We start from the raw sequence: 226504 nt of genomic DNA, 5'->3' as shown, positions 1-226504 counted from the left end.
GGGCTGGACCGCGCCCACGGTCAGGCCCTCGCTGAGATCCGCGCGAGCGCCGACCCGTCCTGGTGGAAGGGCTTTGTGCCGTTGTGGCGGGCTCATCTGGCCGAGACACACCAAGACCGGAACGCGGCAGCCACCGGACGGGTCCCGACGGTGGAACGGTACATCGAGGAGCGCATCGTCTACTCCGGCATGGCCCACGCCGTCGCTCTCGTGGAATACGGCATGCGCATCAGCCTTGACCGGGCCGCCCTGTCACGTCTCGCCCCTGGGGCCGAGGGGATGGTCGACCGCCTTGGCTGGCTCTGCTGCGTGGTCGCCGCCCTGTCCAACGACCTGTTTTCCCTGGAGAAGGAGTTCGTTGACCACGAGGCCGACACCAACCTGGTGCCGGTCCTGCTCCTGTGCGAACCCCGGATGACCTTCGACGACGCCGTCCGAAGGGCGGGGGCCATCGTATCGGGCTACCTGACCGAGTTCCTGGACACTGTGGACCGCATCGGGCGGACCGAGGAGGAGCTGCGGCCAGCTGCTCCTCAGTTGGCCGCGACCCTGGCCGTCTACGCCCGTGCGGTGAGCCACTATGTCCAGGCGTGCTGGTCCTGGCAGACCTACACGACCCGGTACCGCAGGAACCGGTCAATCTTCTGGGAGCTCTGCACTCCGCAGGGGAGGTTCGATGAACGAACGTGAGATCAGGACATCCGGCCGAGCAGGGCTGGCCCCGCCCCCCTTGAGCCCACTCTCTCTGACTCTGACGCGGCGGGCGCTTCCGGAACTGTTCCCGGTGCTGCACGACCCGCCCGAGGGTATCGCGGAATGGTTCTCCGCCAACAGCCGGGAACACGTAGCCGGGGCCTTCCTGTCGAACATCAGTATGACCTTTGTGGTCTGGGTGATCGTAGGGCTGACCGAATTGCTGGACACACCGCGGACCGGATTGCCGCGCAAGGCGGTCGTGCCGTCCTCAGCCATGATCGGTGCGGCTTTCCTGGCCGCCAACGCCCTGGTGTCGAGCCCCGCGATCGCACATATCCAGGAACTGGTTCCTCGCCCCAGGCCCTGTCCGCCGCATGACCGAGACAGCGATCTTCATATGGCTCAGCGTCCAGCCGATGATGGCCTTCATGCTGGTCGCCGCCTGCGCCGCGATCCTCCGCAGCAGGAAGCTCCCCTTGTGGCCCCTCTGGCACGCCCGGCTCGTCGAGGTCAGCGGCCCCCTGGCCACGCGCAAAGCGACCGACCCTCGATTTCCGCCGCGACAGTGACCTCAAACGCCGACGTTGAACCGCTCGGCGAACCGAAGACAGTGCGCTGTGAGCTGGCTGCGGCAACAGGCACAGATCGTCCATCTACAGGCCCAGCTCGGGCAGAACCCGAAGAACTCCTCGAAACCGGCCACGCTCGGACAGCCTTGTGCAGCCATCGCCGAACTCGCCGAGGGTTTGCCCGGCACCGGAACCGGGACGGCTGCCACACCACATCCGGTACGGAAGGAACGGCGATGCCGAAGAAACCGCCCCACACCACATCGCTCCGGCAGACAGCGCAGTCTGTCCCGGCAACTGGGATCCTCCACATGCCGGGAGGCTTTCCGATTCTCGGGCATGCGGGGCAACTGCGCACCCATCCACTGGAATTCGTCCGGTCACTGAGGGAATACGGCGATATCGTCGCGTTCCGGCTCGGGCCAAGGACCGCATACGCGGTCAACCACCCGGACCTCATCCGGCAAATGCTGGTCACCGATGCGAAGAGCTTCACGAAAGGACGGATGTTTGACAAGGGGCGGCTGGTGGCCAGGAACGGCTTGTTCACCTCGGAAGGCGACTTCCACCTTCACCAGCGCCGGACTATCCAGCCCCTGCTCGGCCGGGCGCACATCCGGCAGTACACAGCCACGATGTGCCAGATCACGCAAGCCCACGTGGGCACGTGGCGCGATGGCCACGAAATCCGCATGGACCGGGAACTATTCGATCTGGCCCTGGCCACGGCCACCCGGGTGCTGTTTTCCACCCAGCTCGGCAAGGGCCGCTCCGAGACGGTGCGCCGCTGCCTTCCTATCCTTCTGGAGGGACTCGGCAAGCGCGCCGTGGCACCGATCGACTTCTTGGACAAACTGCCCACGGTCATGAACTACCGCTTTAGCAAGGCGCTTTCCCTGATGCACAGCGTGATCGAAGAGATCATCGCCGAATACCGGGTCCGTGACACCGGTACCGCAGACCTGCTGGCAGCGCTGCTGGCGGCACGCGATGAGGACACCGGGGAAGGCATGAGCGATGAGCAGGTGTACGACGAAGTCATCACCATGCTCATCGCCGGAACCGAGACCACCGCAGGGGCACTGAGCTGGGCCTGCAACCTGCTGAGCCGGCATCCTCACATCCAGGCCCGTCTCCAGGACGAACTGGACGAGTGCCTGGGTGACCGGGATGTCGCCTTCGAGGACTTGGGGAAGCTGCATTTCCTGCAGCAGGTGATAGCCGAAACCCTCCGCCTTCACCCGTCGACGTGGATGCTCACGCGCAGCCCCGTCACCGACATCGAACTGGGAGGACACGTCCTGCCTGCCGGTTCGACCATCCTGTTCTCGATCTACGCCCTGCAACGAGACCCGTCGCTGTTCCCGGACCCGGACTCGTTCGACCCGGACCGCTGGGCGCCTGATCGTGCCGAGCAGCTCAACCGGGACGCCTATATCCCCTTCGGAGCAGGCGTGCGCGGGTGCGCGGGCGAACAGTTCGCCCGCACGGAAATGGGCGTCATTCTCAGCGTCATGCTGCGCCAGTACACACTGAGTCCGGCATCCGGGCCGCCCGCGCGACCGATCGTCCGGCTCATCGCCATGCCAAGTGCCATGCCGCTGATCGTCCACCGGCGCCCGCACGGGCGCGGTGTCCGCGAGGTCTGGTGAATACCATCAATGCCGCCGTCTCCCGGGGCATCGCCTACCTCGTCCGGCAGCACCGTGGGCTCTACCCGGACGCGGCACACGTCATGGGCGCCTACTCAACAGCGACGTTCGTGGAGCTGTATGACGCGCACTTCGGTCTGTCCGCTGCCCAGATGCAGACGTTCTCGCGGCTGCGGTGCGAAGGTAAAACCTTCCACATCGCTCTGATCACTGACGCCCTCCAGGACGCCGTCGAAGCCGGCCATGAGGAGTGCCGGCACCTGGTCGCGGAGAACGCCGCATATCTCCGCAAGAGCAAGGACGGGAGGTCCTGGCGATATTTCCCCGGCTTCGAGCCGCTCCCTTACGACGGCGACAGCCTCGGCCAGATAGCCCAGACACTCGCCCGGGCCGGGCAAGCCTTCCCGGACGATTTCCACGACGCCTTCGCCCTGGCCGCAGCCAACGCCTGGGGCGACGGGTCAGTGAGCACCTTCTTCTGCGAGGACCCGGACCAGCGGCGACGCACCGCGCTGAACAAGATCTGGGGACGCGGCCGAGACGACACCGGGCACGACGCGGAGGTGGTGGCCAACCTCATGTACGGGGCCCTGCTCTACGAGCGGCGCGTCGGCCCCTGTGCCCTGGGCCCCCTGGTGGACCCGGCGGTTACCTGGCTGCTTGACCAGCAGCACCCGATGGGGTTCTGGCGCGCCTCCTGGTACGTCGGCGTATATTACAGCACCTACACTGCTGTACGGCTGCTGCACGCGCTCGGCGGACACGACCAGGCCACGGACCAGGCCGCACGCTTCCTCACACAGGCCCGGGCCTGCGATCCGCTCAACCGGTCCCTGACCGCACTCGCGCTCACACACTGCGGGCATCCCTCCGCTCACCAGGAGCTCGCCCTGATAGCCGACAGCCAGTTCCCCGACGGATCATGGGAGGCGATCCCGTTGCTGGACAACCACGCCCGCGTCTGGGGAAGCCGCGCCGTCACCACCGCCTTCTGCCTCAAAGCGCTCCTGGCGGCACCATGAAACCCCAGCCCCGAGCTTCCATACCGCTGGGATCCTACGTGCTGCCCGGCGGCACCACCGATCCCAGGCACGCCATCAGCCAGGCCCACGCCGCCGAAGGCATCGGCCTGCGCACGCTGTGGATCTCAGAACGCCTCGGATGCCGCGACCTGGGCGTGGTAGCCGGCGCTCTCGGCCAGGCAACCAGCCGTGTGAACATCGGCTCGGCGATCACCCCTTTCCACATCCGCCACCCCGCCGTCCTCGCCTCCCTGGCCAGCACCATGCAAACCCTGACCAAGGGACGATTCCTCCTCGGGCTCGGGCGCGGGGGACCATGGCTCGCCGGACTCGGCGTCACTCCCATCACCCCTGCCCAGGCGGTCATCGACATCGCAGCCATCCTGCGCCGCCTGTGGGCCGGCGACACCGTGACCTACCACGGACCCGCCGGACACTACCCCCGCCTCCACCTCGCAGGCCCCTCACAGGCCACGCCCGTCCCCCTGCTCATGGCAGCCCTCGGACCACGATCACTCGAGCTGGCCGGGCAGCACTTCGACGGAGTGATCCTGCCCGCCTTCCTCACCCCCCAGGCCGTGACACAGACGACCACCACGGTCCGCAACGCCGCCTCAGTAACCGGCCGGAACCCTGCAGCCCTGCGCATCTACGCCACAGTCATCACCATCGCCGACCCCACACCCCAGGACCGTGACATCCTCGCGGGCCGCGCCATCAGCTACCTCCAACCAGCCCCGCATGGCGAGCGCATCGCACGCCTCAACGGCTGGGACACCGCCCCCCTGGCACGAATCCGCGCCCACCCCCTGCTGGCAGACCTCGGCCAGGCTTTGGCCGACGAGAAGTACCACCCCCTCCAACTCGCCGAACCCGGCCACCTCCTCCCGGACAACTGGCTCACCGCATCCACCGCAACTGGGCCTCCCGCCGCCTGCGCCAGACGGCTGGCCGAGTACCTCGACGCTGGCGCCGATGAACTCATCCTGCACGGCACCCCGCCCGACCGCCTCGAATCCATCACCACCACCTACCGCCACGCCACTAGCCCAAGCCCCCCACCAGCCAACGCTGCAGACCACCTCTGCCCACCGCAGTAAGCCACAGCACCCCGAGCCGAGGAGCGAGCAACGATGCCCCACTCATCACCAGCCGAGACCACGCATAGCGCCACCCACCCCCACAGCCCCCCGGCCCCCGGCACCAACCGCAGGATGCTGTGCGTCTTCCCCCACTACGCCCCCTCCTTCGGCACTTTTCACCACTCCTTCAAACTGGTCGGCGCCCGCGCCTTCTACCCGCCCCAGGGCATCCTCGTCATCGCCGCCTTCTTCGCCGCCCGCGGCTGGGCCGTCCGCATCGTCGACGAGAACCTGCGCCATCTCACCGAGACGGACCTGGCCTGGGCCCAAGTGGTCATGGTGTCCGGCATGCATGTCCAGCGAGACAAGATCCTGGACATCACCTCCCGCGCCCATCGCCACAACCTGACAGCCGTGCTCGGCGGCCCCTCGGTATCCGCAGCCCCGCACTGGTATCCCCAACCGGACATGCTGCACATCGGCGAGCTCGGCGACGCCACCGTGCAACTGGCCGAACGCCTGGAGCACGACCTGCACCGCCCCACCACTCAGGAGACCTACCCCACCAAGAAACGCACCGCCCTGGAGGACTTCCCCACCCCCGCCTACCACCTCGCCGACACCAGCGCATATCTGGCCGGCACCGTGCAAGCCTCCTCAGGCTGCCCATTCAAGTGCGAATTCTGCGACATTCCCGAACTCTACGGCCGAAAGCCCCGAATCAAGACACCCCAGCAGATCACCACCGAGCTCGACACGATGCTGGCCCACGGGATCCGCGACGCGGTCTATTTCGTCGACGACAACTTCATCGCCAACCCACACGCCGCCAAACGCCTGCTGGAACACCTGGTGACCTGGCAGCGGCAGCACCGCTACCCCGTGGACTTCACCTGCGAGGCCACTCTCAACATCACCCAGCACCCCGACCTGCTGGCCCTGATGCGCCAGGCCCGCTTCACCCAGCTGTATGTCGGCATCGAAACCCCCGAAGAAGACGCACTGATCGTCATGGACAAGCGGCAGAACCTGCGCTCACCCATCCTGCAGGCCATCGCCACCATCAACTCCTACGGCATCGAAGTCGCCTCCGGCGCTATCCTCGGCCTGGACACCGACACCCCCGACACCTACGACCGCTTCTGCCACTTCATCGACGCCAGCAACATCCCCTTCCTGACCATCAACCTGCTGCAGGCCTTGCCCCACACCCCGCTGTGGCGACGCCTGGAAGCCGAGGGCCGCATCCTGGCCGCCCCCGGGCCCGGCGACTCCAACGTGGACTTCCTACTGCCCCGCGACACCGTCGTCAACGGCTGGCGGCACGTCATCGCCCACGCCTACCAGCCCGACCGCATGTTTGCCCGCTACCTGCACCAGATACACAACACCCACCCACACCGGCTGCGAGTACCACTGTCCTCACCCCGCTACCGCCCTGCAGCCTTGTCCCGCGGCGCCCGCATCACCGCCAACGTGCTCTGGCACTGTGGTATCCGCGCCCCCTACCGCACCGCGTTCTGGCGCATGGCCACAACCGCACTCCTGCGCCACCGAAACCCCGAAGGAATGCTGTGGGCAGCCGTCGCCGGCCACCACCTGATCACCTTCACCGCCGAAGCCCTCGAAGACCGCACCGAGAAAACGTTCTACGCCGATACCATGCCCGACTGGCCTTCCCCTCGTAGGGGAGTGTCATGAATCGGGCCTGTCCAGTAAACGGTGTTTCTGTTGCTATCGGGGGGTTAGCGGCAGGTGGTCCACTCGCCGGGCGCCGACTCGTCCTCGGCCGCCAGGTCACCCCACGGCTCCCGCACAAGCCGGCCCGGAGGGTCGCAGCGGACCAGCTCGATAATGCGTGAGCGTTCCGCCTCGGTGATCCGCCGCTTGCGGCCGCAGCCCGGTCGGTCGCCGAGTCCGTCCAGGCCCTGGACATTGAACCGGTGCAGCCACTTGCGCACCGTCTTGTGATGACACCCGAGCCGGGACGCAATCACCGGAACACGGTCGCCTTCCCAGCTCAGTGTGATGATCCTGGCCCGCAGAATCCAGTCCGCCGGCGCATGCCGGGCACCGGCCAGCCTGCGGACCCTCCCCTCCTCAGCCACATCCGTGGCAGGGCGGGCCGACAGCAACTTCGGCACAGCAACTCGCCCCCGAGAAACCCGAGTCAGCGCCCCCACACCCCTACAACTACCCCGCCAAAGCGGAATCGAGCAGTAGCGGTGGTTTGTTAGACCGGGCGGTAGAGATCGAGGGGTCTGCCGGTGCCGACTCCCGCGGCAGCAGCAGACCGGCCAGGTACTCGCGGAAACCCCGGCGCTGGGCCAGCGTCCCGAAGAGATCGTCGAAGCGGGCAGCGTACGCTTCCAGCGGGCCAGGCGCAGGCGGACACGGCAGCCGCTTCGTCATCTCGGGCTCCCCAGAACGTGGTTGACACCTCCTTCCACGGCCTACTCCCACACGAACCCGCCGTCAACAAACCACCAGTATCGGAGCTGCGACACGCCCGTCCGGGATGACGGCACCTCTTCTCCGCGTGACAGCTGTGGGGGAGAGACGCCGCCATCTACCGGGCCGTGTTGCCGGTCAGGCCGGGGTGGGTTGCTTCCCCAGTACAGCGAGTGGGGAACCGGGGTGGGTGGGGACGACCGCGTCGACGGAGGCGCTGGTGCAGAGCGCGACGTCCACGGCTCCGGCCCGGGAGGTGCCGAATCGGACCTTGATCGATTCGGTGGGCTTGCTGCTCCGCCCGCCTCTTCACTCGCTGGATAGCCGTTCGTTCGCCCACTGCTGGGCTGCGGCGAGGTCGGCCGCGGTCCCGGCGGGGGCGAAGGCGAATCCGTCCCATTCCTCCAGGGCTCTGGGCCCGTCGGAGTGGAGGTGGCAGGCGCGGCCGTGGAGTGGGCGGTGGCGGCGGTAGATGTCCAGTGGCGGTCGGCGCCGTTTGTTGTACGCCGCGAGCGGGTCGTCGGTGTCGAGGCGGGGGATGGCGCGGGAGGGCTGGTTGGGCGGCCCGGGCCGGGAGTGCTTGCCCATGGAGGCGATGTTCTCAGGCTGCGGCGGTCGGCGGGCGGGAAGCCGCGAGATCGGCCGCGCGGGTGCGGACGTCCTCCACTGCGGCGGTGCGGTGCGGGCGGACGGCGGCCAGCAGGGTGTTCAGACGGGAGGAGGCTACGAGGGTGGAATCGACGCGGGCAGTATCGACGAGAGCCTGTTGGGCCGCGGCGGTGCCCTGCTCCGGCTCGCTCTCGTCGAACAGGGCGCCGGCCAAGTCGATATGGTCCATGACCTTGACCCGGTCGAAGCCCGGCCTCGGACTGGGAAGTCGGTACAGCGGTTACCGGTGAGAACGGTCATGGTCGGTAACTATCGGCATCGCGGGTGGTGTTGGTCTCCAGACGGCTTACCGGTAGTCCGCTGGCCCTGGCTGTGACGCTGGTGGCGCTTGACAGCTTGGAGCTCACCGCGCCCATCACCGCACGCCCGGCTGGCGGTGCGTGCGGCGGTGGGGCCGGTGATCAGCTCAGCCGAGATCGTCGTCGGCGCCGTTGAGGCCCTTGTTGCCCTGGTTGACGGTGCACTTGACCAGGCCGGCGACCGTGTCGACGGCCGCGTTGCCCTGCTGGACGGTGTCGTTGGCGGCGTTGCCGTTGGTATGGGCGCCGTGCCGCCGCGCCGGTTGGACCCGGCCATTGCGAAGGCGGTGGAGCGGCAGACCATGGCGATGCGCGAGCTCGCCGCGAAGGCGTTCTCCGAACCCGAGACCGCCCCAGAGGATGGGCCGGCCCCGATGGAAAGAGCGCGTGGCCAGTGCCGCCGCCAGGCTGCGGCCACTGGGCGTCGTCCCGCTCGGCGGCACGGTGGACCGGGATGGGCGGGGCTGCGTAGCGGGGATTGCCGATATTCCCTGGCCTGTTGTCAGACCAGGCGCTTAACCTCACGGGGAGTGATCTTTCTGTGACGGGTGCGGCGGGTGGGATGCAGTCCCGCTCGTCGGCCCGGACCTCCAGCACCACGGCCAGTATGTCACCGGCAGGAGGCACCACCCAGCATGTTGATCCGCAGCACGCAGGCACAATCGGCCGCCCCGGCGGCGCCCGCAATCGCGCCACACATCAACCCACCCGAGGTCCCGCCGCAGCAGACCGTCCCGGAGCCTGCCTGGCAGGCGGCGGACGGCTACGTCCTGCCCGCCCCCACCGACCGCGTCGCCGAGGAGGAAGCCAGCGGGGCGCGCTGATGGGAAGGAAGAGATACCGGTACGACGACCGAAGAAATCGGTACGACGACGACCGGGTTGAGGACGTCTACGGCCAGAGTGCCGGCGCGATCGGCGGCCTGATCATCGTCCTGGGCATCCTGTACGCCATCAAGGACCGGACGGGTCTGCCGTGGCCGGCCGCGGTGCTCCTCACCGTGGGCGTACTGGTCGGGCTCGGGTATCTGGCCTGGCGGGTCAAGACGGAAGTCGTCCGCAGATGGGCCAGACAGCCTGCTGAGCCATCGTCTGCTGAGGTGGCGCAGGAATCCGCGCCCGACGCGACGGCCGTTGTGGTCCATCCGGAGCTGACCGCGGCCCTGACCCGTACCGGGGCCATCGGCAAGGACGAGGTCATCCCGCTGTCCGACGTACGGACGGAAGAACTGTCCGGCATCGGCACCCAGTACACGTTCCTGGTGCCCAAAGGACGCACGCACGAAGACGTTGCCAAACAGCTCGGGCCGGTCGCGTCGATGCTCGGCGTCACCCGGCTCCACCTGAATCTGGAGACATCCCGGCGCACCGAACGCGAAGTCAAGCTCCTGAAATTGCACGAGCCGCCGTTCACGCGGCCCTTCACGGCTCCGACGCGGCAGGAGATCGAGACGTTCGCCGGTATTCCGCTCGGTCACGATGTCACCGGCCGGCTTGCTGGAGTTCCCACGTTCGACAAGGCGTCGTTGCTGGTTGCCGGTATGACGCAGATGGGTAAAACCACGCTGGTCAACGGACTCATCACGTGCCTGCTGATCGCGTACGGAGAATTCGAGCTGTACCTGCTCGACGGAAAATTCTGCGGGCTGACCAGGAGCCTTTTTCACGTGTAGATCATGAGGGTGAGGAGGGCTGCGGCGGCTGACGTGAGCTTGTTCGGGCTGATGCGGGCGTGGCGGAAGATCCTCCACTGCTTGATCCGGGAGATCGTCCGTTCGACAGGTGCCCGGAGTGATGCGTGGACCCTGTTCGACTTCTTGTGTTTGCCGGGCAGTTCGGTGTTCGGGCGGCGTTTGACCGGGGTGATGACGGTGCCGCCGGCACCTCGGTAGCCCTTGTCTGCGAGGATCTCGAGGTCCAGCTGTGCGCAGGCCTCGATGATGCCGTGCTCGCGAGCGGCCTTCACGTCGTGGGTGCCGCCGGGCAGGGCGGGCGAGATCCACAGAAGCTTCCCCTCTTCTGCGGTGACGACCTGCAGGTTCACGCCCTCGTGGCGGATCTTTCCGGAGAAGTGTCCTCCGGCGGCGACCCGGTCGGTCTCCGCGACGGTGCCGTCCAGCAGCACGTAGCCGTCGGCATGGTGACTTGTGAGCGCTTCCGTCAACGTGGGGGCCAGGTCGGCGAGTTGCCCGATCGTGTCGTTCACGTAGCGCCAGGCCGTGGCCACGCTGATCGCGAAGCCGGCCGCGAGTTGTTCGAAGGTGTCGTGCTTGCGCAGGTAGACCAGGGTGCACCGGGCCTGGTCGTACGGGCGCAGCTTGCAGGTGCGGTCACCGTTGCGCGCGACGATCACCATCGTCACCAGCTCCAGGAGCTCCTCGTCGAGATCGCATGCGGCAGGATAGAGGAACACGGGGCATCTCCGCAGGTCAGGCTTGGTTGTGGTGACCCGCCAACCAGCGAGATGCCCCGTTCGTCACGCCACCGTCAACACACGCCACCGCCCCACCCGCAGGCCGTACACGTGAAAAAGGCTCCTGGGTTTACGTCGCTGCTATCGCGGCTTTGGCGCTCGCCTCTGCGGTCGTATGGCAGAAGGCGGACGACGACGACAAGCGTGAGCAGGAGCAGGAACGGGCCGCCGCGTACAAGGGCGTGTCAGCTACAGACCTGGACATCGACGGAGTCAAAACGGAAACGATGGCGTGGTGGAGCAAGGACGGCCGGTCCGTAATCCTGAGTGCCTGGGTCGACTGGGATGAGAAGCCGAAGTTCATTCGCATAGATTCGGGAGACCAAACCGCGAAAAAGGAGATCCAGCCTCTGAAAGAGGGGCAGTTCCCGATGTCCTTCCGGCTGGAGGTGGAGGTTCCCGTCAAGGACCGCTATCAGGCGGTCCGGTTGGTGGTCGCGGTCGGCGGCTCCACCTGGAAGGACGGCAGCCGGGCCCCGCAGCGCACGATCGAGTTCCGCCCGGACCGGACAGCCACCGACACCGAGACCGGGGAGCGCCTCAAGCAGAAGTATTCACATCTGTGACGTGGTCCGGCCCGGTCCCGGGGGAACCGAGCTGGGCCACGTCGCTTTGTCTGAACCAAGACCCTTCGGAAGAGGATCGATGACGACCAAGACGTTCACCCTAGGAGCCCTGGCCGGCGGTAGCAGCGTGCTCCTGGCCCTCGGGATCCAGGCCTGGCTCACCCGAGGCACGGGATGCCCGCACTGCGCCGAGTTCTCCGGCCACCCGGACAACCAGCACGACCCCCGTCTCTGCCGCGGCTACGTCCAGAAGCAACGGCAGCGTCGACTCGACCGCATTGCTACGACGGGCACTTGGGAACCCAGCTCCTTCGGCAACCTCTGGCTGCTGCCCGGCGAGAGCCCCGAGCCGGCCGAACCCGCGCGGCCCTCCGGCACGTGACTCTGCGGCCTTGTACAGGGTCAACAAGTGAACTTCAGAGACTGCCCTGGTAGCCCTTAGAAGTCATCTCATTTGGTGAGTCTGCGGTAGCAGATGAGGGTGGCGGTGATGCCGGCGAAGGCGAGGAAGTGTTCGGCTTTGCGTTCGTAGCGGCGATGGAGCCGACGGCATCCGGCGAGCCAGGACACGGTGCGCTCGATGGTCCAGCGGTGGCGTCCCAGACGCTGTGAGTTCTCGATGCCTTTGCGCGCGATGCGGGGTGTGATGTGGCGGCTGCGGAGGAATCGTCGCAGGTGAGCGTTGTCGTAGGCCTTGTCCGCGTGAAGTTTGGCGGGCCTGCGGCGGCGGGGACCCCGGCGGGAGCGGATGGGCGGTATGCCCTTGACGAGGGGTTCAAGGGCCTGGCTGTCGTGCAGGTTCGCCCCGGAGATGCCGACCGACAACGGCAGGCCGGTGCGTTCGGTGAGCAGGTGGATCTTCGAGCCGTACTTGCCCCGGTCCACGGGGTTCGGGCCGGTCAGATCCCCCTTTTCATCGCCCGCATGTTCACCGAGTCCACCGCACAGCGCGACCAGTCCAGCCCACCGCGGGCGCCGAGCTCGTCCAGGACCAGGCGGTGGAGCTTCGCCCACACCCGGGCCTTCGTCCACTCCGCGAAACGCCGGTGGGCCGTGGCCCCCGAGGGCCCGAACGAGGCCGCCGGAAGCTGCAGCCATGTACAGCCCGAAGTGGCCACGAACACGATCGCGGCTAGCACCTCACGGTCCCCGTGCCGTCGTCGGCCACCGCCCTGCGGCCGCATCGGCGCCTCCGGCACCACCCGCTGGAACAGCACCCACAACTCGTCCGGCACCAGCCGCTCAACGATCCCCACCATGATCCGAAGCCTACAGCCAAATGAGATGACTTCTAAATCTGCTCGACGCTTACCGGGCGCTCGTTGCTGATGCTCACGCCTCCAGCAACACCGCACGCAACCGCGAATGCCCGCACCAACACCGCCTGACGCACGACGGATTAGAAGCACGCAGTCAGGCTTTGTTGTTGTCGTGGTCGTAGTGGATGGTGCCGTTTTCGTCGAGGTGGGGGTGGAGTTGTGTGGGGGGCTGGCTGTTGGTGTCGGAGGGGCGTGGTCCTTCTGGCCCGTCGGGGCCCCATCGTAGGAGTCGGCGGGTGCGGCAGATCTGGTGGACGGTGCCTGCGGCCTCGATCCGGTTGGCGCGTTCGGTCCGGAGCCGGTCGGCGGCCCGGGTGTACGCGACCAGCTTGCCGGCCGCGGGGTCGGTTCCTTCCGCGGCCAGCGTGCGGGCGTCGACCGTGTCGTCGGCGTCCCAGGGGATCAGGCCCTGTTGGCGGGGTTCGAGCCAGGTCAGGGCGAAGTCCAGCGATTTGCGGGCGTCGTGGGCGCAGGCGTGCGCACCGCTGCCGGCCTTCCACCCCGGGCCGTCCTGTTCCACGACCCTGAAGACCGCGGGCAGCAGCATCACGTCCGGATGGGTCTCAAGCGCCTGTCGGGAGTCCCTGCGCACGTCCTCGGGGAACCGGGCCCCGGTGTAGTCCAGTTCGCGCAGCGCCAGCCGTTCCGCGGCCTGGGCGGGCGTGACGGGTGCGTCGGGGTCCAGGATCAGACCGTCATCGATGCGCACCTCCCTGGTTCCGCGGTCCCAGTTGGGGGTGGCGGGTTCGGGGTCGGTCGGCCGGGGCTGCTCGATGCTGCCCGGCCTCAGCCCGGCGTACTCCTCGGCACGCACCACCCGGTAACGGGTCCCCAGCACAGTGGGCTCATCGACGCGTTCGCTCTCCAGCCGGGCCACTGCCGCCAGCAGGGCACGCCGCTCCGCCGTGTTCTGCGCCTCGTCCTTCGCCCGGTACCACAACAGCGAGTTGAGGCTGTCCCGGGCCTGCTGCGGACAGCCGGCCTCCACCGCGACCACGACCCGCCACCGCAGTGCCTCGCCAGCATCCTGCGCGGCTACCCCGAACAGCGGCCCCCGCACCAGCACCGTGTCCACATCCAACGCGGCGTCGAGCGCGTCGGCCTCCACGACCGCCTCCACCGGACCCTCCGGACACCTCACCGAGATCGGCCGCATCGGCCCGGACTCATCTCCCCATGACCCATGCGCTCATCCTGCCGATCCCCGGCTGCGCCCACGGGGGTTTCCCGATTATCGGAGCCGCCACACGCCCGTCCGGGACGGCGACGTCTCTTCCCCGTGCCATAGCCGAATGACGACGACGTCGGCAGTACGTCCGAGTCCGGCCAGCCCGCACCAACCTCCGGCTCCCTGTCTCGCCTACCGGCGGCGGATCTCGACCATGAAACAGCCGAATTCCACGGCGCGGACATGTATCAGCGTCACTGCCGGATCGGCGAAGATATCGCGCAGTGCATCGTTCACCTCGCCGGCCCGTTCCTTGGGGATCTCGATCAGTCTCCCGCCGAGGATGTGCCCCTGGGCACTGTAGGCGCGCAGCACCCGGCGGGCACCATGGAGTTCGGCTGGATAGCCGGGTCCGGAGGCTGGCCCGTCGCACTCCTCGGCGTGGACGAAGACCGGACCGCACTCGTCGTACGGGCCGGGTTCAGTGCCTGTCTCCGCCGCCCAGCGGCGCAACGGCGCGTACGAGACGAGGACGATCCGCTCACCTGCCTCGCTGTGCCGCAGACAGCAGCGCAGCGGGGCACCGCCTTGCGGATCGGTGACGGGTACCCGGGTGAAGCCGGCGTCGTCCTGTTCCCGCAGCTGCTTCAGCACGGCCGGATCGATGGCCCGCACCTCATAAGAAGTCATCTCATTTGGCTGTAGGCTTCGGATCATGGTGGGGATCGTTGAGCGGCTGGTGCCGGACGAGTTGTGGGTGCTGTTCCAGCGGGTGGTGCCGGAGGCGCCGATGCGGCCGCAGGGCGGTGGCCGACGACGGCACGGGGACCGTGAGGTGCTAGCCGCGATCGTGTTCGTGGCCACTTCGGGCTGTACATGGCTGCAGCTTCCGGCGGCCTCGTTCGGGCCCTCGGGGGCCACGGCCCACCGGCGTTTCGCGGAGTGGACGAAGGCCCGGGTGTGGGCGAAGCTCCACCGCCTGGTCCTGGACGAGCTCGGCGCCCGCGGTGGGCTGGACTGGTCGCGCTGTGCGGTGGACTCGGTGAACATGCGGGCGATGAAAAGGGGGATCTGACCGGCCCGAACCCCGTGGACCGGGGCAAGTACGGCTCGAAGATCCACCTGCTCACCGAACGCACCGGCCTGCCGTTGTCGGTCGGCATCTCCGGGGCGAACCTGCACGACAGCCAGGCCCTTGAACCCCTCGTCAAGGGCATACCGCCCATCCGCTCACCGCCGGGGTCCCCGCCGCCGCAGGCCCGCCAAACTTCACGCGGACAAGGCCTACGACAACGCTCACCTGCGACGATTCCTCCGCAGCCGCCACATCACACCCCGCATCGCGCGCAAAGGCATCGAGAACTCACAGCGTCTGGGACGCCACCGCTGGACCATCGAGCGCACCGTGTCCTGGCTCGCCGGATGCCGTCGGCTCCATCGCCGCTACGAACGCAAAGCCGAACACTTCCTCGCCTTCGCCGGCATCACCGCCACCCTCATCTGCTACCGCAGACTCACCAAATGAGATGACTTCTAAGTCGTGGTCATGGCTCCAGCATCCGCACATGCCCGTCCCCGCGCTGGCGGAAAACAGACATCGCCCTGGAGGCCGCTCCGTGACCCGATGAGGGCCGCACGGGTTTGGGCGAGTGTGAGACAGCCGGGCCCGTGCGGCTGCGTCCCATCCTGCCTTCACCGGCATCTCCCGCGCGCATCCCGGCAGTCTGCTCGAGGAGCCGGCCGCTCCGTGGCAGTCCCGCCGGGAGTCCGCGCTGCACGAACGGCGGGACGGTGAGTGCTGCCGCGCCGCCGGGGCCGGACGCAAGGGCGTCGTCGCTTCCGGGCGGTGCCGGTCGGGCCGGCTGGGGCTGGAGGGCGGCGAGCCGGGGGAGCGTCGGCCTGACGGCTGGGCGGCCGTTTGACCGTACCCGGGGAGCTGGGGGAACGCCTGCGCCTGTCGGTGCGGTCCTCTAGGCTTGCGCGCACGGCCTGTTCACGGGGGGGGCGACGATTATAGGGCGTGCGGGGCCATGACCGCGCTGCTGCGCACCGCCTGCCCGCGGGCTGTCTGATCCAACACGGCGGTTGTCCCCTGGATGAAGCCGCCGTTCGTACATGCTTCTTTCTCCTGAGGAAGTCCTCCATGACCGTGGTCGCTGTTCCCCCGCCCGAGGCCCCGGTGGACCGGTCGCTGTTCGCCGACCAGACGCAGGCCGTGGGGCGGCTGGCGCGGCATCTGCGGCGTGTGGGGACATGCGCGCTGTACGCGTCGGCGACGGGGACGGGCAAGGCGCTGGTGTCGGTCCGGGTGGCGGATGAACTCGGTGCGCGTCTCGTGCTGTTCGTGGTGCCCACGCTGGACCTGGCGGCTCAGATGGCGCTGGCCTGGCGCCGGGACGGGCATGGGGAGCACATGGTGATCGTCTCCTCGATGGACGCGGGCGGACGGGAGGATCTGGTGGCGGCGCGCGTGATGTCGACGGGCAGGGCGCAGGCGCTTGCCGGTCTGATGTCGGTGGTGGGGGAGGGCGAGGACCAGATCCCCGCGCTGACGGTGATCTGCACCTACGATTCTCTCGGGAAGATCGAGCAGACCCGGCACACCGGCTATACGGTTCCGCCGTTCGACCTTGCGGTCATGGACGAGGTTCACCGGATCGCGGGCCGTGCCGACAAGAAGTGGGCGATCGTCCACGACGCGGCACTGATCCGGGCCGACCGCCGCCTCTACATGACCGCCACCGCAAGGATCGTCGGCGCGCCGGAACTGGCGGAGTCCGCCGACACCGCACGCCCCCGCCGCCGGCGGCCCGTCGACCCGGACGCGTTCGCGAACTCCATGGACAACGAAGCCGCCTACGGGAAGAAGATCTTCGAGTACCCGCTCGCCCGGGTAGTCGCCGATGGCCGGGCGGCGAACTACCGCATCGTGGTGCCCACCCTGACCGACTCAGGCCTGCGCCGCCGCCTGAACCTCCCCACCCCCGGCACCACACCCACACCGGGCACCGGCGAGGAGACGGACAGCGCACTGCGCACCACCGCCCTGCACCTCGCCGTCCTGCGCGCGATGACCGAGCACGGCCTGAAGAAGGTGCTGGTCTACTTCAACCTCGTCGCCGACGCCCGCCGCTTCGCCCGCGAACTGCCCCACACCCTGCGCCTGCTGCGCCACACGGCCCCCGAACTGTGCCCCGACCTCACCCCCAAACTGTTCTTCGTCCACGGCGAGCACACCTCAGCCCAACGCGCCGACATCTTCACCGCCTTCCGTGCCGCCGGCTGCGCGATCCTGGCCAACGCCCGCCTGATCGCCGAGGGCGTCGACATCCCCAGCGTCGATGCCGTCGTCTTCGCCGACCCCACCCGCAGTGTCATCCGCTGCGCCCAGGCCCTCGGCCGCGCCCTGCGCCTGGATGTGCCCGGCAAAACGGCCTCCCTGGTCATCCCCGTCCATGTCCCGCCGGGCGCAGACCCCGAGGACATCCTGGGCACCGCGTACGAGCCGGTGTGGGCGATCGCCACAGCCCTGGCCGGCCACGACCACCGCATCCTCGAACGCCTCCCCGACAAGACCCACCACCAGCCGAAGGAGTCCAGCGAGGTCATCGAGCGCCGCTGGCACTTCGACTTCACCGTCCACCCCGAACGCATCGCCCGCGCCATGGACCTGGCCTCCTTCGACCCCCGCCACACCGCCCATTCCCGCTCCCGGCACCTGGGACTTGCCGCGGCCCGCTCCTACCACGACGAACACGGCCACCTCGACGTCCCCGCCGACCACGTGGACCCCACCGGCTACACCCTGGGCACCTTCATCACCACCATGCGCGACGCCGCGAAGACCGGCCGCCTCGAAACCGACTGGACCACCGAACTCGACGCACTGGGCATGACCTGGGACAGACACGACGCCGCCTGGCGCCCGCCTCGCCGCAGCAGCCGACTACCACACCGCCCACGGCCACCTCGCCGCCCCCGCCACCACCCCCACCGGAGCCTGGCTCGCCGAACAACGCCACCTCGCCGCCAAAAACGAACTCGACCCGACACGCACCAAAGCCCTCACCGCCCTCGACCCCCACTGGAACCTCCCCCACGGCGCCGACTGGCACCGCAAATACCACCTCCTCCGCACCCACCTCACCGACGGAGCCGACCCCACCACCCTCACCCCCGACACCCTCCTGGCCGGAGTGAGAATCGGCTCCTGGCTGCGCCGCCAGCTCACCACCTGGCCCACCCTCCACCCCGGCCAGCAGCAGCTGATCACCGCCCTCGGCCTCACCCCCGAGAGCAGCCCCCTCGCTCCCGCCCGCCGGACCCGCCGCACCTTCGAACAGACCGCCCAGCTCCTGGAACTGTTCCTCCACCGCGAGGGCCGCGCCCCCACTGCCCGTGAGGAGATCCGCGCCGACGGCGACACCGTCAAGATCGGCGCCTGGCTAGCCAAAGCCCGCACCAAACACCGGACCGGCCAACTCCCCGAACCACACGCTCGCTTGGCCGCCTTGCTCTTCGACGGCGACTGGACCGCCGAAGACGCTGCTCCGGCGACTCTTACCGGTGGTGATGCCGGTACCGAGATGTAATGACCGGCACGTGGAGACAGCCAACGGGCCAACCCTGCTCCCCGGTAACGGACATGCCATCCTGGCCCTCCCCACGGGATCAAGAAACCTGAAAGCGGGCAGCTTGGTCGCTGGTGGGGCTGTCCATGAATATGCGCCCGACGGCCGACCCGAAAATCGGGCGGCCGTCAGTTTTGGAGGTTTGGTTCAGGCCGCTTCTGTGGTCGTCTGGGCTGGGGCCGCAGCCTTGACAGCTTCAGCGATAAGAGCGCCGGCGCGTTCGATGTCGGCGTCCGTGGTGGTGCGGCCGATGCTGAGTCGCAGGGTTGCGCGGGCTTGGCTGCGGGTGAGGCCGATGGCGGTGAGGACGTGGGAGGGTTCCGCGTTTCCGGTGTTGCAGGCTGATCCGGTGGAGGCGGCGACGGCGGGGAGCCGGTCGAGGAGGTCGATGGCTTCGATACCGGGGAGGGTGAGGCTGAGGTTCCCGGGTAGCCGCCGGTGTGGGTGGCCGTTGACCGACGCGTCGGGAATTGAGGCTTGGAGCCGTTCCTGGAGCCGGTCGCGCAGGGCACGGATGCGGGCGGGGCCGGGGACGGCGCCGGTGGTGATGAGGTCGGCGGCGGTGCCGAGGCCGACGACGGCAGGGACGTTTGGGGTGCCGGACCGCAGTCCGCGTTCTTGTCCGCCGCCGGACTGCAGGGGGGTGATGCAGGTGCCGCCGCGGATATAGAGGGCTCCGATGCCTTTGGGCCCGTGGAACTTGTGGGCGGAGATCGAGGCGAGGTCGACGCCGAGCTCGCCTGCGTCGAGGAGGCCGTAACCGGCGCTCTGGGCGGCGTCGGTGTGCAGTAGGCCGCCGCGCGGGCGGATGATTTCGGCGATGGCGGCGATCCGCTGGAGGGTGCCGATCTCGTTGTTGGCGTGCATCACGGAGACGAGCACGGTGTCCGGGGTAAGGGCGGCGGCGACGTCGGCGGGGTGGACGCGGCCGTGCCGGTCGACGCCGACGCGCGTGATCGTGTAGCCGTGGTGGTCGGCGAGGTGTTGGCAGGCGGCCAGGACAGCTTTGTGTTCGATCGCGGTGGTGATGACGTGCCCGCCGCGGGGGCGGGCGGCGAGGGCTCCGCCGATGATGGCCAGGTGGTTGGCCTCGGTGGCGCCGGAGGTGAAGACGATCTCCAACTCGTTCTTTGCGCCGACCAGGTCAGCGACTTGGCGCCGGGCGGTGCGGATGGCCTTGGCCGCGGTGCGGCCGTAGGCGTGGTTGCTGGAGGGGTTCCCGTACTCGCTGGTGAGGAACGGCAGCATGGCCTGCAGGACCCGCTCGTCCAGCGGAGTGGTGGCCTGGTGGTCGAGGTAGACCGGTCGGCTGTTCATGCTGCCCTCTCCTGAGATCGGGTAGCAGCTTGGACGGTCGCTGCGTATTTGCGTTCACCGTCGACCAGGTCCCAGTAGACGGTGCGGCGCCGGTCGAAGACGGAGAATGCGGTGGCCAGGCAGCGCCAGTTGCGGTTGGGCTGGGCCAGGGCGAGGACAAACGCATCCTCGAAGAGCCTCCGGCCCCGTTTCATCAGGTCCTCGCGGGGCAGCTGCGGCCCGAATAGGTGGAGGAATCCACGCTCGCGCAGCCATGCCTCGGCGTGTTCGGCCCCGGCGTCGCCATCGAGGTGTCCGGCGTCGGTGAGGGTCTGGCTGGCGAGCCGCTGCAGGCGGCGGGTGCGGCGGGTGTCTTCCCCGCCGGGACACCGGTCGCCCGTGACTGTCCATTGGTGCCAGCGCGGGGGTTCGTAGCGGTCCCAGTCGACGTCCTCGAGGTGGGCGGTGACCTGGGGCGGGATCTGGCCGCGGGTGAGGTCGGCGACGTCATAACCGGGGCCGAGCGCTTCGAGGGTGAAGGTGCCGGGCTGACCCCGGCTGGGGCGGTCCAGGCGGACCAGGACGGTGAGGCGGTTGGTGAAGCGGTTCGTGGGCTCGGCCAGGATCACCGCCCGACCGTCGGCCAGCAGGCCGACAGCCCGGGGCGGGATGTCCTTGAGGGCGAAGGTGTTGCCGCCCCGGTAGTACTGCTTCTTCTCGACTCCGCCATCGGAGCGGATCATCAGCGTCTCGGTGCCGGCAGCCGCCGCAAGCGTGCGGGCGGCCGTGCGGACCGCGGCCGCGCCGATCCCGGGCGGGACGAGGCAGGCGTTCAGGATGGGCAGGCGGAGGGAGTGCAGCAGGGCCATGGTCTGCCACTTCGGCCAGCGGCGGTCCTTCGCGGCCGCCGCCAGTTCGGCCTCGCCCAGCGCGTGCAGGGGCCTGGGCAGGGAGATCGTCATCGGGTGTCCCTTTCCCCAGGCGTCAGGCGGCTGCGTGCCGTAAGTCGGCGGTCAGCTCGGTGAAGGTGCGGTCGCGGTGTGCGGTGAAGGGGTGCTCGCGCCAGTCGAAGAAGTCACCGAGGCCGAGCTCGTCGGCGCAGACGCGGCGAACGAACTGGCGGGTGAAGCCGGCCGAGGGCCAGTAGTAGTGCTCGCCGGGCCGCGGGGAGAGGTAGAGGTAGGAGCCGTCCGCGGCGGCTGGGAGGGCCGCCATGGAGGTGAGCCGCAGGCCGGGGCCGCCGGTCTTCTCGTAGGCGGTGGTGACGGCGTCCGGGTCGGGGATGGGGATCAGGTGCAGGTGGCAGTGGCTGCAGCAGGAGGCGCCCAGCTCGCATTCGCGCGGGCCGTGTTCGGCCAGGATGACGGGCCCGTAACGGGCCTGGATCAGCGTGCGCATCCCTTCCGTCTCCGCCGCGACCCGTTCCAGATCGGCCGGGGTGACGTCGGCGGCGGCGTCCAGGTGCTTGAGCGGCATGAACAGGCAGTAGCCCGGGGTGAGGGCGCCGACGGTGGGCAGCAGCACCCAGCCGCCGGCGGTCTCGGTGATGATCCGGGTCGTGCTCTCGCGCGCGGTGAACTCGGTGCAGAACTGGCAGTCCATCAGGATCACCTCCGGATCGGGCCGACGGGGAACTCATCGGCGTATCGGCTTTTCAGGTCGGCCTCGCGGCCGTAGAAGGGGTGGGATGCGACGTCGTTGCTGTGGGGCCCGTCCAGGGCGAAGACGAGCAGGCGGGCCAGCGGCATGCCATGGTGCAGCCGCAGGACGGCGGGGCCGGCGTTGACGAGCTCCAGCGTCAGGTGCCCGTTCCAGCCGGGCAGGACGAACGGGCTGGTGACGTGGACGGCCAGGCCGACGCGGGCCAGGTGGCTCAGCCCGCCGATCATGCCCATCAGCCCGGCCCCGAGCCGTAGCGGCTCCTCGACCGCTCCCAGCAGCATCTCGCCGGGCATCAGCTCGCGTGTCTTCCACTCGGTGACGGGCTCCCCGTAGAGGTCGTCGATGCTGGCCTGGTCGGCCAGGTCGACGACCAGGGTGGCGGGGGCGGCCAGTGGCTGAAGCGGGGAACCGAGCGTCAGCAGCAGTCCGTCCCCGCGGAGTTCGCCGTCCCATTCCAGTGCCCCGTGTTCGATGAGGTAGGTGATCGACTCGGCAGAGAGCATGACTCACCCCGGGATGCAGGCAGCAGGACGTGGTGATCACCGCCGGATCAAAGGCGGCGATGGAAATGTTCCTCGGGATAGCCGGGGATATCCATATGTCCGCTTGGACATTTAAAGGTTTTCTCGGCGGGAAATGTGGTGAAGTTCAGTTCTGCTGGCCGTGCGGACAGTGCAAGCTGGGTGGTGCTGCGTCAGGGAGGGGGTGTCCGTGCCGTCGTCGCCGTCAGGGCCGTTGAAGGTTCCTGGTCCCGAGGGGTTCCGGGGCGATCTGCTGGCCTGTCCACCGGACTTGCTGGACCTGACCTGGGACCAGCTGCGGACGCTGATCGTCGTCCACGAGACGAAGACCGCGCTCGCGGCTGCCAGGCTTCTGGACCGTGAGCAGTCCAGCGTGCAGAAGCAGCTCGACATCCTCAACCGCAACTTCCAGGCCCTGACCGGCGAACTCCTGGTGGTCAAACAGGGCCGGGGCAAGGATCTGCTGTTCACCCCGACCGGCCTCGATGTCGTCGAGAGGGCCAAGGTGACGTTCTCCAGCTGGCTGCAGGGCATCGCCGGCTCGCGTCGCCGTCTGGGATCAACCCTGACGGTGGGGACGACCGAGTTCACCCTCGGCTTCCTCGGCCTGGTCTGGGAACGCGTCGCCCCTGAGCTGACGGAGCGGGAGATCGAGCTGAAGGTCGTGCATGTGCGGACCCGTGATTTCTGGCAGTGGCTGGACTCCAACCAGGTCGACCTGCTGTGCGGGGGGCTCGCGGCTCCGGCGGACGGCACCCAGATCGCTCCGGACTACGACTTCCTCGAATGGCACCGCGAGGGCTTGGCTCTGCTGACCAACCTGCCGGTGCGGGAACTGCCTGCCAAGACTGTCGGTATCGACCGGCTGAGGAGTCTGCCTCTGGTCATCCCTGCCCGCGGCGTCATCACCGACTTCATCGAACGCTGGTATGGGCCCGACTTCCGCTCGCAGTTGCAGATCGCCGCCGAAATCGACGACATCTACTACGGACTCGCCCTCCTGCGGTCCCGTATGACCTATGGCTGCATGCTCTGCACCCGCTCCATCGGCGAGGCCGCCGTTGCCGGGCGGCTGCCGACCAGCGAGGACTTCCGGCTGGTGGAGTTCGCCGACGACTTCACCCCCATGCTCCGGCTCGTCTCCGGTGTCTTCGCCCGCAAGGGCGAGCGGGATAATTACGACGTCTCCCACCCGCTGAACATCCTGTGGGAGGCATTCCGCGACGAGGCCGCCTCCGGGCGGCCCCTGCCGCTGTGACCCTGACCACCAGTCACCCAAGGGACGGCTTCGACGTGCTGCTGGCCTCAATCAATCTCAACAAGCGGCTCGGCGCCGCCGGACCCCGGGCCGGCTTCGCCGCATGGCTGCGGACCCACGGTGTGCAGGCGGTCGTGGCCCAGGAAGCGTTCAAGCCCGCCGACCGGACCCCGCCGGTCCTGCCCGGCTTCGCCTTCGCGGGCGGCGACGGTGAGATGGCAGTCTGGATCAGCGAACACCTCGCCCCGCCGGCCGTCGCCCTGACCCTGCCCTGGGTCCAGCGGATCGAGCTGGAATGGCTGACCGTTCTCCAGGTCCACCTGGACTCGAACTCCGCCGGTTCGCGGACCGCCCAGCTCACGGCTCTGGCCGAGATGGCCGCCGCCGAGGACGGCCGCCCCCTCCTGGTGTGCGGGGACTTCAACATCGCCCCCCGCCCCGAAGACGGGCTCCACAACGGTGCTGTCAGCCCCTTCAACACCAAGACGGAACGAGCAGCCCTGCAGCAGCTCATGACCACCGCCTCCCTGATCGACACCACCGCGGACGAAGCGCCCGTCTTCACCCTCGAACGCCACCACCAAGGCACCCAGTTCCGCTGTGACCTCGCCCTGATCAACGACCACCTCGCCCCGTCGACCTCCGTCACCCCCGACGCGACGGTGCGGACCAAACCGACCGACTTCACCGATCACTCCGCCCTTCTGATCGACCTGCCCGTCACCCTTCAGCCGGCCGAACCCGCCGACGTCCTCTTCGCCTTCAGCGACCTCAACGGCGGCGTCACCGCCCCGAGCTCCTCCAGAACGCTGTATCGGCCCCACAAGACCGCGATGAGCCGCAAGAGCCCCTCCCCAGCCTCCCGGGCCGTCACCGAGCACATCATCAAGCCGCTGGGCATCATCAGCGTCCTGGACCACGGCTGCGGCCACGGCACCGACGTCGAGCACTACCGCGCTCACGGACTGGCCGCCGACGGCTTCGACCCCCACGACAGCTTCGGCTGGCCCCGCCCCGGCCGCCACGACTACGACCTCGTCACCCAGATGTTCGTCTTGAACGTACTGCCCGACCCCTGGCAGCGGATCCAGGCACTCAAGGACGCCGCCGCCTTCACCCGCCCCGGCGGACACCTCGTCGTCGTCACCCGCTCACCCGAGGAGATCACCAAAGCCGCAGCCCACGGCGGATGGAGGACTCACCACGACGGCTTCTGGTCCAGCGAAGGCAAAGGAACCTTCCAACGCGGCATCAACACCGGCGAAATAGCCACCCTTGCCCACCAGGCTGGCCTCTTCCCTGCCGACGGCGTCCCCGCACTGCCGCTGCCCGGCGTCTGCCATGCAGTCCTGCTCAAGCCGCAGGTGTGAGACAAGCAACGCTGGACGTGCCCAACCGCGTACGACTCCGCCCCAGCAAACCGCAGACCGTTTTCCGGAAAACCGTCCCTTTCGGTCCCTCTAGTTCCTGGGTGGGGTTCCAGAGGCCGTAGGGCCGCGGTTGCCGGTCCAGACGATGCGTCCACTGAAACCGCCCCGCTCGTCCGCCTTGGCCTGCCGGATCTTCTCCAGCTGGTCCGGTCCGACGCCCAGGTCCGCGGCGAGCGTGCGGACGACCTCCAGCACGTCTGCCAGTTCCTCCGGCGCTGAGGCCTCGTTCGCGCTGAGGAATTCCTCGACCTCCTCGCCGAGCTTCGCCCGCAGCCGGGCCCGGAATTCCTCCGGGCCTGCGGTGTAGGTGACCGGCTCGGCTCCGTCGCGCCGGATGATCTCGGGGATCCCGTCTCGGACCAGCTTGCCTTCGCTGTGCACTGGTAGTTCTCCGATGTCTGCTGTGTGCGGGATCCGCCCGGTCGGCCGCCCCTCCACGCCGCCGAAGCCTAGGCAGGCACCTCACCGGTCGCCATCTGAATCGTCAATCCCAACCGTGAAGGGCGACCCGCTTCCTTCACAGGAAGGCCGTTGACAGCCTTGAGCACTCGGTCCGGGGAGCTTTGAGGAGCCCCGAAGTTTCCGGACAGGCATCCAATAGGGTTGTCCTGAACAGGAAACGAGGAAGAAGAAGTGGCGCCACCCAGCAAGTACACCCCGGAGTTCCGGGAAGAAGCCGTCCAGATCGCGTTGCAGTCGAGCAAGACCGTCACCGAGGTAGGGCGTGAACTCGGAATCAACCCGGAGACGCTCCGCGGCTGGGTGAAGAAGCATAAGCGGCGCAACGAGCCGACGGCCGATGCACCATTGGCGCTTGACGAACGGGCCCGTCTGAAGGAAGCGGAACGGCGCGTCCGTGAGCTTGAGATGGAGAACGCGTTCCTGAAAAAAGCCGCAGCGTACTTCGCGAGGGATCCCCGGTAGCCAGCAAGTTCGAGTTCATCGAAACGATGCGACTCGACACCGAGGAGTACGCCTACACAGTCGAGTTCATGTGCCAGCGGCTCGGCGTGTCCAAATCTGGCTACTACGACTGGCGCTCGCGCTCCGATTCCGCGACGGCGAAACGCCGCGAGGAACTGAAGACGCTCATCCGGAAGGTATTCGAGATGTCGGACAGCACATACGGGTACCGGCGCGTGCATGCCCAGCTGGCCCGCTGGGGCGTGGCCGCCGGCCTGGAGCTGGTCCGCCAGCTGATGCGGGTCCTGGGCCTGGTGACCTGCCAGCCGAAGCCGAAGAGGTTCGGCCTGACCCGGCCCGCGGCCGGCGCGTTGCCCGACCTCGTCGGCCGCGACTTCACCGCCGATGCCCCCGGCGAAAAGCTCGTCGGCGATATCACTTACATCAAAACCGGTGAAGGATGGCTCTATCTGGCGACGGTCATCGACTGCTGCACCAAGGAAGTCATCGGATACGCAATGGACGACCACTACCAGACACCTCTGATATCCCGGGCCATACGCAACGCCGCCCGCAACCGGAAGCTGGCCGCGGGAGCCATATTCCACTCGGATCGCGGCAGCAACTACATGTCAGCCGAGTACGCGGGCGTCCTCTCAGGGCTCGGACTGCGGCAATCAGCCGGCCGCACCGGAATCTGCTTCGATAATGCTATCGCCGAATCGTTCTTCGGCACACTGAAAAACGAGCGAGCATCACGCGTAACTTACCTGACCCGTGAAGCTGCCCGACAGGACATCACCCGGTACATCGAATTCTGGTACAATCACAAACGCCTTCACTCGGCAGTGGGATACCGGCCTCCCCGTGAAGTCCATGCCGAATACCAGAAGTTGCGATCCGTCGCGTAAGAGACCGTCAGACGCTTGTCCGGAGAACTCGCGGCGCCTCACTTCCCACTCCCAGGTGGCGTGTGCGCGGCCGAGGGGAATGATGACTCGGAGCCCGCCCCCCTGCCCACACAGCAGCAAGCCGGCACGTCAGAAGGCTTCCCCACCGCGCTGCCATCCACCACCCCGAACAGGCATCGAACGAACCCCGGAAACGCAGAAATCCCGCCCAATCGAAACGATCAGACGGGATTTCATCAACCGATCCCGAGCGAACTCAAGAACGGCCCCCGGTGGGGTCACTCCCGGTCAGATCGGCAAGTCCGCCCGGGCAGACAATGGTGACAACCCGGCGGATCGTCGACCTGCTCGGTGCGACACGCACGTTCAGCAGGGCTCGCCGGCATACGCCGAGCCGGGCCAGGGCCTCCTGCGGAGCATGACGTGCCCACTGCGCGATTGCCGTGTACGACCGTGCGCCCGCCACGACAGCCGAGGCGGCGACCAGCAGCACCGCCACGAACGGGTGACGCCGCCCACGGCGCCAGCGGGGTCCGGCAACCTGACCAGCCGCTCCGCCAGCGGCGACCCGGAACACCCCGACACCGGAACGGACTTGACCAAACAGACCATGGCAGACCGGCGACACATCGGGGCTCCGGTTGTGGACGACGACTTGGCAGGTCATCCGTCCTCAACAGGAGCCCCGACCTCTTCGGCACGGCCCCCACAAGAACCGTCGCCACCCCGTGACCAGCACACTCACTTGATCACCACGACTTTGGAACGGCCCTGAGGCAGGAGCCCTGCCTGTCCACACCCACTCCAGCGAACCACTTGACAACGACGGCCGACCCCAAACTTCGCGGCATTGCTTTGCAACAGCCCTGCCTTCAGGTGGTCTCGGTTTTCCATCCCCAGCTACTTCTCGAAATTGCGCGATCGGTTATTACGTAAATATATTCGTCGTCCACCTTAACTTTGCTGGGTCCGTCGAATCCGGATAGGAAGCTGCGATCAATGTCACTCCCGCCCTTGTTTGCCCGAACCACTTTTCCGGTGCCGGCGTCGGCGATGTAGATGAAATCCTTATGTACTGCTACACCGCAAGGCTTGGTGAAACCCGTGATGAAATTTCGGTCGAAAGTATCCTTTGTCTTGCTCACCCTTGTCAGAGATCTATTATCTGCCTCGGTGACGTAGATGTATTTATCGTCCACTGCCACGCCGTTCGCTGCACCGATTCCAACTATATAGCTATCATCTATACCGCTTCTACCGCTTGCATCTATTTTCATCCTGATTACCGATCTACCCGTGTAGCTGGAGGCGTAGACATAGGTGCCGTCTGTTGCCAAACCTGTGACGGAGCCTGCGTTCTGGATTAATGTTTCCTCAGGGCCGCGTGTGCTAAATTTCATCCTGACTAGCTCTCCGCCAATCGCAAAGCTGCCGACGTAAAGCAAGTCGTCGATTAATAGCATGCTACTGGCATAGTATAGCCCAGAAATTCTGAATTGCTCAGATAAGACCCCTCCTGTTTTTGGCGTAGTCCATACAGCGCTGGTCCAATTGGATACGTAGAATAGGTCGCCCGCCTGCACCATATCCATTATGTGGGCGCTTTGGCCGGGTGCCTTGATGAAATTGTACTCTGGGGCGGTTGCGCACCGTGTGATGCAGAGAGGGGGGGGAGTGTCGGAGTAGTTTCCGTTCTTTAAAGCGCGAATGGTGACGCGGTATTTATTCTCTTTTAAGTTGGTCTCTATTTGGGTTTGGCTTGTGTGTGCGATTTGTCTCTGCGTGTCAGTTGCGGACGTGTAGATGAGTTCGTAGGTGGTTTCGCCGTGCGCGTCGGCCGGGGCATTCCAATTCAGAGTCCTTAGGTTGGTATCACCTCTAAGGTTGTATGGTGCGCTGACTTTCCCGCCTTCGAGGATGATGCGGATGTCGCCTGGGCTTGAGTTGTTATCTTTAGCGGTTATGGAGGTAATGTTGGTCATTGGATTGGCTTTCTATTAATCTTTGGTGTGTTCGTTGACGTCATGCCGGTTCTGGGCGTGTCAAGGTAAACGGCTCTGTTCTGTAGTCGGTGGTGACGTTAGGTTCTGTTCATGGGAGGAGGATGCGGTGGCGGAGGTCGAATCTGGAGCGGCCGCGCATCTGCCTCATGATTCTCTTGGTGCGGGTGTTGATGCCCTCGGTGCGTCCGTTGTGGTAAAGCAGGGTGAGGATGAGCCGCCCTACGTCTCTCGGGCAGGGGGTTCGCGGGATTTCCATGCTGCGACCTGCGACTCTTCGTACCCGGCATGAGCTTCTGCGGGGGTTCGGTAGCCGAGTGCGGAGTGGAGGTGTCTGTGATTGTAGAACATCTCGATTTATCGGACGATCGCCCGGTGCGCATGGGCACGTGTCGGGAACGCGGTTCGGTGTACGAGCTTGTTCTTCAGAGCGCCGAAGAATGATTCGGCCATGGCAATCTATGGTGACCTTGGATGGCAGCGGGTAAACGAAAAACCCGCCGCCAATCTTAGTGCTCTGTTGGTCTAGGGTCAGGGGTACCGCCGATTCAGTGATCTCGAATCGAGCCACTTTTGGTGTGTCCGTATGGAGGGCTGTGGTAATCTCTCCCGAAAGGTTCTGGCTATTAAGGGAAAGTTCGACGATCATCCAATTTGCCTTCGTTCTTTCGGGTCGGAAATGGTGCTGCCATGCCGTGAATTGAATCTGATCGCCTCCGAAGGACGCCTCACCCCTATAGACAAGTAACCACCCGAACAGGAAGGGTGAGCCGTTACTTAGTTTCTTTCATCCTCTGTTCTTGCAGGTCAGTCCCCCTGATCCCTTCGGGTGCGCCTTGCCGGCGTGAAAACATGGCTGCGGCGCCTGCCCGCCGATGCCGGTAGCTCGTTGGGACGTTGAGCCCGTAGGTCAGTCTGGTGCCGGGGCCGCAGAGGGGCCACGCACTGTTGCCATCGAGCACGCCGGTCAGATTCTCGCTCCCCCCGCGGCCCCCTGGGCAGGCGTCGGCCCGTACGGATCGATACCGGGGAGTGGCGCATGGCGGACACCGACGACAGCGGTGGCGTCGAGGAGATCGAGCAGGCCGAGGAGCTCGTGGCCCGTGTCGCGGCGATCGATATCGCCAAGGCGTCGGGCATGGTCTGTGTGCGGGTGCCGCATGAGGACAAGCCCGGCAAGCGCGTGCAGCGGGTCTTCAACACCGTCGCGACCAGCGGCGCGATCCTGGACCTGGCCGACCACCTGATCTGCCAGGGCGTCACCCGGGTGGTGATGGAGGCGACGTCGACCTATTGGAAGCCGTACTTCTTCCTGCTGGAGTCGCGTGGTCTGGAGTGCTGGCTGGTCAACGCCCGTGACGTCAAGAACGTCCCGGGCCGGCCCAAGACCGACCGCCTGGACGCGGTCTGGCTGGCCAAGCTCACCGAACGCGGCATGCTCCGGCCCTCGTTCGTGCCCCCGAAGCCGGTCCGTGAACTGCGCGATCTGACCCGGGCCCGGGCGGTCATGACGCACGAGCGCACCCGCCACAAGCAGCGCACCGAGAAACTCCTCGAGGACGCCCAGATCAAGCTGTCCACCGTGATCGCCGACATCTTCGGCGTCTCCGGACGCGCGATGCTGGAGGCACTGATCGCGGGCGAGCGCAGCCCCAAGGCCCTGGCGGACCTGGCCCACGGCACGATCAAGGCCAGCCACAGCACCCTGGCCGAGGCCCTGACCGGCCGGTTCGAAGAGCACCACGCATTCATGTGCCGGATGCTGCTGGACACCGTCGACCACCTCACCGTGCAGATCGACAAGCTCACCGCCCGGATCACCCTGCGTCTGACCGAACTGTCCACCACCGAGGACGACGAAGGCCCCGGACAGGGCACCCTGATGCCGATCACCGACACCGAGCGCCTCGACGAGATCCCCGGCGTCGGCCCCGGCACCGCGCAGGTCATCCTCGCCGAGATCGGCCTGGACATGTCGGTCTTCCCCACCGCCGGCCATCTCGTGTCCTGGGCGAAACTCTCCCCACGCACCCTGCAGTCCGGAAACAGGAACACCTCCGGCCCCACCGGCAGGGGCAACCCCTGGCTCCGCGGCGCCCTCGGCGAAGCAGCGATCTCCGCCGCACGGACCGACACTTTCCTCGGCGCCCGCTACCGCAGGATCACCAAACACCGTGGCCACATGAAAGCCCTGGTCGCCGTCGCCCGCTCCATCCTGGTGTCCGTCTGGCACCTCATGAACGACCCGACCGCCCGTTACCGAGACCTCGGCGCCGACTTCCACACCCGCAACCTCGACCCGGGCCGCAAAAGCCGAGACCTCGTCCGCCAGCTCAAGGCCCTCGGCCACGACGTCACCCTCACCCCGGCAGCCGCCTGACAACACTCGACGCTCTCAGCACACGCCACCGGGGGCTACTTCGCCATGCCCACCTGACCGCTGAGTTTTCCGGTCAGAATGAGGCGCTGGATACTGGGGACGGGGCAGGCGTAGGCCCAGCCGGGCAGGCACTGCATGATCGCGCTGTGTTCCGAATCGACGGGCACGATCTGTCCCGGCCCCGCCACCCGGCTGATGGGTGTGCCTCCGGTGACGAGGGATTCCTTGTTCGCCAGAGCTACCTGATTGCCGGCTTCCAGGGCGGTGAGAGTGGCCAGCAGACCCGCTGCGCCGGGGAGCGCGTTGAGGGCAATGTCGCACGGCCATCCGGCCGCCGCCAGGAGCCCTTCCGTGCCTGGCAGTACAACCGGCAGGGGCTGGCGGGGTGTGCCCGCGGCCCGTGCCAGGGCGGCGAAAGCCGCGGTGAATGCCTCGACCAACGACGGGTCGCTCACGGCCACCGCCCGGGCACGGGTTTCCAGCGCCTGGCGGGCCAGCAGCCCGGGATTCGCACCGGACGCCGCCAGGACCACGGCATAGAACCTCTCCGGGTGCGCGGTGATCACCTCGATGGCCTGGGAACCGACCGAGCCCGTCGACCCCAGCACCACCACCGACCGCACACCGCCGCCCCCGCCCAGGACACCGGACACCACCGGCCGACGGGACAGGGAACCGCCTTGGCGCGCACGCCCTGGTCCCAGCTCCATCACCCTGGTTCCCGGTGCAGCGGCGGGGCCGGGGGCAGCGGTGTGGTGGGCCGGTGGCCGGGTGGGCCGGGTGGGGGTGCGGAGGAAGGCAGGCCAGGTGAACATCACTAACCGCCATGGTCGGGGCGGTCGGCGCGAGCGCGGAGGACGGAGTAGGTGATGCCCTGGGCGGTGAGGCCGGCGGCGGCAAGGATGTCGGTGCGGGTGCCGTGGGTAAGGAACCGCCCCGGCAGACCGAGGACGCGTACCGGGACGCGGGAGCCGGCGTCGGCTACTGCGCGGGCCACGGCGGTGCCCGCACCACCGGCGCGGGTGTTGTCCTCCACCGTCACCACCAGTCGGTGCCCGGCGGCGAGCTCGGTGAGCTCGGGCGGTACGGGGAGCACCCAGCGGGGGTCTGCCACGGTGACGCCGATGCCCTGTCCTTCCAGGTAGCGGGCGGCTTCCACCACGGCTCCGGCCAGCGGGCCGACTGCTACCAGGAGGACGTCCCGGGTGCGGGAGCGGTGTAGGACATCGACCGGGCCCTCACGGCTGAACGCCGGAAGGTCATCGGTGACGGCGGCCTTGGGGAACCGTAGTGCGGTCGGCCCGGTGGTGTGGGTGACGGCCTCGGCGAGGAGCTCGCGCAGGCGGGTGGCGTCCCGCGGCACCCCCACCCGCATCCCGGGCACCGCACCCAGGAGGGTCAGGTCCCACATCCCGTGATGCGACGGCCCATCCGGCCCCGTGACACCGGCCCGGTCCAGGACGAAGGTCACCGGCAGGCGGTGCAGGGCGACGTCCATCAGGACCTGGTCGAAGGCTCGGCCGAGGAAGGTGGCGTAGACGGCGACGACGGGGTGGAGCCCGCCCAGGGCGAGGCCGGCGGCGGAGGTGACGGCGTGCTGCTCGGCGATCCCGACATCGAAGAACCGGTGCGGAAACCGCTCCCCGAAGCGGGCCAGCCCGGTCGGGCCGGGCATCGCCGCCGTGATCGCCACGATCTCCTCATGCCGCTCCCCCAGCGCGCACAGCTCACCGGCGAAGACACTCGTCCACGACGGAGTCCTGCTCACGGTGCTGGGGCGGCCCGTGGCGGGGTCGAGGGTGCCGATGGCGTGCATGCAGTCCGCCATGTCCGCCTCAGCCGGGGTATAGCCGCGGCCCTTGGCCGTCACCGCGTGCACCACCACCGGACCGCCCAGCTCCCGCGCCATGGCCAGGGCCTCCTCCAGGGACGGCAGGTGATGGCCGTCGACGGGGCCGAGGTAGTCGAAGCCGAGGAGGTGGAAGAGGTTGCGGGCTGTCGGCAGCGGACCCGGCACCACGGCGTCTTCTCCGCCGTCCCCGATCCGGGAGGCACGGCCGGACCCCTCCTCGCCGGGCCGCGCGCTGTCAGGCCCGCCCTGGCCGTCGCGGCCGTCCACAGTGCCACGGTCCGCATCCGGCCCTGTGCCCGCTACGGCGCGGGGGTGGGTGGTCTGCTGGTGAGTAGGCTTCTCCGCCTTGAGCAGCCAGTCGATGCTGTCGGGTGCGGTGGCGCGCAGTTGTTGGAGGTGGTCGGCGAGGGCGCCGATGGTGGGGGCGTAGGAGCGGGTGTTGTCGTTCAGGACGATCACCACCGGCCGGCCGGGGGCGCCGCCGAGGTTGTTCAGGGCTTCCCAGCACATGCCGCCGGTGAGGGCCCCGTCGCCGATGACGGCGACCACTGCCCGGTCGCTTTCGCCGGTGAGGTGGCGGGCTTTGGCCAGGCCGTCGGCGTAGGACAGGACGGTCGAAGCATGGGAGTTCTCGATCACATCATGCGGTGACTCCGCCCGGGAAAGGTAACCGGAAGGGCCACCGGCCTGGCGCAACCGCTCGAAGCCCTCCGCACGGCCCGTGAGGAGCTTGTGGACGTACCCCTGGTGACCGATATCGAACAACACCGTGTCCCAGGGAGAGTCGAAGACCCGGTGCAGGGCGATGGAGAGTTCCACCACACCGAGGTTCGGCCCCAGGTGACCGCCCGTGGCACACACGGTGCCGATCAGGAACGCCCGGATCTCCCCCGCCAGAGCCGACAGGTCCTCGTGGGTGAGGCCTCGCAGATCCGCCGGTGAGGTGAGGGCGGACAGGAGCGGGAAACGTGCGGGAAGGATCCCCTCACCGGCGGGCGGGCCCGTACGCCCGGCGGGTGACGGCCTCCGTGATCCGGCAGGGGGCCTGGGTTGTTCCGTGCGGGGCATGCGGGTACGCCGGGTGCTCATCGCGTCCTCACCGCCGCCGGCAAGCCGAACGTCACGGTCTCTGTGACTGTGGTGTGCTCGGTCACAGAGACCGGGCCCAGACCGCCCAGCGCGGTGACCACGTCGTCGACCAGGGCCTGGGGGGTGGAGGCCCCGGCCGTCAGACCGACGGTGCCCGCGTCCCGGATCCAATCCGGACGGATGCCCCCGGCGTCGTCGATAAGATATGCGGGGGCACCGCTACGGGTGGCCAGCTCTACCAGGCGCACCGAGTTGGAGGAGTTCACCGAGCCGACCACCAGCACCACATCACTGCGGGCGGCGACCGCGGTCAGGGCGTGCTGACGGTTGGTCGTCGCGTAACAGATATCGTCCGAACCAGGGCCACGGATACCGGGGAAACGCTTCTCCAGAGCGGTGATCACCTGGCTCGTCTCGTCCAGGGCGAGGGTGGTCTGGGTCAGGTAGGACACCCGGCCGGAATCCGGTACCTCCAGGGCCGCCGCGTCCTCGGCATTCTCGACCAGGACCGTGGAGGCGGGAGCCTCGCCGAGGGTGTCCTCGACCTCCTCATGCCCCGCATGACCCACCAGCACCACGGTGTCACCACGGGCGGCGAACCGGCGCGCCTCTGCGTGCACCTTCGTCACCAGCGGGCACGTCGCATCCACCACCTCAAGGCCCCGCCGGGCGGCCTCCACACGCACCTGCGGGGAGACGCCGTGCGCGGAGAAGACCACCACCGACCCGTCCGGCACGTCATCCAGCTCCTCGACGAACACCGCACCACGGTCCTGAAGGTCACGGACGACGTGAAGGTTGTGGACGATCTGCTTGCGCACGAACACCCGCCGCCCCGTACCGGCGTAACGTTCTAGCAGCGTCTCGACCACCTCGTTCGCCCGCTCCACCCCCGCACACAACGACCGCGGCGACGCCAGCAGCACACGGCGCGGACGCGCTGCCCGCACCCACGCATCCAGCACTGTCTGTACCGGCCCGTCTGCCTTCAGCAGCCCAGCAGACGCCATCGCGCCCACCGCCAGCACCACAGCAGCGCCACCAGCAGCATTCCCGGGCGGGGCCGCCCGGTCAGACGCCGTCACCAGCCGGAAGTCACTGGCGGTTCCCGCCGGCAAGAGCCGTACCGGACCCGAGCGGGCCCGGAAGCCGTGACCGGCCAGCCCGCCCTCACCTGCCAGCAACGGCGCAGCAGGACATGGCACCACGGTTCCGTCGGGATGCCGGATCTCGGTGGCCACCCACACCTCCCCCGGGAACATAACGGGCTTAAAACCTGTAACAGGATCAAAGGAGGAGAGTGGCATGGCGGGCCTGGCTTTCACCACACTGCCATCGCAGGCAGCACAAGGAGCGGGGACGGCCACCAGGGGCTCCGGCGGCCAGCGGACCCCGCCACACGACGCCGGGAAGGTCCGTCGCCGGGTGCATGGCAGGGGCCTGGTGAGGTCACCCGTGCCGGGGAAACCGCACGGGTCACCACGGGACGCACCACCGGTACGGGAAACATGCAAGGACGGGAACGGGCCACCGCCCTCCACTTCATAGTTGAACCCCACATCAAGGGTGGGGAAGGCGCATACCGCCAGCGCTCAAAAGACCTACAAACACCGTCACCGCACCACCTCGCACCCGAACGCTCCGGTCGGTACACCGGTACCGACGGGGTCTGTAAAGGTTTTCGGTGTAACTGGGTTGGTCTTGTGGTTCAGATGCGGTTGCTGGTGAGACGGCCGTCGAAGGCGATGTCGAAGGCCTGCAGGGCTCGCTTCCAGCGGCTGGTCCAGCGTTTCCGGCCGGTCCCGGTCGGGTCCAGGCTCATCACCGCGAGGTAGACGCACTTCAGCGCGGCGGCCTCGGACGGGAAGTGCCCGCGAGCACGGACGGCCCGGCGGATGCGCGCGTTGACCGACTCGATCGCGTTGGTGGTGCAGACGATCCGCCGGATCTCGCTGTCGAACTGCAGGAATGGGACGAACTCGGCCCAGGCGTTCTCCCAGAGCCGCACGATCGCGGGGTATTTTGCGGCTCTGATCAACATTTCGGGATGACCCAGCGTGATCGACTCACGGCGTGAGCAGGATGCGGCGTCGGAGAAGATCGAAGTTGGCACGCCCATAGCCCTGGCGTTTGAGGTATTTGATCCGGTTCACGTGTCCTTCGACCATGCCGCTGGAGTAGGGCAGGGTGAGGCCGGCGGTGACGGCGTCGAGGTCCTTGCGGAGGTTGGTGGCGAAGCCGCGCAGGGGCGGCAGGTCACTGCCTTCGGCAGCCTTGATCCAGCGCGTCAGCAGGTGACCGTGGAGGTTCTTCATCATCTCGGCGAAGCCCTGTATGTGTCGGCGGAGATCGGCGAGTTCGGGGCAGTTCGTCACGACGCGCTTGAGGCGGAGCTGCTGGCTGGAGGTGAGGTTGTCGGGGTGGCGGGTGAGCCAGCCGGTGACTTGCCGGACGGTGGGCGCCTCGGACCGCTTGGGCGTCGGTGACTCCGCCCTGCGCAGGGGTTCGAGCCAGCGCCTCACGCTGCGGCTGCTGCCGCGGTAGCCGCGCTGCCGGATCTCGCGGAACAGGCGGCCGCTGTCGGTGCAGCCCTCACGCCAGCGCATGTTGAGGTACTCGGCCCAGGGCTGCGGCTTCGCGCGGCGTTGCGGCGGCGGGGACAGGAGCTCTTCGACAGCGGTCGCGTGAGCGTACTTGCGGACCGTCTTGCGGTCCATCCGCAGTGCCTCGGCGATCACCTGGATCGCGACGCCCTTGTCGTACATCTCGTGCACCGCCGCGAAATGACGCCGGGTGTTCGCCGCTCGCTTGCCCTCGACCAGGGGTGGCTCGCCGGGCGGCGGCTCCACAACCTCGTCCTGGTCCTCACCCTCAGGCGGGGTGAGGCAACTGCGGTGGGCGACGACGCACTTCTCGACCGTCTTGCACAGGTTCAGCCACAAATGAAAGCGGTCTGCGATCTGGACCGCTTCCGGTGCCGCGGTGCGGACGGCTTCGGCGTAGGCGCTGGCCCGGTCACGGCAGACGATCTCGGTGCCGGGGTGCTGATGGAGCCAGGCGGTGAAGGTCTCCGCGGTGCGGTCGGGGAGTACGTCGACGACGCGGCCGGTCTCGATGTCGGTCAGGACGGTGGCGTAGACGTGGCCGCGTTTGAGGGCGAAGTCGTCCACGCCCAGAACGCGGGGACTCTTCTCCGGCGGCTCGGCCGGCAGAGCTCGGATGCGGTGGAGCAGGGTGTTCGGGCTGACCGTGCAGTGCAGCATGCCAGCGAGTCGGGCACCGGCACGTCCGGCCAGGAGGCGACCGATCGCCACCAGCATCGTCTGCTGGAGCTGGCTTCGCCGGCCGTACCGGAAGGTCAGCCCCTCGACCTGCTCAGCGAAGGTCCGGCGTGCGCAGGACGGCACCTCACACCGGAACCGGCGAACCGTCAGGCATATCGTCACCGGCCGCCCGCCAGTCGGCGCGTCGGCAAGGCGACGACGGTAACGATCGTGGACGCGGTGCGAGTTGCCCCCGCAGTCCGGGCACCGGGCGGCGTCGGCAGCGACCGAGGCTGAGATCCGTACGCCCGCACCGACGACTTGGATTTCCTCTATCGCGACGGTCGCGAGGTGCGGCAGCAGCACATCGAGTATGTGATCACGTAACACACCTGCTCAACGATCTGACGTGCGGTCACGCTGGGTCATCCCGAAATGTTGATCAGAGCCGCCTGACATGGCCGCCCTCACCCTTCGCTCCACCCCCGTTACAGGGGCTTCATCACTACTACGGGCCGGTCCGCCAGCAGGTCCCGCGTCGGTACTCGACCCCTTGCGGTGTCTGCCGCTTGGGGCATTCCCTCTCGCCCACCACCACGCAGCGGGCCGTGTCGGGTCCTGCCTTCTCCTGTTCCATGCGGAAGCCGCAGACCGGACTCACGTCGCCTACATGCCGGACACCACCTGGCCAGTAAGCGGGCACCCGCCAGGCTCATCCCGGAATTCTGTTCACACCCCGGTTTTGATGCCACCTGTTTTCGTTTCGACACGTCAGCAGCGATTCATTTGCGTTCGTCTTCCCGGTCCCCACCTGACGCCTCTCACGGCGCCTTTTCCTCATCGCTCACCACGACGGTCATTAACCAACGCAGCATGAGGCGGTTTGAAGCCTCCCCCCACAGGGCGGCTCCGAAGGGCCAAAACCTTCATCTTCCACACAGCATCACTTCCAGAAGTTTCCCTACATCAACTCCCTTTCATGTTCAGGACACAAGAACTGGCGAAACACCTGAACCCCGAACCAGACACGATTCCCAGGGCGAAACGCTCAGTAATCAACGATCCGGCGAAACGAAGGGAACCCGAACAACAAGCCTCATAGCGCAACAAACATCTCATTTGACTTGACAACTACCGACACCGGCTGCCGCATCGCATCCCGAACCCCAGGATGGCTCGTGCCGGCTGGGGAGCTGACACGAGCCATCCTGTTTTCTTACCAGGTGATCAGAACGTAGCCAGGGCCGCCCGGTTGGCCGTCCTGTCCGTCGACCCCGCCCGTGCCGCTGTCGTCAGCAATACCGTTACCCCCTCTGCCGCCAGTACCGCCTGTGCCACCTGCACCACCTTGGCCAATTCCGAGCGGGCGGCTCACTGTTCCAGTTGCCGGTGCGCCGCCTGCGCCCCCTGAACCACCAATGCCGCCTGCTCCACCCAGCGCGTCGCCGCCGCGGTTGAAGGCTTGGTGCCCTGCGGTCCCACTCCCTGACGAGGAGCCGGGACTTCCATCCGCTCCGGACGAACCCGAGAGGAACTCTCCTTTGGAGCAGCCGAGTGCGGGAAGAGCGTTGGATTGGGGATGACTGTGGCCTGGGTCTCCTCCCTCTACGGAGGATCCTGAGTTGCCTCCGTAGTCCCACCCTCCTTGGCCTGGCTCGCCGCCGTACGCCCATCCGCTGCCTCCGGGGGCGACGAAAGCCAACAGCGCGCCTGTGCCTAGATTTCCGTCGGGATCATGGAAGCCCGACAAGCCGGAATTGACCGTTGTGAATTCGCTGCCGGTCTTTCCTCCTGGTGTACCGTCACCTCCCTTGGAACCGAAGATGTTCCCGCCCAATCCCCCGCTGCCCCCCTGTCCACCCCTGATGCCTGGCCCACCACGACCAACCAAGATGTCATATTTATGACCCGGAGTGACAGAGACCGTGCATGAGACGAACGATCCGCCTGCTCCGCCGCCGCCACCGCTGCCGCCGGAGCCGCCGCCACCACCGCCGCTTTCCCGTCCGCCGCCGCCGCCAGCACCGCCGCCGCCACCACCACCCGCGCCACCCGCGCCAGCGGACCAAGCAGACATGGTCACGATAGCTACGCCTGGCGGTGCGATGAAGGAATGTTTCCCCGGCACGAGGTAGGCGGCCTGTCCCTGCCGACTGGCCCCATGGGCCGAGGGCGGGCACACCCCCAATAGGGATGCTGTGGCCAGTGCGACCGCTACGCATCCGGTGGCCTTAGTTCGACTCTGCCTGCATTTCACAATCAGAACTCCATGGGTAAAGGGAAAAGAGGCCCCGGTGACTCCCTTGCTTCTTGAGCAGTCAAGGGTCGGGGGCTGGTGATTTACAGCATAGGACGCATGCGCATGGCAGCCAGAGGGACGCGTCCCAGTCAAATGGGTGAATAATCCGCAGAGAACGGGTGGATGATTGCAAAGTCTAATGATCGCGTGAATGTTCTATTGATTCGAAACGGTTCGGGTTCTGGGTCGTTTGAGGGGTGTGGGCGATCTGGTGGGGGACGCGCGGCATCTGTCGCCTTCGGCGCAGGAGGCCCTGCGACTGCGGGCGGTGGGCGCGTTGGTGGTGGGCCGGGACCGCGAGGACGTGGCGGCGGCGTTCGGGGTGTCGCTGAAGGCGGTCGACACGTGGTGGGCGAAGTGGCAGGCCGGCGGCCAGGAGGCGCTGGCCATGCAGCCTCGCGGCAAGCGGGTCGGGGTGCACCAGGTGCTCAGCGGGGCTGAGCACCTGGTGCACGGCAGGCAGTCCTCGATCACCGGCCCTGCGGGCAACTCGCTGAAGCCCGAGAACCGGCGGCGAGTTCCTGACGCCCCGTACGGCCCGGTCGTCACCGCCGACGCAACGTCCCCCCTCTCCCCGACTGGTCGGCGAGCCGCTGCATCACCAGTACCGGATCTCAACCCCATCGATCACCCAGTACCAGTTGACGGCCCGGGGCAGCGTCGGTCCACTCGGAGGGGATGGGCAATGGTGATGATCGGGTGGTAAAGGGCGGTGGAAGGGGGTTCGCCGATGGGTTGTCCATCGACCTCTATCCAGGCGTGCGCGCGGAAGGGTTCGCCGCGTACCCCGCTGCGCCACGTTGGCCACACACCACGGGTGCGGCACAGCAGGACGGTGGCCAGAGATCGTTGCAGGCAGTGTTCCCCCGCGCAGCGTGCACTGACGGCGATGATGTCCTGGCGGGCTGCTAGTGCCTGGTCGATGGTGGCGGGGGCGGCGCCGAGGCGTGCGAGTTGCAGGATACGGCGGATGTTGCGGGGGGAGAGACGTGCGAGTGCTCTGGCAAGGGTGGCGGTGGTAAGGGGTGCGATGCGGTGGTGCAGGGCGAGCGCGGGCCGGTCCTCGGGAGAGAAGGGTACGCTCACGTCTGCGTCACCAGCCGTGCGGTGCACAGTGATTCCAGAAGTGCCGTGACATCATGTTCGGCCCGCTGTGCAGAGATTTCCGGGTAGCGCTGGATGAGAATCAATACGGCCCGCTCGGGGGTGGCCCCGCCCAGCAGGGCACGCAGTGTCAGTGTTGCGGTGGTGTTGAGACACCAGTACCGGCCTCGGCGTTCGTCGAGCAGGATCATGTCTGTGCCTGTGCCGGTGGTGAGGATGCCGGGGCTGAGCACGAGACTCATCGGAATCCTCCTGTAGTCGCATCGGGTGGTGCTGTGGGCGGCTTCGGCGGTGAGCGTAGCCATGCTTCGCATCCCAGGGTCGGCAGGAGTTGGGTGTGCAGCTGATGGTCGGGGTAACCGCGGAGTGCGGCGCGGAGACGGTCGGGGCGGATCAGGCCTGCGTCGGCCAGCGCGGGGGCGTCGAACAATGCGAGCAGTTCACCGCGGTGGCGGCGGAAGTCGATGTAGAAGTCGGCGCTGTACTCGCCCTTGGTGGTGCGGGCCAGGATCGCTTCCGGGACGGCGCCGCGCATCGCTGCTACAAGAAGAGGCTTGTAGCAGGCAAGTGCCATGCGCTCCTCGAGCCGGACCGACAGCGCTGCCTCGATGACCGCGTCGTCGTGGAAGGGCGTGGCATAGCCGATACCCAAGTGCTCAGTGGTCGCCTGGTCGATCTGCCGGACGGCGTCGGCGCCGGCCCTCAGGCACTGCAGTGCCATGTGCAGGGACCGGTATGGTGACAGAGGGACGGGGGCACGGTCGGCAGCCTCTCGCAGCATCGCCGCCACCGTTGCCACTGCCTGCGGGGTAGCCCAGGGCGGCATGCCTGTGCCGAAGCCCCAGCCCATGGCGGGCGCATGCGGTAGGGAGGGCGTTGCGGTGAGGCGGGAAGCCCCACGAGCCAGTTCGTCGGCCAAACTGGTGTGGTCGCCCAGGGCGTACAGCACCGGTCGCAATGGGTACCTCCGCAAAGCATGACCTTGCCGTAGTAGGGACAGTGCGGTCAGCGGACGAGACCGCACCAGGTCATGCAGGAACGAAGGCATGGGGGTGAACAGTTCGTCGCCGCCTCCACCGAACAGGTGCAGTCGCGATCCTCGCCCCGCCATTCTCCCGAGCACATGGAGGATCCGGGCCCAGTCGCGCACCCAAGGACCGGGCTCTTCTGTGATGAAAGGCAGGTCGGATAGGCCGGAGAACCAGGCTGGTATCTCTCCGGGGCCGGCGGTCACGTGCTCGGCATCCGGCAGTTCCTCCGCGGCGCGGCGTGCCCAGACGGTGTCGTCGTTGGCCGGGTCCGCCCCGTGCCATCCGAAGGTCACCAACCGGGCGGGCCCTTGAACGGCGAGGGAGCACAGGCTGGCGGAGTCCAGTCCTCCGGAGAGATCGGCGCTCATAATGCCGCCGCCCGCTGAACACGTGCCGACGGCCTCGCTCAAGGCATCTCGCAGTGAGGCAGCGCCTTCCTCGAAAGCCGCTGAGGGCTCCGGGGCAGTCCACCAGCGCACGGTGCGAGCACGTCCGTCGGGCTCGAGAACCAGGCAGTCATCAGGCCGAATGCCGGATACACCTTTCCATATGCACCGTTCCTCTAGCGGATGGGCGATACCCGGCACCGCCATGCGCAGAGCCAAAACTTCCTCGTCCACGCCCGCCCCGATCACCGCGGCGAGAAGGTCCGCCCGGCTGCTGGCCACCGTCACGCCCGCCACACGGGCATGAAAGACTCGCCGCGTCCCGGAAGCGCTGCCTCGTACATGCACCCGGCCGCCCGCCGACCCCACGACGTGGAAACAGCCCGCGACACCGGCAGCGAGCCCGTCCGTTCCGGAGATCCCCTGTGCCTGCTTCTTCAGACGAGCCGACAACACCTCCCCGTCGACCCTGTGGCGACCGATGACAGCAAGACGCGCCGTACCCACCTGCCCCACAGCCAGCAGCTCATCGGGCCAGACACCCAACATCCACGGTCGCCCTGAGGCATGTTCAACAACTTGCGACACATAAGGCCGCAGCATCTGCACAGCCCCAGCACCGGCCTCACTGTCCGGCAGGACCACGACCCACATGCCATCCCCCAGGGGCCAAACCTGCTTGGGATTACAGGAAACGGTGCGGTAGCGGCAATTACCGCTACCGCACTGGATTCAAGCCAGCGGACACCGGAACGCGCCTGATCAGAAAGGCGCACCCGCCAGGTTGGGGTCGCAAAGGACGGTCAATTCCTCAATCCTCCCGACCCCGCGCCGACAGGCTCATGAACCATGATCCCAGCCATTGGCAATCCGACTCAACATCCCAGGCCCCGGAGAGGCATACGCTTACTGACTCAGAAGAAATCCCGATTGAACGGCGGGTGGGCAGCTTCGCTGGAGGGTCCGATGATCGACCCGCGGGTCAACTCGGCGTATTCACCGACCTCCACCAGCACGGGAACCTCGTACACCTCCCCTACTGACACGGGAACCTCGTACACCTCACTCGAAGTTTCCATAGCGAATCACCCTTCACGTCGCAACGGAACACCAGAAGCATTCGCTATTGTCGTTCCGGCCGAATCGGGTCGTCTAGAGTCGGTCAAATCGCAAATTTTTCCGATTGTGCAGGGGAATGTCTATCCGTAGCCGCGTACAGACGAACTTCTTCCCGACCCTGACCCCCGGGTCGGGTGATTCCACCTCGATCTGGTTCAAAGACTCAGATACGCTGCGGACCTCGATGCCCGGCTGCGGCTGCCGACCCTGCACGACCGGCACGAACCCACCGACACCACAAGATGAAGCGCGAGGCTCTCGTTCCGATCGACGAGGAACTCGAGCAGGACATCCGCGACCAGCAGCACCGGCTCCTGCAGGGGTCCCGGTGCTCCTCCCGAGGTTCACGGCACCGAGCCCATGCACGGCGGCACCTACCGTCGGGTCCTGACTCCCTGGCTGGAACGCTGCGACGCCCGTGACGAGCACGGCCACCCGGTGCACCTGACGCCGCACCAATGGCGGCACACCCTGGGCACCTGGCTGACCAACCGCGACGTCCCGCAGGAAGTCGTACGTAAAATCCTCGATCACGATTCGCACGAGATGACGGCCCACTACGCGCGTCTGCACGACACCACGGTCCGCCGCCACTGGGAGAAGGCCCGCAAGGTCAACATCAGCGGCGAGAGAAAGTAGCGCTCAATCCGGACGGCCCGCTCGCCGAGGCTGCCTGGGCCAAACAACGCGTCGGCCGGGCCACCCAGGCACTCCCCAACGGCTACTGCAGCCTGCCCGTGGTCAAGACCGGCCCCCACACGAACGCCTGCCTGACCTGCCCGATGTTCATCACCACCGCCAAGTCCCTACCCCACCACCGTCAACAGCGCCAGAAGATCCTCCAGATCATTTCCGCCGCCGAGGCCCGCGGACAGCAACGGCTCGTCGAGATGAACCAGCAGGTCCTGGGCAACCTCGACCACATCATCACTGGACTCGACCAGGACGACGACACCAGCACGGAGGCGGCCGATGCGGGCTGACAACAGCGCCCACCTCGCGCTCTCGGCCCGGCAGCGTCACGAGCTGACGCGGGCCAAGACCATCAAGACTCTGCGTGAACTCGACACTGCGGGAACCCCGGTGACCTTCGAGGCCGTCGCCCGAACCGCGCAAGTCTCGCGCTCCTGGCTCTACACCCAGCCGGACATCCGGGCCGAAATCGAACGACTCTGATCCCTCGACCGCCGACCACTGCCACCAGCCGCACCCACACACCAGAGAGGCACCGATCATGCCGTCCACCTGCGGGGATGTCTCAAGGCCGCCAGCGGGGCGCCACAGAAGGCCATTGACACAGCGTTTCACGTCGGACTGCCTCGCGAAGCCAATAGGCATAAGCACGTGCTGCGATCCCGGCTGCGGCGCTGACGCCAGTCGCTAATGTGATGCGCCAGAAATCAGAGGCGTAAGTGGCTAGGGAGTCTTGGTGTCGGGCGGGGCGATCTTCGCGAGGTAGTCCGCGAGCGAGTTGAGGATCTCGTCGGCGGTCTTGGTCCAGGTGAAGGGCCGTGGGTTCTCGTTCCACGTCTCGATCCATGCCCTGATGTCGTCTTCCAGGGCCTTCACAGAGCGGTGGACACCGCGGCGGATGAGTTTGTCGGTCAGCAGGCCGAACCACCGCTCCACTTGGTTGAGCCAGGAGGAACCGGTGGGGGTGAAGTGCACGTGGAAGCGGGGATGCCGGCCCAGCCACGTCCTGATCTCGGGGGTGTTGTGGGTGGCGTAGTTGTCGCATACCAGGTGCACATCGAGTTCGCGCGGCACTGCCTTGTCGATCGTGACCAGGAACTTCTTGAACTCGATGGCCCGGTGACGGCGGTGGAGTTCCGATATGACGGTGCCGTCGGCGATGTTGAAGGCGGCGAACAGGCTGGTGATGCCGTGCCGGAAGTAGTCGTGGGTACGCCGCTCGGGCATCCCCGGCATCATCGGCAGGACCGGCTGGGAACGGTCCAGAGCCTGGATCTGGCTCTTCTCGTCCACGCACAGCACTACCGCCTTCTCGGGCGGGTGGTGGTACAGGCCGACGACGTCGACGACCTTGGCGACGAACTGCGGGTCGGTGGAGAGCTTGAAGGTGTCCTGCAAGTGTGGCTTGAGATCGAACCGCTTCCAGATCCGCCCGACCGTCGACTTCGACAGGCCCGAGTGCTTCGCCATGGAGGCCCGCGACCAGTGCGTGTCCCGGCCGGGCGTGGACTCCAGCGTCGCCACGAGGACGTCCTCGACCTGGTCCAGCAGGATCGACGGCGGACGGCCCACGCGCGGCTCGTCCGCCAGTCCGTCCAGACGGCGGGCGATGAAGCGGGACCGCCAGCGGTTCACCGTCGCATGGGCAATGCCCAGCTCGGCGGCGACCTGCTTGTTCGTCCCGCCTTCCGCGCACCGCAGCACGATCTTCGCGCGCAGAGCGAGGTACTGCGCGGTCTTCGCCCGCCTCGCCCAGCGCGTCAGCTGGACATGCTCCTCGTCGGTCAGGACCAGTCCCGCCTTGCGCCGGCCCGGCCGCGGCGCGTCCGTCAGAGCATCCATCCGCCGCTCAGCGAACCGTGTTCGCCACTTGCGGACCGTGTCCGCCGTCACGCCGAGCTTCGCCGCCACACGCACGGTCGGCAGCCCCTCGGCGCAGGCCAGGACAATCCGCGCCCGTTCCGCCAGACGCGCCCCTGCCGCCCCGTCGGCCCACCGCGTCAGCTCCGTGAACTCCTCAGCGGACAACACAATTTCAACAGCACGAGGCCCTGGTGACATGAGAAAACCCTAGCCACTTACGCCTCTGATTTCTGGCGCATCACACTAATGTGATGCGCCAGAAATCCTGAGGGTGTTAATTACTACCCTGTTGCCATGTCGCATCCGGGTCCTTCCGCTGTGGAGATCACGCTGTCCGAGGACGAGCGTGTCGAGTTACTGCGGCGGGCGGGGGTGCCGGATCGGCGGCCCGCCGAGCGGGCCCGGATCATCCTGGCGTGTGCGGACGGGATGTCGAATGCAGGCGCCGCGCGGGCGGTTGGTGTGGCGCTCAAGACGGTACGGAAGTGGCGCGGGGCCTTCGCCGCGGAGCGGACGGCCGGGCTTGAGGACACCGGCCCGATCGGCCGGCCGAAGGCCGACCTGGTCCTGAGCGAGGATGAGCGTGACCAGCTCATCCGGTGGGCGAGGCGGGCGAAGACCGCCCAATACCTGGCGTTGCGGGCCAGGATCGTGCTGCGCTGCGCGGAGGGCGGCACGAACCGGCAGGCCGCGTTCGACCTCGGCGTCGACGAGTCGACGGTGGAACGCTGGCGGGCCCGGTTCATCGTCAAACGCCTCGACGGCCTGTCCGATGAGAGCCGGGTGGGCCGGCCGCCCTCGATCCTGCTCGACCAGGTCGAGGACGTCATCGTGGCGACTCTGGAGTCCAGCCCTGGCAAGGACACCCACTGGTCGCGGGCTTCGATGGCGGAGCACTCGGGGCTGTCCAAGTCTACGATCGGGCGGATCTGGAAGCGGTTCGACCTCAAGCCGCACCTTCAGGATTCCTTCAAGCTCTCCACCGATCCGCAGTTCGTCGCCAAGGTTGTCGACGTCGTCGGGCTGTACCACCACCCGCCCGAGAAGGCGGTGGTGCTGTGCGTCGACGAGAAGTCCCAGATCCAGGCACTGGACCGGTCGCAACTGGTGCTGCCGATAATGCCGGGCATGCCCGAGCGGCGTACCCACGACTACTACCGGCACGGCATCACCAGCCTGTTCGCCGCCTTCAACATCGCCGACGGCACGGTCATATCGGCACTGCACCGCCGTCACCGGGCGGTCGAGTTCAAGAAGTTCCTGATCCGGATCGACAAGGCGGTGCCGGCCGACCTCGAAGTCCATCTGGTCTGTGACAACTACGCCACCCACAACACCGCCGAGATCAAGGCGTGGCTGGGCAAGCATCCTCGATTCCATGTCCACTTCACCCCGACCGGCTCCTCATGGATGAACCAAGACGAAGGAACAGCAGGCTGCCCGTGAGATGTTCGCCTCCGGCCGGGATCTGGCGTTGGTCGCCGGAGCGGGGACGGGTAAGACGTCCACGCTGATCCTGATGGGCGCTGCGACCCGCAAACGGGGCCTTTACGTGGCGTTCAACCGTGCGATCGCCGACGACGCCCGCGCACGCTTCGGGCCGAACGTCGAGTGCCGTACCGCGCACTCCCTGGCCTTCCGCGCGGTCGGCCACCACTACCGTGAGCGTCTGGACGCCTCGGCGAGGATCCCCGCCAAGCACACCGCCCGCATGCTCGGCATCACCCGTGACCTTGACGTCAACTCCCGCCAGATCAAGGTCACTCACGCCGCGCGTCTGGTGATGGGCATGGTCCGCAAGTTCTGCTACACCACCGACCGGCAGGTCATGGCCTGCCACATGGAGCCAGTCAACGGACTCGACGGCCCTGGCCAGGACTATCTCGCCCACACTCTGCTGCCCTACGCGCATCGTGCGTGGGAGGACATCTGCTCGCCCGCCGGCCGGCTGCGGTTCGAGCACGACCACTACATGAAGCTGTGGGCGATGACCTCCCCGCGGCTCGGCGCGGACTTCGTCCTGCTGGACGAGGCCCAGGACACCAATCCGGTGCTGGAGGAGGTCTTCCTCGCCCAGGACGCGCAGCGGGTGTGTGTCGGGGACCCGGCCCAGCAGATCTACGGCTGGCGCAACGCACGCGATGTGATGACCGGCTTCCCCGCCGAGCAACTACGCCTGACCCAGTCCTTCCGCTTCGGCCCGGCCATCGCCGAGGTGGCCAACCGGTGGCTGGGGCACGCCGAGTCGGAGATGCAGCTGACCGGCCACGGCCCCGGCTCCCGGGTTGGCGAGGTGGCGCAGCCCGAGGCGGTACTGTGCCGGGGCAACGTGGACGCGATGAGCGAAGTCCTGTCCTACCTGGAGCTCGGCATCCCGGTGGCACTGACCGGCGGGGGCAGCGCGCTGCAGCGCATCGCCAGGGCCGCACTCGAGCTCAAAGCCGGGCAGCGCACCAGCCACCCGGAGCTGTTCTTGTTCTCCTCCTGGGGCGAGGTGCAGGAGTACCTGTAGTTCGTTGAACTCGTCGGTACGCGGGGATTGACGGCTGGTCATGTCGGCCGTACAGCGGTGGTGCGGGGATCTGTCGAGCTTGGGGGCGAGGATGACCGCGCGACGTTCGTGTCCGCCCGCGCCGGGACCGCTGGAGGAGTACGCGGCCCGGTTCGATGACCTCTTTGTCAGCCTCGCGCAACGGCGGGGATTTCGTGAGTACCTGACCGAGCTGCTGGCGCCTCGGGACCGGAACAAGACGATCACCTGTCTCGCCGGAGCGGAGCCTGTGACCGGGGCTGGTTCGCCGGCGGTGCAGCGGCTGCAGTTCTTCCTGTCGGAGTCCGCTTGGGATGCCGGGAAAATCAACAGTCGGCGGCTTGAGCTGCTGCACGAGCAGCCGGAGACCGCCCCGCACGACGGCGGAGTCATCGTCATCGACGACTCCGGGGACCGCAAGGACGGCACGGCCACCGCGCACGTGGGACGGCAGTGGCTGGGCCGGTGGGGCAAGACTGACAACTGCGTGGTCACGGTCACGACGGTATGGACCGACGGGCGGGTGTACTACCCTCTGCACGCAGTGCCGTACACCCCGGCCCACCACTTCCCGCGCGGACGGAACGACCCCGCCTTCCGCACCAAACCGCAGCTGTCCGCCGCCCTCGCGACCGAGGGCAAGAAGGCCGGCTTTCCCTGCCGGGCGGTGGTGGCCGACTGCGCCTACTCCGTCAGCGACGACTGGTACTTCGCACTGCGCGAGGCCCATTTGCCCTACGTGGTGGCACTCAAGCCGCACCGCGGCACCTGGGCACCCGCCGACCAGCCGCACACACCGGTCGACGCCGCCCACACCCTGACCTGGCGGGACGCCGAACACCCCGGCGACTGGACTTCCGTTGTGCGCCGCTTCCGCGACGGGCACACCGAGACCTGGTGGGCCGCCGACGCCCGCCTCGGCGGCTACGGCCCCGACTCACCCTGCCGGCTCGTCGCCGCGACCACCGATCCGGCCACCCTGCCGCCGAAGGCCACCTGGTACCTGTCCACCAACCTGCCCCATCCCGACGCGCCCCACGCCGCTGCCAGTACGCACCCGCCTGCCGATCTCGCCGAGATCGTCCGCCTCTACGGCCTGCGGCCGTGGATCGAGCAGAGCTACAAGCAGATCAAGGACGAGCTCGGCTGGGCAGACTTCCAAGTCCGCTCCGACCGCGCCATCCGCCACCACCAGACACTGGTCAACTGCGCTTTCTCCTTCTGCTGGGACCAGTGGTTCGCCCCACCCGGACCCATGGACGCCACCGCGCCAGACCCGTGCCCCGACGACCGGCCAGAGAGGGGGACCACCCACACCCCACCAGCCCCAACCTCCCTGCTGGCCCAGGGCCTTGCGCGCCATACGTTCCTGGCTCACCCCTGCCATTACCCTCAACCGCTGGTGGCGAGCCTGGACCGACAAGGACCCACCCGCCGAACTCCAGGCCCTGATAGACGCGGTCACCACCGGACACAGCATTGATCTCTACCGCCGGGTTTAACGAACTACCGCTACTGAGGTTTTCGGCGTGAGGTCGGGGTGTGTCCGGTGATCGCGAGGCCGGTCTCGGTGAGACAGCCGTCGATCAGGTCAGGGCGGTACTGCAACTGTCGAAGACTGCGGCGGAGAGTTCGGGTGAGGTCGTCGGGGTCGGTGAAGGCCGCGTTGGCCAGGGGCCCGCGCCGCAGCAGCGACCAGATGCCTTCCACCGGGTTGAGATCCGGTGCGTAGGCGGGCAGCTGGAGGACGGTGAGCCAGTCGTGCTCGGCAATGAACTGGCGCATGCCGGAGGCGAGATGGGTGTTCAAATTGTCCCAGACCAGGAGCATCGGGCCGCCGAGCTGGGCATGGGCCCGCTGGACGAGGTTCCGGTAGTCCTGCCAGGCGAAGCTCTTGCGTTCGTGCTTCCGCCGTTCATACGGGCGGGGCTGCCAGATGAGCCGGGCGCGTTCGCCGACCCTGTAGCAGCACATCGCCGCAACCGACTACCGTCGCCAGGACCGGCCCCGCACCCGCACCAGCGGGGTGCGGCCGCGTCGGCCCCAGGTGCGGGCCCTCGGTGGCGTCGAGAAACCGGCCTCTGAGCTTCCCCCGAGATGCGGAGTCAGTTGACAGAGGGTCAGATGGGACTCATGAGAGGACCTTCGACCATGGCTGCCCCGAGAAGATATCCGCTGGAGTTGCGTGAGCGTGCGGTGCGGATGTACCGCACCTCCGACCCGAGGCCGCAGATCAAGAAACTGGCCGTCGACCTCGGCGTGCATCCGGAGGCCCTGCGCGGCTGGATCCGCCAGGCCGAGGCCGATGCCGGCGAGCGCGACGACCGGCTCACCACCGACGAGCGGGCCGAGCTCACGGCCCTGCGCAAGGAGAACGCCCAGCTCAAGCGGGCCAACGACGTGCTGCGGACGGCCTCGGCGTTTTTCGCGGCGCAACTCGACCCGACCCGGCCCAGGTGACGGCGCTCGTTGACGAGCATCCCCGCCTGGGGGTCGAGTGCGTACTCCGGGAGCTCCACATCCCTTCCGCCACTTACTACCGCTGGCGCCGCGCGGAGAAGGAGCCGTGCGAACGGCGCCGCCGGGACGTCGAGCTGACCGAGCAGATCCGCACGATCCACGCCGACTCCGGCGGGATCTACGGCTCGCCGCGGGTGCACGCCGTCCTCAAACGGGAGGGCGTCCGCGTGGGCCGCAAGCGGGTCGAACGGCTGATGCGCGAGGACGGTCTTGCGGGCGTGAGCCCACGCCGCAAGAGCGGCTTCACGCGCCGGGACCCGAAGGCCACCTTGGCCCCGGACCTGGTCAACCGGGACTTCACCGCACCCGCGCCGAACCGGCTGTGGGTCACCGACCTCACAATGGTTCCGACCGGCGAGGGGCCGCTGTGGCTCTCGGCGATCCGCGACGCGTTCTCCCGCCGGGTGGTCGCCTGGGAGACCTCCGCCCGCGCCGATGCGGACCTGGTGCTGACCACCCTCGAGTACGCCCTCTCGTCCCGCGAGGTCGAGCCGGGCAAGCTCATTCACCACGCCGATCACGGCTGTCAATACACGTCCATCAAGCTCACGACCCGGTTGGTGCGGGCGGGAATTGAGGCGTCCATGGGGTCCGTGGGGGACTCGTACGATAACGCCCTCGCGGAAAATCTGTGGATGCTGATCAAGACCGAGGGCCTGCGCGGCCGCACCTTCGCCACACGTGCCGAGGCGAACCTCGCGCTCTTCGAGTACATCGACGGTTTCTATAACCCCCGCCGCATCCAAGAACGGCTCGGCTACCTCAGCCCGATCGAGTTCGAGGAGAAGCACTACACCGACCAGGCGACGGCCGAACCAGCGAACCTGAACACCCATCAACCCGTCCCGACCTGCTGATCAGCAACTCTCACGCAGCGGGGGAACCTCACTCGTCCTCAAAGACGACCCAGGCCCCGAGCGCCGCCGCGATGCTTCCACCTCGGGCCATACCCCCTTCTTCCACAGCATCACCGAGTCCTCGTCGCGTTCCAGGGCCCGACGGGTGGGCGCCTGCCAGGACCAGCCATGGCGCGTGAGCAGCCGCCACACCCCGGCGACGGAGACGGTGAGGTGGAAGCGGCGGCCGATCACGGTCTTGACCCTGGCCAGGGTCCACCGCTGGTCCTTCCAGCCGTGCGCGGCAGGGCCCCTGGCCAACTCGCCTTCCAGCACGGCGAACTGGGCATCGGTCACCTTCGGCCGTCCCGGTGAGCCGCGCGAGGTCAGAGCCTCGGCACCGCCTTCGCGCCAGACCCGGCGCCAGCGTTCCACCGACCGCTCGGTGACCCGCAGGTCCTTCGCCACCAGAGCAGTCTTCTCGCCACGGGCGAACCGCTCCGCGGCCTGCAGACGGATGCCTTCCCGGACCTGCCGCCGCTCCGCGGTCAGGCCGCCTCCCTGTGCGTACCGCATACCGACGACGTACCGCAGGGATCAACTGCCGTCACCCCCGACCTCACACCGAAAAACTCAGTAACCCGACCAGCACCAACCCCCAACCGTCAGGACTTTGAATCAGCCCTGCGACGCGTCCGGCGACGCCACTCACCTTCAACGAGTTGGGGTGTTTCCGGGCAGGGCGCGTTACCGGTCAGGGGAAGCACCGATGCACCACCCGGGCCCGGGAACCGTCCCGTTGTGCACAACCCCGCGCGCTTCCCGCCCGCCACAGGGTGAGTCTGCGCATGCCCCTTTACCCGCTCCCGAAAGACACTGCTCACGCCTGGGCCCGTGCCTGCGTGCTCTGCATTGATGAGGAGCACGCTTGACCGGCTTTGGCATCGGCGGGTCTCTCCTCGGCCTGGCCCGGAAGGTGCCCGGCGACAGTTCGGCCGCCTGGCCACACCGCGGGCACGGGCGGCCGCGTCGGCTGCTTCAGCCTACCTATGGGCACAACACTGCTGAGATGGGTTTTTGGAGGGCCCGGAGAGGGCGGCAACCAGCATGATCTCGAACGATGGTGTGGTTTTGCGCCTGCAAGCCCTGGTCGAGGTCGTCGGGACCGACGGGGGCATGATCAGTCCTGCGGTGTACGACACCGCCCGTTCCGTAACGTTGCTGCCTCACAACAGCGAAACCCGCGACCGGATGCTGGGCTGGATCGTGGCCCAGCAGCAGGCCGACGGTGGCTGGGGCGACTCACGAGTTCCCTGGGCGCGGGATCTGCCGACCGTGGCAGCTCTGCTCGCCCTGCACCGGCACCGTGCGTATCTCGAACAGGTACGTAGTGCGCTGTCGTTTCTCCACGCGCATGCTTCCCGATGGTGGAGCGATCCGCTGCCGCTGGACCTGCCTGTTGGCCTTGAGCTCACACTCCCCGCGCTGTTCGACGAATCCGCCAGCCACGGCCTCGATCTTCCATCGGCCCCATACGGGCCACTGCGCGCGTTGAGTGAGCAGCGTCGGCGCACCATCGGGGCCCTGGCACCGCACTCGCCCGGAACCCCGGCCGTGCATTCCTGGGAGGCCTGGGCCGACCAGAGCGCCATAGAACTTGTCGACGACAGCGGCGGGGTCGGCCACAGCCCCGCAGCGACCGTGACTTGGCTGCATCGCATCGGCGCCCTCGGCTCTGGCGCTGAACAAGGTCGCCGTTACTTGGTCAAAGCACAGGCCGCCACCCGCACCGACTGCTCGCTGCCCACTGTATGGCCCATCGGCAACTTCGAACGCGTCTGGATCCTGCATGCCCTCACGCTTGCCGGTCTGCTCACCCACCCCAACTTGCGCACCACCTGCACCGAGCAACTGACCCGCATCGAACGATCCCTCACACCCAACGGCATAGGGATGAGTGATGCCTTCATGGTGGATGGAGACATTACTGCCACTGCGGTCGCCACACTCCGGCTCGCGGGACGGCCCATCGACACCACTTTGATCGAGCAATTCCGTAAAGAGGACCACTTCGGCACAAGCTCACGTCAGCCGCCGCAGCCATCCTCGCTCTCATGCTCCATACGCAAAAAGGAACCAGGCTACTTGGAGAAGAAGGACCATTGGATACTTCCGCTATCAGTATTCCACCCGTCTATTGCCCGATCGCGTCGGCAATTCACCCTAATTCCGGGACCATCCAGGCCCGGTCCATCGAATGGATCACCGGTCTCGATTACTTCAGCCATCCGACCCGTCTTCCAAGGATCATCGGATCCCGGGCCGGACAACTCTCCGCCCGCCTCGCACCCGACGGATTCGACGACCATGTGCAGACCACTGCCGACGTCTTCACCTGGCAGTTCGCCTTCGACGACGACCGCTGCGACAACAGCGAACTCGGCCACGACTCCGACGGCTACCTCTGCCTGCTCGCTGAGCTTCTGGCCGTTACCAACACGCTCGACGCCGAACCACCCAGCGACGACCCGTACATCATCCTCCTGCATGGCCTATGGCGCCGCATCCGTGACCAGACCCCGCCGGGCCTGGCCCACCGCATCATGGATGCCAACCGCGAGTGGCTCGTCAGCATGGCCATTCAGGCCAGCAGTGCCGCCCGCGGCAACCGAAGTCTCAATCACTATGCCGTTTACCGCCAGTGGTCCGGAGCTCATCTGAGCACTTGCGCCAATCTCGAGAATTCCTATCGGGTCCACGTGCCACCTCAGGAGTTCCATTCCCCACGCGTCCGCGCTGCCACAGCAGCCGTCGGCCTCATTGTCTGCTGGGACAATGACCTGTTCTCCTACCGCAAAGAGATCACAGGCCAACAGGTCGAGAATAACGCCCTGCTGCTCGTGATGGAGGAGCGGGGATGCTCGCTCCAGGAAGCCGTGGATATCGTCGTTGCTCAACGTGACCGCACCGTTTGCCTCTTCCTTAAACTCCGAGAACTCCTCCTGCCCACTGCCAGTCACGAGCTACATGAATACCTCAAGGCCCTCGGCCACTACATCCGAGGCTGCCTCGACTGGTATCTCACTACCCCCCGCTACACGCACATCGGGGGCTCTGACGGCTACGAGCGCTACGATTGCCTCACCCTCCCCGTCGGCTGGGCCGACACCCCTTCAGACTCCACCTTGGAACCGATCGAGGGCCTACCCGCTGTTGCCTGGTGGTGGGACCAGCTCTGATTTCCCGGAGTCTGTTCTTTTTGCAGTCCCATCCAACCGGGTAGTTAGCGGATTTCCCCTGGTGGCAAGGGTGTTGGTGACCACTGCGTGGCGGGGGTCTGTACCGAATGCTTTACAGACCCTCCTCACCCCTGGGCATGCCGATTATTCCGGCAGGGTGAAGGCTCGCCAGTGTATTTTCGCTGCCGCGGCCGGCCGACTCGGGGTCGAGGCCCCTCGACCGGGTCACGAGGGCGGATAGAACTGGCGGACCCAGCGGCGGTATGAGCCGATGGCCTCGTCGCCCGCGGCGAGGCGGGGGCGGGGCTCGTAGCGTTTGGTGTTCCAGATCTTCAGGTCGTCTTTGAGGGCGTTGACCGCGCCCCACAGGATTCCCCGGGCGACGCTCCGTGCCAGAGGCTGCCGCAGGAGTGGCAGAGCAGACCGTGGCGTCCCGTCGAGGCCGGTGCACGCCGCCGCGACCAGCATGCGCGTGCTCCGGGGACCGGTCGGCGTGTGCATGGCCCAGAGGTGGATCGCGAGGCCGAGCGGGGGCATGGAGGTGTCGGTGCGGAAGCAGCCCACTCCCGCGAGGAGGAACGAGTACTCGCTCGTGATCTTCAGCGTGGGAAACGGCTTCGGCGCCAGCTGCAGGCGAAGCCGGAGGAAGGGTCCCTCGGCCTGCGGCGGTACGAGTTCCCGCGCTGCCACCCCGTGCAGCGTGTTCAAGTGCCGGTAGTCGAGCGAGTTCTCGGAGAGGTCCTGGGCGTGGGTGAGCACATCGGCGGTCCAGACGGCCGTGGGAGGGGGGATCGCTCCGGGCACGCCGGGAATCTCCCACGCGGGCGGAGCGTCGTCGTGGCCGCGCCAGACGAAGACGAAGCCGTCGCGTTCGCAGAGGGTGTGGTGCTCCAGCCGGATCCGCGGTGCCCGGCCGCCGGGGGCGTGGACGCAGGCGCCGTCGGGGGCGTAGGCGAAGCTGTGGAACGGGCACACCAGGTTCCGGCCCTCGACCGTGCCGAGGCCCAAATGGGCCCCGAGGTGCGGACAGTAGGGCCGCACCGCGTAGGGCCTGCCGTCGCGGGTGCGGTAGAGGACGACATCCTCGCCCGCGAACCTGCGGGTCAGGACAGCGCCCGGGGCGAGATCGCGGGAGAGCGCCAGGCAGAACCAGCCGCTGGGGTAAGGCAGCACTGGGCCCCGGCCGTCTCCCACGACACTCGGTCCCGCCTCGTCCCCGTCCTGTCCCTGTCCCGTCCCCATGCCACGCATGCAACCGCAGAGGCGGGCTGGCGAACATCCTTCATGCAGAAAAACACTCGTATGAGTGGCATTACGCTGATATCACCCTTGTGGCCCCCGTCGGGGCCTACTGTTTGGCCTCTTTCTGTTTGGCAGGGGGTGCCGCCGTGACCGAGGAGCCGGCAGAGAGCCGCGATCACGAAACACAGGCGCATGAGGCAGCCCGGGCGCGCGAGGCAGCCGACGTGCACGAGGCAGAGGTCCTCGTCACCGGGGCCGGCTTGTCCGGGGTGGCCGCCGCCATCGCCCTGCGCCGGGCCGGTTTCGACGGCGTCGTCGTGCTGGAGAAATCCGCGCGGCTCGGCGGGACTTGGCGGGACAACACCTACCCCGGGTGCGGCTGCGACGTCCCCTCGGTGCTGTACGAGTACTCCTTCGCCCCCCACTCCTGGAGCCGTTGCTTCGCCGCCCAGCCCGAGATCCTCGCCTATCTCGAGACCACCGCGGCGGCCCACGGAGCCGACAAGGCGATCCGCTACGGCACGGAAGTTCTCGGCGGCCGCTGGGATCCGGACGCGCACCGCTGGACCCTGCGGACCACCAGCGGCACCTGGAAGGCCCGCGCCGTCGTCGTGGCCACCGGCCCCTGGCACCGGCCCCGCTACCCCGACGTCCCCGGCCTCGACGGCTTCCCCGGGCCCGTCTTCCACTCCGCCCGCTGGGACCACTCCACCGATCTGACCGGGCGTCACATCGCCGTCGTCGGCACCGGAGCCTCCACCGTTCAGTTCCTCCCCGAGATCCAGCCCCGGGCCGCTCGCGTCGATGTCTTCCAGAGCACCGCCGACTGGGTACTCCCCAAACCGGACTACACCCTCTCGCCGGGCGCCCACCGATTCCTGAAGCGCCACCCCGCGGCCCACCGTGCGCTCCGCGGCCTGCACCACTGGACACAGGAAGCCGTCGGCGTGCCCCTGCGCCATCCCTGGATGCTGCCACCGCTGGAGGCCGTAACCCGCCGCCACCTGCGCACCTCGGTACCCGACCCCGCCCTGCGCCGGGCACTGACTCCCCGGCACCGCCTCGGAGGCCGCCGCCTGATCGCCTCCGACACTTACTACCCGGCCCTGACCAGGTCCAATGTCCACCTTTACCCGACCCGTGTGACCGAAGTGCAGGGATCCGACGTCATCGGCGCCGACGGCACCCGCACCCGCGCCGACCTCATCGTCCTCGCCACTGGCTTCCACATCGGGGACTTGCCTCTGGCCCACCGCCTCCACGGCGCCGATGGCGCCACGCTGACGCAGACCTGGTCCCAAGGCCGCCGCGCCTACCTGGGCACCAGCGTCAGCGGATACCCCAACCTCTTCCTCCTCCTCGGACCAAACCTGCTCACCGGCCACACCGCGGTGCCCACCGTCCTCGAAGCCCAGCTCCGCTTCATCACCACCGCCCTCACCCACCTGCGCGCCGACGGACACACGGCGATGGACGTACGGGCCGAGGCGGAGGCGACGCATCACACCGCCCTTCACGCCGCGCTGCAGACCACCGTCTACAACACCCGCCGGCTGCTCCAGCTATTACTTCAGCCACCCTGGTGTGAACACGTTCTGCTGGCCCTGGTCCACGCGCAGGCTCGTCAGGCGCCTGCACGCGTTCGACCCCAGCGCCTACAGCTGGTCATCGTCGGCCGCGGGTGTGTCCGGATGATGGGTCTTACAAGATTTTCGTAGCCGTTGATCGATACCCAGACTGCTGACGCAGTGTCGTTGCGGGTGCAGACTGTTGCAGTGTGACGTGGAGTTGACGATGCTGCTGCCGCAGCTGGCCGCGGTGCAGGTCGAAGCAGTGGAGGCCGGCGAGGACGTCATCCGGATCACGGCACGGACGCATGCCGGGGTGTCGGCCGCCTGCCCGGGATGTGGGCAGACGTCGGGCTGGGAACACAGCCGGTATGTGCGGCATGTCGCGGACGAGGCGGTCGGCGGCCGCCCGGTCATGGTCGACCTGTCGGTGCGGCGGATGTACTGCGAGAACCCGGACTGCTCGAAGCAGACGTTCGCCGAGCAGGTCGAGGGCCTGACAGTTCGCTACCAGCGCCGGACTCCGGCTCTGCAGGCGGTGGTTGAGGCGGTCGCCCGTGCGTTGGCGGGCACGGCCGGGGCCTGCCTGCTGCTCCGCCTGCACCACGTGCTCAGCTGGGCTACCGTACTGGCCTGCCTGTTGCATATCCTCCTGCCCGAGCGGCCGGTGCCCCGGGTGCTGGGGATCGACGAGTTCGCCCTGCGCAAGGGCAACGCTACGCGACGATTCTGATCGACGCGGAAAGCGGCCAGCGCATAGAGGTCTTGCCCGACCGGAAGATGGCCACCGTCACCGCCTGGTTACGCGAGCATCCCGGGGTCGAGATCGCGTGCCGGGACGGGGCCGGGGACTTCGCCCAGGCCATCACCGACGCCGACCCCACGATCGCGCAGAGCATGGATCGCTGGCATCTGTGGCACGGTCTCGGCGAGGCAGCCTGGAAGGAAGTCGGGACGCACAGCGCCTGCTGGGCGAAGATCGGTCCGCCGGTGTCCGAGGGCAGACGCGCCGTGACTACCCGTGAACGTTGGCGGCAGGTCCATCAACTCCTGGACGCGGGCGTCGGCCTGCTCGACTGCTCCCGTCGGCTGAATCTCGCCTTGAACACGGTCAAACGCTATGCCCGCCATACCGAGCCCGAGCAGCTGATCCGGGCCCCGGCCTACCGGCCCACCCTGGTCGACCCCTACCGCGAGCACCTGCGCCGCGCCGGTCCGAGAATCCGGCCGTTCCCGTCACCCACCTCCTCAGCGAGATCAGGGAACTCGGCTACACCGGAAGCGCGAACCTGCTGGTCCGCTACATCAACCAGGGCCGCGTCGAGGCCGACCATGCCACCCTTTCGCCACGCAAGGTCACCGGACTCCTCCTGAGCGATCCCGCCCGCCAAGGCGAGGAGCGGAGCGTTCTGCGCGACCAACTCGCGGCTGCCTGCGCGGAGATGACCAGCCTGTCCGACCTGGTGAGCGCGTTCGCCCGGCTACTGCGCCCCGCACAGGACAACACGGAGGTGTTGACCGGCTGGATCGCACGAGCACTGGACGCAGACCTGCCCTTCCTTCACTCTTTCGCCACCGGCCTCGAACGAGACCGCGCCGCCGTCAACGCCGCACTGACCCTGCCCCACTACAACGGACGCACCGAGGGCGTCAACAACAAGATCATTCTGTGGAATCAGAATTGTCAAGCTTGCTGTGCTTTGCCCTGGCAGACAGCGAGGATCGGCAGGAGGGTGGCGTTCGTTGGGACGTCGAGCTGCCGGGGTGTTGGCCCGGCCGGGGTGGGAGCGTCGGCGAGTCTGTCGAGGAGGCGGTCGAGCACGCTCTGGCCGTCGGTGACGGCTGCCTGCTCATCCTCGGTGAGCGGGATCGAGACGGCCATCTTCTGCAAGTTGCCCTTGGCCTCCAGTAGTTGGGCCTTCGTGGAGTCCTTGGGGGTGTAGAAGTCGCAGCGTGCGCAGGCCATGCGGTGCTGGCACTGCTCGAAGAAGGTGTAGGTGCAGTAGCCGTGTCCGAGGTCGTAGTGCTGCCAGGGTTCGCCGGTTCCGACGGCGCCGGTGGTGACCGCGTCGCGGTCGACCAGGACCTCGATGGTGCGGACGTTCCGCTCGAAGTAGCCGGCCTCGGAGTATGCCTTGGAGAGGGTGTTCGGGGTGATCTTTGCGTAGTACTGGGTGGATTGCGGTGATCGGTGTCCGAGCCAGGCTTGCAGCTCGAACAGTGTCATCGGTTCCTTGGCGTTGTAGAGCTGGCTGGCGATGGTGGACCGGGCCCGGTGGCTGGTGATGTTCCCGCGGACGTCGGCGTCCGGGACTCCTGCCTTGCGGCAGAGCATCGGGATGATCGTGTTGTTGATGTAGCTGGTGGAGACGCGGCGGGCCCGGACGGCGAACAGTAGCTCGGCGTGTTCGCCGGTGCGGCGGTCGGTGAACTTCGGCTGGTCCGGGCGGACGGCCTGCCAGGCGTCGATGGCCTGGCCGAGGATCGGGTCGACCGGCTTGGTGAAGGCGGTGCCGGTCTTGTGGGTCGGGACGTCGAGCAGGCAGACCGCGTCACGAGCCAGCACCTGCTGCGAGTCGCCGGCAATGGGTTCTCCGTCGTGCTGCCAGCGGATGCAGCCCAGTCTCAGCCGGGCGATCTCGTTGCTGCGTTGACCGGAGAACAGCCAGGTCAACGTGACCGCGCGGACCAGTTCGAAGGGATAGAAGTGCCCGGACCGGGTCTGCGGAAGATCTGCGGGATCAAGATTGAGGCCGGCCCACAACAGTTTCGCCCAGACCTCGTCGGCGATCACCCGTGGGTCGGGGCCGAGGAGGGCGGTGATGCTGCGGGGGATGGCCAGAGCGCGGAGTGGGTCGAAGCGGCGGGGCAGCCACTCCCATTCCTGGCAGTCACGGAAGAACGTCCGCAGCGCGGTGATCTGTCCGGCCTTGGTGGGCGCCTCCAGCGGCTTGCCGAGCCGGTCCTTGAGGCCGGCCGTGCGCTGGACGTAGTCGCCGACCTTCATCCGGTCCAGTGCGGCGATCCAGGTCGCGCAGGTCTGCCGCGTCCAGTCGGCGGGATTGGCGGCGTCGGGCTGTTCGGCGGTGATCCACCGGCCGACCCGCAGAAGGGTGGAGCGGATGCTGCCGCGGACGCGCGGCGTGAGGGCGGAGGTGTCGTGCCAGCGGTTGGCCCACTGTTCCCAGATCTTGGCGCCGCCGGTGGCCCTCGCCGAGTGACGGCCGGTGCTCTGCAGTGGTGGATCGCAGAATCCGAGCTCGGCGACCGCCCGCTGCAGAGCGTGCAGGGTGTTCAGCCGGGCGCCCTCCAGCAGCCGTTCCCGGCGGACCCTGTCGAACAGCGCGGTGTCCATGTCCTGCAGGTGCGGGCTGCGGTTGAGTAGAAACAGCTGACAGGCGACCGACGGCAGCAGCGTGTCGTCGGCCTGGCCCAGCTGATAGCCCCAGGTGCCAAGGACCGTGCGAATGCGGGCGATCTCGCTGGTGACGCGGTCGCGTCCGAAGAAGCGGCACGGGCCACGACCGCAGTCTGCTCCGGGACCGGCGGCAGACCCCTGGGCTGCATCGACATCGCTTCACTCCCCGCCAACACCACACGACAGGCTCCCGGCCGCAAAAGCGATCATGCCGTCACCAAGACGCCGCCCGCAGACAATTGAGCAACGGAGTCCTGGAGACTGGGACGTGTGAGCCCAGGGAAAGCAGTGCCAGGTGGGGAATAAGTACACAAAGCGGTACACGTCGGAGTGTAGGCGGGACGCGGTCGCACTCGTCGACTCGACGGGCCGGACGGTGACCGAGGTCGCGCGGGAGCTGGGAGTGAGCCCGGAGTCCTTGCGCGGGTGGTACCGGCAGGCGAAGACCGACCGCGGGGAAGGCCGGCACGGGGATCTGACCAGTGCCGAGCGCGAGGAGCTCAGGCGCCTGCGCAAACTGGCCGCCGAGCAGGCGGAGACCATCGAGGTCCTGCGAAAAGTGACGGTCTTCTTCGCGAGGGAAAGCGACCGGTGAGCGAAATCTACGCGTTCATCGAGGCGGAGAAGACCACCCATTCCGTCGCTCTGATGTGCCGGCTGCTGAAGGTGGCCCGCTCCTCTTTCTGTGCCTGGCAGGCCGCCGAGGAGGCCCGCGCGGCACGTGAGGCTGCCGACGACGCCCTCGCGCACGAGATCGCTGCGCTCCACCTCGCATCGAAGGGCACGTACGGCGTCCCGCGCATCCATGCCGGACTGCAGCGTCTGGGCAAACGCGTCAACCGCAAGCGTGTCGCGCGCATCATGCGTGAACGCGGTATCACCGGCCACACCCGCCGCAGGCGGCGGAGCCTGACCCGGCAGGCGAAGAAAGCCGCGCCCGCGCCGGACCTCATCGGACGGGACTTCACCGCTCGCGGGCCCAGCATGAAACTCGTCGGGGACGTCACCTACATCCCCACCGGCGAGGGCTGGCTCTACCTCGCCACCTGGCTCGACCTGGCCACCCGGGAAGTGGTCGGTTACTCGATGGCCGGTCACCGCCGGGCCTCGCTCGTGGCCGGCGCGCTGAACATGGCCGCAGGCCGCGGCCGCCTGGAGCCCGGATGCATCGTGCACTCGGACCGCGGCGCGGAATACACCTCAGATGAACTCCGTCAGGAGATACGCAGGTTGGGCCTGAGACAGAGCATGAGAAGAACAGGGTCCTGTTACGATAACGCCGCCGCGGAGAGCTTCTTCGCCGTGCTGAAGGAAGTGAAGCTCTCCTCCACCAGTTCAAACGCCTCGCAGTCCGCTGGGAACGGCGCCTCGACCTCCACGACGCTCTCGTCTCCCTCACCTGCAGACTCATCTGCTGGCGACGCCTCAACAAGCGCAGACCATGATCCTGTTACGAGCTCATAGGGGCATCATGCTCGTGCGGGACATCGAGGATGGAAGGATACGGAACCAACAGAGCCCCTTGGCGCCGGTATCGAGTGAGATCAACACCCCAACGACAAGGGGCTCTGCCATGTCACCAGCACACCCGCTGACCAGGCCCTTTCATCCCTACGGGACAGGATGAAAGACGTTCAGTCGGAAGGATTTGCGATTTGACCGACTCTAGACGCCCCGATTCGGCCGGAACGATAATAGCGAATGCTCCGGTGTTCCGTTGCGACGTGAAGGGTGATTCGCTATGGAAACTTCGAGTGAGGTGTACGAGGTTCCCGTGTCGGTAGGGGAGGTGTATGAGGTTCCCGTGCTGGTGGAGGTCGGTGAATACGCCGAGTTGACCCGCGGGTCGATCATCGGATTCCTCTTCGAATCTGCCCACCCGCCGTTCAATCGGTATTTTTTCTGAGTCAGTAAGCGTGTGCCTCTCCGGGGCCTGGGACGTTGAGTCGGATTGCCGATGGCCGGGATCATGGTTCATGAGCCTGTCGGCGCGGGGTCGGGAGGATTGAGGAATTGACCGTCCTTTGCGACCCCAACCTGGCGGGTGCGCCTTTCTGGTCAGGCGCGTTCCGGTGTCCGCCGTCTTGAATTCGGTGCGGTAGCGGTAATTGCCGCTACCGCACCGTTTCCTGTAATCCCAAGCAGGTTTGGCCCCTGGGGGATGGCATGTGGGTCGTGGTCCTGCCGGACAGTGAGGCCGGTGCTGGGGCTGTGCAGATGCTGCGGCCTTATGTGTCGCAAGTTGTTGAACATGCCTCAGGGCGACCGTGGATGTTGGGTGTCTGGCCCGATGAGCTGCTGGCTGTGGGGCAGGCGGGTACGGCGCGTCTTGCCGTCATCGGTCGCCACAGAGTCGACGGGGAGGTGTTGTCGGCTCGTCTGAAGAAGCAGGCACAGGGGATCTCCGGAACGGACGGGCTCGCTGCCGGTGTCGCGGGCTGTTTCCACGTCGTGGGGTCGGCGGGCGGCCGGGTGCATGTACGAGGCAGCGCTTCCGGGACGCGGCGAGTCTGCATTTCGTCGGTTCCCCCCGTTCAGTCTGGGTCGGGTGAGGGCGGGGTCAGACGGGCCGTATGCCGAGGGGTGGTGCGGGAGCGCGTCCTTCCGGCCGTGCCGACAGTGCCCTGGGCGGCGCCAAGGCCCGCAAGGGCCGTCGGCGGGACGGACGCCGGACGGACATGCAGCGGCCCCGAATCCCGGGGCGGGGGCCGGGAGTTCGAGGCCGATGGGGGGTGCCCGCGGGGGGCGGTTGATCGGGGCGATGAGGAGAGGTCATGCCGCCGGACACGGGCCGGGCAGGGGGGTTGGGGGCTTCAGGGCTGAGGAGTCGGCTTGGGCGGGCGGAGCATGAGGAGGGGGTCGCCACGCCGTGGGGTGGGGGTGAAGCCGTGCCGGGTGTACCAGGCCTGCAGGGCTGCTTGGTCGAGTCCGGGGTGTCGGGTGGTGAGGGGGGATGCGACGACTTCGACGGGAGAGTCGGGGAAGTGGGTGAGGACGGCGTTCAGGAGATGGGTGGCGTAGCCGTGGCCTCGGTGCTTTCGGGGGACGGTAATCCGGGCGATCAGGATGGTGTCACCGTCGGTGAGGGCTTCGGCTCGGCCGAGGGTCTCGTCGTGGTCGGTGCGCAGTTCCCAGATGGCTTCGCCGTAGGGGGTGATGGTCCGGGTGAGGGGCATGGCGGGATCCTTCATTCGGGGCGGGCGGGGCGCGGTTCGGGTGTCACCGATCCTGCCGGACGGTCGGCTGGTGGTGCAGTGGGATCCGGGTGTCCGCATGCGCCGTGGACGGGTGGCGCCCGGTTCACGCCGACAGCCGGGTAGAACACCCCGCCGGCTGGCCCGGCCAGGGGGGCTCCGGTCCGCGGGGTGTGCAGGCGGGGTCGGGGTGCGGGGTTGTGAGGCCGGGGCGGGGTTGGCGGGTGGGGGCGGCCCCCGGGCGGGTACAGGGTGTGTTCCGGCCCGGGGGGCTGTGCGAGGGGGCGCGGGCGAGGCGTGGCCTGTGGTCGATGGGTCCTGTCGGGTGCTGCGGCGTGCGCCCGGGGCAGGAACTGTTGCTCACTCGCGCGTGGGTGAGTGCGGCCGCCTGTGCGCGGGCCGCCGCATCCCTGGTTTGACCGGAGAGTTGTGCGTGGGTGTCAGTTGTGCGTGGGTGTCAGGGGCGGGCGTGGGAGGGGTGGCGCAGGACGAACAGGGCCTTGTCCATGGACGTGGTGGCGGGGCGGATCAGGTCGGTGTGCTGGTCGCCGCCCCACACGATCCATCGGTCTCCGTCCAGATGGGGGGTCCACGTCAGGAGGAACGTCCGGCCGTCGGGGACCGTCGCCCGCCACTGACCGCGCTGTGTGGTCGTGAACGTCACTCCGGGGATGTCGGGAAGCTCGGGGACAGGGCCGAACCGACGGGCCTGGAGGTCGAGATATGCGCGCGTGGGGACGACCGCGGCCTCGGCCGTCGCGGGGTGCTCCGCGCCTTGCTCGCCGGGTGTCGGCTTCCAGTACGCGCCGCGCGCGTAGGTGAAGCCTCGCTTGGCCAGGACGGTCCCGGCGAGGTTCAGCACCTCGTCGCGCATGGCGTGTGCGTGGCTGCCGTCCAGCGGAACCGGGTCCCAGAGGTTCGGGCCGTCATCCCCTTCGGTGTTCACCCAGCGCAAGGACGCACGCGAGGTGATCGGGGAGACGTAGACCCGGGCGGCGACGGGACGGTAGCGCTCCTCTCCTTGAGCGAGGGCTTCGGCAGCCGCATCACCCGGTCACTGCGGATCCGGCCGACCAGTTCGACGGGCAGATCTCGCAGGACCCAGGCCAGGCGGGTGACGTCGTAACCCGCGTCCATGACGATCGTGATGTCCGGGTCGCCGGGCGTCCACTGGCCGGCTGCGTTGAGCCGCCCGACCACGGCGCGGAGCTGGGTGGCGGTGATGGCGGTCGCATCGTCTTCGGGCCCGAGCCGGACCACGTCCAAAATCGACGTCCACGAGGTAGCTCCCGGTTCGAGTACGGCGACGAAGGAGTAGGGCCAGCCCGGGATGAACTGGGAGGCGGACTTCGCCCGTCCGTAGACATGACAGAACAGCCGGTCCGCCGAGCACGGCGCGTCCGAGCGCAGCCACGGCGACACGTCGACCGCGAGGACCAGACGCCCGCCGTCGAAGCGCGGCAGGGGCATGTCGGCCAGCAGCGCCCGCAGCCTGTCGACGTCAATCCGGCCGCGGTTGAGGGCTCCGTACAACGCACCGTGACCACGTGGGTGCTCGGGCACCAGCGTCAACTCCACCGGCGAGGTAACCGGCCCGTCGACGCACAGCAGCGCGTCGGCCAGCTCGAACAACTCATCCCGCCGGGCGGTCAGACACTCGTAGAACTCGCCCCGGAAGCGTGACGCTTCCGCGAACGCTTCCCGCCGGACATCGTGCTGCAGCAGACTCGCCGGTGCGGCCTTCGTCTCAGTCACGTGCGCTCCTTGGTCGGAGCACAGGATCAGGCGAAGGCCGCCCCTGTGTCCGGCGAACGCCCAGGTGAGCGGCCTAGTTCGAGGAGTATTTCGACTCATCGATAGCCTTCGTCATCATGATGCGCGCTTGGATCCTGCCGATGCTGCTGGTGCTCTGCGGCTCAACCGTCGCGACTGTGCTGACGTTCGAGGGGAGCCTCGGCACAGCCGCGGCACTCCTGCTGGTGTTCGTGACGCTCGCCGGCGTGAACTCGCCCCTGATCTTCCCGAGGTCGATCAGCGCGCAGGAGGCACAACGCCGCAGCGCGGCCGACGGCCGGCCGGTCGTCTTCTGGCGGCCAGGCTGCAAGTACTGCATCCGACTGCGCATCCGGCTGGGCCGCAACGCCCGCCAGCTGCACTGGGTCAACATCTGGGGAGACCCGGCAGCAGCCGCAGCGGTGAGGGCAGCCAACGACGGCAACGAGACCGTGCCGACCGTCGTCGTAGCGGGCCAGCCACACACCAACCCCGATCCTGAATGGGTGGGCGAACAACTCTCCCCTTCCACGTGATCAGAAACCACGCTCTACCGAAGAGGCACCCGCAGGCCCAAGGACGGGGTTAAAAGACAAGCTGAACCGTTGGCCGGACGGTTGCTTCCGGAAGGGGCCGAAGGCGTGACCGGCGGCGGAGCCGGGAGGAAGTCGTCGGCATCCCGGTGCTGTCCTTCCGGTGCCGGGCCCCGCCCAAGGGCGAACCCTCTGCACCGTCGGACAGGTTCATGGAGGCGGGATGAGCCGGACGACGGTGACCGTGAGGATTCCCGCCGAGACCATGTAGCGCAGGATGACACCGGAGACGGTGGCCTCGCGACGGTCCCTGTCCGAGCCGACCTGGCTTGAGGTCTGCCCGTAGGGGTCTGTCCCGATCGTGGCCTCCACACGGGCCCGGAACGCTGTCGGATCAGGCAGTTTGCCCAGAGCCTCTTCAGCGAGCGGTGCGTAGGCGACGCGATACCTCACGCGGCGGCCGCCGGGACCGCGCTGGCCTGGCGCTCGGCCTGGAGCAGAATATCCACACGGTCCAGCTCGTCGCCGGGAATCAGCTCAAGCGCCCACTTGCGGATGACCGAACCCACCGCACCCGGCCCGGCAGCCGAGAACTCCTCGTCGAACACCCCCCGACGCTCGGAGCCGAGCGCCGCCCGCACATCCTTCGCGGTAAGAGGGACATCGAAGTCCTCCCCACCGAAACGCACCCGGACCGGGCCGCTGATGCGGTACACACGCTGCTCCCCGTCCAGTTCGGCGAACGCCGCTTTCTGGGCAGTGATCCTCCGGACGACAGCTTCCTCGTCCAGGTCGTACGGAAGGCCGGCCATGATGACTCCTCCTCGATGTCGCCTGCGGCCAACGCTACCGGCGGCAGGCCACCACCGTCCGCGCCTGCGCCGAACATCCCGCACCACAGGCATCCGGAGGCGAACAGTACGGTGACACACCCGGCCGGGCGATACCGGGCAGCATGCCGCAGCGGCCGGGCGTAGGGTCAAGATGCCCGCGTGAGGTTCCCCCGCTGCGTGAGAGTTGCTGATCAGCAGGTCGGGACGGGTTGATGGGTGTTCAGGTTCGCTGGTTCGGCCGTCGCCTGGTCGGTGTAGTGCTTCTCCTCGAACTCGATCGGGCTGAGGTAGCCGAGCCGTTCTTGGATGCGGCGGGGGTTATAGAAACCGTCGATGTACTCGAAGAGCGCGAGGTTCGCCTCGGCACGTGTGGCGAAGGTGCGGCCGCGCAGGCCCTCGGTCTTGATCAGCATCCACAGATTTTCCGCGAGGGCGTTATCGTACGAGTCCCCCACGGACCCCATGGACGCCTCAATTCCCGCCCGCACCAACCGGGTCGTGAGCTTGATGGACGTGTATTGACAGCCGTGATCGGCGTGGTGAATGAGCTTGCCCGGCTCGACCTCGCGGGACGAGAGGGCGTACTCGAGGGTGGTCAGCACCAGGTCCGCATCGGCGCGGGCGGAGGTCTCCCAGGCGACCACCCGGCGGGAGAACGCGTCGCGGATCGCCGAGAGCCACAGCGGCCCCTCGCCGGTCGGAACCATTGTGAGGTCGGTGACCCACAGCCGGTTCGGCGCGGGTGCGGTGAAGTCCCGGTTGACCAGGTCCGGGGCCAAGGTGGCCTTCGGGTCCCGGCGCGTGAAGCCGCTCTTGCGGCGTGGGCTCACGCCCGCAAGACCGTCCTCGCGCATCAGCCGTTCGACCCGCTTGCGGCCCACGCGGACGCCCTCCCGTTTGAGGACGGCGTGCACCCGCGGCGAGCCGTAGATCCCGCCGGAGTCGGCGTGGATCGTGCGGATCTGCTCGGTCAGCTCGACGTCCCGGCGGCGCCGTTCGCACGGCTCCTTCTCCGCGCGGCGCCAGCGGTAGTAAGTGGCGGAAGGGATGTGGAGCTCCCGGAGTACGCACTCGACCCCCAGGCGGGGATGCTCGTCAACGAGCGCCGTCACCTGGGCCGGGTCGGGTCGAGTTGCGCCGCGAAAAACGCCGAGGCCGTCCGCAGCACGTCGTTGGCCCGCTTGAGCTGGGCGTTCTCCTTGCGCAGGGCCGTGAGCTCGGCCCGCTCGTCGGTGGTGAGCCGGTCGTCGCGCTCGCCGGCATCGGCCTCGGCCTGGCGGATCCAGCCGCGCAGGGCCTCCGGATGCACGCCGAGGTCGACGGCCAGTTTCTTGATCTGCGGCCTCGGGTCGGAGGTGCGGTACATCCGCACCGCACGCTCACGCAACTCCAGCGGATATCTTCTCGGGGCAGCCATGGTCGAAGGTCCTCTCATGAGTCCCATCTGACCCTCTGTCAACTGACTCCGCATCTCGGGGGAAGCTCAGCGACAGACAGGACTCGCGGACAAGGGCGGCCCCGTTGGCCACAGGCGCCGGCATACGGGGCCGCCACATCGCTACCCCTGCCGTGACGTCATGGGCCTCGTGGTCGGCAGCACCCGCTGTACCGGGCCCAACCTCTGCTGCTGCGCCCCGCTGTTCGCCGGACGTCCCGTAGGCGCCGTTGCTGTCTTGGGGACTGGGGCGGGGGTCGGCCGGATCGAGTTCTGGGGCGGCCTGCTCTCGCCGCTCGCGGCCGCCATGGTGTTGGCACGCCGCGGGGAGCGGGTGCTCGCGGTCGACGGCGCCAGCCAGCCGTCGCTCGCTGCCGGGCCGGGTACCGGCGTGTACCAGCCGGTCCTCCTCGACACTCCCTGGCCTGGGCCGGACCCGCTGGCCACAGAGTCCCGCGACAACTGACGCCCCGGCCGGTTCACGGCCCGGTGGCGGCAGCCTGGGCCAGCTGTGGGTGACCCCGCTGCGCCAGATGGTGCCGGTGGTGGTGATCTGCCGGGCCAGGTGTTCGTACTCGGTGAGCGGACCGGCCAGTTGCCCTCGGCCGTTCTCCTTGGGCCGGTACCGGGGCAGGATGATCCCGGGATGGGCGTCCCGCCAGGTGCGCAGGCCCGGCGTACGCCACTGATGCCCCTCGGCCGGCAGTCACGAGCGTGGCATCGAGCCGGGCGGCAGGCGCACGCCCGCATCGGCGCGGTCGTCGTTGCAGCAGCTCTGTCCTCGGCGGCGCCGCACCATGGGCACCTCGGATTCCCCATGAGAAGCATGCGCTGGGATAATCAGGGGGATGGCCATAGATGAAATCCAGTTCGACCTCCAGCCTCGCGGCGATCTCGGCGTGCTTGAAGTCGTCCCCCGTATCAACGGACTACCGCTCACCGAGCTGATCGACACGTTCGAGACCGGTGCCGGGATGCAGCCTGCAGGCGATGCCTACGGCGGTCTTATCCCCGAGTATTTCCGGTTCGGCCCGATGGAGGACCACTTCCTCGGACAGTCCGCCAGCGCGATGGGGCCGAGGACACCCGTTCTCGGTTGTGCATGCGGCGAGTGGGGATGCTGGCCGCTCATGGCCCGCATCACCACGACAGCCGACCTCGTGACCTGGGACGCCCTGCCGCACGGGTGGTACACGGGCGCTCCCGCATCCGCCGCATACGCCTGGGATATCTTCCGCTTTCTCTGTAGATATGGATGCAACAGCGGCTGAACGGGCATCCCGCGTATGCCGGACATGCCTGTTGTGTGAGGTCGACTTCCGCAGCGAGTGTGAGGAGATCACGATGGCCCGGTACCGCAGGGGAGTCGGTGGTCTGCTGTCCGACCTGACCGATGACTTCGGCGACATGGTCAACAACGAGCCTTTTTCACGTGTACGGCCTGCGGGTGGGGCGGTGGCGTGTGTTGACGGTGGCGTGACGAACGGGGCATCTCGCTGGTTGGCGGGTCACCACAACCAAGCCTGACCTGCGGAGATGCCCCGTGTTCCTCTATCCTGCCGCATGCGATCTCGACGAGGAGCTCCTGGAGCTGGTGACGATGGTGATCGTCGCGCGCAACGGTGACCGCACCTGCAAGCTGCGCCCGTACGACCAGGCCCGGTGCACCCTGGTCTACCTGCGCAAGCACGACACCTTCGAACAACTCGCGGCCGGCTTCGCGATCAGCGTGGCCACGGCCTGGCGCTACGTGAACGACACGATCGGGCAACTCGCCGACCTGGCCCCCACGTTGACGGAAGCGCTCACAAGTCACCATGCCGACGGCTACGTGCTGCTGGACGGCACCGTCGCGGAGACCGACCGGGTCGCCGCCGGAGGACACTTCTCCGGAAAGATCCGCCACGAGGGCGTGAACCTGCAGGTCGTCACCGCAGAAGAGGGGAAGCTTCTGTGGATCTCGCCCGCCCTGCCCGGCGGCACCCACGACGTGAAGGCCGCTCGCGAGCACGGCATCATCGAGGCCTGCGCACAGCTGGACCTCGAGATCCTCGCAGACAAGGGCTACCGAGGTGCCGGCGGCACCGTCATCACCCCGGTCAAACGCCGCCCGAACACCGAACTGCCCGGCAAACACAAGAAGTCGAACAGGGTCCACGCATCACTCCGGGCACCTGTCGAACGGACGATCTCCCGGATCAAGCAGTGGAGGATCTTCCGCCACGCCCGCATCAGCCCGAACAAGCTCACGTCAGCCGCCGCAGCCCTCCTCACCCTCATGATCTACACGTGAAAAAGGCTCCAGGTCAGCGTGGTGATCTCGACGTCGTCGAGAGTTCTCCACGGGCCGCCGGGTTTGATGGCCTCGGTCTTGAACAGGCCGATCGTGGACTCCATAAGCGCGTTGTCGTAGGCGTCGCCGACGGTGCCGACGCTCGGGGCGGCGCCGGCTTCGAGGAGCCGGTCGGTGTAGCGGATGGACACATACTGGCTGCCCGCATCGCTGTGATGTATGAGTCCGTGCAGGTCAGTGGCCCCGTCGCGGTCACGGGACCAGATAGCCATCTCGAGCGCGTCCAGGACAAGATCGGTGCGTTTGTGGCCGGCGGCCCGCCAGCCGACGATCTTCCGGGAGAAGACGTCCAGGACGAAGGCGACGTAGACGAAGCCGGCCCAGGTGGCGACGTAGGTGAAGTCGGTCACCCACAGCTGGTTGGGACGGGAGGCGGTGAAGTCACGGTCGACCAGGTCCGCGGGACGCTCGGCGGAAGGATCGGGAACGGTCGTGCGTGTGGTCCTGCCGCGGACGGCGCCTGCCAGGCCGAGCGAGCGCATGAGGCGTTCGACGGTGCAGCGGGCCACCTCGATGCCCTCGCGGCGCAACTGCCGCCAGACCTTTCGAGCTCCGTAGACACGGTGGTTCTCGTCGAAGACGCGCTGGATCTCCACCGTGAGCTCCTCCTCCCGCAGCCGGCGCCGCGAGGGACTGGCCTCGCGCTTCTTGGCGGCGTAGTACGTGGACGGAGCGAACTGCAGCACCTCGCAGACCGGCTCGACCCCGAGCTCCTCACGCACCTCGTCGACGAACACGGTCATCTCGGCAGTCGCGGGTCGAGCTCCCGCGCGAAGAAAGCCGACGCCGCTTTGAGGATCTCGTTCGCCCGCCTCAGCTCGCGATTCTCACGTTCGAGCTCGGCGATCCGCTGGGCGTCGGCGGTGCTGGTGCCGGACCGCTTGCCGCCGTCGACCTCGGCCTGGCGCACCCAGTTCCGCACCGCCTCGCGATTGATCCCGAGCTGGTCGGCAACCCGCGATATCGACCCCGTCCTCACGCCGGTCTGCTCGCGTATCTCGAACACCATCCGCACGGCCCGCTCACGCAGCTCGTCAGGGTACTTCCTCTTCGCTGGCATAGGTCCCAATCCTCCAGGATTCGAACCCTCTAACGAACACGGGGCGGTTCAGTCCCAGCAAGGGGCGAGGAACCCGTCGACCGGAACGGGCTCGCCGCAGGGCAGCCGGGCGATGCCGAACCCCAACTGCTTGAGGGCGCTGCGGTTTACCGGCCGCAGCAGCGTGCCGTAGCGTGAGACGGTGGGCTGGGAGGCGCCGAAGAGCTCGCCGGCCATCTCCTGCAGCATCGTGCCGCAGCAAGGAAGCAGAGCAGGACTACCGCTTCCACAACGGCAGCACGCGCGGCCGTCCCGTCGTCCGGTCCCGGTCCGGCAGCCGGCGCTCCACCCGGCCGATGAGCAGGGACAGCTGATACGGGCTCAGTCCGGTAGTACGGTGGAAGCGCATCGGTCCCCCCGAGCGTCCGTATTTGCGGTGACACGTCGTACGGTACGCCGAGGGGACCGATCTTGCTTTCCATGATCAACCACTCAAAATCCACAGAGTTTTGAATAACCTTCCTGTCCGGAAACTTCGGGGCACCTCAAACCCTCCGGAGCCGTAAGAAAATTATTTGTTGGCGGTTGTCATGCTCACCTGCGGTGTCAAGAGGCAGAACCCGCAAGTAATTTCCTTACAGCTCCTCCACACTACGAGGGGATGGACAGGATGTGAGACAGAGCCCCTACTTGCAGGTTCCGTTGCCTTGGGGATCCAGGCTGCATGTGGCCTGGAGGGTCGCTCCGAGGTCGGAGGCCCCTCCAGGCAAGCCGTATACCGTAACGTTCTCGATGATTTCGACCTTCTCGCCGTTGGTGACGCTGCCGAGCGAGGTAAGAGGGATGTCGATCTGTTCTGCGCCGCCGTTGCCCTGAGCGGTAGCGGTGCCGACAGACAGATCCACCCCTCCTGCTGCCACCGTGACAGTGGCCAATTCGGTGGATCCTTCCTCGGTTCCGTTCAGGAACAGACTCAGTGAGACCGGGAGATTGTGGTTGATGCCGAGGATGTTTGCCCCGATGGCCGTGTTTGCGTGCGCGGCGGTGGGGCTGAGTAGGATCCCGGTGGTGGCGAGGAGGGTTGTGGCGGCAGCAGCGCCCAGGGCACGTAGTGGGTGGTGGTGACGGTACATCGCGGAACTCCTTCGTTCGATCACTGGTCTGTGAGGGCCGGATAGGGGCCGCCGACGTTCTCGGTGCGTCATTGGCCCGGGGGGCATCACGGGCTGCGGCTGGTCAGTCGCCGCCTGCATTACCATTGCAACACGCTAGGCACAGACTGGCCATCGAGTGGGCGCTTGCACTGCACACCGGGAAGGTTATTCAAAACTCTGTGGATTTTGAGTGGTTGATCATGGAAAGCAAGATCGGTCCCCTCGGCGTACCGTACGACGTGTCACCGCAAATACGGACGCTCGGGGGGACCGATGCGCTTCCACCGTACTACCGGACTGAGCCCGTATCAGCTGTCCCTGCTCATCGGCCGGGTGGAGCGCCGGCTGCCGGACCGGGACCGGACGACGGGACGGCCGCGCGTGCTGCCGTTGTGGAAGCGGTAGTCCTGCTCTGCTTCCTTGCTGCGGCACGATGCTGCAGGAGATGGCCGGCGAGCTCTTCGGCGCCTCCCAGCCCACCGTCTCACGCTACGGCACGCTGCTGCGGCCGGTAAACCGCAGCGCCCTCAAGCAGTTGGGGTTCGGCATCGCCCGGCTGCCCTGCGGCGAGCCCGTTCCGGTCGACGGGTTCCTCGCCCCTTGCTGGGACCGGAAGGACGCCGAACAGCTGTTTTCTGCAAAACACCGGCGCGCGGGGCACAACAGGCAAGTCGTCTCCGACCTCCGTGGCAGGCTGCAGTGCCACCAGTTCTGAATAACCTTCCTGGTCCCGTGCCAGCCACGACCCTGGCGACCGACCACCGTCGCCGACGACACGGCGCCGTCCGCACCCGACCTGATGGCCCGTGACTTCACTGCAGAGGCCCCCGGCCGCAAACTGGTCAGCGATATCACGTATATCCATGCCTGGGCCGGGTTCCTCTATCTCGCAACGGTTATTGACTGCCACACCAAGGCCGTGACCAGCTGGGCGATGACCGACCACATGAAGGCCTCGCCCATATCGGATGCGCTCGACATGGCAGCACGGAACACCAACCTCACCGAGGGCTGCATTTTCCACTCGGACCACGGCAGTCAATACACTTCCCGGGAACTCTGGGGGAAACTCCGCTCGTTGGGGCTCAGGGCATCAGTCGGCCGCACCGGGGTCTGCTGGGTCAATGCCATGGCCGAATCATTCTTCGGCGCCCTGAAGAACGAGTCCACCGTCGGCCCGCCTCCGTCAGACATGTCCTGCACTGGTCCCACTGGCGCCGGAAAAGGCAGTACCAAGCCCGCATCTGCCACTACAAACGACGAGGCCACACACCACCAGAAACTGCCCAACCGTCACAGCAAAGACCGTTGCAGTACTTAGTGGAGGTTTCATCCTGGAATCCCCCGTGGCAGACCGATTCTGAAGAGCGGTCAGTGAGGCACGTGTGGTTTTCGTTCCTGTTGGTGCACCACGGCATCGGACTTGCGGCGCGTTATGCGCTTTGGGTTCCGACATCAGCCTTGGAGTCTGTCTCATTCAAGGATGCCCGGTCTCACCCAGGAATCGGCGAGTGGACCTCCGGGCCCTGGCGGTGGGTTCCCCAACGCGGTACGCCAAGAGTATGGGCGAACGCCGAGCGTATGGCAGCGATCTGTCCGATGACCGATGGGCCCTGGTGGAGCCGGTGTTGAGCGAGTGGCGTGCCAAGCGCCGCCAGGCCGGCATCCCCGGTGGGCGGCCACCGAAGTACGCGCTGCGGGACCTGCTGGATGCGATCTTGTACGTGGACCGCACCGGCATCCCCTGGCGCTACCTGCCCCACGACTTCCCGCCGTGGGAGACCACCTACCACTACTTCGCGTACTGGCGTGACGAGGGAGTCTTCGAGAAGCTGAACGGGCTGCTGCGGCACCGGCTGCGTGAGCAGGCCGGACGGGACGCCGAGCCGAGCGCGGGGATCATCGACGCGCAGAGCGTGAAGACCGCCCACACCGTCCCGTCCGCCACACAGGGCACGGACGCCGCGAAGAAGATCGTCGGCCGCAAGCGCAGCATCCTGACCGACACGCTCGGCCTGCTGCTGTTCGTGCTGGTCACTGCCGCCAGCGTGCAGGACTCCACCGCCGGCACACCCTTGATCAGGCAGGCCTCCCGGGCACACCGGCGGCTGCGGAAGATCTGGGTCGACGGCGGCTACCGCCAGCACCTCGTCGAGAGCGCCGCCCGGCTGGGCATCGACCTGGAAATCGTCCAACGCAAGCCCGGGACCAGGGGATTCGCTCCGATTCCACACCGCTGGCCAGTAGAGCGGACCTTCGGTTGGATCATGATGCACCGCCGTCTGGCCCGCGACTACGAGACGCTGACCGCCAGCTCTGAAGCCATGATCTACCTTGCAATGATCGACACCATGGCCCGCCGGATCACCGGAGAAACCACCCAAACCTGGCGCACCTCAACGCCCGAGGATGAGACACCACGCCCAGGATGAAACCTCCACTTAGAGTGCGATGAAAGCGGATGCCAGGACGGCGGTGTACCAGTACTCGAAATATCGGTAGGTGTGGTGGTCGTAGGCGGGGGTGTGGCGGCGGGGCACGCGCCAGGCGATGGTCCAGCAGAGTGCGGCGGTAGCCGCTTCGGCGAACCAGGCCGACGGGCTGGCGCCAGCGGCCCGGATAAGTAGTACGTGGTCGACGAGGGGGAGGAGGGTGAAGCCGGCGCAGAGCAACTGGCGGGTGAAGGATTCGCTGAAGGCGATGGGGAACGTCATTCGGCGGGTACTGGCGTCTCCGTGCAGGTCGCGAAGGTCCTGAATAGGGGTCAGGAAGAAGATCGGAATGGCGAGGGCTAGCATCCAGCGCCAGGCATCGGCGTTCAGGGGAGCGGTCATCTGCCAGGCGGGGCCGAGCATGGGCAGGACGCCGAAGCCGATGACAGCGTTCTTCACCACCCAGTTCCGGGAGCCGCCGAGGTTGTGCAACAGAGTCATGGCTTGCCAGATCAGGGCCCATTGCCAGACTCCCAGTGCCCATCCGACCAGGGGAAAGGCGATGAAGGTGACGCCTGTCCGCAGGAAGGCGCCTTGCCGGGAGGTGTCTCCTACCACTAGCGGTCGGGAGGGCTTGTTGATCTGGTCCTCATGCATGCCCGCGAGCTGGTTGGTCAGGCAGAAAGTGTAGAGGTAGAGCCAGAAGTAGATCACTGAAGCGGCGGCGGTGACCGCGAAGCGGCCGGGTGGCAGGTGGTAATGGAGTCCCACCGCGATCGTGAATACCACTCCGGGGTAAAATCCTGCCCACAGGTCGTTCCTGATGAACCGCCAGCTGATCCAGGGTTCGCGTCCCAGGTGCCATAGGACCGTGCGGGCAGTGCAGACCAGGCGGCGCGCTGTGTCCGGCGCCGGGGCGGTGACTGCTACGGGGTCTCTTTGCGTACCTGCCATCGGACTGCTCCTGGGTGTTACGCGGGATGCTTCGTCGGGGGATGGGCCAGATGTCGCAAGGCCACGGCGGCTGCCTGCGGAGACACCGCGGTTTCAAGGCTGCGTGGGGCTTGCGGCCCGACGCTCCTCGATCACGAGTTCAACCGCGTCGCGAGCGCCCGCGTCGGTGAACAGGTGTCGCGGGTGGCCGTTCTCGTGTCCGCTGAGGTCGGGCTTACCGGGAAAGCTCGTAACACGTCTTGCTGGTGCGGGTCGGCGTGCGACTTCCACTGTCAAGCGGGTCTTCCTGGCCGTTCAACGAACCCGTCCGGCGACCGACTCGACGCCCTGTATCACCGTGTAGAGAAGACTGGGCGCGCGGCCGGCCTCGTCGTCGGCGCCAACCGGACGCCCGGGGTGCTGAGGATCGTGAACTCGCCTCCGCCGAGCGTGCTTTTGATCGATCGCCCGACTGGGAGGGATCGGTCGGTGAGCGCCCGGCTGGTGGCCGTGCAGGGCCCCGTTAAGGGCGGTGCGGTGGTGCTGTAGTGCTGGTTGGGCATCAGATGCCTCCTTGCATGGATTCCACTACCCTCCAGGTCCGTTGTTGAATGGATTTGGTGGGTTTTTGTGGTGATGGAGTTTCCATAGGGCGTAGGCGGCTGCAGCAGTGAGGAAGCGGCGTCGGTTGCGTGATCTGGACGCAGCGGTTTCGGTGCGTGCGGCCTGTGGGTCTTTGCGCGCTGTGACGCGGAGAGTGAAGTCGTTGTTGGCGAGGCTGTCGAGGAGATCGCGGGTTTTCTGCAGGGCGGCGGGGGCGGTGTTCATGAGTTCCAGGACGGTGCATGCGGCTTGTTCTTCGGAGAGGAGTTCGCGGGCGAGGTGGAAGATGATTTCCTGTATTTCCTCTTTCAGGATGTCGGTGATGACGGTCTCTGGGCACAGGCAGCGGATGGAGCCCTCGATGTTGGCGAATGCTTTTCCGAGGATGGCGATGGTGGGGTTGACACGGATGCCGCGGCGGGTGGAGTACTGTAGGACGGCGGTGAGGCTGACGCCGAAGTTGAGGTCGTCGAGGGACGCGGTGGCCACTTTGGGTACGAAGGCGGCCATGTCGTCGGCGAACTCGGCTGCCTGGGCCCACGGGGTGGGGTGGCCGAGTGATGTCCATGTCCGGGCTACTGCCGCGCCGTTGTTCTGGCCCATCTGGAAGAGCAGCAAGAGAAGGGCGCTGCTGAGGGAGCGGTCGAGGCGGCCGGTCATGCCCCAGTCGATGAGTGTGGCGCCCTGGCCGGGTTCGACGAAGATGTTGCCCGGGTGGGGGTCGGCGTGGAAGAACCGGTCGGTGAAGAAACCCCGGTACATGAACGCCAGCAGCTCATGGCTGATGGCGGTGCGTTCGGCGTCGGAGAAAGACTCGGGTGTGGCGTCCCTGATGGAGCACCCGGGTGCCAGTGTCTGGATGAGCACGTGCTCGGTGGCTGTGATGACTGCGGGGACGGACAGGTGCTCGAAGGGTTTGGCGCATTCACGGGCCCGTTGCATGTTGCGGGCTTCCAGCCGGAAGTCCAGTTCGGGTTCCATGGCGTCGAAAATGGTGCTGAGCACGGCTTCTACGTCAACCATGGCATTCAGCCGGGGGCTGGATCTGGCGAGCAGGCGGGCCAGACGGCGCAGGAGTGTCATGTCCGCGGCGACGATGCGGCGGATACCGGGTCTTTGGACTTTCACGACGGCAGGCTGACCGGTGCGGAGGGTGGCCCGGTAGGTCTGGGCCAGTGAGGCAGCGCCGAGGGGGTGGCCGGTGTCGATGTCGCGGAAGGTTTCACGCCAGTCAGGCCCGAGGCCGTGGGCGAGGACCGGCTCGAAGACGGAGAACGGCTGCGACGCCACCCGGTCGTGGAGCTGTTCCAGTTCGCTGATCACAGTCTGAGGCACGACGTCCGGACGGGTGGAGAGGATCTGGCCGATCTTGACATAGAAGGGTCCCAGGTCCTCCAGGGCCTCGCGCGCGGCCACTGCGCGCTGGCGTTCCGCTTCTTCACGGGTGATCCGGCCGTGGCGTGCGGCCAGATCACGGCGCGCTTCCCCGGCGATGAGCCGGCCGGCCCGCGTGGCAATGTGCCTGCCGCGGCCTTTCACGGTCCACTCCGGCAGGTGTCCTGGCAGATGCTGCAGCAGCCGGTGGCGCTGCTGTGGTGTTGCCCGGGTCGACGTGTGGCGGTGGCCAGGCCAAGGGCTGTGATCAGGACGCCGGCCAGGAGCCGGTGGGTGCAGTCACTGCCGGTGTTGTGGTCATGGGCGGAGAAGCGGCGCCCAGCGCGAAGATCCTGGATCAGCTCGCCGTGTGCCACGGGCCTGCCCAGGCCGGGGTCGTAGACCGTGCCGTCGGCATGACGGCACAGCACACGCACAGTACGGGCCATCGCGGGCGCACGCGGTCAGCGTGTGCGGGTGGGCCGCGCGGGCGCGGCGTCGTCCTCACGGGTGGGGGAGAAGGCGTTGACCGCGCGAGCGAGGATCTTCACTTCCTCCCGCAGCGCCGCGATCTCCTCACGCGCGTACTCCGCGGCCGGTGGCGTGTCCCAGCACCGGCAGCCAGGGCGGCGCCGTCGGCTGCAGGGGTCGTCCCAGCACTGGTCTCCGAAGACATCGTCGACCATGTCACCGAAGTCTTCGGTCAGGTCGGACAGCAGGCCGCCGATACCCCTTCGATACCGTGCCACGATGAACCTCCCCAACTCGGCCCGGCAAGACCGGACCCCGTCAACGGGCGCACAGTTTTTGGATCCATCCGTATGCTGGCCCGGGAAATCCTCTTAAACTCGGGCAGAAAATCCGATAAGATGAGGATACTGCACTTGAAGAACCGGATTTTCCGGCCCGGCGTGACATGCATGCGGTTTCGCGTCATGTGTTCACGCGCTCGGTCTTCATGAACGTAGGCCGTCCCGGACGCACGCGTCCAGGGCGCCTGGTACGGCGCGTGAAGCAATAAAGGCGTTCGGGAAGCACATGCTGGCGCGCGGAACCTGGAACGGACGTATATGTGAACGCGCCGGGAAAATGCGCGCCTAGTGTACCACCTCCGCGTGAATACGGTGTTGCGCGCGGAGGGCGGGCCTTCCGGTGATACGTCTTCCGCGAGGTTGCGCGATTATGCGCCGGTCCCCACGTCTTGGCTTCGTACAGGCGGTACACGCGCCTGGTGCTGACACGGGGCGGTGGTTGACAGTGCCGGTATTCGCTCGATCCGGGACCGGCCCCTCCGCTTAATTGCGGGCCAGCGTTTACCGGTCCCCATCGAACCCGCCCGTCGTTTCTTGAAGGGGTCGGCTGATGAACCCCTCCACCGCTACGGGAACCGTGGCCGTGCCGCCGCTGGTTGCGGCGTGCACCAGCCCGGCAGCCCTGCGCACCATCCCCAAGGCCGCCCTGGCTGAACTCGCCGAGAATATCCGCGACTTCCTCGTGGGCGCGGTGTGTGCAACGGGCGGGCATCTGGGCCCGAACCTCGGGGTGGTGGAGCTGACGATCGCACTCCACCGGGTCTTCGACTCTCCCCGCGACGTACTCTTGTTTGACATCGGGCATCAGGCGTATGTGCACAAGCTGCTCACAGGCCGGGCAGCGGGGTTCGACGCGCTGCGCCAGGAGGGAGGCTTGTCGGGGTATCCCTCCAGGCTGGAGTCGGAACACGATGTGATCGAGAACTCCCACGCCTCCACCGCCCTGTCCTATGCCGACGGCCTGGTCAAAGCACACGCTCTGGCAGAGCGGACGGATCGCGCGGTGGTAGCGGTCATCGGTGACGGCGCCATGACCGGAGGCATGGCATGGGAAGCACTGAACAATATCGCCGCCGCCCCCGGGCGCCCGGTGATCATCGTCCTCAATGACAACGGCCGCTCCTACGCCCCCACCACCGGCGCCCTTGCCGCCCATCTCACCCGCCTGCGCAGTCCTGTCGGCGAACCGGCCCGCAAACACAACATGTTCGCCAGCCTCGGACTCGCCTACGTCGGCCCCGTCGACGGCCATGACATCGGGGCCCTGGAAGAGGCCCTGCGCCGGGCCCGGTCTGTGGGCCGTCCGGCGATCGTCCACGTCGTAACGGTCAAAGGCAAAGGGTACGCGTATGCCGAGGAGGACCAGGCTGACCGCTTCCACGCCGTGGGTGTGACCGATCCGGCAACCGGCCGCCCGGCGCCCGCACTGCGGCACCCCAGGGTCTGTGCTCCGCGCAGCTGGACCAGCCTGTTCGCCGGTGAACTTCTCGCTCTCGCTCGTGAACGCCAGGATGTGGTAGCGGTAACGGCGTCGATGCTACGGCCGACCGGCCTGCATCTCATGGCTGAGGCCTTCCCGAGCCGGGTGTTCGATGTCGGGATTGCCGAACAGCATGCGGTGGCCAGCGCAGCCGGTCTGGCCACCGGTGGCTACCACCCCGTAGTGGCCCTGTATTCCGCATTCCTGTGTCGGGCGCTGGACCAGGCGCTGATGGATGTTGCGCTGCACCGTCTTCCCGTGACGTTCGTCCTGGACCGTGCCGGCGTCACCGGCCCGGACGGGCCCTCTCATCACGGCATGTGGGATGTGAGCGCGCTCGCCATCGTGCCCGGTATGCGCATCTGCGCGCCGCGGGACGCAGCGCGGTTGCGGGAGCTGCTGCGCGAAGCAGCGGACGTCGGCGACGGTCCGACGTGCCTGCGGATCCCCAAGGACACGGCGGGGGAGGAGATCCCGGCGCTAGCGCGGATGGACGGTATGGACATTCTCCACCGCAGCACCGGCCATTTCCTGGACGTCCTGCTCGTCGCCACCGGCCCCACCATCAGGCCAGCTCTAGACGCCGCCCGGGTCCTGGAGACGGAGGAGGGCATCGGCTCCACTGTGGTGGATCCGCGCTGGCTGCTGCCAGTCAACCCCGCCCTTGTCCACCTCGCGGCACGGCACAACCTGGTGATCACGGCCGAGGACAATACCCGCACCGGTGGCTTCGGCAGCCACCTGGCCCTGGCCTGCACCGATGCAGGCATCACCGTCCCCGTCCACCCCCTGGGCCTGCCGTCCGCGTTCCTTCCGCACGCCACCCGCACCTCACTCCTGGCCCAGGCAGGGCTCGATGCCGACGGGATCACCAAAGCTGTCCTGGCCGCCCGCTACCACCTCCACCGCCACACCGTCACCCCCCAGTACCTCGACCAGGCGCGGAGGCCGCAATGAACACCAGCCCCACACCACCCCCGCCGCCTCCCCTCACACCGGTGCGCCGCCGCTCCCGCCGGATTCATGTCGGCGCTGTCCCCGTCGGCGGCGGCACACCCGTGAGCGTGCAGACCATGACCACCACCCATACCGCCGATGTGGATGCCACCCTCCAGCAGATCGCCGAAATCACCGCAGCCGGTTGCGACATCGTCCGCGTCGCCGACTCCACCCATGACGACGCCGAGGCGTTGCCCGCGATTGTGAGGAAATCCTCGATCCCTGTCATCGCGGATATCCACTTCCAGCCCCGCTACGTTTTCGCCGCGATCGATGCAGGCTGCGCCGCCGTGCGGGTCAACCCCGGCAACATCAAGAAATTCGATGGCAGGGTCGGCGAGATCGCCCATGCCGCCGCAGCGGCCGGGGTGCCGATCCGCATCGGCGTCAACGCCGGGTCCCTCGACCCACGTCTGCTCGCCAGACACGGCAGCGCAACCCCGCAAGCCCTCGTCGAGTCCGCGTTGTGGGAGGCATCCCTGTTCGAGGAGCACGGCTTCACCGATTTGAAGATAGCGGTCAAACACCACGACCCCATGACCATGATCGCCGCCAACTGAGCTTCCCCCGAGATGCGGAGTCAGTTGACAGAGGGTCAGATGGGACTCATGAGAGGACCTTCGACCATGGCTGCCCCGAGAAGATATCCGCTGGAGTTGCGTGAGCGTGCGGTGCGGATGTACCGCACCTCCGACCCGAGGCCGCAGATCAAGAAACTGGCCGTCGACCTCGGCGTGCATCCGGAGGCCCTGCGCGGCTGGATCCGCCAGGCCGAGGCCGATGCCGGCGAGCGCGACGACCGGCTCACCACCGACGAGCGGGCCGAGCTCACGGCCCTGCGCAAGGAGAACGCCCAGCTCAAGCGGGCCAACGACGTGCTGCGGACGGCCTCGGCGTTTTTCGCGGCGCAACTCGACCCGACCCGGCCCAGGTGACGGCGCTCGTTGACGAGCATCCCCGCCTGGGGGTCGAGTGCGTACTCCGGGAGCTCCACATCCCTTCCGCCACTTACTACCGCTGGCGCCGCGCGGAGAAGGAGCCGTGCGAACGGCGCCGCCGGGACGTCGAGCTGACCGAGCAGATCCGCACGATCCACGCCGACTCCGGCGGGATCTACGGCTCGCCGCGGGTGCACGCCGTCCTCAAACGGGAGGGCGTCCGCGTGGGCCGCAAGCGGGTCGAACGGCTGATGCGCGAGGACGGTCTTGCGGGCGTGAGCCCACGCCGCAAGAGCGGCTTCACGCGCCGGGACCCGAAGGCCACCTTGGCCCCGGACCTGGTCAACCGGGACTTCACCGCACCCGCGCCGAACCGGCTGTGGGTCACCGACCTCACAATGGTTCCGACCGGCGAGGGGCCGCTGTGGCTCTCGGCGATCCGCGACGCGTTCTCCCGCCGGGTGGTCGCCTGGGAGACCTCCGCCCGCGCCGATGCGGACCTGGTGCTGACCACCCTCGAGTACGCCCTCTCGTCCCGCGAGGTCGAGCCGGGCAAGCTCATTCACCACGCCGATCACGGCTGTCAATACACGTCCATCAAGCTCACGACCCGGTTGGTGCGGGCGGGAATTGAGGCGTCCATGGGGTCCGTGGGGGACTCGTACGATAACGCCCTCGCGGAAAATCTGTGGATGCTGATCAAGACCGAGGGCCTGCGCGGCCGCACCTTCGCCACACGTGCCGAGGCGAACCTCGCGCTCTTCGAGTACATCGACGGTTTCTATAACCCCCGCCGCATCCAAGAACGGCTCGGCTACCTCAGCCCGATCGAGTTCGAGGAGAAGCACTACACCGACCAGGCGACGGCCGAACCAGCGAACCTGAACACCCATCAACCCGTCCCGACCTGCTGATCAGCAACTCTCACGCAGCGGGGGAACCTCAAACCGGCTCCTCGCCGACGCCTGTGACTACCCCCTCCACCTGGGCGTCACCGAAGCCGGTCCCGCCCTCCAGGGCGCCATCAAGTCGGCAGTTGCCTTCGGCGTTCTGCTGGGCGAAGGGATCGGGGACACCATCCGCGTCTCTCTTTCCGCCGACCCGGTGGAACAGGTCAAGGCCGGCATCCACATCCTGGCCTCGCTCGGACTGCGCCCGCGCAGGCTGGAGATCGTCTCCTGCCCCGGCTGCGGACGCCTCCAAGTCGACATCCACCGCCTCGCCGCACAGGTGGAAGCCGCCTTCGACGGCTTTCCGCATGCGCTGCGGATCGCGGTCATGGGGTGTGTGGTCAATGGGCCGGGTGAGTCCCGCGAGGCCGACCTCGGGGTCTCGTGCGGCAACGGCAAAGGGCAGATCTTCTGCAAGGGCAAGGTCATCACCACAGTCCCCGAATCGAAGATCGTCGACACCCTCCTCGACGAAGCGCTCCGCCTCACCAGCACTACCGATGGGGACGTGCTGTGACCACCCAGAACTCTGCCACCAGGCAGGTCACCTGCGCTGCCATCCGTGACCGTATCGACGCTGTGCTCGCGGAGTTCCTCGAGGGCAAGTCCCGCCAGGCGGCTGCCCGCAACCACCCGGCCGAGATTACCGACGTCTTGCACGACTTTCTGTTCGCCGGCGGTAAGCGGCTGCGGCCCGTGCTGTGCGTCCTCGGTTACCACGCAGTCCGCGGTCACCGGACCTCTGCACCGGTGGCACAGGTGGCGGCCTCGCTGGAGTTGTTCCATGCCTTCTGTCTCATCCACGACGACGTCATGGACCACTCCGCCACCCGCCGCGGCCGGCCCACCGTCCACCGCACCCTGGCCGTTCGCCACCACGACCACCCCGCTGCAGCGCAACTGGGCACGAGCGCTGCGATCCTCACCGGCGACCTGGCCCTGGTCTGGTCCGACGAACTCCTGGCCACAGGGCACCTCACCCGGACCCAGCGCGCCGCCATCCGGCCGCTGGTCGACGCCATGCGCACCGAGGTCATGTACGGCCAGTACCTCGACCTGACCGCCACCGGACAACCGACCGCCAACACCGGCACCGCCCTTGAGATCATCCGCTACAAGACCGCGAAATACACCGTTGAGCGTCCCTTGCACATCGGCGCTGCCCTCGCCGGGGCTGACAAGCAATTCTTCGACAGCCTCAGCGCATTTGCGCTGCCGCTCGGCGAGGCGTTCCAGATGCGGGACGACCTGCTGGGCGTTTTTGGCACTCCGGCCGAGACCGGCAAGCCGGCCCTGGACGACCTGCGCGAAGGCAAGCACACCGTCCTGGCGGCCCTGGCACTCATGAACGCCGACATCACGCAGACCCGGCTATTGCGCGCCGGATACGGCAACCCGCACCTCACGGAGGACAACGCCGCCACGCTGCGCGCAGTCCTCAAAGCCACCGGCGCGGCCCAGACGGTCGAGGACATGATCCGGGCCCGCTACACACAGGCCCTGACCGCGCTGAGGGACGTAGCGGTCCCCGAACCGGTCGGTGCCCAACTGCGAGCCCTGGCCGAGACGGCCGTGTGGAGGAGATCATGACCGCAGTCGGCATTCCTTCGCCCAGCGCGAAGACCCCCGCCGAAGCCATGGGCTCGTCTCCATACACGATCACGCATCAGGCGCGGTTGCGTACAGCGCGTGCCGAGTACTTCCGGATGCTCGGCGTCGGCACCCCGAGCTTGCGCCTGCATGACTTGCTTAGCCCATCCGGCGTCCGCGTGAGCGACCTGTGCCGCTCGTACCGGCCCAGTTCGTACCAGGCGCAACTGGACACGGTGATGCAGGAGTTCGCCTGGCGGCACGGTATCTGGGTGGAGGGGAGCAGTGACGCGTACACGCATCTCGTCGCTTTCGTCTACCCCGACGCCGCCCCCGAGCGGCTCATGACGCTCGGCAAGATCTATCTTGTCGACTTCTACCTGAATGACACCATCGGGCGGGACAAGTTCGCCCACCTGGCACCCCGCGAGCGCCGCGACGCCGTACGGGTCGTGGAACGCATAGTCCGTGCCTGCGAGAGTTCCTCCCGCGAGGAGGCCACCGGGCTGGACCGCGCCCACGGTCAGGCCCTCGCTGAGATCCGCGCGAGCGCCGACCCGTCCTGGTGGAAGGGCTTTGTGCCGTTGTGGCGGGCTCATCTGGCCGAGACACACCAAGACCGGAACGCGGCAGCCACCGGACGGGTCCCGACGGTGGAACGGTACATCGAGGAGCGCATCGTCTACTCCGGCATGGCCCACGCCGTCGCTCTCGTGGAATACGGCATGCGCATCAGCCTTGACCGGGCCGCCCTGTCACGTCTCGCCCCTGGGGCCGAGGGGATGGTCGACCGCCTTGGCTGGCTCTGCTGCGTGGTCGCCGCCCTGTCCAACGACCTGTTTTCCCTGGAGAAGGAGTTCGTTGACCACGAGGCCGACACCAACCTGGTGCCGGTCCTGCTCCTGTGCGAACCCCGGATGACCTTCGACGACGCCGTCCGAAGGGCGGGGGCCATCGTATCGGGCTACCTGACCGAGTTCCTGGACACTGTGGACCGCATCGGGCGGACCGAGGAGGAGCTGCGGCCAGCTGCTCCTCAGTTGGCCGCGACCCTGGCCGTCTACGCCCGTGCGGTGAGCCACTATGTCCAGGCGTGCTGGTCCTGGCAGACCTACACGACCCGGTACCGCAGGAACCGGTCAATCTTCTGGGAGCTCTGCACTCCGCAGGGGAGGTTCGATGAACGAACGTGAGATCAGGACATCCGGCCGAGCAGGGCTGGCCCCGCCCCCCTTGAGCCCACTCTCTCTGACTCTGACGCGGCGGGCGCTTCCGGAACTGTTCCCGGTGCTGCACGACCCGCCCGAGGGTATCGCGGAATGGTTCTCCGCCAACAGCCGGGAACACGTAGCCGGGGCCTTCCTGTCGAACATCAGTATGACCTTTGTGGTCTGGGTGATCGTAGGGCTGACCGAATTGCTGGACACACCGCGGACCGGATTGCCGCGCAAGGCGGTCGTGCCGTCCTCAGCCATGATCGGTGCGGCTTTCCTGGCCGCCAACGCCCTGGTGTCGAGCCCCGCGATCGCACATATCCAGGAACTGGTTCCTCGCCCCAGGCCCTGTCCGCCGCATGACCGAGACAGCGATCTTCATATGGCTCAGCGTCCAGCCGATGATGGCCTTCATGCTGGTCGCCGCCTGCGCCGCGATCCTCCGCAGCAGGAAGCTCCCCTTGTGGCCCCTCTGGCACGCCCGGCTCGTCGAGGTCAGCGGCCCCCTGGCCACGCGCAAAGCGACCGACCCTCGATTTCCGCCGCGACAGTGACCTCAAACGCCGACGTTGAACCGCTCGGCGAACCGAAGACAGTGCGCTGTGAGCTGGCTGCGGCAACAGGCACAGATCGTCCATCTACAGGCCCAGCTCGGGCAGAACCCGAAGAACTCCTCGAAACCGGCCACGCTCGGACAGCCTTGTGCAGCCATCGCCGAACTCGCCGAGGGTTTGCCCGGCACCGGAACCGGGACGGCTGCCACACCACATCCGGTACGGAAGGAACGGCGATGCCGAAGAAACCGCCCCACACCACATCGCTCCGGCAGACAGCGCAGTCTGTCCCGGCAACTGGGATCCTCCACATGCCGGGAGGCTTTCCGATTCTCGGGCATGCGGGGCAACTGCGCACCCATCCACTGGAATTCGTCCGGTCACTGAGGGAATACGGCGATATCGTCGCGTTCCGGCTCGGGCCAAGGACCGCATACGCGGTCAACCACCCGGACCTCATCCGGCAAATGCTGGTCACCGATGCGAAGAGCTTCACGAAAGGACGGATGTTTGACAAGGGGCGGCTGGTGGCCAGGAACGGCTTGTTCACCTCGGAAGGCGACTTCCACCTTCACCAGCGCCGGACTATCCAGCCCCTGCTCGGCCGGGCGCACATCCGGCAGTACACAGCCACGATGTGCCAGATCACGCAAGCCCACGTGGGCACGTGGCGCGATGGCCACGAAATCCGCATGGACCGGGAACTATTCGATCTGGCCCTGGCCACGGCCACCCGGGTGCTGTTTTCCACCCAGCTCGGCAAGGGCCGCTCCGAGACGGTGCGCCGCTGCCTTCCTATCCTTCTGGAGGGACTCGGCAAGCGCGCCGTGGCACCGATCGACTTCTTGGACAAACTGCCCACGGTCATGAACTACCGCTTTAGCAAGGCGCTTTCCCTGATGCACAGCGTGATCGAAGAGATCATCGCCGAATACCGGGTCCGTGACACCGGTACCGCAGACCTGCTGGCAGCGCTGCTGGCGGCACGCGATGAGGACACCGGGGAAGGCATGAGCGATGAGCAGGTGTACGACGAAGTCATCACCATGCTCATCGCCGGAACCGAGACCACCGCAGGGGCACTGAGCTGGGCCTGCAACCTGCTGAGCCGGCATCCTCACATCCAGGCCCGTCTCCAGGACGAACTGGACGAGTGCCTGGGTGACCGGGATGTCGCCTTCGAGGACTTGGGGAAGCTGCATTTCCTGCAGCAGGTGATAGCCGAAACCCTCCGCCTTCACCCGTCGACGTGGATGCTCACGCGCAGCCCCGTCACCGACATCGAACTGGGAGGACACGTCCTGCCTGCCGGTTCGACCATCCTGTTCTCGATCTACGCCCTGCAACGAGACCCGTCGCTGTTCCCGGACCCGGACTCGTTCGACCCGGACCGCTGGGCGCCTGATCGTGCCGAGCAGCTCAACCGGGACGCCTATATCCCCTTCGGAGCAGGCGTGCGCGGGTGCGCGGGCGAACAGTTCGCCCGCACGGAAATGGGCGTCATTCTCAGCGTCATGCTGCGCCAGTACACACTGAGTCCGGCATCCGGGCCGCCCGCGCGACCGATCGTCCGGCTCATCGCCATGCCAAGTGCCATGCCGCTGATCGTCCACCGGCGCCCGCACGGGCGCGGTGTCCGCGAGGTCTGGTGAATACCATCAATGCCGCCGTCTCCCGGGGCATCGCCTACCTCGTCCGGCAGCACCGTGGGCTCTACCCGGACGCGGCACACGTCATGGGCGCCTACTCAACAGCGACGTTCGTGGAGCTGTATGACGCGCACTTCGGTCTGTCCGCTGCCCAGATGCAGACGTTCTCGCGGCTGCGGTGCGAAGGTAAAACCTTCCACATCGCTCTGATCACTGACGCCCTCCAGGACGCCGTCGAAGCCGGCCATGAGGAGTGCCGGCACCTGGTCGCGGAGAACGCCGCATATCTCCGCAAGAGCAAGGACGGGAGGTCCTGGCGATATTTCCCCGGCTTCGAGCCGCTCCCTTACGACGGCGACAGCCTCGGCCAGATAGCCCAGACACTCGCCCGGGCCGGGCAAGCCTTCCCGGACGATTTCCACGACGCCTTCGCCCTGGCCGCAGCCAACGCCTGGGGCGACGGGTCAGTGAGCACCTTCTTCTGCGAGGACCCGGACCAGCGGCGACGCACCGCGCTGAACAAGATCTGGGGACGCGGCCGAGACGACACCGGGCACGACGCGGAGGTGGTGGCCAACCTCATGTACGGGGCCCTGCTCTACGAGCGGCGCGTCGGCCCCTGTGCCCTGGGCCCCCTGGTGGACCCGGCGGTTACCTGGCTGCTTGACCAGCAGCACCCGATGGGGTTCTGGCGCGCCTCCTGGTACGTCGGCGTATATTACAGCACCTACACTGCTGTACGGCTGCTGCACGCGCTCGGCGGACACGACCAGGCCACGGACCAGGCCGCACGCTTCCTCACACAGGCCCGGGCCTGCGATCCGCTCAACCGGTCCCTGACCGCACTCGCGCTCACACACTGCGGGCATCCCTCCGCTCACCAGGAGCTCGCCCTGATAGCCGACAGCCAGTTCCCCGACGGATCATGGGAGGCGATCCCGTTGCTGGACAACCACGCCCGCGTCTGGGGAAGCCGCGCCGTCACCACCGCCTTCTGCCTCAAAGCGCTCCTGGCGGCACCATGAAACCCCAGCCCCGAGCTTCCATACCGCTGGGATCCTACGTGCTGCCCGGCGGCACCACCGATCCCAGGCACGCCATCAGCCAGGCCCACGCCGCCGAAGGCATCGGCCTGCGCACGCTGTGGATCTCAGAACGCCTCGGATGCCGCGACCTGGGCGTGGTAGCCGGCGCTCTCGGCCAGGCAACCAGCCGTGTGAACATCGGCTCGGCGATCACCCCTTTCCACATCCGCCACCCCGCCGTCCTCGCCTCCCTGGCCAGCACCATGCAAACCCTGACCAAGGGACGATTCCTCCTCGGGCTCGGGCGCGGGGGACCATGGCTCGCCGGACTCGGCGTCACTCCCATCACCCCTGCCCAGGCGGTCATCGACATCGCAGCCATCCTGCGCCGCCTGTGGGCCGGCGACACCGTGACCTACCACGGACCCGCCGGACACTACCCCCGCCTCCACCTCGCAGGCCCCTCACAGGCCACGCCCGTCCCCCTGCTCATGGCAGCCCTCGGACCACGATCACTCGAGCTGGCCGGGCAGCACTTCGACGGAGTGATCCTGCCCGCCTTCCTCACCCCCCAGGCCGTGACACAGACGACCACCACGGTCCGCAACGCCGCCTCAGTAACCGGCCGGAACCCTGCAGCCCTGCGCATCTACGCCACAGTCATCACCATCGCCGACCCCACACCCCAGGACCGTGACATCCTCGCGGGCCGCGCCATCAGCTACCTCCAACCAGCCCCGCATGGCGAGCGCATCGCACGCCTCAACGGCTGGGACACCGCCCCCCTGGCACGAATCCGCGCCCACCCCCTGCTGGCAGACCTCGGCCAGGCTTTGGCCGACGAGAAGTACCACCCCCTCCAACTCGCCGAACCCGGCCACCTCCTCCCGGACAACTGGCTCACCGCATCCACCGCAACTGGGCCTCCCGCCGCCTGCGCCAGACGGCTGGCCGAGTACCTCGACGCTGGCGCCGATGAACTCATCCTGCACGGCACCCCGCCCGACCGCCTCGAATCCATCACCACCACCTACCGCCACGCCACTAGCCCAAGCCCCCCACCAGCCAACGCTGCAGACCACCTCTGCCCACCGCAGTAAGCCACAGCACCCCGAGCCGAGGAGCGAGCAACGATGCCCCACTCATCACCAGCCGAGACCACGCATAGCGCCACCCACCCCCACAGCCCCCCGGCCCCCGGCACCAACCGCAGGATGCTGTGCGTCTTCCCCCACTACGCCCCCTCCTTCGGCACTTTTCACCACTCCTTCAAACTGGTCGGCGCCCGCGCCTTCTACCCGCCCCAGGGCATCCTCGTCATCGCCGCCTTCTTCGCCGCCCGCGGCTGGGCCGTCCGCATCGTCGACGAGAACCTGCGCCATCTCACCGAGACGGACCTGGCCTGGGCCCAAGTGGTCATGGTGTCCGGCATGCATGTCCAGCGAGACAAGATCCTGGACATCACCTCCCGCGCCCATCGCCACAACCTGACAGCCGTGCTCGGCGGCCCCTCGGTATCCGCAGCCCCGCACTGGTATCCCCAACCGGACATGCTGCACATCGGCGAGCTCGGCGACGCCACCGTGCAACTGGCCGAACGCCTGGAGCACGACCTGCACCGCCCCACCACTCAGGAGACCTACCCCACCAAGAAACGCACCGCCCTGGAGGACTTCCCCACCCCCGCCTACCACCTCGCCGACACCAGCGCATATCTGGCCGGCACCGTGCAAGCCTCCTCAGGCTGCCCATTCAAGTGCGAATTCTGCGACATTCCCGAACTCTACGGCCGAAAGCCCCGAATCAAGACACCCCAGCAGATCACCACCGAGCTCGACACGATGCTGGCCCACGGGATCCGCGACGCGGTCTATTTCGTCGACGACAACTTCATCGCCAACCCACACGCCGCCAAACGCCTGCTGGAACACCTGGTGACCTGGCAGCGGCAGCACCGCTACCCCGTGGACTTCACCTGCGAGGCCACTCTCAACATCACCCAGCACCCCGACCTGCTGGCCCTGATGCGCCAGGCCCGCTTCACCCAGCTGTATGTCGGCATCGAAACCCCCGAAGAAGACGCACTGATCGTCATGGACAAGCGGCAGAACCTGCGCTCACCCATCCTGCAGGCCATCGCCACCATCAACTCCTACGGCATCGAAGTCGCCTCCGGCGCTATCCTCGGCCTGGACACCGACACCCCCGACACCTACGACCGCTTCTGCCACTTCATCGACGCCAGCAACATCCCCTTCCTGACCATCAACCTGCTGCAGGCCTTGCCCCACACCCCGCTGTGGCGACGCCTGGAAGCCGAGGGCCGCATCCTGGCCGCCCCCGGGCCCGGCGACTCCAACGTGGACTTCCTACTGCCCCGCGACACCGTCGTCAACGGCTGGCGGCACGTCATCGCCCACGCCTACCAGCCCGACCGCATGTTTGCCCGCTACCTGCACCAGATACACAACACCCACCCACACCGGCTGCGAGTACCACTGTCCTCACCCCGCTACCGCCCTGCAGCCTTGTCCCGCGGCGCCCGCATCACCGCCAACGTGCTCTGGCACTGTGGTATCCGCGCCCCCTACCGCACCGCGTTCTGGCGCATGGCCACAACCGCACTCCTGCGCCACCGAAACCCCGAAGGAATGCTGTGGGCAGCCGTCGCCGGCCACCACCTGATCACCTTCACCGCCGAAGCCCTCGAAGACCGCACCGAGAAAACGTTCTACGCCGATACCATGCCCGACTGGCCTTCCCCTCGTAGGGGAGTGTCATGAATCGGGCCTGTCCAGTAAACGGTGTTTCTGTTGCTATCGGGGGGTTAGCGGCAGGTGGTCCACTCGCCGGGCGCCGACTCGTCCTCGGCCGCCAGGTCACCCCACGGCTCCCGCACAAGCCGGCCCGGAGGGTCGCAGCGGACCAGCTCGATAATGCGTGAGCGTTCCGCCTCGGTGATCCGCCGCTTGCGGCCGCAGCCCGGTCGGTCGCCGAGTCCGTCCAGGCCCTGGACATTGAACCGGTGCAGCCACTTGCGCACCGTCTTGTGATGACACCCGAGCCGGGACGCAATCACCGGAACACGGTCGCCTTCCCAGCTCAGTGTGATGATCCTGGCCCGCAGAATCCAGTCCGCCGGCGCATGCCGGGCACCGGCCAGCCTGCGGACCCTCCCCTCCTCAGCCACATCCGTGGCAGGGCGGGCCGACAGCAACTTCGGCACAGCAACTCGCCCCCGAGAAACCCGAGTCAGCGCCCCCACACCCCTACAACTACCCCGCCAAAGCGGAATCGAGCAGTAGCGGTGGTTTGTTAGACCGGGCGGTAGAGATCGAGGGGTCTGCCGGTGCCGACTCCCGCGGCAGCAGCAGACCGGCCAGGTACTCGCGGAAACCCCGGCGCTGGGCCAGCGTCCCGAAGAGATCGTCGAAGCGGGCAGCGTACGCTTCCAGCGGGCCAGGCGCAGGCGGACACGGCAGCCGCTTCGTCATCTCGGGCTCCCCAGAACGTGGTTGACACCTCCTTCCACGGCCTACTCCCACACGAACCCGCCGTCAACAAACCACCAGTATCGGAGCTGCGACACGCCCGTCCGGGATGACGGCACCTCTTCTCCGCGTGACAGCTGTGGGGGAGAGACGCCGCCATCTACCGGGCCGTGTTGCCGGTCAGGCCGGGGTGGGTTGCTTCCCCAGTACAGCGAGTGGGGAACCGGGGTGGGTGGGGACGACCGCGTCGACGGAGGCGCTGGTGCAGAGCGCGACGTCCACGGCTCCGGCCCGGGAGGTGCCGAATCGGACCTTGATCGATTCGGTGGGCTTGCTGCTCCGCCCGCCTCTTCACTCGCTGGATAGCCGTTCGTTCGCCCACTGCTGGGCTGCGGCGAGGTCGGCCGCGGTCCCGGCGGGGGCGAAGGCGAATCCGTCCCATTCCTCCAGGGCTCTGGGCCCGTCGGAGTGGAGGTGGCAGGCGCGGCCGTGGAGTGGGCGGTGGCGGCGGTAGATGTCCAGTGGCGGTCGGCGCCGTTTGTTGTACGCCGCGAGCGGGTCGTCGGTGTCGAGGCGGGGGATGGCGCGGGAGGGCTGGTTGGGCGGCCCGGGCCGGGAGTGCTTGCCCATGGAGGCGATGTTCTCAGGCTGCGGCGGTCGGCGGGCGGGAAGCCGCGAGATCGGCCGCGCGGGTGCGGACGTCCTCCACTGCGGCGGTGCGGTGCGGGCGGACGGCGGCCAGCAGGGTGTTCAGACGGGAGGAGGCTACGAGGGTGGAATCGACGCGGGCAGTATCGACGAGAGCCTGTTGGGCCGCGGCGGTGCCCTGCTCCGGCTCGCTCTCGTCGAACAGGGCGCCGGCCAAGTCGATATGGTCCATGACCTTGACCCGGTCGAAGCCCGGCCTCGGACTGGGAAGTCGGTACAGCGGTTACCGGTGAGAACGGTCATGGTCGGTAACTATCGGCATCGCGGGTGGTGTTGGTCTCCAGACGGCTTACCGGTAGTCCGCTGGCCCTGGCTGTGACGCTGGTGGCGCTTGACAGCTTGGAGCTCACCGCGCCCATCACCGCACGCCCGGCTGGCGGTGCGTGCGGCGGTGGGGCCGGTGATCAGCTCAGCCGAGATCGTCGTCGGCGCCGTTGAGGCCCTTGTTGCCCTGGTTGACGGTGCACTTGACCAGGCCGGCGACCGTGTCGACGGCCGCGTTGCCCTGCTGGACGGTGTCGTTGGCGGCGTTGCCGTTGGTATGGGCGCCGTGCCGCCGCGCCGGTTGGACCCGGCCATTGCGAAGGCGGTGGAGCGGCAGACCATGGCGATGCGCGAGCTCGCCGCGAAGGCGTTCTCCGAACCCGAGACCGCCCCAGAGGATGGGCCGGCCCCGATGGAAAGAGCGCGTGGCCAGTGCCGCCGCCAGGCTGCGGCCACTGGGCGTCGTCCCGCTCGGCGGCACGGTGGACCGGGATGGGCGGGGCTGCGTAGCGGGGATTGCCGATATTCCCTGGCCTGTTGTCAGACCAGGCGCTTAACCTCACGGGGAGTGATCTTTCTGTGACGGGTGCGGCGGGTGGGATGCAGTCCCGCTCGTCGGCCCGGACCTCCAGCACCACGGCCAGTATGTCACCGGCAGGAGGCACCACCCAGCATGTTGATCCGCAGCACGCAGGCACAATCGGCCGCCCCGGCGGCGCCCGCAATCGCGCCACACATCAACCCACCCGAGGTCCCGCCGCAGCAGACCGTCCCGGAGCCTGCCTGGCAGGCGGCGGACGGCTACGTCCTGCCCGCCCCCACCGACCGCGTCGCCGAGGAGGAAGCCAGCGGGGCGCGCTGATGGGAAGGAAGAGATACCGGTACGACGACCGAAGAAATCGGTACGACGACGACCGGGTTGAGGACGTCTACGGCCAGAGTGCCGGCGCGATCGGCGGCCTGATCATCGTCCTGGGCATCCTGTACGCCATCAAGGACCGGACGGGTCTGCCGTGGCCGGCCGCGGTGCTCCTCACCGTGGGCGTACTGGTCGGGCTCGGGTATCTGGCCTGGCGGGTCAAGACGGAAGTCGTCCGCAGATGGGCCAGACAGCCTGCTGAGCCATCGTCTGCTGAGGTGGCGCAGGAATCCGCGCCCGACGCGACGGCCGTTGTGGTCCATCCGGAGCTGACCGCGGCCCTGACCCGTACCGGGGCCATCGGCAAGGACGAGGTCATCCCGCTGTCCGACGTACGGACGGAAGAACTGTCCGGCATCGGCACCCAGTACACGTTCCTGGTGCCCAAAGGACGCACGCACGAAGACGTTGCCAAACAGCTCGGGCCGGTCGCGTCGATGCTCGGCGTCACCCGGCTCCACCTGAATCTGGAGACATCCCGGCGCACCGAACGCGAAGTCAAGCTCCTGAAATTGCACGAGCCGCCGTTCACGCGGCCCTTCACGGCTCCGACGCGGCAGGAGATCGAGACGTTCGCCGGTATTCCGCTCGGTCACGATGTCACCGGCCGGCTTGCTGGAGTTCCCACGTTCGACAAGGCGTCGTTGCTGGTTGCCGGTATGACGCAGATGGGTAAAACCACGCTGGTCAACGGACTCATCACGTGCCTGCTGATCGCGTACGGAGAATTCGAGCTGTACCTGCTCGACGGAAAATTCTGCGGGCTGACCAGGAGCCTTTTTCACGTGTAGATCATGAGGGTGAGGAGGGCTGCGGCGGCTGACGTGAGCTTGTTCGGGCTGATGCGGGCGTGGCGGAAGATCCTCCACTGCTTGATCCGGGAGATCGTCCGTTCGACAGGTGCCCGGAGTGATGCGTGGACCCTGTTCGACTTCTTGTGTTTGCCGGGCAGTTCGGTGTTCGGGCGGCGTTTGACCGGGGTGATGACGGTGCCGCCGGCACCTCGGTAGCCCTTGTCTGCGAGGATCTCGAGGTCCAGCTGTGCGCAGGCCTCGATGATGCCGTGCTCGCGAGCGGCCTTCACGTCGTGGGTGCCGCCGGGCAGGGCGGGCGAGATCCACAGAAGCTTCCCCTCTTCTGCGGTGACGACCTGCAGGTTCACGCCCTCGTGGCGGATCTTTCCGGAGAAGTGTCCTCCGGCGGCGACCCGGTCGGTCTCCGCGACGGTGCCGTCCAGCAGCACGTAGCCGTCGGCATGGTGACTTGTGAGCGCTTCCGTCAACGTGGGGGCCAGGTCGGCGAGTTGCCCGATCGTGTCGTTCACGTAGCGCCAGGCCGTGGCCACGCTGATCGCGAAGCCGGCCGCGAGTTGTTCGAAGGTGTCGTGCTTGCGCAGGTAGACCAGGGTGCACCGGGCCTGGTCGTACGGGCGCAGCTTGCAGGTGCGGTCACCGTTGCGCGCGACGATCACCATCGTCACCAGCTCCAGGAGCTCCTCGTCGAGATCGCATGCGGCAGGATAGAGGAACACGGGGCATCTCCGCAGGTCAGGCTTGGTTGTGGTGACCCGCCAACCAGCGAGATGCCCCGTTCGTCACGCCACCGTCAACACACGCCACCGCCCCACCCGCAGGCCGTACACGTGAAAAAGGCTCCTGGGTTTACGTCGCTGCTATCGCGGCTTTGGCGCTCGCCTCTGCGGTCGTATGGCAGAAGGCGGACGACGACGACAAGCGTGAGCAGGAGCAGGAACGGGCCGCCGCGTACAAGGGCGTGTCAGCTACAGACCTGGACATCGACGGAGTCAAAACGGAAACGATGGCGTGGTGGAGCAAGGACGGCCGGTCCGTAATCCTGAGTGCCTGGGTCGACTGGGATGAGAAGCCGAAGTTCATTCGCATAGATTCGGGAGACCAAACCGCGAAAAAGGAGATCCAGCCTCTGAAAGAGGGGCAGTTCCCGATGTCCTTCCGGCTGGAGGTGGAGGTTCCCGTCAAGGACCGCTATCAGGCGGTCCGGTTGGTGGTCGCGGTCGGCGGCTCCACCTGGAAGGACGGCAGCCGGGCCCCGCAGCGCACGATCGAGTTCCGCCCGGACCGGACAGCCACCGACACCGAGACCGGGGAGCGCCTCAAGCAGAAGTATTCACATCTGTGACGTGGTCCGGCCCGGTCCCGGGGGAACCGAGCTGGGCCACGTCGCTTTGTCTGAACCAAGACCCTTCGGAAGAGGATCGATGACGACCAAGACGTTCACCCTAGGAGCCCTGGCCGGCGGTAGCAGCGTGCTCCTGGCCCTCGGGATCCAGGCCTGGCTCACCCGAGGCACGGGATGCCCGCACTGCGCCGAGTTCTCCGGCCACCCGGACAACCAGCACGACCCCCGTCTCTGCCGCGGCTACGTCCAGAAGCAACGGCAGCGTCGACTCGACCGCATTGCTACGACGGGCACTTGGGAACCCAGCTCCTTCGGCAACCTCTGGCTGCTGCCCGGCGAGAGCCCCGAGCCGGCCGAACCCGCGCGGCCCTCCGGCACGTGACTCTGCGGCCTTGTACAGGGTCAACAAGTGAACTTCAGAGACTGCCCTGGTAGCCCTTAGAAGTCATCTCATTTGGTGAGTCTGCGGTAGCAGATGAGGGTGGCGGTGATGCCGGCGAAGGCGAGGAAGTGTTCGGCTTTGCGTTCGTAGCGGCGATGGAGCCGACGGCATCCGGCGAGCCAGGACACGGTGCGCTCGATGGTCCAGCGGTGGCGTCCCAGACGCTGTGAGTTCTCGATGCCTTTGCGCGCGATGCGGGGTGTGATGTGGCGGCTGCGGAGGAATCGTCGCAGGTGAGCGTTGTCGTAGGCCTTGTCCGCGTGAAGTTTGGCGGGCCTGCGGCGGCGGGGACCCCGGCGGGAGCGGATGGGCGGTATGCCCTTGACGAGGGGTTCAAGGGCCTGGCTGTCGTGCAGGTTCGCCCCGGAGATGCCGACCGACAACGGCAGGCCGGTGCGTTCGGTGAGCAGGTGGATCTTCGAGCCGTACTTGCCCCGGTCCACGGGGTTCGGGCCGGTCAGATCCCCCTTTTCATCGCCCGCATGTTCACCGAGTCCACCGCACAGCGCGACCAGTCCAGCCCACCGCGGGCGCCGAGCTCGTCCAGGACCAGGCGGTGGAGCTTCGCCCACACCCGGGCCTTCGTCCACTCCGCGAAACGCCGGTGGGCCGTGGCCCCCGAGGGCCCGAACGAGGCCGCCGGAAGCTGCAGCCATGTACAGCCCGAAGTGGCCACGAACACGATCGCGGCTAGCACCTCACGGTCCCCGTGCCGTCGTCGGCCACCGCCCTGCGGCCGCATCGGCGCCTCCGGCACCACCCGCTGGAACAGCACCCACAACTCGTCCGGCACCAGCCGCTCAACGATCCCCACCATGATCCGAAGCCTACAGCCAAATGAGATGACTTCTAAATCTGCTCGACGCTTACCGGGCGCTCGTTGCTGATGCTCACGCCTCCAGCAACACCGCACGCAACCGCGAATGCCCGCACCAACACCGCCTGACGCACGACGGATTAGAAGCACGCAGTCAGGCTTTGTTGTTGTCGTGGTCGTAGTGGATGGTGCCGTTTTCGTCGAGGTGGGGGTGGAGTTGTGTGGGGGGCTGGCTGTTGGTGTCGGAGGGGCGTGGTCCTTCTGGCCCGTCGGGGCCCCATCGTAGGAGTCGGCGGGTGCGGCAGATCTGGTGGACGGTGCCTGCGGCCTCGATCCGGTTGGCGCGTTCGGTCCGGAGCCGGTCGGCGGCCCGGGTGTACGCGACCAGCTTGCCGGCCGCGGGGTCGGTTCCTTCCGCGGCCAGCGTGCGGGCGTCGACCGTGTCGTCGGCGTCCCAGGGGATCAGGCCCTGTTGGCGGGGTTCGAGCCAGGTCAGGGCGAAGTCCAGCGATTTGCGGGCGTCGTGGGCGCAGGCGTGCGCACCGCTGCCGGCCTTCCACCCCGGGCCGTCCTGTTCCACGACCCTGAAGACCGCGGGCAGCAGCATCACGTCCGGATGGGTCTCAAGCGCCTGTCGGGAGTCCCTGCGCACGTCCTCGGGGAACCGGGCCCCGGTGTAGTCCAGTTCGCGCAGCGCCAGCCGTTCCGCGGCCTGGGCGGGCGTGACGGGTGCGTCGGGGTCCAGGATCAGACCGTCATCGATGCGCACCTCCCTGGTTCCGCGGTCCCAGTTGGGGGTGGCGGGTTCGGGGTCGGTCGGCCGGGGCTGCTCGATGCTGCCCGGCCTCAGCCCGGCGTACTCCTCGGCACGCACCACCCGGTAACGGGTCCCCAGCACAGTGGGCTCATCGACGCGTTCGCTCTCCAGCCGGGCCACTGCCGCCAGCAGGGCACGCCGCTCCGCCGTGTTCTGCGCCTCGTCCTTCGCCCGGTACCACAACAGCGAGTTGAGGCTGTCCCGGGCCTGCTGCGGACAGCCGGCCTCCACCGCGACCACGACCCGCCACCGCAGTGCCTCGCCAGCATCCTGCGCGGCTACCCCGAACAGCGGCCCCCGCACCAGCACCGTGTCCACATCCAACGCGGCGTCGAGCGCGTCGGCCTCCACGACCGCCTCCACCGGACCCTCCGGACACCTCACCGAGATCGGCCGCATCGGCCCGGACTCATCTCCCCATGACCCATGCGCTCATCCTGCCGATCCCCGGCTGCGCCCACGGGGGTTTCCCGATTATCGGAGCCGCCACACGCCCGTCCGGGACGGCGACGTCTCTTCCCCGTGCCATAGCCGAATGACGACGACGTCGGCAGTACGTCCGAGTCCGGCCAGCCCGCACCAACCTCCGGCTCCCTGTCTCGCCTACCGGCGGCGGATCTCGACCATGAAACAGCCGAATTCCACGGCGCGGACATGTATCAGCGTCACTGCCGGATCGGCGAAGATATCGCGCAGTGCATCGTTCACCTCGCCGGCCCGTTCCTTGGGGATCTCGATCAGTCTCCCGCCGAGGATGTGCCCCTGGGCACTGTAGGCGCGCAGCACCCGGCGGGCACCATGGAGTTCGGCTGGATAGCCGGGTCCGGAGGCTGGCCCGTCGCACTCCTCGGCGTGGACGAAGACCGGACCGCACTCGTCGTACGGGCCGGGTTCAGTGCCTGTCTCCGCCGCCCAGCGGCGCAACGGCGCGTACGAGACGAGGACGATCCGCTCACCTGCCTCGCTGTGCCGCAGACAGCAGCGCAGCGGGGCACCGCCTTGCGGATCGGTGACGGGTACCCGGGTGAAGCCGGCGTCGTCCTGTTCCCGCAGCTGCTTCAGCACGGCCGGATCGATGGCCCGCACCTCATAAGAAGTCATCTCATTTGGCTGTAGGCTTCGGATCATGGTGGGGATCGTTGAGCGGCTGGTGCCGGACGAGTTGTGGGTGCTGTTCCAGCGGGTGGTGCCGGAGGCGCCGATGCGGCCGCAGGGCGGTGGCCGACGACGGCACGGGGACCGTGAGGTGCTAGCCGCGATCGTGTTCGTGGCCACTTCGGGCTGTACATGGCTGCAGCTTCCGGCGGCCTCGTTCGGGCCCTCGGGGGCCACGGCCCACCGGCGTTTCGCGGAGTGGACGAAGGCCCGGGTGTGGGCGAAGCTCCACCGCCTGGTCCTGGACGAGCTCGGCGCCCGCGGTGGGCTGGACTGGTCGCGCTGTGCGGTGGACTCGGTGAACATGCGGGCGATGAAAAGGGGGATCTGACCGGCCCGAACCCCGTGGACCGGGGCAAGTACGGCTCGAAGATCCACCTGCTCACCGAACGCACCGGCCTGCCGTTGTCGGTCGGCATCTCCGGGGCGAACCTGCACGACAGCCAGGCCCTTGAACCCCTCGTCAAGGGCATACCGCCCATCCGCTCACCGCCGGGGTCCCCGCCGCCGCAGGCCCGCCAAACTTCACGCGGACAAGGCCTACGACAACGCTCACCTGCGACGATTCCTCCGCAGCCGCCACATCACACCCCGCATCGCGCGCAAAGGCATCGAGAACTCACAGCGTCTGGGACGCCACCGCTGGACCATCGAGCGCACCGTGTCCTGGCTCGCCGGATGCCGTCGGCTCCATCGCCGCTACGAACGCAAAGCCGAACACTTCCTCGCCTTCGCCGGCATCACCGCCACCCTCATCTGCTACCGCAGACTCACCAAATGAGATGACTTCTAAGTCGTGGTCATGGCTCCAGCATCCGCACATGCCCGTCCCCGCGCTGGCGGAAAACAGACATCGCCCTGGAGGCCGCTCCGTGACCCGATGAGGGCCGCACGGGTTTGGGCGAGTGTGAGACAGCCGGGCCCGTGCGGCTGCGTCCCATCCTGCCTTCACCGGCATCTCCCGCGCGCATCCCGGCAGTCTGCTCGAGGAGCCGGCCGCTCCGTGGCAGTCCCGCCGGGAGTCCGCGCTGCACGAACGGCGGGACGGTGAGTGCTGCCGCGCCGCCGGGGCCGGACGCAAGGGCGTCGTCGCTTCCGGGCGGTGCCGGTCGGGCCGGCTGGGGCTGGAGGGCGGCGAGCCGGGGGAGCGTCGGCCTGACGGCTGGGCGGCCGTTTGACCGTACCCGGGGAGCTGGGGGAACGCCTGCGCCTGTCGGTGCGGTCCTCTAGGCTTGCGCGCACGGCCTGTTCACGGGGGGGGCGACGATTATAGGGCGTGCGGGGCCATGACCGCGCTGCTGCGCACCGCCTGCCCGCGGGCTGTCTGATCCAACACGGCGGTTGTCCCCTGGATGAAGCCGCCGTTCGTACATGCTTCTTTCTCCTGAGGAAGTCCTCCATGACCGTGGTCGCTGTTCCCCCGCCCGAGGCCCCGGTGGACCGGTCGCTGTTCGCCGACCAGACGCAGGCCGTGGGGCGGCTGGCGCGGCATCTGCGGCGTGTGGGGACATGCGCGCTGTACGCGTCGGCGACGGGGACGGGCAAGGCGCTGGTGTCGGTCCGGGTGGCGGATGAACTCGGTGCGCGTCTCGTGCTGTTCGTGGTGCCCACGCTGGACCTGGCGGCTCAGATGGCGCTGGCCTGGCGCCGGGACGGGCATGGGGAGCACATGGTGATCGTCTCCTCGATGGACGCGGGCGGACGGGAGGATCTGGTGGCGGCGCGCGTGATGTCGACGGGCAGGGCGCAGGCGCTTGCCGGTCTGATGTCGGTGGTGGGGGAGGGCGAGGACCAGATCCCCGCGCTGACGGTGATCTGCACCTACGATTCTCTCGGGAAGATCGAGCAGACCCGGCACACCGGCTATACGGTTCCGCCGTTCGACCTTGCGGTCATGGACGAGGTTCACCGGATCGCGGGCCGTGCCGACAAGAAGTGGGCGATCGTCCACGACGCGGCACTGATCCGGGCCGACCGCCGCCTCTACATGACCGCCACCGCAAGGATCGTCGGCGCGCCGGAACTGGCGGAGTCCGCCGACACCGCACGCCCCCGCCGCCGGCGGCCCGTCGACCCGGACGCGTTCGCGAACTCCATGGACAACGAAGCCGCCTACGGGAAGAAGATCTTCGAGTACCCGCTCGCCCGGGTAGTCGCCGATGGCCGGGCGGCGAACTACCGCATCGTGGTGCCCACCCTGACCGACTCAGGCCTGCGCCGCCGCCTGAACCTCCCCACCCCCGGCACCACACCCACACCGGGCACCGGCGAGGAGACGGACAGCGCACTGCGCACCACCGCCCTGCACCTCGCCGTCCTGCGCGCGATGACCGAGCACGGCCTGAAGAAGGTGCTGGTCTACTTCAACCTCGTCGCCGACGCCCGCCGCTTCGCCCGCGAACTGCCCCACACCCTGCGCCTGCTGCGCCACACGGCCCCCGAACTGTGCCCCGACCTCACCCCCAAACTGTTCTTCGTCCACGGCGAGCACACCTCAGCCCAACGCGCCGACATCTTCACCGCCTTCCGTGCCGCCGGCTGCGCGATCCTGGCCAACGCCCGCCTGATCGCCGAGGGCGTCGACATCCCCAGCGTCGATGCCGTCGTCTTCGCCGACCCCACCCGCAGTGTCATCCGCTGCGCCCAGGCCCTCGGCCGCGCCCTGCGCCTGGATGTGCCCGGCAAAACGGCCTCCCTGGTCATCCCCGTCCATGTCCCGCCGGGCGCAGACCCCGAGGACATCCTGGGCACCGCGTACGAGCCGGTGTGGGCGATCGCCACAGCCCTGGCCGGCCACGACCACCGCATCCTCGAACGCCTCCCCGACAAGACCCACCACCAGCCGAAGGAGTCCAGCGAGGTCATCGAGCGCCGCTGGCACTTCGACTTCACCGTCCACCCCGAACGCATCGCCCGCGCCATGGACCTGGCCTCCTTCGACCCCCGCCACACCGCCCATTCCCGCTCCCGGCACCTGGGACTTGCCGCGGCCCGCTCCTACCACGACGAACACGGCCACCTCGACGTCCCCGCCGACCACGTGGACCCCACCGGCTACACCCTGGGCACCTTCATCACCACCATGCGCGACGCCGCGAAGACCGGCCGCCTCGAAACCGACTGGACCACCGAACTCGACGCACTGGGCATGACCTGGGACAGACACGACGCCGCCTGGCGCCCGCCTCGCCGCAGCAGCCGACTACCACACCGCCCACGGCCACCTCGCCGCCCCCGCCACCACCCCCACCGGAGCCTGGCTCGCCGAACAACGCCACCTCGCCGCCAAAAACGAACTCGACCCGACACGCACCAAAGCCCTCACCGCCCTCGACCCCCACTGGAACCTCCCCCACGGCGCCGACTGGCACCGCAAATACCACCTCCTCCGCACCCACCTCACCGACGGAGCCGACCCCACCACCCTCACCCCCGACACCCTCCTGGCCGGAGTGAGAATCGGCTCCTGGCTGCGCCGCCAGCTCACCACCTGGCCCACCCTCCACCCCGGCCAGCAGCAGCTGATCACCGCCCTCGGCCTCACCCCCGAGAGCAGCCCCCTCGCTCCCGCCCGCCGGACCCGCCGCACCTTCGAACAGACCGCCCAGCTCCTGGAACTGTTCCTCCACCGCGAGGGCCGCGCCCCCACTGCCCGTGAGGAGATCCGCGCCGACGGCGACACCGTCAAGATCGGCGCCTGGCTAGCCAAAGCCCGCACCAAACACCGGACCGGCCAACTCCCCGAACCACACGCTCGCTTGGCCGCCTTGCTCTTCGACGGCGACTGGACCGCCGAAGACGCTGCTCCGGCGACTCTTACCGGTGGTGATGCCGGTACCGAGATGTAATGACCGGCACGTGGAGACAGCCAACGGGCCAACCCTGCTCCCCGGTAACGGACATGCCATCCTGGCCCTCCCCACGGGATCAAGAAACCTGAAAGCGGGCAGCTTGGTCGCTGGTGGGGCTGTCCATGAATATGCGCCCGACGGCCGACCCGAAAATCGGGCGGCCGTCAGTTTTGGAGGTTTGGTTCAGGCCGCTTCTGTGGTCGTCTGGGCTGGGGCCGCAGCCTTGACAGCTTCAGCGATAAGAGCGCCGGCGCGTTCGATGTCGGCGTCCGTGGTGGTGCGGCCGATGCTGAGTCGCAGGGTTGCGCGGGCTTGGCTGCGGGTGAGGCCGATGGCGGTGAGGACGTGGGAGGGTTCCGCGTTTCCGGTGTTGCAGGCTGATCCGGTGGAGGCGGCGACGGCGGGGAGCCGGTCGAGGAGGTCGATGGCTTCGATACCGGGGAGGGTGAGGCTGAGGTTCCCGGGTAGCCGCCGGTGTGGGTGGCCGTTGACCGACGCGTCGGGAATTGAGGCTTGGAGCCGTTCCTGGAGCCGGTCGCGCAGGGCACGGATGCGGGCGGGGCCGGGGACGGCGCCGGTGGTGATGAGGTCGGCGGCGGTGCCGAGGCCGACGACGGCAGGGACGTTTGGGGTGCCGGACCGCAGTCCGCGTTCTTGTCCGCCGCCGGACTGCAGGGGGGTGATGCAGGTGCCGCCGCGGATATAGAGGGCTCCGATGCCTTTGGGCCCGTGGAACTTGTGGGCGGAGATCGAGGCGAGGTCGACGCCGAGCTCGCCTGCGTCGAGGAGGCCGTAACCGGCGCTCTGGGCGGCGTCGGTGTGCAGTAGGCCGCCGCGCGGGCGGATGATTTCGGCGATGGCGGCGATCCGCTGGAGGGTGCCGATCTCGTTGTTGGCGTGCATCACGGAGACGAGCACGGTGTCCGGGGTAAGGGCGGCGGCGACGTCGGCGGGGTGGACGCGGCCGTGCCGGTCGACGCCGACGCGCGTGATCGTGTAGCCGTGGTGGTCGGCGAGGTGTTGGCAGGCGGCCAGGACAGCTTTGTGTTCGATCGCGGTGGTGATGACGTGCCCGCCGCGGGGGCGGGCGGCGAGGGCTCCGCCGATGATGGCCAGGTGGTTGGCCTCGGTGGCGCCGGAGGTGAAGACGATCTCCAACTCGTTCTTTGCGCCGACCAGGTCAGCGACTTGGCGCCGGGCGGTGCGGATGGCCTTGGCCGCGGTGCGGCCGTAGGCGTGGTTGCTGGAGGGGTTCCCGTACTCGCTGGTGAGGAACGGCAGCATGGCCTGCAGGACCCGCTCGTCCAGCGGAGTGGTGGCCTGGTGGTCGAGGTAGACCGGTCGGCTGTTCATGCTGCCCTCTCCTGAGATCGGGTAGCAGCTTGGACGGTCGCTGCGTATTTGCGTTCACCGTCGACCAGGTCCCAGTAGACGGTGCGGCGCCGGTCGAAGACGGAGAATGCGGTGGCCAGGCAGCGCCAGTTGCGGTTGGGCTGGGCCAGGGCGAGGACAAACGCATCCTCGAAGAGCCTCCGGCCCCGTTTCATCAGGTCCTCGCGGGGCAGCTGCGGCCCGAATAGGTGGAGGAATCCACGCTCGCGCAGCCATGCCTCGGCGTGTTCGGCCCCGGCGTCGCCATCGAGGTGTCCGGCGTCGGTGAGGGTCTGGCTGGCGAGCCGCTGCAGGCGGCGGGTGCGGCGGGTGTCTTCCCCGCCGGGACACCGGTCGCCCGTGACTGTCCATTGGTGCCAGCGCGGGGGTTCGTAGCGGTCCCAGTCGACGTCCTCGAGGTGGGCGGTGACCTGGGGCGGGATCTGGCCGCGGGTGAGGTCGGCGACGTCATAACCGGGGCCGAGCGCTTCGAGGGTGAAGGTGCCGGGCTGACCCCGGCTGGGGCGGTCCAGGCGGACCAGGACGGTGAGGCGGTTGGTGAAGCGGTTCGTGGGCTCGGCCAGGATCACCGCCCGACCGTCGGCCAGCAGGCCGACAGCCCGGGGCGGGATGTCCTTGAGGGCGAAGGTGTTGCCGCCCCGGTAGTACTGCTTCTTCTCGACTCCGCCATCGGAGCGGATCATCAGCGTCTCGGTGCCGGCAGCCGCCGCAAGCGTGCGGGCGGCCGTGCGGACCGCGGCCGCGCCGATCCCGGGCGGGACGAGGCAGGCGTTCAGGATGGGCAGGCGGAGGGAGTGCAGCAGGGCCATGGTCTGCCACTTCGGCCAGCGGCGGTCCTTCGCGGCCGCCGCCAGTTCGGCCTCGCCCAGCGCGTGCAGGGGCCTGGGCAGGGAGATCGTCATCGGGTGTCCCTTTCCCCAGGCGTCAGGCGGCTGCGTGCCGTAAGTCGGCGGTCAGCTCGGTGAAGGTGCGGTCGCGGTGTGCGGTGAAGGGGTGCTCGCGCCAGTCGAAGAAGTCACCGAGGCCGAGCTCGTCGGCGCAGACGCGGCGAACGAACTGGCGGGTGAAGCCGGCCGAGGGCCAGTAGTAGTGCTCGCCGGGCCGCGGGGAGAGGTAGAGGTAGGAGCCGTCCGCGGCGGCTGGGAGGGCCGCCATGGAGGTGAGCCGCAGGCCGGGGCCGCCGGTCTTCTCGTAGGCGGTGGTGACGGCGTCCGGGTCGGGGATGGGGATCAGGTGCAGGTGGCAGTGGCTGCAGCAGGAGGCGCCCAGCTCGCATTCGCGCGGGCCGTGTTCGGCCAGGATGACGGGCCCGTAACGGGCCTGGATCAGCGTGCGCATCCCTTCCGTCTCCGCCGCGACCCGTTCCAGATCGGCCGGGGTGACGTCGGCGGCGGCGTCCAGGTGCTTGAGCGGCATGAACAGGCAGTAGCCCGGGGTGAGGGCGCCGACGGTGGGCAGCAGCACCCAGCCGCCGGCGGTCTCGGTGATGATCCGGGTCGTGCTCTCGCGCGCGGTGAACTCGGTGCAGAACTGGCAGTCCATCAGGATCACCTCCGGATCGGGCCGACGGGGAACTCATCGGCGTATCGGCTTTTCAGGTCGGCCTCGCGGCCGTAGAAGGGGTGGGATGCGACGTCGTTGCTGTGGGGCCCGTCCAGGGCGAAGACGAGCAGGCGGGCCAGCGGCATGCCATGGTGCAGCCGCAGGACGGCGGGGCCGGCGTTGACGAGCTCCAGCGTCAGGTGCCCGTTCCAGCCGGGCAGGACGAACGGGCTGGTGACGTGGACGGCCAGGCCGACGCGGGCCAGGTGGCTCAGCCCGCCGATCATGCCCATCAGCCCGGCCCCGAGCCGTAGCGGCTCCTCGACCGCTCCCAGCAGCATCTCGCCGGGCATCAGCTCGCGTGTCTTCCACTCGGTGACGGGCTCCCCGTAGAGGTCGTCGATGCTGGCCTGGTCGGCCAGGTCGACGACCAGGGTGGCGGGGGCGGCCAGTGGCTGAAGCGGGGAACCGAGCGTCAGCAGCAGTCCGTCCCCGCGGAGTTCGCCGTCCCATTCCAGTGCCCCGTGTTCGATGAGGTAGGTGATCGACTCGGCAGAGAGCATGACTCACCCCGGGATGCAGGCAGCAGGACGTGGTGATCACCGCCGGATCAAAGGCGGCGATGGAAATGTTCCTCGGGATAGCCGGGGATATCCATATGTCCGCTTGGACATTTAAAGGTTTTCTCGGCGGGAAATGTGGTGAAGTTCAGTTCTGCTGGCCGTGCGGACAGTGCAAGCTGGGTGGTGCTGCGTCAGGGAGGGGGTGTCCGTGCCGTCGTCGCCGTCAGGGCCGTTGAAGGTTCCTGGTCCCGAGGGGTTCCGGGGCGATCTGCTGGCCTGTCCACCGGACTTGCTGGACCTGACCTGGGACCAGCTGCGGACGCTGATCGTCGTCCACGAGACGAAGACCGCGCTCGCGGCTGCCAGGCTTCTGGACCGTGAGCAGTCCAGCGTGCAGAAGCAGCTCGACATCCTCAACCGCAACTTCCAGGCCCTGACCGGCGAACTCCTGGTGGTCAAACAGGGCCGGGGCAAGGATCTGCTGTTCACCCCGACCGGCCTCGATGTCGTCGAGAGGGCCAAGGTGACGTTCTCCAGCTGGCTGCAGGGCATCGCCGGCTCGCGTCGCCGTCTGGGATCAACCCTGACGGTGGGGACGACCGAGTTCACCCTCGGCTTCCTCGGCCTGGTCTGGGAACGCGTCGCCCCTGAGCTGACGGAGCGGGAGATCGAGCTGAAGGTCGTGCATGTGCGGACCCGTGATTTCTGGCAGTGGCTGGACTCCAACCAGGTCGACCTGCTGTGCGGGGGGCTCGCGGCTCCGGCGGACGGCACCCAGATCGCTCCGGACTACGACTTCCTCGAATGGCACCGCGAGGGCTTGGCTCTGCTGACCAACCTGCCGGTGCGGGAACTGCCTGCCAAGACTGTCGGTATCGACCGGCTGAGGAGTCTGCCTCTGGTCATCCCTGCCCGCGGCGTCATCACCGACTTCATCGAACGCTGGTATGGGCCCGACTTCCGCTCGCAGTTGCAGATCGCCGCCGAAATCGACGACATCTACTACGGACTCGCCCTCCTGCGGTCCCGTATGACCTATGGCTGCATGCTCTGCACCCGCTCCATCGGCGAGGCCGCCGTTGCCGGGCGGCTGCCGACCAGCGAGGACTTCCGGCTGGTGGAGTTCGCCGACGACTTCACCCCCATGCTCCGGCTCGTCTCCGGTGTCTTCGCCCGCAAGGGCGAGCGGGATAATTACGACGTCTCCCACCCGCTGAACATCCTGTGGGAGGCATTCCGCGACGAGGCCGCCTCCGGGCGGCCCCTGCCGCTGTGACCCTGACCACCAGTCACCCAAGGGACGGCTTCGACGTGCTGCTGGCCTCAATCAATCTCAACAAGCGGCTCGGCGCCGCCGGACCCCGGGCCGGCTTCGCCGCATGGCTGCGGACCCACGGTGTGCAGGCGGTCGTGGCCCAGGAAGCGTTCAAGCCCGCCGACCGGACCCCGCCGGTCCTGCCCGGCTTCGCCTTCGCGGGCGGCGACGGTGAGATGGCAGTCTGGATCAGCGAACACCTCGCCCCGCCGGCCGTCGCCCTGACCCTGCCCTGGGTCCAGCGGATCGAGCTGGAATGGCTGACCGTTCTCCAGGTCCACCTGGACTCGAACTCCGCCGGTTCGCGGACCGCCCAGCTCACGGCTCTGGCCGAGATGGCCGCCGCCGAGGACGGCCGCCCCCTCCTGGTGTGCGGGGACTTCAACATCGCCCCCCGCCCCGAAGACGGGCTCCACAACGGTGCTGTCAGCCCCTTCAACACCAAGACGGAACGAGCAGCCCTGCAGCAGCTCATGACCACCGCCTCCCTGATCGACACCACCGCGGACGAAGCGCCCGTCTTCACCCTCGAACGCCACCACCAAGGCACCCAGTTCCGCTGTGACCTCGCCCTGATCAACGACCACCTCGCCCCGTCGACCTCCGTCACCCCCGACGCGACGGTGCGGACCAAACCGACCGACTTCACCGATCACTCCGCCCTTCTGATCGACCTGCCCGTCACCCTTCAGCCGGCCGAACCCGCCGACGTCCTCTTCGCCTTCAGCGACCTCAACGGCGGCGTCACCGCCCCGAGCTCCTCCAGAACGCTGTATCGGCCCCACAAGACCGCGATGAGCCGCAAGAGCCCCTCCCCAGCCTCCCGGGCCGTCACCGAGCACATCATCAAGCCGCTGGGCATCATCAGCGTCCTGGACCACGGCTGCGGCCACGGCACCGACGTCGAGCACTACCGCGCTCACGGACTGGCCGCCGACGGCTTCGACCCCCACGACAGCTTCGGCTGGCCCCGCCCCGGCCGCCACGACTACGACCTCGTCACCCAGATGTTCGTCTTGAACGTACTGCCCGACCCCTGGCAGCGGATCCAGGCACTCAAGGACGCCGCCGCCTTCACCCGCCCCGGCGGACACCTCGTCGTCGTCACCCGCTCACCCGAGGAGATCACCAAAGCCGCAGCCCACGGCGGATGGAGGACTCACCACGACGGCTTCTGGTCCAGCGAAGGCAAAGGAACCTTCCAACGCGGCATCAACACCGGCGAAATAGCCACCCTTGCCCACCAGGCTGGCCTCTTCCCTGCCGACGGCGTCCCCGCACTGCCGCTGCCCGGCGTCTGCCATGCAGTCCTGCTCAAGCCGCAGGTGTGAGACAAGCAACGCTGGACGTGCCCAACCGCGTACGACTCCGCCCCAGCAAACCGCAGACCGTTTTCCGGAAAACCGTCCCTTTCGGTCCCTCTAGTTCCTGGGTGGGGTTCCAGAGGCCGTAGGGCCGCGGTTGCCGGTCCAGACGATGCGTCCACTGAAACCGCCCCGCTCGTCCGCCTTGGCCTGCCGGATCTTCTCCAGCTGGTCCGGTCCGACGCCCAGGTCCGCGGCGAGCGTGCGGACGACCTCCAGCACGTCTGCCAGTTCCTCCGGCGCTGAGGCCTCGTTCGCGCTGAGGAATTCCTCGACCTCCTCGCCGAGCTTCGCCCGCAGCCGGGCCCGGAATTCCTCCGGGCCTGCGGTGTAGGTGACCGGCTCGGCTCCGTCGCGCCGGATGATCTCGGGGATCCCGTCTCGGACCAGCTTGCCTTCGCTGTGCACTGGTAGTTCTCCGATGTCTGCTGTGTGCGGGATCCGCCCGGTCGGCCGCCCCTCCACGCCGCCGAAGCCTAGGCAGGCACCTCACCGGTCGCCATCTGAATCGTCAATCCCAACCGTGAAGGGCGACCCGCTTCCTTCACAGGAAGGCCGTTGACAGCCTTGAGCACTCGGTCCGGGGAGCTTTGAGGAGCCCCGAAGTTTCCGGACAGGCATCCAATAGGGTTGTCCTGAACAGGAAACGAGGAAGAAGAAGTGGCGCCACCCAGCAAGTACACCCCGGAGTTCCGGGAAGAAGCCGTCCAGATCGCGTTGCAGTCGAGCAAGACCGTCACCGAGGTAGGGCGTGAACTCGGAATCAACCCGGAGACGCTCCGCGGCTGGGTGAAGAAGCATAAGCGGCGCAACGAGCCGACGGCCGATGCACCATTGGCGCTTGACGAACGGGCCCGTCTGAAGGAAGCGGAACGGCGCGTCCGTGAGCTTGAGATGGAGAACGCGTTCCTGAAAAAAGCCGCAGCGTACTTCGCGAGGGATCCCCGGTAGCCAGCAAGTTCGAGTTCATCGAAACGATGCGACTCGACACCGAGGAGTACGCCTACACAGTCGAGTTCATGTGCCAGCGGCTCGGCGTGTCCAAATCTGGCTACTACGACTGGCGCTCGCGCTCCGATTCCGCGACGGCGAAACGCCGCGAGGAACTGAAGACGCTCATCCGGAAGGTATTCGAGATGTCGGACAGCACATACGGGTACCGGCGCGTGCATGCCCAGCTGGCCCGCTGGGGCGTGGCCGCCGGCCTGGAGCTGGTCCGCCAGCTGATGCGGGTCCTGGGCCTGGTGACCTGCCAGCCGAAGCCGAAGAGGTTCGGCCTGACCCGGCCCGCGGCCGGCGCGTTGCCCGACCTCGTCGGCCGCGACTTCACCGCCGATGCCCCCGGCGAAAAGCTCGTCGGCGATATCACTTACATCAAAACCGGTGAAGGATGGCTCTATCTGGCGACGGTCATCGACTGCTGCACCAAGGAAGTCATCGGATACGCAATGGACGACCACTACCAGACACCTCTGATATCCCGGGCCATACGCAACGCCGCCCGCAACCGGAAGCTGGCCGCGGGAGCCATATTCCACTCGGATCGCGGCAGCAACTACATGTCAGCCGAGTACGCGGGCGTCCTCTCAGGGCTCGGACTGCGGCAATCAGCCGGCCGCACCGGAATCTGCTTCGATAATGCTATCGCCGAATCGTTCTTCGGCACACTGAAAAACGAGCGAGCATCACGCGTAACTTACCTGACCCGTGAAGCTGCCCGACAGGACATCACCCGGTACATCGAATTCTGGTACAATCACAAACGCCTTCACTCGGCAGTGGGATACCGGCCTCCCCGTGAAGTCCATGCCGAATACCAGAAGTTGCGATCCGTCGCGTAAGAGACCGTCAGACGCTTGTCCGGAGAACTCGCGGCGCCTCACTTCCCACTCCCAGGTGGCGTGTGCGCGGCCGAGGGGAATGATGACTCGGAGCCCGCCCCCCTGCCCACACAGCAGCAAGCCGGCACGTCAGAAGGCTTCCCCACCGCGCTGCCATCCACCACCCCGAACAGGCATCGAACGAACCCCGGAAACGCAGAAATCCCGCCCAATCGAAACGATCAGACGGGATTTCATCAACCGATCCCGAGCGAACTCAAGAACGGCCCCCGGTGGGGTCACTCCCGGTCAGATCGGCAAGTCCGCCCGGGCAGACAATGGTGACAACCCGGCGGATCGTCGACCTGCTCGGTGCGACACGCACGTTCAGCAGGGCTCGCCGGCATACGCCGAGCCGGGCCAGGGCCTCCTGCGGAGCATGACGTGCCCACTGCGCGATTGCCGTGTACGACCGTGCGCCCGCCACGACAGCCGAGGCGGCGACCAGCAGCACCGCCACGAACGGGTGACGCCGCCCACGGCGCCAGCGGGGTCCGGCAACCTGACCAGCCGCTCCGCCAGCGGCGACCCGGAACACCCCGACACCGGAACGGACTTGACCAAACAGACCATGGCAGACCGGCGACACATCGGGGCTCCGGTTGTGGACGACGACTTGGCAGGTCATCCGTCCTCAACAGGAGCCCCGACCTCTTCGGCACGGCCCCCACAAGAACCGTCGCCACCCCGTGACCAGCACACTCACTTGATCACCACGACTTTGGAACGGCCCTGAGGCAGGAGCCCTGCCTGTCCACACCCACTCCAGCGAACCACTTGACAACGACGGCCGACCCCAAACTTCGCGGCATTGCTTTGCAACAGCCCTGCCTTCAGGTGGTCTCGGTTTTCCATCCCCAGCTACTTCTCGAAATTGCGCGATCGGTTATTACGTAAATATATTCGTCGTCCACCTTAACTTTGCTGGGTCCGTCGAATCCGGATAGGAAGCTGCGATCAATGTCACTCCCGCCCTTGTTTGCCCGAACCACTTTTCCGGTGCCGGCGTCGGCGATGTAGATGAAATCCTTATGTACTGCTACACCGCAAGGCTTGGTGAAACCCGTGATGAAATTTCGGTCGAAAGTATCCTTTGTCTTGCTCACCCTTGTCAGAGATCTATTATCTGCCTCGGTGACGTAGATGTATTTATCGTCCACTGCCACGCCGTTCGCTGCACCGATTCCAACTATATAGCTATCATCTATACCGCTTCTACCGCTTGCATCTATTTTCATCCTGATTACCGATCTACCCGTGTAGCTGGAGGCGTAGACATAGGTGCCGTCTGTTGCCAAACCTGTGACGGAGCCTGCGTTCTGGATTAATGTTTCCTCAGGGCCGCGTGTGCTAAATTTCATCCTGACTAGCTCTCCGCCAATCGCAAAGCTGCCGACGTAAAGCAAGTCGTCGATTAATAGCATGCTACTGGCATAGTATAGCCCAGAAATTCTGAATTGCTCAGATAAGACCCCTCCTGTTTTTGGCGTAGTCCATACAGCGCTGGTCCAATTGGATACGTAGAATAGGTCGCCCGCCTGCACCATATCCATTATGTGGGCGCTTTGGCCGGGTGCCTTGATGAAATTGTACTCTGGGGCGGTTGCGCACCGTGTGATGCAGAGAGGGGGGGGAGTGTCGGAGTAGTTTCCGTTCTTTAAAGCGCGAATGGTGACGCGGTATTTATTCTCTTTTAAGTTGGTCTCTATTTGGGTTTGGCTTGTGTGTGCGATTTGTCTCTGCGTGTCAGTTGCGGACGTGTAGATGAGTTCGTAGGTGGTTTCGCCGTGCGCGTCGGCCGGGGCATTCCAATTCAGAGTCCTTAGGTTGGTATCACCTCTAAGGTTGTATGGTGCGCTGACTTTCCCGCCTTCGAGGATGATGCGGATGTCGCCTGGGCTTGAGTTGTTATCTTTAGCGGTTATGGAGGTAATGTTGGTCATTGGATTGGCTTTCTATTAATCTTTGGTGTGTTCGTTGACGTCATGCCGGTTCTGGGCGTGTCAAGGTAAACGGCTCTGTTCTGTAGTCGGTGGTGACGTTAGGTTCTGTTCATGGGAGGAGGATGCGGTGGCGGAGGTCGAATCTGGAGCGGCCGCGCATCTGCCTCATGATTCTCTTGGTGCGGGTGTTGATGCCCTCGGTGCGTCCGTTGTGGTAAAGCAGGGTGAGGATGAGCCGCCCTACGTCTCTCGGGCAGGGGGTTCGCGGGATTTCCATGCTGCGACCTGCGACTCTTCGTACCCGGCATGAGCTTCTGCGGGGGTTCGGTAGCCGAGTGCGGAGTGGAGGTGTCTGTGATTGTAGAACATCTCGATTTATCGGACGATCGCCCGGTGCGCATGGGCACGTGTCGGGAACGCGGTTCGGTGTACGAGCTTGTTCTTCAGAGCGCCGAAGAATGATTCGGCCATGGCAATCTATGGTGACCTTGGATGGCAGCGGGTAAACGAAAAACCCGCCGCCAATCTTAGTGCTCTGTTGGTCTAGGGTCAGGGGTACCGCCGATTCAGTGATCTCGAATCGAGCCACTTTTGGTGTGTCCGTATGGAGGGCTGTGGTAATCTCTCCCGAAAGGTTCTGGCTATTAAGGGAAAGTTCGACGATCATCCAATTTGCCTTCGTTCTTTCGGGTCGGAAATGGTGCTGCCATGCCGTGAATTGAATCTGATCGCCTCCGAAGGACGCCTCACCCCTATAGACAAGTAACCACCCGAACAGGAAGGGTGAGCCGTTACTTAGTTTCTTTCATCCTCTGTTCTTGCAGGTCAGTCCCCCTGATCCCTTCGGGTGCGCCTTGCCGGCGTGAAAACATGGCTGCGGCGCCTGCCCGCCGATGCCGGTAGCTCGTTGGGACGTTGAGCCCGTAGGTCAGTCTGGTGCCGGGGCCGCAGAGGGGCCACGCACTGTTGCCATCGAGCACGCCGGTCAGATTCTCGCTCCCCCCGCGGCCCCCTGGGCAGGCGTCGGCCCGTACGGATCGATACCGGGGAGTGGCGCATGGCGGACACCGACGACAGCGGTGGCGTCGAGGAGATCGAGCAGGCCGAGGAGCTCGTGGCCCGTGTCGCGGCGATCGATATCGCCAAGGCGTCGGGCATGGTCTGTGTGCGGGTGCCGCATGAGGACAAGCCCGGCAAGCGCGTGCAGCGGGTCTTCAACACCGTCGCGACCAGCGGCGCGATCCTGGACCTGGCCGACCACCTGATCTGCCAGGGCGTCACCCGGGTGGTGATGGAGGCGACGTCGACCTATTGGAAGCCGTACTTCTTCCTGCTGGAGTCGCGTGGTCTGGAGTGCTGGCTGGTCAACGCCCGTGACGTCAAGAACGTCCCGGGCCGGCCCAAGACCGACCGCCTGGACGCGGTCTGGCTGGCCAAGCTCACCGAACGCGGCATGCTCCGGCCCTCGTTCGTGCCCCCGAAGCCGGTCCGTGAACTGCGCGATCTGACCCGGGCCCGGGCGGTCATGACGCACGAGCGCACCCGCCACAAGCAGCGCACCGAGAAACTCCTCGAGGACGCCCAGATCAAGCTGTCCACCGTGATCGCCGACATCTTCGGCGTCTCCGGACGCGCGATGCTGGAGGCACTGATCGCGGGCGAGCGCAGCCCCAAGGCCCTGGCGGACCTGGCCCACGGCACGATCAAGGCCAGCCACAGCACCCTGGCCGAGGCCCTGACCGGCCGGTTCGAAGAGCACCACGCATTCATGTGCCGGATGCTGCTGGACACCGTCGACCACCTCACCGTGCAGATCGACAAGCTCACCGCCCGGATCACCCTGCGTCTGACCGAACTGTCCACCACCGAGGACGACGAAGGCCCCGGACAGGGCACCCTGATGCCGATCACCGACACCGAGCGCCTCGACGAGATCCCCGGCGTCGGCCCCGGCACCGCGCAGGTCATCCTCGCCGAGATCGGCCTGGACATGTCGGTCTTCCCCACCGCCGGCCATCTCGTGTCCTGGGCGAAACTCTCCCCACGCACCCTGCAGTCCGGAAACAGGAACACCTCCGGCCCCACCGGCAGGGGCAACCCCTGGCTCCGCGGCGCCCTCGGCGAAGCAGCGATCTCCGCCGCACGGACCGACACTTTCCTCGGCGCCCGCTACCGCAGGATCACCAAACACCGTGGCCACATGAAAGCCCTGGTCGCCGTCGCCCGCTCCATCCTGGTGTCCGTCTGGCACCTCATGAACGACCCGACCGCCCGTTACCGAGACCTCGGCGCCGACTTCCACACCCGCAACCTCGACCCGGGCCGCAAAAGCCGAGACCTCGTCCGCCAGCTCAAGGCCCTCGGCCACGACGTCACCCTCACCCCGGCAGCCGCCTGACAACACTCGACGCTCTCAGCACACGCCACCGGGGGCTACTTCGCCATGCCCACCTGACCGCTGAGTTTTCCGGTCAGAATGAGGCGCTGGATACTGGGGACGGGGCAGGCGTAGGCCCAGCCGGGCAGGCACTGCATGATCGCGCTGTGTTCCGAATCGACGGGCACGATCTGTCCCGGCCCCGCCACCCGGCTGATGGGTGTGCCTCCGGTGACGAGGGATTCCTTGTTCGCCAGAGCTACCTGATTGCCGGCTTCCAGGGCGGTGAGAGTGGCCAGCAGACCCGCTGCGCCGGGGAGCGCGTTGAGGGCAATGTCGCACGGCCATCCGGCCGCCGCCAGGAGCCCTTCCGTGCCTGGCAGTACAACCGGCAGGGGCTGGCGGGGTGTGCCCGCGGCCCGTGCCAGGGCGGCGAAAGCCGCGGTGAATGCCTCGACCAACGACGGGTCGCTCACGGCCACCGCCCGGGCACGGGTTTCCAGCGCCTGGCGGGCCAGCAGCCCGGGATTCGCACCGGACGCCGCCAGGACCACGGCATAGAACCTCTCCGGGTGCGCGGTGATCACCTCGATGGCCTGGGAACCGACCGAGCCCGTCGACCCCAGCACCACCACCGACCGCACACCGCCGCCCCCGCCCAGGACACCGGACACCACCGGCCGACGGGACAGGGAACCGCCTTGGCGCGCACGCCCTGGTCCCAGCTCCATCACCCTGGTTCCCGGTGCAGCGGCGGGGCCGGGGGCAGCGGTGTGGTGGGCCGGTGGCCGGGTGGGCCGGGTGGGGGTGCGGAGGAAGGCAGGCCAGGTGAACATCACTAACCGCCATGGTCGGGGCGGTCGGCGCGAGCGCGGAGGACGGAGTAGGTGATGCCCTGGGCGGTGAGGCCGGCGGCGGCAAGGATGTCGGTGCGGGTGCCGTGGGTAAGGAACCGCCCCGGCAGACCGAGGACGCGTACCGGGACGCGGGAGCCGGCGTCGGCTACTGCGCGGGCCACGGCGGTGCCCGCACCACCGGCGCGGGTGTTGTCCTCCACCGTCACCACCAGTCGGTGCCCGGCGGCGAGCTCGGTGAGCTCGGGCGGTACGGGGAGCACCCAGCGGGGGTCTGCCACGGTGACGCCGATGCCCTGTCCTTCCAGGTAGCGGGCGGCTTCCACCACGGCTCCGGCCAGCGGGCCGACTGCTACCAGGAGGACGTCCCGGGTGCGGGAGCGGTGTAGGACATCGACCGGGCCCTCACGGCTGAACGCCGGAAGGTCATCGGTGACGGCGGCCTTGGGGAACCGTAGTGCGGTCGGCCCGGTGGTGTGGGTGACGGCCTCGGCGAGGAGCTCGCGCAGGCGGGTGGCGTCCCGCGGCACCCCCACCCGCATCCCGGGCACCGCACCCAGGAGGGTCAGGTCCCACATCCCGTGATGCGACGGCCCATCCGGCCCCGTGACACCGGCCCGGTCCAGGACGAAGGTCACCGGCAGGCGGTGCAGGGCGACGTCCATCAGGACCTGGTCGAAGGCTCGGCCGAGGAAGGTGGCGTAGACGGCGACGACGGGGTGGAGCCCGCCCAGGGCGAGGCCGGCGGCGGAGGTGACGGCGTGCTGCTCGGCGATCCCGACATCGAAGAACCGGTGCGGAAACCGCTCCCCGAAGCGGGCCAGCCCGGTCGGGCCGGGCATCGCCGCCGTGATCGCCACGATCTCCTCATGCCGCTCCCCCAGCGCGCACAGCTCACCGGCGAAGACACTCGTCCACGACGGAGTCCTGCTCACGGTGCTGGGGCGGCCCGTGGCGGGGTCGAGGGTGCCGATGGCGTGCATGCAGTCCGCCATGTCCGCCTCAGCCGGGGTATAGCCGCGGCCCTTGGCCGTCACCGCGTGCACCACCACCGGACCGCCCAGCTCCCGCGCCATGGCCAGGGCCTCCTCCAGGGACGGCAGGTGATGGCCGTCGACGGGGCCGAGGTAGTCGAAGCCGAGGAGGTGGAAGAGGTTGCGGGCTGTCGGCAGCGGACCCGGCACCACGGCGTCTTCTCCGCCGTCCCCGATCCGGGAGGCACGGCCGGACCCCTCCTCGCCGGGCCGCGCGCTGTCAGGCCCGCCCTGGCCGTCGCGGCCGTCCACAGTGCCACGGTCCGCATCCGGCCCTGTGCCCGCTACGGCGCGGGGGTGGGTGGTCTGCTGGTGAGTAGGCTTCTCCGCCTTGAGCAGCCAGTCGATGCTGTCGGGTGCGGTGGCGCGCAGTTGTTGGAGGTGGTCGGCGAGGGCGCCGATGGTGGGGGCGTAGGAGCGGGTGTTGTCGTTCAGGACGATCACCACCGGCCGGCCGGGGGCGCCGCCGAGGTTGTTCAGGGCTTCCCAGCACATGCCGCCGGTGAGGGCCCCGTCGCCGATGACGGCGACCACTGCCCGGTCGCTTTCGCCGGTGAGGTGGCGGGCTTTGGCCAGGCCGTCGGCGTAGGACAGGACGGTCGAAGCATGGGAGTTCTCGATCACATCATGCGGTGACTCCGCCCGGGAAAGGTAACCGGAAGGGCCACCGGCCTGGCGCAACCGCTCGAAGCCCTCCGCACGGCCCGTGAGGAGCTTGTGGACGTACCCCTGGTGACCGATATCGAACAACACCGTGTCCCAGGGAGAGTCGAAGACCCGGTGCAGGGCGATGGAGAGTTCCACCACACCGAGGTTCGGCCCCAGGTGACCGCCCGTGGCACACACGGTGCCGATCAGGAACGCCCGGATCTCCCCCGCCAGAGCCGACAGGTCCTCGTGGGTGAGGCCTCGCAGATCCGCCGGTGAGGTGAGGGCGGACAGGAGCGGGAAACGTGCGGGAAGGATCCCCTCACCGGCGGGCGGGCCCGTACGCCCGGCGGGTGACGGCCTCCGTGATCCGGCAGGGGGCCTGGGTTGTTCCGTGCGGGGCATGCGGGTACGCCGGGTGCTCATCGCGTCCTCACCGCCGCCGGCAAGCCGAACGTCACGGTCTCTGTGACTGTGGTGTGCTCGGTCACAGAGACCGGGCCCAGACCGCCCAGCGCGGTGACCACGTCGTCGACCAGGGCCTGGGGGGTGGAGGCCCCGGCCGTCAGACCGACGGTGCCCGCGTCCCGGATCCAATCCGGACGGATGCCCCCGGCGTCGTCGATAAGATATGCGGGGGCACCGCTACGGGTGGCCAGCTCTACCAGGCGCACCGAGTTGGAGGAGTTCACCGAGCCGACCACCAGCACCACATCACTGCGGGCGGCGACCGCGGTCAGGGCGTGCTGACGGTTGGTCGTCGCGTAACAGATATCGTCCGAACCAGGGCCACGGATACCGGGGAAACGCTTCTCCAGAGCGGTGATCACCTGGCTCGTCTCGTCCAGGGCGAGGGTGGTCTGGGTCAGGTAGGACACCCGGCCGGAATCCGGTACCTCCAGGGCCGCCGCGTCCTCGGCATTCTCGACCAGGACCGTGGAGGCGGGAGCCTCGCCGAGGGTGTCCTCGACCTCCTCATGCCCCGCATGACCCACCAGCACCACGGTGTCACCACGGGCGGCGAACCGGCGCGCCTCTGCGTGCACCTTCGTCACCAGCGGGCACGTCGCATCCACCACCTCAAGGCCCCGCCGGGCGGCCTCCACACGCACCTGCGGGGAGACGCCGTGCGCGGAGAAGACCACCACCGACCCGTCCGGCACGTCATCCAGCTCCTCGACGAACACCGCACCACGGTCCTGAAGGTCACGGACGACGTGAAGGTTGTGGACGATCTGCTTGCGCACGAACACCCGCCGCCCCGTACCGGCGTAACGTTCTAGCAGCGTCTCGACCACCTCGTTCGCCCGCTCCACCCCCGCACACAACGACCGCGGCGACGCCAGCAGCACACGGCGCGGACGCGCTGCCCGCACCCACGCATCCAGCACTGTCTGTACCGGCCCGTCTGCCTTCAGCAGCCCAGCAGACGCCATCGCGCCCACCGCCAGCACCACAGCAGCGCCACCAGCAGCATTCCCGGGCGGGGCCGCCCGGTCAGACGCCGTCACCAGCCGGAAGTCACTGGCGGTTCCCGCCGGCAAGAGCCGTACCGGACCCGAGCGGGCCCGGAAGCCGTGACCGGCCAGCCCGCCCTCACCTGCCAGCAACGGCGCAGCAGGACATGGCACCACGGTTCCGTCGGGATGCCGGATCTCGGTGGCCACCCACACCTCCCCCGGGAACATAACGGGCTTAAAACCTGTAACAGGATCAAAGGAGGAGAGTGGCATGGCGGGCCTGGCTTTCACCACACTGCCATCGCAGGCAGCACAAGGAGCGGGGACGGCCACCAGGGGCTCCGGCGGCCAGCGGACCCCGCCACACGACGCCGGGAAGGTCCGTCGCCGGGTGCATGGCAGGGGCCTGGTGAGGTCACCCGTGCCGGGGAAACCGCACGGGTCACCACGGGACGCACCACCGGTACGGGAAACATGCAAGGACGGGAACGGGCCACCGCCCTCCACTTCATAGTTGAACCCCACATCAAGGGTGGGGAAGGCGCATACCGCCAGCGCTCAAAAGACCTACAAACACCGTCACCGCACCACCTCGCACCCGAACGCTCCGGTCGGTACACCGGTACCGACGGGGTCTGTAAAGGTTTTCGGTGTAACTGGGTTGGTCTTGTGGTTCAGATGCGGTTGCTGGTGAGACGGCCGTCGAAGGCGATGTCGAAGGCCTGCAGGGCTCGCTTCCAGCGGCTGGTCCAGCGTTTCCGGCCGGTCCCGGTCGGGTCCAGGCTCATCACCGCGAGGTAGACGCACTTCAGCGCGGCGGCCTCGGACGGGAAGTGCCCGCGAGCACGGACGGCCCGGCGGATGCGCGCGTTGACCGACTCGATCGCGTTGGTGGTGCAGACGATCCGCCGGATCTCGCTGTCGAACTGCAGGAATGGGACGAACTCGGCCCAGGCGTTCTCCCAGAGCCGCACGATCGCGGGGTATTTTGCGGCTCTGATCAACATTTCGGGATGACCCAGCGTGATCGACTCACGGCGTGAGCAGGATGCGGCGTCGGAGAAGATCGAAGTTGGCACGCCCATAGCCCTGGCGTTTGAGGTATTTGATCCGGTTCACGTGTCCTTCGACCATGCCGCTGGAGTAGGGCAGGGTGAGGCCGGCGGTGACGGCGTCGAGGTCCTTGCGGAGGTTGGTGGCGAAGCCGCGCAGGGGCGGCAGGTCACTGCCTTCGGCAGCCTTGATCCAGCGCGTCAGCAGGTGACCGTGGAGGTTCTTCATCATCTCGGCGAAGCCCTGTATGTGTCGGCGGAGATCGGCGAGTTCGGGGCAGTTCGTCACGACGCGCTTGAGGCGGAGCTGCTGGCTGGAGGTGAGGTTGTCGGGGTGGCGGGTGAGCCAGCCGGTGACTTGCCGGACGGTGGGCGCCTCGGACCGCTTGGGCGTCGGTGACTCCGCCCTGCGCAGGGGTTCGAGCCAGCGCCTCACGCTGCGGCTGCTGCCGCGGTAGCCGCGCTGCCGGATCTCGCGGAACAGGCGGCCGCTGTCGGTGCAGCCCTCACGCCAGCGCATGTTGAGGTACTCGGCCCAGGGCTGCGGCTTCGCGCGGCGTTGCGGCGGCGGGGACAGGAGCTCTTCGACAGCGGTCGCGTGAGCGTACTTGCGGACCGTCTTGCGGTCCATCCGCAGTGCCTCGGCGATCACCTGGATCGCGACGCCCTTGTCGTACATCTCGTGCACCGCCGCGAAATGACGCCGGGTGTTCGCCGCTCGCTTGCCCTCGACCAGGGGTGGCTCGCCGGGCGGCGGCTCCACAACCTCGTCCTGGTCCTCACCCTCAGGCGGGGTGAGGCAACTGCGGTGGGCGACGACGCACTTCTCGACCGTCTTGCACAGGTTCAGCCACAAATGAAAGCGGTCTGCGATCTGGACCGCTTCCGGTGCCGCGGTGCGGACGGCTTCGGCGTAGGCGCTGGCCCGGTCACGGCAGACGATCTCGGTGCCGGGGTGCTGATGGAGCCAGGCGGTGAAGGTCTCCGCGGTGCGGTCGGGGAGTACGTCGACGACGCGGCCGGTCTCGATGTCGGTCAGGACGGTGGCGTAGACGTGGCCGCGTTTGAGGGCGAAGTCGTCCACGCCCAGAACGCGGGGACTCTTCTCCGGCGGCTCGGCCGGCAGAGCTCGGATGCGGTGGAGCAGGGTGTTCGGGCTGACCGTGCAGTGCAGCATGCCAGCGAGTCGGGCACCGGCACGTCCGGCCAGGAGGCGACCGATCGCCACCAGCATCGTCTGCTGGAGCTGGCTTCGCCGGCCGTACCGGAAGGTCAGCCCCTCGACCTGCTCAGCGAAGGTCCGGCGTGCGCAGGACGGCACCTCACACCGGAACCGGCGAACCGTCAGGCATATCGTCACCGGCCGCCCGCCAGTCGGCGCGTCGGCAAGGCGACGACGGTAACGATCGTGGACGCGGTGCGAGTTGCCCCCGCAGTCCGGGCACCGGGCGGCGTCGGCAGCGACCGAGGCTGAGATCCGTACGCCCGCACCGACGACTTGGATTTCCTCTATCGCGACGGTCGCGAGGTGCGGCAGCAGCACATCGAGTATGTGATCACGTAACACACCTGCTCAACGATCTGACGTGCGGTCACGCTGGGTCATCCCGAAATGTTGATCAGAGCCGCCTGACATGGCCGCCCTCACCCTTCGCTCCACCCCCGTTACAGGGGCTTCATCACTACTACGGGCCGGTCCGCCAGCAGGTCCCGCGTCGGTACTCGACCCCTTGCGGTGTCTGCCGCTTGGGGCATTCCCTCTCGCCCACCACCACGCAGCGGGCCGTGTCGGGTCCTGCCTTCTCCTGTTCCATGCGGAAGCCGCAGACCGGACTCACGTCGCCTACATGCCGGACACCACCTGGCCAGTAAGCGGGCACCCGCCAGGCTCATCCCGGAATTCTGTTCACACCCCGGTTTTGATGCCACCTGTTTTCGTTTCGACACGTCAGCAGCGATTCATTTGCGTTCGTCTTCCCGGTCCCCACCTGACGCCTCTCACGGCGCCTTTTCCTCATCGCTCACCACGACGGTCATTAACCAACGCAGCATGAGGCGGTTTGAAGCCTCCCCCCACAGGGCGGCTCCGAAGGGCCAAAACCTTCATCTTCCACACAGCATCACTTCCAGAAGTTTCCCTACATCAACTCCCTTTCATGTTCAGGACACAAGAACTGGCGAAACACCTGAACCCCGAACCAGACACGATTCCCAGGGCGAAACGCTCAGTAATCAACGATCCGGCGAAACGAAGGGAACCCGAACAACAAGCCTCATAGCGCAACAAACATCTCATTTGACTTGACAACTACCGACACCGGCTGCCGCATCGCATCCCGAACCCCAGGATGGCTCGTGCCGGCTGGGGAGCTGACACGAGCCATCCTGTTTTCTTACCAGGTGATCAGAACGTAGCCAGGGCCGCCCGGTTGGCCGTCCTGTCCGTCGACCCCGCCCGTGCCGCTGTCGTCAGCAATACCGTTACCCCCTCTGCCGCCAGTACCGCCTGTGCCACCTGCACCACCTTGGCCAATTCCGAGCGGGCGGCTCACTGTTCCAGTTGCCGGTGCGCCGCCTGCGCCCCCTGAACCACCAATGCCGCCTGCTCCACCCAGCGCGTCGCCGCCGCGGTTGAAGGCTTGGTGCCCTGCGGTCCCACTCCCTGACGAGGAGCCGGGACTTCCATCCGCTCCGGACGAACCCGAGAGGAACTCTCCTTTGGAGCAGCCGAGTGCGGGAAGAGCGTTGGATTGGGGATGACTGTGGCCTGGGTCTCCTCCCTCTACGGAGGATCCTGAGTTGCCTCCGTAGTCCCACCCTCCTTGGCCTGGCTCGCCGCCGTACGCCCATCCGCTGCCTCCGGGGGCGACGAAAGCCAACAGCGCGCCTGTGCCTAGATTTCCGTCGGGATCATGGAAGCCCGACAAGCCGGAATTGACCGTTGTGAATTCGCTGCCGGTCTTTCCTCCTGGTGTACCGTCACCTCCCTTGGAACCGAAGATGTTCCCGCCCAATCCCCCGCTGCCCCCCTGTCCACCCCTGATGCCTGGCCCACCACGACCAACCAAGATGTCATATTTATGACCCGGAGTGACAGAGACCGTGCATGAGACGAACGATCCGCCTGCTCCGCCGCCGCCACCGCTGCCGCCGGAGCCGCCGCCACCACCGCCGCTTTCCCGTCCGCCGCCGCCGCCAGCACCGCCGCCGCCACCACCACCCGCGCCACCCGCGCCAGCGGACCAAGCAGACATGGTCACGATAGCTACGCCTGGCGGTGCGATGAAGGAATGTTTCCCCGGCACGAGGTAGGCGGCCTGTCCCTGCCGACTGGCCCCATGGGCCGAGGGCGGGCACACCCCCAATAGGGATGCTGTGGCCAGTGCGACCGCTACGCATCCGGTGGCCTTAGTTCGACTCTGCCTGCATTTCACAATCAGAACTCCATGGGTAAAGGGAAAAGAGGCCCCGGTGACTCCCTTGCTTCTTGAGCAGTCAAGGGTCGGGGGCTGGTGATTTACAGCATAGGACGCATGCGCATGGCAGCCAGAGGGACGCGTCCCAGTCAAATGGGTGAATAATCCGCAGAGAACGGGTGGATGATTGCAAAGTCTAATGATCGCGTGAATGTTCTATTGATTCGAAACGGTTCGGGTTCTGGGTCGTTTGAGGGGTGTGGGCGATCTGGTGGGGGACGCGCGGCATCTGTCGCCTTCGGCGCAGGAGGCCCTGCGACTGCGGGCGGTGGGCGCGTTGGTGGTGGGCCGGGACCGCGAGGACGTGGCGGCGGCGTTCGGGGTGTCGCTGAAGGCGGTCGACACGTGGTGGGCGAAGTGGCAGGCCGGCGGCCAGGAGGCGCTGGCCATGCAGCCTCGCGGCAAGCGGGTCGGGGTGCACCAGGTGCTCAGCGGGGCTGAGCACCTGGTGCACGGCAGGCAGTCCTCGATCACCGGCCCTGCGGGCAACTCGCTGAAGCCCGAGAACCGGCGGCGAGTTCCTGACGCCCCGTACGGCCCGGTCGTCACCGCCGACGCAACGTCCCCCCTCTCCCCGACTGGTCGGCGAGCCGCTGCATCACCAGTACCGGATCTCAACCCCATCGATCACCCAGTACCAGTTGACGGCCCGGGGCAGCGTCGGTCCACTCGGAGGGGATGGGCAATGGTGATGATCGGGTGGTAAAGGGCGGTGGAAGGGGGTTCGCCGATGGGTTGTCCATCGACCTCTATCCAGGCGTGCGCGCGGAAGGGTTCGCCGCGTACCCCGCTGCGCCACGTTGGCCACACACCACGGGTGCGGCACAGCAGGACGGTGGCCAGAGATCGTTGCAGGCAGTGTTCCCCCGCGCAGCGTGCACTGACGGCGATGATGTCCTGGCGGGCTGCTAGTGCCTGGTCGATGGTGGCGGGGGCGGCGCCGAGGCGTGCGAGTTGCAGGATACGGCGGATGTTGCGGGGGGAGAGACGTGCGAGTGCTCTGGCAAGGGTGGCGGTGGTAAGGGGTGCGATGCGGTGGTGCAGGGCGAGCGCGGGCCGGTCCTCGGGAGAGAAGGGTACGCTCACGTCTGCGTCACCAGCCGTGCGGTGCACAGTGATTCCAGAAGTGCCGTGACATCATGTTCGGCCCGCTGTGCAGAGATTTCCGGGTAGCGCTGGATGAGAATCAATACGGCCCGCTCGGGGGTGGCCCCGCCCAGCAGGGCACGCAGTGTCAGTGTTGCGGTGGTGTTGAGACACCAGTACCGGCCTCGGCGTTCGTCGAGCAGGATCATGTCTGTGCCTGTGCCGGTGGTGAGGATGCCGGGGCTGAGCACGAGACTCATCGGAATCCTCCTGTAGTCGCATCGGGTGGTGCTGTGGGCGGCTTCGGCGGTGAGCGTAGCCATGCTTCGCATCCCAGGGTCGGCAGGAGTTGGGTGTGCAGCTGATGGTCGGGGTAACCGCGGAGTGCGGCGCGGAGACGGTCGGGGCGGATCAGGCCTGCGTCGGCCAGCGCGGGGGCGTCGAACAATGCGAGCAGTTCACCGCGGTGGCGGCGGAAGTCGATGTAGAAGTCGGCGCTGTACTCGCCCTTGGTGGTGCGGGCCAGGATCGCTTCCGGGACGGCGCCGCGCATCGCTGCTACAAGAAGAGGCTTGTAGCAGGCAAGTGCCATGCGCTCCTCGAGCCGGACCGACAGCGCTGCCTCGATGACCGCGTCGTCGTGGAAGGGCGTGGCATAGCCGATACCCAAGTGCTCAGTGGTCGCCTGGTCGATCTGCCGGACGGCGTCGGCGCCGGCCCTCAGGCACTGCAGTGCCATGTGCAGGGACCGGTATGGTGACAGAGGGACGGGGGCACGGTCGGCAGCCTCTCGCAGCATCGCCGCCACCGTTGCCACTGCCTGCGGGGTAGCCCAGGGCGGCATGCCTGTGCCGAAGCCCCAGCCCATGGCGGGCGCATGCGGTAGGGAGGGCGTTGCGGTGAGGCGGGAAGCCCCACGAGCCAGTTCGTCGGCCAAACTGGTGTGGTCGCCCAGGGCGTACAGCACCGGTCGCAATGGGTACCTCCGCAAAGCATGACCTTGCCGTAGTAGGGACAGTGCGGTCAGCGGACGAGACCGCACCAGGTCATGCAGGAACGAAGGCATGGGGGTGAACAGTTCGTCGCCGCCTCCACCGAACAGGTGCAGTCGCGATCCTCGCCCCGCCATTCTCCCGAGCACATGGAGGATCCGGGCCCAGTCGCGCACCCAAGGACCGGGCTCTTCTGTGATGAAAGGCAGGTCGGATAGGCCGGAGAACCAGGCTGGTATCTCTCCGGGGCCGGCGGTCACGTGCTCGGCATCCGGCAGTTCCTCCGCGGCGCGGCGTGCCCAGACGGTGTCGTCGTTGGCCGGGTCCGCCCCGTGCCATCCGAAGGTCACCAACCGGGCGGGCCCTTGAACGGCGAGGGAGCACAGGCTGGCGGAGTCCAGTCCTCCGGAGAGATCGGCGCTCATAATGCCGCCGCCCGCTGAACACGTGCCGACGGCCTCGCTCAAGGCATCTCGCAGTGAGGCAGCGCCTTCCTCGAAAGCCGCTGAGGGCTCCGGGGCAGTCCACCAGCGCACGGTGCGAGCACGTCCGTCGGGCTCGAGAACCAGGCAGTCATCAGGCCGAATGCCGGATACACCTTTCCATATGCACCGTTCCTCTAGCGGATGGGCGATACCCGGCACCGCCATGCGCAGAGCCAAAACTTCCTCGTCCACGCCCGCCCCGATCACCGCGGCGAGAAGGTCCGCCCGGCTGCTGGCCACCGTCACGCCCGCCACACGGGCATGAAAGACTCGCCGCGTCCCGGAAGCGCTGCCTCGTACATGCACCCGGCCGCCCGCCGACCCCACGACGTGGAAACAGCCCGCGACACCGGCAGCGAGCCCGTCCGTTCCGGAGATCCCCTGTGCCTGCTTCTTCAGACGAGCCGACAACACCTCCCCGTCGACCCTGTGGCGACCGATGACAGCAAGACGCGCCGTACCCACCTGCCCCACAGCCAGCAGCTCATCGGGCCAGACACCCAACATCCACGGTCGCCCTGAGGCATGTTCAACAACTTGCGACACATAAGGCCGCAGCATCTGCACAGCCCCAGCACCGGCCTCACTGTCCGGCAGGACCACGACCCACATGCCATCCCCCAGGGGCCAAACCTGCTTGGGATTACAGGAAACGGTGCGGTAGCGGCAATTACCGCTACCGCACTGGATTCAAGCCAGCGGACACCGGAACGCGCCTGATCAGAAAGGCGCACCCGCCAGGTTGGGGTCGCAAAGGACGGTCAATTCCTCAATCCTCCCGACCCCGCGCCGACAGGCTCATGAACCATGATCCCAGCCATTGGCAATCCGACTCAACATCCCAGGCCCCGGAGAGGCATACGCTTACTGACTCAGAAGAAATCCCGATTGAACGGCGGGTGGGCAGCTTCGCTGGAGGGTCCGATGATCGACCCGCGGGTCAACTCGGCGTATTCACCGACCTCCACCAGCACGGGAACCTCGTACACCTCCCCTACTGACACGGGAACCTCGTACACCTCACTCGAAGTTTCCATAGCGAATCACCCTTCACGTCGCAACGGAACACCAGAAGCATTCGCTATTGTCGTTCCGGCCGAATCGGGTCGTCTAGAGTCGGTCAAATCGCAAATTTTTCCGATTGTGCAGGGGAATGTCTATCCGTAGCCGCGTACAGACGAACTTCTTCCCGACCCTGACCCCCGGGTCGGGTGATTCCACCTCGATCTGGTTCAAAGACTCAGATACGCTGCGGACCTCGATGCCCGGCTGCGGCTGCCGACCCTGCACGACCGGCACGAACCCACCGACACCACAAGATGAAGCGCGAGGCTCTCGTTCCGATCGACGAGGAACTCGAGCAGGACATCCGCGACCAGCAGCACCGGCTCCTGCAGGGGTCCCGGTGCTCCTCCCGAGGTTCACGGCACCGAGCCCATGCACGGCGGCACCTACCGTCGGGTCCTGACTCCCTGGCTGGAACGCTGCGACGCCCGTGACGAGCACGGCCACCCGGTGCACCTGACGCCGCACCAATGGCGGCACACCCTGGGCACCTGGCTGACCAACCGCGACGTCCCGCAGGAAGTCGTACGTAAAATCCTCGATCACGATTCGCACGAGATGACGGCCCACTACGCGCGTCTGCACGACACCACGGTCCGCCGCCACTGGGAGAAGGCCCGCAAGGTCAACATCAGCGGCGAGAGAAAGTAGCGCTCAATCCGGACGGCCCGCTCGCCGAGGCTGCCTGGGCCAAACAACGCGTCGGCCGGGCCACCCAGGCACTCCCCAACGGCTACTGCAGCCTGCCCGTGGTCAAGACCGGCCCCCACACGAACGCCTGCCTGACCTGCCCGATGTTCATCACCACCGCCAAGTCCCTACCCCACCACCGTCAACAGCGCCAGAAGATCCTCCAGATCATTTCCGCCGCCGAGGCCCGCGGACAGCAACGGCTCGTCGAGATGAACCAGCAGGTCCTGGGCAACCTCGACCACATCATCACTGGACTCGACCAGGACGACGACACCAGCACGGAGGCGGCCGATGCGGGCTGACAACAGCGCCCACCTCGCGCTCTCGGCCCGGCAGCGTCACGAGCTGACGCGGGCCAAGACCATCAAGACTCTGCGTGAACTCGACACTGCGGGAACCCCGGTGACCTTCGAGGCCGTCGCCCGAACCGCGCAAGTCTCGCGCTCCTGGCTCTACACCCAGCCGGACATCCGGGCCGAAATCGAACGACTCTGATCCCTCGACCGCCGACCACTGCCACCAGCCGCACCCACACACCAGAGAGGCACCGATCATGCCGTCCACCTGCGGGGATGTCTCAAGGCCGCCAGCGGGGCGCCACAGAAGGCCATTGACACAGCGTTTCACGTCGGACTGCCTCGCGAAGCCAATAGGCATAAGCACGTGCTGCGATCCCGGCTGCGGCGCTGACGCCAGTCGCTAATGTGATGCGCCAGAAATCAGAGGCGTAAGTGGCTAGGGAGTCTTGGTGTCGGGCGGGGCGATCTTCGCGAGGTAGTCCGCGAGCGAGTTGAGGATCTCGTCGGCGGTCTTGGTCCAGGTGAAGGGCCGTGGGTTCTCGTTCCACGTCTCGATCCATGCCCTGATGTCGTCTTCCAGGGCCTTCACAGAGCGGTGGACACCGCGGCGGATGAGTTTGTCGGTCAGCAGGCCGAACCACCGCTCCACTTGGTTGAGCCAGGAGGAACCGGTGGGGGTGAAGTGCACGTGGAAGCGGGGATGCCGGCCCAGCCACGTCCTGATCTCGGGGGTGTTGTGGGTGGCGTAGTTGTCGCATACCAGGTGCACATCGAGTTCGCGCGGCACTGCCTTGTCGATCGTGACCAGGAACTTCTTGAACTCGATGGCCCGGTGACGGCGGTGGAGTTCCGATATGACGGTGCCGTCGGCGATGTTGAAGGCGGCGAACAGGCTGGTGATGCCGTGCCGGAAGTAGTCGTGGGTACGCCGCTCGGGCATCCCCGGCATCATCGGCAGGACCGGCTGGGAACGGTCCAGAGCCTGGATCTGGCTCTTCTCGTCCACGCACAGCACTACCGCCTTCTCGGGCGGGTGGTGGTACAGGCCGACGACGTCGACGACCTTGGCGACGAACTGCGGGTCGGTGGAGAGCTTGAAGGTGTCCTGCAAGTGTGGCTTGAGATCGAACCGCTTCCAGATCCGCCCGACCGTCGACTTCGACAGGCCCGAGTGCTTCGCCATGGAGGCCCGCGACCAGTGCGTGTCCCGGCCGGGCGTGGACTCCAGCGTCGCCACGAGGACGTCCTCGACCTGGTCCAGCAGGATCGACGGCGGACGGCCCACGCGCGGCTCGTCCGCCAGTCCGTCCAGACGGCGGGCGATGAAGCGGGACCGCCAGCGGTTCACCGTCGCATGGGCAATGCCCAGCTCGGCGGCGACCTGCTTGTTCGTCCCGCCTTCCGCGCACCGCAGCACGATCTTCGCGCGCAGAGCGAGGTACTGCGCGGTCTTCGCCCGCCTCGCCCAGCGCGTCAGCTGGACATGCTCCTCGTCGGTCAGGACCAGTCCCGCCTTGCGCCGGCCCGGCCGCGGCGCGTCCGTCAGAGCATCCATCCGCCGCTCAGCGAACCGTGTTCGCCACTTGCGGACCGTGTCCGCCGTCACGCCGAGCTTCGCCGCCACACGCACGGTCGGCAGCCCCTCGGCGCAGGCCAGGACAATCCGCGCCCGTTCCGCCAGACGCGCCCCTGCCGCCCCGTCGGCCCACCGCGTCAGCTCCGTGAACTCCTCAGCGGACAACACAATTTCAACAGCACGAGGCCCTGGTGACATGAGAAAACCCTAGCCACTTACGCCTCTGATTTCTGGCGCATCACACTAATGTGATGCGCCAGAAATCCTGAGGGTGTTAATTACTACCCTGTTGCCATGTCGCATCCGGGTCCTTCCGCTGTGGAGATCACGCTGTCCGAGGACGAGCGTGTCGAGTTACTGCGGCGGGCGGGGGTGCCGGATCGGCGGCCCGCCGAGCGGGCCCGGATCATCCTGGCGTGTGCGGACGGGATGTCGAATGCAGGCGCCGCGCGGGCGGTTGGTGTGGCGCTCAAGACGGTACGGAAGTGGCGCGGGGCCTTCGCCGCGGAGCGGACGGCCGGGCTTGAGGACACCGGCCCGATCGGCCGGCCGAAGGCCGACCTGGTCCTGAGCGAGGATGAGCGTGACCAGCTCATCCGGTGGGCGAGGCGGGCGAAGACCGCCCAATACCTGGCGTTGCGGGCCAGGATCGTGCTGCGCTGCGCGGAGGGCGGCACGAACCGGCAGGCCGCGTTCGACCTCGGCGTCGACGAGTCGACGGTGGAACGCTGGCGGGCCCGGTTCATCGTCAAACGCCTCGACGGCCTGTCCGATGAGAGCCGGGTGGGCCGGCCGCCCTCGATCCTGCTCGACCAGGTCGAGGACGTCATCGTGGCGACTCTGGAGTCCAGCCCTGGCAAGGACACCCACTGGTCGCGGGCTTCGATGGCGGAGCACTCGGGGCTGTCCAAGTCTACGATCGGGCGGATCTGGAAGCGGTTCGACCTCAAGCCGCACCTTCAGGATTCCTTCAAGCTCTCCACCGATCCGCAGTTCGTCGCCAAGGTTGTCGACGTCGTCGGGCTGTACCACCACCCGCCCGAGAAGGCGGTGGTGCTGTGCGTCGACGAGAAGTCCCAGATCCAGGCACTGGACCGGTCGCAACTGGTGCTGCCGATAATGCCGGGCATGCCCGAGCGGCGTACCCACGACTACTACCGGCACGGCATCACCAGCCTGTTCGCCGCCTTCAACATCGCCGACGGCACGGTCATATCGGCACTGCACCGCCGTCACCGGGCGGTCGAGTTCAAGAAGTTCCTGATCCGGATCGACAAGGCGGTGCCGGCCGACCTCGAAGTCCATCTGGTCTGTGACAACTACGCCACCCACAACACCGCCGAGATCAAGGCGTGGCTGGGCAAGCATCCTCGATTCCATGTCCACTTCACCCCGACCGGCTCCTCATGGATGAACCAAGACGAAGGAACAGCAGGCTGCCCGTGAGATGTTCGCCTCCGGCCGGGATCTGGCGTTGGTCGCCGGAGCGGGGACGGGTAAGACGTCCACGCTGATCCTGATGGGCGCTGCGACCCGCAAACGGGGCCTTTACGTGGCGTTCAACCGTGCGATCGCCGACGACGCCCGCGCACGCTTCGGGCCGAACGTCGAGTGCCGTACCGCGCACTCCCTGGCCTTCCGCGCGGTCGGCCACCACTACCGTGAGCGTCTGGACGCCTCGGCGAGGATCCCCGCCAAGCACACCGCCCGCATGCTCGGCATCACCCGTGACCTTGACGTCAACTCCCGCCAGATCAAGGTCACTCACGCCGCGCGTCTGGTGATGGGCATGGTCCGCAAGTTCTGCTACACCACCGACCGGCAGGTCATGGCCTGCCACATGGAGCCAGTCAACGGACTCGACGGCCCTGGCCAGGACTATCTCGCCCACACTCTGCTGCCCTACGCGCATCGTGCGTGGGAGGACATCTGCTCGCCCGCCGGCCGGCTGCGGTTCGAGCACGACCACTACATGAAGCTGTGGGCGATGACCTCCCCGCGGCTCGGCGCGGACTTCGTCCTGCTGGACGAGGCCCAGGACACCAATCCGGTGCTGGAGGAGGTCTTCCTCGCCCAGGACGCGCAGCGGGTGTGTGTCGGGGACCCGGCCCAGCAGATCTACGGCTGGCGCAACGCACGCGATGTGATGACCGGCTTCCCCGCCGAGCAACTACGCCTGACCCAGTCCTTCCGCTTCGGCCCGGCCATCGCCGAGGTGGCCAACCGGTGGCTGGGGCACGCCGAGTCGGAGATGCAGCTGACCGGCCACGGCCCCGGCTCCCGGGTTGGCGAGGTGGCGCAGCCCGAGGCGGTACTGTGCCGGGGCAACGTGGACGCGATGAGCGAAGTCCTGTCCTACCTGGAGCTCGGCATCCCGGTGGCACTGACCGGCGGGGGCAGCGCGCTGCAGCGCATCGCCAGGGCCGCACTCGAGCTCAAAGCCGGGCAGCGCACCAGCCACCCGGAGCTGTTCTTGTTCTCCTCCTGGGGCGAGGTGCAGGAGTACCTGTAGTTCGTTGAACTCGTCGGTACGCGGGGATTGACGGCTGGTCATGTCGGCCGTACAGCGGTGGTGCGGGGATCTGTCGAGCTTGGGGGCGAGGATGACCGCGCGACGTTCGTGTCCGCCCGCGCCGGGACCGCTGGAGGAGTACGCGGCCCGGTTCGATGACCTCTTTGTCAGCCTCGCGCAACGGCGGGGATTTCGTGAGTACCTGACCGAGCTGCTGGCGCCTCGGGACCGGAACAAGACGATCACCTGTCTCGCCGGAGCGGAGCCTGTGACCGGGGCTGGTTCGCCGGCGGTGCAGCGGCTGCAGTTCTTCCTGTCGGAGTCCGCTTGGGATGCCGGGAAAATCAACAGTCGGCGGCTTGAGCTGCTGCACGAGCAGCCGGAGACCGCCCCGCACGACGGCGGAGTCATCGTCATCGACGACTCCGGGGACCGCAAGGACGGCACGGCCACCGCGCACGTGGGACGGCAGTGGCTGGGCCGGTGGGGCAAGACTGACAACTGCGTGGTCACGGTCACGACGGTATGGACCGACGGGCGGGTGTACTACCCTCTGCACGCAGTGCCGTACACCCCGGCCCACCACTTCCCGCGCGGACGGAACGACCCCGCCTTCCGCACCAAACCGCAGCTGTCCGCCGCCCTCGCGACCGAGGGCAAGAAGGCCGGCTTTCCCTGCCGGGCGGTGGTGGCCGACTGCGCCTACTCCGTCAGCGACGACTGGTACTTCGCACTGCGCGAGGCCCATTTGCCCTACGTGGTGGCACTCAAGCCGCACCGCGGCACCTGGGCACCCGCCGACCAGCCGCACACACCGGTCGACGCCGCCCACACCCTGACCTGGCGGGACGCCGAACACCCCGGCGACTGGACTTCCGTTGTGCGCCGCTTCCGCGACGGGCACACCGAGACCTGGTGGGCCGCCGACGCCCGCCTCGGCGGCTACGGCCCCGACTCACCCTGCCGGCTCGTCGCCGCGACCACCGATCCGGCCACCCTGCCGCCGAAGGCCACCTGGTACCTGTCCACCAACCTGCCCCATCCCGACGCGCCCCACGCCGCTGCCAGTACGCACCCGCCTGCCGATCTCGCCGAGATCGTCCGCCTCTACGGCCTGCGGCCGTGGATCGAGCAGAGCTACAAGCAGATCAAGGACGAGCTCGGCTGGGCAGACTTCCAAGTCCGCTCCGACCGCGCCATCCGCCACCACCAGACACTGGTCAACTGCGCTTTCTCCTTCTGCTGGGACCAGTGGTTCGCCCCACCCGGACCCATGGACGCCACCGCGCCAGACCCGTGCCCCGACGACCGGCCAGAGAGGGGGACCACCCACACCCCACCAGCCCCAACCTCCCTGCTGGCCCAGGGCCTTGCGCGCCATACGTTCCTGGCTCACCCCTGCCATTACCCTCAACCGCTGGTGGCGAGCCTGGACCGACAAGGACCCACCCGCCGAACTCCAGGCCCTGATAGACGCGGTCACCACCGGACACAGCATTGATCTCTACCGCCGGGTTTAACGAACTACCGCTACTGAGGTTTTCGGCGTGAGGTCGGGGTGTGTCCGGTGATCGCGAGGCCGGTCTCGGTGAGACAGCCGTCGATCAGGTCAGGGCGGTACTGCAACTGTCGAAGACTGCGGCGGAGAGTTCGGGTGAGGTCGTCGGGGTCGGTGAAGGCCGCGTTGGCCAGGGGCCCGCGCCGCAGCAGCGACCAGATGCCTTCCACCGGGTTGAGATCCGGTGCGTAGGCGGGCAGCTGGAGGACGGTGAGCCAGTCGTGCTCGGCAATGAACTGGCGCATGCCGGAGGCGAGATGGGTGTTCAAATTGTCCCAGACCAGGAGCATCGGGCCGCCGAGCTGGGCATGGGCCCGCTGGACGAGGTTCCGGTAGTCCTGCCAGGCGAAGCTCTTGCGTTCGTGCTTCCGCCGTTCATACGGGCGGGGCTGCCAGATGAGCCGGGCGCGTTCGCCGACCCTGTAGCAGCACATCGCCGCAACCGACTACCGTCGCCAGGACCGGCCCCGCACCCGCACCAGCGGGGTGCGGCCGCGTCGGCCCCAGGTGCGGGCCCTCGGTGGCGTCGAGAAACCGGCCTCTGAGCTTCCCCCGAGATGCGGAGTCAGTTGACAGAGGGTCAGATGGGACTCATGAGAGGACCTTCGACCATGGCTGCCCCGAGAAGATATCCGCTGGAGTTGCGTGAGCGTGCGGTGCGGATGTACCGCACCTCCGACCCGAGGCCGCAGATCAAGAAACTGGCCGTCGACCTCGGCGTGCATCCGGAGGCCCTGCGCGGCTGGATCCGCCAGGCCGAGGCCGATGCCGGCGAGCGCGACGACCGGCTCACCACCGACGAGCGGGCCGAGCTCACGGCCCTGCGCAAGGAGAACGCCCAGCTCAAGCGGGCCAACGACGTGCTGCGGACGGCCTCGGCGTTTTTCGCGGCGCAACTCGACCCGACCCGGCCCAGGTGACGGCGCTCGTTGACGAGCATCCCCGCCTGGGGGTCGAGTGCGTACTCCGGGAGCTCCACATCCCTTCCGCCACTTACTACCGCTGGCGCCGCGCGGAGAAGGAGCCGTGCGAACGGCGCCGCCGGGACGTCGAGCTGACCGAGCAGATCCGCACGATCCACGCCGACTCCGGCGGGATCTACGGCTCGCCGCGGGTGCACGCCGTCCTCAAACGGGAGGGCGTCCGCGTGGGCCGCAAGCGGGTCGAACGGCTGATGCGCGAGGACGGTCTTGCGGGCGTGAGCCCACGCCGCAAGAGCGGCTTCACGCGCCGGGACCCGAAGGCCACCTTGGCCCCGGACCTGGTCAACCGGGACTTCACCGCACCCGCGCCGAACCGGCTGTGGGTCACCGACCTCACAATGGTTCCGACCGGCGAGGGGCCGCTGTGGCTCTCGGCGATCCGCGACGCGTTCTCCCGCCGGGTGGTCGCCTGGGAGACCTCCGCCCGCGCCGATGCGGACCTGGTGCTGACCACCCTCGAGTACGCCCTCTCGTCCCGCGAGGTCGAGCCGGGCAAGCTCATTCACCACGCCGATCACGGCTGTCAATACACGTCCATCAAGCTCACGACCCGGTTGGTGCGGGCGGGAATTGAGGCGTCCATGGGGTCCGTGGGGGACTCGTACGATAACGCCCTCGCGGAAAATCTGTGGATGCTGATCAAGACCGAGGGCCTGCGCGGCCGCACCTTCGCCACACGTGCCGAGGCGAACCTCGCGCTCTTCGAGTACATCGACGGTTTCTATAACCCCCGCCGCATCCAAGAACGGCTCGGCTACCTCAGCCCGATCGAGTTCGAGGAGAAGCACTACACCGACCAGGCGACGGCCGAACCAGCGAACCTGAACACCCATCAACCCGTCCCGACCTGCTGATCAGCAACTCTCACGCAGCGGGGGAACCTCACTCGTCCTCAAAGACGACCCAGGCCCCGAGCGCCGCCGCGATGCTTCCACCTCGGGCCATACCCCCTTCTTCCACAGCATCACCGAGTCCTCGTCGCGTTCCAGGGCCCGACGGGTGGGCGCCTGCCAGGACCAGCCATGGCGCGTGAGCAGCCGCCACACCCCGGCGACGGAGACGGTGAGGTGGAAGCGGCGGCCGATCACGGTCTTGACCCTGGCCAGGGTCCACCGCTGGTCCTTCCAGCCGTGCGCGGCAGGGCCCCTGGCCAACTCGCCTTCCAGCACGGCGAACTGGGCATCGGTCACCTTCGGCCGTCCCGGTGAGCCGCGCGAGGTCAGAGCCTCGGCACCGCCTTCGCGCCAGACCCGGCGCCAGCGTTCCACCGACCGCTCGGTGACCCGCAGGTCCTTCGCCACCAGAGCAGTCTTCTCGCCACGGGCGAACCGCTCCGCGGCCTGCAGACGGATGCCTTCCCGGACCTGCCGCCGCTCCGCGGTCAGGCCGCCTCCCTGTGCGTACCGCATACCGACGACGTACCGCAGGGATCAACTGCCGTCACCCCCGACCTCACACCGAAAAACTCAGTAACCCGACCAGCACCAACCCCCAACCGTCAGGACTTTGAATCAGCCCTGCGACGCGTCCGGCGACGCCACTCACCTTCAACGAGTTGGGGTGTTTCCGGGCAGGGCGCGTTACCGGTCAGGGGAAGCACCGATGCACCACCCGGGCCCGGGAACCGTCCCGTTGTGCACAACCCCGCGCGCTTCCCGCCCGCCACAGGGTGAGTCTGCGCATGCCCCTTTACCCGCTCCCGAAAGACACTGCTCACGCCTGGGCCCGTGCCTGCGTGCTCTGCATTGATGAGGAGCACGCTTGACCGGCTTTGGCATCGGCGGGTCTCTCCTCGGCCTGGCCCGGAAGGTGCCCGGCGACAGTTCGGCCGCCTGGCCACACCGCGGGCACGGGCGGCCGCGTCGGCTGCTTCAGCCTACCTATGGGCACAACACTGCTGAGATGGGTTTTTGGAGGGCCCGGAGAGGGCGGCAACCAGCATGATCTCGAACGATGGTGTGGTTTTGCGCCTGCAAGCCCTGGTCGAGGTCGTCGGGACCGACGGGGGCATGATCAGTCCTGCGGTGTACGACACCGCCCGTTCCGTAACGTTGCTGCCTCACAACAGCGAAACCCGCGACCGGATGCTGGGCTGGATCGTGGCCCAGCAGCAGGCCGACGGTGGCTGGGGCGACTCACGAGTTCCCTGGGCGCGGGATCTGCCGACCGTGGCAGCTCTGCTCGCCCTGCACCGGCACCGTGCGTATCTCGAACAGGTACGTAGTGCGCTGTCGTTTCTCCACGCGCATGCTTCCCGATGGTGGAGCGATCCGCTGCCGCTGGACCTGCCTGTTGGCCTTGAGCTCACACTCCCCGCGCTGTTCGACGAATCCGCCAGCCACGGCCTCGATCTTCCATCGGCCCCATACGGGCCACTGCGCGCGTTGAGTGAGCAGCGTCGGCGCACCATCGGGGCCCTGGCACCGCACTCGCCCGGAACCCCGGCCGTGCATTCCTGGGAGGCCTGGGCCGACCAGAGCGCCATAGAACTTGTCGACGACAGCGGCGGGGTCGGCCACAGCCCCGCAGCGACCGTGACTTGGCTGCATCGCATCGGCGCCCTCGGCTCTGGCGCTGAACAAGGTCGCCGTTACTTGGTCAAAGCACAGGCCGCCACCCGCACCGACTGCTCGCTGCCCACTGTATGGCCCATCGGCAACTTCGAACGCGTCTGGATCCTGCATGCCCTCACGCTTGCCGGTCTGCTCACCCACCCCAACTTGCGCACCACCTGCACCGAGCAACTGACCCGCATCGAACGATCCCTCACACCCAACGGCATAGGGATGAGTGATGCCTTCATGGTGGATGGAGACATTACTGCCACTGCGGTCGCCACACTCCGGCTCGCGGGACGGCCCATCGACACCACTTTGATCGAGCAATTCCGTAAAGAGGACCACTTCGGCACAAGCTCACGTCAGCCGCCGCAGCCATCCTCGCTCTCATGCTCCATACGCAAAAAGGAACCAGGCTACTTGGAGAAGAAGGACCATTGGATACTTCCGCTATCAGTATTCCACCCGTCTATTGCCCGATCGCGTCGGCAATTCACCCTAATTCCGGGACCATCCAGGCCCGGTCCATCGAATGGATCACCGGTCTCGATTACTTCAGCCATCCGACCCGTCTTCCAAGGATCATCGGATCCCGGGCCGGACAACTCTCCGCCCGCCTCGCACCCGACGGATTCGACGACCATGTGCAGACCACTGCCGACGTCTTCACCTGGCAGTTCGCCTTCGACGACGACCGCTGCGACAACAGCGAACTCGGCCACGACTCCGACGGCTACCTCTGCCTGCTCGCTGAGCTTCTGGCCGTTACCAACACGCTCGACGCCGAACCACCCAGCGACGACCCGTACATCATCCTCCTGCATGGCCTATGGCGCCGCATCCGTGACCAGACCCCGCCGGGCCTGGCCCACCGCATCATGGATGCCAACCGCGAGTGGCTCGTCAGCATGGCCATTCAGGCCAGCAGTGCCGCCCGCGGCAACCGAAGTCTCAATCACTATGCCGTTTACCGCCAGTGGTCCGGAGCTCATCTGAGCACTTGCGCCAATCTCGAGAATTCCTATCGGGTCCACGTGCCACCTCAGGAGTTCCATTCCCCACGCGTCCGCGCTGCCACAGCAGCCGTCGGCCTCATTGTCTGCTGGGACAATGACCTGTTCTCCTACCACAAAGAGATCACAGGCCAACAGGTCGAGAATAACGCCCTGCTGCTCGTGATGGAGGAGCGGGGATGCTCGCTCCAGGAAGCCGTGGATATCGTCGTTGCTCAACGTGACCGCACCGCTTGCCTCTTCCTCAAACTCCGAGAACTCCTCCTGCCCACTGCCAGTCACGAGCTACATGAATACCTCAAGGCCCTCGGCCACTACATCCGAGGCTGCCTCGACTGGTATCTCACTACCCCCCGCTACACGCACATCGGGGGCTCTGACGGCTACGAGCGCTACGATTGCCTCACCCTCCCCGTCGGCTGGGCCGACACCCCTTCAGACTCCACCTTGGAACCGATCGAGGGCCTACCCGCTGTTGCCTGGTGGTGGGACCAGCTCTGATTTCCCGGAGTCTGTTCTTTTTACAGTCCCATCCAACCGGGTAGTTAGGGCCTGTAAAGAATCAACGCGTTGCTTCGCGGTTCTTCTGTCGTTGGTGTGGTATGCGCATACCGAGCGAGGTTCGTGACCAACTTTCCCTGAGATTTGGGGTGTTGTTCCCTCATCTCGATGAGCGGCAGCAGCGGCTGGTGCTGGCCACCGAGGCCCGGCTGCTGGGGCACGGCGGTGTCCGGGCCGTCGCGCGTGCCGCGGGGGTGAGCGAGACGACGGTGCGCAAGGGGGTCTTCGAGCTGGAGGGCGGTGAGGACCCGCTGCCCGAAGGCCGGGTCCGCCGGGACGGCGGCGGCCGCAAGAGCGCCGAGGAGCTCGACCCACTGCTCGTTCCGGCCTTGCTGGCGCTGGTCGAGCCGGACGAGCGGGGCGATCCGATGTCGCCGCTTCGCTGGACGACCAGGTCGCTGCGGTCCCTGGCCGGGGAGCTCGCCCGGCAGGGCCATGCCGCCTCGGCGCCGACCGTGGGCCGGCTGCTGCGGGAGAACGGATTCAGCCTGCAGGCCAACGCCAAGACCCTCGAGGGCGCCCAGCACCCCGACCGGGACGCGCAGTTCCGCTATATCAACGACCAGGCCAAGACCCATCAGGCGGACGGTGAGCCGGTGGTCAGCGTGGACACGAAAAAGAAGGAGATCGTCGGCCAGTTCAAGAACGCGGGCCGCCAATGGCGGCCGGCGGGCGATCCGGTGCGGGTCGCCACCCACGACTTCCCCGATGCGGAGCTCGGCCGGGCCGCCCCCTACGGGATCTACGACATCACCGCGAACACCGGCTGGGTCAGTGTCGGCTGCGACCACGACACCGCAGCCTTCGCGGTCGAATCGATCCGCCGCTGGTGGAACGGGCAAGGACGCCTCGACTACCCGGGCGCCACCCGCCTGCTGATCACCGCCGACGCCGGGGGCTCCAACGGCTACCGCACTCGGGCCTGGAAGACCGAACTCGCTGCCTTCGCCGCTGAGACCGGCCTGGCCGTCACCGTCTGTCACATACCTCCGGGCACATCGAAATGGAACCGGATCGAGCACCGGCTGTTCTCCGCGATCACGATGAACTGGCGCGGCCGCCCGCTGACCAGCTACGAGGTCCTCGTGCAGAGCATCGCCGAGACCACCACCCGCACCGGTCTCACCGTCCACGCCGAACTGGACCCCGGCCGCTATCCCACCGGGGTGAAGATCAGTGACACCGAGCTGAACGCGGTGCCGCTGACCGGACACGCCTTCCACGGGGAGTGGAACTACACCGTGCACCCCCACCCCGCCGAGCCAGCGAGCCCTGGCGAACCGGCCGCCGAACTCGACCGGGAGGCCCTGTCGCACCCCGCCCTGACCGGCATGACCAACACCGAACTCGCCGACCTGGCCACGGCCCTGGCCCCGGACTGGTAGACACTGCACGCACCCGACCACACCGCCCGACGCGACGGCGGCACCCGGCGCCGGGCCCCGGGCGGCGGCCGCAAAGCCAAACTCGACCTGGCCGACCGCGTCCTGGCCACCGTGCTGCACCAGCACCTTGGCCTGTCACCCGCCGTGCTCGCCCGCCTGTTCACCGTCAGCAAGGACACCATCCGCGAGGCCACCGGCGAGATCGGACAGCTGATGGACCAGCACGGGCACCCCCTCGGGCCCGCGGCGGCGCACCTGAGTACCCTGACCGGGCTCCTCGTCCACGCCGCCACACACGGCGTCACCCTCACACCACAGACGAAACCCACACCTTGATTCTTTACAGGCCCTTAGCGGATCTCCCCTGGTGGCAAGGGTGTTGGTGACCACTGCGTGGCGGTGTAGAGGCCGGGGCCGAGCTTGTGGATGAGGCCGTTCGCGGCCCAGCGGTTGAGTTGTCTGCACATGGAAGGTTGTTCAAAAGTCGGTGGATCACCGGTAGTTGATCGCTGACAGCAAGATCGGTCCCCTCGGCGTACCGTACGAGGTGTCACCGCAGGTACGGATGCTCGGGGGGACCGATGCGCTTCCACCGTACTACCGGACTGAGCCCGCATCAGCTGTCTCTGGTTATCGCAAGAGTGGAGCGGCGTCTGCCGGAGTGGGACCGTACGGCGGGGCGGCCGTGTGTGCTGCCGTTGTGGAAAGCGGTGGTCCTGCTGTGTTTCCTGCTGCGGCACGACGCGGTGCAGGAGACGGCCGGCGAGCTGTTCGGCGCCTCGCAGCCCACCGTCTCACGCTACGCGGCCGTGCTGCGGCCGGTGGTGCGCGACAGCCTCAAACGGCTGGGGTTCGGGATCGCCCGGCCGCCCCGCGGCGAGCCCGTCCTGGTGGACGGGTTCCTCGCCCCGTGCTGGGACTGGAAGGCCGCTGAACAGCTGTTCTCCGTGAAACACCGCCGCAGTGGCCACAACGTGCAGGTCATCTCCGACCTGCGGGGCCGGCTCCGGGCGGTGGGCAGACCGTTGCCCGGAGCCCGCCACGACTCCTACGCCTATACGGCCTCCGGGACGGAGGCCGCCGTCGGCGGACATCCCGGCCCCGGCGACAAGGGCTACCAGGGCAGCCACCTGCTGACCCCCTACAAGAAGCCCTGCACCGCCCACTCACCGACGTGGAGAAGGACTGCAACCGGGCCCACTCCTCGATCCGCTCCGCGGTCGAGCGCCGCATCGGCCACCTCGAGAACCGGAAGGCCCTCTCCGAGGACTACCGCGGCCCCCTCGACCGCTTCCCCGAAACCCTCGACACCGTCATCCAGCTCGAACCCCTCCGCACCCGGACCCCACCAAGATCAACCACTTCTGAATAACCTTCCAGCTGCCAGCCGTTCTTCCTGCCCACGGGGCCGAGGAGCCCTCGCACGTAGTCCCGCATCCGCCGCCGCAGGTCGACCCGGCCGAACCGGTGCCCCACCCGCAGCAGCACCCCTCCAGCTCCGAAGCCCACGCCCCGGGCGGCACATCATCTTGAGCCTTTTCCAACCTCAGCTGTGGGTGTGGAGGTTGAGGGTGAGGATGGCGTGGACAGTGGGGGTGATCCGGGTGGTGCTGCAGCGGAGCTTCCGGAGAAGCCGCCAGTTCTTGAGGGTGGCCATGGCGCGTTCGCCGATGGCGCGGATCTTCGCGTGAGCGCGGTTGACGGCCCGCTGGCCGTGGGAGAGGTTCTTCCGGCGGCCTCGGTAGGGGACGCGGACGGTGCCGCCGGCTCCCTGGTAGCCCTTGTCGGCCCAGCAGGTGACGCCGGCTGTGGCGAGGGCGTCGATGATGCCGTGCGTCCGGGCGGCCTTGATGTCGTGGACAGTGCCCGGCAGTGCTGGTGAGGCCCAGACGATCCGGCCGGCAGGATCGGTGACGACCTGCACGTTCATCCCGTGCCGCTTGTGTTTCCCGGAGTAGTAGGGCCGGTCCGCGGCCACGCGGTCGATGGGCAGGAGGGTCCCGTCGAGGATCACGAACGCCTTGCCGGCGGCCGTCTGTACCGCCTGCTGCAGGGTGGGGGCGAGGGCGGCCAGGACGTCGATGCCCTCGTGGACGTAGCGGCAGACGGTGGCGATGCCGATCGCGAAGCCCGCCGCGAGACGGGCGTAGGTGTCACCGCACCGCAGATGTGCCAGGACCACCAGCGCCTGCCGGCCCGCCGACAGTCGCCGCCACCGCGTCCCGGTCTCCCGGCGGCGCACCACCAGCTCACGGGCCAGGAACCGCAGGTGCGAGCTGGACAGATCGATCGCCGACGGGTAGACAAGCACACGAAGCTCCTGGCTGGACACGGTTGATCTTGGTCGACAACCCGTCTACCAGGAGCTTCGCCGTTCCGTCCAGCTCAGCACCCCCACTGCCCCACACCACACCACCAGGTTGGAAAAGGCTCACTACCTGGAGGCCATCCGCGCATGGATTCGCGGCAATCTGGACTGGGGAGCCCGCACTGCGCGGTACCGGACCGCACAGCATCGGACACGGAACGGACAGCCTGACTTCATCGCTGCCCTCGCCGCCGGCGGGCGATCGAGTCCGGCACTTCATGACAGTGGGGGGCTGGCAGCAGCACACCGCCGACCAGGTGCGCGCCGCCCTCGACCGTGTCATGCACCGCCTGCGCCATTCGGGCCTGCCCGCGAGAAGTTCTACAACCGCTGCCGACTGTGCAAGCACAAAGCCTTCGGCTACCTCACCCCAGCCGATACCCGACAACGACACCAACACGACCTGGCAGCATAAAGACCGAGTTTCCAAGATTACAGGGAAGCTTCAATACCCTTCTCCACCACTCCGCAGCCGCGACCAACCTCATCCAACGTTGCTAAGGACTTTCAAGAGAACCTTCCAGAGATGGCAATGGGCTGGAGTAGAAGTGTTGAGCACCACCAGAAACAGTATATTTGGTAGCTCCAGTGGTCGGACCTGGGGTTCTGGAAGATTAGGTAGCGCGTTGCACTGACCCAAATCACGGCACCTGGTATTCCGAGAGTCGCTTTCAGGTAGACTCCGGGGCACGGCCATGGCTGCGCGACGTATTGGATCAACGGAACAGCGAGGAGGAACGCCGCAATGAAGATTCGGGCCTTCTTTTCTCCCCAGATAATGGGCATCGTCCGTCGGCCAGCCAGCCGGTCACCGGCCACGTCGCGGATATCCTGATTATTACACCCGATTCCGACCAGCAGCGAGTTCACCGAAATCCACACCCACGGCAGTGCCACATGCGGTGAGATGATTTCCCAGGTGGCGGTGATCTCGACTGCAGCCCCCACGGTGATGAAAATGACGTTCTTGAAGAACCAATGGAGATATATACCGCGGAAATTATGAAGATGGATCATGGCGAGCCATGTCAGCGTGGGCCAAGGGGCGCCGAACAGGAAACCGGCGGCTACAAACAGGACATGGGTCGCGGCGGCGCGACGGGCCATCCATTGCCTCGTAACGAGCCCCATGGCGAGTGGGCGGTGGGGTTTATTTGCGCGATCCTCCTCGACACATATTAATTGATTCACGGTGGTGAATGCGTAAACATAGAGGAACCCGTAAACCAGCATCTTCAGGAGCAGTATCGGAAGCTCTCGCAGCGGGAACATCCCCACGAGAAATGCACTGCCCCCTATGCAGAGGTAAGGTATCACGGTAGTAGGCCAATCCCCTACCGTGACCCGCCAGGCCATGACAGCCTCAAATAGCAATCGATCGGCAACCCGCTTCATCGACCCCGAATTACTGATATCAACATCCACACCAAGTCCATTTCTGGCCACATTGCAACCATGTGAGGCCCGAAGGGTTTGACTGCCTGAATTGACGCATAACGCACTTCCTTCATGCGAACTCGGCGGCGAGTGATGGCGACCTGAGAAACGGCTGACGCGCGAGCTCGGCTTCGATTTCCGACATGAGTCCGGATGACTTCCAGGGGACGCCGATATCGGGTTACCCCCGGCCTGAGCGCGTCAATAGCGGAAGTGTGACCTTTCAGTGGGTCTCGGCTTGGCTGGTGATGGGGTATCGGCAGGCGGGCTTGGCAACGGGCCAAGGTGTTTGGGGGCGTGGGCCGTTATCCGTATCGGCGCGACGACCAGGCCGTAGTGAGCGCTGGTGCGGGCGAGCTGGGGCAGGTGGTCAGCCCACGCGGTTACCTTGATCGAGGCTGGCCGGATCCGGCCGCGCGCAGTGGCTGTTGCCAGCAGCAATGTGGAGTTGGCGTGGCCGAAGCCGCCCAGTCGTATCGGTACTACGGGGCCCCGCTGAGCCCGGGGGATGAGAGACAAGGCGGCGAGTTGCCCAGCGGCATCGGTGATGTGGACATGGTGGTCGGCCCAGGTGAATTCGGCCATCTGCTTGGGCAGTCCCCAGATTTGCCGGCCACCCCAGAGGGAGGCCCTGCTGTCGACCCAAATGTAGTGGACCCACATGCCGATGTGGTGGCCTCGGCGCATAAGGGAGGCCAGTGCGAATTCGTTGTAGCGAAGCGTGCCTTGCTGGTAGCGCATAAGTACGGCTGCGAGGGTCCGTGGACTGAACAGCGTCCGGAGCGGGGCCGGAAGGGGGCGAGCGGTGGTCAGGAGCCCACACCACATCTGCCCACGGGAGCGCCAGGGCGCGTTTGGGTAAGGTGTGAGCGGCAGGTGACCCGGGTCGGACATTGTGATCTCCTGTACCTGCGTGGTGGGCGGCCGGGCATGGGGCGCGCGGCTAGCTTTACTTCGGGCGGCCGGGTGTCGTGCTGGCTCTGGTCTGTGAGGCCCTCCGGGTGTCGCCGAAGTCGTGCCGGGCGTTGCCCCCGATGAGGGAAAGTTTGGTGACGAGGGACGGCATCAGGTCGAATGCTTTGATCGCTGCCGAGACGTAGGGCGGCACGTCGACAATGCGCCGTCGACGTTGGATGCCGTGCAGGATCGCCAGGGCTGCCTGGTGGGGAGTGGAGGCGGGCAGCAGGTCGGCGATCCGGGGCATTCGGTCTGGTGGTACGTGGTGACGGTGGAAGTCGGTCCCACTAATAACCCCGGGGCGGACCAGCATCACGTGTACTGGGGAATCAGCGAGCTCGATGGCGAGCATGCGAGTGTAGGCCTCAATGGCGGCCTTGCCTGCAGCGTAGGCGGCTGAGGGACCTCTGACGTAGGCGTGGCCGACTGACGAGCCGATGTTGATGATGTGCCCGCGGCCAGCTGCGCGCAGGAGGGGCAGCGTAGTGGTGACGGTGTAAACCATGGCGTCGAAGGCGGTGCGCATGGTCTTCTCGGCCTCGGTCACGCTCATCTGCTCGGTATCCGCCCAGCGGGTGAACATGGCGTTATTGACCAAGACGTGGGGGCCACCGTTGGCTTGGTAGATACCAGTTAACCAGTCCTGCATGTCCGAGAGGGAAGTGACATCGTAATGCGTCAGCCGGACCCGGTCGGCCCAGGACCTTGTGCGCAGCATGTCTTGTGCGGTGGCGAGGTGTTGGTCGGAGAGGTCGCAGGCGTGGACGATGGCGCCATGTTCGGCGAGTGTCTTGGTGAGTGCCCAGCCCAAGCCCTGGGCTCCGCCGGTTATCGCGCAGACCTGACCAGTTGGCCAGGCTCTTTCGTGATGGCGTCTGTTCTTCACCGACGTCTGCCCTTCCGCATGGCCGGTGCGGGCTCCGGTCTGCCAGGCAGCAGGAGAGCAGCCAGGTCGTCGAGGGCGGCCGCCACCCGCCAGGCGCTGCTGTGCAGGTGACGGGTGTGCGGGTGGGAGAGCAGTACGCCGTTGCCGGTGCAGGTGAACATAGCCAGGTCGTTGTCGCTGTCGCCGATGGCGAGGATGTTGGTCGGGTCGAGCTGGTGCAGTCGGCAGAAGTGGTGGAGTTGCCGATGTTTGAGCTCGGTGGCCCGGATGGTGACGCCAACTCCGGTGAGGGCGTCCGAGTCATCGAAGTCCAGGCAGGTGTTTGCGTAATGGTCGCGGACGCCAAGGCAGCTGGCGACGACACCCACGAACAGGTCGAACGAGCTGGAGATCAGGCTCACCTGGTAGCCGGTGTCCCGCATTCTGGCGATGAGGGCCTGGACGCTAGGCCGTAGCCTGGTTTCGATGAACATCGCTTGCAATTGAGGGCGGGTCACCGGGCCCCGGGAGAGCAGCAGGGTGAATAGCGCGGCCGCTGCCGTGGTGTGGCCGACGGTGCCTGCCCAGCAGGCACGGGTGAGCGTCGCGAATTCCTTCAGGGAACCACCCATTGCCCGGACGGTCTCGGTCACCGAGCTGCCCGTCATGAGGGTGCCACCGAGGTCCAGGGCCGCCCCGCCGAAGCAGCCTGCGCCGGTCCGGGCCAGGCGCGGCTGCCAGTCTCGGGCAAGCGTGCGGCACGGCCAGGCTCCCGATGTCGCGCTCATGCCCTTACTTCCCTTGTGGTAGACGGTCGCATGGGGCCCACAGGCCACCGGCCGCAGGGGCATCCTCTGGCCAGTGCCCCTGCGGGCAGTACTCGTTCGCGGGCGGCCACAGCTGTCTCATCCCAGTCAGTTCCGGCGCTGGTGGATGCGTGTCGTGAAGGCGCTGGGGCGCATCGTCGCCCGCGGGACGGGTTGGACCGGCTTGCCGGGCATGGGCTCAAGGCGGCAGCGGGCGGTGATGAGAGCCAGCACCAAGGTGTCTTCAACGAGCGCGAACTCGTCCCCGATGCACTTGCGGGCGCCGCCCCCGAACGGGACATATGTGCCGCGCGCGGGCTGGGTCTCCCCGCCATGAAGCCAGCGCTCGGGTGCGCACTCGCTGTCTTCTCCGGGAAGCGCTGGGTGGTGATGACTCAGATAGGCGCTGTAGAAAACGCTACTTCCGGCGGGGACACTGCAGCCCGCGAGTTCCGTGTCGCAGGTGGCGATGCGGGAGAACAGCCACGCGGGCGGGTGGATACGGAGCGCCTCAAGGATGACAGCGCGGGTCAGTGCGAGGCGCGGCAGGGCGTCCCAGCCCAGGGGCCCGCTCTCGAGTGCAGTCTCCACCTCGGTTTCCAGGCGGCGGGTCAGTTCTGGCCGGGTGGACAGGAGGTGCAGGGCCCAGGAGAGGGTTGCGGCTGCAGGCGATGTCCCGGCGAGGAAAAACTGGAGGACCTGGTCGTGGATCTCGGCGTCCGACAGCGTGCCCCCCTCCTCATCGCGCGCCGACAGCAGCATGGACAGCATGTCGCCGTGGTCGGTTCCACCGGCCCGGTAGGACTTGATGATCTCGGCAGTGGCCGCATGGATCTCGTGCACCGCGTGCTGGTAGCGCCGGTTGGCTGGTAGGGGCAGGCGCGTAACCAGCCCGGTCGGGTCGAGGTAGCGCCAGTAGAGCCCGGCGAAGTAGACCACCATGAGGTCGCAGAGCTCTTCGGCGCGGATGCGGACAAGGTCGCTGGAGAAGAACGCGCGGGCCGCGATCCGGTTCGTGATGTGGAGCATCCGGGCGTTGACATCGATGACGTCGCCGTCCCGCCAGGTGCCGATCTCGGCGGTGGCCTGCTCCACCATGATGCTGGCATACCGCGCGAGCTGCTCCTTGTGAAACGCCGGCTGCACCAAACGCCGCTGCCGCCGGTGCAGCGTACGCTGACAGGTGAGGAGGCCGTCACCGCCCAGCTCCCTGCCTCTGTCATAGACAGGACCGCCCTTGTCAAAGGTACGGTCATCAGTGAGCAGGTGGTGGACAGCATCCGGACTGCACACGACATACGCCTGTCTACGACCGAGACGGATACATACCACGTCACCAAATGCAGGAAGTCCGGTAATGAACTCCAAAGGCCGGAATGCCAGTTGCAGCGCATGGCCGACAAAAGGCCGTGCGCCAGGCGCAGTCGGCGGTGTCACGAGTGTGGTGGTCATGGGGTACCCCCAGTGTCTTGTTCCGTACTGATCCCCGGCTTAGGGACATCGGCAAGGAATCTGCCCGGTGCTTTCCCCGCGCGTTCGATGACCGCGCAGCAGCCAGGGGAATCGGCGGGCAGCGCCCGACGACGGGCGTGCGGTAGTGGTGTGTTCATGTGGTCCTCGTGAGGGCAGCGTGGGATAAGTCCCGCAGAGCAGTGGTCACAGCGGGTGGGAACGGGGCATAGTCCAGGGCCTGCTGAGCCTGGGCATGACGCGTCTGAATCATGTGCTCGACCCGGTCGCGGGCGCCGGTGGAGGTGAGGAGTTCGCGTACACGGTCGGCACTGTCCTCGTCCAGGTCCGGATCTCCGACCAGGGCGCGCATAATGCGCTGCTCATACGGTTCGGCGTACTGCAGAGCAAGAGCGATCAGAACAGTGTGTTTGCCTTCGCGCAAGTCGTCCAGGTTGGGTTTGCCGGTCCGGTCCGGGTTGCCGTAAACCCCGAGGAGGTCGTCGCGAAGCTGGAACGCCTCCCCGAGCGGGAGAGCATAAGCAGTCAGGGCCTGCCGGATACCGGCTCTGGCTCCGGCGAGGGCGGCGCCGAGGTGCAGGGGACGTTCGATGGTGTATTTGGCGGTCTTGTAGCGGGCTTTCCGCAGCGCGGCGTCCACGTCGGGGGTGGGATGTCCAGTGGCGAGGAGGTCGAGGTACTGGCCGTACATCGCCTCGGACCGCATCGCATCCATGACTGGGAGCGCAGCGCACAGCTGGACCGGGGTGAGGCCGGCGGTGTGCAGCAGCTCATCCGACCAGGTGAAAGCCAGATCGCCGAGGAGGACAGCGGCGCTGGCGCCAAGTTGTGCGGCGTGAGAGTGGTCGGAGTGACGATCGGTAAAGGCGCGGTGGACCGTCGGGCGCCCCCGGCGGGTAGCGGAGTGGTCCATGACGTCATCGTGGATGAGCGCGAACGTGTGGAACATCTCCAGCGATGCGGCTGCCTTCAAGACCGGGGGCCAGGCTCCCCCGGCCACCGGCAGCGTGCCAGCCGATGACGCACAACAGCGGCCTGATCCGCTTGCCGCCGACAAGGAAGGAACGCAGTACATCAGTAGCTTCCTCGGGCAGACGATGACTGACGGCGACTTGTGCTTTGTCCATGAGGAAGTCGTCCACGACCGTGTCGATGGTGCGGCGGATGCCATCCAGTCCCAGTGATGCCGTGGCGCGGGTGGAGACGGTCACGGTCCCTCCTGGCAGTCGGTGCTCTCGATGCCGGGCCTGCCCGTATCGGGCGGCCGAAGGTTCGGGCCCCGCAGTGGCCCCTTGCTAAACCGAAGAAAACAGTGCATGGCACGATCGCGGATCTCTAAGGCGGTTCTGAATGCCTGCTGTGCGGGGCGACCACAGGCGGGTTGAATCGTTACGAACGCAGCAGAGCGTTCTTCTGCCTCTGCAGCCTTTAAACAGACAGCTGACGGGACAGCAGACAGCATGGATCTCATCGGTGCGGTGGCGTGCATCATCGCTTCCTAGCAGATTCCGGCGGATGTGGGTTTACGCTGTGGACAATCGGCCTGCGCACGAGCCGAAGAGCTGGCCACCGGAAGCTGTACCCACCCCGAAGGTGTCATTTAGCACCTTGGCGAAGCCAGCGGTGAAATTTAAATCTGCTGTTCCGTCCACGGCGAGCTTGACTGGCAGAATGGACACCACCTTCGGGTTGATTTGTGGGGGCGTCGGGTAATCGAGAGCAGCCATCCGGAGGCCCATCGAGTTGGCCGGAGACTTGACGAGATAGGTGAATCCGCTAATGGGAGCCTTGGCTTGGCCATCGGACACTTCGACGACACCCCCCTTGCCGTCGCTGAGTGTAAAGCCGCCCCTGAGGTCCACCGTCATGGTGATCGCGGCACCCAGTTTCGCCGGGTCCACAGCTAGAGCGATCGGATCTCCCGCGACATCAACGGTCCCCGTGCCGCCTGTCAGGGTGAATGACGACGGAGTGCTCCCGGGTGCGGCTGCCTGGAAGGTGATGCCAGCCTTTGTCCACGAAACGGTGCAGTCCCCGGACATGCTCGCCACATCGAACGAGACGGTGTCAGATCCGTAAGCCAGCTGACCAGCGACCAATGCGCCTGTCAGCACGGCGATTCCTACAGTTGCCCCTATTCGGCGCATACGAAGCTCCCTAAGCCAAGGGACAGCAGCCGTCCAGGAACACTCTTGGAGAGCGACGCCCTTCCTGCACTTCCTGGGCGTCCGAACGCGTGAGCCCATCGGTTCTCAGCTCGACTCTGTCGGTGATCTCATAGTTTCCCGGTGCGGCAGATAGTCAACGGGCACGCTTATTGATCCGAAACGGTTGGGGTTCTGATTCGTTGATCGCGGTGTGAGTGAACTGGTGGGGGATGCACAGCACTTGTCGCCGTCCGCGCAGGAGGCCTTGCGGTTGCGGGCGGTGGCCGCGCTGGTCGAAGGCCGGACCCGTGAGGATGTCGCGGCAGTGTTCAAGGTCTCGCTGAAGGCGGTGGACGGCTGGTGGGCGAGGTGGCTCTCGGGCGGGCGTGAGGCGCCCACCGCGCGCCGGAAGGGGAAAGCGGGTGGGCGAGCACCAGGTACTGTCCGGCCCCGAGCAGGCGGCGGTCCGTCAGGCCGTTCTCGATCACCGGCCCTGTGACCTGGGGCTTCAGGGTCAGCTGTGGACGCGTGGCCAGGTGGGTGCGCTGATCGCGAAGCTGTACCGGTTCCGGCTGACCGAGCAGGGAGTGGGCAAGTACCTGCGCCGCTGGGGGCTGACGTTCCAGCGCCCGGACAAGCGTGCCGTCGAGCAGGATGCCGAGGTGGTACATGTGTGACGGGAGGAGATCTGGTCGGCCATCCGCGCGAGGGCGAAGGCCGAGGGCGCCGAGGTCCTGTTCGCCGACCAGGTCGGCATCCGGTCCGACCACCTCACCGGCCGCACCTGAGGCGAGAAAGGCCGCACCCCGGTCGTGCGCCGCAGCGGTCGGCGGTTCTCGGTCAACGCCATGTCCGCGATCAGCACGAGGGGCCGGATGCACTTCATGGTCTTCACCGGGACCGGGGGCTCCCCCTGTGGGGTGGACGCCTCGATCGGCCCGTGATCAGGGCCGGGGAGGAGTCATCTCGTATGGTGATGAAGGTGTACTCGCCGGAGTTCAAGGCGGATGCTGTCGCGCTGTACCTGTCGGACCCGGACCACTCGCTGATGCGGGTGGCGAAGGACCTGGGAGTGAGCCGGGGCACGCTGCGGGACTGGGCAAGGGCTGAGCGGTCTCGCCGCGGCGAGCACAGCACGACCAGGAAGACGATGAAGGAGCCGGCGGCCGTGGACGAGACGACACGGGAGGAACTGGAGGCCGGGATAGCGGCCCTGCGCGCGGAGCTGAAGGCCGTGCGGAAGGAGAACACGACGCTGGCCACCGGGCGGGACATCCTGCGCAAGGCGACGAAGTTTTTCGCCGCAGAGATGAATTGGTGAACCGCTGCCGTTTCATCGAGGACCACCACCGCGCCTGGGGCGTGAAGCGGTTGTGCCAGGTACTGGAAGTCGCCCGTTCCAGCTTCTACAAATGGCGGCGCGGGCGCGCGGGATGTGCCGAGAGGGAGCGTGCGGACCAGGCCCTGGCCGGCAGGATCCGGGGCATCCATGCGGACTCGGACGGCACCTACGGTGCCCCGCGCATCACCGCCGAGCTGCGGCAAGCGCATGGCATGCGGATCAACGAGAAGAAGGTCGCCCGCGTCATGCGCAAGTTCGGCATCACCGGCCTGCACCTGCGCAAGACGGTCCGCACCACCGTGCCCGAACCGTCCCCGGCACCAGTGCCGGACCTGCTGCAGCGCGACTTCACCGCCAACACCCCGAACACGAAGTATGTGGGCGATATAACGTATCTGCCGGTCGGGGACGGGAAGTTCCTGTATTTGGCGACGGTGCTGGATCTGTGCTCGAAGCGCCTGGCGGGCTGGTCGATCGCCGACCACATACGAACCGAGCTGGTCACCGACGCACTGCGGGCAGCCGCCCGCACCCGCGGCGGGAACAAGCCCTGGCAGGGGCGTCCATCCGCGAGCACGAGGTATACGCCCGCCGCTACCAGATGGAGCTGACGGCCAGCCAACACGTACGGGAATGCACACAGGCGACCCTGACGGCCCTGCTCGAATACCGTGACGAAGTCGCCTCCGGCACCCGCTGGAACCACCTCCGATGCACCGCCCGCCGCGAGCAATTCCGCGCATCCCAGCAACGCCTGCTCCAGGCCATGCGCACCGACCTCACCACCGGCCGGGACGGGGCACCACCTCCGCTGTAACCCAGCCGTCGGTGGTGCCCGCTCCCGGATTCCACGGGCAGCATCAGCCCGATGGCCCATCCGCCGCGTTCGCATGGCTCCCCCGCGGGCACGCCCGGACGGCTCTCCGTTGTGCCCTCCCGGATTCCCGCACGAGCACCAGCTCGCCGCGGCGGTTCAGGGGGTGTCGCCGACCCAGCCCCAGCGGTACCGGTCGCCGGGGCGCGGGTCGTATATCGCCCGCCCGCCGGCGCCGAAGCGCCCGAGCTCCGTCTGGAGGGCGGCGCCGGTGTCGATCTCGTCCGGCGTCCAGCCGGTGACGTCGAGCAACAGGCCGTCCAGCGGTCCACCGACTAGCTCGGCGTAGTCCCGTCCCGGCTGCGGGCCCGGCCGGGGATCGTCATGGTCCGCGCCGTAGACCCGGCCGCGCACCAACTCCTCATCCCTGTCCATGTCCATGCATCCCAGCCTCGCAGCCACCACCGACAGCCAGGAGCCGTCGGTGGTACTCGGCGGGCCCGACACCGACGCGGGCATCCGGGCGATCGACCGGTGCGTACGGCAGGGAGTCCGGGCTGGAGAATGTGCCCCGATGGATCGTCTGAATCGGGGTGTTACCGTGTGATTTTGGTGCGGCGGCCGTAGCCTCGTGGTCAGACGCTCTGGTGGTGGGTTGTGTCATCTTCTACGGCTGGAGCGTGCAGGGCCCCTGGTCCGGTCCTTCCGGTTCACCCGGGCCGGGGCCCGCTCGACCGGCATTCGCAGCCGGGCATGTGCCCTGTTGACGGCTTCTGAGGGGCCCCGAAGTTTCCGATGGTCAAGCTCCGGACAGTCTTCGCCGGTGACCCGCACTGCAACTCCGGGAATGTCACCACCAGTAACGTATTCCAAAATCGAAGGAGTTCGCCAGCTCACCTTCACGCCCCCTCAAGGCCAGCCTGTAACGGGTGCGGTCGGGAAATGGATAGCCGACCGCTGACGCGGTTGAACCCAGCAAAGCCGCGGGGCCATTCGCACCAGGCCCGCCTGTCGGCCCCACTTGGCGGCTTCGCCTGGTCTCACTTGGCGAAGAACCCCGCCAGCGACTGCACCGTCCCCGCCCGGCGGGTCGACTGGGAGAACCGCGCCCCATCCACCTCGTGGATCTCGATCGCCTGGCGCAACCAGAACGACTGGCGCAACTCCGGCGCCCGGGCCACCTCGAACACTTCCATGAGCCTGGCCACACCGTGCCATATGCGGGCAAGAAACTCGACTGGGCCAGCCTGCGGGCCTATCTCGCCGCCACCGCCTGGCCATGACCGAACTGCGGCCGGACGTTCTCGGCTCCTGCCGCTCGACCCGCGACTCCGCGGCTGTTACTGACGTCGGCTCGTCAGGGTGATCTTTGGCGAAGTTGCTGATGTGTCGGGGGCGTTGTCTGTATCTCGTGGTGTGTGAGATACGCGGATGGGGGCGGGCTGACGGCTGTGGGACGTCGGCGCCGCGAGGCCGTACGTATGCAGGCGGCTGAGTTGTTCGAGCAGAAGATCAAGCCGCCGGAGGTCGCACGGCGCCTGCGGGTGAGCGTGAAGTCGGCCTACCAGTGGCAGCGGCTGTGGCACCAGGGCGGCTTCGACGCCCTGGCTTCACGAGGCCCCAGTGGCGGCCGGTACCGACTGTCGCCACGCTGCCTGGAGAAACTCGCGGCGTATCTCGATGAGGGCCCGGCCGCGCACGGCTGGGTGGAGGACCAGGTGTGGACCGCGGCGAGGGTGGCCACGCTGATCGGCAGGAAGTTCCACATCTCCTACAGCGTCTCGGGCGCCACGCGGCTGATGCGCCGGCTCGGTTTCTCCCCGCAGGTGCCCGCGCGGCGGGTGGCCGAGCGCGACGAGGAGGCCGTGAAGGTGTGGAAGGAGGCGACCTGGGCGGAGGTAAAAGAGCCCGGGCGGCCTGCGGGGGCTACCTCTGCTTCGAGGACGAGGCAGGCTTCACCCGCCGTCCGCCCAGGGGACGCACCTGAGGTCGGCGCGGCGTGACGCCGGTCGTGTCGGTCAGCGGACGCAGGTCGGGTCGGCTGTCGGTGGCCGGGCTGATCGCCATGCGACCCGGCTCGCGCACCCGGCTGTGCCACCGGCTGATCTTGCACCCGGCGGGCAAGGGCGGACGTCGCAGCATGGGCGAACGCGACTTCATTGCGCTGATCGACGGCGCCCACCAGCTCGTCAAGGCGCCGATCGTGCTGGTGTGGGACCGGCTCAACACCCACGTCTCCCACGCCATGCGCAAGTTGATCGACCAGCGCGAGTGGCTGACGGTGTTCCTGCTGCCCGCGTACTCGCCCGACCTGAATCCGGTCGAGTGGGTGTGGGCGCACGTCAAACGCAGCCTGGCCAACCTCGCCGTCGTCGCTCTGGACCGCCTGGAGACGCTCGTCCGCAACCGGCTCAAACGTCTCCAATACCGGCCCGGCACCCTCAACGGCTTCATCGCTGGAACCGGCCTCGCCCTCGACATCCCAACGTCACCCTGACAAGCCGAAGTCAGTATCGGTAGTTCGTTAAACCCGGCGGTAGAGATCAATGCCGTGGCCGGTGGTGACCGCGTTGATCAGGGCCTGGAGTTCGGCGGGTGGGTCTTTGTCGGTCCAGGCTCGCCACCAGCGATTGAGGGTGACGGCGGGGGTGAGCCAGGAACGGATGGCGCGCAAGGCCCTGGGCCAGCAGGGAGGTTGGGGCTGGTGGGGTATGGCTGGTCCCCCTCTCTGGCCGGTCGTCGGGGCACGGGTCCGACGCGGAGGCGTCCATGGGTCCGGGTGGGGCGAACCACTGGTCCCAGCAGAAGGAGAAAGCGCAGTTGACCAGTGTCTGGTGATGGCGGATGGCGCGGTCGGAGCGGACTTGGAAGTCCGCCCAGCCGAGCTCGTCCTTGATCTGCTTGTAGCTCTGCTCGATCCACGGCCGCAGGCCGTAGAGGCGGACGATCTCGGCGAGATCGGCAGGCGGGTGCGTACTGGCAGCGGCGTGGGGCGCGTCGGGATGGGGCAGGTTGGTGGACAGGTACCAGGTGGCCTTCGGCGGCAGGGTGGCCGGATCGGTGGTCGCGGCGACGAGCCGGCAGGGTGAGTCGGGCCCGTAGCCGCCGAGGCGGGTGTCGGCGGCCCACCAGGTCTCGGTGTGCCCGTCGCGGAAACAGCGCTCAACGCGCGTCCAGTCGCCGGGACGATCGGCATCCCGCCAGGTCAGAGCATGGGCGGCGTCGATGGGGGTGTGCGGCTGGTGGGCCGGAGCCCAGGTGCCGTTGCGGGGTTTGAGGGCCACCACGTAGGCCAGCCCGGCCTCGCGCAGTGCGAAGTACCAGTCGTCGCTGACGGAGTAGGCGCAGTCGGCCACCACCGCCCGGCAGCCGAAGCCCGCCGCCTTGCCCCGGGCCGCGAGGGCGGCGGCCAGCTGCGGTTTGGTGCGGAAGTCCGGATCGGACCGGCCGCGCGGGAAGTGGTGGGCGGGCGTGTAGGGCTGTGCGTGCAGCGGGTAGTACACGCGTCCGTCGGTCCATACCGTGGTCACGGTGACGATGCCGTTGTCGGTCTTGCCCAGCCGGCCCAGCCACTGCCGCCCCACGTGCGCGGTCGCGGTGCCGGCCTTGCGGTCCCCGGAATCGTCGATCACGATGACCCCGCCGTCGTGCGGGGCGGTCGCCGCCTGGCCGCGCAGCAGCTCAAGGCGCCGGTCGTTGACCTGCCCGGCCTCCCAGGCGGACTCGGAGAGGAAGAACTGCAGCCGCTGCACCGCCGCCGTTCCCGCAGCAGTGACCGGTTCCGCTCCGGCCAGGCAGGTGAGCGTCTTGTTCCGGTCCCGCGGCGCCAGCAGCCCGGCCAGGTACTCGCGAAACCCGCGCCGTTGCGCGAGACTGACGAAGAGGTCATCGAACCGGGCCGCGTACTCCTCCAGCGGTCCCGGCGCAGGCGGACACGGACGACGAGCGGTCATCTCCAGCCCCCAGCACGGTGGTTGGCTCCCTACCACCGCCCTACGGCCAGCCCGCCCGGCCGTCAACCCCAACTACCGACGGGTTTAACGAACTACCGGTATCGAGCAGGACGGCGATCTTCGGGCCGACGCGGCCGACTCCACCTCCCTGACCGTGCTGCTGGGCTGGCTGATGGCCTGGGAGGACGCCGGGCGGCCCGCCCCGACACCTACATCCCAGCCCTGGTCCTAACCTGGAAGGCAGTGTCACCGGCGGCGGCTGGGCGGGGTGGCCTTGAGTAGGGTCGGGGACTGGCGCGGTGGCTGATGCTCCGTTTCCAGTGCCCGCTGCTTCAAACCGGGCCTGTGGTTCTCCCGCACCCGGCTTACCGACATCGTTCGCCGACTGGCATGCGCTGTCTCCCTGCGACCCGAGCCGGGTGGTCCACCCGTAAGTAAAGCGGGTACCCCAGTTCCTGCCTCGCAGTCCGTGTTTTCGGCTGGCGAAGATCGCCAGCCGCTCGCGGACGTAACCGTCGGCTGCGTTGAACGTCCACCTGGAGGCCGCGAGCGTCGCTGGCGCCCGGATTTCGTGGCGCGCACGGCCAACGGTGTACGTGAGGTGCTGGTGCTAAAGCCTCCTGGTGAGGAGAGCCTGCCTGCGGCGAGACTTCAGGTCCTGCAGGCGGTGGCGCAGGCCGCCGGGTGGCGGGTGCAGCAGGTGCGTGAGCCGTCGGGCCCGCGCGGGCGCAATCTCGCGTGGCTGGCCGGCTACCCGTTTCCCACAGGCGACGAGGACGGCCAAGGCCGGACACTGCTGGAGGCATTCAGGAAGCCGACGGGCCTGCGGCCGGGCGTGGCGGCGAGCGGTCTGCCCGCGCTGACGGGGCTGGACTGCGCCTACCACATGCTCTGGCAACGGCGGTTGCTGTTCGACACCTGCCAGCCGCTGCCGCCCGATACCGTGGCACATCAGTTCGAAGCAGCCCCGAGCCGCTTAACGAATCCCTCCACACCCAGAGGGGATGGACAATGGCGCTGTCTTTGCTGGCTCTCTTTCTGTGGGCGTGGCCTGCTCCTGGGGTGGTGAGGTGGAGGGTGTGCCGGTGGTCTGGGGTGTGCCTGGCGTGTACTTGCACGGCTTGAGTAAGGGGAATTGTCATGTTGTGTCCTGAACGTGAAGGAAGCCTCGATGTAGAACGAGTCGTCTGAAAGCGGTGCTGTGCGGAAGATGAAGGTTTCGTGGCCCTTCGGAGCCGCCCTGCGGGGGGAGGCTCCAAACCGCCTCATGCTGCGTTGGATTGAAGACCGTCGTGGTGAGCGATGAGGAGAAGGCGCCCTTGACGGCGTCAGGTGGGGACCGGGAAGGCGAGCGCAAGCGAACCACTGCCGAAGCGTCGTAAACCCTAGAAGACATCAGAACCGGGGCATCATGACGGTCCCGGGATAAGCCTGGCGGAAGCCCGCCGACTGGCCAGGTGGTGTCCGGCGTAGAGGTGGCGCGAGCCCGGTCTGCGGCTTCCGTACGGAACAGGAGAAGGCGCGCCCCGGAACCGCCCCGGCTGTTGGTGGCCGGGCGAGAGGGAGTGCCCGTGGACCCTTGGGTCCGCGGGCGTCAGAGTACCGTCGGAGCGCGCTGGCGGACCGGCCCGTAGTAGTGACGAAGCCCCTGTAATGGGGGTGGAGCGAAGGGGCCGGGCTGTTCGTGACCCGTTCGTTCGATCAACCGGACGTGCTCCGGGAGGAGTCGCGTGAGCGTGTTGTTGAAGTCCTCGGGCGTCAAGTCGTTCGACATCTCGAAGTGGGCTGTCAAGGAGGCGTGGGAGAAGGTCAAGGCCAACCGGGGTGCACCGGGGGTGGACGAGGAGACGATCGCGCAGTTCGAGGCCGGTCTGAAGGGCAATCTGTTCAAGATCTGGAATCGGATGTCGTCGGGGTCGTACTTCCCGCCGCCTGTGCGCGCGGTGGAAATCCCGAAAGGGCCAGGGAGGGGCATCCGGATCCTGGGTGTTCCCACCGTGGCTGACCGGGTGGCACAGACGGTGGTGGCGGCGATGATCGAGGAACGGGCGGAACCAGTGTTCCATCCGGACTCCTTCGGCTATCGACGCGACCGGTCGGCGTTGGACGCGGTGGCTGTCTGCCGGCGGCGGTGCTGGGAGAGCGACTGGGTGGTCGAGTTCGACATCCGCTCGTTCTTCGACAGCGTGCCGTGGCCGCTGGTGGTCAAGGCAGTGCAGGCGGTGTGTGACGTGCCATGGGTAGTGCTCTATGTCAAGCGGTGGCTGGCCGCCCCGCTGGAGCTGCCCGACGGGACATTGCAGAGCCGGGACAAGGGGACCCCACAGGGCTCCGCGGTATCCCCCGTCCTGGCGAATCTGTTCCTGCACTTCGCGTTCGACATGTGGATGGCCCGGGAACACCCGGGGGTACGGTTCGAGCGTTACGCCGACGACGCGGTGATCCACTGCCAAAGTCTCGCGCAGGCCAGGCATGTCCTGGCCGCGCTGGACGGGCGGATGACCGAGGTCGGCCTGGAACTGCACCCGGACAAGACACGGATCGTGTACTGCCAGGACAGCAACCGGCGTGGGAAGTTCGAGCACACCGCATTCACGTTCCTGGGGTACACGTTCCGCCCGCGCAAGGCCGACGGGCCACGCGGCAGGTTCACCAGCTTCAGCCCGGCCGTCAGCAAAGAGGCCCTGAAGAAGATGGGGACGACCGTACGGTCCTGGAAACTGCACACCCGCGTCGACCTGTCCGGCCGGGACCTCGCACAGTGGATCAACCCTGTTGTGCGGGGATGGATGCACTACTACGGAGCGTTCTACCGCACCGCACTGCATCCCCTCCTGGCACGCATCAACAACTATCTGATGCGCTGGACCCGCAACAAGTACAAACGACTCAGAGGCTGGAAAGCCGCGGTCCAGGGGTGGGAACGGGCCGTGACACTGCGGCCGGACTTCTTTGCGCACTGGACCTGGGCCAGCCATCCGACACCCCGGTGATCAGAGCAGCACGAGCCGGATGACGGGAGACTGTCACGTCCGGAATCTGTGGGAGCCCGGGGGTGTGATTCCCCCGGGCCACCCGGCCCCAGGATCGAGCGACGGCAAGAAGGCGCTCCCGGAGCTCCCGCACGGCAGGCGCCGCCTCATGGGTCCGAGCCTCGCGGGCGGGATCGAGGAAGTGCTGACGGGCGCGTGGTCACGGCAACGATGCCGTTGTCAGTCTTGCCCAGCCGGCCCAGCCACTGCCGTCCGATGTGCGCGGTTGCGGTGCCGTCCGTGCGGTCCCCGGAGTCGTCGATCACGATGACCCCGCCGTCGTGCGGGGCAGTTGCTGCCTGGCCGCGCAGCAGCTCAAGGCGCCGGTCGTTGACCTGCCCGGCCTCCCAGGCGGACTCGGAGAGGAAGAACTGCAGCCGCTGCACCGCCGCCGTTCCCGCGGCGGTGGCCGGTTCCGCCCCAGCGAGGCAGGTGAGCGTCTTGTTCCGGTCTCACGGCGCCAGCAGCCCGGTCAGGTACTCGCGAAACCCGCGCCGTTGCGCGAGACTGACGAAGAGGTCATCGAACCGGGCCGCGTACTCCTCCAGCGGTCCCGGCGCAGGCGGACAGGGACAGCGAGCGGTCATCTCCAGCCCCCCGGCACGGCGGTTGGCCCCTACCACCTCCTTACGGCCAGCCCGCCCTGCCGTCAACCCCAGCTACTGCCGGGTTTAACGAACTCCCTGTACACGCTTCGCGCCATTAGGGTGACGACAGGGGCGGCGGGCCGTGCCAGTGGTCCGGCGAGGGCGGTCAGGGCGGCGACGGCCGTTGTGCGCCACGGGGGTCTGTGCACGGTGTCCTCGTAAGGGTGAGTCGGTGTGTTTTTCGTATAGATCGTGACCATATGTCGATGAATTGCCCGGCTCGGTGCACGGAGGAATGACCCATTCGGCGGGGAATGGTAAATATCCGAACATTTAGCCGCAGGATCGATTTTTCTTACCCGAAAGAGTGAAGGGGTGTGTATCTGTGGACGGCCTGGGGCAATCACAGGGCGACTCGCACAAATCGCCGAGTTTTCGATCAACTCCTTGAAAGAAAGGGGGAATTGTCATGCGTCGCTTTGCGATCGGCATCCTGGCGGTAGCCGCACTGCTCGGGGCCCTCGCCACCCCGGCCGGGGCGGAGGACTGGGGCAAGGGCGAAGGCGGTGGGGGCTACCGGTGCGAGAGCACCATGAACCAGAGCCACAACCTCGTCGGCGTCGGCGTCGGCCTCGCCTGCAACACCATCCTCTAGGACGGACGCACCGCATGGGCGCGACGCCGCTCGTGGACCCGGGATGGTGTGGGAGGGAAGCCGTCCGGAGTTCCACGAACGGTCCCGCCCGGTGGTTCGTGAACCACCGGGCGGCAGGCCGGGCCATGTGACGCGGTGAGTCGGGCACGTTGTGGTGGGCGGCGGCGCGGGCGTCGCCGAGGCGATCCGCCCGTCGTCCACCCGGACCGAAAGGGTCCGTTCACGCGGCCCGTGGGGGCCGAGCCGCTACGTTCCCGGCTTGTGGCCCCACACGTGCACCGAGTCCCCCAACTGCAATGCCTCCCACAACATCTTGGCGTCGGCCACACCCATGCTCACGCACCCCGTCGACCCCGCCCCTTCGCACAACTCCCCGGGCCGCCCGTACGCCGGGCCGCGCGTATGTTCCTCCGCAGGTGCGCCAGTTGTCCCGTGGCCCGGCGCGGCGGTGCCACGCTGCGCGTGTGCACGACTTCCGTTCCGACGACATCCTGCGATGCGAGGCACGCGTCAGCGGGCCGGACGACCCCGAGGTCTGCGCCAACGCAGCGGTGTTCGAGATCAACCGCCATCTGGACACGACGCTCGGCTTGTGCCCCGCCCATCTCGGGCCGCTGCTCCTCGGCGCCCGCAACGTGCTGTGGCCTCCACAGGTGCAACTGCTGGACGATCCCGGCGGACACCCCGAGGAGGCGGTCGTCGCCGGCAGCAGCGAGGCCCAGCGGCGGGAGGCCGGCTTCCACGCACGTCTGGGCCGCTTCGTCGACATGCCGGAGTACGGACCGACATCGCCCCGATGTCTGGTGGACGCGCTCCTGGCCGTGGACACGCCTTGTCCAGCTGCGGGGGCCGCTACAAGCTCCAAGGACGTTCCGGTGCTGCTGGGGGCCTTGCTGGCCGCGGTGGAAACGGGCCTGGTGCTGTCGGGCAGCGGCCCCGAGTCGGTCGGCGACGTACTGCGCGGCTGCAAAAGCGCCAGTGATCTCGTACCGGACACATCCGGGTGGGCGACCATGCTGCACTTCCGGCTCGCCCGCACAGCCGCCGAAGTCGAACGTGTCCTGGACTCCGACACCGCCTACGCAGCAGGGGCCAGCGCGCGCCTCGCGTCCAGGTGCTGCCACTCGAACACATCGTGCAAGGCGGCGCGGTACGGCCGCCGGGCGGTGGTCCCGCCGTGCCCGTGAAAGACATGTACCAGTCCGCCAAGAAGATCCTCACAGAAATCCGTTCCACCCTGGACCTCGAGGTCCGCCGGGAACTCGCCCGCGCCGGACACCGCGTCTGACCCTGCCAATGTGACATCCAGCGTCAGCTGTCCACGGTAGGGAACCGGGCGCAGCAACGGCCGCGGAGAAACCGGGCTGTCGGCGCGTGTTCGCCAAGCGTCGAGGATGAGGGCGTTGCGGGACCGTCTGCGTGGCATGGTGCATCAGCCGGTCGGTTGGGTCTGGGGGTGAGCCTTGTACCAGGCGTCCCAGACGGTGCTGCGGAGCTGGCCTCGTGGTGGCACGTCCATGCCCTGGTCCTTGGCCCACTGCCGCACCTCGGCCACCGATGGTGTCGTCGTGGAGCGTGCGGGCTCCGGTCGGCGGCGTGCGGGGACGGCGGGGTGGGCGGGTGGCTGGGGCAGGTTCTCGGGGGTGGTGGCGGTGAAGCCGCGGCGTTCGAGGATGCGGCGGCGCTTGTGGTGCATGCGCTCCAGCCAGGGCACGTCGGCGTCGAGGTAGTCGTGGGCCTCGACGTGGGACTTCTTCTTCTCAGTGTTGCGCATGATCCGGCCGACCTGCTGGATGACGCGGCCCTTGAAGGAGACCGGGCTGGTGAGGAACAGGGTGTCGAGCCTGGGGGCGTCGAAGCCCTCGCCGGCGAGCTTGTCGATGGCCAGCAGCACCAGTGGGGTGGTCGTGCCGTCGGTCAGGCAGGCGCGGACGCGGGCCCGTTCGGCCGGCGGCATGCCGCCGTGCAGGAGCAGCGGTTCGATGCCGTGTGAGGCGAGGGCGGTGGCGAGTTGGTGGAGGTGTTCGATGCGGTTGGTGAGGGCGAGGCTGTGTCGTCCGCGGCGGGCGGCGTCGGCGATGTCGGCGGCGATCTGGGTGTTGCGGTCGTGGTGGGTGGCGAGTTCGGTGTAGATGGCCTGGTAGGAGGCGCCGTCGTTGCCCGGTTCGTCGGTGGTGAAGGAGGTGGGGTGGACGACGAGGTGTCGGGCGAAGGTGGTGGTGTCGGCGATCTCGTGCCGGATGGGCCCGCACTGCATGGTGATCAGCGGGTCCATCTGGTCGGCCCGGTACGGCGTGGCTGAGAGGCCGATCCACCGCGGGACCCGGGCCTTGCGGATCGCGGCCTCGGCACCCTGCGCGCCCACGGCGTGACACTCGTCGACGACCACCAGGCCGTAGCCGTCCAACAGGCCGTCGGGGGCGTCGCGGTGGCTGAGCGTCTGCAGCATGATCAGGTCGACCACGTGGCCGCGGCGGTCCTTTCCCGCACCCAGGGAACCGACGCGGCCCTCGCCGAGGTCGAGAAACGCGGCCAGGCGGTCCTGCCACTGGGACAGCAACTCGGAGCGGTTGACCACAATCGCGGCGGGCGTTTGGTGGTGGGCGATCAGGGCGCAGGCCATCACGGTCTTGCCCGAGCCCGGAGGCGCCACGAGCACGCCGCTGGTGTGGTCCTTGACCGCGTCGACCGCCCGGCGCTGTACGTCGGTCAGTTCGCCGGTGAAGCGGGCGGTGACCGGGAGCTCGCCGGTGTCCGGGAGCTCGCCGGTGACCGGGAGCTCGCCGGTGACCGTGAGCGTGCCGCCGGCGGCGGTGACGAGCTGGGCGGCTTCGTCGCGCAGGCCGCGCGGCAGCTTGAGCCAGTCGGGGTCGGTGGCGTCGAAGGAGCAGACCAGGCGCGGGGTGTCCCAGGTGGAATACCGCTGGCTCTGACGGCGGTAGAACTCCGGGTTGTGGAACGCTGCTGTGTGCTTGAGCGCGGCGAGCAACGCGGCCGGCAGGCCCTTGGTGGAGATCGCGAGCATCGCCGACATCCGCGCCTCGACGACCGCGGGGGCCTTGCCCAGAGCCCGCCGCCGCGGTTTGGGCGGCAGGACCGGCACGGTCGCCGACGGGCCCGCCCTGACCGCGCCGAGCGTGTCGACGAGCGCCTCGACCCGGTCCGGGGAGAGCCGCTCCATCCGGGACAAGTGCACGAACTGGTCGGGATGCGGCTCCCAGGTCCGCGGGTCGCAGAAGACCGTGGTGCCCTGGAGACGGGAAGCCCCCTGCAACGGGAGCGCGATCAGGTTGCCGAACCGCGCGTTGCCCTTCGCGTTCGTCGGCAGCAGGTCCTGGGCCGGGAAGAGCCGGTCATAGCTGGACAGCGCCATCTGCCCGCGGACGTCGATCGCGCGGCGCAGCAGCGCCATCCCCAGCGCGCGGGCCATCACCGCGGCCACGGGTGCGGTGAAGAAGGTCCACACGTGCGCACCGGCCCCGGAACGGGAGACCTCCACCAGCACGGGGACACCGGCGTCGTGGCAGGCAGCGGCGTAGGCGGCGGCGTCGCCGCGCCAGTCGCTGCCGTCCTTGCCGTCGAAGTCGACCGCCAGCAGGCGGCACGTGTCGTCGACCAGCAGCGGATACAGCCCGAGGTGGATCTCCCGGGCGCCGGGTTCGGGACGGGAGAGGTGGTGGTAGACGGTCTGGTCGGTCAGGGGCCAGAACACCCGCTCGGCGTCGTTCTTGTTCTTGGCGAACGGGTTGTCCTCGGCGGGACTCCAGCCCGTCCGGCCCGACTTCGCACTCACCCACCGGGTGGCGTAGACGTCCTCACGACCGGCGAACAACGCCCTGAACAACGCGACCTTCGCCTCCGTATCGGAGGTTGCGTCCGCGTACGGCAGCCCGCCCGCACCTCCCGCGACGGCCGGCGCCAAGGGCTCGGGGACCGGAGGCAACGGCTGCGGGGTACCAGCGGGCATGCCCAGCCGGGAGCGCAAGCGCTGGTTCTCGGTATGAAGTGCAGCGAGTTCCGTGCGTAGTCCGGCGTTCTCCTCGAGCACCACATCGAGCCGGACGCGCAGTTCGGCCGGATCGTTGCAGTCGTACCAGTCCTCCACACCCCCATGATCCGCATTCCCGCCCTCGATGAGACCGTTTTCCGAGATCCCGCCCTCAGTCACAGGCCGGTCGAGCCGCTCGCCTACCCGTCCCGGCCCCGGTCCGCCGACTGCCCAATCCTGCGGAGCACCCAGGGCTGCGTGTGCCGCCAAGCCGACCGGCACCACCGTGCTGCCGCGCTTCGCCGCCCAAGGTCCCTACGCCTCCACGCCCCTGCATGGCAGGAACTGGCTGGACACCAGGAGACCCTACAGGGCGGGAGGACCGGCTTCCTGCCCGTCCTGGAGACGGTGGAGTTCGCTGAACAGCGAGCCTTCGCGGGCGAGGAGCTCGGCGTACGTGCCCGTTTCAACGACGGCTCCGTCGCGCAGGACCACAATCCGGTCGGCGGTGCGCGCGTTGGCCAGGCGGTGGGTGATGAACAGCGCGGTACGGCCTGCCGCGAGTTCCCTGAGCCGGGACAGGATCCGGTGCTCGGCGCGGGCGTCGAGGGCCGAGGTCGGCTCGTCCAGGACGATGACGGGGGCGCTGCGGTGGAAGGCGCGGGCGATGGCGATGCGCTGCCACTGGCCGCCGGACAGGTCGTGCCCGCCCCACCAGGAGCGGGCCAGGGAGGTGTCCAGCCCGTCAGGCAGAGCGTTGAGCACGGTGTCGGCCCCGGCCTGTTCGGCGGCGGTGTGCACCGCGCGGTCGCCCTCGGGGCGTGGCTGGCCGAGAGTGACGTTCTCGCGGGCGGCCAGCGGCCAGCGGGTGTAGTCCTGCGGCACCACGGCACAGGCCCGCCACACGCTCGCGGGGTCGAGGCCGGCCAAGGCCTGGCCGTCCCAGGTGACGGTCCCGGAGCTCGGCAGGTACAGACCGGTGAGGAGTTTCGCCAGGGTCGTCTTACCCGAGCCGTTCTCCCCAATCAGGGCGATGACCTCGCCGCGCCGGATGGTCAGGTCGACCCCGTGCACGGCAGGGGTGGCCTTGCCGGGGTAGGTGAAGGTCAGCCCCTTGGCCCGGATCTCGCCCGGGCCGGTGAGAGAGGCCGTGGTGGTGCCGCGGCGCATGGTCCAGGCGTCGGCGCCGTCGAGGAAGCGGGCCCAGTCGGCGACATAGAGGCTGGTCGCGAACAGGCGCGCGGAGGTGCGCACGCTTGCGGCCAGGGCGGTGTTGACGGTGCGGACCACGAGGTAGGTGGTGGCGGCGACCGCGACCGGCATGCGGCCAGTCAGGGTGAAATAGAGGATGCCCGCCCACACCGCGGCCTGGGCCACAGCCGCGAGCAGATCCCCCATTCCCTGGGTCAGGGCCGCGCGCCAGGAAGCGAGGCGCTGTTCGCGCTCCAAGCGGCCGGAGATGATGCGGTACTGCCCGGTCAGGAAACCGCCCATGGTGTTGGAGCGCAACTCGGCGGCGGTGCCCCGGTCGGTGGTGTACTGGGCCAGCACCCGGCGCAGCCGGGTGTCCGCGACACTGCGGTGGGCGGCCTCGTGGTCCAGGCGGGCGGCGCGCACCGCCCCCCACACGCGGGGGAAGACCGCCAGGAGCAGCAGCGGCAGCAGCGCGTTGAGGGTGGCGACGACGGCCACGGCGGCGAGGAGCTGCGCGATTGAGGAGATCAGTGCCTGGGCTCCGGAGATGAGGTCGGGCATCTTCTCCGCGCCCTTGGTCGCGGCGAACCGTCCGTCCTCGAAGACAGGGTTCTCGTAGGCGCCGAGTTCGGCAGTGACGCTGGCGGTGATGACGGCGAGGTCCGCCTCCCGGTTGACCTTCGGCGCCAGGACCTCGGCGGCCAGCCGGGCACCCGCATCGGCCAGGTAGCCGGCGCCCGCGGCGACGGTGACCAGGACCAGCGAGGGCAGCGCCTGGTGAAGGCGGTGTGCGGCGGTGCCGTCGGCGAGGATCGCGGCCAGGAGAGCGGAAGTGGCGTGCAGGCTGACGGCGGTCAGTGCTGCGAAGGCGAGGGTGCACAGGGCGAGGACGAGGACGGTACGCCGGTCGGCGCGACAGCCGAGCTGTGCGGCCCGGTGGAGCGCGGCCGGCAGACGGGCGGCGATGGCCCGGGTGCTGATGCGGGCGTCCTCGGCGTGGGCGTCCTCCTGCAGGCGCATCACCGGCGGCGGCCCGGCCTCGGGAGCCCCGGCAGGGGCAGGGGGCTCGGTAGGGGTGCCGTCATGGGGAGTTGAGCTCGTTGTCGTGGTCGGGGAGGTCGTCACCCGCCCCATTGGCGGGCAGAGGCGTGTACGTCCTCAAACGGATTCGGAACGTCTGTGGCACGTCGGGGCACTTCACACCCCCCGAACGTCAATTTCGCGGCACCATAATTCATCCATGTGAGTGAATTTTGGGGTGGGTGGAGAGGCTTGGGCCGCCCACCCCGGCGGCATTCAGGGGGTGGTGTAGACGGCGGTCCACGGGTGGTCGCGTCCGCCGGCTTCCTCATGGCCGATCGCGGTGTCGTCGATGGTCGCGACCCAGGCGTGGAAGGCGGCGGGCAGGGTGCGGGCGCCGAGGACGAGGCGGCAGCGCCGGCCGGTCAGGGCGCAGGCCAGCACGGTGGCCAGGGCCCGCTCCTTGCAGTCGATCTGCCCGCGCCACCACGGCGGCTGGCACGCGAGGACCGCCTCGTACAGCTGCCGGACGTGGCCGGGGTCGGCGGGCGGGAGCGGGAGCGTACAGCGGGTGAGCGCGATGCGGGCGCGCATCCGGCGCCCTTCTGGCAGCACCTTGAGGCAGAGGGCAACGCACATCGCCAGGTATGCCGGGAGCCGCCGGTTCCAGGGCGGCCGGGCGGGGGCGTGGATCATGTCCGTCACCGTCGCCACCACCACCGTGTGCGAGCGGACGGATTTTCGACCGTGAGCAGCCCCATGGTCCGCAGGCGTCCGACGTAGTCGGCGACATCACGCTCGGCGATCGGGGAGCCGTCCGCCGAGATCGCGAGCCGTGCGGACAAGCCATCCACCCCGCCGTGCTGGGTGATCGCGTCCCAGATGCGGGCGCCGGTGCCGGTGAACAGGTGCCACTGCCCGGTGTGCAGGTCCAGCACGGCCGTGCTGCCCTCCATGCGGGCCCAGTGCACGTGAGGCGGGATGCTCAGCATGCCGGCTCCAGCCCGGCACTGTTGTGCTGGCAGGCGGTGAGCCACTGGCAGGCCATCACCAGGCGTTGCAGGTCGTACAGCGCGGGGGCGTGGTGGCCGCCGATGCCGGCGAGGGCGTCCAGGGCAGGGGTCGGGTCCAGCAGCCCGCCGGTGACGAGGGGGCTGCTGGCGATCAGTTGGGCCAGCTCGCGCTGGTGGTGGACCATGCCCGCGGTGAGCTGGCGGGTGAAACTGCCCTTGGTCTGACGGGAGGTCAGCCAGGCGGGCATCGACGGCAGCGCCGCACTCAGCAGCGGTTTGAAGGAGCTCACGCCGTGCCGCTCGATGGGGGTGATCGCGAAGGCGGCGCGGACGACCTGGTTGTCGAGGTAGGGATGGACCTGCCGCACCCGCCACGGTGCGGTCAGTGCGACGGTGTCCCGGGCGTCGGCTCCCACCAGGCGCAGGGAGGTTTCCTGCTCCACCAGGTCCGCCCGGCTTTCTTCGCGCGCCTGTTGGGCGGCCGTGGACAGCAGCGCCGCGACCTGTTCCCGGCCGGAGGGGGTCAGCCAGGTTGCGCACGCGCCCAGATGGCACCATGACCACACGCCCGGCCGCCGCGCCTCGATCTCACCACGGGCCACACGGGAGGCGGCTTCCTGGAGCGCACCGGCGTGGCCGGTGCCGGCGGCCCGGGTGACAGCCCGCCACAGTTCGCGCGGGGCCCGGTTGCGGGCCCGCGCCCAGTTCGTGACCTGCTGCCGCGCCTGTTTGCGCTCCCCGCGCTGCGCTATACCGATCCAGGCGGCGCTGCACGAGTCGAGCACCACGTCCCCGCCATGTCCGGTCAGGTGCAGCGGCAGCCCGGCCACCGGCTGCAGGTACAGGGCGTGCTGGGCGGTGGTCAGGCTCACCGCGGCGGGCTGGTCGGTCACCGGCTGCTCCCGGCTCCAGCCGAACGGCAGCTCGCCGGGCCCGCCTCGGCCGACGTGCAGGTCCACGCCCATGTGCGCGGCTGCCCGGCGGGCGAAGGACAGGTCCTCGCTGCTGGTGAAGGGGTCGGCGTAGGTGACGGCGCGGACCTCTCCCACTTGGGAGGCGAGGATCGCCACGGCGGAGGAGTCCAGCCCACCGGACACGTCGGCGCCGACCGGTCCGTTGGCCGCTCGCATCCGCCCGTGCACGGCCTGCTCCAGTGCCTGGCCGAAGGCGGGGGCGCCCTGGGCCAGCGTGAGCGCAGGCTCGATCCCCCTGATGTCGACCAGCTCGGGACCGGCGCCGCCGCCCAGCAGCAGCCCCGACCCCGCGGGCACCGCCTGGATGTGGTCGTAGACCGTGCGGTGCGGCCAGTGCTCGGGCCCCGCCGCCAGCCGGGCGGCCACCATCGCCAGATCCGGTACGGCCGAGCAGTGGCCGGCCAGGCGGCGGGCGCCGGTCGACCACACCGTGCCCGGCCCGTGCCCGGCGTGGAAGACGCTGCGGAACCCGGACAGGTCCCCGCACACGAAACGACGCCCGCCCCGGTCCGCGACCACCCAATAGGAGCCGGGCAGATACGTCAGCTCCGCCCACCGCCCCTCTGCCGCCGCCCTCAGCAACGCGCGCTCCTGCCGGTGTTCCAGAGCGAAGTCGCCCACAATCAGGATGCGGACCCCCTCGTCGGCCAGGAGCCGGGACCGTGCCCTGGGCCCGACCCGGATGCCCGGCATACCGGCTACCTCGTCTCCCCCTCCCCACCCCGGGCCCGACGTTGCGCCGCCAGTGATCCACTCCTCGCTCATGAGCCTCTTCCCCTCGTCGTTGCGGAAACGGGGCCGGGGGGCCGACGTGGTCGGCCCCCCGGGTGGTCACCGTGCAGCAGCAGTGGTCACTCGAACCACATGGCGCCGGAGTTGTCGCCGTCGTTGTTCGGCTGACGGCCCAGGGTGGCGCCCTCGACGGAGAACGACTCCGGCAGGGCAATGCCCGGGACACCGGCGGCGACTGCCGTGCCGGTCTCGCCAGCCACCCCGGCCCCGGTTGCCGTGATCGCGGTCGTGGTCGTGGAATCCATGACTACCTCCGTGGTCGTGAACCTGGATGACGCCGCCGCGCCCCACTCGGTCGCGGCACGACCAGAGCACCACCCGGTGAGCAGGCCCGGAACCCGCCGACCGCCGCCGCTGCCACCCGTTCGCCCCGCCGCCCGCACGCCGGGCACCCCGCCGAATACCGCCGAGAAATTCCCGGCCCTCCCCACCTGTCAACCCTGCTTCTAGACTGGGCAGTTCGACGGACTGGAGGCATCCCCATGGCGGCAGGCAGGCCCCGGACCGTAAAGCACCGCAACGAATTACTCGGCCACTGGCTGGAGAAGGCCAGCATCTCGAATGCGGCCCTCGCACGCGAGGTCGCACACCGTGCGCGCGCCGCCGGGGAACGGGGCATCAACCCCAGCGAAGGAAGGGTGAGGGCATGGCGGGCCGGAGAGTTACCACGCCACCCCGTACCGCAGCTCATCGCCGACTGCCTGGCCCACCACACCGGATTCCCGCTCGTCTGCGCCGACATCGGCATGCCGGACCGCACGACCCCCATCACGGTCGCCCCCGACCTGCCCTGGCAGCCCGCCACCACCATTGCCGCCATCGAACACCTCACCCGGAGCGAGATGATGGTCCCGCACACCCGTGACACCGACGACGCCCGCGCCATCCACTCCGGCAACACCCTCCTCGGCCCTCTCCACCAGTGGCCCACCGCCACCCCCTCCACCCTCATGGCCCGAGGCGGCGGACGCCTGGGCGCCGGCGACATCGAGGGAATCCGCACCCTCACCGCCATGTTCCGCGACACCGACAACCGCCACGGCGGCGCCCTCTCCCGCACCGCCGTCATCGCGCAGATGGCCGACGCCAACGCCCTGCTGCGCACCGCCTCCTACGACGAGGACACCGGCCGCGCCCTGTTCGCCGCCGTCGCCGACCTCGGATCCGTCGCCGGATGGATGACCTTCGACGCCGGAATGCACCAGCGGGCCCAGAAGCTGTTCCTGGCCGCTCTGCACGCCGCGGGCGAAGCCGGGGACAAAGCGCTCGGCGCCCACATCCTGCAGTGCATGGCCCGCCAGATGTCCCATCTGGAGCACTACGACGACGCCCTCGATCTGGTCTGTCTTGCGCAGTACGGGGCCCGCCGCCACGCCACCCCGGCCACCCGCTCCATGCTCGCCGCCCTCCAGGCCCGCTTCCACGCCATCCTCGGACAGACCAGGGAAAGCGAACACGCCGCCGGCACCGCCGAAGAACAGTTCACCGACATGAACCCCGCAGACGAACCCGCCCACATGGCCTGGTTCGACGAAGCCGAACTGTGCGCGACCATCGGCGTCGCCCACCAGATCGCGGCCAAACACGACGAAGGCCCCGGCCGCGCCCGCAAAGCCGAAAAGTCCCTGCGCCTGCTCGGCCGTGCCCTGGAACTACGCCCCGCACACCGCGTACGGTCCAAGGCATTCGACCACCTCGGCCTCGCCCGCACCCACCTGGTCACCGGCGAGGTCACCGGCGCCCACCGCCAGACCCGGACCGCCCTCGCACTCTTCGACGCCATCGGCAGCACCCGGGTCGGAGACCGACTCGCCGAACTCCACGACGAAGCCGCCCCCTACACACCCGCCCCCGAAGCCGTCGAACTCCGCGAGCAAATCCACAACGCCGTCACAGCACGGTGATGGTGGTGTCGTCGGGGACGCGGCCGTCGAACCCCGCCATGTCAGGCGATGTCACCGAGACAGCGGGCGGAGGGCTCGCCGCGGGCGAGGTCGGCGATCAAGCTGCGCAGGCCATGGGGCAGCCCTCCAGGGCGGTGTCTGTTTTCCGCCAGCGCGAGGACGGGCATGTGCGGATGCTGGAGCCATGACCACGACGTATGAGGTGCGGGCCATCGATCCGGCCGTGCTGAAGCGGCTGCGGGAACAGGACGACGCCGGTTGCACCCGGGTACCCGTCACCGATCCGCAGGGCGGTGCCCGCTGCGCTGCTGTCTGCGGCACAGCGAAGCAGGTGAGCGGATCGTCCTCGTCTCGTACGCGCCGTTGCGCCGCTGGGCGGAGGAGACAGGCGCTGAACCCGGCCCGTACGACGAGTGCGGTCCGGTATTCGTCCATGCCGAGGAGTGCGGCGTGCCGGCCTCCGGCACCGGCTATCCAGCCGAACTACACGGTGCTCGCCGGATGCTGCGCGCCTACAGCGCCCAGGGGCACATCCTCGGCGGGAGACTGATCGAGATCCCCAAGGAACGGGCCGGCGAGGTGAACGACGCACTGCGCGATGCCTTCGCCGATCCGGCCGTGACACTGGTACATGTCCGCGCGGTGGGATTCGGCTGTTTCATGGTCGAGGTCCGCCGCCGGTAGGTGAGGCAGGGAGCCGGACGCTGGTGCGGGCCGGCCGGACTCGGACGTACTGCCGACGTCGCCATCATTCGGCTATGGCACGGGAGCCAAGCCGTGCGGTGAACGAGGACCCCAGCGAGCCGGAGCCCGAACCGCACAGGGCAGCGCCCACCCAGATGACAAGCGGATGCCGTCGCCCATGTCCGTAGTGCTTCGGCAGCAGCTACCCCAGCGTCGTGCGGCCCTCCTGCGTCGCCTCCACCAGGTCGGGACGCTCCCCGTTCGCCGGGTGGACGACCCGGACCAGGCCCAGCTCGTGCAGGCGGACCACCGCCCTGTACAAGCCGAACTGCTTGTGCACCCACGCCTCACGACGATGGTCGTCCTCCGCGGCCTCGACAGGGAAATCCGGAGGATGAATGTCGTGGATGAAGTCGGACATGGCAACGGGCCGTTCGGCCTTCGAGACCCTGAGCAGCAGCGCGTGCTCGTCATCGCTGAGAGGCATGGCGCAACACTAGACCGGCCGGCCCCGTACGGCCGCCTCCGGCGACACCATCCGGGAACACCAGGCCGTCGAGCCGGCCGAACAGGCCCTGCTGTCCCACTTCACCGAGGAATTCCGGCACCAGGAGCGGGTGTCGACGTCGCTGGAGCGGCTGGGGCGCGCCACGGGATTCGGCACGGACGACGTCCGGGCCGCTCTGGACTACCTCGCCCGCCCCGACGGCAACTTCGACATCGCTCTGCTCCGCGGCCGGCCCCGGCCCCGGTCAGCGCCCAGGACTTGAAGCCGCACACCCGCTTCGAGATCGCCCTGGACTGGCAGCGCATCAACGACAACTGCATCGACGTCGTCCGCGGCCGTTGAAGAACGCCTGGCAGGCGCCCGCCAACGCCTGCCCCGCAGCGCCGTTGTTGTTGCCCGGCGGCCGGGCCGCGCCCGGACGGACCCGACGTGGGGCGGTCCGCTGCCGTTGCGGCGGGTGGTGAGGCCTACTGGGCGTGGAGGCCGCAGTGGGAGAAGACGGGCGGGTCCTCGAACATGTCCCGCTGGCGGTCGTAGACCGCTTCCCAGAGCCCTGGCTCGTAGGGGTGGACGGCGACCGGCTCCCCGGCCTTCATCCCACGGCCGGCGGTGGTGATGTACGGGAACCGGTGCCGAGCCGCCGCGACCCGTGGATCAGTCCCAGGCAGGAACGCCACCGACGGGTTCACCCAGAGCCGGAGAACCTCGCCGACGTCCCCGTCCAACGCGAGGAACCGGTGCTCGACAAGCCAGGCCACCTCGGCCCGGAACTCCTCGGTGGTCACCCCGCATTCCTCGGCCTTGGCCGCAACATCGACGCGAAGCGGAGCATCACCCTGCAGGCCGACGTAGAGGAGCATGAGGATCTGCATCGCCTTCGGGCCGTCGTCATTCGCCCAGGACACGCCAAGCTGATGCCGACGCAAGAAGCCGGCGGCCTGGAATCCAGGGCCCGTGCTGATACCGCGGTCGCATTCACAGGTGTTCACGCCCTGCTGAACGCGGCCCCGGGCACAAGGACGCCGCACAGGAGACGAGACCACCCATACGGGCGTAATAGCCCACATGTCGGATAATCAGTCCTGCTCCGGAACCCACCACAGCGGGCAAGAATCCAGGTCCGTCACGACGCGGCGCGGAACCTGTCCGGGCAGCACACAGGAACCTGCGCAGGCCAGTCGGTTCTGCTGCCGAGGCCGCAGGTAACCTGGCACCGCGTGCCCGAATCTGCGACGCCGCTGCAAGGCCAGCAGCAGCCGAAATCACGGGCCGGCCCGCCGACTTCTGGTACCGGCGGGCGTGAAGGCGGAGCACCGGCCAGCCCAACCGGCGGGAGGTGGGCGGTGCCGGACGGGAGCGGCGCAGCCGGGCCGGAGCGCGGGCGGGACGCCCGGCTCCCCGCGGCAGCGCGCGCAAACGCCCCGGATGGACACGGCCCGCGCGCTGGCAGCTTCCCCGGCCCGTGTGCGAGGCACCGGCCCGGCGGTGGGGATCAGCGGAGCAGTTCCCCGGGATCGTCCCGCCCCGGCGCCGGCCGGACGGGGACGGCCGCCGCCTCCAGGCCGTGAACCGGCGGGGCGTCAGCTGTCGCGGGGGTCGGTGGCCAGCGGGTCAGGGCCGGGCCAAGGCGTGTCGCGGATGGCCAGCTTGTACGTGCCGGTGCCCGCCCGAGTCCGCGGACGGCTGACTGCCGACGTCGACCACGCGCACTCCGGGGTAGGCGGTGACCGCGAGCACGGTGGCCAGAAATGACGGGGCCTTGGTCTTCCCGAAGGGCTTCGAGGCCCCGCCGGAGGCGGACGGCACAACACGGACGGTACGGCGATCCTGAGCAGTCACAAGGAGCTCCTCGTCGAGTACGGAGCCTGACCGGCCATCAGCGTATGGTGCCCCTCTGCCGCCCGGGCCCGATCCGGCCAGCCTCCCCCGCTCCAAAGATGGCGACGTCGCGCGGACACCGGGCGCAGTAACGGAGGTTGGCCCGGTACAGCGCAACCGCCGGGAGCCGCAGGGCTCCAGGACGCGCTCGACCGCCTGGCCCAGGCGCAGCAGCGGGAGACCGGGGACACCCAGGAGGACGGCGGTGGCGGGGAGCAGCAGCGAAGGGGCCGGCCGTTGGCCAGCGGTGGACGGCCTCCCGGGGGCCGTGGCGGGGGCGGAGCACCGCACAGCGGCCGGTGCGAAACCCGGTGCAGGGCTGCGGCATCGATCCGCAGACGCCGGGCCGCGGAACCGCCTACGATCCCCAGGACCGGCAGCCTCCCGTCCTTGCAAACACCGGCGCGCTGGCAGACCGGCTCTTCACGGTGGAACCGGGATCCGTCTGCCCTGCACGGTCAGTCGGGCATGACGGTGGGACAGGAAGAGCGGTGAAGACTCGACACCTCCACCACACCGGGGGTCTCCGCCATGGTCAAGATCCACGACTGACAGCATGATCAATACAGCTAGAGCGTGTTGGTGATGTGGTCGTCCCGGACTGCACGGGACCGGACGGTGAAGCAGTCGGCCGTGATGATCAGCGGCATGAACAGGATCACCGCCGCCAGGCCCACGAACGCGACCAGACGAGCCGCTGCCCCCAGCAGGCCGAGCAGAACGGTTGCCGGCAGCCACCCCCCGGCCAGCCACCACAGGGCGATGTGCAGGAGCCCGTTCCCGACAGCGAAGGCGGCGCCGCACACCAGCGTGGCCATGACCGCCAGGGCAAGGTGGGGAAGGCCACGGCGGACGAGCGGACCGACGGCGCGCAGCAGCAAGGAGATGACGGTGCCCAGCGTCGTCCGGGTCACCGCGCCGCTCCGGGCGTCGTGTGCCCGGTGGCCGGATCGCCGGGGGTGTGCTCGCGCCAGGTGCCGGGCCCTGTGGTGAGGACGGCCAGCGATTGGCCTGCTCCGTCGTCTAGTCGGAGCCAGCGGCACAGGGCATCCTGCGGGCCGCGGGTGACCTCCGGTGTCCCGGCAGGCGTGAGGCCGGTGCCGCGGCGGGCGGTACTGGTCTCCCCCACCCGGGCCCCGGTCCCGGTCCGGCCGGCCGGCTCCTCTGCCCCGGCCGCCCGCGCCGGGGCGGGCGCGTCGTCTCCCCGCCCGGCCGGCCGGAGGCGCACGTCGCCGGGGAGGAGGATGCACTGTTGTTCGCTCATGGAGAGGGGACCTTCTGCTCGGCGGGGAGGGCGCCGCACGGCCCATGGACGGCGGCTGGCAGCAGCCTGCCCACGACGGTGACGCCCACCGACCTGCCCACCCGGCCGGTTCCGTCACACGGGAACGGGAAGGGAACCATCCACAGAAGCGTCCCGCGGGGCGCGGCCGGCGATACCGCACATGAGGTCGGCTCGGCATCATGAGCCCATGGGCGAGACCGAGTTGACCGAGGCCGAAGTGAACGACCTGCTCAACGGCGACGATCGCGACGCCAGGTGGGAGGACGACGAGTCGTACGAGTGGGTCCGTTGAAGCGCCGGCTCTCCGGGCGGGGGCCGTCGCACTCCCCGCCCGGATGCGGTCGACCCGGTCTGCCGGGCTGCCACGGGGTCTGCCAGCCGTGGACGGAGAAGCGCTCGCCCTTGAGGTAGCGGGCGATGCCAAGGACGTCGTACGGCAGAACCCTGCCCGATCAGCCGCGGGCGTGCTGCTCCAGCGTCCCGGCCGTCTGCTCCAGGGGTCTGCACCTGTACGTCCCGCCACAACTTCGTGCCGGTGGCCATGTGCAGACGAAGCCCGGAGAGGCGTGTTCGCGTCGTCGGGGCAGGGTGATGGCCCGTTCACGGTCGCGGCGCGCCTTCAGTATCCCCGCCCGGAATGCCGACGACGGGGCCTCTGCGATGCGCGGCGGGAACGCCGGACAGGGGCCGTGTCGCCTTCGGTGGGGGCGGAGGAGAAGCCGCCCGCGATGCCCGGCCGGGCGGGTGCCGACGCCTGCGTAGCGGGCGTCGTGGGTGGTTTGGTGGTGTGGCGCGGTCGTGCGGCGCGGGCCAGGACGGTGGCGTTCGGGATGAGCGGGGCGCAGGTCTCGCAGACTTCTTCGACGCTCCACACCCGCCGCACGATGGGGTCGTGGCGCAGGATCATGACCGCTGCGCCCGCGCAGGATGTCTTGGTGTCGGGGTGGGCACCGCACCGCTGGGAGCCGCAGTGGCAGTAGGCGTGGGGGTGGAGGGTGGCCGCCTTCGCGTGGGCTGTGGCGTGGGCGGCGGCGAAGGTGCGCAGCGCGGTGAGGTCCTCGGAGCGGGGTGGCATCCGGCACGCGGTGGTGCTGCAGGTGACCGAGGCGGTGCGGCCGCCGTGGCCGGTGATGCGGACCGTCCAGGCCCGTCCGGGGATGCGCTGTGTGGAGGGTTCGCTGTATGCGGTGGTCACGGCCGTCCGTTTCTGGTTGTCCGGTTGTTCGGTGATGTTGCTTCACTATGCGCTGCTGGAGGGGTGGTTGGACAAGAGGTTCCAGCCCCGGGCGGTCCGGGTTGCAGGTGGTGGGCCGGCCGTCCGGTCCGGTGTCCCCCCGGGGAAGGCGGCGGGCCCCGTCCGGGTGATCGAGGCCGTCTGTTGGGGCCGGCGACCGGGGGGCTGCTGCGGCCTGGTGGCGAGGCCTTGTCCGTGGCCCCGGGGCTATCCGCGGTGGCCGGGGCGGCCGGGGTCTTCACGGGTGAGCGTGGGCAGGGGGTGGGCGATGTCCCACTCGATGAGGTGCGCCCGTTGGCGTTGGTAGAACTCCCGTTTCACGGCCTTGCGCCGGTCGTAGCGTTCGCGTCCGTGGATGCCGTAGACCTCGACGTACGTGGCGGGGTCGGTGTCGGTGAGGACGAAGTCGGGCAGCACCGCGTCGGAATGTCGTAGCGGACGGGTTTGACGAACGCGCGGTGGCAGGAGACGAGGGCGTTGGCCATGACCACTTCGTGCGAGGAGTCGGCGGGGATGTAGGTGGCGGTGGTGAACATCGCGGCGAGGAGGTGTCCTCTGGGCTGCGTTCGACGACGAACAGGGCGACGCGCGTGGCGCCGTGTTCGGTGGCGGTCCGGGCGAAGGCGCGGGGGTAGGAGCGGGCGGCCCGCTCGTGCAGGGCGGTACGGGCGTAGAGCGCGGTGCGCTGATGGGCGAGCCGGTAGGCGAAGCCCCAGGGGGTGGGGTGGACGTCTTTGACCTGGCCGAGGAGCAGGGCGCGGTGTTCGGTGTCGCCGTGGCGCCCGAGCCGGGCGCGCAGGGCTTCCAGTGCGGCATTGTTGGCGGCGGCGGTGGCCCGGGTGAAGGGCGGCACGATGTGGAGGACCTCGTGGAGGGGGTGGCCGTTGACGGTGGTCTCGCGGGTCTGCTGGTGCAGTTGGGCGTGGCATGTGTGCCAGGTGCGGCGCCGGATGTGTGGGTGCCAGGTGTTGAGGTGGGCTTCCTCCCACAGCCAGTGCAGCAGTCCGAGGAGGCCCACCAAGCGGTGCGAGGCTCCTTCGTGGTGGGGCTCGTCCGGTGCGGCATCGTACGGCCGGGGTCCGGTGAGGGTGCGGGTGAGCGGGGTTCCCAGGCGGATGGACACGCCGTCGTCGGTCTCGTGGATGGCGTGGGTGCTGTAGCGGTCGCGGCCGGACAGGCCGGGCGGGAGTTTGTGGAAGGGGCAGGTGGTGGCGTGCTGGGTGCCTTCGCCGGGCCAGCCCGCCACGTGGTAGCGGTCGGCGCGGGTGCAGCGGATGACCAGCCGCGGGGCGGGATGCCGGCACAGGCACCAGGCGTGTCCGGCCTCGGCCTTGGCGCGGGCGAACAGCGGGGCTGCCTGCCCGGGATGCTCGCGCAGCCATGCCAGTGGCACGCTGCGATCCGCCAGTTGGATGCGGCTGTGCCGGGTGTGGGTTCCATACTCACTCGCGTTCGTTGCGGGCTCGGAGGGAGTTCGCGCGCGGTGGGCCGGTCTTCGGGTGCGAGCGAAGGGGTGCTGGCCGGGGGGTTCAGCGGGTTGGGGGGCGGGAGCCGGGCCGGTTCACGGCGGGTGCGGGCGGTGGGTGCAGGGGTGCGGCGGGTGGCAGGAGGGCGGCGCGTTCGGCGGAGGCGCGGGCCCGTATCTCCTCCAGGCGGCGGGTGACGCGGGCGTGGGTGTAGAGGTCGATGGCGTCGGTGAGGTGGTCCCATTCCTCGCCCTCGAGGCCTGGGGGGCGGGGGCCGAGCAGGTCGGGGCCGGCGCGGTGGTGGCGCCGGTAGTCGCCGATGGCGGTGAGGAGCCTGGTGTAGGTGCGCTGTTCGTCCTCGTCGTCTTCTGAAGGGGCGGTGATGTCCTCCATCCAGGGTTCGGGCAGGGGGTTGCCAGCGAGGACGGCGGCCAGGGCGCGCCGCGCGAGACGCGCATCCATCGCCGCGTGGGCGAGGGGGTCGCGCAGGGCGGGGTGGTCGGGCAGGGGTGCGGTGGGCGGGGGTGTGTCGAGGTGGCTGAGGGCTGCCTGGATGAGGACCGAGGCGGGGGCGTCGGGCGGTGGGAGAGGCAGGGGGCGTCGGTGTCCGGTCAGGGCGCGGATGCGGGCGTCCAGGTCGTCCCAGGCCGCGGCATCGTGGGGGTCGGCGGGGCGCGGACCGAGCCCGGGAACTGCGGTGATGGCGTGGCGGGTGCGCCACAGTTCGACCAGGGCGGCGGTGGTGGCCCAGGTGTGGCGGCGGCGGGGGGCGCTGGTGGGCGGCGGGGGGCCGAGCGGGCGGGCCCATGCGGGCGGAGTAGTGGCCAGGGTGTGGCCGCGGTCGGCAAGGGAGCGGGCCAGGATGCGGTGGCGCTCGGCGAGGTGGATGGCCCAGTGCCCGGGGGTGTCGGGGTGCGTGAGGGCGTGCCGGTCGGCGACCCAGTCGGGTATCGGGCCGCGGTGGTCGGGGCGGTGGGGCGGGTGGTCGGGCAGGCGGGTGCGCCGTCGCAGTTCGGCGTGGATCTTGCCGGTGACGGCATCCGCGCGGGCCAGCGCCGCGCGGGCCGAACGGTGTCGCTGGTGGGCGGCAGTGCGCCGGGTCGCAAGGGTGCGGCGGAGTGGGGCCGGTGGGATGGTGCCGGGGGGCGTGGTGTGGGTGGCCCGTTCGCATTGGAAGTCCTCGCGCGCGTGGTCGCGCCAGGGCAGGGCGCGGCGCAGCCGGGACTCGCGGGTGAGGGCGGCGATCACGTGCCGGGCCGTGTCCGACAGGGGGGTGTTGTTCGTCCGGGCGTGGCGGATCTGGGTACGTACCAGGGCGAGTTGGGTGGCGAGTTGGGTGCGGGTGAGGTCGCCCAGGGGGCGTTGGTCCCAGGCGGGGTGGGGGTGGCCAGTGCGGGTGGTGACCGGGGCGGGGAGGTGGGTGAGGGCGGCGTCGGCGGCCTTCAGGGCCTCGCGGGCGGTGGTGCGGTGGGAGGCAGCGAGGCGGGCCAGGGTGTGCAGGTGGGCCAGGGTGAGTGCGGCCAGGGGACGGGGGCGGGTGTCCTGTTGGGCTTCTGTGGCGTCCTTCAGGCGTGCGCGCAGCCGCCAGGTCAGCACCGCCGAGGGGTCGTCCGCGTCGGCGAATTGGCGCTCCGGCACGGTGTGGGCCAGCAGGCGGGGCAGATCGTGCCCGGCGCGTTCGGCGTCGTGGAGCGCGCGGATCAGGGCCGGGTAGGCGTCGGCGGCCAGGAACATCGCAGCCCGTTCCAGGCCCAGGAGGCGCTCGAGCAGGCCGGTCAGGCGGGCGGTGGTGGCCCGCTCGGTGACATCGGCGAACTCGGCCGACAACTGCCCCGGAGCGCTGATGTCCTGCTGGAGTGCGGCGATCGACTCGGTCGCCGACAGCTGGGCACGCCGCTGCGCCGCGATGGAGGCGAGGACGTCGTCGAGGTGGTCGCCGTCCTCGATGGCGACGTAGAGGCGGTTGGTGCGCGCCCCGCGGGTCAGCTGGACGTAGGCGCCTTCGCGGGTCGAGCGGGCGGAGGCCAGGGCGTGCGAGGTGTCCACCGTCATGCCCTGGGCGCGGTGGATGGTGGAGGCGTAGCCGAGTTCGCACTGTGCGGCCAGGTAGGCGGCGGGCAGGCGGATGCGGCCGCGGTGCCGGGTGTGGCGGACTACCGTGTCGCCGCCGGGCAGGATCTGCTGGACGGTCCAGGTGTCGCCGTTCTTCACAAAGTCCTTGCCGCCGCGCACGGTCATGCGGCGGCGGTTGAGGCGGGTGACGATGACATCGCCCGGGTGCGCGCGCTGCCCGGCACGCAGGACGGTGGTCCGGCGGGTGTCGACGGTGCCGGCCGCGATGTGCCAGGCCTGGGCACGCAGGTTGAGCGCGGTCACACTCGCCGTGTCGGCGGCCGTCATCACCGACGTCAGCCCCCTTTGCAGGTCTTTGGCCCACGCGGCGAACACCAGGTCGCACATCGCCTCGTGGTCCCCGGCGACGATCCGGCCCTTGTCCCGGTACCAGGCGAACGCCGCCCGGTGGTCATCGCCGTCCCGGAGAGTCAGGGAGGCGTCGGCCTCCCCCGCCGTGCGGAACCGGTGCAGCCGGCCGAGCTCGATCGCGCCGCCCGCCCGTGCGATGAGCCGCAAGGCTCCCCCGGCCTCCACCGCCGCGAGCTGGTGCGGGTCACCCAGCAGCCGCACCACCGCACCGGCCCTGGCCGCGTCGGCGAGGACCCGGTCGAGCAGGAGGGTGCCGGCCATGCCCGCCTCGTCGACGAGGACGACATCCCCAGGCCGGAGGCGGAAGTCCTTGCCCACCTGTTCGCCCCGTGCGGCCCGGGCGCGCTGGTGCAGCCAGGAGTGCAGGGTGTGGACGCTGCGGCCGAGGTCGCCGGCGAGGACTTTCGCCGCGCGGGAGGACGGCGCGAGAGGGATCAGCCGCCCGCCGGCCGCGTCCACGGCACGGGCCACCAGCCGCATCGCCGTCGTCTTACCCGAGCCGGCCGGGCCCAGTCCGGCCAGCAGCAGCTTGTCGGAGAGCACGAACGAGGAGGCCAGCGCGCGCTGTCCGGCGTCCAACGGGCCGCGGTTCAGGGCCGCGACGCGGGCGAAGGTGCCCCGCCCGACCGGGGGGGGATCACGCCGGTACGGGCGGCGGCCAGGAGCCGGTCCTCGGCCGCGAGCAGGGAGCGGGTGGTGTAGGTCTGCGAGCCGATGGGCCGGTAGACGCAGGTGCCGTCCGGCCGTACCAGGTCGGGATGTTGGGGTTTGATCCCGGGCGGGGTGATGTCCACGCAGTCCGTGTGGGCGAGGACCCGGTCGGTGATCTCCTCGGCCGCCGCGGCGGCATCGAACACGGCGGGAGGAGGCCGGGCTTGGGCGGCAGCCTGGGCGGTGGCGAGGAGGGTGTCGACGGTGGTGCGGTCGGTGGCGGCGACCGCCCGGCGCCGCCAGTCGGCGAGCAGGTCGTCCAGACAGCGGGCCCGGCGTTTGGGCGGACGGGTCCTGATGGTCGCCTGCCGGCGCAGCCGGATCAGGGCCGGCTGCGCCGGCTGGCGTCCGTGGTGGCGCCGGTAGTCGTCGAACAGGGTGTCCGCCATGGTGCGCACGGCGTGGGAGCGCTGCGCGAACGCGGCGCGCAGCCGCGGGTCGATGCCGGCGATGCGCATCACGGGCCGCCGGCCGGGGGTGACCTCCACCTCCTCGGTGGCAAGGCCCAGGCGGGAACAGACGAGTTCGAGGGAGCGCTGGTTGAACAGTTCGCTGGCGACCACGACATCGCGCAGCAGGAGCCTCGAGTCCAGGTTGCGCCAGCGCCCGTCCGGTCCCTTCACGCGCGGGGAGACGACCACGTGCTCGTGCAGCATCGGATCGCCCGCGCGGGATTCGTAGTGGAGGTAGACGGTGGCCAGCACACCGGGCTCGGCCCGCTGCTGGGCCACGCCGCCCCTTCCGGTGCGGACCGCGAGCGCGTGGTCCTCGATCCAGGCCAGGGTCTCCGAGCGGGCCTGGGCCAGGACCTCGAGCACGACCCGCCGCACCCCGGGGCCGCCGAGCGCGAACAGCAGCGACAACTCCTCGGAAGAGAAGGTGAGGTCGTAGCCGGTCCGGGCGCGGCGTTGCGGCCCGGTCCGGGCGGCCAGGAACCGGCCGAGCTCCGCGCCGTCGGCCGGGGCCCGGTGATACTCGGCCTCGAACGCGTGCGCCGCGGTCCTCATCCGCAGGTTCTTCGTCTCGGCCTTCGTCAGCGGGCGGCACACCCGCCCACGGGCCTCCTCCAGGACCTGCTCGATCTCCCGGTCGAGCGGGGAGAGTTCGGCCAGCCGCGGCAGCGCCGGCCCGAGCCTGGCCGCCTTCATCGCCTGCTTCAGCGAGGCCCCTCCGCCCAGTTCGCGGGCCGCCATCACCTCGGCGTCGGGATGCAGGCCGAGCCCGAACAGCGCCCGCATCTGCGCGTCGCTCACGATCCCGGACAACCCCAAAGCCGCGGCGGCCTGCCCGTGCCACACACCGGGCGGCACCCCCGGCACACGGGAGGACACCATCAGCTCAGCGCCCCGGGCACCGTCACCGAGGGCGATGTCGCGCCGGTAATAGCGCTCCTGCCCCGCCGTGATGCCTGTTGAGCGACATTCACCGTGCCCATGTCGCGGGCGGGGTTCCGGCGTTGATCATGCCGACGGATTCGGTGGCATGCCGGTGGGGTGGGGCTGTTCGTTGGCGGCGGCACCTTGCCGATGAGGGCATGCGAAAGGCCCTCCCGGTGATCTCTTGGCGGAGCGTCCGGAAGGGCCGTGCAGCGCGCGGAGGCGCTTGTGCTCACGGTAGGGGCGGACGCGGCCGAGGTCGAGTCCCGGCTGACGGCTGGTGACATGGAGTGTCCGGTTTGCGGGGGTGTGCTGGCCCCGTGGGGATGGGCACGGGAACGCGTGTTGCGAAGCGGATCGGGGGTGGTCCGGTGCCGTCCTCGGCGGGCCCGGTGCGGGGGTTGCGGTCGTTCGCATGTGCTCCTTCCGGTGTTCGCTCTGGTCAGGCGGGTGGACCTCGCGGAGGTAATCGGTGCTGCCCTGGTGGAGAAGGCGTCCGGGCACGGGGCCAGGACGATCGCGGCCCGGCTGGGGCGGCCGGTGGACACGGTCCGGGGCTGGCTGCGGAGGTTCGCCCTGCGGGCTGAGCACATTCGCGCGTACTTCACGGTGCTCCTGGTGGACGCGGGGGTGGATCCGGTGCCGCCGGCGGCTGCGGCGGGGGCGTTCGCGGACGCGGTCTCGGCGGTCGCCGGGGCCTGGTCGGCGGGGGCGTTCGCGGACGCGGTCTCGGCGGTCGCCGGGGCCTGGTCGGCGGCCGCGTCGCGGTGGCCGTTGGTCGGCGAGGTGTCGCCGTAGCATCTGGCCGCGGCGGTTTCGCACGGCCAGCTCCTGGCTCCGCGCTGGCCGTGAAGATGATCAACACGAACTGCCTCTGACGTGAGGGGTTTTGCTTCTGACAGCCTCGGCGACTCCAAGATCACCGAGGTTGCAGAGAAGGTGACGTGTCCAAGCACGACGACGAACACGCGGCCCGGCTGGAACGGGCCCGGCAGATCGGCCTGTTCCGCTACATGCTGATCAGAGAGGCCGCCGATCCGTCCCTGACCGGCCGCCAGCGCGGGGCCCTGGTCCGCAAACTGGCCGCCGGGGAACACACCGACCCCGACGGGCGACGGGTGAGGATCAGCCGCTGGACGCTGGACCGGTGGATCCTCGAGTGGCGCCAGGGCGGCTTCGACGCGCTGGTGCCCTCGCCCCGCCAGGCCCAGCCCCGGACACCACCGGAGGTGTTCGAGCTGGCCAGCGCGTTGAAGAAGGAGAACCCGGAGCGGACGGCCGCGCAGGTGCGGCGGATCCTCAAGGCCCAGATCGGCTGGGCCCCGGACGAGCGCACGCTCCAGCGGATGTTCCACCGCACCGGCCTGGTCTCGCTGCGGGCACCGAAGCAGTCCGCGGTCTTCGGCCGATTCGAAGCCAGCCGGCCCAACGAGCTCTGGACCGGTGACGCCCTGCACGGGCCACGGATCGACGGCAGGAAGACCTTCCTGTTCGCCTTCATCGACGACCACTCCCGCGCGGTGGTCGGCCACCGCTGGGGCTTCGCCGAGGACACCGTCCGCCTCGCAGCCGCCCTGCGGCCCGCGCTCGCGGCCAGGGGCGTCCCCGAGTACATCTACGTCGACAACGGCTCGGCCTTCGTCGACTCCTGGCTGCTGCGGGCCTGCGCGAAACTGGGCATCAAGCTGGTGCATTCCGCCCCCGGACGCCCCGAAGGCAGGGGAAAAATCGAACGGTTCTTCCGGACCGTGAACGGTGAGTTCACCGTCGAGATCGCCTCGGCCGAGGGCGAGGTCGGACGGGAGATCAAGGACCTCGCGGAGATGAACCGCCTGTTCACCGCCTGGGTCGAACAGGTCTACCACCGCCGCGAGCACTCCGAGACCCAGGCGGCCCCGCTTGCGCGGTGGATGGCAGCAGCCCCGTTCCCCGTCCCGGCGCCCACCGCCCTGGCGGAGGCTTTCCGCTGGTCCGAACACCGCACGGTCGCCAAGACCGGCACCGTCTCCCTGCACGGCAACCGCTACCAGGTCGACCCGACACTGGTCGGCCGCAAGGTCGAGCTCGTCTTCGACCCGTTCGACCTGACCTTCCTTCAGGTCTGCGTCGACGGCGCCGAGGCCGGCACCGCACTGCCGTTCCAGATCAGCCGCAACAGCCACCCCAAGGCCAGGCCGGAGATCCCCGCCGAGCCGCCGAAGCCGACCACCGGCATCGACTATCTCGGCCTGATCGACCGCGCGCACGCCACCGACCTGTCCAACAAGGTCAACTACGCGGCCCTGCACCCCGACCCGCCGACGCCCGTCCAGCCCGCCGAAGCCGTCGACCTGACGGAAGGCTGAGCCGGTGCCCCCGACGCCGGGCCGGGAGGACCTCGCGGTCTTCCTGGCCGAGTTGCACGGCTTCTTCGAAGCCTGCGACGAAACCGTTGACGCGGCCCTGGCCCGCCACTTCGGCGAGGACACCGCCATCAACTGGATCATCGCCGGCATCGAGATGTCCATCGAGGCCTTGACCGGCCGCCCGTTCATCCCTGCTCTACCTTCCTGCGTGGGTTGCCCCAGCCATTCGTAGGGTTGCGGCACCCAGGGGAGCTGGGTGTGGCTTTCATGCCTGTGCCGTTCGTGGCTCCGGAGGCTTGGCCGCCCGGCTCCCCACGACGACTCGGCCGCCGATTGGGAAGTGCGCGAAGGTCGCTGTGCAGAGCAATGCCGGCGAGGTCGTCCGTGGTACGCGAACAGGCACGACCTCTGGGGGCACGATGAACAGCCGGATCTGGGCCGGGATCGACTGCGGCAAGACGCACCACCACTGCGTGGTCGTCGATACCGAGAGCAGGACGCTGCTGTCGCGGCGGGTTGCCAATGAAGAGGAGGAACTCCTCCAGCTGCTGGGCGACGTGCTCGCCATCGCCGACGACAACACAGCAACCTGGGCCGTCGACATGACCGGAGGAGAACCAGGACTGCTGATCGCGCTGCTGGCCAACCACGGCCAGGAACTCCTCTACGTTCCCGGCCGCGTCGTCAACCGTGCCTCCGACGCCTACCGCGGCGAAGGAAAGACCGACGCGCGTGACGCCCGCGTGATCGCTGACCAAGCCCGGATGCGCCGCGACCTCCAGCCGGTCCGCACCGGTGACGAGGCGACCATCGAGCTGAAGCTGCTGACCGGCCACCGCATCGACCTGGTCGCCGAGCGCACCCGCACGGTCAACCGCCTCCGCTCCATCCTGACCAGCATGTTCCCTGCCCTGGAACGCGCCTTGGACCTCACCAATATGGGGCCGCTGATCCTGCTGGCGGGCTACCAGACTCCGGCCGCGCTGCGGCGGATGGGCCGCAGCCGGCTGGCCACCTGGTTGCGTAACCGCAGGGTGCGGGGCGCCGAGTCCCTCGCCGAGGCCGCGTTCGAAGCAGCCGAGCGGCAGCACACAGCCGTCATCGGGGAGAAGGCCATCGCCACGATGGTGAGGTTCCCCCGCTGCGTGAGAGTTGCTGATCAGCAGGTCGGGACGGGTTGATGGGTGTTCAGGTTCGCTGGTTCGGCCGTCGCCTGGTCGGTGTAGTGCTTCTCCTCGAACTCGATCGGGCTGAGGTAGCCGAGCCGTTCTTGGATGCGGCGGGGGTTATAGAAACCGTCGATGTACTCGAAGAGCGCGAGGTTCGCCTCGGCACGTGTGGCGAAGGTGCGGCCGCGCAGGCCCTCGGTCTTGATCAGCATCCACAGATTTTCCGCGAGGGCGTTATCGTACGAGTCCCCCACGGACCCCATGGACGCCTCAATTCCCGCCCGCACCAACCGGGTCGTGAGCTTGATGGACGTGTATTGACAGCCGTGATCGGCGTGGTGAATGAGCTTGCCCGGCTCGACCTCGCGGGACGAGAGGGCGTACTCGAGGGTGGTCAGCACCAGGTCCGCATCGGCGCGGGCGGAGGTCTCCCAGGCGACCACCCGGCGGGAGAACGCGTCGCGGATCGCCGAGAGCCACAGCGGCCCCTCGCCGGTCGGAACCATTGTGAGGTCGGTGACCCACAGCCGGTTCGGCGCGGGTGCGGTGAAGTCCCGGTTGACCAGGTCCGGGGCCAAGGTGGCCTTCGGGTCCCGGCGCGTGAAGCCGCTCTTGCGGCGTGGGCTCACGCCCGCAAGACCGTCCTCGCGCATCAGCCGTTCGACCCGCTTGCGGCCCACGCGGACGCCCTCCCGTTTGAGGACGGCGTGCACCCGCGGCGAGCCGTAGATCCCGCCGGAGTCGGCGTGGATCGTGCGGATCTGCTCGGTCAGCTCGACGTCCCGGCGGCGCCGTTCGCACGGCTCCTTCTCCGCGCGGCGCCAGCGGTAGTAAGTGGCGGAAGGGATGTGGAGCTCCCGGAGTACGCACTCGACCCCCAGGCGGGGATGCTCGTCAACGAGCGCCGTCACCTGGGCCGGGTCGGGTCGAGTTGCGCCGCGAAAAACGCCGAGGCCGTCCGCAGCACGTCGTTGGCCCGCTTGAGCTGGGCGTTCTCCTTGCGCAGGGCCGTGAGCTCGGCCCGCTCGTCGGTGGTGAGCCGGTCGTCGCGCTCGCCGGCATCGGCCTCGGCCTGGCGGATCCAGCCGCGCAGGGCCTCCGGATGCACGCCGAGGTCGACGGCCAGTTTCTTGATCTGCGGCCTCGGGTCGGAGGTGCGGTACATCCGCACCGCACGCTCACGCAACTCCAGCGGATATCTTCTCGGGGCAGCCATGGTCGAAGGTCCTCTCATGAGTCCCATCTGACCCTCTGTCAACTGACTCCGCATCTCGGGGGAAGCTCATGGTGTGCACCCTGGCCAAGGAGGTGACCGCCCTCAACGAGAAGGTCGCCGGGATCGACAAGCTCATCGAGGGCCGGTTTCGCGAACACCGGCTTGCCGAGGTGATCTCCAGCATGCCCGGCATCGGCCCCCTGCTCGGGGCAGAGTTCCTTGCCGCCACCGGCGGCGACCTGAGCGCCTTCCCCACCCCGGACAGCCTCGCGGCCTTCGCCGGCCTGGCCCCGACGCCACACGACTCCGGGAAGACCAGTGGGAACCTTCGCAGACCACAGAGGTATCACCGGCGCCTGCAGCGCGTCTTCTACACCTCCGCGCTCTTCAGCATCCGAAGCGACCCCAACTCCCGGCAGTTCTACGACCGGAAGAAGGCCGAAGGGAAGCGGCACATCCAGGCCGTGCTCGCCCTGGCACGCCGACGCGTCAATGTCATCTGGGCCCTGGTCCGTGATGGACGGTGCTACCAAGTCACACCTCCCACGACAGCAGCCGCGGCTTGACATCAAGCATTGGGAAGCCTCCACCAGCGAACTCCCCGGAGCCACCACGTGATCGAGAAACTGCAAGCCCACTACGGGTTCGAGCGGATGCCGTTCGGCCGGAACCTCTCGCCGGGCATGCTCCACCGGCACCAGGCCCACAACGAGGCCGTCGCCCGGATCTCCTGGTGCATCTCCGAACGCTCGATCGGGGTGGTCACCGGCGAGGTCGGCGCCGGCAAGACCGTCTCCGTCCGCACCTGCCTCGACGCCCTCGACCCGTCGAAATACACCGTCATCTACCTGCCCAACCCGATGATCGGCGTCCGCGGCATCTACGAGGAGATCGTCAACGCCTTCGGGCAGACGCCCTCCCACCTGGGCTCCCGCCTGGCCGTCCAGACCAGCAAGGCCCTGATGAGCGAACGCGAGGAACGCGGACGCACCCCCGTCCTCGTCCTGGACGAGGCCCACCTGCTGACCTACGAACAGCTCGAAGCCGTCCGGATGATGACCAACCAGGGCATGGACCAGGACTCCCCGCTGTCCTGCCTGCTGGTCGGACAGCCCACCCTGCGGCGCACGATGAAGCTCGCCGTCCTGGCCGCCCTCGAACAGCGGACCGCCCTTCGTTACACCATGCCGGGCATGGCCTCCGCCGAGACCACCAGCTACATCGCCCACCACCTCAAGCTCGTCGGCCGACCCGACCAGCTGTTCACCGAGGACGCCCTCTCGCTGATCCACACGACCTCGCGCGGCTATCCGAGGGCGGTCAACAACCTCGCCCTCCAGTCCCTCGTCGCCGCCTTCGCCACCGGCAAGAACCTCGTCGACGACGCCTCCGCCCGCGCGGCCGTCAGCGAGGTGGTCGACTGACCAACCGGCACCTCGCCGACGAAAGCGACACCTTGCCGATGAACGCCCCGCTTGGCACCCCGCCAGCGGGGCGTCGTCGTCACCAAACATCGGCACCGTGAATGCCCGACTCATCGGCATTTTGAGCGCCGGGCAACAGATACCTGTCGCTGTCATCCCCACACCGCCACAAGACCACCACGCACCCGGCCGGCACCCGTGCCGGCCGGCACGGGGCACCGAACCTCCCAAGGCCCGGAAGACAACCTCCCCACGCGTCCCGCCCGAAGGGAAAACCGCCCCCGAGCACGCCCGCGCGTCAAAAGTGCCAGAGGTGTACCACCGACCACCCGCCACCGGACGACGACCACCCGCACCCCCGCCGCACCCACACCACACCACCGACCCGCCACCTGTGTGACAGACACACCCCCGGGCCCGGCACCAGAACCCCTCCCGTCCACCAGGAGCCCGCCTCCCCTCCCTCCCCCCCCCCAGGACTCCCCCACTCCCCCGCTCCCCCGCCCGCCCGGTCCGAAGTGCCGTCCCGTGAGCAGGACCGGGCCCGGCGACCGGCGTGCTACCGCCCGGGACACAGGCGGCTCGCGCCCGGTGACGCGCGCGCCGGGCGGCGCAGACTTGCGCGGCGTGGCCTGCGACGGGCGGGCCCTCGACAGCCGGAAGGGCGGCTGCGGTGGCGACCAAGGGCAAGGGGAAGACCGGCGAGATGCTGGCGCGGCGGCGGGCGGCGCTGGAGCGTGCCGCGCTGCGGATGGCCGAGGAGCGGCGGGCGGCGGAGGAGGCGGAGGCCGAGCGGCGGCGCCGGGAGGCGGAGTTCGACCAGCTGGTGGCCGACTTCGAGCTGGCGGTCGAGGACGCGGCGGTGGTGGCCGCGGAGGTGCGGCAGGTGCGCGAGCGCGGTCAGGCGCGGGTTGACGAGGCGCAGTTGGCGGTGGCACGGGTGGTGCTGGCGATGGGCCAGGCGGGAGAGACGGTGGCCGGGTGCGGGCGGCGGCTGGGCGTGGGGGTGGAGCGGGTCAAGGAGCTGCGGCGGCTGGGCCGTGGGGCGGCCGGGCAGGAGCCGACTCCGGCGCCGGGGAAGAGGGAGGGGGGCGTCCCGGGACGGCCGAAAGGGGCGCAGGAGGGGGCGGCCGGGGGCGGGGAGCGGCAGGCCAGGGAGCAGCGGGAGAGGGAGCAGCGGGAGAGGGAGCAGGACGGGGAGCAGCGGGACGGGGCGCGCGCGGCGGGGCCGACGAGTACCGGGCCGAGGGACAGGGACAGGGGCGGGGGTGCGGGGGCTGGGCCGGTGGCCGCGCCCCCGGTGGCTGGTCCGGCTGTTCCTGTGCCTGGGGGCGCGCGGGTTGTTCCTCTCCCGCCCGTTCCCCCCGGGGCGTTGCCGGGTGGGCGTCCCGGGGCGCCGGGGGTTGGTGGGGAGCGGGCGGGGTGGCCTCCGCCGTCGCGGTGAGGTGCGGGGCGGTCGCGCGCCGGTGGGTGCGTGTACCGGCGGCCCGGGGCGGGTGCCGGGGTGCTGTTCGGCCCGGGGCCGGCCGGGGTGGCCGGGGCGGGCATGGGCCGGCCCCGGCTACCGCGGGGCGGTGACCGGGGCCGGAGCCGGGGCCGGGGTGGGGGCCGGAGCCGGGGGGTGGGGAGGAATGAGGGGGGGGGGGTCAGGCCGGGGGGTGGGCCCGGGGGGCGGGGGGCCGTGGGGGCGCGGCCGACTGTGGGGCGGGGGCCTGCTGCGGCTGCTGGGCAGGGTAAGCGGGGTGCTGTTGTCAGGCCGCGGGGGCGGGCTGCTGCGGGGCGGCGGGCGGTTGTTGTGGGGTGTGGCCGGTGGGGTGGGTGGGGGTGGTGTCTTTGAGGTAGACGGTGACGGGGGCCTGGTCGGCGACGAAGATGCGCTCGTGGACGCCGGGCGGGGTGAGGATCCACACGATGGTGTCGTCACGGCGCTGGGAGCGGCGGATCAGCGGCGGGGGGAGGGTGACCTCTTCGGTGATGCCGGTGTTGGGGTCGGTCTCGAGGACCGTGATGTGGTCGACGGTACTGAAGAGGCCCGTGTACTGGGCGAGTTCGTTGATGGTGGTCTCCTGCTTCACGGCGCTCCCCCCCCTTCCTGTGGTGGTGGCCTGGCCCCCTGGGTGGGTTCGTCGGGACAGTAGGCGGCCCGGGGGGCGTGCGGGGGCGGGGGTGGTGTGCGGGTGCCGGGGGGCGGAATGTGGGTGGGGGTGGCGGATGCTCCTGGCGGGAAACACGGCGAGGCCCCGCGCCGGGACGGGGATGTCCGGACGCGGGGCCTGCGGGGTGCGGGGTGGGCTAGTTGGTGGTCATGGTGAGCTGTATTCCCTCCTGGTTGTGGGTGATGTGGAGGAGGAGGCGGGTGGCGCCGTCGGCGGCGGCGGTGCGCAGCAGGTCGATCAGGGACTGACTGTCGCTGTCGGTGTCGGGGGCGCTGCCGGTGTCGCTGTCGGGGGCGGGGTCGGGGGCGGGGTCGGGGGCGGGGTGGGTGAGGTCGAGGGTGGTGTGGAGGTCGTTCCGGCCGAGGAGGGGGGAAGGGTCGGTGCCCGGTCCCCAGGTGTCGGCGTAGGCGATGTGGTGCCAGCGGCCGTTGGCGTCACGGGTGTTGGGGGTGTGGTGGTGGATGCCGTTGCTCATGAGGAAGGTGCCGTCGCCCTTGATCCACCACAGGCGGGGCGCGGTTTCGGTGTCACCGGGGCCGAGAGCGTGCTCGGGGGCGGTGACGGCGTGTTCGGCGGCGGCCAGGACCTGGTCGAGGGGGAACGCGAGGGTGCAGTCCTGTCCGGCGGCGGCGGCCTTGGCCCGGTGGGCGTTGCCGAGGACGTCGCGGAGCAGGGTGTCGACGTAGTGGGCGCCGGGCTGCGGGGCGGTTCCAGTGATGGGAGTGTGCTGGGTCATGAGAGGACTCCCTGGCATCGGTCGGGAGGGATAGGGGTGTGGCGGGGCCGCCCGGCGGCGGAGGCCAGGGCAGACGCCGACGCGCGGCGCGGGGCCGGGGCACGGGGGCGCGGCGCGGGGGCGCGGCGCGGGGGCGCGGCGCGGGGCTTGTAGCCCCTGGGGGTGGCGTGAAGCGAAAAAGGGGGGGGCCGGGCCGCCCCTGGGGGGGTGGGGGCGGCCCGGCGGCCGGGGGTGAGGGGATGGTGCGGGAGCATCCCTACCGGCTGTTACCGACACTGCCCCGGGCGGCGCCAAGCCCCGCAAGCCCGTCCCGCTACGGGACGGGGTGCGGACGGCAGGAGCGGCCGGGGGGCGCGTGGTGCGGGCCATGTGGCGACCCCCGGGGCCCCGGGGGATGCGGGGCCCCGGGGCCGGGGGGTGTTGTGGGGTCAAGGGGTGCCGGGGGCGGGAGGGGTGAGGACGAAGGCGAGGCGGTTCGGGGTCGTGCCGTGGGCGGCCTGCGCCTGCCATCCCTTGGCGCGGAACAGGTCGGCCCATCGGTCGGCCTGGGCGACGCGGGTGGCGCGCAGCGCGGGGTATCCGGGGTGGTGGTGCGGGTTGAGCTGCGCATCGAAGTGCGCGAGTTTCAGTTCGAGGATCACGTTCACGCGGTCGCGGGTGAGGGTTTGCGCGTCGACGTGGGCGCCTTCGGTGATGCAGTGGCCGGTGGCGGTGTAGGCGGCGAGCGGTTCTTTGGCCTCGGTGAGGATGGCCAGGGCGTGGGCAACGAGGGCGCGGGCGGTACGTGCCTGCGGGGCGCGTTCGGTGGAGGGCGGGAGGGCGCCGTGGTGGACGGCGGGGGCGGTCAGGTAGTCGGGTAGGTCAATGCTGGTGACAAGAGGCATCGCGGGCTCCGTTCAGTCTGGGTCGGGCGAGGGCGGGGTCAGACGGGCCGTATGTCGAGGGGTGGTGCGGGAGCATCTCCTCCGGCTGTGCTAACAGTGCCCTGGGCGGCGTCAAGGCCCGCAAGGGCCGGCGGCGGGACCGGCGGCGGGACCGGCGGCGGGACGGACGTGCAGCGGCCCCGAGCCCCGGGCGGGTGCCGGGAGTTCGAGGCCGATGGGGGGTGCCAGGGAGGGGCGGTTGATCAGGGCGATGAGGAGAGGTCATGCCGCCGGACACGGGCCGGGCAGGGGGGTGGGGGCTTCAGGGCTGAGGAGTCGACTTGGGCGGGCGGAGCATGAGGAGAGGGTCGCCGCGCCGTGGGGTGGGGGTGAAGCCGTGCCGGGTGTACCAGGCCTGCAGGGCTGCTTGGTCGAGTCCGGGGTGCGCGGGGAGGAGGTCTGCGGGGTGGGGGTGTCCGGGGCCGGGCGGACGGTCCGCTGGTTTCGACAAGACGATCTACAAGCGCAGGAACGAAGTGGAGCGGACCATCTTGGCCCTGAAGAACTCCCGCACCGTGGCCACCAGGTTCGGCAAGCGCGCCCATGTCTTCCACGGCACCGTCACCGTCGCCTCGATCCGGCGCTGGTTTCGTCCGTGACACGCCGGGCGCATCCGGGGCCGATGGCTCCGGATCTGGAAGAATGACTCATGCCCGTGTTTCTCCGTTCAGTCGACACACGGGGTGGTGGGGGCCCTTTGTGAGAGGGCTCCCACCTTTGCGTGTGCCGCCGTGCGCACCCTTGTGCACATGATCCGCTGGACAGGCCCTAGTCGATGATGTGGGTCAGGTGCAGGTACTCGTCGTCGAAGACGATCTGCATCCGGTAGTGGGTGGCACCGTCGGCGGCACCGGCGCGGAGCATGTCGAGGAGCGTGGTGCCGTCCCCGGTGAGAGGGGCGGTCAGGTCGATGGACTGGCAGAAGTCGTCGCCGCCGAGGATGGAGCGGGGGTCGGTGCCCGGTCCCCAGCTGTCGGCGTAGACGGTGTGGGGCAGGCGACCATCCTTGACGCGGACGCCGGTGGACTGCTGGCCGTTGCTCATGAGGTAGGCGCCGTCGTCCTTGACCCACCACAGGCCGGGCGCGGCTTCGCGCTCTCCGTCGCCGAAGGCGTGTTCAGTGGCGTTGGCTGCGTGCTCGGCGACGGCGAGGACCTGGTCGAGGGGGAAGACGAGCGTGCAGTCCCGGTGGGCGGTGTTGGCCATGACGACGTCCAGCAGAGGGTTGGTGCTGGTGTCGGAGATCGGCGGGATGGTCATGGTGCCGAGGAACGCGTTGAGCCAGCCGGGGCGTTGGTCGGCGGGCAGGGCGAGCAGTTGCCGGACCTGCCCGGGGTGGTCGATGGCAGTCTCGATGCTCCCGGGGACAGCGGGCGTGGGTGTGGAAGCGGGCGCGGCACTCGACACCGGCGCAGGGCTGGATGCGGATACCGGCGTGGACACGGGTGCGGGCGTGGGGGTGCTGTCGGGGGTGGGCGCGGGGGTGGGGGTGTTCTGGGTCATGTCGGATTCCTCGCATCAGGTGGGGACGGGCAGGGCGCCGCGGCCGGGGCCGCCCAGCGGCGGGGGTGCAGAGGGGCGGGCGCCAGGCGCGGGATGCGGGGTGATAGTGGATGCCGGAGGGGCTAGGCCGGCAAGGACACGGCAGGGCGGACGTGGGTCGGCCCCGCCCGTGGTGCAGGTGCAGGGGCGGGGCCGGGCGGGAGGGGGCCTCGATCAGATGTGGCAGTCGACCGCGACGAGCAGAGTGTCGGGCGGGAGCGCATCCAGCTGCTCGTTCATGCAGCGGGCGTATTCGGCCCGCTCCTGGGGTGTGTCAGTGCTCTGCCCGAACAGCCCCATCCTTCCGGGTGCTTGCCACACGCCGTCGAGGCCCAGATAAGCGTAGCCGGGAACGGCGTGGTCGGCCCGCTGCTGCATGTAGGCGTCGCGTCCCGGCGCGAAGGTGTCGATGGGGCAGTCCATCCACACGAAGTCACGGGACTGCCGGGCGGCCTTGACCTGGGGCTGTGCGCCGTACTCCTCGCGGGCCTGCCCGATCGTGTAGGAGCCCGGAGCGGCCTCGTGGCGGCTGAGGAACGTCGACCAGCCGTCAGCCTCGGGAAGTCCGGCAACAAGGCGCTGCCACTGGTCGTACTGCTCGCCCGCTGCATGCCGCGTCTCGGCGCGCATCGCAGCGAAATCGAGGAGACCGCGGGGGCCTCCGTCCACCCGCCCGGCCGGGCACGGACCACCGAACACACCCGGCGACCCGACCAGCAGACGCGGATCGTCGGCGGTGTGCGCCTGGAGGATGAAGTAGCCGGTCCAGCGGCCGCCGATCTGCCACCAGTCCCATGTGGCATTCGGGTTGTAGGTGCTGACCTCGTAGGCGCGGCCGTCGTCATCGACGTGCAGGTACGCGCTGCTGTCCTTGTCGTGCTGGTAGCGGGCGTTGACCGCATCGGCGACCTGGTTCCAGGTCAGGGGTCCCTCTGCGGGCAGTTGGCCATCCTCCCGGCACGCCGCGACGACCCAGTAGTCCTCGGCGTTCCCCTCTCGTAGTCGCGGTAGGCGGCGACCACGGTGTCTGCGCCGAACGGCGCGAGCACGTCGTCGAGGACGGCTTCCACCTTGTCGGGGCTGGTGGGAGGAAGCGCAACAAGCAGGCTGAAGTGACTCATGGACCTCTCCTCGGTGATGGCGATAGCGGCAGCGCGCGTCGGCACTGCACGCAGCAGATGGCCGTGAGGCGGCCGATATCCGCAGGTCAATGGGCTTCGGGACGCCGCGACTGCGGTCGGCGCCGGCGAGAGCGACCCTGCCGCGACGCCGGGTTAGCACCGCAAACAGCCGGGCGACCGACGGGCGGACGCAGCGCGGCGGACATGGCACGCGGCAGGCAGGGCGGCCTGCACGGCGTCGGCGCAGCGCGCTCCGCCCTGGGGCAGGGGCCGGGGCAGGGCCTCGGCCAAGCGCCGGGCGCCCGCGCGGAAGCCGTCGAGAAGGATGCGCATCATCGGGTCCGTCCTGCCGGTCACGACCGGAAGGGCGCTCTTCCCCTCCCCCGCCGCTCCCATGGGGCGGCGGTCGTACCCTGGCGCGACGGCCCGCAAGCCGGTCAAGCAGATGGCCGCGGGCGGGACGCGTAGTGATGGAATGGCGGATCGGCGTGCGGCGTCCGGCGTTGCTCTCGGCGTTGGTGTGGGGGTGGCGAGGGGGGGGCGACGGCGAAGGCTTTCACGAGGAACGTGAACGGCCGGTTCCGCGGGGCTGGGATGTGTCACAAGGGGCTCCTTCGATGGGGCCGGGCCGACGGCGGCCGGGCCAGGCGACCGCACCGTGGAGCAGGAACCGGCAAGCCGTGCAACGACCGCCCGCAGCGGAGCGGGGAGCGGCCGGCCCGGCCGCACGCGGTGCCGGACAGAAGAGCGGTTGAAGACCCCGACCGGCCAGGAGCGGCACAACGGCCAGCCGCAACCCGGCCAGCCTCACAGGCGGGAACACGCCCCCGCCCGGCCCCGGCACCCGCAGTGGCCGGGGCCGGGCATGGCACCTTCGAACTCCGGGCGGGAGCCGGGAGTCCGGGGGGCCTCGGCGGCCTGGGGCGGCGTCGGGGCGGCGTGGGTCAGCCGGTACGTCCGGCCCGGGCGAGATCCTTCGGCTGCCGGGCGGAGATGGGCATGTTGAACGCCTCCCGGAACAGAGCGGGCAGGTGGGCAGCGGGGGCTGCCGCAGGGAGCGCGGTGGTGGCCCTGTCGGCGAAAGCGGTGGCGGCCTGTTCCAACAGCGCGTGGGTGCTGCCGGATCAAGCGGCGTCGGTGTGGTGGGGGGGCGCGGTGCGCAGCGTGTCGGCAGCACCGCCGGCCGCCGGGGCGAACGTAGCGGTGAGAGCGTCCTCGCCGAGGGCGGGGAACTGCCTGGCGACAGTGAACGCCACGGCCACCGGTCCGGGGGTGGTCTCCAGCAGAGCTGTTCCACGGCCCGGGGTGGTGTCACCGGTCAGGTCCCACCGCTGGTTGCCAATGACGCACAGGACGAGTCGGACTGAGACAGTCTGGTGGGTGAAGGCGGCGCGCAGCAGCCCGGCCAGAGGCACGAGGCGGACGGCGACCGTGCGGTCGGGGGGTACCGGGAGCGGGATCACCGACGAGGTAGAGCACGACCGCGCATCGGGCACGGACCGGTCCCGGGCGTCAAGCATGGCGATCAACCCGCGACCCGCCTCGGCGGCGAACCCGGACCAGGCCGGCTCCCCCCACCGAGATGATGCCCGGGCGTCGCGGCTGCCCCTGGTGCACCGGGCCGACGAGCCCGGCCTTTCGACCGGCTCCGCATCACGGCGTCATACAGAAGTATGCTTGCCTGTATGAGCACTCGTACGCGCACCACAGTCACCCTGCCGGACGACCTCCTTGCCCATGCCCGTGCCGCTTCCGGCGGGAACTTGTCGGCCTACGTCGAGCAGGCGCTCAGGGCCCAGCAGCTCCGCGACGCAGCCCCTGCCGTACGGGCCTGGCGCGAGAAGGCCGCGAACGACACCGAGGAGCTCGCCGACATCTTCGGCGAGGACGTCGCGTGACGCCCCTGGCCCGCGGCCAGGTCTGGCGCGTCCAGCTGGCCACCAAGAGCCGCGCCGTGGTCATCGTCGAGTCCGATGCCGCCCTGGACGCGCTGCCCGGCACCGCCGTGTGCATGATGATCGACGAGACCCAGGGCGCCCCGGACACCGTCGTCACCATCCCCCTGTCGCATCCCGTGCACGGCGCCGCTGTCGCCGTCGACCTCACCGCGCTGACCGACAAGCGCCTCGCCTCCGGCGAGTTCCTCGGCACCGTCGACACCGAGACCATGAACCGCATCTCCACCGCCCTGCGCATCACCCTGGACCTCACCTGAGACGACGCACAAGGTTCAGGGAGGCGGCCTCGGCACCCGCTTACCGCACGCGCCCCCGGCACGTGGCGACAGGCACGGCAAGAACCCCGAACCCCGGGCGAGAGCCGGGAGTTCGGGGAACTGCGTGCGGAAGCGGTCGGGCCAGCCGGCCGAGCGCCAGGCCGGGCGAGGTCGGTGTGGAGGGCGGGCGGCATGAGGGCGAGGGCGGCCGCGGATCTGGCCGGGGAGCGGGGAATTCGAGTACGAACCGGGGCGGGGTGCGGGCGGGTCAGCTGGTGGAGCGTCCGGCTCGGGCAAGGTCCTTGAGCTGCTGGACGGAGATGGGCAGGTTGAACGCCGCCTGGAGCAGGGCGGGCAGGCGGGCGGCGGGGTCGAGGTGGTGTGCCCGGCGCAGGGCGAGGCGGGCCAGGGCTTGGTCGTCGTCGTACCAGGCGGTGACGGCCAGAAGCGTCAACGGGGCGCAGGCGAGCACTTCGTGGGGGCCGACGGCGGCGGTGGCGAGGTAGGTGAACAGGCGGCGTGCGGCGGGGATGGTGTGGGTGTCGGGCAGGCTCATGGCCCAGTCACGGACCAGGCGGTCCCTCAGGGCGTACAGGAGGGTGGCGGTGTCGGCCACGGGGAGCGCGGTGGTGGCCGGGTCGGTGAAGGCGGTGGCCGCGCGTTCCAGAAGCACGTGGGCGGCGCCAGGCCGTGCGGCGGCGCCGGGGCAATGGGCGGACGCGGCAGTGTCCAGTGCGGTGCGCAGGGTATCGGCGGCGGGGCCGGCCAAAGGGGTGAACGTGGCGGTGAGGGCGTCCTCGCTGGAGGCAGGGCGCCTTCCGGCGACGGTGAACGCGACGGTTGCGGGTCCGGGGGTGGTGTCCGCCAGGGCGGTGCCGGGGCCCGGGGTGATGTCGAGGGTCAGGTCCCACCACTGGTGGCAGCTGATGCACAGGACCAGTTGGACGGTGACGTGGTGGTGGGTGAAGGCGGCGCGCAGGAGCCCGGCCAAGGGCGCGAGATGGGCAGCAACCGTGCGGGCGGGCCGGCCGGGCGCGGGGTCGTCGACGAGGTAGAGCACAACCGAGTCGGGTACGGGCCGGTCCCGATCGTCGAGCATGGAGATCGGCCCGCGGGCCGTCTCGGCGGCGAAGTCGAACCAGGCCGACTCCCCCGCCGGAAGATCCAGGCGGGCGGCGCCGGTGAGCCGGGCGCCGTGGAAGACAGCGACGACCAGGGACGTGCGGGGGCGGTAGCCGAGCAGATACGGCAGAGCCTCGGCAACATCGGCGGGGGTACGCAGACGGACAGTAGCGGACTCGGAACCGGACATACAGGAGACTCCGTTTCAGTGCCGGTGGCGGTGTGGGCTCACCGTGCGGAAGCGGAGGGCTAGCCCAGCAACCGCAGGGCAGGCGGCGCTCCTACCGGCCCTGATAGGGCTCCGCGCAGCTCCCGCTGCCCGGCCACCCGGCAGCACGCGCACAGCACGGCCCCCGCACCGTGAGGCACCGGTACCGGGGGCCAGCGCGAAGACCGGGGGGCCTCATTCACGGGCCGGTGCTCCGCAGTTCTCGCAGCGGGGCTGCTTGTTGGGCCACGGCGGGGTGTGGAAGCGGTGGCCGAAGGGGTGATTGGGGCACAGGCACAGCCATCTGCGGCGGCCGGGCCCGCCGGGCGCGGGCCGAGTGCGCTGAACTTCGCGGTCGCCAGGGCTAGCGCAGCAGGGCGTAGCGCCTGGCGGCGGCCCACCCGGATATGCGCCCCCGGCCCTGTGGGTACGGCGGGCCGCGGCCGGGGCGGTTGTCAGCCGAGTGCCTGGACAGGGTCCCCTCCAGGGCAGTCACAGGCGTTGGCGGCGCGGTCTCGGCGGCCCTCACCACTGCGCCCGCACACGGTGCAGTGCCAGTCCGGTATGTCGGGGTCGGTGACCGGGTGCGTGTCGTGGCGGCTGCGGAGCCGCTCGCACACGGGAGTCTCGGGGCGCAGGTCCGGGCCCCGGCGGCCCCGGCGGGACACAGGAGCAGCCGCACACGTGAGCCGGTTCCCGACCAACCCGACGGCATTGGTGTCAGGGTCGGCACGGGTCAGGACCTGAACGACAGCAAGAGCACAGTCCCCACAACCCGCCGGGGAACCAGCCAGAAGCGGGAAGCGGCTGGCGGGATGGACACCCCGGTCGAGACAGGCCCGAACGCCGGCGTTCCCGTCACGGGCAGGGACACGGGTCTCGGACGGCTCGGCCGTGACGGAGATGGGGATGGGGATGGGGATGGGGATGAACACAGGTGCTCCCTGGCAATGAGGTGCGGGGATGGGACAGCCGGGAAGCGGGGGGTGTCATCGCTCCCCTGGCCGATGAATCCGACGATGGCGCCAGCCGGACAGGGGGCCGGACCTCTGCTCGGTGCGGGACGACTGTGTGACGCGGGAGGGGTAGCCGGGCAAGAGCGGCGGGGCTTCCGGTGGCGAGGGCCGTGAAGGCCTGCGAGGCGGGCCGTGTCGCGCAGAGTGCGACGGCGCAGGAACGGGCTGGGCTCGGATGCGCGGGCGGCCCCCGGCCCGGGACAGGGGGGTGCGTCCCGGCCTGGGGGCCGCGTGGGGCCAGTGCCCGGGCGGGGTCAGTGGCGGCTGGTGGCACAGGTGCCGGTGAGGTTGACCAGGGTGGTGGGCTCCGGGACGGCGGAGAAGCCGACGGAGTCGACGTTGAGGTAGACGATCCAGTGGTCGGGACCGTTGACCTTGACGACGTCGCCGACGGAGACGGAGCAGATGTCGGCGGGCCAGGTCTGGCCGTTGCCGTCGGCGTCCTGGCGGTTGCCGACGGCAAAGGCGGCCTCGGAGATGTCCTCATGAGTGCGGATACGCGGGCTGGTGCGGAAGGCCAGGCGCAGGGGACCGCCGTCGGGACGGGTGGCCTCGGCGAGCGGGTGGTGGCGGTAGCCGAAGAAGCTGTGGCGGGAGGTGTTCATGTCCCGGCCCCGGGCCCGCGCCCCGCGTGGGGCCGGGGGCCGGGGGCCGGGGGCCGGGGGCCGGGGGCCGGGGGCCTGGGGCCTGGGGCCTGGGGCCTGGGGCCTGGGGCCTGGGGCCTTCTGACTATCCCGCCTTGCTGGTTGTGTTGGTTGTCGTAAACTTTGCAGTCCCATTCTTTACTGGCTGAGGGTCTGGGGTCGGCGGAGAACCTGGCTGCTGGGCTGGGGTGCCGACGACGAATTTGGCCGGAAAATCTCCGCCCTTAATCAAGATGTGCTTGCCTTCGCATTTCGTCTTGGATGTCTTATTGGTGGGGGTCAAGGTCAACGTCAGGGTCCCCTGGCCTGGAGTAGTGTACGACCCTGCCGTGTATGCTAACGGGACCTTTAATGATTGAGGAAGCTCATCACCCTCCAGACACACCGCCATTTTCTCCACCTTCATCTTCACACTTGATCCTGCGAGGGGTACAGGGGAGGCGGCGGCCGGAATAATAGTTCCTCCGGGGATTGTCACGGTTAGGGTATCTCCGGTCCTGATGACAAAATCGCCCATATCGTTCTCCAATCGACATTCATCCCCCACAGTGAGTGTAAAATAAAATCGTCAAGGGCGCATGCAGGTTAGGCTAAATGGGTCGCTGGGAGACGGAACTGGCCGTACCGAACGACGCCGAGGCCATCCTGGTCACCACCCGCAAGGCCCGCCCAGCACTGCCCGGCCGCGCAGTCCTGGAGAAACCCGTAGCCGACCTGCCAGGCCCTGGAACGACCCGGCCACCAGCGCCAAGGACCGCAAACGCCTGCTGCGGACCCTGGTCAGCGATATCACGCTGCTGCCCGACGGCGAAGGCGGCGAGGTCTGCATCGCCTGAGCACCCCCCTCGCCGACGCCCTCCAGGCCCGCGTCCGTGACCGTCTCGATCACAGCGGCGAGCCCGACGTCACGGGCGAGGGCAGCAGGCCGTTGCCACCTGACGTCCTGGCCGGCCAGGAGATTCCTGTCCACCAGGGTCGTTGGAGGAGATATGCCCGAAGGGCGCCCCCATGGGGGCGCCCTTCGGGCATATCTCCTCCAACGACCTCTATGGCCTGCGGCCCTGGATCGAGCAGAGCTACAAACAGATCAAGGACGAACTCGGCTGGGCCGACTTCCAGGTCCGCTCCGACCGTGCCATCCGCCGCCACCAGACCCTGGTCACCTGCGCGTTCACCTTCTGCTGGGACCAGTGGTTCGCCCCACCCGGGCCACTGGACGCCACCGCACCGGACCCCTGCCCCGACAACGGGCCAGAGAGGGGGACCCACCACACCCCACCAGCCCCAACCACCCTGCTGGCCCAGGGCCTTACGCGCCGTACGTTCCTGGCTCACCCCCGCGATCACCCCGCAACGCTGGCGGCGAGCCTGGACGGACCAAAGACCCGCCCGCCGAACTCCAAGCCCTGCTCGACGCGGTCACCACCGGCAGACCTCTTGATCCCTACCGCCGGGTTTAACGAACCACCGGTAACTCACCTATAGTTGTATTGAGTTGGGCAGTTGCACACCTTTCAGCCATGGCATTGAGGCCGGGCCTCCTACCTCAATGGGGTGACGCTTCATGATCCCTGCGGTATGCCGGTTTCATGCGGTATGCGCAACGGGGCGGTTACTCGCCTGCCGAGCAGGAGTGGTGCGAACGGCTGCGCCTGAGGGCCGCCGAGTTGTTTGAGCAGGGTGAGAGTACTGATGCGATTGCGGCGGAGGTGTGGGTGACCCTGAGCACGGTGCGGCAGTGGCATCGGCAGTGGCGTGAGGGCGGGGCGGCGGCATTGAGGTCAAAGGGTCCGGTATCGCGGGAGCGTCTGACCCCTGATCAGTGGGAGTGTCTGGAGGCGGAGTTGAAGCGCGGACCACTGGATCACGGCTTCGCTGACGATCAGGGCTGGACACTGAACCGGATCAAGACGGTGATCGGCCGGATGTTTCATGTCCAGTACACCCCCCAAGGGGTCTCGAAGCTGCTCAACAGGCACGGCTGGTCCTGCCAGACGTCCGTGCTGCAGCCCCCGGAGCGGGAGGGGGAAACCGTCGGAGCATGGCCGCTGGTCAGTGCGCCGCGGCGAACCTGGGCGCCAACACCTGCTACGAGGAGGAGGGGAGGCACACCGGAATCGATTTTGCGTAGGGGAGGTTGAGTAGACGGTCGGCGCCGGAGCCTTCGGCGAGGAGAACGCGGCCGTCGCGTTCGAGGATGACCATGGCGTCGATGACGGCGACGTGCGGCATAGTGTCCTCCCGGCGGAGAACTGCGAGGAGCGGGACCCCAGCGGCTGCGGGTGCGCGGGCGGTGCCCGCTGCCCGCCGTCGTTCAGAGCGACGACGTCAAGGAACCGGAGGTCGGCGACACGGGCACCGTCCTCAGGACGTTCACCCGCAAGTTCGCCCTGCCACCAGGGAAACACTCTTGGCCGTACAGCCCGTACCGGGCCCGGTACGGAACATCACGGTGCGCCAGAACGGCCACACCGACATCGCCGCAGCCCTCCCACACCGCCCACGACCACCACCGGCCCCTGACCGCCCTCGGGCTCACCGGACGAACCCGGACAAGACCACTTCACGCAAAGACCCTTCCTGCGCGGGTCCGTGTCCGTCGAACTCGGTCGGCATGTCACAGCAAGAAGATCACCGAGTACGGAATCGAGATCACCCAGGACACACCATCCCGACCACAGACCCGGCCCAACCCACGAGATGATCAAGCTACGCTTCCCGGCATGGTTCTATAGAGTGGGGAGTATGACCGAGCAGGCCATTTATCAGCACCTCCGTGACCATCGTCACGAACTCAGTCACACACCGCGCTTCAGCCCACCAGAGATCAGCCATGGCCAACTCTTGTGGATGATGAGCCCCGCGCTACATCACCAGCGGGTATCCAACCGGCTGTGAGCCCAGCTGGACTCACAGCTGAAAGGCAGCGGCCTCATCATCATGTTCGAGACCGATGTCGAGGATCCCGGTCTTGGGATCCTCCGCATTCCGGACCTTGTCGTCATCGACGAGGAGATGGAGCGGGCCGATGTCGACGCGATCGACCCACGTCATACGCACCTGGCCATCGAGGTCGTCTCCCGTCCCAATCCCGAGAACGACTACGAGGGCACGCTCCGTGACTACCCGGCCATGGGAGTCCCTCACGGGCCTTCACCCTGCGAAGTGGACACCGTTTGTTATGCGGTTGCGGCTAGCGTAGCCGTTCGTTGTTCGTAGTCGATGGGGCTGGTGTGGGCGAGGGCGGAGTGCCGTCGGCGGGTGTTGTAGCGGGTCACCCACCGGAAGACGGCGAGACGGGCCTCGCGCGGTCCTGGCCAGCGTTTCTTTCCATGGAGTGTTTCCCTTTTCATGGTGGCGTTGAAGGATTCGGCGGCAGCGTTGTCAGCGCTGGTGCCGACGGCTCCGCGGGAGCGGGTCACGCCGAGTTCGCGGCATGCGTTCGCGAACTCCTTCGAGCAGTACTGGGCACCGTTGTCGCTGTGGAAGATCGCCCCGTCAAGGTTCCCGCCGCGGGTGCGGGCGGCTGCCCGCAGTGCGTCGGTGACCAGCTCGGTTCGTATGTGGTCGGCGATCGACCAGCCCGCCAGGCGCTTCGAGCACAGATCCAGCACCGTCGCCAAATACAGGAACTTCCCGTCCCCGACCGGCAGATACGTTATATCGCCCACATACTTCGTGTTCGGGGTGTTGGCGGTGAAGTCGCGCTGCAGCAGGTCCGGCACTGGTGCCGGGGACGGTTCGGGCACGGTGGTGCGGACCGTCTTGCGCAGGTGCAGGCCGGTGATGCCGAACTTGCGCATGACGCGGGCGACCTTCTTCTCGTTGATCCGCATGCCATGCGCTTGCCGCAGCTCGGCGGTGATGCGCGGGGCACCGTAGGTGCCGTCCGAGTCCGCATGGATGCCCCGGATCCTGCCGGCCAGGGCCTGGTCCGCACGCTCCCTCTCGGCACATCCCGCGCGCCCGCGCCGCCATTTGTAGAAGCTGGAACGGGCGACTTCCAGTACCTGGCACAACCGCTTCACGCCCCAGGCGCGGTGGTGGTCCTCGATGAAACGGCAGCGGTTCACCAATTCATCTCTGCGGCGAAAAACTTCGTCGCCTTGCGCAGGATGTCCCGCCCGGTGGCCAGCGTCGTGTTCTCCTTCCGCACGGCCTTCAGCTCCGCGCGCAGGGCCGCTATCCCGGCCTCCAGTTCCTCCCGTGTCGTCTCGTCCACGGCCGCCGGCTCCTTCATCGTCTTCCTGGTCGTGCTGTGCTCGCCGCGGCGAGACCGCTCAGCCCTTGCCCAGTCCCGCAGCGTGCCCCGGCTCACTCCCAGGTCCTTCGCCACCCGCATCAGCGAGTGGTCCGGGTCCGACAGGTACAGCGCGACAGCATCCGCCTTGAACTCCGGCGAGTACACCTTCATCACCATACGAGATGACTCCTCCCCGGCCCTGATCACGGGCCGATCGAGGCGTCCACCCCACAGGGGGAGGCCCTGTCGGAGACGACTTGCCTGTTGTGCCCCGCGCGCCGGTGTTTTGCAGAAAACAGTTGCGCGGCGTCCTTCCGGTCCCAGCAGAGGGCGAGGAACCCGTCGACCAGGACGGGCTCGCCGCAGGGCAGCCGGGCGATGCCGAACCCCAACTGCTTGAGGGCACTGCGGATTACCGGCCGCAGCAGCGTGCCGTAGCGTGAGACGGTGGGCTGGGAGGCACCGAAGAGCTCGCCGGCCATCTCCTGCAGCATCGTGCCGCAGCAAGGAAGCAGAGCAGGACCACCGCTTCCACAACGGCAGCACGCGCGGCCGTCCCGTCGTCCGGTCCCAGTCCGGCAGCCGGCGCTCCACCCGGCCGATGAGCAGGGACAGCTGATGTGGGCTCAGTCCGGTAGTACGGTGGAAGCGCATCGGTCCCCTCAAGCGTCCGTATTTGCGGTGACACGTCGTACGGTACGCCGAGGGGACCGATCTCCCTTTCCATAATCAACTATCCAAGATTCGCAGAGTTTTGAATATCCTTCCTGGTCCCCCCGATAGTTCGCCCCCAGACCGGGATCAGCCACACATGACCGACCATGACACAGCTCTGGTCGGCTCCCGCAAGGTCCCGCAGCCCATCGGTCAAGCCCCTGCCTGACTTTCGTCGCCCTTTCGTATAACTTTGGTCATATTTTCCAACCATTCTCGTGCGTCACGATGGTGCCATAAGGAAGCCGGGACCTCTCGACGACCGGGCTGCGCAGCGAGCCCGAGGATATGGAAGGCCAGTACTGTGTTTCTGCATCATGATCAACGAAGCCGTGTAACCCAGCCGTTCGTCACCTTGGTTATAGGCGGACTCCTCGCCCTTGGCCCCATAGCAGCCAGCCCAGCCCACGCCGAGGGACCTCCGGCAACCAGCAGGTCCACCGAGACGAACTACGAGAGCGCCGAGGCGACGAAGGCACTGGCGCGACTCGTCGACCTGGCAGCCGAACGGCTCATGACGGCGGACCAGGTCGCCGCGTCAAAATGGATCTCGGGCAAGCCCATCGAGGACTCCGCACGAGAAGAACAGGTCTTGGAGGCCATGAACGCCGAAGCACAACGGCTCCATCTCGATCAAGCTGTGGTGCGGCAAATCTTCAAGGACCAGATCGAAGCCAATAAGCTTGTCCAGCAAGGACTGCACGACCGGTGGAAAGACTACCCTCAGGAGCGCCCTGACAGCGCACCGGATCTCGACCATATCCGAGACGAGATCAACCGTGCCAACACGGCAATCCTGACGGCCCTGCAGGAGAGCCAGTCCATTCTGCGCACGCCCCTGTGTCCCACACTGCGTGACAACAGTACCGACAGCCTCGTCCACGACCAGCACCTCAACAACCTCCACACACAAGGACTCCAACGGGCACTCTCAGGCATGTGCTCCGCCCAATGACCACCGGCCGCGAAGAACCGCCGGCCCCAGCAACCCTGGCAAACCAAGTTCTGCGGGACCTGTTCAGCGGCAGCAACGCACCCCAGCACATGGACGGAGTTGTGCCTCCTCTCGTAGTGTGGAGATGTCTGCTGTGGGGAAGTTCAATGGCAGAGATACGCAGGACGGGGGGCTGTAACGCTGACCGTGCAGACCTCCTTCACCCACCCCCTCGGCCTTCCGCCTACCCTGACCAGCACCGACAGGACTTTGCATCAGCCCTGGATCTGCTGGTCGGGCTGCCAGATCCGCATCGGCGGCGGGGCTTGCGTCACCCGTTCGTGGCGGTGCTGACTGATTGCCGCCTCGGCCGTGGTGGCGGGCGCGTATTCGTACGCGGCGAACGGGCAGTGGGCAGCAACGCCCCGTAGGGGACTCTGGCCCGGCTCGGCGCATACCTGCCGACCTCCTTGAACATGCGGATAACTCCATCCGCGGTGACGATCCGCCGTTCGTTTTGATGACATCCCTAGTCCAACCGAGCCTTCGAGCTCATTCGATGGGAACCTCAGCTGAAGCGATCTTAAGAATCTTAGGCTTCGCTTAGGGCGCCTTGCTGCACTCTGTGCGTAACTTACGGCTGCTACGCCATCCGGGACGGGACCGATTATGGGGAGAGTCGCTGCCGGGTGACGCACAGGATGACGCGGCCGTGTACCGGCCTGCACCGAGCAGCGTGCAGGATGTCAAGAACCTGGCAGCGCCTCTGCATTCCCTGACGAGGCTGGCTCGGGATCACTTACTCACGATTGAAGGAACATCCGGATGCGCACACAGACTGGGTTCGCGTGCAAAACCGCCGTACCGGTTCTCGGAGCGGTCCTGCTCCTGGGCGCCGTGCCGTCTGCCCTGGCCAACCCCATTGATGAATCTGCTCCAGACACTGTTGTCCAGCCTGCGGCTGTCAGCGCCACGCAGCAGCAGGAAGTCGAAGCGTACTGGACACTCGAGCGCATGATCGCGGTCGGTGCCCCGGGGCCGGAGGACCCGCGCGAACCCACTGATGCGGAGTGGAATAAGGCCGGGCTCGTCTCCAAGGCCGTGGGACGGCTGTTCTTCACCACCCCGTCCGACCACATGGACAGATCCTGCACCGCGACGATCACCAAAGGCAGGACAGGCACCACCGTTGTCACCGCCGCCCACTGCCTCGGCGGTGATCTGCAACGCACCGGTAACCCCACCGACCCGACCTTCAATCCGGGGCAGTGGAACCAGAACCTGTACTTTGTCCCCGGCTACAAGGGCGACGAGCAGAGCAAGGATAAATACATGCCGTACGGTGGCTTCACCGTACGGCAGATGATCACCGATAAGGCGTGGACCACGTCGCGGAATCCGATCGGTGAAGGCCACGATGCTGCAATGGTGACTTTGAACACCGGCAAGGACAAACGCACTGCGGCTGAATCTGCCGGAGCAATGCCCATCGCATTCACCGAAGAGCCAAGTGCCAGCCAGAAAATCTACAATTTCGGCTACCCTTACGAGGGCGAGATTGGGAACAAGAATCAGGGCGCGCGACTGGTAAGCTGCAGCGGCTCAGCCACTGGAGCCCCTGAAGGGGTCCACTCCTCTCTGCGGGAAACATGTCCCTTGGGCCGAGGAGCCAGTGGAGGCCCGCATTTGACCGGATTCGATGAAGGCACCGGTCTGGGCACCATTGTCGGTGTCAATTCCCTAGGGACTGGCGGCCGGATGTACGGGACGCGGCTGGGAAAGACCGCCGAAGCCCTCTACCGCCAAGCCGAATCCCTCTGAACCTGAAAGGGCTCCGCGTTCTCGGAAGACCACGCCCGTGACCATAGAGACAAGCCGTGGTGATCATGTGAGTGTGCTGGCCGCAGGGCGTCAGGGCCGTGTCGAACGGACCGGGACTCCCGTTTAGGACGGATGACCTGCCAAGTCGCCGTCCGAACCGGAGCCCTCGGTCCAGCGGCCGGGACTGCCATTCGGCCATGCCCTCCATCACCGCGTCGGTGATCGTGGAGATGGTCATCTTGGACACCTCGGCGCCGCACACCTCGGCGAGATGAGCCGAGATCTCACCGTGCGTGAGCCCCTTCACGGACAGCGACAGCACCGTCTCATCGACACCGGTCAGCCGGCGCTGGCGCTTCTTGACGATCTGCGGTTCGAACGAGCCCTCCCGGTCCCGGGGCACCTCGATCCCTACCGGACCGACGTCCGTGAGCACGGTCTTGGACCGCTTGCCGTTGCGGGAATTGCCGCCGTTCTTGCCAGCCGGATTGTGCTTGTCATAGCCGAGACGATCGGTCATCTCGCCGTCGAGCGCGGACTCCAGCAGCCGCTTCATCAGTTGCTGCAGCAGCCCGCCCTCACCGGTCAGCTGCAGCCCGTCGGCCTGGGCCCGGGCGACAAGCTCCTCGATGAACGGGAACACTCGTTACCTAGGAGAGGGTCCAGTTCTCGAGATGGCTGATGCAGCGCTCGGCCGCGGAGCGGATCGAGGAGTGGGCCCGGTTGCAGTCCTTCTCCACCGCGGTGAGCGACCGGTGCAGGGGTTCTCGTCATAGACGCGCTCGATCTCGGTCTTGAGCTCCTCGTTCCGCAGCTGCCGTCGGCGTGGCTGGCCCTCGCGCTGGTTGGCCGCGTAGTACGTGGACGGAGCGAACCGCAGCATCTCACAGGCCGGCTCATCCCCGAGTCGCACCGTCCCAGGAGCTCGCCGAACAGCGTGAGGACCGTCGACTCGATACAGACAACCGTCCGCGGATTTCAACGTCAGCTACCTCTCAGCGATTCCAGCACCGCCTCGGCCATCACCCGCTCACCGGTTGTGTCCGGGTGCAGTGGGATCGTCGGATCCATGGGGATGACCCCCTCGATCCATGGGTCGGACGAACAACTGTCGTGCCCCTTTGTCGGGGTGGCAGTGTCGACGTAGGTGACACCGTTCGCTGCCGCCGTCTCAACAAGGTTGCTGTTGAGCCTCCTGAGGACGGAGTACAGGTACGCGGTGTCGCCCATTGTCGTCGGCAGTTTGCCCACACACTTCTTGGCATTCTCGGGCAGGACTGACGGGTACCCGACCACCAGGACCTTCGCACGTGATGCCGTTACGCGGATTCGCTGGAGCGCCTTTGACAGATCCTTCGCGGCCGCGTCGAGGCGTCTGGTCAGCGTGTTTCTGTAGAAGTCGCGGCAGGGGGCACCCTGTGGATTGGTCAGCGCCAGCACGGTACAGGCGGCTACGACGTCGACGAAGCCGAGGTCGGACGTACCAAGGTTGTTGCCGCCGATGGTGAGGGTGACCAGCGTGGTGTCCTGGCTGATGGCGTCAAGTTGCGGGCCGTTGACCGGAATACCCGCGTCTGTCTGGGTGCGTGCGAGCGCCTCGACCTTCGCCCCCGCGCAAGTGACGTCCCGCTGCGAGGTAAAAGCGAGAGCAGTCGCGACGAGATGGCCGTAGCTGTGATCGGAGCGCATACACAGCCCTGCGGCCTGCACGGGGATACCAGAGCCGGCAGCGTACGAGTCGCCAATCGCGACATATGTTCCAGGCCACGAGTGCGCTTCCGTGGTGGGGGTAACCAAAGTAGTCAGGACGACGGCTGCGGCGAGGGCGGATATGGCTCTGGGCACAGAGTTTTCCTCCAGAGCCCTCTCTGCTCGTATAAACTTGCGAGTGGGGGCGGTGAGGTGCTGACGGCGGCACAACGACACGACGGCCTAAACCACTTCCTCATCTGCGTGAGCGTCCCCTGTTTACTCTCTTATCCTGCCCGATGCGACCTCCACTAGGGAGCCTGTCAACGGCCAAGTAGTGCGCCCCGAGTCAGGAACCTCTGAGGAAGCGCGCTGACGTTTACCGATCCGCCGACCGTGACCTCCGCAGTTGTCTCCGCAGGAGCCTTTTTCCATCGGTACGGCCTGTGAGTGAGGCAGTGACAGCATGTTGACCATGGGATGACGAACGGGGCATCCCGCGAGTTGGCAGATCACCATAACTAGCCTGACCTGCAGAGATACTTCACCCCCGATGGCCAACTTCGTAGCACTTTTATTCATTTGTGCGGGTGAATGCTGGAGGCGGGTGGAGAGGCTCGGCCCACCCACCCCCAGCGGCCTTCAGGGGGTGGTGTAGACGGCGGTCCACGGATGGTCGGTCCGCAGGCTTCTTCACTGCCGATCACGATTCCATCGACGGTAGTACCCAGGTGTGGAAGGTGGTGGGCAGTGTGGGCGCCGAGGACGAGCTGGCAGCACCGACCGGTCAGGGCGCAGGCCAGCACGGTGGCCAGGGACCGCTCCTTACAGCCGATCGCCCGTGCCACCACGGCGGTTGGCACGCGAGGATCTTCACAGGCAGGATACGGAACCAACGAGGCATCAGGGACTGCCGCGACGTGCCGTGCTGGCGGGCGACCTCAGCCACCGGAGGGCTGTCCAGGACCTCCACGACGGTCTGGAACCGGTATTCCACTATTCAGAGTCCCTGCAGACTCCTGAGTCTCACCCATGCCCTAACGATGACGGGGAGACCGGTCAAGAATGTGGGCGGACCGTCAAGGAGGAACCGACACACCCCGCATGAAGCAAGAGCTGGGACTGCATACTGACCGGCGTCGACGAAATGGTCCTCTCGCTTTCCGCCCGCGGTCTCACACACGGCGAGATCTCCGCCCACCTCGCCGAGGTCTACGGCGCCGAAGTCTCGAAGACCACGATCTCCGCGATCACGGACAAGGTGATCGAGGGCATGCACGAATGGCAGAACCGGCCTCTCGACTCGGTCTACCCGGTTCTGTTCATCGACTGTGTGCACGTAAAGGTCTGGAGGGATGGCCAGGTCGCCAACCGCCCGATTTACGTGGCGGTCGAAGGCACCGCGAAATCCTCGGGCTCTGGGCCGGCGACGGCGGTGAAGGGGCGAAGTACTGGCTTCAGGTCCTCACCGAGATCAAGAATCGCGGAACCGAAGACGTCTGCATGGTCGTCTGCGATGGGCTGAAAGGCCTGCCGGACGCGATCGAGACGGTCTGGCCGCAAGCGATCACGCAGACCTGCGTGGTTCACCGGAGCTGTAAGGAAATTACTCGCGGGTTCTGCCTCTTGACACCGCAGGTGAGCATGACAACCACCAACAAATAATTTTCTTACGGCTCCACCTATTGAGGGCGTCGTTCCGTTACGCGGCCCGCCAGGGCTGGGACAAGATCTCCAAGGCACTCGAGCCCGTCTGCACCGTCCCGGCCCAGGACGTCGCGGAAGAGAAGTTCCTTGAATTCTGTTAGACATGGGGCGGGAAGTATCCCACGATCGTGAAGCGGTGGGAGAACGCCTGGGCCGAGTTCGTGCCCTTCCTCCCGTTCGACACCGAGATACGGCGCATCGTCTGCACCACGAACGCCATCCAGGCCGTGAACGCGCGGATCCGCAAAGCCGTCCGGGCCCGCGAGAACTTCCCGAACGAGCAGGCAGCCCTCAAGTCCGTCTACATGGCCATCATGAGCCTTGACCCCACCGGGAAGGGAAGCAAACGCTGGTCACAGCGATGGAAGGACGCCCTCAACAACAGCAACTTCACCAAGATTCAATGACTTTGGAACGGCCCTGCCTGGGTCTAAGCCTCCTTCACACAGAAAGTGCCTTCCGCTTGGACCGACGGAACCCATCAGCAAGGTTCATCGTCCCAAGCCAGGAAGGCACTTTCGCTTTTCCTCCCCACTCACGTCCGTACCCAAGTGAAAGGGCGAGGTTAGGATTTCGTGAATGCTCCTTGGACACTACCGATGGACACTCGGCTGATACCGCAGCTGCTGGGCGGGCCCGGGTCCACAGTAGCAATACCTGTCGGTACGATGATGGTGGCTACGTACCCGTCGTAGGGACCGCCGGACAAGCTGACGGTTTCCTTCACCGTGGCGGGAATGGTGCTGGTGTCCACCGTGACGTCGGCTTTCTCCATACCTTGGAACGTGGTTGTGTCCCGGTTGGTGTACACGGCTGTTGCGTCTGCGTGGAGGTTGACTTTACCCGGGATAACTGAACAAGTCAGTTTCGCGGTCCCACGGGTGACGGTCCATGCGGACACATCTTGCGGCCCGGGGGCACGAAGGCACCCCACGTAGTCGGCATTTACCACACCCGTTCCGTTGTTCTTGAAGACGGCCTCAGCATTGACCTGGCAGGTCAATGTGATGGCACTGGCTTGGGGAGAGGAGGGGCGTTCCTGTGCGGCGCTGGGCGGGATGATAGCCGTGGACCCCAGCAGGGCGGCCGTGACGGCGGCGAATGAGATTCGCATTGTGGCACTCCTTTCGGGTGTGAAGACCGTAGTGCTGCCCACCTCGACAGGCGAGAGGTACAGCGGTTCCGTGTGAGAGCACGGTAGTGAGCGAGGGCGCACGGGCCACTCCATGCGGGGGTGGAGTTTTCCTGGAAACGGGTGAGGACATCTTTGGCCTTCCCCTCGTAACGTGGAGGTGTGGCTGAAGGGGGAGCTGAGGGGGCATGGGTGGGAAGCGACGGTCGTACGACGCGCTTTTTCGCGAGGGTGCGGTACGGATCGTGTTGGAGACGAGGAAGTCCGCGGCGATGGTCGCGCGGGATCTGGGGGTGCACGAGGGCACGCTGCAGACCTGGGTCCATCGCGCCAAGGCCCGCGCAGCCGCGGAGACCGCGGGCGGGCTGGACGAGTCCGAGCGTGAGGAACTGCGTCGGCTGCGTGAGGAGAACAGGCAGCTGCGCAAGGAGAACACCGAGATCGGGATGGAACGTGATGTCCTCAGGCGTTCCGTGGTCCTGTGGGTGAAGGAGGCGACGAAGTGACGGTTGCGGGCTTCATCGCCGACCAGAAGACCGGACACCACGTCCCGCACAGGGTCGCCTGTCGGGCGCTTGAGGTGTCCGAGTCCTGGTTCTGCAAGTGGCGTCGCCGACCCGAGCAGCCGACGAGGCGTGAGGCCGGATGGGCCGCCCTGGCCGAGCGGATCACCCACTTCTCAACGCCTCGGGCCGCACCTACGGTTCGCCGAGGATCACGCTGGACTTGTGGGCTGAAGGTTGGCAGGTCTCGGTGAACACCGTCGCCCAGGTCATGGCCGAGCTCGGCCATGGGGGGCCGCAAGCCCCCGCGACGGCGTCGGAACCTGACCCGTCAGGGCAAGCGGAAAGCGGCCCGTGACCTGGTGCTTCGCCGCTTCCAGGCGATTGCTCCGGACGTGTTGTGGTGGGGCGGTATGACGGAGATCGAAACCGGTGAGGGCAAGCTCTGCCTCGCCTCCGTTCACGATGCATTCTCCCGCCGGGTGCTCGGCTACGCGATGGGCGAGCGGTACGATGCCGCCCTTCAGTGCCTCTTTGCAGATGGCCGCTGCGACGCGCGGCGGCACCGTGGACGGCGTGATCTTCCGCTCGGCCCGCGGGTCGGAATACGAGTGAGGCCTACAACAGCCTCTGTGACCGCCTGGGCGTGGTGCAGTCCATGGGGCGCGTCGGGTCTGCTCTGGACAACGCGGCCGCGGAATCGTTCCACTCGTCGATCAAGGCCGTACATCCGCCGGCACCGCTTCGCCACCCGCGCCGAGGCCCGGCTGAAGATCGCCACGTGGATCGCGGACTGCTTCAACACACGCCGCCGACGGACTGCCACCGGTCGAGTTCGAACGAGTCATCAACCACAAGCGAGCAGAGGCCCGTTCACAAGCCCGAGCCGCATAGGAGAAGCCTCCACGCTTCCGAGGGATTGCCATGTTCTCCAGATACCGAATACGGTGAGACCCCTCGATGGCATCGAGGGGCCATGGATTGTCTTTAGTTGCTGGCCTTCTCGTAGGCCTCTCGGATCTCGGCGGGGACTCGGCCGCGATCGTTCACGCTGTAGCCGTTTTCCTTGGCCCATGCACGAATCTTGGCGGTCTCGTCAGAGCGGTTCAAAGAGCCGCGGCCAGCAGGGCGAGTCTGCCCCTTCCCCTTCACGCGTCGTCCGTTCCTGACGTACGGCCGGAGCACTTCGAACAACGTGCTGAAGTTCTTCGCGTTAAGGTCGATTTCATACTCTTTGCCATCGAGCACAAAGGTGTGTGTTGCGACATCTTCGGTTGCCTCGCCAGTGAGGTCATCCGTGAACGTGGTTACTACTTGCTTTGCCATGGCCTGATTGTAGCCAGAAGATGGCTCCGAGGGCTACTTCCTAGCTGGCCCAGCAGAGTCAGTTTTCAGAGTGGAGGTGCCTGACGTTTCGCTCTTCTGGCACGGCCAGCACATCAGTGAAGCGCCGGGAGAGTCTCGGGCTCAGCAAATACTCCGCCTCGCCAGCACCGAAGAAGCACCGAAGAAGGCAGGTCCGGACAGCATCCCATCGCATGAGTGGAGGCTTCATGCCGTTTCTGCATCAAGGGTTTCACTGGATAAAATGAAGGCCAATTGGTCATCCCGTGGGCCGCGAGAGGCTACCCAATCTATGGCGTGCACCCTTTGAAAAATCGCGGTCAAGTTTATCTCCTCCCTGAGTTCCTGCATTTCCGCTAGGTATGGTGACTTGGCCGGTCGTTGAGGGCCCTCACGTTTCCAGACAGGCACCTGAAGCCTTTTTTGCCCGACCTCTTGCGAGTGACCCTGGGGATCCTGTTGAAATCACTTGTGGCCTGCGAAAATTGATCGCGAGGACCTCATGCGCTGCCACTCTGACGAGTGACAAGTGAAAAATGCTCTTGAGAGTCTATTTTCCGAGCTAATTGCAACTTCATGCACTTGGCGTGGACTTCGCGACGTGGCAGTAACCCTGACAAAGTGAAGATGGGGGCTTATGCTGATGACCTGCCCGGTCAGGCCTATCGCCAGGGTTGGTTCAAAGTCGTGGTGGCCAAGAGAACGTGCTGGTCATGGTGGTGTGGAGGGCGTGTCTGGGGGGCGTGGCGGATGCAAGCTCTACGCACCGCGCTTCGCCCGAGGAGTCTCGCTTGGTTCCGTATCCTTCCTGCTCGATGTCCCCTATGAGCTGGTTGAGTATGTCTCGTGGCTGATTCACGCCCGTGGTCAGGAGCTGAAGTCACAGTGGTGGAGGCTGGGTTGTTTCAGGCAGGCTCTGCTGACGCTGGCGCATCTGCGGAAGAACGAGACGTTCGCGCAGGTCGGGGCCGGTTTGGGAGTGTCGGAGTCGACGGCCTGGCGGTATGTCGACGAGACCCTCGGGATCCTCGCGGCCTTGGGCACCCGGTCTCCGCGAGGCGCTGGTGGGCCTGGGTGAGAGCGGCTTCGCCATCGTTGACGGGACACTGATCCCGACCGACCGGATCGCCGCGGACGAACCGTACTGTTGAGTCGGCACGGAGCGCAGTGCTGGTGTTGCCACCGGTCCGTTTCTCCGTGCCGCTCGCCGAACCCGGCGTGCGGCTCTCACCGCACCGGGCTCTCCACGGTCTCTGCCGTCAGGCGTGGTTGAGGGGCCAGGGGCTGGGGATCGTGTTGCCCCGGTAGCGGTAGCGGGTGACTGCGACCGAGACCATGGGGAACAGCTCGATCCCGTCCACCGACAGTGGTCTCCACCGGCCGTTGTGGTCGGTGAAGCGTCGGCGGAGGTCCTTCCACCTCCAGCGGTGCAGCACCCTCCACCAGCTGGCCACCCGTCGCCACACGAAGTGGTCCAGGGCCTTCAACGTGGTCTTGCATACTGCGTGCTTGAAGTAGCTGACCCAGCCGCGCATGATCTGGTTGAGCCTGATCAGTACGTCCCTGGGGACCTGCTGCGACGTCCTGTTCGTCAGGGCACGGATCTTGTCCCTCAGCTGCCGGACAGGCCGGTCGGCGATGAAGGTGTAGACGTACCACTGGTTCGAACCTCGCTTGCGGCGCCACTGGATACGGAACCCCAGGAAGTCGAACCCGTCCGACATGTGCACGACCTGGGTCTTGGCCGGTGAGAGCCGCAGCCCCAGAGGGAGCAGTGCGTCGGTGATTGCCTCGCGCAGTTGGACCGTGTCGTCGCGTCCGCCGTCGATCAGAACGACGAAATCGTCCGCGTAGCGGACGATGCGCCAGTTCGGTCGGCCGTACCGGCGGCGATGCGCCCGCCTGCCTCTGGTGGACATCGACCCGCCTGGCTTCCATGGCTCCATCAGGTGCTCGTCGAGCGCCGACAGGGCGATGTTCGCCAGCAGCGGGGAGAGGATGCCGCCTTGCGGGGTGCCGGTCAGGGTCTCCGCGCGGTCGCCGGCCTCGGTGAGGACGCCAGCCTTGAGGAACGCCTTGACCAGTCGCAACACGCGCTTGTCCTTGACTCGCTGCCGCACCCGGTCCATGAGGGCCGTGTGGTCGATGGAGTCAAAACACGCCTCGATATCCGCATCCAGCACCCATCTGTAGCCGTGGGTGCCGTAATAGTGGATCTCGGCGATGGCGTCGTGTGCTCTCCGCATCGGCCTGAAGCCGTAGGAGACCGGCTCGAAGTCGGCCTCGAAGATCGGCTCCAGCACCAGCTTGAGCGCCGCCTGGACCACCCGGTCGGAAATGGTTGGGATGCCGAGTTTGCGCAACTTCCCGCTCCCGCCGGGTTTCGGGATCTTGCGCTCCCGCACCGGCAGCGGGCGGAATTCACCCGTCTTGAGGGCATGGCGCAAGTCGTCCAGGTAGCCCGGGAGGCCGAGTTCCCGCTCGACGTTGACGGCTGTGAGACCGTCGACGCCCGGAGTTCGGGCCCCCTGGTTGCCCGCGACCCGTTCGAATGCGACAAGCAATGTCGCCGGGTCGCTCACGAGGTTGAACAGGTCGTCGAACCTGCAGCCGGGATCGGCCGCCGCCCAACGGTGAAGCTTGGCCTGCATCCCCGATACCCGCTGGCGGGGCCCTACTTGGGCTTCCAGCGGAGCACTGCTGTTCAGCAGCGCGTCTTTCGGCATTGCATCCTCCTTCCCTTCGCGATACCGCTGCCGCCCTTCCCCATGTGCCGGGCTCTCCCCGGCTCCGAGTACTACGGCGGCTCCGCCCCGTCCCGGACCGCTCGGCCGACGGTGGGCCCAGCCCCGAACCCGCGCCGGGCGCGCGATGTCAGGGCAGGACCGGGACGGTTCCCGTGTTCACTCGCTGTCGATTGACGAAGGAGGAGCCCGGCTATGCCCCCGCGGCCTCGCCACGGCTACCCCGCAGCACTTCACCGTGGCCTCCCCACACGACGGCAATAAGCCGTGCGACGAGTTCCCCACCGAGCAAGTAGTCGGCGGGGACGTACCGCATCCAGCCCAGATCCACCAGGTTCGAGCTGGCGTGCCTTAAGGAGGCGTAAACGCCGGTTCCTCGCGTACTCCTCTCCGTCTCGCTTGCCGGACCCGCACCATCTGGCAGTACCGACACGTCCCGGCTTCGTCGGGGCCGCTTGCCACCCTCCCCGGCACCTCCCGGCTCAGGCTGCCCCCAGCTTCAACCACCCTGCTGCGACAGGGCGATGGTGGTGGTCTTTCACCTCCACTCGAACAACGAGCACCTCACGGCGCACACAGCCAGAAGCACAAGCGGCACGGGATGAACGTGCAGGCCGTCGCCCGCCCGGACGGCACACCGCTGTGGTTCTCCCGAGCCCTGCCCGGACGCACCCACGACCTGACCACGGCCCGCGCCCACGGCGTCGTCCAGGCCTGCCTCACCCGGCAGATCCTCGTCCTGGCCGACCGCGCCTACCAGGGCGCCGGCGCCACCGTCCGCACCCCTCTCCTACGGGCACCGCGAACTCCCCGAGCACTACCAGCGGTTCAACCGCGTCCATGCCCGCCTGCGGGCTCCCGGCGAGCGCGCTTTCGCCCGCCTGAAGACCTGGCGCGTCCTCCGCCGGGCACGATGCTCCACCAACCGCATCAGCCGCACCGTCCAGGCCGTCCACACCCTCCTCACCCGCAGCTATTCAAGATGTAGGGTCGGGGGCTGGCGCGGTGGCGGAGTACGTCCGCTCCGTTTCCAGCCCCCGCCGCTTCGAACCGGGCATGCGGTTCTCCCGCACCCGGCTCACCGACGCCGTTCACCGGCGGTATTCGGTCTCTCCCGCCAGGGCTTGCCCGCCCTGGGTGCAACAACGGTTCCATATGGGCTGATCAGACCGAGCCGGTTCGAGGACGAGACCGCGAGCACCCATCAGCCGAAGGCCCGGCTGCGCCAGTGCTTCTTGCTGATGAAGTGCGCGATCCGTTTCTCCGCGTATCGGCCGATCTTGCTGAAGCGTCGAGCGGGATGGCCGTACTTGAAGTACGCCATCCAGCCCCGGAGGAACATGTTGACCTCCTCCACGATCGCTTCGACTCGCAGCGGGAGCCAGCGCCGTCCGGTGATTTCCCGGATTCGGTCGCGGGCATGCTGCACGGCCCTGTCCGAGGGCCAGCGGGCGAGGAATTCGAACCGCCGGCGCCCGTGCAACCCGCGTGAACGCACCTGCCGATGGTGAAATCCGAGGAAGTCAAAACCTTCCCCGCCCGTCTGCAGGTGCACGATGCGGGTCTTGGACGCCTTGGGTTCCAGGCCGAGTTGGGCCAGCAGCCCGGTCAGCCGCGCGAGTGCGCGTTCGGCCTGGCTGCGCGACCAGCACATCACGACGGCATCGTCGGCGTAACGCACCAGGATCCCGTCGTGCTCGTCCCAGGCCCGGTCGAGCCGGTGCAGATAGACGTTGCACAAGACGGGCGAAATCACACCGCCCTGCGGTGTCCCGGTCACCGGCCGCCGCACCTGGCCGTCCTCCATCACTCCGGCCCGCAGGATCTGCCGCAGGAGCTTGAGGACGGACTGGTCGCACACGCGCTCCTCAACCGCGTGCATCAACTGGTCATGCGGAATCGTCGAGAAGCACTCGGCGATGTCCGTCTCCACCACCCACCGGCGCCCTCGCGCGTGCTCGTCCACGAGCACCTGCAGGGCGTCGTGCGCCGACCGCTTCGGGCGGAACCCGAAGCTGCAGCCGAGCATGTCCGCCTCGAAGACCGGCTCGAGCACGATCTTCAGCGCGGCCTGCACGATCCGGTCACGGACCGAAGGGACGGAAAGCGGCCTGCACTCCCCCGCTGTTCCCGGCTTGGGGATCAGCACCCTCCGGGCAGGCAGCGGCCGATACCGGCCCGCCCGCAACTCGCCGGCCAGCTCGACGAGGAGACGGTCAACGCCGTACTCCTCGACCGCAGCCAGGGTGGTGTTGTCGATGCCTGGTGCGCCGTTGTTGGCACGCACCGAAGCCCACGCGCGCCGCAGAACATCCCTGCGGTGGATTTTGTCCGCCAGCGCGTGGAACCGTCGTCCGGGATCGGCCTTGGCCGCCCAGTAAAGCGCATGCTGCAAGGCACGGACCGGATCCGAGGGAGAACGTCCCCCGACGGCGGGACTAGCCACACGGGCACTCACCGAGCCCCTCCTTCACACCACACACACCGACGAAGCAGTGGCCCTTCCCTCACCGGGAGTTGTGTTGTCTCCCGGCTCCAAGCGGTACTACGGCCACCTCCGACGCCCACCCGGCCCGCGCCCACTTCCCGGGATCACCGGTTATAGGACGCACAGCTTCCGATGACGAATATCCGCAGGTCATCGGGCCGGGGAGGGCCTCCCCAGTTCCCGCCGCCACCTTCGATACGTTCCGCGCCCCATACGCCGGGGAGTCCTTCACGGCTGCCCGTCCAGGATCTTCACCGCTTCCATGGCCTTCGCCCCGATTTCGAGAGGCTCGGCACTCCCTCGTTCCACCCGAAAGGGTGGCTGAGTAACGACGCCGCAGGCTTCGCGTGATGCTACGGACCGTATCGTCGCAGGGCTTTTGACGCTGGGCTTCGACGCCGGACGTTTCCCTCCGACACCGCCAGCCTGCTACCGGGCCTCCTGGCAGCTACCCGGACCGGACTTCCACCGGCAGGCGACGACGAGCTTCCGAACAGCAAGAACACCGCTACGTCACGGTGTCACCTCCTGCTCTACTGGGCGCACGAAAGACGTTCACTGCCCTGTTCCTGGACCACCCACCTCTATCACTTTAGTCATGCCCAAACCATAACCATCTCCTCGCCATCCTCTCGACCCCTTAGCCAATGATGGACTCAGGGAGGCGAACATTCTCGCCCCTCCGTTTCTCTGCACGGAACTCCCGCAAGAGACTTTCAAATCCGAGGAGTAAAGTGAAGAACCTGAAGAGGGCTTTTGCCGCCATCATGGGTGCGGGAGCCGCGCTGGTCGCATTCACCGGAGTTTCGTCCGCCGCCGAGAACAACATCACGACTGCGGCAGTTGACAGCCCCGACTGCCTGAAGGAGGGTGGCGGCCTGCCGGGGGCCGACTGTCACTACAATGACATCTCTAAGTCGCAGAAGGGCATTGACCTCTTCCGTGGCGGTGACAGCCGTGACCCGAGCGACCGTGTCCTGAAGGCCGACGAGGTCGCAATCGATTGGGCGCGCTGTTGAAGCGTGTTTTCAGCTGGCTGGCCCGTGCGGGCCAGCCAGCCCCCGCCACTTCAGCCAACCGTCCCCACGCACTGCAGGCAGGCCCGATCGCCGGGGACGGCTCGGCGCCCGTCAACGGCTTCGACATCCTCGACAAGGTCATCTCCCTGCCGATCAGCACATGGCGGTACCAGTGGGAAGGCGAGGATGTCCGGCACATCGGCCCAATGTCGCAGGACTGGAAGCGCGTCTTCGGCCTGGGTGATGAATACGAGGGCATCTACTGCGTCGATGCAAAAGGAATCTCCCTGGTATCGATCCAGGCTTTGCACCGGCTGATCATCACCCTCCAGGACCAGGTCAACCAGCTAGAGCGACGTCTCGACGAGGACCCACGCCATAAGTCAGCGTCCTGATCCACTACGACCGCGCTGCTGGCGCGAACCGGCTGCAGAGCCAACCTGTGGAAAACGATCCAGATCAGGTAATGCTCCTGGTGCAAATTTCCATCCGGCGGCCGGTCGTCAGTCACCACACGAGCCGGGCAGCCGCAGCGAGAATGGCGCTGTTCAGCTTCAGACCGACCACATACGGCAGCAGCTGTTCCTCATCGGTCAGCAGATTCACGTCGCACATCCACCGGGAAGGTTGTTCAGAAGTGATGGATCGTGGGGTCCAGGTGCGGAGGAGTTCGAGCTGGGTGACGGTGTCGAGGATCTCGCGGAAGCGGTCGAGGGGGCCTCGGTAGTTCTCGGAGAGGATCTTCCAGTTCTCGAGGTGGCCGATGCAGCGTTCGACCGCGGAGCGGATGGAGGAGTGGGCCCGGTTGCAGTCCTTCTCCACGTCGGTGAGCGGGCGGTGCAGGGGTTTCTTGTACGGGGTCAACAGGTTGCTGCCCTGGTAACCCTTGTCACCGCAAGGCCGGGGTGTCTGCCGACGGCGGCCTCCACGCCCGAGGCGGTAAAGGCGAAGGCATCATGCCGGGCACCGGGCAGGGGCCGGCCGACGGCCCGGAGCCGGCCTCGGAGGTCGGATATCACCTGGATGTTGTGGCCGCACCGGCGGTGCTTGGCGGAGAACAGCTGTTCAGCAGCTTTCCAGTCCCAGCACGGTGCGAGGAACCCATCAACGAGCACCGGCTCGCCACGAGGCAGCCGGCCGATCCCGAACCCCAGCCGCTTCAGGCTGTCACGCACCACCGGCCGCAGCAGCGACCCGTACCGCGAGACCGTCGGCTGCGAGCAGCCGAACAGCTCACCCGCCATCTCCTGCACGGCATCATGCCGCAACAGGAAGCACAGCAGGATGACCGCTTTCCACAACGGCAGCGCATGCGGCCGCCCGAGCGCACGGTCCCAGTCCGGCAGCCACCGCTCCACCCGGCCGACGAGCAAGGACAGCTGATACGGACTCAAGCCGGTAGTACGATGGAAGCGCATCGGTCCCCCCGAGCGTCCGCACAGGATTCGACACCCCGTACGGTACGCCGAGGGGACCGATCTTGTATCCAGCGACCAACTCGCCAAGATCAACTACTTCTGCATAACCTCCCTGGTTGAGGCGATCGACGGAGCGACCCTCGTGCGACCCGTCGCACGCCGCCCCAAGTGCCCAGGGGATGCGTGGGTGTTCATGGATGAGGTCGAACCGAGCGACGGTCCCAAGGCATGCATCCCCAACGCGGCCCTGCAGGACATGACTACGCGGCAGTTTGCCGTTTTCGCCTACCTGCCTGTGTGCATGGCCGAGGGAGAGGAAGGGACGCCGGAAGGCTTCGCCGAGACCGCCGACTGGGGTGACGAAATCGGCGACATCAAAGAGATCTTCGATGAAGTGCACGCGAGCGGCTGGCTGCAGTGCCGGGGATGCTCCGCATGCCCCCGAGGCGACCTCTGCACTCGTACGGTCACGGAGGACACGTCGGCCCGTTAGGACACGCCTCAGGCGGCCGCCTTCGAGCCGTCCGCCCCTCCCAGCGAGGCGGCCAAAGGCCTCGCATCATCTGGCCAGGGTGCCCTGTGAAGGCCGGCCTGCGGTCAGCACGGCACTGCGCACACGCACTGCCCGGACCAGCGCACGGGCCTCGTTCCCATCCCGCACGCTGTCGGCCAGGGCTCACAGGGGGTGCAGAAGCATCGGCCGGGTCAAGAGCCGAGGTCCGTCTTGATCTCTGTCTCCCAGACGGTGTAAGCGCGGTCGACGTGCAGGGCCGCCACATAGGCGGACAGCCGATCGTCCTCGGCATCGGCCAGCGCATCGCGGCCGAGGATGGTACGCGCCTGAGCCAGCCGGTCCTTCACTCGCCACCACTGCGCGTCGACGCCGGCCTTCTCCTGGACCGTCTCGTACAGGGCCTGCAGCGCGTAACGGACTGAGCGTACGTCGCCGGGAGCCACGTCCAGGCGGGGAATGGTGGGGTCGAGAGCGCTCCGGCCCCAGGTGTTGATCCGTGCAACGATCCGCCGCAACGAGACCTCCGCCATGGGAACGTCGAAGGCGGAGTCGCCACCAGCGGGCGCCTCCTGGCCGGGATGGGCCGGAGCATTCGGCGTCAGGGCGAGCAGCCCAGCCTGTTCCAGCAGCCGAGCCATGGGCCCGCAGGCGTCCTCGACCTGGTGGAAGGGGCAGTATTCCGGGATCAACACAAGGCCTCTCACACCGTGAACAGCAACAGAGCCGGATATGTTACGTCAATCCGCCGGTTTGACACGGCCCACCTTCCGCTACTTTCGGCTGAATTGCGGTTACGGTGTGCGTGCAGCGCTCAGGCGCTGATTCTTTGCAGCGTGGGCGGTGTCGGCGTGTATACCGTGCCGACATCGCCGCGCTGCGGTACAAATCGCCTCTATGGTGAGGACCACCCCCACTCCGCCTAAACCGGCACGCGTGATCGCGCGCAGGCGTAATGGAGCCGCTCGACGTGTCGAAATCTCCGCCCAAGAGGTGGAGGAAGCCTTCCGACTCCTGCAATTCGTGCCAGCTCCCGAGGCCCGTCAGCTACGGGACAAGTTCGCTGCCGTTCTTCGACCAGTGTGCTACTGGGCATCGTCGCGCACAGATCGGTATTCCAACTATCCAGCCTGGGGCCCATGCGGGGCGGTCGTCAGCGCGCCGAACGAGCGCTGCGTCGAACACCAATGGCCACTGCCCACCGATAGCCCGGATCCCTTCCCGGACCGGTGCATCGTGACGCTGGACGAGGAACTCGGAGACTCCCGCTGGATCCGCTACTCCGGCGGGCTG

The 226504-nt window shown here is 67.9% G+C and carries 217 protein-coding genes, 25 pseudogenes and 1 other annotated feature (2 of these 243 only partly in view); of the genes and pseudogenes, 115 read left to right on the top strand and 127 right to left on the bottom strand.

The window, feature by feature from the left end; genetic code table 11:
* The 6 genes from AB8735_RS38115 to AB8735_RS38090 form a co-directional block, all read left to right on the top strand.
* On the top strand, positions 1–690 hold the 3' portion of the coding sequence (locus tag AB8735_RS38115) for a terpene synthase family protein (protein ID WP_372412320.1). 324 nt of this gene lie to the left of the window's left edge; the window shows 690 of its 1014 coding nt (coding positions 325–1014); its start codon lies beyond the left edge, outside the window; it ends in the stop codon at positions 688–690.
* Between the two features lie 380 nt (positions 691–1070).
* Positions 1071–1265 carry a hypothetical protein gene (locus tag AB8735_RS38110; RefSeq protein WP_372412319.1) on the top strand — a complete coding sequence of 65 codons (195 nt, stop codon included), beginning with the start codon at positions 1071–1073 and terminating at the stop codon, positions 1263–1265.
* A 236-nt stretch (positions 1266–1501) separates the two neighbouring features.
* On the top strand, positions 1502–2917 hold the full coding sequence (locus AB8735_RS38105; RefSeq protein ID WP_372412317.1) for a cytochrome P450: 1416 nt from the start codon (positions 1502–1504) through the stop codon (positions 2915–2917).
* A complete protein-coding gene (locus AB8735_RS38100) occupies positions 2914–3939 on the top strand; it encodes a hypothetical protein (protein WP_372412315.1) in 1026 nt (341 codons plus the stop codon). Before AB8735_RS38105 ends, AB8735_RS38100 begins: the two co-directional genes overlap by 4 nt.
* Positions 3936–5039 (top strand): TIGR03857 family LLM class F420-dependent oxidoreductase, encoded by a 1104-nt coding sequence (locus AB8735_RS38095; RefSeq protein ID WP_372412313.1) that lies wholly within the window; start codon positions 3936–3938, stop codon positions 5037–5039. Before AB8735_RS38100 ends, AB8735_RS38095 begins: the two co-directional genes overlap by 4 nt.
* A gap of 33 nt (positions 5040–5072) precedes the next feature.
* On the top strand, positions 5073–6722 hold the full coding sequence (locus tag AB8735_RS38090; RefSeq protein ID WP_372412311.1) for a B12-binding domain-containing radical SAM protein: 1650 nt from the start codon (positions 5073–5075) through the stop codon (positions 6720–6722).
* Positions 6723–6766: 44 nt separating this feature from the next.
* Here AB8735_RS38090 and AB8735_RS38085 read toward each other — a convergent pair whose 3' ends face one another.
* The 4 genes from AB8735_RS38085 to AB8735_RS38070 all read right to left on the bottom strand — a co-directional run bounded on the left by AB8735_RS38085 (position 6767) and on the right by AB8735_RS38070 (position 8883).
* Positions 6767–7129: a helix-turn-helix domain-containing protein gene (locus tag AB8735_RS38085; RefSeq protein ID WP_372412480.1), complete on the bottom strand. Its 363-nt coding sequence runs from the start codon at positions 7127–7129 to the stop codon at positions 6767–6769.
* 652 nt (positions 7130–7781) lie between these two features.
* Positions 7782–8060: a DUF6087 family protein gene (locus AB8735_RS38080; RefSeq protein ID WP_372412310.1), complete on the bottom strand. Its 279-nt coding sequence runs from the start codon at positions 8058–8060 to the stop codon at positions 7782–7784.
* Positions 8061–8073: 13 nt separating this feature from the next.
* Complete coding sequence (locus tag AB8735_RS38075) at positions 8074–8310, bottom strand: hypothetical protein (protein ID WP_372412308.1); 237 nt, start codon at positions 8308–8310, stop codon at positions 8074–8076.
* A gap of 237 nt (positions 8311–8547) precedes the next feature.
* Complete coding sequence (locus AB8735_RS38070; protein ID WP_372412306.1) at positions 8548–8883, bottom strand: hypothetical protein; 336 nt, start codon at positions 8881–8883, stop codon at positions 8548–8550.
* Between the two features lie 192 nt (positions 8884–9075).
* On the opposite strand from AB8735_RS38070, the gene AB8735_RS38065 reads away from it, so the two are divergent.
* Complete coding sequence (locus tag AB8735_RS38065) at positions 9076–9264, top strand: hypothetical protein (RefSeq protein ID WP_372412304.1); 189 nt, start codon at positions 9076–9078, stop codon at positions 9262–9264.
* Positions 9264–10112 carry an FtsK/SpoIIIE domain-containing protein gene (locus AB8735_RS38060; RefSeq protein WP_372412303.1) on the top strand — a complete coding sequence of 283 codons (849 nt, stop codon included), beginning with the start codon at positions 9264–9266 and terminating at the stop codon, positions 10110–10112. The genes AB8735_RS38065 and AB8735_RS38060 overlap by 1 nt, the downstream gene beginning before the upstream one ends.
* On the opposite strand, the gene AB8735_RS38055 is transcribed toward AB8735_RS38060, so the two are convergent.
* Entirely contained in the window at positions 10103–10852 is a 750-nt protein-coding gene (locus AB8735_RS38055; RefSeq protein WP_372412302.1) for a transposase family protein, read from the bottom strand. The two genes, AB8735_RS38060 and AB8735_RS38055, sit on opposite strands and share 10 nt — an antisense overlap.
* 152 nt (positions 10853–11004) lie before the next feature.
* On the opposite strand from AB8735_RS38055, the gene AB8735_RS38050 reads away from it, so the two are divergent.
* Both AB8735_RS38050 and AB8735_RS38045 read left to right on the top strand, forming a co-directional pair.
* Complete coding sequence (locus tag AB8735_RS38050) at positions 11005–11478, top strand: hypothetical protein (RefSeq protein WP_372412301.1); 474 nt, start codon at positions 11005–11007, stop codon at positions 11476–11478.
* A 79-nt stretch (positions 11479–11557) separates the two neighbouring features.
* Entirely contained in the window at positions 11558–11860 is a 303-nt protein-coding gene (locus AB8735_RS38045) for a hypothetical protein (protein ID WP_372412300.1), read from the top strand.
* Between the two features lie 68 nt (positions 11861–11928).
* On the opposite strand, the gene AB8735_RS38040 is transcribed toward AB8735_RS38045, so the two are convergent.
* From AB8735_RS38040 to AB8735_RS38030, 3 genes are all read right to left on the bottom strand, one after another.
* Positions 11929–12737 (bottom strand): IS5 family transposase gene (locus AB8735_RS38040; RefSeq protein WP_372412299.1). Its coding sequence is split into 2 segments (ribosomal slippage): positions 11929–12389 and positions 12389–12737, totalling 810 coding nucleotides; the frame shifts between segments, so codons are not numbered across the junction.
* 154 nt (positions 12738–12891) lie between these two features.
* Positions 12892–13917, bottom strand: a complete 1026-nt coding sequence (locus AB8735_RS38035) for a DUF5954 family protein (protein WP_372412298.1) — start codon at positions 13915–13917, stop codon at positions 12892–12894.
* Between the two features lie 240 nt (positions 13918–14157).
* Positions 14158–14655: a DUF1203 domain-containing protein gene (locus AB8735_RS38030; RefSeq protein ID WP_372412297.1), complete on the bottom strand. Its 498-nt coding sequence runs from the start codon at positions 14653–14655 to the stop codon at positions 14158–14160.
* Between the two features lie 25 nt (positions 14656–14680).
* On the opposite strand from AB8735_RS38030, the pseudogene AB8735_RS38025 reads away from it, so the two are divergent.
* The 3 pseudogenes from AB8735_RS38025 to AB8735_RS38015 form a co-directional block, all read left to right on the top strand.
* A pseudogene (locus AB8735_RS38025) lies at positions 14681–15490 on the top strand (IS5 family transposase).
* Positions 15491–16108: 618 nt separating this feature from the next.
* Positions 16109–17800, top strand: a pseudogene (locus tag AB8735_RS38020) (DEAD/DEAH box helicase family protein); the annotation flags it as partial.
* Positions 17801–17951: 151 nt separating this feature from the next.
* Positions 17952–18557 (top strand): annotated as a pseudogene (locus AB8735_RS38015) (restriction endonuclease subunit R); the annotation flags it as partial.
* Positions 18558–18743: 186 nt separating this feature from the next.
* On the opposite strand, the gene AB8735_RS38010 reads toward AB8735_RS38015, so the two are convergent.
* Genes AB8735_RS38010 through AB8735_RS37995 form a run of 4 tightly spaced genes read right to left on the bottom strand, consistent with a single transcriptional unit; the run spans position 18744 to position 22057 of the window.
* Positions 18744–19913 (bottom strand): cysteine desulfurase family protein, encoded by a 1170-nt coding sequence (locus AB8735_RS38010; protein ID WP_372412296.1) that lies wholly within the window; start codon positions 19911–19913, stop codon positions 18744–18746.
* Positions 19910–20854, bottom strand: a complete 945-nt coding sequence (locus tag AB8735_RS38005) for a hypothetical protein (RefSeq protein ID WP_372412295.1) — start codon at positions 20852–20854, stop codon at positions 19910–19912. Before AB8735_RS38005 ends, AB8735_RS38010 begins: the two co-directional genes overlap by 4 nt.
* 22 nt (positions 20855–20876) lie before the next feature.
* Entirely contained in the window at positions 20877–21494 is a 618-nt protein-coding gene (locus AB8735_RS38000) for a hypothetical protein (protein WP_372412294.1), read from the bottom strand.
* A 5-nt stretch (positions 21495–21499) separates the two neighbouring features.
* Positions 21500–22057: a hypothetical protein gene (locus AB8735_RS37995; protein WP_372412293.1), complete on the bottom strand. Its 558-nt coding sequence runs from the start codon at positions 22055–22057 to the stop codon at positions 21500–21502.
* A 289-nt stretch (positions 22058–22346) separates the two neighbouring features.
* Here AB8735_RS37995 and AB8735_RS37990 point away from each other — a divergent pair, with 289 nt between their 5' ends.
* On the top strand, positions 22347–23333 hold the full coding sequence (locus AB8735_RS37990; RefSeq protein WP_372412292.1) for a LysR family transcriptional regulator: 987 nt from the start codon (positions 22347–22349) through the stop codon (positions 23331–23333).
* Positions 23330–24703 (top strand): methyltransferase domain-containing protein, encoded by a 1374-nt coding sequence (locus AB8735_RS37985; protein WP_372412291.1) that lies wholly within the window; start codon positions 23330–23332, stop codon positions 24701–24703. Before AB8735_RS37990 ends, AB8735_RS37985 begins: the two co-directional genes overlap by 4 nt.
* Before the next feature lie 90 nt (positions 24704–24793).
* On the opposite strand, the gene AB8735_RS37980 is transcribed toward AB8735_RS37985, so the two are convergent.
* Positions 24794–25144 carry a hypothetical protein gene (locus AB8735_RS37980; protein ID WP_372412290.1) on the bottom strand — a complete coding sequence of 117 codons (351 nt, stop codon included), beginning with the start codon at positions 25142–25144 and terminating at the stop codon, positions 24794–24796.
* 252 nt (positions 25145–25396) lie between these two features.
* Here AB8735_RS37980 and AB8735_RS37975 point away from each other — a divergent pair.
* Positions 25397–26577 (top strand): IS3 family transposase gene (locus AB8735_RS37975; protein WP_372409833.1). Its coding sequence is split into 2 segments (ribosomal slippage): positions 25397–25661 and positions 25661–26577, totalling 1182 coding nucleotides; the frame shifts between segments, so codons are not numbered across the junction.
* A 256-nt stretch (positions 26578–26833) separates the two neighbouring features.
* Here the strand turns inward: AB8735_RS37975 and AB8735_RS37970 are convergent.
* Both AB8735_RS37970 and AB8735_RS37965 read right to left on the bottom strand, forming a co-directional pair.
* Complete coding sequence (locus AB8735_RS37970) at positions 26834–27244, bottom strand: transposase family protein (RefSeq protein WP_372412289.1); 411 nt, start codon at positions 27242–27244, stop codon at positions 26834–26836.
* Between the two features lie 205 nt (positions 27245–27449).
* Positions 27450–28559: a hypothetical protein gene (locus AB8735_RS37965; RefSeq protein ID WP_372412288.1), complete on the bottom strand. Its 1110-nt coding sequence runs from the start codon at positions 28557–28559 to the stop codon at positions 27450–27452.
* Between the two features lie 1057 nt (positions 28560–29616).
* Here AB8735_RS37965 and AB8735_RS37960 point away from each other — a divergent pair.
* Entirely contained in the window at positions 29617–30957 is a 1341-nt protein-coding gene (locus AB8735_RS37960) for an IS110 family transposase (RefSeq protein WP_372406596.1), read from the top strand.
* Positions 30958–30992: 35 nt separating this feature from the next.
* Here the strand turns inward: AB8735_RS37960 and AB8735_RS37955 are convergent, their stop codons facing one another.
* The 5 genes and pseudogenes from AB8735_RS37955 to AB8735_RS37935 all read right to left on the bottom strand — a co-directional run bounded on the left by AB8735_RS37955 (position 30993) and on the right by AB8735_RS37935 (position 37527).
* On the bottom strand, positions 30993–31613 hold the full coding sequence (locus tag AB8735_RS37955) for a hypothetical protein (protein WP_372412287.1): 621 nt from the start codon (positions 31611–31613) through the stop codon (positions 30993–30995).
* A 161-nt stretch (positions 31614–31774) separates the two neighbouring features.
* Positions 31775–33877 (bottom strand): 1-deoxy-D-xylulose-5-phosphate synthase, encoded by a 2103-nt coding sequence (locus AB8735_RS37950; protein ID WP_372412478.1) that lies wholly within the window; start codon positions 33875–33877, stop codon positions 31775–31777.
* Between the two features lie 17 nt (positions 33878–33894).
* On the bottom strand, positions 33895–34848 hold the full coding sequence (gene ispH, locus AB8735_RS37945) for a 4-hydroxy-3-methylbut-2-enyl diphosphate reductase (RefSeq protein ID WP_372412286.1): 954 nt from the start codon (positions 34846–34848) through the stop codon (positions 33895–33897).
* A 758-nt stretch (positions 34849–35606) separates the two neighbouring features.
* A pseudogene (locus AB8735_RS37940) lies at positions 35607–35921 on the bottom strand (transposase); the annotation flags it as partial.
* Positions 35922–35964: 43 nt separating this feature from the next.
* Positions 35965–37527 (bottom strand): ISL3 family transposase, encoded by a 1563-nt coding sequence (locus AB8735_RS37935; RefSeq protein ID WP_372412285.1) that lies wholly within the window; start codon positions 37525–37527, stop codon positions 35965–35967.
* Between the two features lie 1563 nt (positions 37528–39090).
* On the opposite strand from AB8735_RS37935, the gene AB8735_RS37930 reads away from it, so the two are divergent.
* Positions 39091–39249, top strand: a complete 159-nt coding sequence (locus AB8735_RS37930) for a hypothetical protein (RefSeq protein ID WP_372412284.1) — start codon at positions 39091–39093, stop codon at positions 39247–39249.
* A gap of 410 nt (positions 39250–39659) precedes the next feature.
* On the top strand, positions 39660–40166 hold the full coding sequence (locus AB8735_RS37925) for a helix-turn-helix domain-containing protein (protein ID WP_372412283.1): 507 nt from the start codon (positions 39660–39662) through the stop codon (positions 40164–40166).
* On the opposite strand, the gene AB8735_RS37920 is transcribed toward AB8735_RS37925, so the two are convergent.
* The 4 genes from AB8735_RS37920 to AB8735_RS37905 form a co-directional block, all read right to left on the bottom strand.
* Entirely contained in the window at positions 40088–40546 is a 459-nt protein-coding gene (locus tag AB8735_RS37920; RefSeq protein ID WP_372412282.1) for a lasso peptide biosynthesis B2 protein, read from the bottom strand. The genes AB8735_RS37925 and AB8735_RS37920 overlap by 79 nt on opposite strands.
* Entirely contained in the window at positions 40543–40806 is a 264-nt protein-coding gene (locus AB8735_RS37915) for a lasso peptide biosynthesis PqqD family chaperone (protein ID WP_372412281.1), read from the bottom strand. Before AB8735_RS37915 ends, AB8735_RS37920 begins: the two co-directional genes overlap by 4 nt.
* Positions 40803–42626 carry an asparagine synthase-related protein gene (locus AB8735_RS37910; protein WP_372412280.1) on the bottom strand — a complete coding sequence of 608 codons (1824 nt, stop codon included), beginning with the start codon at positions 42624–42626 and terminating at the stop codon, positions 40803–40805. The genes AB8735_RS37915 and AB8735_RS37910 overlap by 4 nt, the downstream gene beginning before the upstream one ends.
* A 269-nt stretch (positions 42627–42895) precedes the next feature.
* Complete coding sequence (locus tag AB8735_RS37905; protein WP_372412279.1) at positions 42896–43060, bottom strand: lasso RiPP family leader peptide-containing protein; 165 nt, start codon at positions 43058–43060, stop codon at positions 42896–42898.
* 400 nt (positions 43061–43460) lie between these two features.
* On the opposite strand from AB8735_RS37905, the gene AB8735_RS37900 reads away from it, so the two are divergent.
* From AB8735_RS37900 to AB8735_RS37890, 3 genes are all read left to right on the top strand, one after another.
* Positions 43461–43739, top strand: coding sequence for a tyrosine-type recombinase/integrase (locus AB8735_RS37900; RefSeq protein WP_372412278.1), 279 nt, complete (start codon positions 43461–43463; stop codon positions 43737–43739).
* Positions 43740–43837: 98 nt separating this feature from the next.
* On the top strand, positions 43838–44083 hold the full coding sequence (locus AB8735_RS37895) for a hypothetical protein (RefSeq protein WP_372412277.1): 246 nt from the start codon (positions 43838–43840) through the stop codon (positions 44081–44083).
* Positions 44073–44276: a DUF6262 family protein gene (locus tag AB8735_RS37890; protein ID WP_372412276.1), complete on the top strand. Its 204-nt coding sequence runs from the start codon at positions 44073–44075 to the stop codon at positions 44274–44276. The genes AB8735_RS37895 and AB8735_RS37890 overlap by 11 nt, the downstream gene beginning before the upstream one ends.
* 240 nt (positions 44277–44516) lie before the next feature.
* Here the strand turns inward: AB8735_RS37890 and AB8735_RS37885 are convergent, their stop codons facing one another.
* Complete coding sequence (locus AB8735_RS37885; RefSeq protein WP_372406756.1) at positions 44517–45854, bottom strand: IS630 family transposase; 1338 nt, start codon at positions 45852–45854, stop codon at positions 44517–44519.
* Between the two features lie 120 nt (positions 45855–45974).
* On the opposite strand from AB8735_RS37885, the gene AB8735_RS37880 reads away from it, so the two are divergent.
* From AB8735_RS37880 to AB8735_RS37870, 3 genes are all read left to right on the top strand, one after another.
* Positions 45975–47102: an IS630 family transposase gene (locus AB8735_RS37880; RefSeq protein ID WP_372412482.1), complete on the top strand. Its 1128-nt coding sequence runs from the start codon at positions 45975–45977 to the stop codon at positions 47100–47102.
* Position 47103: 1 nt separating this feature from the next.
* A complete protein-coding gene (locus AB8735_RS37875) occupies positions 47104–48168 on the top strand; it encodes a UvrD-helicase domain-containing protein (protein ID WP_372412274.1) in 1065 nt (354 codons plus the stop codon).
* A gap of 91 nt (positions 48169–48259) precedes the next feature.
* Positions 48260–49669, top strand: a complete 1410-nt coding sequence (locus AB8735_RS37870; protein ID WP_372412273.1) for an IS701 family transposase — start codon at positions 48260–48262, stop codon at positions 49667–49669.
* A 29-nt stretch (positions 49670–49698) separates the two neighbouring features.
* On the opposite strand, the gene AB8735_RS37865 is transcribed toward AB8735_RS37870, so the two are convergent.
* Positions 49699–50160, bottom strand: coding sequence for a transposase (locus AB8735_RS37865; RefSeq protein ID WP_372412272.1), 462 nt, complete (start codon positions 50158–50160; stop codon positions 49699–49701).
* A gap of 177 nt (positions 50161–50337) precedes the next feature.
* Between AB8735_RS37865 and AB8735_RS37860 the strand changes: the two genes are divergently transcribed.
* Together AB8735_RS37860 and AB8735_RS37855 are read left to right on the top strand one after the other, a co-directional pair.
* Complete coding sequence (locus AB8735_RS37860; protein ID WP_372404934.1) at positions 50338–50646, top strand: transposase; 309 nt, start codon at positions 50338–50340, stop codon at positions 50644–50646.
* The gene (locus AB8735_RS37855) at positions 50643–51563 is read left to right on the top strand and encodes an IS3 family transposase (RefSeq protein ID WP_372404936.1); all 921 of its coding nucleotides are present in this window, start codon (positions 50643–50645) and stop codon (positions 51561–51563) included. The genes AB8735_RS37860 and AB8735_RS37855 overlap by 4 nt, the downstream gene beginning before the upstream one ends.
* Here AB8735_RS37855 and AB8735_RS37850 read toward each other — a convergent pair whose 3' ends face one another.
* Both AB8735_RS37850 and AB8735_RS37845 read right to left on the bottom strand, forming a co-directional pair.
* Positions 51564–52118, bottom strand: coding sequence for a winged helix-turn-helix domain-containing protein (locus tag AB8735_RS37850; protein ID WP_372412271.1), 555 nt, complete (start codon positions 52116–52118; stop codon positions 51564–51566).
* Positions 52119–52844: 726 nt separating this feature from the next.
* Positions 52845–53612, bottom strand: coding sequence for a hypothetical protein (locus AB8735_RS37845; RefSeq protein WP_372412270.1), 768 nt, complete (start codon positions 53610–53612; stop codon positions 52845–52847).
* Positions 53613–53656: 44 nt separating this feature from the next.
* Here AB8735_RS37845 and AB8735_RS37840 point away from each other — a divergent pair, with 44 nt between their 5' ends.
* Complete coding sequence (locus AB8735_RS37840) at positions 53657–54781, top strand: hypothetical protein (RefSeq protein WP_372412369.1); 1125 nt, start codon at positions 53657–53659, stop codon at positions 54779–54781.
* A gap of 225 nt (positions 54782–55006) precedes the next feature.
* Here the strand turns inward: AB8735_RS37840 and AB8735_RS37835 are convergent, their stop codons facing one another.
* On the bottom strand, positions 55007–55954 hold the full coding sequence (locus AB8735_RS37835) for an aromatic ring-hydroxylating dioxygenase subunit alpha (protein ID WP_372412367.1): 948 nt from the start codon (positions 55952–55954) through the stop codon (positions 55007–55009).
* A 293-nt stretch (positions 55955–56247) separates the two neighbouring features.
* On the opposite strand from AB8735_RS37835, the gene AB8735_RS37830 reads away from it, so the two are divergent.
* The 4 genes and pseudogenes from AB8735_RS37830 to AB8735_RS37815 all read left to right on the top strand — a co-directional run.
* On the top strand, positions 56248–57741 hold the full coding sequence (locus AB8735_RS37830; RefSeq protein ID WP_372412365.1) for a flavin-containing monooxygenase: 1494 nt from the start codon (positions 56248–56250) through the stop codon (positions 57739–57741).
* A 76-nt stretch (positions 57742–57817) separates the two neighbouring features.
* Complete coding sequence (locus AB8735_RS37825; protein WP_372412363.1) at positions 57818–58324, top strand: transposase family protein; 507 nt, start codon at positions 57818–57820, stop codon at positions 58322–58324.
* A gap of 32 nt (positions 58325–58356) precedes the next feature.
* On the top strand, positions 58357–58965 hold the full coding sequence (locus AB8735_RS37820) for a hypothetical protein (RefSeq protein ID WP_372412362.1): 609 nt from the start codon (positions 58357–58359) through the stop codon (positions 58963–58965).
* Positions 58848–59213, top strand: a pseudogene (locus AB8735_RS37815) (ISL3 family transposase); the annotation flags it as partial. The gene AB8735_RS37820 and the pseudogene AB8735_RS37815, both read left to right, overlap by 118 nt.
* A 62-nt stretch (positions 59214–59275) precedes the next feature.
* On the opposite strand, the gene AB8735_RS37810 reads toward AB8735_RS37815, so the two are convergent.
* On the bottom strand, positions 59276–60946 hold the full coding sequence (locus AB8735_RS37810; RefSeq protein WP_372412360.1) for a tyrosine-type recombinase/integrase: 1671 nt from the start codon (positions 60944–60946) through the stop codon (positions 59276–59278).
* 358 nt (positions 60947–61304) lie between these two features.
* Between AB8735_RS37810 and AB8735_RS37805 the strand changes: the two genes are divergently transcribed.
* The 3 genes from AB8735_RS37805 (at position 61305) to AB8735_RS37795 (ending at position 62915) form a co-directional block, all read left to right on the top strand.
* Positions 61305–61604, top strand: a complete 300-nt coding sequence (locus AB8735_RS37805; protein WP_372412358.1) for a transposase — start codon at positions 61305–61307, stop codon at positions 61602–61604.
* Complete coding sequence (locus AB8735_RS37800) at positions 61601–62473, top strand: IS3 family transposase (protein WP_372412357.1); 873 nt, start codon at positions 61601–61603, stop codon at positions 62471–62473. The genes AB8735_RS37805 and AB8735_RS37800 overlap by 4 nt, the downstream gene beginning before the upstream one ends.
* Positions 62474–62750: 277 nt before the next feature.
* Positions 62751–62915, top strand: coding sequence for a lasso RiPP family leader peptide-containing protein (locus AB8735_RS37795; protein WP_372412355.1), 165 nt, complete (start codon positions 62751–62753; stop codon positions 62913–62915).
* A 907-nt stretch (positions 62916–63822) separates the two neighbouring features.
* Here AB8735_RS37795 and AB8735_RS37790 read toward each other — a convergent pair.
* The 3 genes and pseudogenes from AB8735_RS37790 to AB8735_RS37780 all read right to left on the bottom strand — a co-directional run.
* Entirely contained in the window at positions 63823–64185 is a 363-nt protein-coding gene (locus tag AB8735_RS37790; RefSeq protein ID WP_372412354.1) for a GNAT family N-acetyltransferase, read from the bottom strand.
* Positions 64186–64660: 475 nt separating this feature from the next.
* Positions 64661–65149, bottom strand: a complete 489-nt coding sequence (locus tag AB8735_RS37785; protein ID WP_372412353.1) for a hypothetical protein — start codon at positions 65147–65149, stop codon at positions 64661–64663.
* Between the two features lie 53 nt (positions 65150–65202).
* Positions 65203–65925 (bottom strand): annotated as a pseudogene (locus AB8735_RS37780) (transposase); the annotation flags it as partial.
* Positions 65926–66074: 149 nt separating this feature from the next.
* Here AB8735_RS37780 and AB8735_RS37775 point away from each other — a divergent pair.
* Entirely contained in the window at positions 66075–66512 is a 438-nt protein-coding gene (locus tag AB8735_RS37775; RefSeq protein ID WP_372412352.1) for a glutaredoxin domain-containing protein, read from the top strand.
* A gap of 207 nt (positions 66513–66719) precedes the next feature.
* Here the strand turns inward: AB8735_RS37775 and AB8735_RS37770 are convergent, their stop codons facing one another.
* The 4 genes from AB8735_RS37770 to AB8735_RS37755 all read right to left on the bottom strand — a co-directional run bounded on the left by AB8735_RS37770 (position 66720) and on the right by AB8735_RS37755 (position 68759).
* Positions 66720–66881, bottom strand: a complete 162-nt coding sequence (locus tag AB8735_RS37770) for a hypothetical protein (protein WP_372412351.1) — start codon at positions 66879–66881, stop codon at positions 66720–66722.
* Positions 66882–66958: 77 nt separating this feature from the next.
* Positions 66959–67321: a hypothetical protein gene (locus AB8735_RS37765; RefSeq protein ID WP_372412349.1), complete on the bottom strand. Its 363-nt coding sequence runs from the start codon at positions 67319–67321 to the stop codon at positions 66959–66961.
* 212 nt (positions 67322–67533) lie between these two features.
* The gene (locus AB8735_RS37760) at positions 67534–68454 is read right to left on the bottom strand and encodes an IS3 family transposase (RefSeq protein WP_372404936.1); all 921 of its coding nucleotides are present in this window, start codon (positions 68452–68454) and stop codon (positions 67534–67536) included.
* Positions 68451–68759, bottom strand: coding sequence for a transposase (locus tag AB8735_RS37755; RefSeq protein WP_372404934.1), 309 nt, complete (start codon positions 68757–68759; stop codon positions 68451–68453). The genes AB8735_RS37760 and AB8735_RS37755 overlap by 4 nt, the downstream gene beginning before the upstream one ends.
* A 256-nt stretch (positions 68760–69015) precedes the next feature.
* On the opposite strand from AB8735_RS37755, the gene AB8735_RS37750 reads away from it, so the two are divergent.
* The 3 genes from AB8735_RS37750 to AB8735_RS37740 all read left to right on the top strand — a co-directional run bounded on the left by AB8735_RS37750 (position 69016) and on the right by AB8735_RS37740 (position 71070).
* Positions 69016–69243 carry a hypothetical protein gene (locus tag AB8735_RS37750; protein ID WP_372412347.1) on the top strand — a complete coding sequence of 76 codons (228 nt, stop codon included), beginning with the start codon at positions 69016–69018 and terminating at the stop codon, positions 69241–69243.
* A 382-nt stretch (positions 69244–69625) separates the two neighbouring features.
* Positions 69626–70048, top strand: coding sequence for a hypothetical protein (locus tag AB8735_RS37745; RefSeq protein ID WP_372412346.1), 423 nt, complete (start codon positions 69626–69628; stop codon positions 70046–70048).
* A 272-nt stretch (positions 70049–70320) separates the two neighbouring features.
* Positions 70321–71070: a transposase family protein gene (locus tag AB8735_RS37740; RefSeq protein WP_372412302.1), complete on the top strand. Its 750-nt coding sequence runs from the start codon at positions 70321–70323 to the stop codon at positions 71068–71070.
* Here AB8735_RS37740 and AB8735_RS37735 read toward each other — a convergent pair.
* The 5 genes from AB8735_RS37735 to AB8735_RS37715 form a co-directional block, all read right to left on the bottom strand.
* On the bottom strand, positions 71061–71873 hold the full coding sequence (locus AB8735_RS37735; protein WP_372412344.1) for an IS3 family transposase: 813 nt from the start codon (positions 71871–71873) through the stop codon (positions 71061–71063). The genes AB8735_RS37740 and AB8735_RS37735 overlap by 10 nt on opposite strands.
* Positions 71799–71912: a sequence feature (AL1L pseudoknot), on the bottom strand. (Overlaps the previous gene by 75 nt.)
* Positions 71870–72190, bottom strand: a complete 321-nt coding sequence (locus AB8735_RS37730) for a transposase (RefSeq protein WP_372412342.1) — start codon at positions 72188–72190, stop codon at positions 71870–71872. Its footprint overlaps the feature before it by 43 nt. Before AB8735_RS37730 ends, AB8735_RS37735 begins: the two co-directional genes overlap by 4 nt.
* A 48-nt stretch (positions 72191–72238) precedes the next feature.
* Entirely contained in the window at positions 72239–72418 is a 180-nt protein-coding gene (locus AB8735_RS37725; protein ID WP_372412340.1) for a hypothetical protein, read from the bottom strand.
* 28 nt (positions 72419–72446) lie between these two features.
* On the bottom strand, positions 72447–72578 hold the full coding sequence (locus AB8735_RS37720) for a hypothetical protein (protein WP_372412336.1): 132 nt from the start codon (positions 72576–72578) through the stop codon (positions 72447–72449).
* A gap of 277 nt (positions 72579–72855) precedes the next feature.
* Complete coding sequence (locus AB8735_RS37715; RefSeq protein WP_372412338.1) at positions 72856–73302, bottom strand: hypothetical protein; 447 nt, start codon at positions 73300–73302, stop codon at positions 72856–72858.
* 294 nt (positions 73303–73596) lie between these two features.
* On the opposite strand from AB8735_RS37715, the gene AB8735_RS37710 reads away from it, so the two are divergent.
* The 4 genes from AB8735_RS37710 to AB8735_RS37695 all read left to right on the top strand — a co-directional run bounded on the left by AB8735_RS37710 (position 73597) and on the right by AB8735_RS37695 (position 75755).
* A complete protein-coding gene (locus AB8735_RS37710) occupies positions 73597–73728 on the top strand; it encodes a hypothetical protein (protein ID WP_372412336.1) in 132 nt (43 codons plus the stop codon).
* 28 nt (positions 73729–73756) lie between these two features.
* Positions 73757–74038 (top strand): hypothetical protein, encoded by a 282-nt coding sequence (locus AB8735_RS37705; RefSeq protein ID WP_372412334.1) that lies wholly within the window; start codon positions 73757–73759, stop codon positions 74036–74038.
* An 84-nt stretch (positions 74039–74122) separates the two neighbouring features.
* Positions 74123–74644 (top strand): DDE-type integrase/transposase/recombinase, encoded by a 522-nt coding sequence (locus tag AB8735_RS37700; RefSeq protein WP_372412332.1) that lies wholly within the window; start codon positions 74123–74125, stop codon positions 74642–74644.
* 241 nt (positions 74645–74885) lie between these two features.
* Positions 74886–75755: an IS5 family transposase gene (locus tag AB8735_RS37695; RefSeq protein WP_372404158.1), complete on the top strand. Its 870-nt coding sequence runs from the start codon at positions 74886–74888 to the stop codon at positions 75753–75755.
* A gap of 9 nt (positions 75756–75764) precedes the next feature.
* On the opposite strand, the gene AB8735_RS37690 is transcribed toward AB8735_RS37695, so the two are convergent.
* The 4 genes from AB8735_RS37690 to AB8735_RS37675 all read right to left on the bottom strand — a co-directional run bounded on the left by AB8735_RS37690 (position 75765) and on the right by AB8735_RS37675 (position 79414).
* A complete protein-coding gene (locus tag AB8735_RS37690) occupies positions 75765–76544 on the bottom strand; it encodes a UbiA family prenyltransferase (RefSeq protein ID WP_372412330.1) in 780 nt (259 codons plus the stop codon).
* A gap of 732 nt (positions 76545–77276) precedes the next feature.
* Positions 77277–78830 (bottom strand): ABC1 kinase family protein, encoded by a 1554-nt coding sequence (locus AB8735_RS37685; protein WP_372412328.1) that lies wholly within the window; start codon positions 78828–78830, stop codon positions 77277–77279.
* Positions 78827–79096, bottom strand: a complete 270-nt coding sequence (locus AB8735_RS37680; RefSeq protein WP_372412327.1) for a hypothetical protein — start codon at positions 79094–79096, stop codon at positions 78827–78829. Before AB8735_RS37680 ends, AB8735_RS37685 begins: the two co-directional genes overlap by 4 nt.
* Before the next feature lie 33 nt (positions 79097–79129).
* Positions 79130–79414: a hypothetical protein gene (locus AB8735_RS37675; protein WP_372412325.1), complete on the bottom strand. Its 285-nt coding sequence runs from the start codon at positions 79412–79414 to the stop codon at positions 79130–79132.
* Positions 79415–80027: 613 nt separating this feature from the next.
* Here AB8735_RS37675 and AB8735_RS37670 point away from each other — a divergent pair.
* From AB8735_RS37670 to AB8735_RS37615, 12 genes and pseudogenes are all read left to right on the top strand, one after another.
* Positions 80028–81914 carry a 1-deoxy-D-xylulose-5-phosphate synthase gene (locus tag AB8735_RS37670; protein ID WP_372412323.1) on the top strand — a complete coding sequence of 629 codons (1887 nt, stop codon included), beginning with the start codon at positions 80028–80030 and terminating at the stop codon, positions 81912–81914.
* Positions 81911–82510: pseudogene (locus tag AB8735_RS37665) on the top strand (flavodoxin-dependent (E)-4-hydroxy-3-methylbut-2-enyl-diphosphate synthase); the annotation flags it as partial. The gene AB8735_RS37670 and the pseudogene AB8735_RS37665, both read left to right, overlap by 4 nt.
* 72 nt (positions 82511–82582) lie before the next feature.
* The gene (locus tag AB8735_RS37660; protein ID WP_372404934.1) at positions 82583–82891 is read left to right on the top strand and encodes a transposase; all 309 of its coding nucleotides are present in this window, start codon (positions 82583–82585) and stop codon (positions 82889–82891) included.
* The gene (locus tag AB8735_RS37655; RefSeq protein WP_372404936.1) at positions 82888–83808 is read left to right on the top strand and encodes an IS3 family transposase; all 921 of its coding nucleotides are present in this window, start codon (positions 82888–82890) and stop codon (positions 83806–83808) included. Before AB8735_RS37660 ends, AB8735_RS37655 begins: the two co-directional genes overlap by 4 nt.
* 34 nt (positions 83809–83842) lie before the next feature.
* A pseudogene (locus AB8735_RS37650) lies at positions 83843–84361 on the top strand (flavodoxin-dependent (E)-4-hydroxy-3-methylbut-2-enyl-diphosphate synthase); the annotation flags it as partial.
* A complete protein-coding gene (locus AB8735_RS37645) occupies positions 84358–85434 on the top strand; it encodes a polyprenyl synthetase family protein (protein ID WP_372412322.1) in 1077 nt (358 codons plus the stop codon). The pseudogene AB8735_RS37650 and the gene AB8735_RS37645, both read left to right, overlap by 4 nt.
* A gap of 179 nt (positions 85435–85613) precedes the next feature.
* The gene (locus AB8735_RS37640) at positions 85614–86627 is read left to right on the top strand and encodes a terpene synthase family protein (protein ID WP_372412320.1); all 1014 of its coding nucleotides are present in this window, start codon (positions 85614–85616) and stop codon (positions 86625–86627) included.
* Positions 86628–87007: 380 nt separating this feature from the next.
* Positions 87008–87202 carry a hypothetical protein gene (locus AB8735_RS37635; RefSeq protein WP_372412319.1) on the top strand — a complete coding sequence of 65 codons (195 nt, stop codon included), beginning with the start codon at positions 87008–87010 and terminating at the stop codon, positions 87200–87202.
* Between the two features lie 236 nt (positions 87203–87438).
* Positions 87439–88854, top strand: coding sequence for a cytochrome P450 (locus AB8735_RS37630; protein WP_372412317.1), 1416 nt, complete (start codon positions 87439–87441; stop codon positions 88852–88854).
* On the top strand, positions 88851–89876 hold the full coding sequence (locus AB8735_RS37625) for a hypothetical protein (protein WP_372412315.1): 1026 nt from the start codon (positions 88851–88853) through the stop codon (positions 89874–89876). The genes AB8735_RS37630 and AB8735_RS37625 overlap by 4 nt, the downstream gene beginning before the upstream one ends.
* Positions 89873–90976, top strand: a complete 1104-nt coding sequence (locus AB8735_RS37620; RefSeq protein WP_372412313.1) for a TIGR03857 family LLM class F420-dependent oxidoreductase — start codon at positions 89873–89875, stop codon at positions 90974–90976. The genes AB8735_RS37625 and AB8735_RS37620 overlap by 4 nt, the downstream gene beginning before the upstream one ends.
* A gap of 33 nt (positions 90977–91009) precedes the next feature.
* Positions 91010–92659 (top strand): B12-binding domain-containing radical SAM protein, encoded by a 1650-nt coding sequence (locus AB8735_RS37615; protein WP_372412311.1) that lies wholly within the window; start codon positions 91010–91012, stop codon positions 92657–92659.
* Positions 92660–92703: 44 nt separating this feature from the next.
* On the opposite strand, the gene AB8735_RS37610 is transcribed toward AB8735_RS37615, so the two are convergent.
* From AB8735_RS37610 to AB8735_RS37595, 4 genes are all read right to left on the bottom strand, one after another.
* A complete protein-coding gene (locus AB8735_RS37610; protein ID WP_372412480.1) occupies positions 92704–93066 on the bottom strand; it encodes a helix-turn-helix domain-containing protein in 363 nt (120 codons plus the stop codon).
* 652 nt (positions 93067–93718) lie between these two features.
* Entirely contained in the window at positions 93719–93997 is a 279-nt protein-coding gene (locus AB8735_RS37605; RefSeq protein WP_372412310.1) for a DUF6087 family protein, read from the bottom strand.
* Positions 93998–94010: 13 nt separating this feature from the next.
* A complete protein-coding gene (locus AB8735_RS37600; RefSeq protein WP_372412308.1) occupies positions 94011–94247 on the bottom strand; it encodes a hypothetical protein in 237 nt (78 codons plus the stop codon).
* A 237-nt stretch (positions 94248–94484) separates the two neighbouring features.
* Positions 94485–94820, bottom strand: a complete 336-nt coding sequence (locus AB8735_RS37595) for a hypothetical protein (RefSeq protein WP_372412306.1) — start codon at positions 94818–94820, stop codon at positions 94485–94487.
* A gap of 192 nt (positions 94821–95012) precedes the next feature.
* Here AB8735_RS37595 and AB8735_RS37590 point away from each other — a divergent pair, with 192 nt between their 5' ends.
* Positions 95013–95201 carry a hypothetical protein gene (locus AB8735_RS37590; RefSeq protein ID WP_372412304.1) on the top strand — a complete coding sequence of 63 codons (189 nt, stop codon included), beginning with the start codon at positions 95013–95015 and terminating at the stop codon, positions 95199–95201.
* Positions 95201–96049, top strand: a complete 849-nt coding sequence (locus AB8735_RS37585) for an FtsK/SpoIIIE domain-containing protein (protein ID WP_372412303.1) — start codon at positions 95201–95203, stop codon at positions 96047–96049. Before AB8735_RS37590 ends, AB8735_RS37585 begins: the two co-directional genes overlap by 1 nt.
* Here the strand turns inward: AB8735_RS37585 and AB8735_RS37580 are convergent.
* Positions 96040–96789, bottom strand: a complete 750-nt coding sequence (locus AB8735_RS37580) for a transposase family protein (RefSeq protein ID WP_372412302.1) — start codon at positions 96787–96789, stop codon at positions 96040–96042. The two genes, AB8735_RS37585 and AB8735_RS37580, sit on opposite strands and share 10 nt — an antisense overlap.
* A gap of 152 nt (positions 96790–96941) precedes the next feature.
* On the opposite strand from AB8735_RS37580, the gene AB8735_RS37575 reads away from it, so the two are divergent.
* Together AB8735_RS37575 and AB8735_RS37570 are read left to right on the top strand one after the other, a co-directional pair.
* Positions 96942–97415: a hypothetical protein gene (locus AB8735_RS37575; RefSeq protein ID WP_372412301.1), complete on the top strand. Its 474-nt coding sequence runs from the start codon at positions 96942–96944 to the stop codon at positions 97413–97415.
* 79 nt (positions 97416–97494) lie between these two features.
* Positions 97495–97797, top strand: coding sequence for a hypothetical protein (locus AB8735_RS37570; protein WP_372412300.1), 303 nt, complete (start codon positions 97495–97497; stop codon positions 97795–97797).
* 68 nt (positions 97798–97865) lie between these two features.
* On the opposite strand, the gene AB8735_RS37565 is transcribed toward AB8735_RS37570, so the two are convergent.
* From AB8735_RS37565 to AB8735_RS37555, 3 genes are all read right to left on the bottom strand, one after another.
* A protein-coding gene (locus AB8735_RS37565) for an IS5 family transposase (protein ID WP_372412299.1) occupies positions 97866–98674 on the bottom strand; the annotation gives its coding sequence in 2 pieces (ribosomal slippage) (positions 97866–98326 and positions 98326–98674; 810 coding nt in all).
* Between the two features lie 154 nt (positions 98675–98828).
* Positions 98829–99854 (bottom strand): DUF5954 family protein, encoded by a 1026-nt coding sequence (locus AB8735_RS37560; RefSeq protein ID WP_372412298.1) that lies wholly within the window; start codon positions 99852–99854, stop codon positions 98829–98831.
* A 240-nt stretch (positions 99855–100094) separates the two neighbouring features.
* The gene (locus tag AB8735_RS37555; RefSeq protein ID WP_372412297.1) at positions 100095–100592 is read right to left on the bottom strand and encodes a DUF1203 domain-containing protein; all 498 of its coding nucleotides are present in this window, start codon (positions 100590–100592) and stop codon (positions 100095–100097) included.
* 25 nt (positions 100593–100617) lie between these two features.
* Here AB8735_RS37555 and AB8735_RS37550 point away from each other — a divergent pair.
* The 3 pseudogenes from AB8735_RS37550 to AB8735_RS37540 form a co-directional block, all read left to right on the top strand.
* Positions 100618–101427 (top strand): annotated as a pseudogene (locus AB8735_RS37550) (IS5 family transposase).
* Between the two features lie 618 nt (positions 101428–102045).
* Positions 102046–103737, top strand: a pseudogene (locus AB8735_RS37545) (DEAD/DEAH box helicase family protein); the annotation flags it as partial.
* A gap of 151 nt (positions 103738–103888) precedes the next feature.
* Positions 103889–104494 (top strand): annotated as a pseudogene (locus AB8735_RS37540) (restriction endonuclease subunit R); the annotation flags it as partial.
* 186 nt (positions 104495–104680) lie between these two features.
* Here the strand turns inward: AB8735_RS37540 and AB8735_RS37535 are convergent.
* From AB8735_RS37535 to AB8735_RS37520, 4 genes are read right to left on the bottom strand one after another with little or no spacing between them, the layout of a single operon-like run.
* A complete protein-coding gene (locus tag AB8735_RS37535; protein WP_372412296.1) occupies positions 104681–105850 on the bottom strand; it encodes a cysteine desulfurase family protein in 1170 nt (389 codons plus the stop codon).
* Positions 105847–106791: a hypothetical protein gene (locus tag AB8735_RS37530; RefSeq protein ID WP_372412295.1), complete on the bottom strand. Its 945-nt coding sequence runs from the start codon at positions 106789–106791 to the stop codon at positions 105847–105849. The genes AB8735_RS37535 and AB8735_RS37530 overlap by 4 nt, the downstream gene beginning before the upstream one ends.
* A gap of 22 nt (positions 106792–106813) precedes the next feature.
* Entirely contained in the window at positions 106814–107431 is a 618-nt protein-coding gene (locus AB8735_RS37525; RefSeq protein WP_372412294.1) for a hypothetical protein, read from the bottom strand.
* A 5-nt stretch (positions 107432–107436) separates the two neighbouring features.
* Complete coding sequence (locus tag AB8735_RS37520) at positions 107437–107994, bottom strand: hypothetical protein (protein ID WP_372412293.1); 558 nt, start codon at positions 107992–107994, stop codon at positions 107437–107439.
* Positions 107995–108283: 289 nt separating this feature from the next.
* Between AB8735_RS37520 and AB8735_RS37515 the strand changes: the two genes are divergently transcribed.
* Together AB8735_RS37515 and AB8735_RS37510 are read left to right on the top strand one after the other, a co-directional pair.
* Positions 108284–109270: a LysR family transcriptional regulator gene (locus tag AB8735_RS37515; RefSeq protein WP_372412292.1), complete on the top strand. Its 987-nt coding sequence runs from the start codon at positions 108284–108286 to the stop codon at positions 109268–109270.
* A complete protein-coding gene (locus AB8735_RS37510; RefSeq protein WP_372412291.1) occupies positions 109267–110640 on the top strand; it encodes a methyltransferase domain-containing protein in 1374 nt (457 codons plus the stop codon). Before AB8735_RS37515 ends, AB8735_RS37510 begins: the two co-directional genes overlap by 4 nt.
* Positions 110641–110730: 90 nt before the next feature.
* On the opposite strand, the gene AB8735_RS37505 is transcribed toward AB8735_RS37510, so the two are convergent.
* Positions 110731–111081 (bottom strand): hypothetical protein, encoded by a 351-nt coding sequence (locus AB8735_RS37505; RefSeq protein ID WP_372412290.1) that lies wholly within the window; start codon positions 111079–111081, stop codon positions 110731–110733.
* Between the two features lie 252 nt (positions 111082–111333).
* On the opposite strand from AB8735_RS37505, the gene AB8735_RS37500 reads away from it, so the two are divergent.
* Positions 111334–112514 (top strand): IS3 family transposase gene (locus tag AB8735_RS37500; RefSeq protein ID WP_372409833.1). Its coding sequence is split into 2 segments (ribosomal slippage): positions 111334–111598 and positions 111598–112514, totalling 1182 coding nucleotides; the frame shifts between segments, so codons are not numbered across the junction.
* Between the two features lie 256 nt (positions 112515–112770).
* Here the strand turns inward: AB8735_RS37500 and AB8735_RS37495 are convergent.
* Both AB8735_RS37495 and AB8735_RS37490 read right to left on the bottom strand, forming a co-directional pair.
* The gene (locus AB8735_RS37495) at positions 112771–113181 is read right to left on the bottom strand and encodes a transposase family protein (protein WP_372412289.1); all 411 of its coding nucleotides are present in this window, start codon (positions 113179–113181) and stop codon (positions 112771–112773) included.
* Positions 113182–113386: 205 nt separating this feature from the next.
* Positions 113387–114496 (bottom strand): hypothetical protein, encoded by a 1110-nt coding sequence (locus AB8735_RS37490; RefSeq protein ID WP_372412288.1) that lies wholly within the window; start codon positions 114494–114496, stop codon positions 113387–113389.
* Positions 114497–115553: 1057 nt separating this feature from the next.
* On the opposite strand from AB8735_RS37490, the gene AB8735_RS37485 reads away from it, so the two are divergent.
* Positions 115554–116894, top strand: coding sequence for an IS110 family transposase (locus AB8735_RS37485; RefSeq protein ID WP_372406596.1), 1341 nt, complete (start codon positions 115554–115556; stop codon positions 116892–116894).
* A gap of 35 nt (positions 116895–116929) precedes the next feature.
* On the opposite strand, the gene AB8735_RS37480 is transcribed toward AB8735_RS37485, so the two are convergent.
* From AB8735_RS37480 to AB8735_RS37460, 5 genes and pseudogenes are all read right to left on the bottom strand, one after another.
* The gene (locus tag AB8735_RS37480) at positions 116930–117550 is read right to left on the bottom strand and encodes a hypothetical protein (protein ID WP_372412287.1); all 621 of its coding nucleotides are present in this window, start codon (positions 117548–117550) and stop codon (positions 116930–116932) included.
* 161 nt (positions 117551–117711) lie between these two features.
* On the bottom strand, positions 117712–119814 hold the full coding sequence (locus tag AB8735_RS37475) for a 1-deoxy-D-xylulose-5-phosphate synthase (protein WP_372412478.1): 2103 nt from the start codon (positions 119812–119814) through the stop codon (positions 117712–117714).
* A 17-nt stretch (positions 119815–119831) separates the two neighbouring features.
* Positions 119832–120785 (bottom strand): 4-hydroxy-3-methylbut-2-enyl diphosphate reductase, encoded by a 954-nt coding sequence (ispH, locus tag AB8735_RS37470; RefSeq protein ID WP_372412286.1) that lies wholly within the window; start codon positions 120783–120785, stop codon positions 119832–119834.
* 758 nt (positions 120786–121543) lie between these two features.
* Positions 121544–121858, bottom strand: a pseudogene (locus AB8735_RS37465) (transposase); the annotation flags it as partial.
* Between the two features lie 43 nt (positions 121859–121901).
* Positions 121902–123464, bottom strand: a complete 1563-nt coding sequence (locus tag AB8735_RS37460; protein WP_372412285.1) for an ISL3 family transposase — start codon at positions 123462–123464, stop codon at positions 121902–121904.
* Positions 123465–125027: 1563 nt separating this feature from the next.
* Between AB8735_RS37460 and AB8735_RS37455 the strand changes: the two genes are divergently transcribed.
* Positions 125028–125186 carry a hypothetical protein gene (locus tag AB8735_RS37455; RefSeq protein WP_372412284.1) on the top strand — a complete coding sequence of 53 codons (159 nt, stop codon included), beginning with the start codon at positions 125028–125030 and terminating at the stop codon, positions 125184–125186.
* Positions 125187–125596: 410 nt separating this feature from the next.
* Complete coding sequence (locus AB8735_RS37450) at positions 125597–126103, top strand: helix-turn-helix domain-containing protein (RefSeq protein WP_372412283.1); 507 nt, start codon at positions 125597–125599, stop codon at positions 126101–126103.
* Here AB8735_RS37450 and AB8735_RS37445 read toward each other — a convergent pair.
* The 4 genes from AB8735_RS37445 to AB8735_RS37430 all read right to left on the bottom strand — a co-directional run bounded on the left by AB8735_RS37445 (position 126025) and on the right by AB8735_RS37430 (position 128997).
* Positions 126025–126483, bottom strand: coding sequence for a lasso peptide biosynthesis B2 protein (locus AB8735_RS37445; protein WP_372412282.1), 459 nt, complete (start codon positions 126481–126483; stop codon positions 126025–126027). The two genes, AB8735_RS37450 and AB8735_RS37445, sit on opposite strands and share 79 nt — an antisense overlap.
* Positions 126480–126743, bottom strand: coding sequence for a lasso peptide biosynthesis PqqD family chaperone (locus tag AB8735_RS37440; RefSeq protein ID WP_372412281.1), 264 nt, complete (start codon positions 126741–126743; stop codon positions 126480–126482). Before AB8735_RS37440 ends, AB8735_RS37445 begins: the two co-directional genes overlap by 4 nt.
* Positions 126740–128563: an asparagine synthase-related protein gene (locus AB8735_RS37435; protein ID WP_372412280.1), complete on the bottom strand. Its 1824-nt coding sequence runs from the start codon at positions 128561–128563 to the stop codon at positions 126740–126742. The genes AB8735_RS37440 and AB8735_RS37435 overlap by 4 nt, the downstream gene beginning before the upstream one ends.
* Before the next feature lie 269 nt (positions 128564–128832).
* Positions 128833–128997, bottom strand: a complete 165-nt coding sequence (locus AB8735_RS37430; protein WP_372412279.1) for a lasso RiPP family leader peptide-containing protein — start codon at positions 128995–128997, stop codon at positions 128833–128835.
* Positions 128998–129397: 400 nt separating this feature from the next.
* Here AB8735_RS37430 and AB8735_RS37425 point away from each other — a divergent pair, with 400 nt between their 5' ends.
* From AB8735_RS37425 to AB8735_RS37415, 3 genes are all read left to right on the top strand, one after another.
* Positions 129398–129676, top strand: coding sequence for a tyrosine-type recombinase/integrase (locus tag AB8735_RS37425; RefSeq protein WP_372412278.1), 279 nt, complete (start codon positions 129398–129400; stop codon positions 129674–129676).
* A 98-nt stretch (positions 129677–129774) separates the two neighbouring features.
* Positions 129775–130020 (top strand): hypothetical protein, encoded by a 246-nt coding sequence (locus AB8735_RS37420; protein WP_372412277.1) that lies wholly within the window; start codon positions 129775–129777, stop codon positions 130018–130020.
* Positions 130010–130213: a DUF6262 family protein gene (locus tag AB8735_RS37415; RefSeq protein ID WP_372412276.1), complete on the top strand. Its 204-nt coding sequence runs from the start codon at positions 130010–130012 to the stop codon at positions 130211–130213. Before AB8735_RS37420 ends, AB8735_RS37415 begins: the two co-directional genes overlap by 11 nt.
* 240 nt (positions 130214–130453) lie before the next feature.
* On the opposite strand, the gene AB8735_RS37410 is transcribed toward AB8735_RS37415, so the two are convergent.
* On the bottom strand, positions 130454–131791 hold the full coding sequence (locus tag AB8735_RS37410) for an IS630 family transposase (RefSeq protein ID WP_372406756.1): 1338 nt from the start codon (positions 131789–131791) through the stop codon (positions 130454–130456).
* Between the two features lie 96 nt (positions 131792–131887).
* Between AB8735_RS37410 and AB8735_RS37405 the strand changes: the two genes are divergently transcribed.
* The 3 genes from AB8735_RS37405 to AB8735_RS37395 all read left to right on the top strand — a co-directional run bounded on the left by AB8735_RS37405 (position 131888) and on the right by AB8735_RS37395 (position 135606).
* Positions 131888–133039: an IS630 family transposase gene (locus AB8735_RS37405; RefSeq protein ID WP_372412275.1), complete on the top strand. Its 1152-nt coding sequence runs from the start codon at positions 131888–131890 to the stop codon at positions 133037–133039.
* Position 133040: 1 nt separating this feature from the next.
* Positions 133041–134105: a UvrD-helicase domain-containing protein gene (locus AB8735_RS37400; protein ID WP_372412274.1), complete on the top strand. Its 1065-nt coding sequence runs from the start codon at positions 133041–133043 to the stop codon at positions 134103–134105.
* Positions 134106–134196: 91 nt separating this feature from the next.
* Positions 134197–135606 (top strand): IS701 family transposase, encoded by a 1410-nt coding sequence (locus AB8735_RS37395; RefSeq protein ID WP_372412273.1) that lies wholly within the window; start codon positions 134197–134199, stop codon positions 135604–135606.
* A gap of 29 nt (positions 135607–135635) precedes the next feature.
* Here AB8735_RS37395 and AB8735_RS37390 read toward each other — a convergent pair whose 3' ends face one another.
* The gene (locus AB8735_RS37390; protein ID WP_372412272.1) at positions 135636–136097 is read right to left on the bottom strand and encodes a transposase; all 462 of its coding nucleotides are present in this window, start codon (positions 136095–136097) and stop codon (positions 135636–135638) included.
* A 177-nt stretch (positions 136098–136274) separates the two neighbouring features.
* Here AB8735_RS37390 and AB8735_RS37385 point away from each other — a divergent pair, with 177 nt between their 5' ends.
* Positions 136275–136583 carry a transposase gene (locus AB8735_RS37385; RefSeq protein WP_372404934.1) on the top strand — a complete coding sequence of 103 codons (309 nt, stop codon included), beginning with the start codon at positions 136275–136277 and terminating at the stop codon, positions 136581–136583.
* On the top strand, positions 136580–137500 hold the full coding sequence (locus AB8735_RS37380) for an IS3 family transposase (protein WP_372404936.1): 921 nt from the start codon (positions 136580–136582) through the stop codon (positions 137498–137500). The genes AB8735_RS37385 and AB8735_RS37380 overlap by 4 nt, the downstream gene beginning before the upstream one ends.
* Here the strand turns inward: AB8735_RS37380 and AB8735_RS37375 are convergent, their stop codons facing one another.
* Both AB8735_RS37375 and AB8735_RS37370 read right to left on the bottom strand, forming a co-directional pair.
* Positions 137501–138055 carry a winged helix-turn-helix domain-containing protein gene (locus AB8735_RS37375; RefSeq protein ID WP_372412271.1) on the bottom strand — a complete coding sequence of 185 codons (555 nt, stop codon included), beginning with the start codon at positions 138053–138055 and terminating at the stop codon, positions 137501–137503. It abuts the gene before it with no gap.
* A 726-nt stretch (positions 138056–138781) separates the two neighbouring features.
* Positions 138782–139549, bottom strand: a complete 768-nt coding sequence (locus AB8735_RS37370) for a hypothetical protein (protein ID WP_372412270.1) — start codon at positions 139547–139549, stop codon at positions 138782–138784.
* Between the two features lie 44 nt (positions 139550–139593).
* Between AB8735_RS37370 and AB8735_RS37365 the strand changes: the two genes are divergently transcribed.
* From AB8735_RS37365 to AB8735_RS37350, 4 genes and pseudogenes are all read left to right on the top strand, one after another.
* On the top strand, positions 139594–140718 hold the full coding sequence (locus tag AB8735_RS37365) for a hypothetical protein (RefSeq protein WP_372412269.1): 1125 nt from the start codon (positions 139594–139596) through the stop codon (positions 140716–140718).
* A gap of 101 nt (positions 140719–140819) precedes the next feature.
* Positions 140820–142499 (top strand): annotated as a pseudogene (locus tag AB8735_RS37360) (ISAzo13 family transposase).
* 245 nt (positions 142500–142744) lie between these two features.
* Positions 142745–143314 (top strand): annotated as a pseudogene (locus AB8735_RS37355) (transposase family protein); the annotation flags it as partial.
* A 23-nt stretch (positions 143315–143337) separates the two neighbouring features.
* Positions 143338–143535 carry a hypothetical protein gene (locus tag AB8735_RS37350; RefSeq protein WP_372412487.1) on the top strand — a complete coding sequence of 66 codons (198 nt, stop codon included), beginning with the start codon at positions 143338–143340 and terminating at the stop codon, positions 143533–143535.
* A gap of 174 nt (positions 143536–143709) precedes the next feature.
* Here the strand turns inward: AB8735_RS37350 and AB8735_RS37345 are convergent, their stop codons facing one another.
* The 9 genes from AB8735_RS37345 to AB8735_RS37305 form a co-directional block, all read right to left on the bottom strand.
* Complete coding sequence (locus AB8735_RS37345; RefSeq protein ID WP_372412268.1) at positions 143710–144474, bottom strand: transposase family protein; 765 nt, start codon at positions 144472–144474, stop codon at positions 143710–143712.
* Positions 144475–145038: 564 nt separating this feature from the next.
* Positions 145039–145956 carry a UbiA family prenyltransferase gene (locus AB8735_RS37340; protein WP_372412267.1) on the bottom strand — a complete coding sequence of 306 codons (918 nt, stop codon included), beginning with the start codon at positions 145954–145956 and terminating at the stop codon, positions 145039–145041.
* Positions 145957–146169: 213 nt separating this feature from the next.
* Positions 146170–146796 (bottom strand): acetoacetate decarboxylase family protein, encoded by a 627-nt coding sequence (locus AB8735_RS37335; RefSeq protein WP_372412476.1) that lies wholly within the window; start codon positions 146794–146796, stop codon positions 146170–146172.
* Positions 146797–146917: 121 nt separating this feature from the next.
* Entirely contained in the window at positions 146918–147811 is an 894-nt protein-coding gene (locus AB8735_RS37330) for an SDR family NAD(P)-dependent oxidoreductase (RefSeq protein WP_372412266.1), read from the bottom strand.
* Positions 147808–148578 carry an HAD family hydrolase gene (locus tag AB8735_RS37325; protein ID WP_372412265.1) on the bottom strand — a complete coding sequence of 257 codons (771 nt, stop codon included), beginning with the start codon at positions 148576–148578 and terminating at the stop codon, positions 147808–147810. Before AB8735_RS37325 ends, AB8735_RS37330 begins: the two co-directional genes overlap by 4 nt.
* Before the next feature lie 126 nt (positions 148579–148704).
* Positions 148705–150048, bottom strand: a complete 1344-nt coding sequence (locus tag AB8735_RS37320; protein WP_372412264.1) for a cytochrome P450 — start codon at positions 150046–150048, stop codon at positions 148705–148707.
* Between the two features lie 154 nt (positions 150049–150202).
* Positions 150203–151015, bottom strand: coding sequence for a polyprenyl synthetase family protein (locus AB8735_RS37315; RefSeq protein ID WP_372412475.1), 813 nt, complete (start codon positions 151013–151015; stop codon positions 150203–150205).
* Entirely contained in the window at positions 150984–151277 is a 294-nt protein-coding gene (locus AB8735_RS37310; RefSeq protein ID WP_372412263.1) for a hypothetical protein, read from the bottom strand. The genes AB8735_RS37315 and AB8735_RS37310 overlap by 32 nt, the downstream gene beginning before the upstream one ends.
* Positions 151278–151589: 312 nt before the next feature.
* The gene (locus tag AB8735_RS37305; protein WP_372412262.1) at positions 151590–152180 is read right to left on the bottom strand and encodes a hypothetical protein; all 591 of its coding nucleotides are present in this window, start codon (positions 152178–152180) and stop codon (positions 151590–151592) included.
* A 304-nt stretch (positions 152181–152484) separates the two neighbouring features.
* Between AB8735_RS37305 and AB8735_RS37300 the strand changes: the two are divergent.
* The 3 genes and pseudogenes from AB8735_RS37300 to AB8735_RS37290 form a co-directional block, all read left to right on the top strand.
* Positions 152485–153115 (top strand): annotated as a pseudogene (locus AB8735_RS37300) (IS630 family transposase); the annotation flags it as partial.
* Positions 153116–153183: 68 nt separating this feature from the next.
* Positions 153184–154094 (top strand): annotated as a pseudogene (locus AB8735_RS37295) (IS3 family transposase); the annotation flags it as partial.
* A gap of 62 nt (positions 154095–154156) precedes the next feature.
* Complete coding sequence (locus tag AB8735_RS37290) at positions 154157–154372, top strand: hypothetical protein (protein ID WP_372412261.1); 216 nt, start codon at positions 154157–154159, stop codon at positions 154370–154372.
* Positions 154373–154528: 156 nt separating this feature from the next.
* Here the strand turns inward: AB8735_RS37290 and AB8735_RS37285 are convergent, their stop codons facing one another.
* Both AB8735_RS37285 and AB8735_RS37280 read right to left on the bottom strand, forming a co-directional pair.
* Positions 154529–154804 (bottom strand): hypothetical protein, encoded by a 276-nt coding sequence (locus AB8735_RS37285; protein ID WP_372412473.1) that lies wholly within the window; start codon positions 154802–154804, stop codon positions 154529–154531.
* A gap of 605 nt (positions 154805–155409) precedes the next feature.
* Positions 155410–155565 carry a hypothetical protein gene (locus AB8735_RS37280; protein WP_372412260.1) on the bottom strand — a complete coding sequence of 52 codons (156 nt, stop codon included), beginning with the start codon at positions 155563–155565 and terminating at the stop codon, positions 155410–155412.
* Positions 155566–155820: 255 nt separating this feature from the next.
* On the opposite strand from AB8735_RS37280, the gene AB8735_RS37275 reads away from it, so the two are divergent.
* Both AB8735_RS37275 and AB8735_RS37270 read left to right on the top strand, forming a co-directional pair.
* Positions 155821–156372: a winged helix-turn-helix domain-containing protein gene (locus AB8735_RS37275; RefSeq protein WP_372412259.1), complete on the top strand. Its 552-nt coding sequence runs from the start codon at positions 155821–155823 to the stop codon at positions 156370–156372.
* Positions 156373–156380: 8 nt separating this feature from the next.
* Positions 156381–156866: a transposase gene (locus AB8735_RS37270; protein ID WP_372412472.1), complete on the top strand. Its 486-nt coding sequence runs from the start codon at positions 156381–156383 to the stop codon at positions 156864–156866.
* A 46-nt stretch (positions 156867–156912) separates the two neighbouring features.
* On the opposite strand, the gene AB8735_RS37265 is transcribed toward AB8735_RS37270, so the two are convergent.
* On the bottom strand, positions 156913–158322 hold the full coding sequence (locus tag AB8735_RS37265; protein ID WP_372408842.1) for an IS701 family transposase: 1410 nt from the start codon (positions 158320–158322) through the stop codon (positions 156913–156915).
* Positions 158323–158893: 571 nt separating this feature from the next.
* On the opposite strand from AB8735_RS37265, the gene AB8735_RS37260 reads away from it, so the two are divergent.
* A complete protein-coding gene (locus tag AB8735_RS37260) occupies positions 158894–159391 on the top strand; it encodes a hypothetical protein (protein WP_372412258.1) in 498 nt (165 codons plus the stop codon).
* 667 nt (positions 159392–160058) lie between these two features.
* Positions 160059–161315 carry a group II intron reverse transcriptase/maturase gene (ltrA, locus tag AB8735_RS37255; RefSeq protein WP_372412470.1) on the top strand — a complete coding sequence of 419 codons (1257 nt, stop codon included), beginning with the start codon at positions 160059–160061 and terminating at the stop codon, positions 161313–161315.
* A gap of 146 nt (positions 161316–161461) precedes the next feature.
* Here the strand turns inward: ltrA (AB8735_RS37255) and AB8735_RS37250 are convergent, their stop codons facing one another.
* Positions 161462–161740: a transposase gene (locus AB8735_RS37250; protein ID WP_372412257.1), complete on the bottom strand. Its 279-nt coding sequence runs from the start codon at positions 161738–161740 to the stop codon at positions 161462–161464.
* Positions 161741–162410: 670 nt separating this feature from the next.
* Between AB8735_RS37250 and AB8735_RS37245 the strand changes: the two genes are divergently transcribed.
* Entirely contained in the window at positions 162411–162596 is a 186-nt protein-coding gene (locus AB8735_RS37245) for a hypothetical protein (RefSeq protein ID WP_372412256.1), read from the top strand.
* Between the two features lie 464 nt (positions 162597–163060).
* Positions 163061–163783, top strand: coding sequence for a hypothetical protein (locus tag AB8735_RS37240; RefSeq protein ID WP_372412255.1), 723 nt, complete (start codon positions 163061–163063; stop codon positions 163781–163783).
* A 245-nt stretch (positions 163784–164028) separates the two neighbouring features.
* On the opposite strand, the gene AB8735_RS37235 is transcribed toward AB8735_RS37240, so the two are convergent.
* From AB8735_RS37235 to AB8735_RS37210, 6 genes are all read right to left on the bottom strand, one after another.
* Positions 164029–166701 carry a DEAD/DEAH box helicase family protein gene (locus AB8735_RS37235; protein WP_372412254.1) on the bottom strand — a complete coding sequence of 891 codons (2673 nt, stop codon included), beginning with the start codon at positions 166699–166701 and terminating at the stop codon, positions 164029–164031.
* A 249-nt stretch (positions 166702–166950) separates the two neighbouring features.
* Entirely contained in the window at positions 166951–168798 is a 1848-nt protein-coding gene (locus tag AB8735_RS37230; protein ID WP_372412253.1) for an ABC transporter ATP-binding protein, read from the bottom strand.
* A 276-nt stretch (positions 168799–169074) separates the two neighbouring features.
* Entirely contained in the window at positions 169075–169494 is a 420-nt protein-coding gene (locus AB8735_RS37225) for a lasso peptide biosynthesis B2 protein (protein WP_372412252.1), read from the bottom strand.
* 5 nt (positions 169495–169499) lie between these two features.
* Positions 169500–169790, bottom strand: a complete 291-nt coding sequence (locus tag AB8735_RS37220) for a PqqD family protein (protein ID WP_372412251.1) — start codon at positions 169788–169790, stop codon at positions 169500–169502.
* A complete protein-coding gene (locus AB8735_RS37215) occupies positions 169784–171478 on the bottom strand; it encodes an asparagine synthase-related protein (RefSeq protein ID WP_372412250.1) in 1695 nt (564 codons plus the stop codon). Before AB8735_RS37215 ends, AB8735_RS37220 begins: the two co-directional genes overlap by 7 nt.
* Positions 171479–171636: 158 nt before the next feature.
* Positions 171637–171822: a hypothetical protein gene (locus AB8735_RS37210; RefSeq protein ID WP_372412249.1), complete on the bottom strand. Its 186-nt coding sequence runs from the start codon at positions 171820–171822 to the stop codon at positions 171637–171639.
* A 237-nt stretch (positions 171823–172059) separates the two neighbouring features.
* Here AB8735_RS37210 and AB8735_RS37205 point away from each other — a divergent pair, with 237 nt between their 5' ends.
* Positions 172060–173481: a transcriptional regulator gene (locus AB8735_RS37205; RefSeq protein WP_372412248.1), complete on the top strand. Its 1422-nt coding sequence runs from the start codon at positions 172060–172062 to the stop codon at positions 173479–173481.
* A 184-nt stretch (positions 173482–173665) separates the two neighbouring features.
* Positions 173666–174165, top strand: a pseudogene (locus AB8735_RS37200) (DUF1203 domain-containing protein).
* Positions 174166–174367: 202 nt separating this feature from the next.
* On the opposite strand, the gene AB8735_RS37195 reads toward AB8735_RS37200, so the two are convergent.
* Complete coding sequence (locus tag AB8735_RS37195) at positions 174368–174652, bottom strand: hypothetical protein (RefSeq protein WP_372412247.1); 285 nt, start codon at positions 174650–174652, stop codon at positions 174368–174370.
* Between the two features lie 46 nt (positions 174653–174698).
* On the opposite strand from AB8735_RS37195, the pseudogene AB8735_RS37190 reads away from it, so the two are divergent.
* A pseudogene (locus tag AB8735_RS37190) lies at positions 174699–174935 on the top strand (DUF6042 family protein); the annotation flags it as partial.
* 205 nt (positions 174936–175140) lie between these two features.
* Here AB8735_RS37190 and AB8735_RS37185 read toward each other — a convergent pair.
* The 7 genes from AB8735_RS37185 to mobF all read right to left on the bottom strand — a co-directional run bounded on the left by AB8735_RS37185 (position 175141) and on the right by mobF (position 185101).
* Complete coding sequence (locus tag AB8735_RS37185) at positions 175141–175578, bottom strand: hypothetical protein (RefSeq protein WP_372412246.1); 438 nt, start codon at positions 175576–175578, stop codon at positions 175141–175143.
* A 1542-nt stretch (positions 175579–177120) separates the two neighbouring features.
* Positions 177121–177465, bottom strand: a complete 345-nt coding sequence (locus AB8735_RS37180; RefSeq protein WP_372412245.1) for a hypothetical protein — start codon at positions 177463–177465, stop codon at positions 177121–177123.
* On the bottom strand, positions 177462–177815 hold the full coding sequence (locus tag AB8735_RS37175; protein ID WP_372412244.1) for a hypothetical protein: 354 nt from the start codon (positions 177813–177815) through the stop codon (positions 177462–177464). Before AB8735_RS37175 ends, AB8735_RS37180 begins: the two co-directional genes overlap by 4 nt.
* 640 nt (positions 177816–178455) lie before the next feature.
* A complete protein-coding gene (locus tag AB8735_RS37170; RefSeq protein WP_372412243.1) occupies positions 178456–179031 on the bottom strand; it encodes a hypothetical protein in 576 nt (191 codons plus the stop codon).
* Between the two features lie 277 nt (positions 179032–179308).
* Positions 179309–180463 carry a DUF1173 family protein gene (locus AB8735_RS37165; protein WP_372412242.1) on the bottom strand — a complete coding sequence of 385 codons (1155 nt, stop codon included), beginning with the start codon at positions 180461–180463 and terminating at the stop codon, positions 179309–179311.
* 136 nt (positions 180464–180599) lie between these two features.
* Complete coding sequence (locus AB8735_RS37160) at positions 180600–183599, bottom strand: ATP-dependent RecD-like DNA helicase (protein ID WP_372412241.1); 3000 nt, start codon at positions 183597–183599, stop codon at positions 180600–180602.
* 11 nt (positions 183600–183610) lie between these two features.
* Entirely contained in the window at positions 183611–185101 is a 1491-nt protein-coding gene (gene mobF / locus AB8735_RS37155) for a MobF family relaxase (protein WP_372412469.1), read from the bottom strand.
* Positions 185102–185536: 435 nt separating this feature from the next.
* Here mobF and AB8735_RS37150 point away from each other — a divergent pair, with 435 nt between their 5' ends.
* From AB8735_RS37150 to AB8735_RS37135, 4 genes and pseudogenes are all read left to right on the top strand, one after another.
* Entirely contained in the window at positions 185537–185905 is a 369-nt protein-coding gene (locus AB8735_RS37150; RefSeq protein ID WP_372412240.1) for a helix-turn-helix domain-containing protein, read from the top strand.
* 146 nt (positions 185906–186051) lie between these two features.
* Positions 186052–187452, top strand: a complete 1401-nt coding sequence (locus AB8735_RS37145; RefSeq protein WP_372412239.1) for a DDE-type integrase/transposase/recombinase — start codon at positions 186052–186054, stop codon at positions 187450–187452.
* 4 nt (positions 187453–187456) lie between these two features.
* Positions 187457–187684 (top strand): hypothetical protein, encoded by a 228-nt coding sequence (locus AB8735_RS37140; protein WP_372412238.1) that lies wholly within the window; start codon positions 187457–187459, stop codon positions 187682–187684.
* A gap of 187 nt (positions 187685–187871) precedes the next feature.
* Positions 187872–188582: pseudogene (locus AB8735_RS37135) on the top strand (IS110 family transposase); the annotation flags it as partial.
* A 29-nt stretch (positions 188583–188611) separates the two neighbouring features.
* On the opposite strand, the gene AB8735_RS37130 reads toward AB8735_RS37135, so the two are convergent.
* Complete coding sequence (locus AB8735_RS37130) at positions 188612–189532, bottom strand: IS3 family transposase (protein WP_372404936.1); 921 nt, start codon at positions 189530–189532, stop codon at positions 188612–188614.
* Positions 189529–189837, bottom strand: a complete 309-nt coding sequence (locus tag AB8735_RS37125; RefSeq protein ID WP_372404934.1) for a transposase — start codon at positions 189835–189837, stop codon at positions 189529–189531. The genes AB8735_RS37130 and AB8735_RS37125 overlap by 4 nt, the downstream gene beginning before the upstream one ends.
* A 68-nt stretch (positions 189838–189905) precedes the next feature.
* Here AB8735_RS37125 and AB8735_RS37120 point away from each other — a divergent pair.
* From AB8735_RS37120 to AB8735_RS37110, 3 genes and pseudogenes are all read left to right on the top strand, one after another.
* Positions 189906–190403: pseudogene (locus AB8735_RS37120) on the top strand (transposase); the annotation flags it as partial.
* A 48-nt stretch (positions 190404–190451) separates the two neighbouring features.
* On the top strand, positions 190452–191261 hold the full coding sequence (locus AB8735_RS37115; RefSeq protein ID WP_372411975.1) for an ExeA family protein: 810 nt from the start codon (positions 190452–190454) through the stop codon (positions 191259–191261).
* 673 nt (positions 191262–191934) lie between these two features.
* Positions 191935–192705: a hypothetical protein gene (locus AB8735_RS37110; RefSeq protein WP_372412237.1), complete on the top strand. Its 771-nt coding sequence runs from the start codon at positions 191935–191937 to the stop codon at positions 192703–192705.
* Between the two features lie 307 nt (positions 192706–193012).
* On the opposite strand, the gene AB8735_RS37105 is transcribed toward AB8735_RS37110, so the two are convergent.
* The 3 genes from AB8735_RS37105 to AB8735_RS37095 all read right to left on the bottom strand — a co-directional run bounded on the left by AB8735_RS37105 (position 193013) and on the right by AB8735_RS37095 (position 195037).
* Positions 193013–193336 carry a hypothetical protein gene (locus AB8735_RS37105; protein ID WP_372412236.1) on the bottom strand — a complete coding sequence of 108 codons (324 nt, stop codon included), beginning with the start codon at positions 193334–193336 and terminating at the stop codon, positions 193013–193015.
* A gap of 217 nt (positions 193337–193553) precedes the next feature.
* Complete coding sequence (locus tag AB8735_RS37100; RefSeq protein WP_372412235.1) at positions 193554–194153, bottom strand: hypothetical protein; 600 nt, start codon at positions 194151–194153, stop codon at positions 193554–193556.
* A 428-nt stretch (positions 194154–194581) separates the two neighbouring features.
* Entirely contained in the window at positions 194582–195037 is a 456-nt protein-coding gene (locus tag AB8735_RS37095; protein ID WP_372412234.1) for a hypothetical protein, read from the bottom strand.
* A gap of 425 nt (positions 195038–195462) precedes the next feature.
* On the opposite strand from AB8735_RS37095, the pseudogene AB8735_RS37090 reads away from it, so the two are divergent.
* Positions 195463–195675 (top strand): annotated as a pseudogene (locus AB8735_RS37090) (IS5/IS1182 family transposase); the annotation flags it as partial.
* 169 nt (positions 195676–195844) lie between these two features.
* Here AB8735_RS37090 and AB8735_RS37085 read toward each other — a convergent pair.
* The 5 genes from AB8735_RS37085 to AB8735_RS37065 all read right to left on the bottom strand — a co-directional run bounded on the left by AB8735_RS37085 (position 195845) and on the right by AB8735_RS37065 (position 199202).
* Positions 195845–196579, bottom strand: a complete 735-nt coding sequence (locus AB8735_RS37085) for a DUF3085 domain-containing protein (protein ID WP_372412233.1) — start codon at positions 196577–196579, stop codon at positions 195845–195847.
* 213 nt (positions 196580–196792) lie between these two features.
* Complete coding sequence (locus AB8735_RS37080; protein WP_372412232.1) at positions 196793–197248, bottom strand: hypothetical protein; 456 nt, start codon at positions 197246–197248, stop codon at positions 196793–196795.
* A 290-nt stretch (positions 197249–197538) separates the two neighbouring features.
* Complete coding sequence (locus AB8735_RS37075) at positions 197539–197739, bottom strand: hypothetical protein (protein WP_372412231.1); 201 nt, start codon at positions 197737–197739, stop codon at positions 197539–197541.
* Positions 197740–198683: 944 nt separating this feature from the next.
* Positions 198684–198842 carry a hypothetical protein gene (locus tag AB8735_RS37070; RefSeq protein WP_372412229.1) on the bottom strand — a complete coding sequence of 53 codons (159 nt, stop codon included), beginning with the start codon at positions 198840–198842 and terminating at the stop codon, positions 198684–198686.
* A gap of 21 nt (positions 198843–198863) precedes the next feature.
* Positions 198864–199202: a hypothetical protein gene (locus tag AB8735_RS37065; RefSeq protein ID WP_372412228.1), complete on the bottom strand. Its 339-nt coding sequence runs from the start codon at positions 199200–199202 to the stop codon at positions 198864–198866.
* A 222-nt stretch (positions 199203–199424) separates the two neighbouring features.
* Between AB8735_RS37065 and AB8735_RS37060 the strand changes: the two genes are divergently transcribed.
* Positions 199425–199637 carry a type II toxin-antitoxin system CcdA family antitoxin gene (locus AB8735_RS37060; protein WP_372412227.1) on the top strand — a complete coding sequence of 71 codons (213 nt, stop codon included), beginning with the start codon at positions 199425–199427 and terminating at the stop codon, positions 199635–199637.
* A complete protein-coding gene (locus AB8735_RS37055) occupies positions 199634–199954 on the top strand; it encodes a type II toxin-antitoxin system PemK/MazF family toxin (protein WP_372412226.1) in 321 nt (106 codons plus the stop codon). Before AB8735_RS37060 ends, AB8735_RS37055 begins: the two co-directional genes overlap by 4 nt.
* A gap of 268 nt (positions 199955–200222) precedes the next feature.
* Here AB8735_RS37055 and AB8735_RS37050 read toward each other — a convergent pair whose 3' ends face one another.
* The 3 genes from AB8735_RS37050 to AB8735_RS37040 all read right to left on the bottom strand — a co-directional run bounded on the left by AB8735_RS37050 (position 200223) and on the right by AB8735_RS37040 (position 203461).
* Positions 200223–201266, bottom strand: coding sequence for a DUF4192 domain-containing protein (locus AB8735_RS37050; protein WP_372412224.1), 1044 nt, complete (start codon positions 201264–201266; stop codon positions 200223–200225).
* Positions 201267–202554: 1288 nt separating this feature from the next.
* Positions 202555–202905 (bottom strand): hypothetical protein, encoded by a 351-nt coding sequence (locus AB8735_RS37045; RefSeq protein ID WP_372412223.1) that lies wholly within the window; start codon positions 202903–202905, stop codon positions 202555–202557.
* A 124-nt stretch (positions 202906–203029) separates the two neighbouring features.
* Positions 203030–203461, bottom strand: a complete 432-nt coding sequence (locus AB8735_RS37040) for a hypothetical protein (RefSeq protein ID WP_372412222.1) — start codon at positions 203459–203461, stop codon at positions 203030–203032.
* A 1072-nt stretch (positions 203462–204533) separates the two neighbouring features.
* Here AB8735_RS37040 and AB8735_RS37035 point away from each other — a divergent pair.
* Positions 204534–205085, top strand: coding sequence for a transposase (locus AB8735_RS37035; protein ID WP_372412221.1), 552 nt, complete (start codon positions 204534–204536; stop codon positions 205083–205085).
* On the opposite strand, the gene AB8735_RS37030 is transcribed toward AB8735_RS37035, so the two are convergent.
* On the bottom strand, positions 205033–205176 hold the full coding sequence (locus AB8735_RS37030) for a hypothetical protein (RefSeq protein ID WP_372412486.1): 144 nt from the start codon (positions 205174–205176) through the stop codon (positions 205033–205035). The two genes, AB8735_RS37035 and AB8735_RS37030, sit on opposite strands and share 53 nt — an antisense overlap.
* 513 nt (positions 205177–205689) lie before the next feature.
* Here AB8735_RS37030 and AB8735_RS37025 point away from each other — a divergent pair.
* Positions 205690–205842: a hypothetical protein gene (locus tag AB8735_RS37025; protein WP_372412220.1), complete on the top strand. Its 153-nt coding sequence runs from the start codon at positions 205690–205692 to the stop codon at positions 205840–205842.
* Positions 205843–205854: 12 nt separating this feature from the next.
* On the opposite strand, the gene AB8735_RS37020 is transcribed toward AB8735_RS37025, so the two are convergent.
* The 3 genes from AB8735_RS37020 to AB8735_RS37010 all read right to left on the bottom strand — a co-directional run bounded on the left by AB8735_RS37020 (position 205855) and on the right by AB8735_RS37010 (position 207681).
* Positions 205855–205998 (bottom strand): hypothetical protein, encoded by a 144-nt coding sequence (locus tag AB8735_RS37020; RefSeq protein ID WP_372412219.1) that lies wholly within the window; start codon positions 205996–205998, stop codon positions 205855–205857.
* Positions 205999–206123: 125 nt separating this feature from the next.
* Positions 206124–207364, bottom strand: a protein-coding gene (locus AB8735_RS37015) for an IS3 family transposase (RefSeq protein ID WP_372412218.1) whose coding sequence is annotated in 2 segments (ribosomal slippage) — positions 206124–207040 and positions 207040–207364 — 1242 coding nt in all. Because the reading frame shifts where the segments join, the coding sequence is not laid out codon by codon here.
* 26 nt (positions 207365–207390) lie between these two features.
* Positions 207391–207681: a hypothetical protein gene (locus AB8735_RS37010; RefSeq protein WP_372412217.1), complete on the bottom strand. Its 291-nt coding sequence runs from the start codon at positions 207679–207681 to the stop codon at positions 207391–207393.
* A gap of 524 nt (positions 207682–208205) precedes the next feature.
* Between AB8735_RS37010 and AB8735_RS37005 the strand changes: the two genes are divergently transcribed.
* Together AB8735_RS37005 and AB8735_RS37000 are read left to right on the top strand one after the other, a co-directional pair.
* Positions 208206–208856 (top strand): chorismate mutase, encoded by a 651-nt coding sequence (locus AB8735_RS37005; protein ID WP_372412216.1) that lies wholly within the window; start codon positions 208206–208208, stop codon positions 208854–208856.
* An 804-nt stretch (positions 208857–209660) separates the two neighbouring features.
* The gene (locus tag AB8735_RS37000; RefSeq protein WP_372412215.1) at positions 209661–210656 is read left to right on the top strand and encodes a serine protease; all 996 of its coding nucleotides are present in this window, start codon (positions 209661–209663) and stop codon (positions 210654–210656) included.
* A gap of 169 nt (positions 210657–210825) precedes the next feature.
* On the opposite strand, the pseudogene AB8735_RS36995 reads toward AB8735_RS37000, so the two are convergent.
* Both AB8735_RS36995 and AB8735_RS36990 read right to left on the bottom strand, forming a co-directional pair.
* A pseudogene (locus AB8735_RS36995) lies at positions 210826–211299 on the bottom strand (transposase); the annotation flags it as partial.
* 341 nt (positions 211300–211640) lie between these two features.
* Positions 211641–212501, bottom strand: coding sequence for an SGNH/GDSL hydrolase family protein (locus AB8735_RS36990; protein WP_372412214.1), 861 nt, complete (start codon positions 212499–212501; stop codon positions 211641–211643).
* 973 nt (positions 212502–213474) lie between these two features.
* Here AB8735_RS36990 and AB8735_RS36985 point away from each other — a divergent pair.
* A pseudogene (locus AB8735_RS36985) lies at positions 213475–214459 on the top strand (transposase); the annotation flags it as partial.
* Between the two features lie 158 nt (positions 214460–214617).
* Here AB8735_RS36985 and AB8735_RS36980 read toward each other — a convergent pair.
* Positions 214618–215166, bottom strand: coding sequence for a hypothetical protein (locus AB8735_RS36980; protein ID WP_372412213.1), 549 nt, complete (start codon positions 215164–215166; stop codon positions 214618–214620).
* Positions 215167–215372: 206 nt separating this feature from the next.
* Between AB8735_RS36980 and AB8735_RS36975 the strand changes: the two genes are divergently transcribed.
* Together AB8735_RS36975 and AB8735_RS36970 are read left to right on the top strand one after the other, a co-directional pair.
* The gene (locus AB8735_RS36975) at positions 215373–215690 is read left to right on the top strand and encodes a transposase (RefSeq protein WP_372412212.1); all 318 of its coding nucleotides are present in this window, start codon (positions 215373–215375) and stop codon (positions 215688–215690) included.
* A gap of 139 nt (positions 215691–215829) precedes the next feature.
* A complete protein-coding gene (locus AB8735_RS36970; protein WP_372412211.1) occupies positions 215830–216045 on the top strand; it encodes a transposase in 216 nt (71 codons plus the stop codon).
* 629 nt (positions 216046–216674) lie between these two features.
* Here the strand turns inward: AB8735_RS36970 and AB8735_RS36965 are convergent.
* Complete coding sequence (locus tag AB8735_RS36965) at positions 216675–217013, bottom strand: Lsr2 family protein (protein WP_372412210.1); 339 nt, start codon at positions 217011–217013, stop codon at positions 216675–216677.
* An 829-nt stretch (positions 217014–217842) separates the two neighbouring features.
* Here AB8735_RS36965 and AB8735_RS36960 point away from each other — a divergent pair.
* A pseudogene (locus AB8735_RS36960) lies at positions 217843–218176 on the top strand (transposase family protein); the annotation flags it as partial.
* A gap of 114 nt (positions 218177–218290) precedes the next feature.
* On the opposite strand, the gene ltrA (AB8735_RS36955) reads toward AB8735_RS36960, so the two are convergent.
* The gene (gene ltrA / locus AB8735_RS36955) at positions 218291–219757 is read right to left on the bottom strand and encodes a group II intron reverse transcriptase/maturase (RefSeq protein WP_372407672.1); all 1467 of its coding nucleotides are present in this window, start codon (positions 219755–219757) and stop codon (positions 218291–218293) included.
* Between the two features lie 523 nt (positions 219758–220280).
* Here ltrA (AB8735_RS36955) and AB8735_RS36950 point away from each other — a divergent pair.
* Positions 220281–220755: pseudogene (locus tag AB8735_RS36950) on the top strand (transposase family protein); the annotation flags it as partial.
* 224 nt (positions 220756–220979) lie between these two features.
* Here AB8735_RS36950 and ltrA (AB8735_RS36945) read toward each other — a convergent pair.
* Entirely contained in the window at positions 220980–222170 is a 1191-nt protein-coding gene (gene ltrA, locus AB8735_RS36945) for a group II intron reverse transcriptase/maturase (RefSeq protein ID WP_372412209.1), read from the bottom strand.
* A gap of 827 nt (positions 222171–222997) precedes the next feature.
* Here ltrA (AB8735_RS36945) and AB8735_RS36940 point away from each other — a divergent pair.
* The gene (locus tag AB8735_RS36940) at positions 222998–223282 is read left to right on the top strand and encodes a hypothetical protein (RefSeq protein WP_372412208.1); all 285 of its coding nucleotides are present in this window, start codon (positions 222998–223000) and stop codon (positions 223280–223282) included.
* Positions 223267–223677 carry a tail fiber domain-containing protein gene (locus AB8735_RS36935; protein WP_372412207.1) on the top strand — a complete coding sequence of 137 codons (411 nt, stop codon included), beginning with the start codon at positions 223267–223269 and terminating at the stop codon, positions 223675–223677. The genes AB8735_RS36940 and AB8735_RS36935 overlap by 16 nt, the downstream gene beginning before the upstream one ends.
* A 112-nt stretch (positions 223678–223789) precedes the next feature.
* On the opposite strand, the gene AB8735_RS36930 is transcribed toward AB8735_RS36935, so the two are convergent.
* Complete coding sequence (locus AB8735_RS36930) at positions 223790–224146, bottom strand: transposase family protein (protein WP_372412206.1); 357 nt, start codon at positions 224144–224146, stop codon at positions 223790–223792.
* Positions 224143–224700 (bottom strand): hypothetical protein, encoded by a 558-nt coding sequence (locus tag AB8735_RS36925; protein ID WP_372412205.1) that lies wholly within the window; start codon positions 224698–224700, stop codon positions 224143–224145. The genes AB8735_RS36930 and AB8735_RS36925 overlap by 4 nt, the downstream gene beginning before the upstream one ends.
* A 187-nt stretch (positions 224701–224887) precedes the next feature.
* Here AB8735_RS36925 and AB8735_RS36920 point away from each other — a divergent pair, with 187 nt between their 5' ends.
* Positions 224888–225193: a hypothetical protein gene (locus AB8735_RS36920; RefSeq protein WP_372412204.1), complete on the top strand. Its 306-nt coding sequence runs from the start codon at positions 224888–224890 to the stop codon at positions 225191–225193.
* Positions 225194–225405: 212 nt separating this feature from the next.
* On the opposite strand, the gene AB8735_RS36915 is transcribed toward AB8735_RS36920, so the two are convergent.
* Positions 225406–225906, bottom strand: coding sequence for a hypothetical protein (locus AB8735_RS36915; RefSeq protein WP_372412203.1), 501 nt, complete (start codon positions 225904–225906; stop codon positions 225406–225408).
* 541 nt (positions 225907–226447) lie between these two features.
* Between AB8735_RS36915 and AB8735_RS36910 the strand changes: the two genes are divergently transcribed.
* Positions 226448–226504, top strand: the 5' portion of a protein-coding gene (locus tag AB8735_RS36910; protein ID WP_372412202.1) for a hypothetical protein. Its footprint extends 345 nt past the window's final position; the window shows 57 of its 402 coding nt (coding positions 1–57); the start codon lies at positions 226448–226450; the stop codon falls past the right edge of the window.

This window comes from Streptomyces luteireticuli (genome assembly GCF_041519305.1).
Taxonomy (GTDB): Bacteria; Actinomycetota; Actinomycetes; order Streptomycetales; family Streptomycetaceae; genus Streptomyces; species Streptomyces luteireticuli.
Note: the sequence above shows the minus strand (reverse complement) of the source record. Positions and strands in the feature narration are given on the sequence as shown.

Excerpts from the sequence above, each read along its gene's own strand:
- AB8735_RS38110 (WP_372412319.1), top strand. The coding sequence starts at position 1,071 with ATGACCGAGACAGCGATCTTCATATGGCTCAGCGTCCAGCCGATGATG.
- AB8735_RS38105 (WP_372412317.1), top strand. The coding sequence starts at position 1,502 with ATGCCGAAGAAACCGCCCCACACCACATCGCTCCGGCAGACAGCGCAG.
- AB8735_RS38095 (WP_372412313.1), top strand. The coding sequence starts at position 3,936 with ATGAAACCCCAGCCCCGAGCTTCCATACCGCTGGGATCCTACGTGCTG.
- AB8735_RS38090 (WP_372412311.1), top strand. The coding sequence starts at position 5,073 with ATGCCCCACTCATCACCAGCCGAGACCACGCATAGCGCCACCCACCCC.
- AB8735_RS38080 (WP_372412310.1), bottom strand. The coding sequence starts at position 8,060 with ATGGGCAAGCACTCCCGGCCCGGGCCGCCCAACCAGCCCTCCCGCGCC.
- AB8735_RS38075 (WP_372412308.1), bottom strand. The coding sequence starts at position 8,310 with ATGGACCATATCGACTTGGCCGGCGCCCTGTTCGACGAGAGCGAGCCG.
- AB8735_RS38065 (WP_372412304.1), top strand. The coding sequence starts at position 9,076 with ATGTTGATCCGCAGCACGCAGGCACAATCGGCCGCCCCGGCGGCGCCC.
- AB8735_RS38060 (WP_372412303.1), top strand. The coding sequence starts at position 9,264 with ATGGGAAGGAAGAGATACCGGTACGACGACCGAAGAAATCGGTACGAC.
- AB8735_RS38045 (WP_372412300.1), top strand. The coding sequence starts at position 11,558 with ATGACGACCAAGACGTTCACCCTAGGAGCCCTGGCCGGCGGTAGCAGC.
- AB8735_RS38030 (WP_372412297.1), bottom strand. The coding sequence starts at position 14,655 with ATGACTTCTTATGAGGTGCGGGCCATCGATCCGGCCGTGCTGAAGCAG.
- AB8735_RS38010 (WP_372412296.1), bottom strand. The coding sequence starts at position 19,913 with ATGAACAGCCGACCGGTCTACCTCGACCACCAGGCCACCACTCCGCTG.
- AB8735_RS38005 (WP_372412295.1), bottom strand. The coding sequence starts at position 20,854 with ATGACGATCTCCCTGCCCAGGCCCCTGCACGCGCTGGGCGAGGCCGAA.
- AB8735_RS38000 (WP_372412294.1), bottom strand. The coding sequence starts at position 21,494 with ATGGACTGCCAGTTCTGCACCGAGTTCACCGCGCGCGAGAGCACGACC.
- AB8735_RS37995 (WP_372412293.1), bottom strand. The coding sequence starts at position 22,057 with ATGCTCTCTGCCGAGTCGATCACCTACCTCATCGAACACGGGGCACTG.
- AB8735_RS37970 (WP_372412289.1), bottom strand. The coding sequence starts at position 27,244 with ATGACCTGCCAAGTCGTCGTCCACAACCGGAGCCCCGATGTGTCGCCG.
- AB8735_RS37965 (WP_372412288.1), bottom strand. The coding sequence starts at position 28,559 with ATGACCAACATTACCTCCATAACCGCTAAAGATAACAACTCAAGCCCA.
- AB8735_RS37960 (WP_372406596.1), top strand. The coding sequence starts at position 29,617 with ATGGCGGACACCGACGACAGCGGTGGCGTCGAGGAGATCGAGCAGGCC.
- AB8735_RS37950 (WP_372412478.1), bottom strand. The coding sequence starts at position 33,877 with ATGCCCCGCACGGAACAACCCAGGCCCCCTGCCGGATCACGGAGGCCG.
- AB8735_RS37930 (WP_372412284.1), top strand. The coding sequence starts at position 39,091 with ATGAGACGAACGATCCGCCTGCTCCGCCGCCGCCACCGCTGCCGCCGG.
- AB8735_RS37915 (WP_372412281.1), bottom strand. The coding sequence starts at position 40,806 with ATGAGTCTCGTGCTCAGCCCCGGCATCCTCACCACCGGCACAGGCACA.
- AB8735_RS37905 (WP_372412279.1), bottom strand. The coding sequence starts at position 43,060 with ATGGAAACTTCGAGTGAGGTGTACGAGGTTCCCGTGTCAGTAGGGGAG.
- AB8735_RS37900 (WP_372412278.1), top strand. The coding sequence starts at position 43,461 with ATGCACGGCGGCACCTACCGTCGGGTCCTGACTCCCTGGCTGGAACGC.
- AB8735_RS37890 (WP_372412276.1), top strand. The coding sequence starts at position 44,073 with ATGCGGGCTGACAACAGCGCCCACCTCGCGCTCTCGGCCCGGCAGCGT.
- AB8735_RS37885 (WP_372406756.1), bottom strand. The coding sequence starts at position 45,854 with ATGTCACCAGGGCCTCGTGCTGTTGAAATTGTGTTGTCCGCTGAGGAG.
- AB8735_RS37875 (WP_372412274.1), top strand. The coding sequence starts at position 47,104 with ATGTTCGCCTCCGGCCGGGATCTGGCGTTGGTCGCCGGAGCGGGGACG.
- AB8735_RS37870 (WP_372412273.1), top strand. The coding sequence starts at position 48,260 with ATGACCGCGCGACGTTCGTGTCCGCCCGCGCCGGGACCGCTGGAGGAG.
- AB8735_RS37865 (WP_372412272.1), bottom strand. The coding sequence starts at position 50,160 with ATGTGCTGCTACAGGGTCGGCGAACGCGCCCGGCTCATCTGGCAGCCC.
- AB8735_RS37860 (WP_372404934.1), top strand. The coding sequence starts at position 50,338 with ATGGCTGCCCCGAGAAGATATCCGCTGGAGTTGCGTGAGCGTGCGGTG.
- AB8735_RS37850 (WP_372412271.1), bottom strand. The coding sequence starts at position 52,118 with ATGCGGTACGCACAGGGAGGCGGCCTGACCGCGGAGCGGCGGCAGGTC.
- AB8735_RS37840 (WP_372412369.1), top strand. The coding sequence starts at position 53,657 with ATGCTCCATACGCAAAAAGGAACCAGGCTACTTGGAGAAGAAGGACCA.
- AB8735_RS37825 (WP_372412363.1), top strand. The coding sequence starts at position 57,818 with ATGCTGCTGCCGCAGCTGGCCGCGGTGCAGGTCGAAGCAGTGGAGGCC.
- AB8735_RS37810 (WP_372412360.1), bottom strand. The coding sequence starts at position 60,946 with ATGGACACCGCGCTGTTCGACAGGGTCCGCCGGGAACGGCTGCTGGAG.
- AB8735_RS37795 (WP_372412355.1), top strand. The coding sequence starts at position 62,751 with ATGGAAACTTCGAGTGAGGTGTACGAGGTTCCCGTGTCGGTAGGGGAG.
- AB8735_RS37790 (WP_372412354.1), bottom strand. The coding sequence starts at position 64,185 with ATGCCCCTCACCCGGACCATCACCCCCTACGGCGAAGCCATCTGGGAA.
- AB8735_RS37775 (WP_372412352.1), top strand. The coding sequence starts at position 66,075 with ATGATGCGCGCTTGGATCCTGCCGATGCTGCTGGTGCTCTGCGGCTCA.
- AB8735_RS37765 (WP_372412349.1), bottom strand. The coding sequence starts at position 67,321 with ATGGCCGGCCTTCCGTACGACCTGGACGAGGAAGCTGTCGTCCGGAGG.
- AB8735_RS37755 (WP_372404934.1), bottom strand. The coding sequence starts at position 68,759 with ATGGCTGCCCCGAGAAGATATCCGCTGGAGTTGCGTGAGCGTGCGGTG.
- AB8735_RS37745 (WP_372412346.1), top strand. The coding sequence starts at position 69,626 with ATGGCCATAGATGAAATCCAGTTCGACCTCCAGCCTCGCGGCGATCTC.
- AB8735_RS37735 (WP_372412344.1), bottom strand. The coding sequence starts at position 71,873 with ATGACCGTGTTCGTCGACGAGGTGCGTGAGGAGCTCGGGGTCGAGCCG.
- AB8735_RS37730 (WP_372412342.1), bottom strand. The coding sequence starts at position 72,190 with ATGCCAGCGAAGAGGAAGTACCCTGACGAGCTGCGTGAGCGGGCCGTG.
- AB8735_RS37725 (WP_372412340.1), bottom strand. The coding sequence starts at position 72,418 with ATGCTGCAGGAGATGGCCGGCGAGCTCTTCGGCGCCTCCCAGCCCACC.
- AB8735_RS37720 (WP_372412336.1), bottom strand. The coding sequence starts at position 72,578 with ATGCGCTTCCACCGTACTACCGGACTGAGCCCGTATCAGCTGTCCCTG.
- AB8735_RS37715 (WP_372412338.1), bottom strand. The coding sequence starts at position 73,302 with ATGTACCGTCACCACCACCCACTACGTGCCCTGGGCGCTGCTGCCGCC.
- AB8735_RS37710 (WP_372412336.1), top strand. The coding sequence starts at position 73,597 with ATGCGCTTCCACCGTACTACCGGACTGAGCCCGTATCAGCTGTCCCTG.
- AB8735_RS37705 (WP_372412334.1), top strand. The coding sequence starts at position 73,757 with ATGCTGCAGGAGATGGCCGGCGAGCTCTTCGGCGCCTCCCAGCCCACC.
- AB8735_RS37700 (WP_372412332.1), top strand. The coding sequence starts at position 74,123 with ATGGCCCGTGACTTCACTGCAGAGGCCCCCGGCCGCAAACTGGTCAGC.
- AB8735_RS37695 (WP_372404158.1), top strand. The coding sequence starts at position 74,886 with ATGGGCGAACGCCGAGCGTATGGCAGCGATCTGTCCGATGACCGATGG.
- AB8735_RS37670 (WP_372412323.1), top strand. The coding sequence starts at position 80,028 with ATGAACCCCTCCACCGCTACGGGAACCGTGGCCGTGCCGCCGCTGGTT.
- AB8735_RS37660 (WP_372404934.1), top strand. The coding sequence starts at position 82,583 with ATGGCTGCCCCGAGAAGATATCCGCTGGAGTTGCGTGAGCGTGCGGTG.
- AB8735_RS37635 (WP_372412319.1), top strand. The coding sequence starts at position 87,008 with ATGACCGAGACAGCGATCTTCATATGGCTCAGCGTCCAGCCGATGATG.
- AB8735_RS37630 (WP_372412317.1), top strand. The coding sequence starts at position 87,439 with ATGCCGAAGAAACCGCCCCACACCACATCGCTCCGGCAGACAGCGCAG.
- AB8735_RS37620 (WP_372412313.1), top strand. The coding sequence starts at position 89,873 with ATGAAACCCCAGCCCCGAGCTTCCATACCGCTGGGATCCTACGTGCTG.
- AB8735_RS37615 (WP_372412311.1), top strand. The coding sequence starts at position 91,010 with ATGCCCCACTCATCACCAGCCGAGACCACGCATAGCGCCACCCACCCC.
- AB8735_RS37605 (WP_372412310.1), bottom strand. The coding sequence starts at position 93,997 with ATGGGCAAGCACTCCCGGCCCGGGCCGCCCAACCAGCCCTCCCGCGCC.
- AB8735_RS37600 (WP_372412308.1), bottom strand. The coding sequence starts at position 94,247 with ATGGACCATATCGACTTGGCCGGCGCCCTGTTCGACGAGAGCGAGCCG.
- AB8735_RS37590 (WP_372412304.1), top strand. The coding sequence starts at position 95,013 with ATGTTGATCCGCAGCACGCAGGCACAATCGGCCGCCCCGGCGGCGCCC.
- AB8735_RS37585 (WP_372412303.1), top strand. The coding sequence starts at position 95,201 with ATGGGAAGGAAGAGATACCGGTACGACGACCGAAGAAATCGGTACGAC.
- AB8735_RS37570 (WP_372412300.1), top strand. The coding sequence starts at position 97,495 with ATGACGACCAAGACGTTCACCCTAGGAGCCCTGGCCGGCGGTAGCAGC.
- AB8735_RS37555 (WP_372412297.1), bottom strand. The coding sequence starts at position 100,592 with ATGACTTCTTATGAGGTGCGGGCCATCGATCCGGCCGTGCTGAAGCAG.
- AB8735_RS37535 (WP_372412296.1), bottom strand. The coding sequence starts at position 105,850 with ATGAACAGCCGACCGGTCTACCTCGACCACCAGGCCACCACTCCGCTG.
- AB8735_RS37530 (WP_372412295.1), bottom strand. The coding sequence starts at position 106,791 with ATGACGATCTCCCTGCCCAGGCCCCTGCACGCGCTGGGCGAGGCCGAA.
- AB8735_RS37525 (WP_372412294.1), bottom strand. The coding sequence starts at position 107,431 with ATGGACTGCCAGTTCTGCACCGAGTTCACCGCGCGCGAGAGCACGACC.
- AB8735_RS37520 (WP_372412293.1), bottom strand. The coding sequence starts at position 107,994 with ATGCTCTCTGCCGAGTCGATCACCTACCTCATCGAACACGGGGCACTG.
- AB8735_RS37495 (WP_372412289.1), bottom strand. The coding sequence starts at position 113,181 with ATGACCTGCCAAGTCGTCGTCCACAACCGGAGCCCCGATGTGTCGCCG.
- AB8735_RS37490 (WP_372412288.1), bottom strand. The coding sequence starts at position 114,496 with ATGACCAACATTACCTCCATAACCGCTAAAGATAACAACTCAAGCCCA.
- AB8735_RS37485 (WP_372406596.1), top strand. The coding sequence starts at position 115,554 with ATGGCGGACACCGACGACAGCGGTGGCGTCGAGGAGATCGAGCAGGCC.
- AB8735_RS37475 (WP_372412478.1), bottom strand. The coding sequence starts at position 119,814 with ATGCCCCGCACGGAACAACCCAGGCCCCCTGCCGGATCACGGAGGCCG.
- AB8735_RS37455 (WP_372412284.1), top strand. The coding sequence starts at position 125,028 with ATGAGACGAACGATCCGCCTGCTCCGCCGCCGCCACCGCTGCCGCCGG.
- AB8735_RS37440 (WP_372412281.1), bottom strand. The coding sequence starts at position 126,743 with ATGAGTCTCGTGCTCAGCCCCGGCATCCTCACCACCGGCACAGGCACA.
- AB8735_RS37430 (WP_372412279.1), bottom strand. The coding sequence starts at position 128,997 with ATGGAAACTTCGAGTGAGGTGTACGAGGTTCCCGTGTCAGTAGGGGAG.
- AB8735_RS37425 (WP_372412278.1), top strand. The coding sequence starts at position 129,398 with ATGCACGGCGGCACCTACCGTCGGGTCCTGACTCCCTGGCTGGAACGC.
- AB8735_RS37415 (WP_372412276.1), top strand. The coding sequence starts at position 130,010 with ATGCGGGCTGACAACAGCGCCCACCTCGCGCTCTCGGCCCGGCAGCGT.
- AB8735_RS37410 (WP_372406756.1), bottom strand. The coding sequence starts at position 131,791 with ATGTCACCAGGGCCTCGTGCTGTTGAAATTGTGTTGTCCGCTGAGGAG.
- AB8735_RS37405 (WP_372412275.1), top strand. The coding sequence starts at position 131,888 with ATGTCGCATCCGGGTCCTTCCGCTGTGGAGATCACGCTGTCCGAGGAC.
- AB8735_RS37400 (WP_372412274.1), top strand. The coding sequence starts at position 133,041 with ATGTTCGCCTCCGGCCGGGATCTGGCGTTGGTCGCCGGAGCGGGGACG.
- AB8735_RS37395 (WP_372412273.1), top strand. The coding sequence starts at position 134,197 with ATGACCGCGCGACGTTCGTGTCCGCCCGCGCCGGGACCGCTGGAGGAG.
- AB8735_RS37390 (WP_372412272.1), bottom strand. The coding sequence starts at position 136,097 with ATGTGCTGCTACAGGGTCGGCGAACGCGCCCGGCTCATCTGGCAGCCC.
- AB8735_RS37385 (WP_372404934.1), top strand. The coding sequence starts at position 136,275 with ATGGCTGCCCCGAGAAGATATCCGCTGGAGTTGCGTGAGCGTGCGGTG.
- AB8735_RS37375 (WP_372412271.1), bottom strand. The coding sequence starts at position 138,055 with ATGCGGTACGCACAGGGAGGCGGCCTGACCGCGGAGCGGCGGCAGGTC.
- AB8735_RS37365 (WP_372412269.1), top strand. The coding sequence starts at position 139,594 with ATGCTCCATACGCAAAAAGGAACCAGGCTACTTGGAGAAGAAGGACCA.
- AB8735_RS37335 (WP_372412476.1), bottom strand. The coding sequence starts at position 146,796 with ATGTGGTGTGGGCTCCTGACCACCGCTCGCCCCCTTCCGGCCCCGCTC.
- AB8735_RS37325 (WP_372412265.1), bottom strand. The coding sequence starts at position 148,578 with ATGAGCGCGACATCGGGAGCCTGGCCGTGCCGCACGCTTGCCCGAGAC.
- AB8735_RS37320 (WP_372412264.1), bottom strand. The coding sequence starts at position 150,048 with ATGACCACCACACTCGTGACACCGCCGACTGCGCCTGGCGCACGGCCT.
- AB8735_RS37315 (WP_372412475.1), bottom strand. The coding sequence starts at position 151,015 with ATGTTCCACACGTTCGCGCTCATCCACGATGACGTCATGGACCACTCC.
- AB8735_RS37290 (WP_372412261.1), top strand. The coding sequence starts at position 154,157 with ATGGAGCTGACGGCCAGCCAACACGTACGGGAATGCACACAGGCGACC.
- AB8735_RS37285 (WP_372412473.1), bottom strand. The coding sequence starts at position 154,804 with ATGGACAGGGATGAGGAGTTGGTGCGCGGCCGGGTCTACGGCGCGGAC.
- AB8735_RS37280 (WP_372412260.1), bottom strand. The coding sequence starts at position 155,565 with ATGGAAGTGTTCGAGGTGGCCCGGGCGCCGGAGTTGCGCCAGTCGTTC.
- AB8735_RS37265 (WP_372408842.1), bottom strand. The coding sequence starts at position 158,322 with ATGACCGCTCGTCGTCCGTGTCCGCCTGCGCCGGGACCGCTGGAGGAG.
- AB8735_RS37245 (WP_372412256.1), top strand. The coding sequence starts at position 162,411 with ATGCGTCGCTTTGCGATCGGCATCCTGGCGGTAGCCGCACTGCTCGGG.
- AB8735_RS37230 (WP_372412253.1), bottom strand. The coding sequence starts at position 168,798 with ATGCGCCTGCAGGAGGACGCCCACGCCGAGGACGCCCGCATCAGCACC.
- AB8735_RS37225 (WP_372412252.1), bottom strand. The coding sequence starts at position 169,494 with ATGATCCACGCCCCCGCCCGGCCGCCCTGGAACCGGCGGCTCCCGGCA.
- AB8735_RS37220 (WP_372412251.1), bottom strand. The coding sequence starts at position 169,790 with ATGCTGAGCATCCCGCCTCACGTGCACTGGGCCCGCATGGAGGGCAGC.
- AB8735_RS37215 (WP_372412250.1), bottom strand. The coding sequence starts at position 171,478 with ATGCCGGGCATCCGGGTCGGGCCCAGGGCACGGTCCCGGCTCCTGGCC.
- AB8735_RS37210 (WP_372412249.1), bottom strand. The coding sequence starts at position 171,822 with ATGGATTCCACGACCACGACCGCGATCACGGCAACCGGGGCCGGGGTG.
- AB8735_RS37205 (WP_372412248.1), top strand. The coding sequence starts at position 172,060 with ATGGCGGCAGGCAGGCCCCGGACCGTAAAGCACCGCAACGAATTACTC.
- AB8735_RS37195 (WP_372412247.1), bottom strand. The coding sequence starts at position 174,652 with ATGCCTCTCAGCGATGACGAGCACGCGCTGCTGCTCAGGGTCTCGAAG.
- AB8735_RS37175 (WP_372412244.1), bottom strand. The coding sequence starts at position 177,815 with ATGAGCGAACAACAGTGCATCCTCCTCCCCGGCGACGTGCGCCTCCGG.
- AB8735_RS37125 (WP_372404934.1), bottom strand. The coding sequence starts at position 189,837 with ATGGCTGCCCCGAGAAGATATCCGCTGGAGTTGCGTGAGCGTGCGGTG.
- AB8735_RS37100 (WP_372412235.1), bottom strand. The coding sequence starts at position 194,153 with ATGACCCAGCACACTCCCATCACTGGAACCGCCCCGCAGCCCGGCGCC.
- AB8735_RS37095 (WP_372412234.1), bottom strand. The coding sequence starts at position 195,037 with ATGCCTCTTGTCACCAGCATTGACCTACCCGACTACCTGACCGCCCCC.
- AB8735_RS37085 (WP_372412233.1), bottom strand. The coding sequence starts at position 196,579 with ATGACCCAGAACACCCCCACCCCCGCGCCCACCCCCGACAGCACCCCC.
- AB8735_RS37080 (WP_372412232.1), bottom strand. The coding sequence starts at position 197,248 with ATGCGCGCCGAGACGCGGCATGCAGCGGGCGAGCAGTACGACCAGTGG.
- AB8735_RS37075 (WP_372412231.1), bottom strand. The coding sequence starts at position 197,739 with ATGAGTCACTTCAGCCTGCTTGTTGCGCTTCCTCCCACCAGCCCCGAC.
- AB8735_RS37060 (WP_372412227.1), top strand. The coding sequence starts at position 199,425 with ATGAGCACTCGTACGCGCACCACAGTCACCCTGCCGGACGACCTCCTT.
- AB8735_RS37050 (WP_372412224.1), bottom strand. The coding sequence starts at position 201,266 with ATGTCCGGTTCCGAGTCCGCTACTGTCCGTCTGCGTACCCCCGCCGAT.
- AB8735_RS37045 (WP_372412223.1), bottom strand. The coding sequence starts at position 202,905 with ATGAACACCTCCCGCCACAGCTTCTTCGGCTACCGCCACCACCCGCTC.
- AB8735_RS37040 (WP_372412222.1), bottom strand. The coding sequence starts at position 203,461 with ATGGGCGATTTTGTCATCAGGACCGGAGATACCCTAACCGTGACAATC.
- AB8735_RS37035 (WP_372412221.1), top strand. The coding sequence starts at position 204,534 with ATGCGGTATGCGCAACGGGGCGGTTACTCGCCTGCCGAGCAGGAGTGG.
- AB8735_RS37030 (WP_372412486.1), bottom strand. The coding sequence starts at position 205,176 with ATGCCGCACGTCGCCGTCATCGACGCCATGGTCATCCTCGAACGCGAC.
- AB8735_RS37025 (WP_372412220.1), top strand. The coding sequence starts at position 205,690 with ATGACCGAGCAGGCCATTTATCAGCACCTCCGTGACCATCGTCACGAA.
- AB8735_RS37020 (WP_372412219.1), bottom strand. The coding sequence starts at position 205,998 with ATGACGTGGGTCGATCGCGTCGACATCGGCCCGCTCCATCTCCTCGTC.
- AB8735_RS37010 (WP_372412217.1), bottom strand. The coding sequence starts at position 207,681 with ATGCTGCAGGAGATGGCCGGCGAGCTCTTCGGTGCCTCCCAGCCCACC.
- AB8735_RS37000 (WP_372412215.1), top strand. The coding sequence starts at position 209,661 with ATGCGCACACAGACTGGGTTCGCGTGCAAAACCGCCGTACCGGTTCTC.
- AB8735_RS36980 (WP_372412213.1), bottom strand. The coding sequence starts at position 215,166 with ATGCGAATCTCATTCGCCGCCGTCACGGCCGCCCTGCTGGGGTCCACG.
- AB8735_RS36975 (WP_372412212.1), top strand. The coding sequence starts at position 215,373 with ATGGGTGGGAAGCGACGGTCGTACGACGCGCTTTTTCGCGAGGGTGCG.
- AB8735_RS36970 (WP_372412211.1), top strand. The coding sequence starts at position 215,830 with ATGGGCCGCCCTGGCCGAGCGGATCACCCACTTCTCAACGCCTCGGGC.
- AB8735_RS36965 (WP_372412210.1), bottom strand. The coding sequence starts at position 217,013 with ATGGCAAAGCAAGTAGTAACCACGTTCACGGATGACCTCACTGGCGAG.
- ltrA (WP_372407672.1), bottom strand. The coding sequence starts at position 219,757 with ATGCCGAAAGACGCGCTGCTGAACAGCAGTGCTCCGCTGGAAGCCCAA.
- AB8735_RS36925 (WP_372412205.1), bottom strand. The coding sequence starts at position 224,700 with ATGCGCTTCCATCGTACTACCGGCTTGAGTCCGTATCAGCTGTCCTTG.